At 73.0% G+C, this 164,013-nt stretch carries 157 protein-coding genes, 1 tRNA gene, 1 other RNA gene and 4 pseudogenes; 83 read left to right on the forward strand and 80 right to left on the reverse strand.

The window, feature by feature from the left end:
* The first annotated feature begins 615 nt into the window (after nt 1–615).
* The 4 genes from ACZ60X_RS02355 (at nt 616) to ACZ60X_RS02370 (ending at nt 4,340) form a co-directional block, all read left to right on the forward strand.
* On the forward strand, nt 616–1,503 hold the full coding sequence (locus ACZ60X_RS02355) for an alkaline phosphatase family protein (protein ID WP_469592312.1): 888 nt from the start codon (nt 616–618) through the stop codon (nt 1,501–1,503).
* 1 nt (nt 1,504) lies between these two features.
* Nucleotides 1,505–2,764, forward strand: a complete 1,260-nt coding sequence (locus tag ACZ60X_RS02360) for an MFS transporter (RefSeq protein WP_469592314.1) — start codon at nt 1,505–1,507, stop codon at nt 2,762–2,764.
* Nucleotides 2,761–3,780 carry a TolB family protein gene (locus tag ACZ60X_RS02365; RefSeq protein ID WP_469592316.1) on the forward strand — a complete coding sequence of 340 codons (1,020 nt, stop codon included), beginning with the start codon at nt 2,761–2,763 and terminating at the stop codon, nt 3,778–3,780. Before ACZ60X_RS02360 ends, ACZ60X_RS02365 begins: the two co-directional genes overlap by 4 nt.
* 278 nt (nt 3,781–4,058) lie before the next feature.
* Nucleotides 4,059–4,340, forward strand: coding sequence for a hypothetical protein (locus ACZ60X_RS02370; protein ID WP_469592318.1), 282 nt, complete (start codon nt 4,059–4,061; stop codon nt 4,338–4,340).
* A 113-nt stretch (nt 4,341–4,453) separates the two neighbouring features.
* Here ACZ60X_RS02370 and glnA read toward each other — a convergent pair whose 3' ends face one another.
* Nucleotides 4,454–5,815, reverse strand: coding sequence for a type I glutamate--ammonia ligase (glnA, locus tag ACZ60X_RS02375; protein ID WP_059248994.1), 1,362 nt, complete (start codon nt 5,813–5,815; stop codon nt 4,454–4,456).
* Between the two features lie 285 nt (nt 5,816–6,100).
* On the opposite strand from glnA, the gene ACZ60X_RS02380 reads away from it, so the two are divergent.
* On the forward strand, nt 6,101–7,288 hold the full coding sequence (locus ACZ60X_RS02380) for a globin domain-containing protein (RefSeq protein ID WP_469592320.1): 1,188 nt from the start codon (nt 6,101–6,103) through the stop codon (nt 7,286–7,288).
* A 31-nt stretch (nt 7,289–7,319) separates the two neighbouring features.
* On the opposite strand, the gene ACZ60X_RS02385 is transcribed toward ACZ60X_RS02380, so the two are convergent.
* Nucleotides 7,320–7,778 (reverse strand): RrF2 family transcriptional regulator, encoded by a 459-nt coding sequence (locus tag ACZ60X_RS02385; RefSeq protein WP_469592322.1) that lies wholly within the window; start codon nt 7,776–7,778, stop codon nt 7,320–7,322.
* Nucleotides 7,779–7,968: 190 nt separating this feature from the next.
* On the opposite strand from ACZ60X_RS02385, the gene ACZ60X_RS02390 reads away from it, so the two are divergent.
* The 3 genes from ACZ60X_RS02390 to ACZ60X_RS02400 all read left to right on the forward strand — a co-directional run bounded on the left by ACZ60X_RS02390 (nt 7,969) and on the right by ACZ60X_RS02400 (nt 11,562).
* Nucleotides 7,969–8,706 carry a DUF3105 domain-containing protein gene (locus ACZ60X_RS02390; protein WP_469592324.1) on the forward strand — a complete coding sequence of 246 codons (738 nt, stop codon included), beginning with the start codon at nt 7,969–7,971 and terminating at the stop codon, nt 8,704–8,706.
* Entirely contained in the window at nt 8,706–9,347 is a 642-nt protein-coding gene (locus ACZ60X_RS02395; protein WP_469592328.1) for a DUF305 domain-containing protein, read from the forward strand. The genes ACZ60X_RS02390 and ACZ60X_RS02395 overlap by 1 nt, the downstream gene beginning before the upstream one ends.
* Nucleotides 9,348–9,651: 304 nt before the next feature.
* Complete coding sequence (locus ACZ60X_RS02400) at nt 9,652–11,562, forward strand: S53 family peptidase (protein ID WP_469592330.1); 1,911 nt, start codon at nt 9,652–9,654, stop codon at nt 11,560–11,562.
* A gap of 71 nt (nt 11,563–11,633) precedes the next feature.
* Here ACZ60X_RS02400 and ACZ60X_RS02405 read toward each other — a convergent pair whose 3' ends face one another.
* On the reverse strand, nt 11,634–12,308 hold the full coding sequence (locus ACZ60X_RS02405) for an NADPH-dependent F420 reductase (RefSeq protein ID WP_469592332.1): 675 nt from the start codon (nt 12,306–12,308) through the stop codon (nt 11,634–11,636).
* Between the two features lie 74 nt (nt 12,309–12,382).
* On the opposite strand from ACZ60X_RS02405, the gene ACZ60X_RS02410 reads away from it, so the two are divergent.
* The 3 genes from ACZ60X_RS02410 to ACZ60X_RS02420 all read left to right on the forward strand — a co-directional run bounded on the left by ACZ60X_RS02410 (nt 12,383) and on the right by ACZ60X_RS02420 (nt 14,154).
* Nucleotides 12,383–12,748, forward strand: a complete 366-nt coding sequence (locus ACZ60X_RS02410; protein WP_469592335.1) for a winged helix-turn-helix transcriptional regulator — start codon at nt 12,383–12,385, stop codon at nt 12,746–12,748.
* 100 nt (nt 12,749–12,848) lie between these two features.
* Complete coding sequence (locus ACZ60X_RS02415) at nt 12,849–13,088, forward strand: alkylhydroperoxidase (protein ID WP_469592337.1); 240 nt, start codon at nt 12,849–12,851, stop codon at nt 13,086–13,088.
* Nucleotides 13,089–13,566: 478 nt separating this feature from the next.
* A complete protein-coding gene (locus tag ACZ60X_RS02420) occupies nt 13,567–14,154 on the forward strand; it encodes a hypothetical protein (RefSeq protein ID WP_469592339.1) in 588 nt (195 codons plus the stop codon).
* Nucleotides 14,155–14,808: 654 nt separating this feature from the next.
* On the opposite strand, the gene ACZ60X_RS02425 is transcribed toward ACZ60X_RS02420, so the two are convergent.
* From ACZ60X_RS02425 to ACZ60X_RS02440, 4 genes are all read right to left on the reverse strand, one after another.
* Nucleotides 14,809–16,026 (reverse strand): MFS transporter, encoded by a 1,218-nt coding sequence (locus ACZ60X_RS02425; RefSeq protein WP_469592342.1) that lies wholly within the window; start codon nt 16,024–16,026, stop codon nt 14,809–14,811.
* A 109-nt stretch (nt 16,027–16,135) separates the two neighbouring features.
* Nucleotides 16,136–17,173 (reverse strand): endonuclease/exonuclease/phosphatase family protein, encoded by a 1,038-nt coding sequence (locus ACZ60X_RS02430; RefSeq protein WP_469592344.1) that lies wholly within the window; start codon nt 17,171–17,173, stop codon nt 16,136–16,138.
* 188 nt (nt 17,174–17,361) lie between these two features.
* Nucleotides 17,362–17,985 (reverse strand): TetR/AcrR family transcriptional regulator, encoded by a 624-nt coding sequence (locus ACZ60X_RS02435; RefSeq protein ID WP_469592985.1) that lies wholly within the window; start codon nt 17,983–17,985, stop codon nt 17,362–17,364.
* A gap of 176 nt (nt 17,986–18,161) precedes the next feature.
* Entirely contained in the window at nt 18,162–19,748 is a 1,587-nt protein-coding gene (locus ACZ60X_RS02440; RefSeq protein WP_469592346.1) for an MFS transporter, read from the reverse strand.
* Nucleotides 19,749–19,937: 189 nt separating this feature from the next.
* Between ACZ60X_RS02440 and panB the strand changes: the two genes are divergently transcribed.
* The 3 genes from panB to ACZ60X_RS02455 all read left to right on the forward strand — a co-directional run bounded on the left by panB (nt 19,938) and on the right by ACZ60X_RS02455 (nt 22,828).
* On the forward strand, nt 19,938–20,804 hold the full coding sequence (gene panB, locus ACZ60X_RS02445) for a 3-methyl-2-oxobutanoate hydroxymethyltransferase (protein ID WP_469592348.1): 867 nt from the start codon (nt 19,938–19,940) through the stop codon (nt 20,802–20,804).
* A 135-nt stretch (nt 20,805–20,939) separates the two neighbouring features.
* The gene (locus ACZ60X_RS02450; protein WP_469592351.1) at nt 20,940–21,965 is read left to right on the forward strand and encodes an ATP-binding cassette domain-containing protein; all 1,026 of its coding nucleotides are present in this window, start codon (nt 20,940–20,942) and stop codon (nt 21,963–21,965) included.
* Complete coding sequence (locus ACZ60X_RS02455) at nt 21,962–22,828, forward strand: ABC transporter permease (protein WP_469592353.1); 867 nt, start codon at nt 21,962–21,964, stop codon at nt 22,826–22,828. The genes ACZ60X_RS02450 and ACZ60X_RS02455 overlap by 4 nt, the downstream gene beginning before the upstream one ends.
* Before the next feature lie 22 nt (nt 22,829–22,850).
* Here ACZ60X_RS02455 and ACZ60X_RS02460 read toward each other — a convergent pair whose 3' ends face one another.
* A complete protein-coding gene (locus tag ACZ60X_RS02460) occupies nt 22,851–26,111 on the reverse strand; it encodes a BTAD domain-containing putative transcriptional regulator (RefSeq protein ID WP_469592355.1) in 3,261 nt (1,086 codons plus the stop codon).
* A 23-nt stretch (nt 26,112–26,134) separates the two neighbouring features.
* Nucleotides 26,135–26,632: a DUF6578 domain-containing protein gene (locus ACZ60X_RS02465; RefSeq protein WP_469592357.1), complete on the reverse strand. Its 498-nt coding sequence runs from the start codon at nt 26,630–26,632 to the stop codon at nt 26,135–26,137.
* A 108-nt stretch (nt 26,633–26,740) separates the two neighbouring features.
* On the opposite strand from ACZ60X_RS02465, the gene ACZ60X_RS02470 reads away from it, so the two are divergent.
* Entirely contained in the window at nt 26,741–27,544 is an 804-nt protein-coding gene (locus tag ACZ60X_RS02470; RefSeq protein ID WP_469592359.1) for a site-2 protease family protein, read from the forward strand.
* An 18-nt stretch (nt 27,545–27,562) separates the two neighbouring features.
* Here ACZ60X_RS02470 and ACZ60X_RS02475 read toward each other — a convergent pair whose 3' ends face one another.
* The 3 genes from ACZ60X_RS02475 to ACZ60X_RS02485 form a co-directional block, all read right to left on the reverse strand.
* Nucleotides 27,563–27,757 (reverse strand): hypothetical protein, encoded by a 195-nt coding sequence (locus tag ACZ60X_RS02475; RefSeq protein ID WP_469592361.1) that lies wholly within the window; start codon nt 27,755–27,757, stop codon nt 27,563–27,565.
* A gap of 74 nt (nt 27,758–27,831) precedes the next feature.
* On the reverse strand, nt 27,832–28,548 hold the full coding sequence (npdG, locus tag ACZ60X_RS02480) for an NADPH-dependent F420 reductase (protein WP_469592363.1): 717 nt from the start codon (nt 28,546–28,548) through the stop codon (nt 27,832–27,834).
* Entirely contained in the window at nt 28,545–28,712 is a 168-nt protein-coding gene (locus ACZ60X_RS02485; protein ID WP_469592365.1) for a hypothetical protein, read from the reverse strand. The genes npdG and ACZ60X_RS02485 overlap by 4 nt, the downstream gene beginning before the upstream one ends.
* Nucleotides 28,713–28,868: 156 nt before the next feature.
* Here ACZ60X_RS02485 and ACZ60X_RS02490 point away from each other — a divergent pair, with 156 nt between their 5' ends.
* Both ACZ60X_RS02490 and ACZ60X_RS02495 read left to right on the forward strand, forming a co-directional pair.
* Complete coding sequence (locus ACZ60X_RS02490) at nt 28,869–29,465, forward strand: hypothetical protein (RefSeq protein WP_469592368.1); 597 nt, start codon at nt 28,869–28,871, stop codon at nt 29,463–29,465.
* Nucleotides 29,466–29,521: 56 nt separating this feature from the next.
* Nucleotides 29,522–30,799 carry an MFS transporter gene (locus tag ACZ60X_RS02495; protein WP_469592370.1) on the forward strand — a complete coding sequence of 426 codons (1,278 nt, stop codon included), beginning with the start codon at nt 29,522–29,524 and terminating at the stop codon, nt 30,797–30,799.
* 27 nt (nt 30,800–30,826) lie between these two features.
* Here ACZ60X_RS02495 and ACZ60X_RS02500 read toward each other — a convergent pair whose 3' ends face one another.
* Complete coding sequence (locus ACZ60X_RS02500) at nt 30,827–31,060, reverse strand: hypothetical protein (protein ID WP_469592372.1); 234 nt, start codon at nt 31,058–31,060, stop codon at nt 30,827–30,829.
* A gap of 59 nt (nt 31,061–31,119) precedes the next feature.
* Between ACZ60X_RS02500 and map the strand changes: the two genes are divergently transcribed.
* Together map and ACZ60X_RS02510 are read left to right on the forward strand one after the other, a co-directional pair.
* Nucleotides 31,120–31,977 (forward strand): type I methionyl aminopeptidase, encoded by an 858-nt coding sequence (gene map / locus ACZ60X_RS02505; RefSeq protein ID WP_469592374.1) that lies wholly within the window; start codon nt 31,120–31,122, stop codon nt 31,975–31,977.
* An 87-nt stretch (nt 31,978–32,064) separates the two neighbouring features.
* Complete coding sequence (locus ACZ60X_RS02510) at nt 32,065–32,712, forward strand: biliverdin-producing heme oxygenase (RefSeq protein WP_469592377.1); 648 nt, start codon at nt 32,065–32,067, stop codon at nt 32,710–32,712.
* Nucleotides 32,713–33,079: 367 nt separating this feature from the next.
* Here ACZ60X_RS02510 and ACZ60X_RS02515 read toward each other — a convergent pair whose 3' ends face one another.
* Together ACZ60X_RS02515 and ACZ60X_RS02520 are read right to left on the reverse strand one after the other, a co-directional pair.
* Nucleotides 33,080–33,724: a PhzF family phenazine biosynthesis protein gene (locus ACZ60X_RS02515; protein ID WP_469592379.1), complete on the reverse strand. Its 645-nt coding sequence runs from the start codon at nt 33,722–33,724 to the stop codon at nt 33,080–33,082.
* Nucleotides 33,717–34,589 (reverse strand): hypothetical protein, encoded by an 873-nt coding sequence (locus tag ACZ60X_RS02520; RefSeq protein ID WP_469592381.1) that lies wholly within the window; start codon nt 34,587–34,589, stop codon nt 33,717–33,719. The genes ACZ60X_RS02515 and ACZ60X_RS02520 overlap by 8 nt, the downstream gene beginning before the upstream one ends.
* A gap of 165 nt (nt 34,590–34,754) precedes the next feature.
* Between ACZ60X_RS02520 and ACZ60X_RS02525 the strand changes: the two genes are divergently transcribed.
* Nucleotides 34,755–35,771, forward strand: a complete 1,017-nt coding sequence (locus ACZ60X_RS02525) for an SCO2278 family lipoprotein (RefSeq protein ID WP_469592383.1) — start codon at nt 34,755–34,757, stop codon at nt 35,769–35,771.
* 107 nt (nt 35,772–35,878) lie between these two features.
* Here the strand turns inward: ACZ60X_RS02525 and ACZ60X_RS02530 are convergent, their stop codons facing one another.
* The 5 genes from ACZ60X_RS02530 to ACZ60X_RS02550 form a co-directional block, all read right to left on the reverse strand.
* Nucleotides 35,879–36,607 carry a bifunctional DNA primase/polymerase gene (locus ACZ60X_RS02530; RefSeq protein WP_469592386.1) on the reverse strand — a complete coding sequence of 243 codons (729 nt, stop codon included), beginning with the start codon at nt 36,605–36,607 and terminating at the stop codon, nt 35,879–35,881.
* Nucleotides 36,608–36,746: 139 nt separating this feature from the next.
* Nucleotides 36,747–37,361, reverse strand: coding sequence for a TetR/AcrR family transcriptional regulator (locus tag ACZ60X_RS02535; protein ID WP_469592388.1), 615 nt, complete (start codon nt 37,359–37,361; stop codon nt 36,747–36,749).
* A 26-nt stretch (nt 37,362–37,387) separates the two neighbouring features.
* Entirely contained in the window at nt 37,388–38,383 is a 996-nt protein-coding gene (locus ACZ60X_RS02540; protein ID WP_469592390.1) for a small ribosomal subunit Rsm22 family protein, read from the reverse strand.
* Nucleotides 38,384–39,163: 780 nt separating this feature from the next.
* Entirely contained in the window at nt 39,164–40,345 is a 1,182-nt protein-coding gene (locus ACZ60X_RS02545; protein ID WP_469592393.1) for a serine hydrolase domain-containing protein, read from the reverse strand.
* Nucleotides 40,285–41,589: a multidrug effflux MFS transporter gene (locus tag ACZ60X_RS02550; RefSeq protein ID WP_469592987.1), complete on the reverse strand. Its 1,305-nt coding sequence runs from the start codon at nt 41,587–41,589 to the stop codon at nt 40,285–40,287. Before ACZ60X_RS02550 ends, ACZ60X_RS02545 begins: the two co-directional genes overlap by 61 nt.
* A gap of 225 nt (nt 41,590–41,814) precedes the next feature.
* On the opposite strand from ACZ60X_RS02550, the gene ACZ60X_RS02555 reads away from it, so the two are divergent.
* On the forward strand, nt 41,815–42,573 hold the full coding sequence (locus tag ACZ60X_RS02555; protein WP_469592395.1) for an SDR family oxidoreductase: 759 nt from the start codon (nt 41,815–41,817) through the stop codon (nt 42,571–42,573).
* A gap of 222 nt (nt 42,574–42,795) precedes the next feature.
* On the opposite strand, the gene ACZ60X_RS02560 is transcribed toward ACZ60X_RS02555, so the two are convergent.
* The 3 genes from ACZ60X_RS02560 to ACZ60X_RS02570 all read right to left on the reverse strand — a co-directional run bounded on the left by ACZ60X_RS02560 (nt 42,796) and on the right by ACZ60X_RS02570 (nt 45,594).
* Nucleotides 42,796–44,082, reverse strand: coding sequence for a D-alanyl-D-alanine carboxypeptidase family protein (locus ACZ60X_RS02560; protein WP_469592397.1), 1,287 nt, complete (start codon nt 44,080–44,082; stop codon nt 42,796–42,798).
* Between the two features lie 130 nt (nt 44,083–44,212).
* Nucleotides 44,213–45,193 (reverse strand): aldo/keto reductase, encoded by a 981-nt coding sequence (locus ACZ60X_RS02565; protein WP_469592399.1) that lies wholly within the window; start codon nt 45,191–45,193, stop codon nt 44,213–44,215.
* Nucleotides 45,194–45,267: 74 nt separating this feature from the next.
* Nucleotides 45,268–45,594 carry a nuclear transport factor 2 family protein gene (locus ACZ60X_RS02570; RefSeq protein ID WP_469592401.1) on the reverse strand — a complete coding sequence of 109 codons (327 nt, stop codon included), beginning with the start codon at nt 45,592–45,594 and terminating at the stop codon, nt 45,268–45,270.
* Nucleotides 45,595–45,728: 134 nt separating this feature from the next.
* On the opposite strand from ACZ60X_RS02570, the gene ACZ60X_RS02575 reads away from it, so the two are divergent.
* Together ACZ60X_RS02575 and ACZ60X_RS02580 are read left to right on the forward strand one after the other, a co-directional pair.
* Complete coding sequence (locus ACZ60X_RS02575) at nt 45,729–46,274, forward strand: DoxX family membrane protein (protein ID WP_469592403.1); 546 nt, start codon at nt 45,729–45,731, stop codon at nt 46,272–46,274.
* Between the two features lie 677 nt (nt 46,275–46,951).
* Nucleotides 46,952–47,341, forward strand: a complete 390-nt coding sequence (locus tag ACZ60X_RS02580) for a MazG-like family protein (protein ID WP_469592405.1) — start codon at nt 46,952–46,954, stop codon at nt 47,339–47,341.
* 16 nt (nt 47,342–47,357) lie between these two features.
* Here the strand turns inward: ACZ60X_RS02580 and ACZ60X_RS02585 are convergent.
* The 5 genes and pseudogenes from ACZ60X_RS02585 to ACZ60X_RS02605 all read right to left on the reverse strand — a co-directional run.
* Nucleotides 47,358–47,492: pseudogene (locus tag ACZ60X_RS02585) on the reverse strand (ATP-binding protein); the annotation flags it as partial.
* Nucleotides 47,493–47,535: 43 nt separating this feature from the next.
* An RNA gene (rnpB, locus tag ACZ60X_RS02590) (RNase P RNA component class A) lies at nt 47,536–47,938 on the reverse strand.
* Nucleotides 47,939–48,056: 118 nt separating this feature from the next.
* Nucleotides 48,057–48,836 (reverse strand): annotated as a pseudogene (locus ACZ60X_RS02595) (DMT family transporter); the annotation flags it as partial.
* Between the two features lie 22 nt (nt 48,837–48,858).
* Nucleotides 48,859–49,713, reverse strand: coding sequence for an AraC family transcriptional regulator (locus ACZ60X_RS02600; RefSeq protein WP_469592407.1), 855 nt, complete (start codon nt 49,711–49,713; stop codon nt 48,859–48,861).
* A gap of 79 nt (nt 49,714–49,792) precedes the next feature.
* On the reverse strand, nt 49,793–50,428 hold the full coding sequence (locus tag ACZ60X_RS02605; RefSeq protein WP_469592410.1) for a TetR/AcrR family transcriptional regulator: 636 nt from the start codon (nt 50,426–50,428) through the stop codon (nt 49,793–49,795).
* A 47-nt stretch (nt 50,429–50,475) separates the two neighbouring features.
* Here ACZ60X_RS02605 and ACZ60X_RS02610 point away from each other — a divergent pair, with 47 nt between their 5' ends.
* The 5 genes from ACZ60X_RS02610 to eda all read left to right on the forward strand — a co-directional run bounded on the left by ACZ60X_RS02610 (nt 50,476) and on the right by eda (nt 54,761).
* Nucleotides 50,476–52,017, forward strand: coding sequence for an FAD-dependent monooxygenase (locus ACZ60X_RS02610; protein ID WP_469592412.1), 1,542 nt, complete (start codon nt 50,476–50,478; stop codon nt 52,015–52,017).
* 33 nt (nt 52,018–52,050) lie between these two features.
* Nucleotides 52,051–52,797 carry a MerR family transcriptional regulator gene (locus tag ACZ60X_RS02615; protein WP_469592414.1) on the forward strand — a complete coding sequence of 249 codons (747 nt, stop codon included), beginning with the start codon at nt 52,051–52,053 and terminating at the stop codon, nt 52,795–52,797.
* A 34-nt stretch (nt 52,798–52,831) separates the two neighbouring features.
* A complete protein-coding gene (locus ACZ60X_RS02620; protein ID WP_469592419.1) occupies nt 52,832–53,125 on the forward strand; it encodes a hypothetical protein in 294 nt (97 codons plus the stop codon).
* A gap of 79 nt (nt 53,126–53,204) precedes the next feature.
* A complete protein-coding gene (gene yaaA / locus ACZ60X_RS02625; protein WP_469592421.1) occupies nt 53,205–53,996 on the forward strand; it encodes a peroxide stress protein YaaA in 792 nt (263 codons plus the stop codon).
* Nucleotides 53,997–54,083: 87 nt separating this feature from the next.
* Nucleotides 54,084–54,761: a bifunctional 4-hydroxy-2-oxoglutarate aldolase/2-dehydro-3-deoxy-phosphogluconate aldolase gene (eda, locus tag ACZ60X_RS02630; RefSeq protein WP_469592423.1), complete on the forward strand. Its 678-nt coding sequence runs from the start codon at nt 54,084–54,086 to the stop codon at nt 54,759–54,761.
* Here the strand turns inward: eda and ACZ60X_RS02635 are convergent.
* Entirely contained in the window at nt 54,745–55,773 is a 1,029-nt protein-coding gene (locus ACZ60X_RS02635) for a zinc-dependent alcohol dehydrogenase family protein (protein WP_469592426.1), read from the reverse strand. The two genes, eda and ACZ60X_RS02635, sit on opposite strands and share 17 nt — an antisense overlap.
* 160 nt (nt 55,774–55,933) lie before the next feature.
* On the opposite strand from ACZ60X_RS02635, the gene ACZ60X_RS02640 reads away from it, so the two are divergent.
* Entirely contained in the window at nt 55,934–56,743 is an 810-nt protein-coding gene (locus ACZ60X_RS02640) for a helix-turn-helix domain-containing protein (RefSeq protein ID WP_469592428.1), read from the forward strand.
* On the opposite strand, the gene ACZ60X_RS02645 is transcribed toward ACZ60X_RS02640, so the two are convergent.
* From ACZ60X_RS02645 to ACZ60X_RS02655, 3 genes are read right to left on the reverse strand one after another with little or no spacing between them, the layout of a single operon-like run.
* Nucleotides 56,735–57,937, reverse strand: a complete 1,203-nt coding sequence (locus ACZ60X_RS02645) for a bifunctional RNase H/acid phosphatase (RefSeq protein ID WP_469592431.1) — start codon at nt 57,935–57,937, stop codon at nt 56,735–56,737. The genes ACZ60X_RS02640 and ACZ60X_RS02645 overlap by 9 nt on opposite strands.
* Nucleotides 57,938–57,984: 47 nt before the next feature.
* Nucleotides 57,985–58,728, reverse strand: coding sequence for a zinc ribbon domain-containing protein (locus ACZ60X_RS02650; protein WP_469592989.1), 744 nt, complete (start codon nt 58,726–58,728; stop codon nt 57,985–57,987).
* A gap of 20 nt (nt 58,729–58,748) precedes the next feature.
* Entirely contained in the window at nt 58,749–59,582 is an 834-nt protein-coding gene (locus ACZ60X_RS02655; RefSeq protein ID WP_469592433.1) for a Nif3-like dinuclear metal center hexameric protein, read from the reverse strand.
* A 187-nt stretch (nt 59,583–59,769) separates the two neighbouring features.
* On the opposite strand from ACZ60X_RS02655, the pseudogene ACZ60X_RS02660 reads away from it, so the two are divergent.
* Both ACZ60X_RS02660 and ACZ60X_RS02665 read left to right on the forward strand, forming a co-directional pair.
* Nucleotides 59,770–60,855: pseudogene (locus ACZ60X_RS02660) on the forward strand (hypothetical protein); the annotation flags it as partial.
* Between the two features lie 615 nt (nt 60,856–61,470).
* A complete protein-coding gene (locus ACZ60X_RS02665; protein WP_469592435.1) occupies nt 61,471–61,629 on the forward strand; it encodes a hypothetical protein in 159 nt (52 codons plus the stop codon).
* A gap of 58 nt (nt 61,630–61,687) precedes the next feature.
* Here the strand turns inward: ACZ60X_RS02665 and ACZ60X_RS02670 are convergent, their stop codons facing one another.
* From ACZ60X_RS02670 to ACZ60X_RS02680, 3 genes are read right to left on the reverse strand one after another with little or no spacing between them, the layout of a single operon-like run.
* Nucleotides 61,688–62,629, reverse strand: a complete 942-nt coding sequence (locus tag ACZ60X_RS02670) for a 3-oxoacyl-ACP reductase (RefSeq protein WP_469592437.1) — start codon at nt 62,627–62,629, stop codon at nt 61,688–61,690.
* Nucleotides 62,630–62,639: 10 nt separating this feature from the next.
* The gene (locus ACZ60X_RS02675; RefSeq protein ID WP_469592440.1) at nt 62,640–63,716 is read right to left on the reverse strand and encodes a Zn-dependent alcohol dehydrogenase; all 1,077 of its coding nucleotides are present in this window, start codon (nt 63,714–63,716) and stop codon (nt 62,640–62,642) included.
* Between the two features lie 31 nt (nt 63,717–63,747).
* Entirely contained in the window at nt 63,748–64,608 is an 861-nt protein-coding gene (locus ACZ60X_RS02680; RefSeq protein WP_469592442.1) for a MaoC/PaaZ C-terminal domain-containing protein, read from the reverse strand.
* Between the two features lie 332 nt (nt 64,609–64,940).
* On the opposite strand from ACZ60X_RS02680, the gene ACZ60X_RS02685 reads away from it, so the two are divergent.
* Complete coding sequence (locus ACZ60X_RS02685; protein ID WP_469592444.1) at nt 64,941–66,245, forward strand: sensor histidine kinase; 1,305 nt, start codon at nt 64,941–64,943, stop codon at nt 66,243–66,245.
* Here the strand turns inward: ACZ60X_RS02685 and ACZ60X_RS02690 are convergent.
* Together ACZ60X_RS02690 and ACZ60X_RS02695 are read right to left on the reverse strand one after the other, a co-directional pair.
* Complete coding sequence (locus ACZ60X_RS02690; RefSeq protein ID WP_469592446.1) at nt 66,223–67,809, reverse strand: alpha-L-arabinofuranosidase B; 1,587 nt, start codon at nt 67,807–67,809, stop codon at nt 66,223–66,225. The two genes, ACZ60X_RS02685 and ACZ60X_RS02690, sit on opposite strands and share 23 nt — an antisense overlap.
* A gap of 164 nt (nt 67,810–67,973) precedes the next feature.
* Nucleotides 67,974–68,747: a class I SAM-dependent methyltransferase gene (locus ACZ60X_RS02695; RefSeq protein ID WP_469592448.1), complete on the reverse strand. Its 774-nt coding sequence runs from the start codon at nt 68,745–68,747 to the stop codon at nt 67,974–67,976.
* 834 nt (nt 68,748–69,581) lie between these two features.
* Between ACZ60X_RS02695 and ACZ60X_RS02700 the strand changes: the two genes are divergently transcribed.
* Nucleotides 69,582–70,223: a response regulator gene (locus ACZ60X_RS02700; RefSeq protein ID WP_469592450.1), complete on the forward strand. Its 642-nt coding sequence runs from the start codon at nt 69,582–69,584 to the stop codon at nt 70,221–70,223.
* 52 nt (nt 70,224–70,275) lie between these two features.
* Here ACZ60X_RS02700 and ACZ60X_RS02705 read toward each other — a convergent pair whose 3' ends face one another.
* Complete coding sequence (locus ACZ60X_RS02705; RefSeq protein ID WP_469592452.1) at nt 70,276–71,706, reverse strand: MFS transporter; 1,431 nt, start codon at nt 71,704–71,706, stop codon at nt 70,276–70,278.
* Between the two features lie 271 nt (nt 71,707–71,977).
* On the opposite strand from ACZ60X_RS02705, the gene ACZ60X_RS02710 reads away from it, so the two are divergent.
* From ACZ60X_RS02710 to ACZ60X_RS02740, 7 genes are all read left to right on the forward strand, one after another.
* Complete coding sequence (locus ACZ60X_RS02710; RefSeq protein WP_469592455.1) at nt 71,978–73,726, forward strand: MFS transporter; 1,749 nt, start codon at nt 71,978–71,980, stop codon at nt 73,724–73,726.
* A 155-nt stretch (nt 73,727–73,881) separates the two neighbouring features.
* Nucleotides 73,882–74,535: a class I SAM-dependent methyltransferase gene (locus ACZ60X_RS02715; protein WP_469592457.1), complete on the forward strand. Its 654-nt coding sequence runs from the start codon at nt 73,882–73,884 to the stop codon at nt 74,533–74,535.
* Between the two features lie 95 nt (nt 74,536–74,630).
* Nucleotides 74,631–75,158 carry a hypothetical protein gene (locus tag ACZ60X_RS02720; RefSeq protein WP_469592459.1) on the forward strand — a complete coding sequence of 176 codons (528 nt, stop codon included), beginning with the start codon at nt 74,631–74,633 and terminating at the stop codon, nt 75,156–75,158.
* A 305-nt stretch (nt 75,159–75,463) separates the two neighbouring features.
* The gene (locus ACZ60X_RS02725) at nt 75,464–75,616 is read left to right on the forward strand and encodes a hypothetical protein (RefSeq protein ID WP_469592461.1); all 153 of its coding nucleotides are present in this window, start codon (nt 75,464–75,466) and stop codon (nt 75,614–75,616) included.
* Between the two features lie 105 nt (nt 75,617–75,721).
* Nucleotides 75,722–76,681, forward strand: a complete 960-nt coding sequence (locus ACZ60X_RS02730) for an N-acetylmuramoyl-L-alanine amidase (RefSeq protein WP_469592464.1) — start codon at nt 75,722–75,724, stop codon at nt 76,679–76,681.
* Between the two features lie 120 nt (nt 76,682–76,801).
* Complete coding sequence (locus ACZ60X_RS02735) at nt 76,802–77,575, forward strand: hypothetical protein (RefSeq protein ID WP_469592466.1); 774 nt, start codon at nt 76,802–76,804, stop codon at nt 77,573–77,575.
* A gap of 124 nt (nt 77,576–77,699) precedes the next feature.
* Nucleotides 77,700–78,710, forward strand: a complete 1,011-nt coding sequence (locus ACZ60X_RS02740) for an LLM class F420-dependent oxidoreductase (protein WP_469592468.1) — start codon at nt 77,700–77,702, stop codon at nt 78,708–78,710.
* 15 nt (nt 78,711–78,725) lie between these two features.
* Here ACZ60X_RS02740 and ACZ60X_RS02745 read toward each other — a convergent pair whose 3' ends face one another.
* From ACZ60X_RS02745 to ACZ60X_RS02760, 4 genes are all read right to left on the reverse strand, one after another.
* Nucleotides 78,726–79,307 (reverse strand): hypothetical protein, encoded by a 582-nt coding sequence (locus ACZ60X_RS02745; protein ID WP_469592471.1) that lies wholly within the window; start codon nt 79,305–79,307, stop codon nt 78,726–78,728.
* Nucleotides 79,308–79,437: 130 nt separating this feature from the next.
* Nucleotides 79,438–80,508: a prenyltransferase/squalene oxidase repeat-containing protein gene (locus ACZ60X_RS02750; protein WP_469592473.1), complete on the reverse strand. Its 1,071-nt coding sequence runs from the start codon at nt 80,506–80,508 to the stop codon at nt 79,438–79,440.
* Entirely contained in the window at nt 80,505–81,251 is a 747-nt protein-coding gene (locus ACZ60X_RS02755) for a class I SAM-dependent methyltransferase (RefSeq protein WP_469592475.1), read from the reverse strand. Before ACZ60X_RS02755 ends, ACZ60X_RS02750 begins: the two co-directional genes overlap by 4 nt.
* Complete coding sequence (locus ACZ60X_RS02760; RefSeq protein ID WP_469592477.1) at nt 81,245–82,678, reverse strand: glycosyltransferase family 4 protein; 1,434 nt, start codon at nt 82,676–82,678, stop codon at nt 81,245–81,247. The genes ACZ60X_RS02755 and ACZ60X_RS02760 overlap by 7 nt, the downstream gene beginning before the upstream one ends.
* Before the next feature lie 220 nt (nt 82,679–82,898).
* Between ACZ60X_RS02760 and ACZ60X_RS02765 the strand changes: the two genes are divergently transcribed.
* Entirely contained in the window at nt 82,899–83,540 is a 642-nt protein-coding gene (locus ACZ60X_RS02765; RefSeq protein ID WP_469592480.1) for a TetR family transcriptional regulator, read from the forward strand.
* A gap of 25 nt (nt 83,541–83,565) precedes the next feature.
* Here the strand turns inward: ACZ60X_RS02765 and ACZ60X_RS02770 are convergent, their stop codons facing one another.
* Nucleotides 83,566–83,799, reverse strand: coding sequence for a ferredoxin (locus ACZ60X_RS02770; RefSeq protein WP_469592991.1), 234 nt, complete (start codon nt 83,797–83,799; stop codon nt 83,566–83,568).
* Nucleotides 83,800–83,801: 2 nt separating this feature from the next.
* On the reverse strand, nt 83,802–85,253 hold the full coding sequence (locus ACZ60X_RS02775) for an aldehyde dehydrogenase (RefSeq protein WP_469592482.1): 1,452 nt from the start codon (nt 85,251–85,253) through the stop codon (nt 83,802–83,804).
* A gap of 172 nt (nt 85,254–85,425) precedes the next feature.
* Between ACZ60X_RS02775 and ACZ60X_RS02780 the strand changes: the two genes are divergently transcribed.
* Complete coding sequence (locus tag ACZ60X_RS02780; protein WP_469592484.1) at nt 85,426–86,463, forward strand: MBL fold metallo-hydrolase; 1,038 nt, start codon at nt 85,426–85,428, stop codon at nt 86,461–86,463.
* A gap of 40 nt (nt 86,464–86,503) precedes the next feature.
* The gene (locus ACZ60X_RS02785) at nt 86,504–86,974 is read left to right on the forward strand and encodes a nuclear transport factor 2 family protein (RefSeq protein WP_469592487.1); all 471 of its coding nucleotides are present in this window, start codon (nt 86,504–86,506) and stop codon (nt 86,972–86,974) included.
* Nucleotides 86,975–87,080: 106 nt separating this feature from the next.
* On the opposite strand, the gene ACZ60X_RS02790 is transcribed toward ACZ60X_RS02785, so the two are convergent.
* Nucleotides 87,081–87,671, reverse strand: a complete 591-nt coding sequence (locus ACZ60X_RS02790) for an XRE family transcriptional regulator (RefSeq protein ID WP_469592489.1) — start codon at nt 87,669–87,671, stop codon at nt 87,081–87,083.
* A 266-nt stretch (nt 87,672–87,937) separates the two neighbouring features.
* Between ACZ60X_RS02790 and ACZ60X_RS02795 the strand changes: the two genes are divergently transcribed.
* Entirely contained in the window at nt 87,938–88,810 is an 873-nt protein-coding gene (locus ACZ60X_RS02795; protein ID WP_469592491.1) for an ATP-grasp domain-containing protein, read from the forward strand.
* A gap of 19 nt (nt 88,811–88,829) precedes the next feature.
* Here ACZ60X_RS02795 and ACZ60X_RS02800 read toward each other — a convergent pair whose 3' ends face one another.
* Nucleotides 88,830–89,546 (reverse strand): phosphotransferase, encoded by a 717-nt coding sequence (locus tag ACZ60X_RS02800; protein WP_469592493.1) that lies wholly within the window; start codon nt 89,544–89,546, stop codon nt 88,830–88,832.
* 343 nt (nt 89,547–89,889) lie between these two features.
* Here ACZ60X_RS02800 and ACZ60X_RS02805 point away from each other — a divergent pair, with 343 nt between their 5' ends.
* From ACZ60X_RS02805 to ACZ60X_RS02835, 7 genes are all read left to right on the forward strand, one after another.
* Nucleotides 89,890–91,116 (forward strand): prenyltransferase/squalene oxidase repeat-containing protein, encoded by a 1,227-nt coding sequence (locus ACZ60X_RS02805; protein ID WP_469592993.1) that lies wholly within the window; start codon nt 89,890–89,892, stop codon nt 91,114–91,116.
* The gene (locus tag ACZ60X_RS02810; RefSeq protein ID WP_469592496.1) at nt 91,113–91,763 is read left to right on the forward strand and encodes an SCO2322 family protein; all 651 of its coding nucleotides are present in this window, start codon (nt 91,113–91,115) and stop codon (nt 91,761–91,763) included. The genes ACZ60X_RS02805 and ACZ60X_RS02810 overlap by 4 nt, the downstream gene beginning before the upstream one ends.
* On the forward strand, nt 91,756–92,895 hold the full coding sequence (locus ACZ60X_RS02815; RefSeq protein WP_469592498.1) for an energy-coupling factor transporter transmembrane component T: 1,140 nt from the start codon (nt 91,756–91,758) through the stop codon (nt 92,893–92,895). Before ACZ60X_RS02810 ends, ACZ60X_RS02815 begins: the two co-directional genes overlap by 8 nt.
* On the forward strand, nt 92,892–94,604 hold the full coding sequence (locus ACZ60X_RS02820; RefSeq protein ID WP_469592500.1) for an ABC transporter ATP-binding protein: 1,713 nt from the start codon (nt 92,892–92,894) through the stop codon (nt 94,602–94,604). Before ACZ60X_RS02815 ends, ACZ60X_RS02820 begins: the two co-directional genes overlap by 4 nt.
* Nucleotides 94,601–95,524, forward strand: a complete 924-nt coding sequence (locus ACZ60X_RS02825) for an ECF transporter S component (RefSeq protein ID WP_469592503.1) — start codon at nt 94,601–94,603, stop codon at nt 95,522–95,524. Before ACZ60X_RS02820 ends, ACZ60X_RS02825 begins: the two co-directional genes overlap by 4 nt.
* A gap of 303 nt (nt 95,525–95,827) precedes the next feature.
* Nucleotides 95,828–96,244, forward strand: coding sequence for an aggregation-promoting factor C-terminal-like domain-containing protein (locus ACZ60X_RS02830; protein WP_469592505.1), 417 nt, complete (start codon nt 95,828–95,830; stop codon nt 96,242–96,244).
* A gap of 162 nt (nt 96,245–96,406) precedes the next feature.
* Nucleotides 96,407–97,102, forward strand: a complete 696-nt coding sequence (locus tag ACZ60X_RS02835) for a YoaK family protein (RefSeq protein ID WP_469592507.1) — start codon at nt 96,407–96,409, stop codon at nt 97,100–97,102.
* A gap of 439 nt (nt 97,103–97,541) precedes the next feature.
* Here the strand turns inward: ACZ60X_RS02835 and ACZ60X_RS02840 are convergent, their stop codons facing one another.
* Entirely contained in the window at nt 97,542–98,777 is a 1,236-nt protein-coding gene (locus tag ACZ60X_RS02840; RefSeq protein ID WP_469592995.1) for a cytochrome P450, read from the reverse strand.
* A 216-nt stretch (nt 98,778–98,993) separates the two neighbouring features.
* On the opposite strand from ACZ60X_RS02840, the gene ACZ60X_RS02845 reads away from it, so the two are divergent.
* Nucleotides 98,994–100,163: a steroid 3-ketoacyl-CoA thiolase gene (locus ACZ60X_RS02845; protein WP_469592510.1), complete on the forward strand. Its 1,170-nt coding sequence runs from the start codon at nt 98,994–98,996 to the stop codon at nt 100,161–100,163.
* On the opposite strand, the gene ACZ60X_RS02850 is transcribed toward ACZ60X_RS02845, so the two are convergent.
* Together ACZ60X_RS02850 and ACZ60X_RS02855 are read right to left on the reverse strand one after the other, a co-directional pair.
* Nucleotides 100,147–100,404: a DUF397 domain-containing protein gene (locus ACZ60X_RS02850; RefSeq protein WP_469592512.1), complete on the reverse strand. Its 258-nt coding sequence runs from the start codon at nt 100,402–100,404 to the stop codon at nt 100,147–100,149. The two genes, ACZ60X_RS02845 and ACZ60X_RS02850, sit on opposite strands and share 17 nt — an antisense overlap.
* Nucleotides 100,385–101,222 (reverse strand): annotated as a pseudogene (locus ACZ60X_RS02855) (helix-turn-helix domain-containing protein). The gene ACZ60X_RS02850 and the pseudogene ACZ60X_RS02855 overlap by 20 nt, the downstream one beginning before the upstream one ends.
* Nucleotides 101,223–101,329: 107 nt before the next feature.
* Here ACZ60X_RS02855 and ACZ60X_RS02860 point away from each other — a divergent pair.
* Complete coding sequence (locus ACZ60X_RS02860) at nt 101,330–101,713, forward strand: ATP-binding protein (RefSeq protein WP_469592997.1); 384 nt, start codon at nt 101,330–101,332, stop codon at nt 101,711–101,713.
* Here ACZ60X_RS02860 and ACZ60X_RS02865 read toward each other — a convergent pair.
* Complete coding sequence (locus ACZ60X_RS02865) at nt 101,642–103,729, reverse strand: bifunctional glycosyltransferase 87/phosphatase PAP2 family protein (RefSeq protein WP_469592514.1); 2,088 nt, start codon at nt 103,727–103,729, stop codon at nt 101,642–101,644. The two genes, ACZ60X_RS02860 and ACZ60X_RS02865, sit on opposite strands and share 72 nt — an antisense overlap.
* A 423-nt stretch (nt 103,730–104,152) precedes the next feature.
* Here ACZ60X_RS02865 and proP point away from each other — a divergent pair, with 423 nt between their 5' ends.
* Entirely contained in the window at nt 104,153–105,532 is a 1,380-nt protein-coding gene (gene proP / locus ACZ60X_RS02870; RefSeq protein WP_469592516.1) for a glycine betaine/L-proline transporter ProP, read from the forward strand.
* Nucleotides 105,533–106,008: 476 nt separating this feature from the next.
* Entirely contained in the window at nt 106,009–106,680 is a 672-nt protein-coding gene (locus ACZ60X_RS02875; RefSeq protein WP_469592518.1) for an O-methyltransferase, read from the forward strand.
* A 60-nt stretch (nt 106,681–106,740) separates the two neighbouring features.
* On the opposite strand, the gene ACZ60X_RS02880 is transcribed toward ACZ60X_RS02875, so the two are convergent.
* Nucleotides 106,741–107,133, reverse strand: coding sequence for a hypothetical protein (locus ACZ60X_RS02880; RefSeq protein ID WP_469592520.1), 393 nt, complete (start codon nt 107,131–107,133; stop codon nt 106,741–106,743).
* Between the two features lie 98 nt (nt 107,134–107,231).
* Between ACZ60X_RS02880 and ACZ60X_RS02885 the strand changes: the two genes are divergently transcribed.
* Nucleotides 107,232–107,660, forward strand: a complete 429-nt coding sequence (locus ACZ60X_RS02885) for a DnaJ family domain-containing protein (protein ID WP_469592522.1) — start codon at nt 107,232–107,234, stop codon at nt 107,658–107,660.
* Here ACZ60X_RS02885 and ACZ60X_RS02890 read toward each other — a convergent pair.
* From ACZ60X_RS02890 to ACZ60X_RS02905, 4 genes are all read right to left on the reverse strand, one after another.
* Nucleotides 107,649–108,059 carry a hypothetical protein gene (locus ACZ60X_RS02890; RefSeq protein ID WP_469592524.1) on the reverse strand — a complete coding sequence of 137 codons (411 nt, stop codon included), beginning with the start codon at nt 108,057–108,059 and terminating at the stop codon, nt 107,649–107,651. The genes ACZ60X_RS02885 and ACZ60X_RS02890 overlap by 12 nt on opposite strands.
* Before the next feature lie 851 nt (nt 108,060–108,910).
* Nucleotides 108,911–109,501 carry a hypothetical protein gene (locus ACZ60X_RS02895; RefSeq protein WP_469592526.1) on the reverse strand — a complete coding sequence of 197 codons (591 nt, stop codon included), beginning with the start codon at nt 109,499–109,501 and terminating at the stop codon, nt 108,911–108,913.
* A gap of 76 nt (nt 109,502–109,577) precedes the next feature.
* Nucleotides 109,578–110,036 (reverse strand): nuclear transport factor 2 family protein, encoded by a 459-nt coding sequence (locus ACZ60X_RS02900; RefSeq protein ID WP_469592528.1) that lies wholly within the window; start codon nt 110,034–110,036, stop codon nt 109,578–109,580.
* 68 nt (nt 110,037–110,104) lie between these two features.
* A complete protein-coding gene (locus ACZ60X_RS02905) occupies nt 110,105–110,827 on the reverse strand; it encodes a helix-turn-helix transcriptional regulator (protein WP_469592530.1) in 723 nt (240 codons plus the stop codon).
* 97 nt (nt 110,828–110,924) lie between these two features.
* On the opposite strand from ACZ60X_RS02905, the gene ACZ60X_RS02910 reads away from it, so the two are divergent.
* Complete coding sequence (locus ACZ60X_RS02910) at nt 110,925–111,449, forward strand: GNAT family N-acetyltransferase (RefSeq protein ID WP_469592532.1); 525 nt, start codon at nt 110,925–110,927, stop codon at nt 111,447–111,449.
* On the opposite strand, the gene ACZ60X_RS02915 is transcribed toward ACZ60X_RS02910, so the two are convergent.
* Nucleotides 111,442–113,502, reverse strand: coding sequence for an MDR family MFS transporter (locus tag ACZ60X_RS02915; RefSeq protein WP_469592999.1), 2,061 nt, complete (start codon nt 113,500–113,502; stop codon nt 111,442–111,444). The genes ACZ60X_RS02910 and ACZ60X_RS02915 overlap by 8 nt on opposite strands.
* A gap of 142 nt (nt 113,503–113,644) precedes the next feature.
* On the opposite strand from ACZ60X_RS02915, the gene ACZ60X_RS02920 reads away from it, so the two are divergent.
* Nucleotides 113,645–114,601, forward strand: coding sequence for a peptidoglycan-binding domain-containing protein (locus ACZ60X_RS02920; RefSeq protein ID WP_469592534.1), 957 nt, complete (start codon nt 113,645–113,647; stop codon nt 114,599–114,601).
* Nucleotides 114,602–114,904: 303 nt separating this feature from the next.
* Here ACZ60X_RS02920 and ACZ60X_RS02925 read toward each other — a convergent pair whose 3' ends face one another.
* The 3 genes from ACZ60X_RS02925 to ACZ60X_RS02935 all read right to left on the reverse strand — a co-directional run bounded on the left by ACZ60X_RS02925 (nt 114,905) and on the right by ACZ60X_RS02935 (nt 117,431).
* The gene (locus ACZ60X_RS02925) at nt 114,905–115,573 is read right to left on the reverse strand and encodes an HAD-IA family hydrolase (RefSeq protein ID WP_469592536.1); all 669 of its coding nucleotides are present in this window, start codon (nt 115,571–115,573) and stop codon (nt 114,905–114,907) included.
* A 196-nt stretch (nt 115,574–115,769) separates the two neighbouring features.
* Complete coding sequence (locus tag ACZ60X_RS02930; RefSeq protein ID WP_469592538.1) at nt 115,770–116,351, reverse strand: TMEM165/GDT1 family protein; 582 nt, start codon at nt 116,349–116,351, stop codon at nt 115,770–115,772.
* Nucleotides 116,352–116,816: 465 nt separating this feature from the next.
* Nucleotides 116,817–117,431, reverse strand: a complete 615-nt coding sequence (locus ACZ60X_RS02935) for a DedA family protein (RefSeq protein WP_469593001.1) — start codon at nt 117,429–117,431, stop codon at nt 116,817–116,819.
* Between the two features lie 291 nt (nt 117,432–117,722).
* Here ACZ60X_RS02935 and ACZ60X_RS02940 point away from each other — a divergent pair, with 291 nt between their 5' ends.
* Nucleotides 117,723–118,253, forward strand: a complete 531-nt coding sequence (locus ACZ60X_RS02940) for a superoxide dismutase family protein (protein WP_469592540.1) — start codon at nt 117,723–117,725, stop codon at nt 118,251–118,253.
* 74 nt (nt 118,254–118,327) lie between these two features.
* Here the strand turns inward: ACZ60X_RS02940 and ACZ60X_RS02945 are convergent, their stop codons facing one another.
* Together ACZ60X_RS02945 and ACZ60X_RS02950 are read right to left on the reverse strand one after the other, a co-directional pair.
* Nucleotides 118,328–118,783, reverse strand: coding sequence for a DoxX family protein (locus tag ACZ60X_RS02945; protein ID WP_469592543.1), 456 nt, complete (start codon nt 118,781–118,783; stop codon nt 118,328–118,330).
* Between the two features lie 148 nt (nt 118,784–118,931).
* Entirely contained in the window at nt 118,932–119,165 is a 234-nt protein-coding gene (locus ACZ60X_RS02950) for a DUF2277 domain-containing protein (protein WP_469592545.1), read from the reverse strand.
* Between the two features lie 94 nt (nt 119,166–119,259).
* Between ACZ60X_RS02950 and ACZ60X_RS02955 the strand changes: the two genes are divergently transcribed.
* The gene (locus tag ACZ60X_RS02955) at nt 119,260–120,225 is read left to right on the forward strand and encodes a ketopantoate reductase family protein (RefSeq protein WP_469592547.1); all 966 of its coding nucleotides are present in this window, start codon (nt 119,260–119,262) and stop codon (nt 120,223–120,225) included.
* Between the two features lie 124 nt (nt 120,226–120,349).
* On the forward strand, nt 120,350–120,697 hold the full coding sequence (locus ACZ60X_RS02960) for a hypothetical protein (RefSeq protein WP_469592549.1): 348 nt from the start codon (nt 120,350–120,352) through the stop codon (nt 120,695–120,697).
* A 39-nt stretch (nt 120,698–120,736) separates the two neighbouring features.
* Here the strand turns inward: ACZ60X_RS02960 and ACZ60X_RS02965 are convergent.
* Nucleotides 120,737–120,811: transfer RNA gene (locus ACZ60X_RS02965), tRNA-Val, on the reverse strand.
* Nucleotides 120,812–121,046: 235 nt separating this feature from the next.
* On the opposite strand from ACZ60X_RS02965, the gene ACZ60X_RS02970 reads away from it, so the two are divergent.
* The 4 genes from ACZ60X_RS02970 (at nt 121,047) to ACZ60X_RS02985 (ending at nt 124,538) form a co-directional block, all read left to right on the forward strand.
* Complete coding sequence (locus ACZ60X_RS02970; RefSeq protein ID WP_469592551.1) at nt 121,047–121,817, forward strand: DUF4097 family beta strand repeat-containing protein; 771 nt, start codon at nt 121,047–121,049, stop codon at nt 121,815–121,817.
* A 34-nt stretch (nt 121,818–121,851) separates the two neighbouring features.
* Nucleotides 121,852–122,349, forward strand: coding sequence for a hypothetical protein (locus ACZ60X_RS02975; RefSeq protein WP_469593025.1), 498 nt, complete (start codon nt 121,852–121,854; stop codon nt 122,347–122,349).
* A gap of 166 nt (nt 122,350–122,515) precedes the next feature.
* Nucleotides 122,516–123,829, forward strand: coding sequence for a hypothetical protein (locus tag ACZ60X_RS02980; RefSeq protein WP_469593003.1), 1,314 nt, complete (start codon nt 122,516–122,518; stop codon nt 123,827–123,829).
* Nucleotides 123,830–123,932: 103 nt separating this feature from the next.
* Nucleotides 123,933–124,538, forward strand: coding sequence for a DUF4383 domain-containing protein (locus ACZ60X_RS02985; protein ID WP_469592553.1), 606 nt, complete (start codon nt 123,933–123,935; stop codon nt 124,536–124,538).
* A gap of 12 nt (nt 124,539–124,550) precedes the next feature.
* Here the strand turns inward: ACZ60X_RS02985 and ACZ60X_RS02990 are convergent, their stop codons facing one another.
* The 3 genes from ACZ60X_RS02990 to ACZ60X_RS03000 form a co-directional block, all read right to left on the reverse strand.
* Nucleotides 124,551–125,732, reverse strand: a complete 1,182-nt coding sequence (locus ACZ60X_RS02990) for an amidase domain-containing protein (RefSeq protein ID WP_469592555.1) — start codon at nt 125,730–125,732, stop codon at nt 124,551–124,553.
* Nucleotides 125,733–125,856: 124 nt separating this feature from the next.
* Complete coding sequence (locus ACZ60X_RS02995; protein ID WP_469592557.1) at nt 125,857–127,149, reverse strand: polysaccharide deacetylase family protein; 1,293 nt, start codon at nt 127,147–127,149, stop codon at nt 125,857–125,859.
* Between the two features lie 51 nt (nt 127,150–127,200).
* The gene (locus ACZ60X_RS03000; protein ID WP_469592560.1) at nt 127,201–129,465 is read right to left on the reverse strand and encodes a transglycosylase domain-containing protein; all 2,265 of its coding nucleotides are present in this window, start codon (nt 129,463–129,465) and stop codon (nt 127,201–127,203) included.
* A 359-nt stretch (nt 129,466–129,824) separates the two neighbouring features.
* Here ACZ60X_RS03000 and ACZ60X_RS03005 point away from each other — a divergent pair, with 359 nt between their 5' ends.
* The gene (locus ACZ60X_RS03005; protein WP_469592562.1) at nt 129,825–130,037 is read left to right on the forward strand and encodes an FmdB family zinc ribbon protein; all 213 of its coding nucleotides are present in this window, start codon (nt 129,825–129,827) and stop codon (nt 130,035–130,037) included.
* On the opposite strand, the gene ACZ60X_RS03010 is transcribed toward ACZ60X_RS03005, so the two are convergent.
* From ACZ60X_RS03010 to ACZ60X_RS03020, 3 genes are read right to left on the reverse strand one after another with little or no spacing between them, the layout of a single operon-like run.
* Nucleotides 130,034–130,843: an HAD family hydrolase gene (locus ACZ60X_RS03010; RefSeq protein WP_469592564.1), complete on the reverse strand. Its 810-nt coding sequence runs from the start codon at nt 130,841–130,843 to the stop codon at nt 130,034–130,036. The two genes, ACZ60X_RS03005 and ACZ60X_RS03010, sit on opposite strands and share 4 nt — an antisense overlap.
* Nucleotides 130,843–133,290 carry a phosphoribosyltransferase gene (locus tag ACZ60X_RS03015; RefSeq protein ID WP_469592566.1) on the reverse strand — a complete coding sequence of 816 codons (2,448 nt, stop codon included), beginning with the start codon at nt 133,288–133,290 and terminating at the stop codon, nt 130,843–130,845. Before ACZ60X_RS03015 ends, ACZ60X_RS03010 begins: the two co-directional genes overlap by 1 nt.
* Entirely contained in the window at nt 133,287–134,456 is a 1,170-nt protein-coding gene (locus ACZ60X_RS03020; protein ID WP_469592568.1) for an HpcH/HpaI aldolase/citrate lyase family protein, read from the reverse strand. The genes ACZ60X_RS03015 and ACZ60X_RS03020 overlap by 4 nt, the downstream gene beginning before the upstream one ends.
* Nucleotides 134,457–134,640: 184 nt before the next feature.
* On the opposite strand from ACZ60X_RS03020, the gene ACZ60X_RS03025 reads away from it, so the two are divergent.
* On the forward strand, nt 134,641–135,396 hold the full coding sequence (locus tag ACZ60X_RS03025; RefSeq protein WP_469592570.1) for a TerD family protein: 756 nt from the start codon (nt 134,641–134,643) through the stop codon (nt 135,394–135,396).
* Between the two features lie 12 nt (nt 135,397–135,408).
* Here the strand turns inward: ACZ60X_RS03025 and ACZ60X_RS03030 are convergent, their stop codons facing one another.
* The 6 genes from ACZ60X_RS03030 to ACZ60X_RS03055 form a co-directional block, all read right to left on the reverse strand.
* A complete protein-coding gene (locus tag ACZ60X_RS03030; protein WP_469592572.1) occupies nt 135,409–136,143 on the reverse strand; it encodes a TerD family protein in 735 nt (244 codons plus the stop codon).
* A gap of 112 nt (nt 136,144–136,255) precedes the next feature.
* Nucleotides 136,256–137,395 carry a DUF475 domain-containing protein gene (locus ACZ60X_RS03035; protein WP_469592574.1) on the reverse strand — a complete coding sequence of 380 codons (1,140 nt, stop codon included), beginning with the start codon at nt 137,393–137,395 and terminating at the stop codon, nt 136,256–136,258.
* A gap of 103 nt (nt 137,396–137,498) precedes the next feature.
* Nucleotides 137,499–138,077: a TerD family protein gene (locus ACZ60X_RS03040; protein WP_469592576.1), complete on the reverse strand. Its 579-nt coding sequence runs from the start codon at nt 138,075–138,077 to the stop codon at nt 137,499–137,501.
* A 112-nt stretch (nt 138,078–138,189) separates the two neighbouring features.
* Entirely contained in the window at nt 138,190–138,765 is a 576-nt protein-coding gene (locus ACZ60X_RS03045; RefSeq protein WP_469592578.1) for a calcium homeostasis/redox stress adaptation protein, read from the reverse strand.
* Nucleotides 138,766–138,904: 139 nt separating this feature from the next.
* Complete coding sequence (locus ACZ60X_RS03050; RefSeq protein ID WP_469592580.1) at nt 138,905–139,363, reverse strand: peroxiredoxin; 459 nt, start codon at nt 139,361–139,363, stop codon at nt 138,905–138,907.
* 113 nt (nt 139,364–139,476) lie between these two features.
* On the reverse strand, nt 139,477–139,893 hold the full coding sequence (locus ACZ60X_RS03055; protein ID WP_469592582.1) for a DUF3052 domain-containing protein: 417 nt from the start codon (nt 139,891–139,893) through the stop codon (nt 139,477–139,479).
* Between the two features lie 440 nt (nt 139,894–140,333).
* Here ACZ60X_RS03055 and aceE point away from each other — a divergent pair, with 440 nt between their 5' ends.
* The gene (aceE, locus tag ACZ60X_RS03060) at nt 140,334–143,081 is read left to right on the forward strand and encodes a pyruvate dehydrogenase (acetyl-transferring), homodimeric type (RefSeq protein WP_469592584.1); all 2,748 of its coding nucleotides are present in this window, start codon (nt 140,334–140,336) and stop codon (nt 143,079–143,081) included.
* 37 nt (nt 143,082–143,118) lie between these two features.
* Nucleotides 143,119–143,913 carry a potassium channel family protein gene (locus ACZ60X_RS03065; protein ID WP_469592586.1) on the forward strand — a complete coding sequence of 265 codons (795 nt, stop codon included), beginning with the start codon at nt 143,119–143,121 and terminating at the stop codon, nt 143,911–143,913.
* A gap of 194 nt (nt 143,914–144,107) precedes the next feature.
* Here the strand turns inward: ACZ60X_RS03065 and ACZ60X_RS03070 are convergent, their stop codons facing one another.
* Entirely contained in the window at nt 144,108–145,595 is a 1,488-nt protein-coding gene (locus ACZ60X_RS03070) for a DHA2 family efflux MFS transporter permease subunit (protein WP_469593006.1), read from the reverse strand.
* A 195-nt stretch (nt 145,596–145,790) separates the two neighbouring features.
* Between ACZ60X_RS03070 and ACZ60X_RS03075 the strand changes: the two genes are divergently transcribed.
* From ACZ60X_RS03075 to ACZ60X_RS03085, 3 genes are all read left to right on the forward strand, one after another.
* Nucleotides 145,791–146,417, forward strand: coding sequence for a TetR family transcriptional regulator (locus ACZ60X_RS03075; protein ID WP_469592588.1), 627 nt, complete (start codon nt 145,791–145,793; stop codon nt 146,415–146,417).
* Between the two features lie 92 nt (nt 146,418–146,509).
* Complete coding sequence (locus ACZ60X_RS03080) at nt 146,510–147,727, forward strand: alpha/beta hydrolase (protein ID WP_469592591.1); 1,218 nt, start codon at nt 146,510–146,512, stop codon at nt 147,725–147,727.
* Nucleotides 147,728–147,793: 66 nt separating this feature from the next.
* Nucleotides 147,794–148,645 carry a DUF4429 domain-containing protein gene (locus tag ACZ60X_RS03085; protein WP_469592593.1) on the forward strand — a complete coding sequence of 284 codons (852 nt, stop codon included), beginning with the start codon at nt 147,794–147,796 and terminating at the stop codon, nt 148,643–148,645.
* Nucleotides 148,646–148,654: 9 nt separating this feature from the next.
* Here the strand turns inward: ACZ60X_RS03085 and ACZ60X_RS03090 are convergent, their stop codons facing one another.
* Complete coding sequence (locus ACZ60X_RS03090; protein WP_469592595.1) at nt 148,655–149,110, reverse strand: MerR family transcriptional regulator; 456 nt, start codon at nt 149,108–149,110, stop codon at nt 148,655–148,657.
* Nucleotides 149,111–149,207: 97 nt separating this feature from the next.
* Between ACZ60X_RS03090 and ACZ60X_RS03095 the strand changes: the two genes are divergently transcribed.
* Nucleotides 149,208–149,684, forward strand: a complete 477-nt coding sequence (locus ACZ60X_RS03095) for a GNAT family N-acetyltransferase (RefSeq protein WP_469592597.1) — start codon at nt 149,208–149,210, stop codon at nt 149,682–149,684.
* A gap of 19 nt (nt 149,685–149,703) precedes the next feature.
* A complete protein-coding gene (locus ACZ60X_RS03100) occupies nt 149,704–150,525 on the forward strand; it encodes a serine hydrolase domain-containing protein (RefSeq protein WP_469592599.1) in 822 nt (273 codons plus the stop codon).
* A 1-nt stretch (nt 150,526) separates the two neighbouring features.
* On the opposite strand, the gene ACZ60X_RS03105 is transcribed toward ACZ60X_RS03100, so the two are convergent.
* A complete protein-coding gene (locus tag ACZ60X_RS03105; RefSeq protein ID WP_469593008.1) occupies nt 150,527–151,195 on the reverse strand; it encodes a pirin family protein in 669 nt (222 codons plus the stop codon).
* Nucleotides 151,196–151,389: 194 nt separating this feature from the next.
* Here ACZ60X_RS03105 and ACZ60X_RS03110 point away from each other — a divergent pair, with 194 nt between their 5' ends.
* The 5 genes from ACZ60X_RS03110 to fabF all read left to right on the forward strand — a co-directional run bounded on the left by ACZ60X_RS03110 (nt 151,390) and on the right by fabF (nt 156,359).
* Complete coding sequence (locus ACZ60X_RS03110; RefSeq protein ID WP_469592601.1) at nt 151,390–152,619, forward strand: PucR family transcriptional regulator; 1,230 nt, start codon at nt 151,390–151,392, stop codon at nt 152,617–152,619.
* 89 nt (nt 152,620–152,708) lie between these two features.
* Nucleotides 152,709–153,641: an ACP S-malonyltransferase gene (locus ACZ60X_RS03115; RefSeq protein WP_469592603.1), complete on the forward strand. Its 933-nt coding sequence runs from the start codon at nt 152,709–152,711 to the stop codon at nt 153,639–153,641.
* Between the two features lie 10 nt (nt 153,642–153,651).
* Nucleotides 153,652–154,683, forward strand: coding sequence for a beta-ketoacyl-ACP synthase 3 (locus ACZ60X_RS03120; protein WP_469592605.1), 1,032 nt, complete (start codon nt 153,652–153,654; stop codon nt 154,681–154,683).
* A gap of 79 nt (nt 154,684–154,762) precedes the next feature.
* Nucleotides 154,763–155,011 (forward strand): acyl carrier protein, encoded by a 249-nt coding sequence (locus tag ACZ60X_RS03125; RefSeq protein WP_469592607.1) that lies wholly within the window; start codon nt 154,763–154,765, stop codon nt 155,009–155,011.
* An 85-nt stretch (nt 155,012–155,096) separates the two neighbouring features.
* Nucleotides 155,097–156,359, forward strand: coding sequence for a beta-ketoacyl-ACP synthase II (gene fabF, locus ACZ60X_RS03130; RefSeq protein ID WP_469592609.1), 1,263 nt, complete (start codon nt 155,097–155,099; stop codon nt 156,357–156,359).
* 75 nt (nt 156,360–156,434) lie between these two features.
* Here the strand turns inward: fabF and ACZ60X_RS03135 are convergent, their stop codons facing one another.
* Nucleotides 156,435–156,929, reverse strand: coding sequence for a DUF3145 domain-containing protein (locus ACZ60X_RS03135; protein WP_071370394.1), 495 nt, complete (start codon nt 156,927–156,929; stop codon nt 156,435–156,437).
* A gap of 287 nt (nt 156,930–157,216) precedes the next feature.
* Between ACZ60X_RS03135 and ACZ60X_RS03140 the strand changes: the two genes are divergently transcribed.
* Together ACZ60X_RS03140 and ACZ60X_RS03145 are read left to right on the forward strand one after the other, a co-directional pair.
* On the forward strand, nt 157,217–158,125 hold the full coding sequence (locus ACZ60X_RS03140; protein WP_469592611.1) for an SGNH/GDSL hydrolase family protein: 909 nt from the start codon (nt 157,217–157,219) through the stop codon (nt 158,123–158,125).
* A 21-nt stretch (nt 158,126–158,146) separates the two neighbouring features.
* Entirely contained in the window at nt 158,147–159,136 is a 990-nt protein-coding gene (locus tag ACZ60X_RS03145; RefSeq protein WP_469592613.1) for an aldose epimerase family protein, read from the forward strand.
* Between the two features lie 65 nt (nt 159,137–159,201).
* Here ACZ60X_RS03145 and ACZ60X_RS03150 read toward each other — a convergent pair whose 3' ends face one another.
* Nucleotides 159,202–161,646 (reverse strand): beta-glucosidase H, encoded by a 2,445-nt coding sequence (locus ACZ60X_RS03150; protein ID WP_469592615.1) that lies wholly within the window; start codon nt 161,644–161,646, stop codon nt 159,202–159,204.
* A 105-nt stretch (nt 161,647–161,751) separates the two neighbouring features.
* On the opposite strand from ACZ60X_RS03150, the gene ACZ60X_RS03155 reads away from it, so the two are divergent.
* The gene (locus tag ACZ60X_RS03155) at nt 161,752–162,333 is read left to right on the forward strand and encodes a TetR/AcrR family transcriptional regulator (protein ID WP_469592618.1); all 582 of its coding nucleotides are present in this window, start codon (nt 161,752–161,754) and stop codon (nt 162,331–162,333) included.
* Between the two features lie 12 nt (nt 162,334–162,345).
* On the opposite strand, the gene ACZ60X_RS03160 is transcribed toward ACZ60X_RS03155, so the two are convergent.
* A complete protein-coding gene (locus tag ACZ60X_RS03160) occupies nt 162,346–162,693 on the reverse strand; it encodes a RidA family protein (RefSeq protein WP_469592620.1) in 348 nt (115 codons plus the stop codon).
* Between the two features lie 86 nt (nt 162,694–162,779).
* On the opposite strand from ACZ60X_RS03160, the gene ACZ60X_RS03165 reads away from it, so the two are divergent.
* Nucleotides 162,780–163,754 carry a LysR family transcriptional regulator gene (locus ACZ60X_RS03165; RefSeq protein ID WP_469592622.1) on the forward strand — a complete coding sequence of 325 codons (975 nt, stop codon included), beginning with the start codon at nt 162,780–162,782 and terminating at the stop codon, nt 163,752–163,754.
* The last annotated feature ends 259 nt before the right edge of the window (nt 163,755–164,013 follow it).

Genomic DNA, 164,013 nt, shown 5'->3' on the forward strand with positions numbered 1-164,013 from the left:
GTGGGGTGCGGGTGCGGCGGCCCGGACAGGTGGCCGTGGTCGGGGTGCCTGCGGCGGGTGGTGCTGGTGCGGCGGCCCGGACAGGTGGCCGTGGTCGGGGTGCCTGCGGCTGGTGGTGCTGGTGCGGCGGCCCGGACAGGTGGTGGCAATGCTCGGGGTGTCTGCGGCAGGGGTGCGGGTGCGGCCGCCCGGGCGGGTGCTCCTCGTGGGGGTGCCTGCGGTGGTCCGTGCCGGTGGGCCTCCGGTGCGGGTAACGGCTTGCGCGGTGCGGGCCGAGCCTGCCGTGGGAGTCGGGCCGGTATGGGGTGGTGCAGGTGACGGCCCGCACGGTCCACACCTGCGGCGGACTGCCGCGGGGCGGCTTGGGTTCGGCCGGTGGGTGGTGTGTGGCCTCGGGGCGGCGGACTCTGAGGAGAGAGGCGGGCGGGGTTCGCGGCGGCCGCTGCGGGCGGTCACCACCTCGCCGGGTCCGTTTCCCCCGTGCGTGGCCGACCGGCATCGTTCATCCGCTCTTCACCCGGCCGGTTCGACGGCGTGGGGTTGGGGAATGTTGGCGTGTGCATGCTATGCCCGCACCGCCAACCCCGTTCCTTCCCCCCCCACCCGGAGGTTGATGTGTCCGGCAGTTCCGTGCACCGCCGTACCCGTACCGTCGTGGCGTCCGCGACCGCCTTCGCCGCGGCAGCGGTCGGGCTGTGGACCGGGCTCGGCGAAGGGTCCGCGCACGCCGCGGGCTCCGTGCCCAGTCCCGACCACGTGGTCGTCGTGGTCTTCGAGAACCACGCGTACAGCCAGGTCATCGGTTCCTCCAGCGCGCCGTACATCAACTCGCTGAAGTCGGGAGGTGCCAACCTGACGCAGTCGTACGCCGAGACCCACCCGAGCCAGCCGAACTACTACGCCCTGTTCTCCGGCGACACCCAGGGCGTCACCGACGACAGCTGTGTCACGCCCGGCTTCTCCTCGGCGGACAACCTGGCGTCCGAGGTGATCGCCGCGGGCAAGACCTGGGCCAGCTACAACGAGGATCTGCCCAGCCAGGGCGACACGACGTGCAGCAGCGGCGACTACGCCCAGAAGCACAACCCGTGGTTCGGGTTCAGCAATGTGCCGACGGACAGCGCCATGACGTTCGACCAGTTCCCGACCGACTTCGCCCAGCTGCCCCAGATGTCCTTCGTGACCCCCAACCTGTGCAGCGACATGCACGACTGCTCGGTGTCCACCGGTGACACCTGGCTGAAGAACAACCTGGGCGCGTACGCCACGTGGGCCAAGACCCACAACAGCCTGCTGGTGATCACCTTCGACGAGGACAACCGGCTGAGCGGCAACCGCATCCCGACCGTTCTGTACGGGCAGCCGGTCGCGGCGGGGTCGTCCAGCTCCACGACGTACAACCACTACGACCTGCTGCGCACCCTGGAGGACATGGAGGGGCTGGGCACGCACGCGGGCAACGCCGCCTCCGCGCAGGACATCACCGGCGTCTGGGCGTCCTGACGTGTACGTCGCGGACAGCCGCGCGGGTACGCCGACGTCCGCGGACGGTGCCGTCCGGCCTGTGGCCGGGCGGCGCACCGGGGTCGCGCCCGCTGTGCTGGCTCTGGGGTCCGTGAGCCTGATCACGGATGTCTCGTCCGAGATGGTCACCGCCGTCCTGCCGTTGTACCTGGTCACCGGGCTCGGTCTGTCGCCGCTGGGGTTCGGGCTGCTCGACGGCGTCTACAACGGCTTCTCGGCTCTCGTACGGCTGGCGGGCGGGCATCTGGCGGACCGCGGCGGCGGGCGGCACAAGTGGGTCGCCGGGTTCGGGTACGCCGTATCGGCCGTGTGCAAGCCGTTGTTGCTCGTCGCTCACTCGCTCACCCCGATCGGGCTGGTGCTCGCCGCCGACCGGACGGGGAAGGGGGTGAGGACGGCGCCGAGGGACGCCCTCATCTCGCTGTCGAGCACGCCGGAGGCGCGGGGGCGTGCCTTCGGCGTGCATCGGGCGATGGACACGGCGGGCGCGCTGCTCGGACCACTGGTGGCGTTCCTGATCCTGCGCGCCACGGTGGACGGCTACGACGCCGTGTTCACGGTCAGTTCGTGCGTGGCCGTGGTGGGGGTGCTGGTGCTGGTCCTGTTCGTGCCCGGCGGGCGGCGGGGGGACGGCGGCGAGGCCGCGCGGCCCACGCTGTCGGCCGCCCTGCGGCTGCTGGGGCGCCGGGATCTGCGGCGGATCGCCGTGTGCGCGCTGCTGCTCGGGCTGGCCACGGTGAGCGACTCGTTCGTGTACCTGCTGCTCCAGCGGCGTCTGGGGGTGCCGGACCGCTGGTTCGCGCTGCTGCCGCTCGGTACCGCCGGCGCGTTCCTGCTGCTGGCGATCCCGCTCGGGCGGCTCGCGGACCGGGTGGGGCGGTGGACCGTGTTCCTGGGCGGGCACGGTGCCCTGCTGGTCGCGTACGCGCTTGTGCTGTCGTCGTGGCGCGGGGGCGGGCTGCCGTACGCCGTGCTCGCCCTGCACGGCGCCTTCTACGCGGCCACCGACGGGGTGCTGATGGCGGCGGCCGCGGACGGGGTCCCGGAGGCGCTGCGGTCGTCCGGGCTGGCCCTCGTGCAGACCGGGCAGGCGGCGGCCCGGTTCGCCTGCTCGCTGCTGTTCGGCGCCGCCTGGACGGTGTGGGGCGACCGGGCGGCGCTGAGCGGGGCGGCGGTGGCGCTGGCCGTCTGTGCCGGGTTCTCCCTCACCGTGCGCCCGAAGGAGGGTGTCACCGCATGACCGTACGCAGCCGTGTGCTGATCCTGGTCTCGGCCGTCGCCCTGCTCGCCGCGATCGGGCTGGCGTCCGTCCTGCACGCCTCGGCGCGGGCCGAGCGCCGTGCCCACGCGCAGGCGGGCGGTCCGCGTGTCGTGGCGGGCGCGGTCACGCTGAGCGAGCGCCGGCGGATGGTCTTCCGGAACATGGCGTGGGGGCCGCACCGGGACGAGCTGGCGTCCGTGCCCGCTGGTGATCCGGGCGGGACGCGTACCGCGAGTGGGGTCAAGTGCCTGCGGTTCCACGCCGCTTCGGGGGTGGGGGTGTGTCTGCAGGCCGTGCACGGTCCGGTGTCGGACACGTACCGGGCGGTGATCCTGGACGACCGGCTGCGGATCGTGCGCCGGTACGAGGTCCCCGGCATCCCGTCGCGGGCCCGGGTGTCGCCGACCGGTCACTTCGCCGCGTGGACGGCCTTCGTGGGCGGTGACAGCTACGCCGGTACGGACTTCTCCACGCGCGCGGCCATCGTGGACACGAGGAGCGGTGAGCTGATCCCGTCCCTTGAGGACTTCCGGATCATCAAGGACGGGCGCGCGTACCGGGCGGCGGACGACAACTTCTGGGGCGTCACGTTCGCGGCGGACGACCGCACGTTCTACGCCACCCTCGCGACCGGCGGGCGTACCTACCTGGTGCGGGGCGACCTGCGCGCCCGTACGGTCACGACGCTGCACACCGACGTCGAGTGCCCCTCGCTGTCGCCCGACGGCACGCGCATCGCCTACAAGAAGCGCGTCGGCGGTCTTCCCAAGGACGCCCCTTGGCGCCTCTACGTCCTCGACCTGCGGACGATGCGGGAGACTCCCCTTGCCGAGTCCAGGAGCGTGGACGACCAGGCGGTGTGGCGGGACGGCCGGACGCTCGTGTACGCGCTCGCCGGTGACTACGGCGCGGACCTGTACGAGGTTCCGGCGGACGGCTCGGGAACGCCACGCCGGATCAGCGCGGCGGCGGTGTCGCCCGCGTACCTCGGGTAGGCCCGTCGGCGAGACGGTCGTGGAGTCGCGAGCTGTCGCCCGTGGCGTGTGCGTTCGCGACCGGCTGGGCACCTGGCGCCCCAGGACGAGAGGGCCCTCCGCCTGATCGGCGACCCGCTCGGCCGGCTCGCCTCCCGTTCCGGCGCCGATCTCACCTCCGGGCGCCGCCTGGCAATCGGCGAGGACACCGGCGGCTACCGGATCGGGTGCCCGACGGCGCCAGGGCACCACCCTTGCAGCCCCGTGCCCCGTGCCGATCCGGCGTCGTTGACCCGAGTATGCAGAAGATCACCGTTCTCACCGCGCTCACCGCGGCCGGGCTCGCGCTCGCCGGCCAGGCCCAGGCCCAGGCCCACGACGGCGACCACGGTCGCATCAACATCGCCGGCCGGTCCCTGTCCCCGGCCAGGGTCTGCGAGGAAACCCTGGGGCTCGTCCCGATCCTCGTCCCGCAGTCGGGCAGCTCGGTGTCCGACGCCTGCAACCACCGGCCCCACGTCCGACGGGGAGTGTCCCAGCCGCCCCGCACCGACTCCCTCTCGGGCTCCGACCGGCAGTGAGGCGGCAGTGGTCGTCCGGCGCGCGCGCCGGACGGCCAGGAAGCAGGCGGCGGCCGCCCGGCGGCATCTCGCAGCCGGGCGGGCCGTACCGGTTCAGCCCCCTTTGACCCGCCTCACAGGACCGGCAGGTTCTTCCTCAGCTCGAACGCCGTGACCTCCGAGCGGTACTCCTCCCACTCCTGGCGCTTGTTGCGCAGGAAGAAGTCGAAGACGTGCTCGCCGAGGGTCTCGGCGACCAGGTCGCTGCGTTCCATCAGGGTGAGGGCCTCGCCCAGGTTCTGGGGCAGGGGCTCGATGCCCATGGCGCGGCGCTCGGCGTCGGAGAGGGCCCAGACGTCGTCCTCGGCGCCGGGCGGCAGCTCGTAGCCCTCCTCGATGCCCTTCAGGCCGGCGGCCAGGAGCACGGCGTAGGCCAGGTAGGGGTTCGCTCCCGAGTCCAGGGAGCGGACCTCCACACGCGCGGAGCCGGTCTTGCCGGGCTTGTACATGGGGACGCGGACCAGGGCGCTGCGGTTGTTGTGGCCCCAGCAGATGTACGACGGGGCCTCGCCGCCGGCGCCGGCCGTGCGCTCGGAGCCGCCCCAGATGCGCTTGTAGGAATTCACCCACTGGTTGGTGACCGCCGAGATCTCCGCCGCGTGGCGCAGCAGGCCCGCGATGAAGGAGCGGCCGACCTTGGAGAGCTGGTACTCGGCGCCGGACTCGTAGAAGGCGTTGCGGTCGCCCTCGAAGAGGGACAGGTGGGTGTGCATGCCGGAGCCCGGGTGCTCGGAGAAGGGCTTCGGCATGAAGGTGGCCTGCACTCCCTGCTCCAGGGCGACCTGCTTCATGACCAGGCGGAAGGTCATGATGTTGTCGGCGGTGGAGAGCGCGTCGGCGTAGCGCAGGTCGATCTCCTGCTGGCCCGGGGCACCCTCGTGGTGGGAGAACTCGACCGAGATGCCCATCGACTCCAGCATGGTGATCGCCTGGCGGCGGAAGTCCATGCCGACGTTGGTCGGGGTGTGGTCGAAGTAGCCCGAGTTGTCGGCCGGGGTGGGGCGGGAGCCGTCGAGCGGGCGGTCCTTCAGCAGGAAGAACTCGATCTCCGGGTGGGTGTAGAAGGTGAAGCCCAGGTCGGAGGTGCGGGCCAGGGCGCGCTTGAGGACGTAGCGCGGGTCGGCGAAGGAGGGGGACCCGTCCGGCATGAGGATGTCGCAGAACATGCGGGCGGTGCCGGGGGTCTCCGCGCGCCACGGCAGGACCTGGAAGGTGGAGGGGTCCGGCTTGGCGATCATGTCGGACTCGTAGACCCGGGCGAAGCCCTCGATGGCGGAGCCGTCGAAGCCGATGCCCTCGTCGAAGGCCTGCTCCAGCTCGGCGGGGGCCACGGCGACGGACTTGAGGAAGCCCAGCACGTCCGTGAACCACAGGCGTACGAACCGGATGTCGCGCTCCTCCAACGTCCGGAGCACGAACTCCTGCTGCTTGTCCATCTTCCGCTTCCCCATCCTTGCTGGTCAGGCCGCCTTCGAGCCATCCCACCACAACACCGTTTCAAGCGCGTTGCGGACCTTGATCGCCCAGGCGTCCTCGGCCTGAATGCCTGTCGTACGGCAGGTGTACCGCTCTGCCGCCCATCTTGCCTTCTCGCACCGACATCCGTAATGGCCGGCCCGCTTCTCCCGTGAGCGAGACCACACCGCCTTAATTTGCATCTGAGATGCAAGTTTTCATAGCGTTTTGATCAGCCGAGATGTGAAGAGTTCCGAGGAGATCCGATGCTGTCCGAACGGTCCGCGGCCACTGTCCGCGCCACCCTCCCCGCTGTCGGCGCGGCCATCGGCGAGATCACCGAGCGCTTCTACGCCCGGCTCTTCGCCGCCCACCCCGAGCTGCTGCGCGACCTGTTCAACCGGGGCAACCAGGCCTCCGGCGCCCAGAAGCAGGCCCTCGCCGGATCCATCGCCGCCTTCGCCACGCATCTCGTCCAGAACCCGGACCAGCGGCCCGACGCCATGCTCGGCCGGATCGCCCACAAGCACGCCTCCCTGGGCGTGGCCCCCGAGCACTACCCGATCGTCCACGAGCACCTCTTCGCCGCCATCGCCGAGGTCCTCGGCGAGGCCGTCACCCCCGAGGTGGCCGAGGCCTGGAACGAGGTCTACTGGCTGATGGCCAACGCGCTCATCGCCGTCGAGAAGCGGCTGTACGAGGAGAGCGGCAGCACCGAGCGGCGGCCGTGGGAGGTCGTGGAGCGCGTCGAGGAGACGGCGGACGTCGTCACCTTCCGGCTGCGCCCGGCCGACGGCGGCCCGGTGCGCGGCTTCCGCGCCGGACAGTACGTCTCCGTCCAGGTCGAGCTGCCCGACGGCGCCCGTCAGATACGCCAGTACAGCCTGTCCGGTGCGCCCGGCGAGGACGTCCGCCAGTTCAGCGTCAAGCGGGTCTCCGGTGACGACGCCGCGCCCGACGGCGAGGTCTCGAACCACCTCCACGCGCGCGTGCGGACCGGTGACGTGGTGCTCCTCTCGGAGCCCTACGGCGACCTCGTCCTCGGCGACACCGCCGACCGGCCCCTCCTGCTCGCCTCCGCGGGCATCGGTGTGACCCCGATGGTCGCGATGCTCGCCGCGCTGGCGACCGACGGCCACAAGGCCCCGGTCACCGTCGTGCACGGCGACCGCTCCCCCGCCGACCACGCCCTGCGGGGCGATCACGAGGCCTATGCGGCGAAGCTCCCGGACGCCTCCGTCCGCTTCTTCTACGAGCGCGACGCCGAGCCCGGCACCCGCACCGGCCTCGTCGACCTCGGCGGCATCACCGTGGCGCCCGGCACGCGCGCGTACCTGTGCGGCCCGCTGCCCTTCATGCGCGCGGTCCGCGCCCAGCTGATCGAGAAGGGCGTGTCCCCGGCCGACATCCACTACGAGGTCTTCGGCCCCGACCTGTGGCTGGCGGCGGCCTAGGCAGCCCCTGAGAGGCGCCGCCGGGGACCGGCTACCGCGAAAGCCCCGTATCCGCCCCCGGCCCCCGGGAGATACCGAGCAGCAAAGGCCCTGTCGGTTCCACGACGATCTCCGCGACAGTGATCGGGTCCAGGCTGGCGTAGAACGCCTCCTGGGCCCTTCGCAGTGCGCCGCGCAGCCGGCAGCCGGAGCGCAGCGGGCACGGCGCGGCCCCCTCGCACTCGACCACGTCACCGTCGCCCTCGAAGACGCGCACGACCGCGCCCACCGACGCCGTGCGCCCCTTCTCGGTGAGCGCGAGGCCGCCGCCCCGGCCGCGGCGGGCGTCCACCAGGCCCAGGTGCTGGAGTTCGGCGACGACCTTGGTGGCGTGGGTGTAGGGCACGTCCATGTCCGCCGCCACCTGACGGGTGGTGGGCGTGGCGCCGACGGTCACGGCGAGTCGCATCAGGACCCGCAGGGCCAGGTCGGTGGAGCGCAGAAGCCGCATACGGCGAGCGTAGGTAATTGGAATCGCGGGTTCAAATTTTCTCCTCTTCTCTCTTCGCCTTGCCCTTCGTCCGCCGCTCTCCTGTCCGTCCGCTGTCGCGCTCTACGGCGGAGCACGCCTTCCCCATTACGATCAGGGCGCCGCACCGCCCCCGTCAGCCCCTCTTCCTCCCCAGAAGGACACACGCCTCATGGGTTCCGACAAGAACAGCAGCACCGCGGCGCGCACAGCGCGCGTCGAGGAGATGCGCCGCGCCGAGCGCGCCCGCGAGCGCCGCAACCGGGTCCTCGTCGTCGGCGCCAGTGTGGTGGTCGTCGCCGCTCTCGCGGCCGGCGGCGTGGCCCTCGTCAACTCCCGGTCGGACAAGAAGTCGGACACCGCGAGCAGCGACTCCAAGGGCTCCGCCGCCCCGTCGGCCACCGGGGCCTCCACGGACGCCGGGGCGGCCGGGTCCGCCGGGTCCGCTGGGGACTCCGGGCACTTCGTCAAGGGCAAGGACGGGGTGCTGACCTGGTCCGGCACGCTGTCGCGCACGCACGTGATGCCGAAGGTGTCATATCCGATGCACCCGCCGGTCGGCGGCAACCACAACCCCGTCTGGGCGACCTGCGACGCGACCGTCTACACCAGGCCGCTCCAGGACGAGAACGCCGTGCACTCGCTGGAGCACGGCGCGGTCTGGGTGACGTACACCAGCAAGGCGGGCAAGGCCGACGTCGACGCGCTCGCGGCGAAGGTGGCGAAGACGCCGTACTCGATGATGAGCCCGTACGAGAACCAGGCCGCGCCGCTGATGCTGTCGGCGTGGGGCCACCAGGTGGCGGTGAAGAGCGCGAGCGACCCCGAGGTGGACAAGTTCTTCGCCGCCTACGTCCAGGGTCCGCAGACCCCGGAGCCGGGTGCCGCCTGCACCAGCGGGGCGATGTGATGCGGCGTCAGCGCATCGGCTGGACCGCCGGAGTCGCGGCGGCGGTGCTCGTCGCGGCCGGCGGGATCACGTACGCGGTCGCGGAGGACGCCGGCGGCGGAGCTGCCGCCCGGCTCACCGCGCCGGGGGCCGACTCGGCCGACGCCGGATTCGCGCGGGACATGGCGGTGCACCACCAGCAGGCCGTCGAGATGTCGTACATCGTGCGGGACCGGACGACGGACGCGGACGTGCGGCGGCTCGCCTACGACATCGCGCAGACCCAGGCCAACCAGCGCGGCATGCTGCTGGGCTGGCTGGATCTGTGGGGTCTGCCGAAGGTGTCGGGCGAGCCGCCGATGGCCTGGATGGGCATGGGCGACATGCCGGAGCGCGGGGACGGCTCGCTGATGCCGGGCATGGCGACGAACACCGAGCTGAGAAGGCTCCAGTCGCTGAGCGGCAGGCAGGCGGAGATCTTCTACCTCCAGCTGATGACGGACCATCACAAGGGCGGAATCCACATGGCCGAGGGATGCGTGGCCAAGTGCACGGTCGGCGTGGAGAAGCGGCTCGCGCAGGGCATGGTCGACGCGCAGCAGTCGGAGCTTCAGGTGATGGCCGGGATGCTCAAGGAGCGCGGGGCGAAGCCGCGTTCATGACCGCTTCGCGAAAAGTGAACGAGCGGTTGTGAACAGCGGACAAGCCCTTTCGTAACACAGCCGTAAGGATAAATGCCCCCAAATCGCCTCACCTGACGGCTACTTGAGCTTCTCTTGACCGTTCCGTTCCCCTGGCATGAACGGTTCATCGGAGAGAGTGACCCCCATCGTGTGATCCATACGGTCGGCCGAACCGCCGCGGGCCGGCACGCGGACCGCATGACGTACCGACCACGACATGCATGCGAACCGCATCGCAGGGGGTTCTATGAGATCCAACCGCGCCAAGCTGCGCGCTGTGAGCATGGCAGCGACACTGCCCATGATCGCCGGCGCGCTGGCGCTGGGCATACCCGCGGCACACGCCGCGGACAGCCCCGCTCGTCAGGCACTGCAGGGCACCAAGCCCGCCTGGGCCACGCCCAGGGCGGACAAGGGCGCGACCGCGCACAGCGCCCAGGTGAACGCCCGGGTCTACCTGGCCGGGCGGGACGCGGCCGGACTCGCCGCCTACGCCAAGGCCGTGTCCGACCCCGGCTCGCCGCTCTACGGCAAGTACCTGAGCGCCAAGAAGGCGCAGGCCCGCTTCGGGGCCACCAAGGCCCAGGTGGCCGCCGTCAAGTCCTGGCTGACCTCGGCCGGTCTGAAGGTCACCTCGGTCACCCAGCACTACGTCGCCGTCTCCGGTGACGTGGCCGCCGCCGAGAAGGCGTTCGGCACCGAGCTGCACAACTACGCCAAGGGCGCGGCGACTTACCACGCCCCGGCCCGCACGGCCTCCGTCCCGGCCTCCCTCCAGGGTGCCGTCCTGACCGTCACCGGCCTGGACAACGCCCCGCACAAGGCGAACCACGACGACACGCTGCCGCCGCCGGACGCCGTGTTCAAGAACGCCGGTCCGTTCTCGACGTACTACGGCTCGAAGACCGCGACCACCCTGCCGGACGCGTACGGCCAGAAGATCCCGTACGCGATCAAGGGGTACACCGGCAAGCAGCTGCGCGCCGCCTACGGCGCGGGCAAGTACACCGGCCAGGGCGTCAAGGTGGCCATCACCGACGCCTACGCCTCGCCGACGATCGCCTACGACGCGGGCATGTACGCGAAGCGGAACGGCGACGCGGCCTGGAAGACCAGCCAGCTGCACCAGGTCCTGCCGGCCAACTGGGCCAGGACCACGGAGTGCAAGGCGGCCGGCTGGTACGGCGAGGAGACCCTGGACGTCGAGGCCGTGCACGCGGTCGCGCCGAGTGCCGACGTCACGTACGTGGGCGCCGCCTCCTGCTACGACGACGACCTGCTCGACTCGCTCAGCAAGGTCGTGGACAACCACCTGGCCGACATCGTCTCCAACTCCTGGGGCGACGTGGAGGCCAGCCAGACGCCGGACCTGGCCGCCGCCTACGACCAGGTCTTCCAGCTGGGCGCGGTGCAGGGCATCGGCTTCTACTTCTCCTCCGGCGACAACGGCGACGAGGTCGCCAACACCGGTACGAAGCAGGTCGACACCCCGGCCAACTCCGCCTGGGTGACCGCGGTCGGCGGTACGTCCCTGGCCGTCGGCAAGGGCGACAAGTACGAGTGGGAGACCGGCTGGGGCACCCAGAAGGCGACCCTCGCGGCCGACGGCAAGAGCTGGACGAACTTCCCCGGCGCGTTCACCTCGGGCGCGGGCGGCGGCACCAGCAAGACGGTCGCCCAGCCGTACTACCAGAAGGGCGTCGTCCCGGACGCGCTGGCCAAGGCCAACGGCACGACCGCCAACCGTGTCGTCCCGGACATCGCGGCCATCGCCGACCCGAACACCGGCTTCCTCGTCGGCCAGACGCAGACGTTCCCGGACGGCTCGCAGCAGTACAGCGAGTACCGCATCGGCGGCACGTCGCTGGCCGCGCCGACCATCGCGGCCATCCAGGCCCTGGCCCAGGAGGCCCGCGGCGGCGCGGCGATCGGCTTCGCCAACCCGACGATCTACGCCGACTACGGCAAGAAGGGCGTCTTCCACGACGTCACGGACAACCCGACCGGGTCCGGCCTGGCGGTCGCCCGTGTGGACTTCGCCAACGGTCTGGACGCCACCGGCGGCCTGCTGTACTCGGCCCGCAGCCTCGGCAAGGACAGCTCCCTGTCCGCGACGAAGGGCTACGACGACGTGACGGGCGTCGGCACTCCGGCCGACGGCTACGTCGCCTCGTACGCCGCCAAGAAGCACTGATGTGCTGAGGCTCCGCTGAGGAGCGGGGGCGTGGGGTCCTGACGGGCCCCACGCCCTCTCGCGTGGGAGGCCTACCGGCTCGCGCTGCCGCCGTGGTCGCCCGGTCCGGCCGCGTAGGCCAGCGGAGGCGCGATCGCCTGCGCGTCCGCGCCCTCGCCGACCCACAGGGCGATGAAGAGCGCGGCGGTCGCCTCCAGGAGTCCCGCGCGTTCGAGGCCGCCGCCGGCCACGGGTTCGCAGCCCGTGTCCCGCACCAGCTCGCGTACCCGCGCGAGGGCCGTCTCGTCGTCCCCGCAGACCGGTACGGCCAGTGGCCGGCCGCCGAAGACGGGCGGCCGCATGCGCCACACGTCCTCGTGGCAGAGGTTGAAGGCCTTGACCACGTGGGCTCCCGGTGCCGCCGCGGCAAGTCGCTGCGCGGCCGAGGGGCCTCCTTCCGTCAGCAGCCGGAAGCCCGGCCCGACCGGGTTGGAGCAGTCGAGCAGCACCTTGCCTTCCAGGGCGGTGCGCAGTTCCCGCGCCACCTCCGCTCCCGCCCCGAAGGGCAGCGCGGCCAGCACCACCTCCCGGCCGGCCTCGGCCGCCCCGCGCAGACCGGCAGGCCTCGCGCCGCCTCCGACGCGCCTCGCCAGCCGCTCCGCCCCGAGCGCGTCCCGTCCCCCGATGACCACCTCGTGCCCGGCCCGCACCCAGTGGGTGGCGAGCGCGTCGGCCATGTTGCCCGTTCCCAGTACGCCGATCCTCATCACGCGTTCCCTCTCCGTATCCGCTTCGACCGTTCACCCCGACGCTAGGAGGCGGTTCAGGCACCATTTGGTACGTGACGACCGACGCCTTCCTCGCCGACTGCCGCGCCCGCCTCGCCTTCGACCTGTTCTCGAACACCTGGAACGCCGTGGTGCTCTGGTCCCTGCGCGACGGCCCCCGGCGGCCGGTCGAACTGCGGGAGCGGATCGGAGGCATCAGCTCCAAGGTCCTGACCGAGACGCTGCGCCGGCTGCGGTTCAACGGACTGGTCGACCGGCAGGCACACCCCGGCGCGCCGACCCGGGTGGAGTACCGGCTCACGGCTCTGGGCCGCACCCTGCTGGCGCCCATCGACGCCGTCGGGGCATGGGCCTTCGAGTACGGCGACGAGGTCATGGCCGCCCAGGAGGCGGCATGCGCGTCCCGAGCGATCGGCTGACGGTCATCGGGCAGGCCGGTCCCGCGCACTCCGGCCTGCCCCGGCAGGGACTCACGCCGGGTCCGGCAGGGCTGGTGAGACGGACGAGCGGCTGCACAACGTGGTCGCGTGGCGCGAGAGGCCCTTCTGCACCGAGGAGGAGCGGGCGGCCCTCGCCCTGGCCGAGGCCGCCACCCGGCTCCAGGACGGCGCGCCGGGCGTGGCCGACGAGATCCGGGACGCCGCCGCCGACCACTTCAGCGCGGTACAGGTGAGCGCGATCGTCCTGGAGGTCGCGACGACCAACTTCTTCAACCGGATCAACCGCGCGATCCGGGAGCAGGCCGGCAAGACCTCGTGAGTCCGGTAACCTGACGGATCGTCAACAGGCTGACGTACCATCCCGTACCGGGCCTGGAACGAGGAGCAGGACACGTACGGCCCGCTGCCCACCGAGCGGCGCCGGACCGTCGGCCGCCGGCCCCCGGCAGCACCCGGCCGCGCACCGGACCGCCTCGGACGTGGAACCCCGGGGCGGCCCGGTCGCCGCGGCCGTCTAGCACGGCGCCGGCCGACATGTCCGCACCGACACGCTCCGTCGATGGATGAGGGTGAGTCAGGACATCACCCCAAAGGCCTAATAGTATTTCAATCCCACTTTCTAAAGCCGGACTTGACCCCTGCCACCCCTTCAAAAACGCGGCATTCGGAGCCGGATATACCCTGAACGGCCCCTTTGTCCCCGTCTCCCGAAATTGCCGATGTGTCAGCCCTGAGTAGTTTTGATCTCAGGCCGACTGACACGTCGGCACCATGAGAGACGAGACAGGAGAAGCGACATGAAGGTCGCCCGTTCAACCATGGTCACCGCTGGAGTCGCAGCCGCCGCGGCTCTCGCCGCGACCGGCATCACCTACGCCTCGGCCGCCTCCGCTCCGGTCCCCGAGGCGGCCCCGGTCAGCGCAGTCGCCGCTCCCGCCCCGCGCGGCGGCGACAGCGGGCAGAGCAAGGGCAACAGCAACAGCAACAACAGCAGCAACAACAACGGCAACGAGAACTGGGGCAAGGGCAACGAGGGCAAGGGCAACGAGGGCCGAGAGGGAGGCGAGGAAGGCGAGCGCCGGCACCACGAGGGCCGCATCGAGGTCAACGAGCGGTCCTACTCCGCCCACCCCGGCGACTGCATCACCGTCGTCAGCGGCCTTGGCGCCAAGAGCCTGAACATCCGCAACGAGACCCGCAAGACGGTGGAGGTCTTCCGCGGGGCGGTCTGCGACAACGGCGCTCCCATCGCCACCGTCGGCCCCCACAGCGAGAGCAACGGCGTCCGCCCCTGCCGGACCGAGGGCATCGAGGTCGACGACGGCGTGGTGGCCAGCTTCCGCGTCGTCAAGCACCACCACCACGACGACGAGGACGACGACTAATCCGGACCCGACCGTATGAAGGGAAAGCCCCGGCCCGCCGCAATCGGGCCGGGGTTCCCTTCCCGGTCATTGTCCGACAACGCCGCGCCGTGCACACTCCGCCAGGCCGGACGCCGGCCGCCTCAACCGGCGCCCGCGCCGCCGCCCGCGCCGTCACCGGTCCGCCCGTTCCGGTGATTCCCGCCCGCACACTCCCCGTTGGCGTACGCCCCCGGGGCATGGCCGCCGCTTCCTTCCCGGCGTTCCCCCATGCCCGAACGGGTGAACAGGGGCGCGAGCGGCATCCTGGCGGCGTGCACGGCACGGCGACCACCCAAAGGCCCGACCGGCCGCCGAGCGCCGCCCCACGGCCCCGCCGGCCCACGCGTCCGGGCGGCGCCCTTCGCGCGAGGCCGCCCGCCGGGCCGGGAAGCAGGCGCGAAACCTCCGGCTTCCCGAGGAGGTGAACCCGGGGAATCAGGAGAATCCAGCGCCCGGGCAGGCAACGTTCGCCCCGTCGCGACGCCCGGCACGCTCCCCCGCTGCGCGGGAGGAGCCCCCACTCGCCGCACCGGCCGAAAGCCCACGTACGCCCAGTACGAGGACTTCCGGCCGGCACGCCGACAGCACGCACCGGACGCCGCTCCCTGACGGGAAAACGTCGCCTGCCGGGCCCTAGTGGTGCAGCGCCGCCGCGTCCTTTGGGACGTGCGACGTGACGACCCGCCCCGCCGACGGGGTCACCCGGCGCCGGTCCACCGCGTAGGCGACCGCCGCCACACCCAGGCCCAGCACCGCGAGGGCCGCGCCGGCCAGCGCGGGAGACGTGGCGCCGAAGCCCGCCGCGAGGGCCAGCCCCCCGATCCAGGCACCGCCGGCGTTGGCCAGGTTGAAGGCCGCCTGGTTGGCGGAGGAGGCCAGGGAGGGGGCCGCCGAGGCCTTCTCCATGACCATCAGCTGGAGCGGTGAGCCCGTGACGAACGCCGCCATGCCCAGCAGGGTGACCGCCAGGGCCGCGCTCCATTGCGCGCGCATCAGCAGCGGGAACAGCAGCAGCACCGCGCCGAGGGAGGCCAGGCCGCCGAAGAGCGTGCCGCGCAGGGAGTGGTCCGCCAGGCGGCCGCCCAGCAGGTTGCCCGCCGTCGCGCCGACTCCGAAGAGGGCGAGGAGCAGGGTCACGGACGCCTCCGCGTAGCCCGCCGACCGCGTCAGCATCGGGGTGACGTAGCTGTACGCCGCGAAGAGCGCGCCGAAGCCCGCCACCGTCGTACCGAGCGCCAGCCAGACCGGCAGGGACCTCAGCGCGGCCAGTTCGCCGCGCAGGCCCGTCGAAGCGACCGCGTGCCGTGCGTCCCGCGGGATCAGCAGGGCCAGGGAGGCGATCGCCGCGAGGCCGATCGCGCTCACCCCGAGGAAGGTCGCCCGCCAGCCGAGGTGCTGGCCCATCAGCGTGGCCGCGGGGACGCCCGCGATGTTGGCGACGGTCAGGCCGAGGAACATCAGCGACACGGAGCGGGCCTTGCGCTCCGGGGGGACCATGCCCGTGGCGACGACCGCGCCGACGCCGAAGAAGGCGCCGTGCGGCAGGCCGCTGAGGAAGCGGGCCGCGAGGAGGGAGTCGTTGCCCGGGGCGAACGCCGACAGGGCGTTGCCCGCGACGAACAGGCCCATCAGGGAGATGAGGACCGTACGGCGGGACATGCGGGCCGTCAGGGCGGCGAGGAGCGGGGCGCCGATCACCACGCCCAGGGCGTAGGCCGAGACCAGGTGCCCGGCGGTGGGGATGGAGATGTGCAGGTCGTCCGCGACGTCGGGCAGCAGGCCCATCATCACGAACTCGGTCGTACCTATTCCGAACGCGCCGACGGCCAGAGCGAGCAGGGCCAGGGGCATGAAGGGGCCTGTGCCTTTCAGGGGAGAGGGGTGTTCCGGTCACTTGTCAGTTCAGCCGATGTAAGTTCAGCTACGGAACAAAGTCTCTCAGGCCCGGTATTCCGGCCGGTTACGAGGACGTGTCCAGCTTCACACGGGCGGCCACCGGGAGGTGGTCGCTGCCCGTGCGCGGCAGGGTCCAGGAGCTCTCGGGCTCGATGCCCTTGACCATGATCTGGTCGATCCGCGCCATCGGGAACGACGCCGGCCAGCTGAACCCGAAGCCGCTGCCCGCCGCGCCCTGCGTGGAACGCATCTGGGAGGTGACGGCGTTGAGCGAGCGGTCGTTCATCGTACCGTTCAGATCGCCGAGCAGGACCACGCGCTTCAGCGGCTCGTCGGCGATGGCCTCGCCGAGCGCGTCGGCGCTCTTGTCCCGCTGCCGGGCCGTGAACCCGGCCTCCACCTTCACCCGGACCGAGGGCAGGTGCGCGACGTACACCGCGACCGCGCCCTTCGGCGTCGCGATGGTGGCCCGCATCGCCCGCTTCCAGCCGAGCTTGATGTCGACGGCCTGGACGTCGCTCATCGGGTACTTGCTCCACAGCCCGACCGTGCCGACGACCGCGTGGTACCGGTACGTCGGCGCGAGCGCCTTCTCGTAGACGGGTACGGCGGTGTTCGGGACCTCCTCCAGGGCGAGCAGGTCGGCGCCGGAGGAGGCCACGGCCCGCGCGGTGCCGGTGGGGTCCGGGTTCTCGGCGTTGACGTTGTGCGTGGCCACCATCAGGTCGCCGCCCGAGCCCGTACGGTCGGCGAGCAGGCCGCCGAAGAGGTTGAGCCACACGATCCCTGGCAGGAGGACCGCGATCAGGGCCGTCGCCGACCTGCGGAGCACGGCGCACCCGAGCAGCACCGGGATGAACAGGCCCAGCCAGGGCAGGAACGTCTCGGTGAGGCTGCCGAGGTTGCCCACCTCGTTCGGGATGTGCGCGTGCAGCAGCATCACCAGGGCGAGGACGACGGCCAGCACCGCGATGACGATGCCCCGGCGCCAGACCCGCGGGTCGCCGCGCCAGCCGGAGAACAGGCGTCGCAGCCGGGATCCGGGTCGCTTCGGCCCCGAGCCGCCGCCCACCGTCTGCGAAACGTACGCCTGCTGCGCCATACCGTCTGCCTCACTGCCTGCCGTGCACACCGTCGTCCCCCCGTGCCGCTGTCGACCCTAGGGGATGATCGGCTCCGTTCCCGCCGCCCGGTGGCGGCCGTACGGAAGTCGAGGACGAACGGGGCGGGGCCGCGAGTTCCGTGCACGTCCAAGGCCGTGTGGTCTGTGACGAAACGCGCACATGGATGCTACGAGGCTGTCGAGCTGACGGGTCGTAGGCCCGCGAGGACGGTGTCGACGATCTCCTCCGCGAGGCCCTCGGGCAGATCGCCGTCGGGGCGCAGGGCGGTGCGCACGAGCATGGGGCCCATGAACAGGTCGTTGGCCAGCTCCAGGTCGACGTCCGTGCGCAGTTCGCCGTTGTCCCGCCCACGGCGCAGCACGCTCAGGGCGAGGGCGCGGCGCGGGGCCACGACGCCGGCGTGGTACGCCGACCAGATCCTGGGGCTGGACTTCATCTGGGCGTACACGTTGTGCAGGATCGCCGAGGAGCGGGTGGCGATGCCGCGGGTGCGCACGGACTCCAGCAGGGCGACGAGGTCGTCGCGCATGCTGGTGCCGGGCAGTTCGGGGTCGGGGGGTTCGGCGGCGCGTACGACGTCGACGAACAGCTCCTCCTTGCCGCTCCAGCGGCGGTAGATGGTGGCCTTGCCGACCCCGGCCGTGCGCGCGACGCGCTCGATGGACAGCTCGGCGAGGGAGACGCCGTCCTCCAGGAGCTTCATCACGCCCTCGATGATGGCGCGCTCCACGGCTTCGCTGCGCGGCCTGCCCCGCACGGGACCGACCCGCACGGGACCGCAGGGCCGCAGGCGGGTGTCGGCTCCCGTCGCGGTCGCGGTACCGGTGCCCGTATCGGCGTCGGTGTCGGGGCCGGTGTCGGCAAGGCTCACGTCGTATCCGTCCTCTCACTGAGCTGCGGGGATTCTCCCGCAGCCACCTCCTCCCCCGGTTGTCGCCCCGCTACCCGATCCGGCCGTGGCCCGCGTCAGTCCCCGGCCACGACCAACTCGCGCTCCTGGCTGTCCTCCTGACCGGCCGGGGGCCGGCCCGGCAGGAAGAGCCCGGTCACCACGGCGCCGATCAGCGCGACGCCCGTGCCGCACAGGGCGGTGACGTGCATGGCGTGCAGGAACGCGTCGTTGGCCGGGCCGACGAGGGCCTTGCCCTGCGGGCCGAGCTTGCCGGCGATGCCGAGGGTGGCCTCGATGGACTCGCCGGCCTTCTCGCGCAGGGCGGGCGGCAGCGGGCCGAGCCTGCCCTCGACGCCGTCGCGGTAGGACGTGGCGAGCACCGAGCCGAGGACGGCGATGCCGAGCGCGCCGCCGACCTGGCGGAAGGTGTTGCTCAGCGCCGAGGCCGAGCCGGCCTTCTCGCGCGGCAGGGCCTGCATGATGACGACCGAGGTCGGCGTCATGATGTGGGCCATGCCGGTGCCCATGAGGAAGAAGACGACCTCCAGCAGCCAGATGGGCGTGTCGGCCTCGAAGGTGGCGAACGCGGCCAGCGTCGCGGCGATCAGCACCAGACCGGCGGTCGTGGTCGCCCTGTTGCCGAAGCGCTCGACGACCAGCCGGGCGCGCGGCGCGAAGATCATCTGGGCGGCGGCCAGCGGCAGCATCAGCACGCCGGACTCCAGCGGCGAGTAGCCGCGCACGCTCTGCGTGTAGAAGACGCTGAAGAACGTGACGCCCATCAGCGCGAAGAAGACGAGCGCGATGGCGCTCATCGCCGCCGAGAACACCTTGTTCCTGAAGTAGGTGACGTCCAGGGACGGGTGGTCGCTGCGCTTCTCGAAGACCACGAAGGCGGCGAGGACGACGACACCGGCGCCGGTCGTCGCCAGCACCTTCGGGTCGGTGAAGTCGGCCAGCTCGCCGCCCTTGATGATGCCGTAGACGAGCAGGACGAGGCCGACGACGGACAGGGCCACGCCGATCGGATCGAGGCGGCCGGGCCTCGGGTCGCGGGAGTCGGGCACCAGCCAGGTCATCAGGACCAGCGCGACGATCACGATCGGCACGTTGACGAAGAAGACCGAGCCCCACCAGAAGTGGTCGAGGAGGGCGCCGCCGGTGATGGGCCCGATGGCGATGGCGAGGCCGACGCCGCCGGCCCAGATGCCGATGGCCTTGGGCTGCTCCTCGCGCTCGAAGACGTTCATGAGGACGGCGAGGGTGGCGGGCATGACGAAGGCGGCACCGAGGGCCATCAGCGCGCGGAACGCGATCAGCTGGCCCGGGGAGCCGGACTCGGCGGCCAGCATCGAGCCGATGCCGAACACGGCGATGCCGCCGATCAGCACCTTCTTGCGGCCGAGCCGGTCGCCGACGAGACCGGCGGTGAAGAGCAGGCCGGCGAAGACGAGGGTGTAGGCGTTGATCGCCCACTCGATCTGCCCCTGGCTGGCGCCGAGGCCGACGGGCGCCGGGGTGGCGATGGTCTTGATGGCGACGTTCAGGATCGAGTTGTCGAGCACCACGATGAGCAGGCTCAGCATCAGCACGCCGAGGATCGCCCAGCGGCGCCGGTGCACCGCTTCCGGTATCCGGGGGGCAGGGACGGGACTTGTCATGTGTTCGATATTACGTTCATTTCGATACGGAACGGTCTCGTATCTCACGGCTTTACCAAGTCCTTACGCCGGGATTCCGGCGGCCGGATCACAGGGGTCCCTCTGGCCGTGACTGGCACGAGGTGCCACCATGGAGACGATCCGGGGACGCCGTCAGGGCGCCTCGAGATGACTGAAGGAGCCGTTGCAATGACGCAGCTTTCGGCTGCCCAGACGCAGCCCACCGACGGCAGCAAGGCGCTGTACGGGGGCAAGGGCACACGCCGTATCACTGTGCGCGACATCGCCCTCGCCAAGGAACGCGGCGAGAAGTGGCCCATGCTCACCGCCTACGACGCGATGACCGCCTCCGTCTTCGACGAGGCCGGGATCCCGGTGATCCTGGTCGGCGACTCGGCGGGCAACTGCCACCTCGGGTACGACACGACCGTGCCCGTCACCCTGGACGAGATGACCATGCTGTCGGCCGCCGTGGTGCGCGGCACGCGGCGCGCCCTGATCATCGCCGACCTGCCCTTCGGCTCGTACCAGGAGGGTCCGGTGCAGGCGCTGCGCTCGGCGACCCGGCTGGTGAAGGAGGCGGGGGCCGGTGCGGTCAAGCTGGAGGGCGGCGAGCGCTCGCACGAGCAGATCCGGCTGCTGGTGGAGTCCGGCATCCCGGTGTGCGCCCACATCGGGCTGACCCCGCAGTCGGTGCACGCCATGGGCTACCGGGTGCAGGGGCGCGGCGAGGAGGCGGCCCAGCAGCTGCTGCGCGACGCCAAGGCCGTGCAGGACGCCGGCGCCTTCGCGGTGGTCCTGGAGCTGGTCCCGGCGGAGCTGGCCGCCGAGGTCACGCGCGTGCTGCACATCCCGACGGTCGGCATCGGCGCGGGCCCGGAGACGGACGCGCAGGTGCTGGTCTGGACGGACATGCTGGGGCTGACCTCCGGCCGGGTCCCGAAGTTCGTCAAGAAGTACGCGAACCTGCGTGAGGTCATGGGCGACGCGGCGAAGGCGTTCGCCGAGGACGTCGTCGGCGGAACGTTCCCGCTGGAGGAGCACTCCGTCCACTGAGCCATCGCGGCAACACCCCGGCAGCCCCGCTGATCTTCCCCCGTCAGCGGGGCTGTCGCCTTTCACCGGCGCGCTGTCGGCGGCTGTCGGGCTGCTGTCGGTGGTTTGTCGGTCGCGCCTGGCACTGTCGTCGGCATGACACGAATCGATGACAACCCCGTCGGCGCGAGCCACGCAGTGACGGTGCGGGGTCTGGTCAAGCACTACGGCGAGACCAAGGCGCTGGACGGCGTCGACCTGGATGTCCGCGAGGGCACCGTGATGGGCGTGCTCGGGCCGAACGGCGCCGGCAAGACCACCCTCGTGCGCATCCTGTCCACCCTCGTCACCCCCGACGCCGGACAGGCCACGGTGGCCGGCTACGACGTCGTGCGCCAGCCCCGGCAGCTGCGCCGGGTGATAGGACTCACCGGGCAGTACGCCTCCGTGGACGAGAAGCTGCCCGGCTGGGAGAACCTGTACATGATCGGGCGGCTGCTGGACCTGTCCCGCAAGGACGCCCGCGCCCGCGCGGACGAGCTGCTGGAGCGCTTCTCCCTCACGGAGGCGGCCAAGCGGCCGGCCGGCACGTACTCCGGCGGCATGCGGCGGCGGCTGGACCTCGCCGCGTCCATGATCGGCCGGCCGGCCGTGCTGTACCTGGACGAGCCGACGACCGGCCTCGACCCCCGCACCCGCAACGAGGTGTGGGACGAGGTGCAGGCCATGGTCGGCGACGGCGTCACCGTGCTGCTCACCACCCAGTACATGGAGGAGGCCGAGCAGCTCGCCTCCGAGCTGACCGTGGTGGACCGGGGCAAGGTCATCGCCACCGGAGGGATCGATGAGCTGAAGGCCAGGGTCGGCGGGCGCACCCTCCGCGTCCGGCCGGTCGATCCGCTGCAGCTGCGGCCGCTCGCCGCGATGCTGGACGAGCTGGGCATCACCGGGCTCGCGGCCACCACCGTGGACACCGAGTCCGGCACCCTGCTGGTGCCGGTCCTCAGCGACGAGCAGCTGACCGCCGTGGTCGGCGCCGTCACCGCGCGCGGCATCACCATCTCCTCCATCACCACCGAACTGCCCAGCCTGGACGAGGTGTTCCTGTCCCTCACCGGCCACCGCGCCGGTGCCCCGCAGGACACCGCGCCCGCCGACTCCCGCGAGGAGGTCGCCGTATGAGCTCCCGTCCGTCGCCCACCACCACCCTGAACGAGGCGCTGCGCGCCGCCCCCGCAATCACTCTCGCTCCGTCCGACGCCGACGTACGGATCCCGCTGCGCGCGCACGTGCGGCACACCGGCGCCCTCATCCGGCGCAACCTGCTCTGGATCCGCCAGGACCCGGAGTCGATGTTCGACGCGCTGTTCATGCCGATCGTCTTCACCCTGCTGTTCGTGTACGTCTTCGGCGGCTCGATCGGGCAGGCGCTGGGCGGCGGGCAGGACAGGTACGTGCAGTACGTCATCCCCGGCATGCTGGCGATGATGAGCATGACGCTCTCGCAGGGCGTCGGCACCGGCTTCAGCCAGGACTTCAACAGCGGGGTCATGGACCGGTTCCGCACGCTGCCGATCGGGCGCGGCTCGGTGCTGTTCGCGAAGATCGCCGTGGAGCTGGCCCGGATGCTGTTCGCCACCGTCATCCTGATGGTCGTCGCCGTGCTGGTGGGTTTCCACATCCACCACTGGGGCGGGCTGTTCGCGACCGTGGGGCTGTCCGCGCTGTTCGCCTCCTCGATCATGTGGGTGTTCCTCACCCTCGGCGTGATGCTGAAGAGCGCCCAGTCGGTGCAGGGCGTGGGCTTCCTGGTGCTGTTCCCGCTCCAGTTCGGCTCCTCGATCTTCGCGCCGACGAACTCGATGCCCGGCTGGCTGCGGCACTTCACCGACTACAACCCGCTGTCCACGCTCGCGGACGCGGCCCGGGGCCTGATGGTCGGCGGACCGGTGGCCCACGACCTGTGGGTGACGGTGGGCTGGTCGGTGGCGATCACGGCCGTCATGGCGCCGGTCGCGATCCACAAGTTCCGCACGAAGACCTGACGTCCGGGCCGTTCGGGGCGCGTCAGAACAGGGCGGTGGCCTCCGCGAGGGAGAGGCCACCGCCCTCGGCGTACGCCGCCGCGTACGCGGCCGGGTCCAGCGTCTCGCGCAGCCGGGCCTCGATGAGGTCGCGGTAGCGGCGCTCCAGGCCGGAGGGGACGTGGCCGGCCGGCAGCAGGGCGTCGGAGGCCCCGAGGCAGCGGGCGCCGTCCGCGGCGCGTCCGCCGCCGTCGAGGCCGGCCAGGGCCAGTGCGGCGGTGCCGAGGCAGATGGCGGGCAGATGCGGGGAGATGGCGTCGGACAGCGGGTCCTGAGCGCGCCGCAGGGCCTCGCGGACGCGGACCAGGGCCTCTTGCGACCGGCGGTCGAGGGCGTCCACCCAGGCCTCCTGGGCGAGGATCGTCGCGTCGAAGACGACGAAGTGCGCGATCGCGAACTCATCGCGTAGCAGCCGCAGTTGATCACGCGCCTCGTCGGTGCGGCCGGCCACGCCGAGCCAGCAGGCGAGGAAGATCCGGGCGGCGGGCATGGCCTCGTTGAGGCTGCCGGCCGCTTCGGCGACGACCTCGCGCAGCAGCCGCTCGCCGCGCTCCAGCTCGCCGTCCTCCATGAGCACGTTGCCGAGCCGGGCCCGCAGGACGGCGTTCTGGGCGCGGGCGCCGAGGGCCTCGGTGTGCTTCAGGGCGGCCCGGTAGTCGGCGGCGGCCTCGCGGTGCGCGCCCTTGCGCTCATGGGCCTCGCCGCGCGCGGACAGCGCCTCGGCGATGCCGAACTGGTCGCCGAGCCCGCGGTAGATCGCCAGCGCCTCGTCGGCGTCGCGGGAGGCGTCGCCCGCCCAGGCGGTGCGGTTGGCGAGCAGGTTGGCGCGCAGCTGCAGGGCGCCGGCCAGCTCCCACTCGTAGCCCGGCGTGTTCCGGCAGGTCTCCACGGTGGCGTCGATGATCGTGCGCAGCCGCTCGATGCCGCCGGTCAGCATCACGGCGAAGAACCACAGCAGGCCGGGGACCCGGCAGGTCTGCGGCATGCCGGGCTCGTACGCCTCGGTGACGGCCCGCAGCTTGTCCTGCGCCTGGGGGGTCTGCCAGGCCTCCAACTCGGTCTCCATGCAGGCGAGATGGGCCAGGTGGACGCCACGCCGGGCCTCGGCGAGGATCTCGCCCGCGTAGGGCGGCGGGGCGTCGGTGCAGCGCTGCGGGACCGGGCGGGCCTTGCGCAGCGGTGCGGCGAACGGGTCGGGGCCGAGCGCCATGACCTCCCGGCACCAGGTGCGGGCGTCCACGCGCTGGTCGCGCATCTGCCAGAACCACACCAGGGACAGCACCAGGCACAGCCCCTCCTGCTCGTCCCCGACGGCGACGGCGTGCCTGAAGGCGGTGCGCAGGTTCTCGTACTCCAGCTGGAACCGCTCGATGGCGGCGCGCTGTCCGGGGCCGCGCAGCAACGGGTCGGTGGTGCGGGCGAGTTCGCGGTAGTACGTCAGGTGCGCGCGCTCGGCGCCGGCGCGGTGCCCGCTCTCGTCGAGCCGTTCGGCGGCGTACTCGGCGACGGTCTCCAGCAGCCGGTAGCGCATGCCGCCCTCGGCCGAAGGGGCGGCCACGACAAGGGACTTGTCGACCAGCGAGCCGACCGCGTCCAGCGCCACGGGGCCGCAGACGGCCTCGGCGGCGGCCAGGTCGCAGCCGCCCGCGAAGACCGACAGCCGGGCGAGGACGTCGCGTTCGTCGGCGTCCAGCAGGTCCCAGGACCAGTCCACGACGGCCCGCAGGGTCTGCTGGCGGGGCCGGGCGGTGCGGCTGCCGGAGGTGAGCAGCCGGAAGCGGTCGTCCAGCCGGTCGGCTATCTGCCGGGGCGTGAGCATGCGCAGCCGGGCCGCGGCCAGCTCGATGGCGAGGGGCAGCCCGTCGAGCCGCCGGCAGATCTCGGCGCACGCCTCCGGGTCGTCCTCGGCCCGGAAACCGGGCCGGGCCGCCGCGCCGCGCTCGGCGAGCAGCCGCAGTGCGGCCGGCTCCGGCAGCGGCTCCACCGGACGCAGCAACTCCCCCGGCACGCCGAGGGGTTCGCGGCTCGTGGCGAGCACGACCAGCCCCGGGCAGCGGGCCAGCAGCCGGGCCACGAGGTCGGCCGCGGCCGCGACGACGTGCTCGCAGTTGTCGAGGACGATCAGCATCCGGCGCCGGGCGCAGTGCTCCAGGAGCCGTTCGAGGGGCTCGTCGTGCCGGTCGGTGACGGCCCGCAGGTTCTCCACTCCGGCGCCGTGCAGCACGGTCTCGCGGGCGCCGATGGCGGTGAGCACGGCCTGCGGGACGGCGTCGGGGTCGTCCACGGGGGCCAGCTCGGCCAGCCACACCCCGTCGGGGGCGGTGTGCCGTACCGCCTCGGCGGCCTCCTGGGACAGCCGGGTCTTCCCGGCGCCGCCGGGCCCGAGCAGGGTGACCAGCCGGGCCCGGGCGAGGTCGGCGCCGATGGCGTCGATGTCGGCCTCGCGGCCGACGAAGGAGGTGAGCCGGGCGGGCAGATTGCCCGCGGCGGGCGCGGGCGGCGGGGCGGCCGGGGCGTCCTCGGTCAGCAACCCGGCGTGCAGGGAGCGCAGTTCGGGTCCGGGGTCGGCGCCGAGCCGGTCGGCGAGCAGTCGGCGTACGTCCTCGTAGGCGGCGAGTGCCCGGGCGGGGCGGCCGGTGTCGCGCAGGGCGCGCAGCCGCAGCGCCTGGAGCGGCTCGTCCAGCGGGTGCTCGTCGCACAGGGCGGTCAGCTCGGGCAGCGCCTGCTCGGCGTGGCCGAGGGCGAGGGCGGCGGTGTGCCGGGCGCGCAGCGCGTCCAGCCGACGGGTCTCCCAGCGGGCCGCCTCGGCGACGTGGCCGGGCAGGTCGGCGAGGGCGGGGCCGTGCCACAGGGCGAGCGCGTCGTCGAGGACGGCGGCCGCCTTGGCGGGGTCGCCGTCGGCGAGGGCCGCGAGCCCGTCGCCGGTCAGCCGCTCGAACCGGGTGAGGTCGACGTCGTCGCCGGCGGCGGTGAGCCGGTAGCCGCCGTCGGCGGAGGCGACGGCGTCCGCGCCGAGGATACGGCGCAGCCGCCCGACCAGTGCCTGGAGGGCGCCGGCGGCGTCGGCGGGCGGATCGGCGCCCCACACCTCGTCCACGAGCACGCCCGCGGGCACGGTCCGACCGGCCCTGAGAGCGAGCACGCTCAGCAGGGCACGCAGCCGCGCCCCGCCGACCGGGACGGCCGTGCCGTCGGGGCGCAGTGCCTGGGTGGTGCCGAGAAGCCGATAGCGCACGGGGTCCATTGTCCCCGCCGGTCCGCACGCCATCAGCCGCCGCCCGCCGCGTCCGGTATGTCCGTGTCCGGTACGCGCAGGACGTGGGCGGTGCCCGGGGCGTCCAGGGTGACGAGGGCGCCGTGGCCGCGGCGGACCCGGCCCAGGCCGTCCACCGTGCCGAGGCCGGTCTCCCCGAACCACTTCGGGCAGGTGCCGGCGGGCGTCCGGGCGAGGGTGCCGGGCACCGGTTCGAGCGCGCGGCCCGCGCCGCGCAGGACGACGCCTGCGTCCGGCGCCGCCGGCGCGGGCCCGGCTTCGCGGGCGGGCGGGCGCGAGCGGAACTCCTCGTGCACCAGCTCGACGGCGGGGACCCGGCCGGTGGTCGGCAGCTCGGGCCCGCCGTGGTTCTCCACCCACGCCCCGGCGGCGTGGTGGCCGTCCGGCCGGTCGGAGGCGACCGGTTTCCAGGCCACCTCGTCGCCCACCGCGAACGGTGTGCCGCAGCACTCCATCTGCCGGTCCGCGCAGAACCCCCTCATCCGTGGCATCCCCCCAGGGTCCAGGAACCGGACGGTGGGCGCGAGCCGTTTCCCCCATGACCGCGCGCCCGGTACGGTCGCATTCCCCGACGGTCCGTACGACACAGGAGCCCGCTGATGACCACCGCCACCACCCGCCACGGCGAGCGCCGGGTCAGTCCCGTGTTCGTCGGGATCCTGGCCGTGACGGCGGTGACCGGCTGGGCCACCTGGACCGGGTACGCGACACAGCCGGGCGTCGCGGTGTTCCTGTTCGTGACGGCGGCCTGGGTCGTCTCGCTGTGCCTGCACGAGTACGCGCACGCGCGCACGGCCCTGCACGGCGGGGACGTCACGGTGGGCGCGAAAGGCTACCTCACGCTGAACCCGCTGAAGTACACGCACGCGCTGCTGAGCGTCGTGCTCCCGGTGGTCTTCCTGATCATGGGCGGGATCGGGCTGCCCGGCGGCGCGGTGTTCATCGAGCGCGACCGGATCCGGGAGCGCTGGAAGCACAGCCTGGTCTCGGCGGCGGGCCCCCTGACGAACGTGCTGTTCGCGGCCGTGTGCAGCGCGCCGTTCTGGCTGCACGCGCTGGACGGGGTGCCCGCCGACTTCCGGTTCGCGCTGGGGTTCCTGGTGCTGCTGCAGGTGACGGCGTCGATCCTGAACCTGCTGCCGGTGCCGGGCCTGGACGGCTACGGCGTGATCGAGCCGTGGCTGTCGTACCGGGTCAAGCGCCAGGTGGCGCCGTACGCCCCCTACGGCCTGCTGTTCGTCTTCGCCCTGCTGTGGGTGCCGTCGGTCAACAGCGTGTTCTTCGACGCGATCGACACGATCCTGCGCGGCCTCGGCGTGGACGACTTCTCCCGCTACTGCGGCCAGGAGCTGTACCGCTTCTGGCAGGGCACCCCGGAGCTGTGCACGGCCGCCGGTTCCTGACGGTCGGCCCGTGGCGGGTCAGCTCGTGGCGGACGGGCCCCGGCCCGCCGCCGCGCGCCGGCTGCGCTTGACGTAGTACCACGTCATGTTGGACGACAGGCCCGCGAGCAGCACCCAGACGATCCCCAGCCAGCTGCCCTGGGCGAAGGAGACGACGGCCGCGGCCACGGCGAGGGCGCAGACGACGAGGGTGCAGAGGGCGATGCGGGGCATGACGGGTCGGCTCCTGTCGGGGACACTGCTCGGAACTGCTTCGCCGACCAGTGTCCCCCATCGCCCCTGCCGGCTCACACGTCGGTGACGCGGAGCCCGGCGTGTGCCTTGTAGCGGCGGTTGACGGAGATCAGGTTCGCGACGAGCGACTCGACCTGGTGGGCGTTTCGCAGCCGCCCGGCGAAGACGCCGCGCATGCCGGGGATGCGCCCGGCGAGGGCCTGGACGGTCTCCACGTCGGCCCGCTGCTCGCCCAGCACCATCACGTCGGTGTCGATCTCGTCGATCTCCGGGTCCTGGAGCAGGACGGCGGACAGGTGGTGGAAGGCGGCGGTGACGCGGGAGTCCGGCAGCAGGGCGGCGGCCTGCTCGGCGGCGCTGCCCTCCTCGGGCCTGAGGGCGTAGGCGCCCTTCTTGTCGAAGCCGAGCGGGTTGACGCAGTCCACGACGAGCTTGCCGGACAGCTCCTCGCGCAGGGACTTCAGCGTGTCGCCGTGGCCGTCCCACGGCACGGCGACGATCACGATGTCGCTGCGGCGCGCGGTCTCGGCGTTGTCGGCGCCCTCGACGCCGTGGCCGAGTTCCTCGGCGGCGGCCCGCGCCCGCTCGGCGGCCCGGGAGCCGATGATCACCTTCTGGCCGGCCCGGGCGAGCCGGTAGGCGAGGCCCTTGCCCTGCGGGCCGGTGCCGCCGAGGACGCCGACGACGTATCCGGAGACGTCGGGCAGGTCCCAGGGGTCCTTGGCGGGGGCCTTGTCGGAAGCGGGGCCGGAAGAGGTCGTAGAGGTCATGTGCCCGACTCTACGTCCGTGGCGGGTACGGCACCGGGTCCGGTGAGCCGGTGCGGCGGCACCCGGCGGAAGGTGACCGTCCCGTAGGGGCCGAAGTCGCCGGTCCCGTGGCGGAATCCGGCCGTGCCGGCGTCGATGCCGTGAGCGGCGTGGGCACCGGTCATGGGGACGGCCCGCCGAAGCGGGACCGGGACGGGGGCCGGGATGGGACCGGGAACCGGGGACGGGTGTTCGTGCGGGGCCCCGGTATGTCCCCGGGGTGGGCGAATTGCGGGTGAACTCCGGGCCGCGAGCGGCCGGTTGCGGCAGGATGCGCTCGCATGGACGCCGTACGGGTCGCCTTGCTGCGGGAAGTGCTCGCCGGGACGGAGTGGCTGGGTGCCACCCGGAGGTTCGCGGGGGTGCTGCGCGGCTCGGTGGTGGCGCACGGGGGCGGGCTGCTGCTGGTGGGCACGCCGGAGTACGAGCCGTGGCATCTGGCGGCGCACCTGGTGGACGAGGCCGCGTGGTCGGGGACTCCGGAGCTGGCGCCGACCCTCGTACGGCACCGGGTGCGCCCCTCGGACCCGCCGCATCTGGCCGTCGGGCCGGGCCGGATCGAGGCGGCGCGGCGGGGCGAGACCCTGCTGGTCGTGGCGCCGGACGAGCCCGCGCCGCTGCTGGAGCGGGTGCACGCGGCCCGGCGGGCCGGGGTGACGGTGCTGGCGCTCGGCGCGGGCGGCGGCGAACTGGCCGCGATGGCCCACGAGGCGCTGGCGGTGCCGGAGGGTGCGGAGCTGGACCTGGACACCGTGCAGCACCTGGTCAGCGCGGGGGCCGGGGAGAACGGGGGCCCTCCGCGGGCCCGGCGGGGTGTGCGTGACCGGCTGTCGAGGCTGGCGGAGATCCTGACGGCGCCGCCGCCGGCGCCCTGGTGACCGCGCCGGGAAATACGGTTGCCACCGGGTGCGCGACCGATCGAGCATGACCCCTTGTGCTCCGCAACCTCCTCCCCGACCTCTCGCCCTGGAACGCCTCCGCGGACTTCCGTCGGCTGTGGAAGTCCGGCCTGATCAGCAACTTCGGCAGTTTCCTCACCTTCGTCGCGCTGCCCGTGCAGCTGAAGGACCTGACGGGGTCGGCCGCGGCGGTGGGCGCGGTCGGTGCCGTCGAACTGCTGCCCCTCGTCGTGTGCGGGCTGTACGGCGGCGCCCTCGCCGACGCGCTCGACAAGCGGAAGCTCATCGTGTGGACGGAGGCCGGACAGGGCCTGCTGAGCGCCCTGCTGCTGCTCGACGCCCTGCTCCCGCGGCCCGCGGTCTGGCCGCTGTACGCCATCGCCGCGCTGTCCGCCGCGCTCGGCTCCGTGCAGCGCCCGGCCCTGGACTCCCTGTGGCCCCGCATCGTCGCCCACGACGACATGCCCGCCGCGGCCTCGCTGAACTCGCTGCGCTGGACCGTCGGCGGCGTCGCCGGTCCGGCCGCCGCGGGCGTGGTGGTCGCCTACGCGGGCCTCGGCTGGGCCTACGCGGCGGACACGCTGACGTTCGCCGTCTCGTTGGCGTACATCCTGCGGATCGCCCCCTCCCCCGCCTCCCACGAGGCGTCGAAGCCGTCCCTGGGCGCGATCCTGGAGGGCGCCCGGTACGCCTGGAGCCGCGGGGAACTCCTCGGCACCTACGTCGTCGACCTCGCGGCGATGACCCTCGCCATGCCGCTCGCCGTGCTGCCGTTCCTCGCGGACGGGCTGCACGCCGACTGGTCGCTCGGGCTGATGTACGCGTCCGTCCCGGCCGGGGCGATGCTGGTGAGCCTGACCAGCGGCTGGGCCTCCCGGGTGCACCGGCACGGGCTGATGGTGGTGGTGTCGGCCACGGGCTGGGGCCTGGCCGTCGCGGCGGCCGGGGTGTGCGGGAACGTGTGGCTGGTGCTGCTGTTCCTGACGGTCGGCGGCGGCTTCGACATGGTGTCCGGGATCTTCCGGGCCGCCATGTGGAACCAGACGATCCCGGACGAGCTGCGCGGCCGGCTCGCCGGGATCGAGCTGCTGTCGTACTCGGTCGGCCCGCAGCTCGGCCAGGTGCGCGCGGGCGGCTTCGCGGCCTGGGCGGGCGTGCGGACCTCGGTCGTCTCCGGCGGGCTGGCCTGCGCGGGCGCGATGGGGCTGCTCGCGCTGTGCCTGCCGGGGCTCATGACGTACGACGCCCGGACCAGCGAGCACGCGCTCCGGATGCGCGAGCGGCGCGCCGCCACCGCCGAGGCCGTGGGCTGATCAGCGGTCCGATCCCGTCCGGTCCGGTCAGTCGTCGTCGGTGTTCCCGCGCGCGGACGCGTCGTGCCAGCGCGGGTCGGTCTCCCATTCGAGGTTGCGTTCGCGGGCCGTCTCCATCGCGTGCTCGGCCTCCTGACGGCCGGCGTACGGTCCGAAGCGGTCCTTGGCCGGGCACTCCGGGCCCTCCTCGACCTTCTTGTGCTCCAGGCAGTAGTACCACTCGCCCGGCTTTCCGACGGTGCGCTTCTTGAACAGGGGCATGGGCGGCTCCTCTCGCCACCGACATGATCCCCCGATCCGCGCTGGATAGACTCGCTGGCATGTCTGGCCAGTCGCTGCTCGTACCAGGGGAGCTGTCCCCCACCCGTTCGGTCCCCGGAAACATCCGCCGTCCCGAGTACGTCGGCAAGCCCGCGCCGACGCCGTACACCGGGCCGGAGGTGCAGACGCCCGAGACCATCGAGGCGATGCGCGTCGCCGGCCGTATCGCCGCGCGGGCGATGGAGGAGGCCGCGAAGATCATCGCGCCCGGGGTCACCACGGACCAGTTGGACGAGGTCGCCCACACGTACATGTGCGACCACGGCGCCTACCCCTCCACGCTGGGCTACCGCGGCTTCCCCAAGTCGCTGTGCACGTCGGTCAACGAGGTGATCTGCCACGGCATCCCGGACTCGACGGTGCTCCACGACGGCGACATCGTCAACCTGGACGTGACGGCGTACATCGGCGGTGTGCACGGCGACAACAACGCCACGTACCTGGTCGGCGACGTGGACGAGGAGTCGCGGCTGCTGGTGGAGCGGACCCGGGAGGCCCTGAACCGCGCGATCAAGGCCGTCAGGCCGGGCCGGCAGATCAACATCATCGGCCGGGTCATCGAGTCGTACGCCAAGCGCTTCGGCTACGGCGTCGTACGGGACTTCACCGGCCACGGGATCAACTCGTCCTTCCACTCCGGCCTGATCATCCCGCACTACGACAGCCCGCACGCGACGACGGTCATGCAGCCCGGCATGACGTTCACGATCGAGCCGATGCTGACGCTGGGCACCTACGAGTACGAGGTGTGGGACGACGGCTGGACGGTCGTGACGAAGGACCGCAGGCGCACGGCCCAGTTCGAGCACACGCTGGTGGTGACGGACACGGGCGCGGAGATCCTGACCCTGCCCTGAGCCGGCGCGAGCCCGTCCTTGGCGGAGGGCGGGCTCTGTCTTGTAGACTTTTACCGACAGCCTGTCGGCAACCTGGGCGGTGGCCTCATGGACTCCTTCTCGGCCCTCATCCGCACCGCGTCCCATGAGCAGCACGTGGCAGCCGAGACCTCGACGTTCATGAGCGACCTGCTCGCCGGCCGGCTGGGCGTGGCGGCGTACGCGCGCTACACCGAGCAGCTGTGGTTCGTCTACGAGGCGCTGGAGAGCGGCGCCGGGCGGCTGGCCTCGGACCCGGTGGCCGGCCCGTTCATCCGGCCCGAGCTGCTGCGCCTTGCCGCACTGGAGCGGGACCTGGCGCATCTGCGCGGCCCCGGCTGGCGGGCGGCCCTGTCCGCGCTGCCCGCGACCCGGACGTACGCGGACCGCGTCCGCGCCTGCGCCGAGCGCTGGCCCGGCGGCTACGTCGCCCACCACTACACCCGCTACCTGGGCGATCTGTCCGGCGGCCAGATCATCCGGGACCGGGCGGAGAAGACGTGGGGCTTCCCGAAGAAGGGCGACGGGGTCCGCTTCTACGTCTTCGAGGGCATCGCCAACCCGGCCGCCTTCAAGCGGGGTTACCGCGCCCAACTGGACGCGATGGCCCTGGACGACCTGGAGAAGCAGCGGGTCGTAGCGGAGTGCGGGCGGGCGTTCGCCCTGAACACGGCGGTGTTCAGGGCGCTGGGCGAGCAGTTCCCGCTCAGCGCCTGAGCGCTCCGCTGGAAGTGCCGCGATACGCCGTCGGCCGCTGGTGCCCCGGCAGGCAGCGTGTGCCCGTGGACCCGGCAGGCAGCGTGTGCCCGTGGAGGAGCGGCCTCCGGTGCGGCGGGTGGGGGCACCTTCCGTTCGGCGGGGGAGCGTGCCGGGGCGAACGCCGCCTGCCGGGGAACCAGTGCCCCGGCAGGCGACGTTTTCCCGTCAAGGAGCGGCGTCCGGTGCGTGCTGTCGGCGTGCCGGCCGGAAGCCCTCGTACTGGGCGTACGTGGGCTTCCGGCCGGTGCGGCGAGTGGGGGCGCCTCCCGCGCAGCGGGGGAGCGTGCCGGGCGTCGCGACGGGGCGAACGTCGCCTGCCCGGGCACTAGCGCTCCAGCAGGACGCGTCCGCCGACCTCCACCCAGCCGTTCGGCTGCGGGGCGGTGAGGAGCTGCGAGCCCCTGCCCTGGGTGATGTTGAGGGCGCGGCCCAGCCGGTCCGTCAGGAGGATGGCCGCCGCGCCGGTGGCCTCGTCCTCGTCGATCCCGTCGTCGCGGCCGGGGAAGGCACGGGCGCGGATCCGGCCGGCCGCCTCGTCCTGCCACGCCCACGCGTAGATCCACTCCCCCGGCGGCGGCACGTCGAGCGCGTCGACCTCGGCGGCGGTGGGGTACTGGCGCAGGGTGCGCGGCGGCGCCCACTCCGCCCGCGCCTCGATCCAGCTGAACTCGCCGTCCAGCCGGGCCCCGACGACCCCGGCGGGCGTGACCAGTTCGGGCACGTCGAGCAGCCAGGCGGCGCCGACGCAGGGGTAACCGGCGAACGGCAGCCGCAGGGTGGGGGTGTAGATGTCGATGACACCGCGCTCGGGGTCGTCCACGAACACGGTCTCGCTGAAGCCGAGTTTGGCCGCCAGCTCCTGCCGGTCGCCCCGCTCCGGCAGGACCGAGCCGTCGCGGACGACACCGAGTTCGTTGCCGTAGCCGCCGTCCGGTCCGCAGAAGACGCGGAGTACGTCGTAGTCAGTCACCGGGGAATTGAAACATCGCGGCGGCCGCGTCACGGGACAGGGGCCAGGTGCGGATGCCCGAGGGCTCGTAGGGCAGCCCGGCCACGGCGTCGCCGTGGCCGCGCTCCAGGGCGGCCCGCTGCCGTTCGGCCGCCGGTGCGCCGGGACGGGCGGCGAGGCGCTCCATGCGCCGCCGGTGGCCCTCGGCCATCACCTCGGCGTCCCGCCGCCACAGCTCCTCGTCGCGCAGCCGGGTCAGGACGACGCACGGCGGGGTCCGCCCCTGCGCCAGTGCGGCCACCGCGCGGTCGTGGCCGTCGAGGATCAGCCAGCCGTCGAGGAGCGGCGCCCACCACAGCAGGACGGGGGCGAGGGTGCCGTCGCGCACGTGCTTGCCGTACGCCTTCACGCGGGCGGCACCGGGATCGGAGAGCCGGCGCAGGGGCACGACACCGTGCCATCCGCCACCGCAGTACAGCTCCAGCAGCCCGCCGGGCCAGTCGCGGACGAGGTCGGCCGTCCAGACGCCCGGTTCGAAGGCGGTCCGCAGGGACAGCTCCCAGCGGCCGTCGTACAGCGGGTCCCGGCCGGAGTCCTGCAGCCAACGGGCGTACCGGTGCGCCCAGTCGGCCTCGGAGCGCATCCGCGCCGACCGGATCGGCGGCAGGGGCGAGCGGTAGCCGTCGCGGCGGTGCAGGTGGAGGTCCTGGCAGCAGGGCGCGCCCGTGCCCTCGGGGCGGCCGAGCAGCAGGGGCCGCCACGCCTGCCGCAGCAGCAGCCTGCCGTCGTCCGCCGCTTCGAACCGCAGCGGCGGGGGCCCCGGCCGGCCCTCGATGCCCAGCACCAGCCGGCCGGGCCCCAGCGGCTCCCTGTAGGCGTTCCCCATGCGGGTCACCCTCCCACGACCCGGCCGCGAGGCGCGTGTTCGGCTTCCCGCCGGACCCGGCGGGCGTCCAGGTCACGGTGTGGCCGCTGTACCCGGTCCCGGCGCTCGCGGTGTCGCCCGTCCCGGTAGGGTTCGCCTCCGGGAAGGGGAAGGTGAAGCAACCCGATGAGCAGGGATCGCAGCCCGCGCGGGCTCCGCGGGCGTGACCGGACCGCACGTACGGCGGCGCGCCGCGGCGTACTCATGGCGGCCTCGCTGGCCGCCGTGTCGCTGGCGGCGAGCGGGTGCGTGGTGGTGCACGGCGAGCGCGTGGTGCTGCCCGCCGCCACCCGCGCCGAGGCCGCCCGGGCGGTCACCGCGTTCACGACCGCGTACAACAACGCCGACAAGGCCTACGAGAGCTCTCTGGACGCGCCCTATGTCACCGGCCCGTTCGGCGACATCGACGCGGCGCGGCTGAAGGCCGGGCACACCAACAGCCCGTCGGGCAACGCGAGCCATGTGCCGCTGAAGCTCACGGACGTGAGGATCACCATCCCGAAGAAGGCCGGCTGGCCGCGCTGGTTCGTGGCCGACGCCCGGGGCAACAAGGCGGGCGATGCCCGCTGGCTGATGGTGTTCACCCGCAACGCCCTCGGTGAGCGGTGGCGGGTGGCCTACCTGACGCTGGTCGCGCCGGGCGCCGTACCGAAGTTCACGACCGACAAGGACGGCTGGGCCGAGGCCGTACCGGCCGACACGGCGCAACTCGCCGTGCCGCCCCGGCGGTTGAGCGAGGACTACGTGACGTACCTGCAGAAGGGCGGCAAGACCTTCGCCGCCGGCTCGTACACGAGCGCCGAGCGCGCGGACCGCGCCCAGCGCGCCCGCAAGCCGGGGCTGGTGACGCAGTTCGTCGACAAGCCGCTCACCAGCGGCGACTACCAGCCGCTGGCGCTGCGCACGGCGGACGGCGGCGCGCTGGTGTTCTTCACCACGCACCACTACGAGAAGCGGACCGTCGCCGCGGGCACCACGATGCCGCCCCAGAACAAGGACGTGCAGGCCCTGACCAAGGGCGAGGTGAACCAGTCCCTGACGCTGGAGCTGATGTCCAACGAGGTCGCCCTGGACCCGGCGGGCGGCGGCGCCGTGTCGCTGCTGGGGCGGGTGTCGGGGCTGACGTCGGCGCAGGGCGAGTGACGGAGACGGGCGCGGGGCGTTGACACCAGCGGCCCCGCCGCGGGGCGCGGCCGGCCGCGACGGACCCGCGGTCGGCCGACGGCGTCACGGCACGTCCGGCGAAGCGCTCAGCGCCGCGGCGGCCAGGCGGCGCCCTGGTGCTCCGTGCCCACGTACCGGGCGCAGGCGTCGGTGAGGGCCTCCAGCAGCGTGAGCGGGTCCGGCAGCGGGTGCTCCGGGCCGCGCACCCAGCGCACCCGCTGGTCGTCGCCGGGCAGCCGGGCTGGGGGCACGAGCACGTACGACCCCCGGCAGTGCCAGCGCAGGCCGGGGTGCTCGTCCATGGTCTCCGGGTGGCAGTCCAGCTCGCAGGGCCACCACTCGTCCTCGTCCTCGGGGGTGCCGCGGGTGAGGGTGAAGAACAGCACGCGGCCGTCGTCGCTCTCGGCGACCGGGCCGACCTCGATCCCCGCGCCGAGCAACCGCTCCAGGGCCTCCCGGCCGGCCTCCAGGGGCACGTCGAGGACGTCGTGGGTCATGCCGGTGGCGGTGATGAAGTTGGCCTGCGGCTGGTGGCGGGCCCAGCGCTCGATCTGGGCCCGGTCGGTGGTGGACTGCGTCTGCCAGGCGAACGACACCGGGTGCCGGGCCGGGGTGGGGCAGCCGACGCGGTCGCAGGAACAGCGGTAGCCGGGCGCGGGGTGGGCGGCGGGGGCGAGCGGCAGGCCCGCCCCGGCGGCGGCGAGCAGCAGGGTCTCGCGGCCGCTGTCGTCGGCGGCCTCCTTCGGGCGGCGTCCACGCAGCCACTGGGAGAGTCTGCCCTGCCGGCCGGACCGGCCGCCGAACGTCGCGCTCATCTATCCCCTCGCCTCGCGGATTGCCTCGCTGGTCTGCCTCGCTGGTGTGCGGACAGCATGCCTTATCGTCCCATCCTCCTGCGCTTCGGGGGGCCGCGGGGCGGATCCGGAGGAACCGGACGAGACGCTCCTCACACGGTCAGCGGGGGATCAGGCCGTACAGGGCGTAGTCGACCAGGGCGTCGGTGTAGGCGTACGAGATGGGGGCCGTGTGCTGCAGCCAGCGCTGGGCGAGCGGGGACACGAACAGTTCCAGGGCGATGCGGGGATCGACGTCGGGCCGTACGGCGCCGGTGTCCTGCGCGGCTCTCAGCCGGTCGACGTACAGCTGGAGCTGGGGTTCGAGGAGCTTGGTGACGAACTCGCGCCCGAGCGGCTCGTTGACCACGCCCTCGGCGGCCAGCGCCCGGGAGGGCGCCTCGAAGCGCGGGTCGAGGAGCTGGTCCACCGTGATCCGCAGCACCGCCTTGAGATCGGCGGCGAGGTCGCCGGTGTCCGGGATGGTGTACGGCTCCTGTCCCGCTTCCCGCGCGGCCTGCGCGGACAGGTCGAGGAACGCCTCCAGCAGCACCGCCGCCTTGGAGGGCCACCAGCGGTAGATCGTCTGCTTGCCGACGCCGGCCCGGGCGGCGATCCCCTCGACGGTCGTCTTCGGGTACCCGACCTCGCCGACCAGGGCGAGGGCGGCGGCGTGGATCGCCCGGCGTGACTTCTCACTGCGCCGGCCGGCGTCGGGGGCGGGGTTCTTGGCCATGGGGCGACGTTAACAAGCCAGGACGTTCACTCCTCCGGATCAGCCGGGGGCCAGGGGTCTCCCCAGTCGGCGTCGCGGGCGGCCTTGTACAGGTCGCCGTGCCGCTTGGTGACCGTCGTACGCGCCAGCCGCTCGTCCGCCTCGCACAGGTCGAGCAGCACCTGACCCTTGCGGATCTGGGGGCGGCGGACGATCCGGGAGGGGGCCGGGCCGACGGGCAGGCGGGTGGCGGCGACGTAGGAGAACTTCTCGTCCTCGTACGGCAGGGTGCCGCCCTTGACCTGGCGGTGCAGCGAGGAGCGGCTCACCCGGGCGGAGAAGTGGCACCAGTCCGTGCCGGGCGCGATGGGGCAGGCGGCGCTGTGCGGGCAGGGCGCGACGACGTGGAGCCCGGCGCGGACCAGGCGGTCGCGGGCCTCGATGACGCGGGCGTAGCCGGCCGGGGTGCCGGCCTCCACGATCACCACGGCCTGCGCGGCACCGGCCGCCGCGTCGACGAGGGCGGCGCGGTCGGGCTCGGCGAGTTCGTTGAGGACGTACGACACCGTGACCAGGTCGGTGGCGTCCAGGGCGAGGTCGGCGCCGATCCGGGCGCGCTGCCAGCGGGCGCCGCGCAGGTCGGGGCGGGCGGCGGCGATCTCCCGGCCGAGGGCGAGGGCGGGCTCGGCCCAGTCCAGCACGGTGACGTCCCGCTCGCCCGGCCAGGTCGCGGCGACGGCCCAGGTCGCCGCGCCGGTGCCGCCGCCGACGTCGACATGGCGGGCGGGCGTGAAGCCGGGCGCCGCCTCCGCGAACGCGGCCAGCGCCGAGCGGACCGCCTCGAAGGTGGCGGGCATGCGGTAGGCGGCGTACGCGGCGACGTCGGCGCGGTCGCGCAGGATCGGGGCGTGCGTCGGAGTGGCACCCCGGTAGTTGGCGATCAGCCGGTCCACGGCTCCACCGGCCTGCCGGGGCGGGAGCCCCGCGAGGACGTCGTCCAGAGCGGCACGCAGCGCTTGAGCCGGGGTCACGGGGTCGTTCACCCGGCGATTCTACGGCCCCGGCTCGTGCGCCGGCCGGGGGGCGAGGGCTTCGGCGCCGGTCGGGGGGTGAGGGCCCGGGTGGCGACCGGGTGATGAGGGCTCGGGCGACGGTCGGGGCGTGAGGGCTCGGGTGACGGTCGGACGGTCAGGGCTCGGCCCTGCGCCGGATACGCGGCGACGGCTCGGGCAACGGCCGGGCGGTGGCGCCGGGGCACCGGCCGGAGGGCGACGGCTCGGCCCTGCGGCGGACGCGCGGGACCGGTCGGGCAACGGACGCACTGCGAGGGCTCGGCAGCAGTCGGAGTGGAGGCACCTGGACACCGGCCGGACAGTGAGGGCCCGGGCGACGGTCGGACGGTCAGGGCTCGGCCCTGCGCCGGATACGCGGCGACGGCTCGGGCAACGGCCGGGCGGTGGCGCCGGGGCACCGGCCGGAGGGCGACGGCTCAGGCGCCGGGCCCCCAGTGACGGGCCGGGTCCGGCCCCCGGTGACGCCCCGAACCCCGACACCAGGCGACAGCCCGGACCGGGCCCGGTGTCGGTGCTCCCCTCCTGGCCCACGCTGACAGCCAGGCCCCGACCCGACGGCGACGGCTCAGACACCGGAACACCGGTGACAGCCCAGCCCGCGGCCCGGCGTCGACGCTCCCGTCCTGGCCCACGGCGACGCCCAGCACCGACCCCTCCGTGAGCGGACAGCCGCCCGCGCTGCCACCCGAGCTCCCACCTCAACCCCAACCCCCCAGCCCCCGCCGCCGCTCGAGGTAGAACCGGCGGCGCTCAGACCACCGCTCGCGCCAGCCGGGTCGCCAGGGCCGATCGGGGGGCGTTGTCCGGGGGGCGGCGTCTGGGGTGGACCGTGTTCGCCAGCAGGACCAGGAAGGTGTCCGTGTGCGGGTCGAGGACGAGGGAGGTGCCCGTGAAGCCGGTGTGGCCCGCCGCGCCCCTGCCCGCCAGTTCGCCCATGAACCAGGGCTGGTCGACGGCGAAGCCCAGCCCCGGCGGAGCCAGCAGCAGCTCGACGAAGTCGGGACCGAGGATGCGGGCGGGGCCGTAGGCACCGCCGGCGAGCAGGGCGCGGCAGAAGACCGCCAGGTCGCCCGCGGTCGAGAACAGGCCCGCGTGGCCGGCGACCCCGCCGAGCGCCCAGGCGTTCTCGTCGTGGACCACGCCCCGCAGCATCCCCCGGTCCGCCTTGGCCCACGGCCGGCGCTGGTCCTCGGTGGCCGCCGCCCCGCGACAGGGGCCGAAGCGGGTCGCCGTCATGCCGAGCGGGCGGGTGATGCCGTCCTCGATCAGGACGTCGAGGGCGCGGCCGGTGACGCGCTCCAGCACGCACTGGAGCAGCAGCATGTTCAGGTCGGAGTAGACGTGCGCGCCCGGGGCGTACGCCGGCGCCTCGGCGCGCAGCAGGGACAGCCGGCCGGCGTCGTCGGGGCAGTCGTACAGCGGGAGTTCGGGGCGCAGCCCGGAGGTGTGGGTGAGGAGCTGGCGCACGGTGATGCCGTGGGCGGCCGCCGCGTGGAAGTCCGGCAGGTAGTCCCCGACCCGCGCGTCCATGCCGAGGGTGCCGCGCTCGATCTGCTGCACGGCCGCCACGGACGTGAACAGCTTGGTCAGGGAGGCCAGGTCGAAGGGCGTGTCCACGGTCGCCGGGACCCGTGCCTCGGGCGGCAGTTCGACGCCGGTGTCGGTCTCGGGGTCGTAGGCGGCGTACCGCACCGCCCAGCCCGCGGCCTCGGCGACGGCGATCACGGGCCCGCGGCCGGCCAGGACGACGGCCCCGGCCGCCCAGGGGCGGTCGCCGGAGGTCAGGGTGTGCAGATCGCCGATCAGGTGCGCGATGGCGGCCGGGTCCAGCCCGGCCCGTTCCGGTGTGTCGGCGCGCAGTCGCGGTGCGCTCAGTGCTCGTCTCCCTCCGGCCCCGTACGGGTGTTCCCCCGTGTGCTCCAGGGACGGCACATTCCCACGAAGCAGGCCGCCGCGACCAGTGCTCCCGCCAGTTGGACGAGCGCCATGGGGACGGCGGTGCGTTCGCCGGCGATGCCGACGAGCGGTGAGGCGACCGCGCCGACGAGGAAGGAGGTGGTACCGAGCAGCGCGGAGGCGGAGCCGGCGGCGTGCCGGGTGCGCAGCAGGGCGAGGGACTGGGTGTTGGGGAGCGTGACGCCCATCGCCGACATCAGGACGAACAGGGCCGCGGCGACCGGGGCGAGGCCCACCTGGCCGAAGACCCCCGTCGACATCAGCAGCAGGGCCGTCGCGGCGACGACGATCACCGCGAGGCCCGCGCCCAGCACCTTCTCCAGCGCGACCCGGCCGACCAGCACCTTGCCGTTGAGCTGTCCGGCGGCCACCAGGCCGACCGAGTTGAGGCCGAACAGCAGGCTGAAGGTCTGGGGGGAGGCGCCGTAGATCTCCTGGACGACGAACGGCGAGGCGCTGATGTAGGCGAACAGCGCGGCGAAGGCGAAGCCGCCGGCCAGCGTGTAGCCGGTGAAGGGCAGGTCGGTGAGCAACGCCCGCATGGCGCGCAGGGCTTCCGGCGCTCCGCCGCGGTGCCGCTCCTCGGGCGGGAGCGTCTCGGGCAGCCGCAGCCAGACGAGCCCGGCGAGCAGCGCGCCGACGACCGTGAGCAGCACGAACACGCCCCGCCAGTCGGTCACCCGCAGGATCTGTCCGCCGATCAGCGGGGCCACGACCGGGGCGACCCCGGAGATCAGCATCAGGGTGGAGAAGAAGCGGGCCATGGCGACGCCGTCGTACAGGTCGCGTACGACGGCGCGGGCGATGACGATGCCGGCGGCGCCCGCGAGCCCCTGGGCCAGCCGGAAGGCGACCAGTGTCTCGACGTTCGGCGCGAGCGCGCACAGCGCGGTGGCGACGAGGTAGACGGCGAGGCCGGTCAGCAGCGGGCGGCGTCGGCCCCAGCGGTCGCTCATCGGGCCGACGGCCAGCTGCCCGAGCGCCATGCCGGCCAGGCACGCGGTGAGGGTGAGCTGAACGGTGGCGGCGGGGGCGTGCAGGGACGTGGTGACCTCGGGCAGCGAGGGCAGGTACATGTCCATCGCGAGCGGCGGTGTCGCGGTGAGGCCGCCGAGGACGAAGGTGACGAGCAGACCGGTGCGGCGGCCGGGAGCCGGCGAGGAGACCGCAGCGGCGTCACCCCCCTCCCGCTGTATCGGTGCCGTCGCACGCTCGGGCATGCGTCCCACGCGTCCCTCCTCTGTCCTTCCCGGCCGTACAGAGCCGGCCCCCATACTCTCAGCTCGCACACACTGTCGAGGCACGGATGAGCGAGGTGCGTGCCGTCGGGCTGCTGTCCGGGCGAGGAGCCGGTGACGGTGACCGGGTGGAAGCCGGTCCGGTGACCGTGCGGGGACGGCGACCGTGCAACCGTATGGCGGACTTCCCGCCTACGCTGCGGAGCCATGAATGACAGGCAATCGAAGATCGCGGTGGTGACCGGCGCCGGTTCGGGCATCGGACGGGCGGTCGCCGTGGAACTGCTGCGCGCCGGCTGGTCGGTGGCGCTGGCCGGCCGGCGCACCGGGACGCTGGCGGAGACGGCGGCACTGGTCCCGGCCGGCACCGCGATCGCCGTACGCACCGACGTCTCCCGGCCCGAGGACGTGGACGCGCTGTTCGCGGCGACCGTGGAGCGGTTCGGGCGGGTGGACCTGCTGTTCAACAACGCGGGGACCTTCGGGCCCGGCGGCGTCCCGGTCGAGGAACTCCCCTACGACGCCTGGCGGCATGTGGTGGACACCAACCTCAACGGCGCGTTCCTGTGCGCGCAGGCGGCGTACCGGCACATGAAGGAGCAGGATCCACAGGGCGGCCGGATCATCAACAACGGCTCGATCTCGGCCCACACGCCCCGCCCGCACTCGGTGGCCTACACGGCGACCAAGCACGCGCTGACCGGGCTGACCAAGTCGCTGTCGCTGGACGGGCGGCCGTACCGGATCGCGGTCGGGCAGATCGACATCGGCAACGCGGCGACCGACATGACGGCCCGGATGGAGGCGGGCGCGCTGCAGGCGAACGGCGAGGTGGTCCCGGAACCGGTGATGGACGTCGCCGACGTGGCGCGGACCGTGCGGCACATGGCCGAGCTGCCGTTGGAGGCGAACGCGCAGTTCGCGACGGTGCTGGCGACGGCGATGCCGTACATCGGGCGGGGCTGAGCCCCCGCTCGCAAACGGAGTTCGAACATCCGCGGCATTGCGGCCGGATGAGCGCATATGCTCAACTACTTTCTCCACGAGAGCTTCACAGTTGGAGCACGTGGATTCCGTGAGCCATACCGAGGGGGGAAGGCGGCGGCCGTTCCGCGGACCGGACTTGGGGGTGGACCCCGCGTGCGACGCGGGGTGCGCACCGGTCACCGGAACGGCCGCCGCACATATTCAGCGGCGGTGGCGGCCGCCGCCCGGCTCCGTCGGCGTCTCGGTCCCGGGCTGGGCCGCGGTCTGGGCCCCGGGCTGGGTCCCGGTCTGTGCGCGGCTCTCGGCCTCGGCACTCGCCGCGGCGGCCCGGCGCCGGCGCTTCACCATCCACGTACCCGCCGCCGCCAGCAGCAGCGTCGTGGCGCCGGCACCCTCCACCAGCCGGCCGGTGGACGGGCCGCCGGACGACGAGCCGGAACCGGCCGCCGCCTGGGCCCCCTTGCCGCCCGGCGCCGGGCTCGCCTTCGCGCCGCCTTCGCTGAGCGGCTCGACCAGCGTGCCCACGGCCTGCGCCGAGCGCCCTTGCCCGAAGCCCCAGTCGAGCAGCGCCGCCGTCTGCTCGTACACGGCGTTGCTGCCCTCTGCGGGGTGCATGACCGTCACGAGCAGGGTGCGTCCGCCCCGGGTCGCGGCGCCGGTGAAGGTGTTGCCGGCGTTGCTGGTGTAGCCGTTCTTGACACCGATCAGGCCGTCGTATGTCTTCAGACCCCATGCTCCGGTCAGCAGGCGGTCGGTGTTCTGGATCTGGAAGGTCTTCTTGCCGCCGGCCGGGAAGTCGGCGGTGCGGGTACCGCAGTAGCCGCGGAAGTCGGCGTCCTTCAGGCCGTGGCGGGCGAAGAGCGTGAGGTCGTACGCCGAGGAGATCTGGCCGGGGTGGTCGAAGCCGTCGGGGCTGACCACATGCGTGTCCAGGGCCTGCAGGTCCTCGGCCCTGGCCTGCATCTCGGCCACCGTCTTGTCGATGCCGCCGTTCATGTGGGAGAGCACGTGCACGGCGTCGTTGCCGGAGCGCAGGAACACTCCCTGCCACAGCTGCTCGACGGTGTAGGTGATGCCGGCCTTGATGCCGACCAGGCTGGAGCCGGCCGGGACGTCGTCGATGTCGCTGTCCTTGACCGTGTACCGCTCGGTGCGGTCGAACTTCTTCAGCACCGTGTCCGCGAAGAGCATCTTCAGTGTGGACGCGGGCGCGAGCCGCCGGTGGGCGTTGAACGAGGCGAGGATCTCGCCGCTGTCGCAGTCGGCGATCAGCCAGGAGCGGGCGGTGAGCTTCGCGGGAAGACCGGAGGCACCACGCACCTGCACGCCGGCGCGGGCCAGCTGTTCGCCACCGATGACGGCGGGCTCGGCCGCGGGGGCGGCCTCGGCGTCCGTGGCCAAGGACACTGCCGCGGCCGTGGACAGGGGAAGGGCGGCGGCCGTCAGACCGAGGACGGCACGCCGGCTGATCCGGGAACATTCACGCACTCCGGGACCGTACACCGCGCCCAGCAGGGACTTCCGCGACGAACGGCCTGGACGGCTCGGAATTTGCCGCGTTATGTAAATCCGATGAGTTACGCGCGTTTCCTTGCGTTTTCCGGACCCTCCCCCTCCGCTACCGTCCGAGCAGACGCTCGACCTCGGTCAACTGCCCGGCGGTGAGCGACCCCTTCTCCAGGGCGCCGGCGTTCTCCTCGGCCTGCGCGACCGAGCGGAAGCCGGGGATCGGGACCGTGCGCGGGCTGCGGGCCCACAGCCAGGCGAGGGCGCCCTGGGCGAGGGTACGGCCGTCGCTGGTGAGGATCTCCCGCACGGCATCGATCCGGGCGAGCCACGCCCGGTCGGCGCCGGACCCGTCCGCGTCGTACCCCGGCAGCCACTCGGGCGGCCTGCTCCGGATGTCCCCGGCGGCCAGCCGGCCGCGCCGCTTGCCGGCCAGCAACCCCATGGCCAGCGGGCTCCTGTTGACGCTCGCGAGTCCCCGCTCGTCGCACAGCGCCAGCATGCCGGGCGCGTCCTGCAGCACGTTGAGCGCGTGCTGCACGGCCGCGCAGTGCTCCCCCGCGGCGAAGACGGCGGCGCGGGCGGGGTCGTCCGTGCTCCAGGCGTAGGCGCGTACGGTCCCCTCCCGCACGAACTCCTCGCAGGTCTCCCGGAGTTCCGCCGCCCGCTCGGGGTCGGCGTCGGAGAGGTGGAACTGGTAGAGGTCGATACGGTCCGTGCCGAGCCGGCGCAGGGAGTCGGTCAGTGCGCGGCGGGCGTGCGCCGGGGTGTCGTCCTGGCCGTCGGCGGTGCGGGTGCGCTCGTCGAAGAGGTTGCCCCACTTGGTGGCGACGACGACGTCGTCCCGCCGCTTGCCGAGCGCCCGCCCGAGCAGGCGTTCGCTGTGCCCGGTGCCGTAGCAGTCGGCGGTGTCGAAGAAGGTGACGCCGAGGTCGAGGGCGCGCCGGATCGCCCGTACGGACTCCTCGTCGTCCACCTTCCCCCAGCCGAGCGGCTGCCCGTCGGCGCTCTGCCACTCACCGCCGATGGCCCAGCACCCGAAACCGAGCGCGCTGACGTCGATACCGCTGCGTCCCAGAGTTCGCTGTGTCATGCCCGCCGACGCTAGGAGTTGAAGCGCACGCGAGGACAAGGGGCCGCGGCGTCCGCGGCCCGGCCCGGCCCGGCTCAGGCCTGCCCGGTCTCGAACCGCGAGATCCGCCCGTCGTCCTCGACGGTGAAGCGCCACGCGGTGCGCATCTCGCCCCACGTGTCGTTGCTGTAGTTCGCCAGCAGCAACCGGCCGCCGTCGGACTCGCTCTGGACGTCCAGGTGACCGTGGGAGGAGAAGATCTCGTCCTCGATCCACCGGTCGAGCTCCCGGTCCTCGCCGTCGTCGGCCATGGTCGCGCCGGGCGTGAGGAGCTTCATGAAGCCCTCGCGGTCGTGGGAGTTGACGGCGTTGACGAAGGCCCGGACGGCCGGGTCGCTCAGATTGGCTGGTTTGATCGTCATGGCGCCAGGCTCACACCGCTCCCCGGCCCCCGCCACCCGAACGCCCTCCCCGGCGCGCCCGTGGGGGTGAGACCTGCGACGGTGGAAAGGCTGGAGGAACCCGTCCACCATCCGCCGTCTGCCGGGGAGTCGCCGTGAGCTGTTTCGACCGACGTGATCTGGGCCTGCTGCTGCTCCGGCTGGGCACCGGCGGGGTGCTCGCCGCGCACGGCGCGCAGAAGCTGTTCGGCTGGTTCGGCGGCCACGGCCTGGAGGGCACCGGCCAGTTCATGGAGTCCGTCGGCTACGCACCCGGCAAGGCGAGCGCGACGGCGGCGGGGCTGGCGGAGACGGGCGGCGGCGCCCTCCTCGCCCTGGGCCTCGCGACCCCGGCGGCGGGCGCGGCGGCGGCCGGCGCGATGGCGGGGGCGGCGGCGGTCCACCTCCCCAACGGCTTCTTCGCCCAGGAGGGCGGCTACGAATACGCGGCGACCCTTGGCCTCGCGGCCGCCGGCCTCGCCGTCACCGGCCCCGGCCGCCTCTCCCTCGACCACGTCCTCGACCACGTCCTCGACCGCGGCTGGATGGTCCCAATGGCCCTGGGCCTGACGGCGGCGGCCACGGCGGCGGTGGTGGGCGCACGGAGCTGCCGGGTACGGGCGAAGCGGGAAGGCGAGCAGGAGACGCTGTTCGAGGAGTAGCCGGTCGGCAGCCGGTCGGGGGGCGGCGGGAGCAGGTACCGACGTGGCAGGAACCGGGAGAGGCAGGGCGTAGCCGGACGCGGGGGTACGGCGGGAGCCCGTACCGACAGGGCAGGAACCGGTAGGGGCACGGCGTGAACCGGCCGCAGGGGTACGGCGGGGAGCCCGCACCGACAGGGCAAGAACCGGCAGAGGCAAGGCGTGAACCGACCGCAGGGGTACGGCGGGAAGCCCGCACCGACAGGGCAAGAACCGGCAGAGGCAAGGCGTGAACCGACCGCAGGGGTACGGCGGGAAGCCCGCACCGACAAGGCAAGAACCGGCAGAGGCAAGGCGTGAACCGACCGCAGGGGTACGACGGGGAGCCCCTACCGACAAGGCAAGAACCGGCAGAGGCAAGGCGTGAACCGACCGCAGGGGTACGACGGGGAGCCCCTACCGACAAGGCAGGAACCGGCAGAGGCAAGGCGTGAACCGACCGCAGGGGTACGACGGGGAGCCCCTACCGACAAGGCAGGAACCGGCAGAGGCAAGGCGTGAACCGGCCGCAGGGGTACGGCGGGGAGCCCGCACCGACAGGGCAGGAACCGGTAGGGGCACGGCAGCAGCCCGCCTGGGCGCGGCGGGAACCGTACGGAAATGGCAGGAGCGCGTACGGGCATGGCAGGCTGCCGCACATGACCGCCCACGACAGCGCCGCCCCCGACAGCCCCGATGCCCCGGACACCTCCTACGCGCCCGAAGCCTCCCTCTGGCCGACCATCGACGCCCTCTGGTCCCGCCTTGAGTCGGCCCGCGCCCACCCCGGCCAGGAGGGCCTCCTCCTGCGCATCCTCAAGCTGTCCGAGGAGGTCGGCGAGGTCGCGGAAGCGGTGATCGGCGCCACCGGCCAGAACCCCCGCAAGGGCGTCACCCACGACTGGGACGACGTCCAGGCGGAACTGTGCGACGTGGTCATCACGGCCCTGGTTGCCCTGCGCACCCTGACCCCGCAGGCGCGGGAGGTCTTCGAGCGGCATGTGGAGCGGGTGGGGGCGCGGCCTCTTCGGCCAGATCTCCCGGAGTGATGTCCCGGCCGGCAGCTCACCGCCGAGGCAGCGGCACAAGTGTGTACTCCGCCCAGACCGTCTTGCCCGGACCGTCGGAGCGCGGGTGCCAGTCCCAGCGGGAGGCCAGGCGCGATACGAGCAACAGCCCTCGGCCCGTCTCCTCTTGACCGGTGGCGTCCGGGCGCTTTCCCGGGCAAAGCCGCAGGCAGCGGCAGACGAGTCGGGCTGTACGCCGGGTTCTGTTCCCCGGTGTCCTCGCGGGCGCCGGGGCGACGGCCATCCATCTAGGGCCGGCGTTGCCGTCGGCCTCGTGCGGTCTACCCGCGGACTCGGGCGGGCAGCCCTCGATCGTCCGCGCAGAAACACCGGGGTGTTTCCTTTTGACCTTGCTCCGGGTGGGGTTTACCTAGCTGCCCAGGTCACCCTGGGCACTGGTGGTCTCTTACACCACCGTTTCACCCTTACCAGGGGCCGAAGCCCCGGGCGGTCTGCTTTCTGTGGCACTGTCCCGCGGGTCACCCCGGGTGGCCGTTAGCCACCACCCTGCCCTGTGGAGCCCGGACGTTCCTCGGGAAGCCCCCTAGGGGGACTCCACGCGGCCGTCCGCCCGGCTCGTCTGCCGTGTCGACCATGGTACCGGGCGGCGGGAGCGGCGTGGACCGCCGGCGGCCGTCGCCAGGACCGAGCCGGTCAGGATGAGGGCGAAGGCCGCCAGGATCGTGCGGGTCAGGGACTCGTCCAGGAAGAGTGCGCCGGCCGCCACGGCGACCGCCGGGTTGACGTACGTGATGACCGTCGCCCGGGTCGGACCCGCCTCCTTGATCAGTTCGAGGAAGGCGACGAAGGCCACCGCCGTGCAGACGACGCCGAGGCCGGCCAGCGCGGTCAGGGCCGAGGGGGAGGGCAGGGAGGAGGGGAGGGTGAGCGCGGCCGGCAGGGCGTAGACCACCGCCGCCAGGGTCAGGCAGGCCGCCGTCAGGTGCAGGGAGGGGACGTCCTTCAGGCGGCGGGCCGCTATCACGGGGGCGGTCGCGTAGCCGATGACCGTCACCAGCACCTCGGCCAGGGAGCGCGCGTCGCCGCCGGTCAGGTGGGGCAGGGTCAGGACCGTCACCCCCGTGAGGCCGAGGGCGAGGCCCGCCACGCGCCGGGTGCCCAGGTGTTCCGTGTCGCCGAGCAGGCGGGCGACGGCGACTCCGACGATGGGGACGCCCGCGATCAGCAGACCGGACGTCGAGCTGGACAGGTGCCGTTCGGCGTCCGTCAGGGTGAACCAGGGGACGATGATCTCCAGGACCGCGAAGGCCAGCAGGGGGCGCCAGTGGGCCCGGACCGTCGCGGGCAGGCCGCCCTGGCGCAGGGCGAAGGGCAGCAGGAGGAGCGCGCCGAGGGCGCAGCGGGTGAAGACCACCACCGGTGGGGAGACCTCGCCCACCGCCACCTTGATCATCAGATAGGGGATGCCCCAGACCACTCCCATCAGGGAGAACAGGAACCAGCCGCGTGCAGTCATACGGCGAGTTTCGGCCGCCGGGTCAGGGTGTGTCTTGAACGCTGTTGCGGTAGGCCGCCGGGGTCGCCCCGAGCACCCTGCGGAACCAGCGGGTCAGGTGCGCCTGGTCGGCGAACCCCACCAGCCCGGCCACCTCGGCCGGGCGCAGTCCGGCGGCCAGCAGGGCGCGCGCCCTGCTCACCCGGTACTGGGCGAGCCAGGCGTACGGCGGCATGCCCATGGTCGTACGGAAGGCCCGCAGCAGCTGGTAGCGGGACAGGCCGAGGTCGGCGGCGAGGAGGGCGAGGGCCGGCGGGGCCGTCAGCTCGTCGGCCAGGCGGTCGCGGACGGTCCGGGCGATCGCGGCCGCGCCCGGGACCAGGTCGGGGCAGGGCCGCGCCGTGGAGTGGCGGCGGGCCAGGGCCGTCAGCAGCCAGGGCAGGCGGGACTCCGCCTCCAGGGGGTCGGGGCAGCCGCTGAGGTCGGTGTGGGCGCGGCGGAGCGCCGTGACGAGTTCGGGGTCCTGGACGAGCGGTTCGCGGAAGTGGGGCAGGCCGCCGAGACTTCCGTCGGCCAGGAGCGAGGGGTCGGCGTACAGGGCACGGTAGGCGTAGCCGTCGGTGGCGGTGGCGGGGCCGCCGGTGTGCGTCTCGCCGGGGTCGAGGACGACGATGGTGCCCGGTCCGGTGCGGATGCGGCCGCCCCGGTAGGCGATGGCCTCGTCGCCGCCGACGCAGACGCCGATCGTGTACTCCTCGTGGGCGTGCGGGGCGTAGGTGTGCCGGCGGAAGTTCGCGGTAAGCAGGTCGAGCGGCGGGCCGCCGTGCCCCAGCCGGGCCCGTGTCCACAGCGCCTGTTCCGCCACGGAACACACCCCCTCTTCCCCCGTACGGGACATTTCTACGTACGGAACCGTCAGGGTGCAACGCTTTTCGGCCCCGCTTCCATGCCGCTTCCATGCCGCGTCCAGGTCGGCGTCAGCCGTCGAGTCCCGTGCGCTCCAGGGCCGCGAAGGCGGACTCCAGGCGGGCCCGGTGGTCGCGGGCCACCTCGTCCACCGGGTCGCCGGCGAGCAGGCGGCGCGCGGACGCGACGAAGGCCGTGCGGCAGGCGGCCACTGTCAGGGCCGCGAGGAGTCCGGCATCCGCCGTGCCGGCTTCGGCGAGGGCGGCGGCAAGGGCTCGCTCCACCTCCTCCACGCCCTCGCGGGCGCGTGAGCGCAGGGCCGGGGAGGCGACGACGATCCGGTAGAAGCGGGGGTAGCGCTCCCCCACGCCGCTCAGCGGGTGCCGCTCGTCGAGGAGGCGGAGGGTGAGGCGGCGCAGCGCGGTGAGCGGGGACTCGTCGGGGGCGCGGTCGTGGACGGCCCCCGCGAAGAGTTCGGCGGCCTGCGGGATGCGGTCGAGGAACAGGTCCTCCTTGCGCGGGAAGTAGTTGAAGACCGTCATGGCGGAGACGCCCGCCGCCCGCGCGACCTCGGCGACCGTCACCGCGTCGAAGCCGCGCTCGGCGAACAGGGCCGTGGCGATGTCCGAGATCCGCTGCCGCGTCTGCCGCTTCTTGCGCTCCCGCAGGGGCAGTTCGTCGCCGCTCGCACGCTCCTCGTCGTTCATGACAAAACTATAGCTGCTCAAAACTTTTAGTGACTACAGTGAGGGCTATGAGGACGACGGAGTACGACGTGGTGGTGGTGGGCGCCGGGCCCGTGGGGCTGTTCCTCGCCTGCGAGTTGGGGCTCGGCGGGGCCCGGGTGCTGGCCGTGGAGCGGCTGACCGAGGTGGACGAGACGATCAAGGCGGGCGCGATCAACATTCCGAGCGCGGTCGCCCTCTACCGGCGTGGGCTGCTGCCCGAACTGGCGGCGGTGTGGGAGGCGGCGCGGGAGCGGATACGGGCGTTCCGGGGCGAGGACGCCGAGTCCGCCCTGCCGCCCAAGTTCGCCGGCCACTTCGCCGGGATCCCGATGACCCAGGAGCTGTTCGACGGCTCCGACCCGGTCTGGGCCGATGTCGGTCCGGCCGGCGACACCGGGCTGGGCGTGCCGCAGGCCGCGCTGGAGCGGATCCTGGCCCGGCACGCCGAGCGGCTCGGGGTGGAGGTGCGCCGGGGCGTGGAGCTGACCGGGTTCGACGCGGACGCGGACGGCGTCGCCGTGCACACCGGCGCGGGCACGATCCGCGCCGGCTGGCTGGTCGGCTGCGACGGCGGGCGCAGCACGGTCCGCAAGACCGCCGGGTTCGACTTCCCGGGCACGGACCCGGAGATCACCGGCTACCAGGCGATCGTGGAGCTGACCGGCGGCGAGCGGCTGCGCGAGGGCTGGAACACCACGCAGACCGGGACGTACGTCCACGGGCCGTTCCCGGGGCGGATCCTCAGCGTGGAGTTCGACGGGCCCCCGGCCGACCGGACGGCACCGATCACCGCGGAAGAGGTGCAGGCGAGCCTGCGCCGGGTCTCCGGCGTACCCGAGGTCACCATCACCAAGCTGCTCAGCGCGACCCGGTTCACCGACAACGCGCGCCAGGCCACGCAGTACCGCAGGGGCCGGGTGCTGCTCGCGGGAGACGCGGCGCACGTGCACTCGCCGTTCGGCGGCCAGGGGCTGAACCTCGGCCTCGGGGACGCGATGAACCTGGGCTGGAAGCTGGCCGCCGTCGTGCGCGGGCGCGCCCCGGAGTCCCTGCTGGAGACGTACACCGCCGAACGGCATCCGCTCGGCGCCTGGGTGCTCGACTGGACCCGCGCCCAGATCGCGGTGATGCGCCCCGACCCGCACGCCCGCGCGCTGCGCCGGGTGGTGAGCGACCTGGCGCTGACGGCCACGGGGACGACGTATCTCGTCACGAGGATCTCCGGCGTGTGGCAGCGCTACGACCTGCCCGGCGAGCACCCGCTGACCGGTGCGAGCGCGCCCGACCTGGAGCTGTCCGACGGCAGCCGGCTCGGCGAGCACCTGCACGCCGGCCGCGCCCTGCTGCTCGACCTCGCCGACGACGCGGAGGTGCGGGGCGCGGCCGAGGGCTACGGCGACCGGCTGGACGTGCGCACGCTCACCTGTGCGGACCGGCCCGGCCTGAAGGCGCTGTTCCTGCGCCCGGACGGCTTCGTGGCCTGGGCCGCCGACACGGCGGACGACGACGTCAAGGGGCTGGCCGAGGCACTGAGGCGGTGGCTGGGCGCCCCGGCGCCCACCGCTTGACCCTGCCGTGGCGTCAACGTCTGTACTGGTCCCATGCGGATCGGAGAACTCGCCACCGCCGTCGGCGTCACCACGCGCACCGTGCGGCACTACCACCACCTGGGCCTGCTGCCCGAGCCCGAGCGCCGTGCCAACGGCTACCGGCACTACACCCTCCGGCACGCCGTCGTCCTCGCCCGGATCCGGCGGCTGACCGAGCTGGGGCTCGGGCTCGCCGAGGTGCGGGACGTGCTCGCGGACGACGCCGGGAAGGACCTCGTCGAGGTGCTCACCGAACTCGACGCGGACCTGGCCCGGCAGGAGGCCGGGATCCGGGAGCGGCGCCAGCGGCTGCGGGCGCTGCTCGGCGGTGGGGAGCTGACCGCCGAGGGGCCGGTCTCGGCGCAGTTGGCCGCGCTGTTCGGCTCGCTGCCCGTCGGTGACTCGCCGGCCGCCGCCAAGGACCGGGAGGTGCTCGCGCTCATCGAGACGGGGGCGGCGCCGGAGGTGCGGGAGCGGATGTGGGCCGGACTGCGGGGGGTGCTGGACGACCCGGACGCGCTGGCGCGCGCCCATGAGGCGTACGCGCTGCTCGACGCGCTCGCGAGCGCCGGGCCGGACGACCCGCGCGTGCCGGGGGCCGCGCGGGCGCTGGCCGACTGCATGCCGCGCGAGCTGCTGCCGGACGGGCGGCCCGACGACGATCACGCCCTGCTGCGCGCGCTGTACGCCGACCTCGCCCCCGCCCAGGCCGAGGCGATCCGCCGCGCCCTGAATATCCTTGCCGCTGAAGGGGGTTGACCATGCCTGAGCTGATGGGGAAAGTGCGGCGTGCGTGGTCCGCCCGCACGTGCTCACGGGGGACGCGGTGCGGGTGCGGTACGGCGCGCACGTGGACCTGCGCATCCCGCTGTCCGCGATCGGCGCCGTACGCCGGGAGACGCGGATGACGCACACACCGGCCGAGGGCGCCCTCGATCTCGCCGTCGGCTCCCAGACCTCCGTCACCCTCGAACTCACCGAGCCCGTCACCCACGTGACCGTGCTCGGCAGGCGCAGGGACGTCACCCTCGTACGGCTGCACGCCGACGATCCCGGCGGCCTCGTCCGGGCGCTCACCCACCCCTGAGGGGGAACAGGAGCGCAGGTCGCGGTCGCACCGGCCGCACGCCGTACCCTGTCGCGGAGGTCTAGGTGAGGAGTACGTGGTGCTGGTCCTGCTGCCGCCGTCGGAAGGCAAGGCGAACTCGGGCGCGGGCGCCCCGCTGACGCTGGAGTCGCTGTCCCTGCCGGGGCTGACCGCGGCGCGCGAGGCGGTGCTCGGCGAGCTGGTCGAGCTGTGCGCCGGGGACCCCGGGCAGAACGAGAAGGCGCGCGAGGTGCTGGGGCTGAGCGAGGGGCTGCGCGGCGAGATCGCGAAGAACGCCGTCCTGCGCACGGCCGGCGCACGTCCGGCCGGGGAGATCTACACCGGTGTCCTCTACGACGCCCTCGGCCTGGCCACACTGGACGCGGCGGCGAAGAGGCGCGCGGCGCGCTCGCTGCTCGTCTTCTCGGGTCTGTGGGGCGCCGTGCGCGTGACCGACCGCATCCCCTCCTACCGCTGTTCCATGGGCGTGAAGCTGCCCGGCCTCGGCGCGCTCGGCGCGCACTGGCGGCCGGCGATGGCCGAGGTGCTGCCCGAGGCGGCCGGAAAGGGGCTCGTGCTGGACCTGCGCTCGGCGGCGTACGCGGCGGCCTGGAAGCCGAAGGGCGAGGTCGCCGGGCGGACGGCGACCGTACGGGTGCTGCACGCGCCCACCCGGAAGGTGGTCAGCCACTTCAACAAGGCGACCAAGGGCCGGATCGTACGGAGCCTGCTGACACAGGGCGCCGCGCCGAAGGACCCCGCCGGGCTGGTGGAGGTGCTGCGGGAGCTGGGGTACGTCGTGGAGGCCGAGGCGCCGGCGAAGGCGGGCACCGCGTGGTCGCTGGACGTGCTGGTGGACGAGATCCACTGAGCCGGGCGACGCGGCCCACCACACATCGCTATTGCAGCATGTGCAACGTTCATTGCGCATGATGCAGCCGCTGGGCACGATGAGGGCATGACCTCACCCGTGCCCTCGCCCCCCGCTGCCTCCGTACTGGATCTCGTGGACCGCGCCCCCGTCGTCCCCGTCGTGGCCGTCTCCGACGTCGCCGACGCCGTACCGCTGGCGCGCGCTCTGGTGGCGGGCGGGCTGTCCGCGATCGAGGTGACGCTGCGGACGCCGGCGGCGCTGGACGCGATCCGCGCGATCACCGCCGAGGTGCCGTCGGCGGTGGTCGGCGCGGGCACGGTGATCAGCCCGGAGCTGGTGGGCGCGGCCACGGCGGCGGGGGCGCGGTTCCTGGTCAGCCCCGGCTGGACGGAGGCGCTGCTGGCGGCGATGCGCCGGTCGGGGGTGCCGTTCCTGCCCGGGGTGTCGACCACCTCGGAGGTCGTCGCGCTGCTGGAGCGCGGGGTGCGGGAGATGAAGTTCTTCCCGGCGCAGGCGGCGGGCGGTACGGCCTATCTGCGGTCGCTGGCGGCGCCGTTGCCGCAGGCCCGGTTCTGCCCCACCGGCGGGATCGGTCCGGGAAGCGCGCCCGAGTACCTGGCGCTGCCCAACGTCGGCTGTGTGGGCGGGAGTTGGATGGTCCCGGCGGACGCGGTGACCGCCGGGGACTGGGCGCGGATCGAGGAGCTGGCGCGGGCGGCCGCCCGGCTCACCGACGAGGCCGGGGTCAGGCGAGGCGGATGACGACCTTGCCGAAGGCCGCGCCGGTGGCGTAATAGCGGTAGGCGTCCCGGACGTCCCCGGCGTCCGCGCAGGGGAGGACGCGGTCGATCACCGGGCGGAGGCCGTGCAGGCGGACGGCACGGTTCATCTCCTCGAAGTTGCTGCGGCTGCCGACGAAGAGGCGGCGCATCGTCAGCAGGCTGGAGGCGAGGGCGTCGGTCGTGATGTCGAGGGAGTCCTTGCGCGGGCTGTTGGCGGTGATCAGCACGATCCGGCCGTACAGCGCCGTCGCCCGGACGGACTGGTCAATGCTCTCCGGTCCGCCGGTCTCCACGACGAGGTGCGCGCCGCGCCCGCCGGTCAGCTCCCGTACGGCCTCGCCCCAGCGCGGGTTCTCGGCGTAGTTCAGCACGTGGTCGGCGCCCAGCGACTTCAGGCGCTCGGCCTTCGCGGGGCTCGACGTCGTGGCGATCACCTCGGCGCCGAACAGCTTCGCGAACTGCACGGCGAACAGGGACAGGCCGCCGGTGCCGAGGGTCAGCACCGTCTCGCCGGGCAGCAGGGGTTCCGCGCCGGTCAGGGCGTTCCAGGCGGTGAGGCCGGCGCACGGCAGGCAGGCGGCCTCCTCCCAGCCGAGGTGGCCGGGGACGCGCACGGCGGCCTCCTGGTCGAGGCGGACGTACTCGGCGAGCATGCCGGGCAGGGTCGCGCCGGGCTGGTCGATCACGTCGGGGCTGATCCGGCCGTCGGTCCAGCGCGGGAAGTACGTACTGCAGACACGGTCGCCCACGGCGAACCGGGTGACCTCGTCGCCGACGGCCGCCACCTCGCCGGCGCCGTCGCTGAGCGGAACCACGTCCGGCGCGGCGGTGAGGGGGTAGGCGCCGTTCAGGATCAGCAGGTCGCGGCGGTTGAGGGAGGCCGCCCGGACGCGTACGACGATGTCGCGGGGGCCGGGTGCGGGGCGGGGCTCGCTGTCGCGGGCGACGATGCCGTCGATGCGGCCCGGTGTGTGCAGGTGGTAGGTGCGCATGGGTTCCCCCGTCGGAATCGCGGTGGATGGGGCGGGATGGGGCGGGCGGCTGGTGTCGCCGTGGGTCCATGCTGGTCGGACGGGTGCGGGGCCTCAATTCCCGGCCGGGTATGACGAGCTGCGGGTCCGCGTTGTCAGAGCCGTGCCGTACAACGGGGGCATGACCACCACCGTCGGACCACCCTCGCCGCCGCCGTCGCCGCCGCCGTTCGGGCGGGAGCTGCTGCGCTGGCGCACCGTGCGCCGGGTCAGCCAGCTGGAGCTGGCCTCGCGGGCCGGCACGACCCAGCGGTACGTGAGCTTCATCGAGCGGGGGCGGTCCCTGCCCGGCCGGGCGGTGGTGCTGCGGCTCGCCGAGTCGCTGGAGCTGTCCCTCCGGGAGCGCAACGCCCTGCTGCTGTCCGCCGGTTACGCCCCCGCCTACCCCGAGTCCGCCCTGGACGCGGCCGGACTGGAGCCGGTGCGGGAGGCGTTGGACGCGATCCTGACCGGGCATCTGCCGTACCCGGCGATGGTCGCCGGCCCGCTCGGCGAACTCGTGGCGGCGAACGGCGCGTTCGGGGTGCTGACCGAGGGCGCCGATCCGGAGCTGCTGCGGCCCCCGGTCAACGTCCTGCGGCTGGCGCTGCATCCGCGCGGGATGGGGTCACGCGTGGTGAACCTGGGCGCGTGGGGGCGGCACGTCGTGGAGAACCTGCGGGCGCGGGCCCTGCGCAGCCCCGATCCGCGGCTCGACGCGCTGGCCGCCGAACTCGCCGGGTACATACCGCCGTACGCGCCCGGCGAGGACCACCTCGGGTTCGCGGTGCCGCTGCGGCTGCGGTGCGCCGAGGGCGAGCTGCGGCTGCTGACCACGCTGACCTCGTTCGCCACGGCGGTGGACGTCACGCTCGCCGAGCTGCACCTGGAGGCGTTCCTGCCGGCGGACGCGCGCACGGCCGAGCGCCTGCGCGAGCGGGCCTCAGCGTAGGTGGGACGTGTCGTTGAAGAGCCGGACGCTGGCGTTGCCGTCGGCGTAGTACGCCACCGCCGACAGGGAGGCCGCCGACAGCTCCATGCGGAACAGGGACTCGGGCGGGGCGCCGAGGGCGAGGCGGACGACGGTCTTGATCGGGGTGACGTGGGTGACGAGGAGGACCGTGCGGCCGGCGTGGGCGGCGACCAGCTTGTCCCGGGTGGCGGCGATACGGACGGCCGTCTCGGCGAAGCTCTCGCCGCCGCCGGTGGGGTGGGCCTCGGGGTCGGCGAGCCAGGCGTTCAGGTCGTCCGGGTAGCGCTCGCGGACCTCGCCGAAGGTCAGGCCCTCCCAGGCTCCGAAGTCCGTCTCGCGCAGTCCGTCCTCGATCTTCACCTCCAGGCCGAGGCGGGCGGCGACGATGCCGGCGGTCTCGCGGGTGCGGGCGAGCGGGGAGGCGAGGACGGCCTGGATCGTGCCGCGTCTCGCCAGCGCTTCGGCGACGCGGCGCGCCTGTTCGCGCCCGGCGTCGGAGAGCGCGGGATCGGTGCCGCCGCTGCCCGAGAAGCGCTTCTGGGGCGTCAGGGGGGTCTCGCCGTGGCGCAGGAGGACGAAGGTGGCGGGGGCGCCGAGGTCGGGGGCGGCGCTCCAGCCAGGCGCGGAGGTGCGCTGCCGGTCGGCGGTGACTTCTCCGCCGGCGCCCAAGGGGCCCTGCTCGTCGGGGGCGGGCGGCTGCTCGCCAGGGGTCGCGGCCGCGCCCAACCGTGCCGCCCCAGCGGCACGACTGCCCGCGGCTGCCGACGACGTACCCGCGTCCATGGCCTCGTTCGCCAGGCGGTCGGCGTGCTTGTTCCGCTCGCGGGGGATCCACTCGTACGTGACCCGGTCCGGCGGGAAGACCGAGCGGGCCTGGGTGGCGAGGGGCTTCATGTCGGGATGTTTGATCTTCCAGCGGCCCGACATCTGCTCGATGACGAGCTTGGAGTCCATGCGGACGTGGACCGTGGCCGTCGGGTCGAGGGCGTGGGCGGCGCGCAGGCCGGCCAGCAGGCCCCGGTACTCGGCGACGTTGTTGGTCACGACGCCGAGGTACTCGGCCTCCTCCGCCAGCGTCTGCCCGGTCGCCGCGTCGGTGACCACGGCCCCGTAACCGGCCGGCCCCGGGTTGCCCCGTGACCCGCCGTCCGCCTCGACGATGAACTCCCGCACCCGACACGCCCCTTGTCCAGTGAGAACCACGAAGGTCCGGCAGACGCCTACAGACCCGACTCGGCCGTGCGCACCAGGATGCGGCGGCAGTTCTCGCAGCGTACGACGGTGTCCGGCGCCGCCGCGCGGATCTCGTTCAGCTCGGTGATCGCCAGCTCCTGGCGGCAGCCCTGGCAGGTGCGGGCGTACAGCTTGGCCGCACCGATGCCGCCCTGCTGCTCGCGCAGCTTGTCGTAGAGCTTCAGCAGGTCGGCGGGGACGGAGCCGGCGATGACCTCGCGCTCCTTCGTCACCGTCGCCGCCTCGCCGTCGATCTCCTCGAAGGCCGCGTCCCGGCGTCCCGTCGCGTCGTCGATCCTCCCCTGCACGGAGGCGACGCGCTCCGTCAGCTCACGCACCCGCTCCTGCGCGGACTCGCGGCGCTCCATGACCTCCAGGACCACGTCCTCCAGGTCGCCCTGGCGCTTGGCGAGGGAGGCGATCTCGTGCTGGAGGTTGGCCAGGTCCTTGGGCGAGGTGACCGCGCCGGAGTCCAGGCGCTGCTGGTCGCGGGCGGCGCGCTGGCGCACCTGGTCCACGTCCTGCTCCGCCTTGGTCTGCTCGCGAGCGGTGTCGCTCTCCTCGGTCTGCGCGGCGACCAGCAGGTCGCGCAGCTGCGTGAGGTCCTTGCTCAGCGCGTCGATCTCGGCGTGCTCGGGCAGCGACCTGCGCTTGTGCGCGAGCTGCTGCAGCCGGACGTCGAGGGCCTGGACGTCGAGGAGGCGGATCTGGTCGGCGGGCGCGGCGTTCAGTTGGGGGCTCCTGTTGGCTACTAGCGGGTGGTGGACGCCGCGTGGGCGGTCCAGGGGTCGGTGACCGTCGTGGAGACGTGGACGCGCAGGTCCCAGCCGTGACGGTCGGAGATCTCGTCGAGCTGGCTCGCGGCCAGCTCGCACCAGGGCCACTCGGTGGCCCAGTGCGCCGCGTCGAGCAGCGCGAGGGGGCTCGTCGCCACCGCCTCGGACGCCGGGTGGTGGCGCAGGTCCGCGGTGAGGAAGGCGTCGACGCCCGCCGCGCGGACCTGGTCGAAGAGGCTGTCGCCGGAGCCGCCGCTGACGGCGGCGGTGCGCACGAGGGCGTCGGGGTCGCCGGCCACGCGGATGCCCTGGGCGGTGGCGGGCAGCCGCTCGGCGGCCCGGGCGGCCAGCTCGCGCACGGTCAGGGGGTGGTCCAGCTCGCAGACCCGGCCGAGGCCCCGGCGGCCCGCCGGGTCGCCGGGGTCCGGCACGAGGGGCCCTACGACCCGCAGGTCCAGCGCGCCGGCGAGGGCGTCCGAGACGCCCGGGTCGGCCGTGTCGGCGTTGGTGTGGGCGACGTGCAGGGCGATGTCGTTCTTGATCAGCGTGTGCACGACGCGGCCCTTGAAGTGGGTCGCCGCCACCGTCGTCGTACCGCGCAGGTAGAGCGGGTGGTGGGTGACCAGCAGGTCGGCGCCGAGCTTCACCGCCTCGTCGACGGTCTCCCGCACGGGGTCGACGGCGAACAGGACCCGGGTGACCTCCTGGTCGGGGTCGCCCACGACCGTGCCGACCGCGTCCCAGGACTCGGCCCGCTCGGCGGGCCACAGGTTCTCCAGCGCGGCGATGACTTCAGACAGACGGGGCACGGGGCAAGGCTACCTGTCCGTCCGGCGCGGCCGTACCGCATGCGCCTGGGCTTGTCCCGGTCAGCACAAACGCCCCGATTTCCTCAGGTGAATCGCTTCTGCGCCACCCGTATGTGTGAAGCGGCCATCGGCCGGTCCCACGCCTGCGCGTGCGAAAACTAGCTTCGTCGCCGGAGGTGACCGAACCATGACGGCCTGTGCGATCGAACCCCCCTCGACGGGTGCGGAGGACGGCGGTACGGCCTGCGCGCTGACGGTGGACGGGGCGTACGCCGCCCGGCTCGCGAAGGCCGGCGAGTGCTGGTTCGCCGAGCGCTGGACGCTCGACGGTCCGGAGCCGTACGCGGTGCCGCTGCCCGGCAACCAGCCGGAGGAGCCCGGCACCGAGGTGCAGCCCCTCGCGGACGGCCGGGTGCTGATCCACCGGGTGATCGAGCGGCGGCACGTCTTCTCGCTGCTGTACCCGACCGGTCCCGGCACCGGCGAGCTGCCGCTGGGCGCCGTGGAGTGCGCCGAGCCGGGCACCCGGCTCAGGCTGCTGCCGCCCGCGCCGGGCGGCAGCAGGGCGTACGCCCTCGCCGTCGGCCCGCGCGCCAGCACCGTCTGGCTGGTGGCGGGCGGGTCCTTCGGCCCGGAGTGGCTCGCGGAGGTGCCGGGGCGCTGCTCGGGCGGGGTGTGGCTGGACCGCGCGGGGCGGATGCTGGCACTGGACCGGGCGCTGGGCGGGCCGGTCAAGACGGTGGTCGTGGACCTGGAGCGCGCCGAGGTCTCGCCGCTGCTGCAGATCACGGCCGGCAGCGACGACCGGCTGCTGCTCGCCGACCCCGACAGCGGACTGCTGCTCATCTCCTCCGACGCGCCCTCGCCGGGGCGGGAGCGGCTGGGCTGGGGCGTGCTCGGCAGCATGCTGCCGGTCCGCTTCCCGGAGTCCCTGCGGGTGCCGGACTGCGCGGTGACGCCGTTCGCGATCCAGCCGGGGCAGGTGCTGACCCCGGAGGGCTGCGCGGTGGCGCTGCGCCTCGACGGGCCGCTGGGCAGCTGGGTGGGCGTCTGGCGGCCGGCCGAGCGCCGGGTCAGCCACCTCCCGGCGCCCGAGGGCTGGCTGGCCGGCGCCGGGCTGTGGACGCACGACGGGGTGCTGCGGCTGCCGTACGCCACACCGCAGACCCCGTGCGGCGTGGCGGAGCTGACCGCACCCAGGGCGGCACCGGCCACGGAAGGGAGCACCGCCGCGGCCTGGAGGGACGCCGGCGGGGCGGACGCGACAGCCGGGGAAACGGGAGCCGTAGAGCGGGAGACCGCCCGTGCCCGGGAGGGCTCCGGCGGCGCGGACGCGAAGCCCGAGGAAACGCGGAGCGTAGAGCGGCACACCGCCGCGGCCTCCGGGGCCTCCGGCGCCGCAGGCGCGAGGCCCGAGGAAACGGGCGCCACGGAGCAACGCACCGCCGGGGTCTCCGACGCCGCAGGCGCGAGGCCCGGGGACGCGAGGGCCACGGAGCAAGACACCACCGCAGTCCGGGGGGACTCCGGCGGGGCGGACGCGAAGCCCGAGGAAACGGGGGCCGTGGAGCGGCACACCGCCGCGGCCTCCGGCGCCGCAGGCGCGAGGCCCGGGGAAGCGGGGGGTGCGGGTGCGGAGGGTCCGGTCGGGGACGGAACGGCTGCCGGGGCGCCGACGGAGCCGGGCCCTGCGGCACTCCTGGCGCCCGCGGCGGCGAGGGCTCCGGGCCTGGTGATGGCACGTCCGGTGCCGTTGCAGCAAGCGCCTCTGGGACGTCTTGTAACGAACTAGTGCCGGTTGGCGTGTGCGCCTGGATTCGGCCCGTGGTGTGCCGGTTACACTCGCCGGGCTGTACGAAAGATCATGTTGACGGGGTGAATTCTTCCGATGAGCGACACCAGCACCACCGAGCAGCTGTCTGCCGGCTCTCAGGAGGCGGTCGGCCACGGCCGGCACCGGGGCCCGGTCGCGGCCCAGGACAGTGAGACGGCTCCGCACGGGCGGCACCGCAAGCCGGCCGAGGAGGCCGCCGAGGCGGCTGCCTGACGGTCGTCAGGAGACAGGGGGCGCCCACCCGGGCGCCCCCTCTTCTTTTGCCCCTCCGTCACCCGCGCTTGAGGCCGAGCACCTCCGCCGCCGCGAACGTCTCCCCCGGCGGCCGGTCCGCGTAGTGCGGGGTGAGCAGCGCGTCGAGTTCGTCGTACGTGAACGTCTCCTGCTTGCTGTCGAACGCCGCCCGCACCCGCGGCCGTTCGACGATCGCGACCATGCCGCCGTGGACGACCAGCAGCTGGCCGTTGATCCGGCCGGCGGCCGGGGAGGCCAGGTAGCCGACGAGCGGGGAGACGTGTTCCGGGGCCAGCGGATCCAGCCCCTGCTCCGGCCGCCGGAAGCCCGCGAAGACGTCCTCGGTCATCCGGGTCCGGGCGCGCGGGCAGATGGCGTTGGCCGTGACGCCGTACTTGGCGAGGGCCAGGGCGGTGGAGGTGGTCAGACCGACGATTCCGCCCTTGGCGGCCGCGTAGTTGGGCTGGCCCGCGGAACCGGCGAGGAACGCCTCGGAGGAGGTGTTCACGATCCGCCCGTACACCCTCTCGCCGCCGGCCGCCTTGGACCGCTCCCGCCAGTGCGCGGCGGCGAACCGGGTGGTGTTGAAGTGGCCCTTCAGGTGGACCCGTATCACCGCGTCCCACTCGTCCTCGGTCATGGAGAAGACCATGCGGTCGCGCAGGATGCCGGCGTTGTTGACGAGGATGTCGAGCTTGCCGTACTCACCGATCGCCAGGTCCACGAGCCGGGCGGCTTCGGAGAAGTCGGCGACGTCGCCGGCGTGGGCGAGCGCCGTGCCGCCGGCCGCGCGGATCTCCTCGGCCACCGCTTCGGCGGGCCCGGCGGACGCCTCCCCGGCGCCGTCCCTCCCGGGCTGCCCGTAGTCGTTGACGACGACGGCGGCGCCGAGCCGGGCGAGTTCCAGGGCCTCGGCCCGGCCGAGCCCGCGTCCGGCGCCGGTGACGATCGCGGACATGCCCTCCAGTGGCAGTGTCATGGCGGGCGCCTCAGATCTCGATGCAGGTGCGCAGGGCGGCCCCGGTGCGCATCTGGTCCAGTGCCTCGTTGATCCCGGCCAGCGGCACCCGGTGGGTGATCAGGCCCGCCAGGTCGATCCGGCCGGCCCGCCACAGGGCGATCGCCCGCTCGTAGGAGCGCAGTACGTCCCCGCCGCCGTACAGGGACGGCAGGATGCGCTTCTCGTCGAAGAACAGCTCGAACATGTTGAGCTGGAGGAAGTCGTCCATGGCGCCCGCGCCGACCACGACGAGGGTGCCGCCGCGCCGGGTGTTCTCGTAGGCGGTGCGGGCGGTGGCGGACTTCCCGACGACCTCGAAGACGTAGTCGAAGCCCTCTCCGCCGGTGACCTGCTGCTTGGCGTCGGCCAGTCCGTCGGGGGACACGGCCTTCGTGGCGCCGAACCTGAGGGCGGCCTCGCGGCGCGAGGCGACCGGGTCCACGGCGACGATCTCGGCGGCGCCCTTCAGCCGCGCCCCCTGCACCGCCGAGACGCCGACGCCGCCGCAGCCGATGACGGCGACCGACGAACCGGCCCGTACGTCGGCGGTGTTGAGGGCGGCGCCGAGCCCGGTCGTGACCCCGCAGCCGATCAGGGCGGCGATGTCGAAGGGCACGTCCTCGGGGATGGGCACGGCACAGCCCGCGTCGACCACGACCTCCTCGGCGAAGGTACCGGTGCCCGCGAAGCCGAAGACGTCGCCGCTCGCGCGCCGGAAGTTGGGGGTGCCGGCGTTCATGAACCCGGCCAGGCACAGCTCGGTCTGGCCCCGCTTGCAGGCCGCGCAGGCCCCGCAGGCGGGCAGCCAGCAGATGACGACCCGATCGCCGGGCGTCAAGTCCCGTACACCCTCGCCGACTTCGAGGATCTCGCCGGCTCCCTCGTGGCCGGGCACGAACGGCGCGGGCTGCGGCAGCACCCCGCTCATGGCGGACAGGTCCGAGTGGCACAGCCCGGTGGCGCGCACCCGGACCCTGACCCTGCCGGGGCCGAAGCCGACGGCCTCGACGTCATCGTGGACTTCGAGCTTTTCCTGGCCGATCTCGTGCAGTACGGCTGCGCGCATGGTGCGGCTCTCCCCTCGACTACGGCCTGGATCAGGAGTGCTGGACGATGGTGTCGGTGAGGACCGGCGCGTCGTCGCGCTCGACCGCGCTCACGGCCGCCCGGACGGTGCCGCCCTCCCCCTGCCACATGCGGATGCGCAGGGTCTCGCCGGGGAAGACGACGCCGGCGAACCGGGTGGTGTACGCCCGTACCCGGCCCACGTCCCCGCCGAGCAGCGTGTCCACGACCGCCTTGAGCGTGATGCCGTAGGTGCACAGCCCGTGCAGGATGGGCCGGTCGAAGCCGGCGCTCTTGGCGAAGTCGGGGTCGGCGTGCAGCGGGTTCCAGTCGCCGCTGAGGCGGTAGAGCAGGGCCTGGTCCTCGCGGACGGGCCGCTCGACGGTCCGGTCGGGCTCGCCCGCGGGCGGTTCGAGACGATGGGCGGGGCCGCGCTCGCCGCCCCATCCGCCTTCTCCGCGTACGAAGATCTGGGCGTCGTTGGTCCACAGCGGCCCGCGGGCGTCGGCGACCTCCGTGCGCAGGACCAGGACGGCGGCCTTGCCCTTGTCCCAGACGGCGGCGAGCCGGTGGGTCGCGGTCGCGGTGCCCTCGGCCGGGATCGGCCGGTGGATCACCAGGCTCTGCCCGCCGTGCAGGACCCTCGCGAGGTCGACCTCCACACCGGGCATCGACAACCCGCTGATCACGCCGGGTGCGCCGGCGCCCGCGACGGTGGCGAAGCTCGGCAGGACGTGCAGCCGGGTCTCCAGGGTGTAGCGCAGCTCGTCGGGGTCGGTGGCGGGGACGCCGGCGCCGATGCCGAGGTGGTAGAGCTGGACGTCCTTCGTGGTCCAGGAGATCTCACCGGTCCGGGGCTCGGCCGCGAGGGCTCGGCTTGCGTCGATGGGCATACGGCTCCTGCCAGTGGCGGTTTCGAGACCCCGGCACGGCCGTCCGCACCGTCGGCCGCACCGAGGTCGCTACGGGCCGATCTAGAACGCGTTCCAGTCCGGCGCCCTCTGTATAGCCGAGCGCTCCCCACATGGGAAGGCTCCTGACGCCGTGTCAGGTATCGCCGCCGGTGACATTCGTACTGCCCCGTTCCGTACATACGCATCTGCCCGGACCTGGGCAGCGGTGCCATCATCGTGCTGACGGTAATGGCCGGGACCGTTCGGTTCGTACGCTGTGCCGTCGTAACCCCGCGCGGCGGGGACGATCTGACAACCGGGGGAACGGGAACATGACGGGGTTGCGGGGCATACGGCGCCGGCTCGGGCACTGGCAGGCGGCGCGGCTGGAATGGAAGGCGGAGCAGGAGCGCTGGAAGGCGGAGCGCGAGCGCTTCCAGGCCGCGCAGCGGGCCGCCCGGAAGAGCGGTGAGGTTCCGGCCGTCGACCATCCGGGCCCGCCGCCCACCGGGTTCTCGCTGCTGCCGTGGCTGCTCATGGGGATGGGGTCCTTCTCCAACCTCCTGCAGGGCCGGACCCCGAATCCGTGGATCGGCGGCCTGGGACTGCTGCTGTTCAACTCGCTCTACATCTACGTCACCTTCCGCTCCTTCGACCGCGCACGGCGCGAGGCGGTCTCCACCAGGGTCGCACTGGTGCTCATGGGCCTGCTGACCACGGGCCTGGCCGTGGGCTACGGCGGCAACTGGCTGATGTTCTTCCCGCTGCTCGGCCTCGCGACGGGCGCGGCGCTGCGCGGCCCGTGGCTGGGCCGGACGGGACTGCTGCTGACGGGGTACGCGGCCTGCGTCTCGGCCGTGCGCGGCGGCTGGGGCGACGCGACGAACATCGGCTACGCCACGTTCCTGTCCAGCATGGTCACCGCGGCGATCCTCGGCCTGTCGGAGGCGGTACGGGATCTGCGCACCGCCCGTGAGGAGCTGGCCCGGCGCGCGGTGGAGAAGGAGCGGCTGCGCTTCTCGCGGGATCTGCACGATCTGCTCGGGCACACGCTGTCGGTGATCGTGGTCAAGTCGGAGGCGGCCCGGCGGCTCGCCCCGCGCGACATGGACGCGGCGCTGGGGCAGATCACGGACATCGAGTCGGTGGGCCGGCAGGCGCTCACCGAGATCCGCGAGGCGGTGACCGGCTACCGCGAGGGAAGCCTGGCCACCGAGCTGGTCCGGGCCCGTTCGGCGCTGTCGGCGGCGAGTGTGGAGGCGGTGGTACGGCAGTCGGGGGCGCCGCTCGAACCGCAGACGGAGGCGCTGCTGAGCTGGGTGGTGCGCGAGGCGGTCACCAACGTGGTGCGGCACAGCGACGCGAGCCGCTGCGAGATCACCGTCGACAGCGGCGCCGAGCGGGCCCGGCTCGCCGTCACCGACAACGGCACCGGCAAGCCGGTCAGCCGGCCCCGGCCGGGCATCGGCGGCACGGGCCTGACGGGACTGACCGAGCGCCTCGCGGCGGCGGGCGGCTCCCTCACGGCCGGCCCGTCGCCGCGCGGCGGCTTCACCGTCACCGCCGAACTCCCGGTGGCGGCGGCCGAGTCGGCGGATGCGGCGGATGTCGCGGCTACGGCGCCCAGGGCGCGCTGACCGCCCAGCTGACGTCGTCGCTCCAGGACGTGCCGCTGTCCCAGGCGTTGGACCCGCCGTCGCTCGCCACGTAGAGGTTGTGGTCGTAGTGGCGCAGGTACTTCGTCGGGTAGTTGTACGAGGCGAACGAGGTGCCGGTGCCGCTCTTGCCGGTCGTCGGGCAGAACGTGGCGTCCTGCCGGAACTGGGCGGTGCCGTCCATGGGTTGCCGGTAGACGGTGAAGTTGTAGTGGCGCAGGTAGTCGCCCGGGTAGTTGCGGGACTCGAAGGAGACGCAGGAGCTGTCGGCGAGGCCCCTGCGGACGATCCAGGTGGCGTCGTTCTTGTCCAGGCCGGAGCTGCTGGAGGTGATGGAGGAGATGACGCCGGCGTTGTTCTGGTGGCGGACGTAGTCGCCGGTGCAGCAGGAGGTGGTCGCGCGCAGGGATGCCTCCGAGCCGGGGTTCAGCGTGCCGGTGCTGCCGGTCGCGCCGCCGTAGCCGACGGAGACGATGTCGGCCTGTACGGAGTCGTCGGCGGCGTCGGTCGGGATGCCGGAGGTCATCACGCCCTCGAAGAAGGACCCGATGGAGCCGTTGCTGTTGTCGCCGCCGGTGCCGAGGACGATGGCGCCCTCCTGATGCATCGGCGAGTATCCGCTCGCGGTCGGCTCACCGCCGGAATAGGTGGTGGTCAGCCCACCGGATTGGGCATTTCCCCATTTCAGCGCGAAATGATTCTGCCCGTTGTTCTTGAGCAGCGCGGTCACGAACGGCAGCGGTCCGGTCCCGGTGTTGGAGGAGTTCTTGCTGTATCCGGCGTCGGACTGGAACAGCCCGTTCTCCAGGTCGGCCTGCACCCAGGGGCCGGAGCCGTAGCAGGGCGAGAACCAGCACTCGGTGCCGAAGTTGATGGCGTCCATGTGCCCGTTGCCGGTGTCCTTGTTGTTCGTCTCGGCGTTGCCGTAGTCGAAGCAGCAGGCGCCGTTGACGCGGGTGCCGGAGGTCACCATGTACATCCCCTCGGCGGCGCCGTTGGTGGCCACGCCCGAGGTGGCGTCGTTGCGGTAGCCCATGCCGGCAGAGATCTCCAGGCCGTAGACCTGGTGGCCGCCGACGGTCACCGGCAGTGCGTCCGCGGGCGCCCCGACATCCGCCTTGCCGGCTCCGCCCGCGCCCTCGACCGTGAGGTCGTTGTGGCGCGAGGACTGGTCGTAGACCCTGGTGACGATGCAGGTCGTGCCGGAGCAGAAGGAGTCCTGGGCGGCGGCGTCGGCGTAGCCGCCGGCGGACAGCAGCCCGATGCCCCTGGTGGCTCCGTCCGAGGCGCGCCGCACCTGGTACAGCGCGCCGTCGTACGACGAGTACAGCGCCCGGACCATGCTGTGCGCGGCGACGCAGGGGGTGCCCGCGGCGGCGTAGATGTCGCAGGGCAGCGAACCCGCGGCGGCGGCCTGGGGTGCGCCGGTGCCGAGGAGGAGCGCGGCGAGGGTGGCGCAGACGGCGAGCACGGACAGGGCGGCGCGGCGCAGGCGCCGGGGGCGGGGCGGGGTCCCGGGCGGGACGTGGAGGGATCTCAGGAGCACGGTGCACCTCGGATTCGTCGTGTTCGGCATCTCGAACGTCGTTCGATCGATATCCCGAACCAATTCAACTGCTGAATTAGCGGGGGTTTTGGGAAATGCAGGGGCGATTGTTTGATCGACCTCCGAGGCCGTCAAGACCCGCCGCACGGAAATATGGGGTTTCTTTAAGCGACGGCCGCCCGCGCCATGAGCAACGGCTGGAAGAAACCCGTCTGTTCGGGCATCAGCCAGACGATGTCCGCGAATCCCTCGGCGGCGGCGAATCCGGCGAGCCGGTCCCGTCCGAGCGCCCAGTAGGCGGCCGACCGGACCCGCACCCGCCACTGCCCGCGCTCCGGGAGGAGTTGGAAGTGCTCCAGGTCGTACCGCTCGCCGTCCGCGCGCCAGTGCCACAGCTGGAAGGTGACGGTCCGGCCGGTGCCGTCGGCGGACTCGTGCACCTGCGGGGGCGTCGAATCCGGGCGCTCGCACAGCAGTTCGTCGTAGGCGCGGGTGCTGACGAGCAGCCGCCCGCCCGGACGCAGCACCCGGCGCATCTCGGCCAGCGCGGCCCGCACGTCCGCTTCGGTGAGCAGATGGGGCAGGGCGTTGTCGGCGCACACGACGGCGTCGAACCGACCGGCACGGAACGGCAGTTGCCGCATGTCCGCCACGGCGGTGGCCAGCTCCACCCCCATCGGCCCGGCCTCCCGCCCGGCCCTCGCGACAGCCCGGGCGCTGACATCGGTCCCGGTGACCCGGTGCCCCCGCAGCGCGAGCCCCAGCGCCTGCGTCCCGATGCCGCAGGCGCAGTCCAGCACGGCGGCACGCTCCAGGCCGAGCAGGGCGTCCAGGGCGGCACCCTGACGGCGCAGCGAAGCCTCCCAGTCCGGGTAGACGAGGTGGTAGTCCTCGGCCAGTTCGTCGTAGAAACGGGCCGTGGGCGCGGCGTCGGACATGCCGGAAGCGTAAGCGCTCCGTCGGCAGTGCCGCGATATGCCGTCGGGCGGGTGCCGGTCGCGCCCCGCGGCGGAACCGCTGATGCCACCGCCCCGCGCCCCTTCGGGTCACCGCCGAACCGCACCGGACTTCACCGAACCCACTGAGAGCGGGCGCGCCCCCGTCAACAGCTCCCACCACCCACCGACCGTCCCGGGCACGGCCATCACCGCCGACGCCGCCCCTGGCCACCCTGCCCCCACAGCACCCGGACACCCCCATCGGCCCCCGACGCCCCCCGTGCCCCCCCCGCAGCGCGAACCCCAGCACCCGCGCTCCCGCCACCCACCGACCAGCCCACCCACGACCCCGTGATGTGCGGGCCTGGAACGGGAGTTTGGCCACCGACCTGTTCGTCCGGACCACCCGGCAGGTGACGCCGACCACCGACGGCGAGCGCCCGCTGCCGTACGCGCCGGGCGCCGGCCGCGCAGGACGACCGCCCGCGGGCAGCCCGTTACCGCCGACGCCACCCCCTGGCCACCCTGCCCCCACAGCACCCGGACACCCCCATCGGCCCCCGACGCCCCCCGTGCCCCCCGCAGCGCGAACCCCAGCACCCGCGCTCCCGCCACCCACCGACCAGCCCACCCACGGCCGTTGCGGCCGGCCCTGCCCTCATCCGCCCGGTCCACCCGCCAGTCCGACGTCGGCATCGGGCTCCGACGACCAGGTGCCCCGCGGCCCGATCCCGCAGGCACGGTCCGGTACGGCCGCGCGCTCCGGCCGGGGCGCCGACCGGCTCACGCACCGCCGTTGCGGCCGGCCCCGGCCCACAGCCGTAGGCTGAGGACATGAACGAGATGTCCCCGGACGGCGGCCCCGCCGCGTCCATCCGGGTCCTGCTCGCCGAGGACCAGCGCATGATGCGCGGGGCCCTCGCGCTGCTGCTCGGGATGGAGGACGACATCGAGGTCGTCGCACAGGTCTCGCGGGGTGACGCGATCGTCGGGGAGGCGTTGCTGCACCGGCCGGACGTGGCCCTGCTGGACATCGAACTCCCGGGCGCCAGCGGGCTGGACGCGGCGGCCGGGCTGCGCGAGCGGGTGCCCGGGTGCCGGGTGCTGATCCTGACCACCTTCGGCCGGCCCGGCTATCTGCGCCGGGCCATGGAGGCAGGGGCGGCGGGGTTCCTCGTCAAGGACGGGCCGGTGGAGGACCTGGCCGTGGCGATCCGGCGCGTGCTCGCCGGCGACACCGTGGTCGATCCCGCGCTCGCCGCCGCCGCGCTCAGCGCCGGGCCGAATCCGCTGACGGCCCGCGAGTGCGACGTGCTGACGGCGTCGGCGGACGGGGCGACGGTCGCCGACATCGCCGGCCGGCTGCGTCTGTCGGAGTCCACCGTCCGGAACTACCTGTCCTCGGCGATCGGCAAGACGGGCACCCGCAACCGGGCCGAGGCGGTGCGGGAGGCCCGGCAGCAGGGGTGGCTGTGAGCCAAGGGGCGCCGAGCACTGACGCCCCTGGAGGTGCGGCGGGCGCGCCGCCTCAGCCCCGGGGCGTCGCGGGGACCTTCCGGGGCAGCCACAGCAGCATCACCACCGCCCCGGCCAGCAGCACCGCCGCACTGGTCCGGAAGGCGGCCGCGTAGCCGTGCGTCAGCGCCTCGGGGCCGTGGCCGCCGCCCGTCCCGGCCGCGGCGACCGTCGACATCACGGCGAGCCCGAGCGAACCGCCCATCGTGCGCGAGGTGTTGATCAGCCCTGACACCACACCGGCCTCACCCGGCGCCGCACCCGACGTGGCCAGGGAGGCGAGCGGCGTCGCCGCCAGACCCGCGCCGAGCATCATCAGGATCCCCGGGAACATGATCGCGGTGACGTACGTCTCGTGCGCGCTCATCGTCGACTGCCAGCCGAAGCCGGCCGCCGCCACCAGCGTCCCGAGCGTCGCCACGGTCCGCGCGCCCGCCACCCGCATCAGGCGCGGCGCCGCCTTGGAGCCGGCGACCACGGACAGCGAGCTGGGGACCAGGGCGAGACCTGCCTGGAGCGGCGAGTAGCCGAGGACGTTCTGGGCGTAGAGCGTCATGAAGTACCACATGCAGAACATGGCCGAGCCGGAGAGGAACATCACCGCGTTCGCCGAGGCGACCGAGCGCGTCCGGAGCAGGCCGAGCGGCATCAGCGGAGCCGTCGTACGCGCCTCGACCAGCAGGAACAGGGCGATGAGCGCCAGACCGGCGAGCAGCGGCAGCAGGGTGGCGGCGGCCGTCCAGCCCTTCGCCTCCGTCTGCGAGATGCCGTAGGCGAGGGTCGCGAGGCCCGCGGTGACCAGGAGCGCACCGGGCAGGTCCAGGCGCCGTCCGTCGCCGGCCCGGCTCTCGCTGAGCCAGACCACCGAGCCGGCCAGCACCAGCGCGCCCACCGGCACGTTGATCAGCAGCACCCAGCGCCAGTCCAGCACGTCCACGAGGACGCCGCCGACCAGCCCGCCCGCGGCCCCGCCGCCCGCGCCGACCGCGGTCCAGGTCGCTATCGCCCGCGCCCGCGCCGCCCCCTCCGGCACCGCGGCCGTCAGCAGGGTCAGCGTCGAGGGGGCCAGCACCGCCGCGCCGAGCCCCTGCACGGCCCGTGCCAGCAGCAGCTGCCAGCCGGCCTGGGCGAGGCCGCCGCTCAGCGAGGCCAGGGTGAACAGGCCGAGGCCGACCAGGAACATCCGCTTGCGCCCGTACAGGTCACCGGCCCGGCCGCCCAGCAGCATGAACCCGGCGAAGGCGATGGCGTACGCGTTCACCACCCACTGCAGGCCGGACGGGGTCAGGCCGAGGCCGGTGCGCATGGACGGCAGGGCGACGTTCACCACCGACACGTCGAGGACGACCAGGAACTGTCCGGCGCAGGCGAGCGCCACGACCAGCCACGTGGGAGCGGTCGTACGACGGGATATGAGAGATGGGGTGCCGGCCGTTTCGAGCATGGACGCCATGCTCGCAGCCCGGCCGCGGTCCCGGCATCGGCATTTCGGACCACCGGGCGTGGACCGTCCGTCCTAGACCGCGCGCAGAGCCGTGACCACCCCGCGCCGGGACGCGAACCGCTCCGGCACCGCCACGCCCGCCCGCCGGACCTGACCTTTCGTCAGTAACCCATGAGTCGGTCAAGGATTCATTAGGGGCTCGAAGCAACGGAATAGTTGCCTGTGCATACGAGGTTTACCCGGCACTTATGCTCACGGGAGGCCTCACTCAATGACCCACACGACGACCGACCAGCCGCCCCGGCAGGCGAACGGGGCCGTGGTCCCGGTGCTCGCCTTCGCGGGCATCGTCGTCGCGGTGATGCAGACGCTGCTCGTGCCGGTCATCAAGGACCTGCCGCAGCTGCTGAGCACCGCGCCCAGCAACGCCACCTGGGTCCTGACCTCGACCCTGCTGTCCGGTGCCGTCGCCACCCCGATCATGGGCCGCCTCGGCGACCTGTACGGCAAGCGGAAGATGCTGATCCTCTCCCTCGCCGTCATGGTGGTCGGCGCCCTGATCAGCGCGCTCACCAGCCAGCTGCTCACCATGATCGTCGGCCGTACCCTGCAGGGCTTCGCCATGGGCGCGATCCCGCTCGGCATCGGCCTGATGCGCGACATGCTGCCCCGCGAGAAGCTCGGCTCGGCCATGGCCCTGATGAGTTCCTCGATAGGCGTGGGCGGCGGCCTCGCGCTGCCCGCCGCCGCCCTGGTCGCGCAGCACACGAACTGGCACGCCCTGTTCTACGGCGCCGCCGGCCTCGGCGTGCTCGCCATCGCTCTGACCCTCCTCACGGTGCCCGAGTCCCCGATGCGCGCCGCGGGCACCTTCGACCTGACCGGCGCGCTCGGCCTGTCCGCCGGCCTGGTGCTGCTCCTGCTGCCGATCACCAAGGGCAGCGACTGGGGCTGGTCCTCCGGCACCACGCTCGGCCTGTTCGGCGCCTCCGTCGTCGTGCTCCTCCTGTGGGGTCTGTTCGAACTGCGCAGCCAGGCGCCCCTGGTGGACCTGCGCACCACCGCACGCCCCGCCGTGCTCTTCACGAACCTCGCCTCGATCATGGTCGGCGTCGCGTTCTACGTCGTCTCGCTCGTCCTGCCCCAGCTGCTGCAGCTGCCCGCCGCCACCGGCTACGGCCTCGGCCAGTCCATGGTCGTCGCGGGTCTGTGCGTGGCCCCGCTGGGTCTGACGATGATGTTCACGGCGCCGGTCTACGCCCGGCTGTCCGCGCGCTACGGCCCGAAGACCACCCTCATCCTCGGCCTGCTGATCATCGCGATCGGCTACGGCGGCGGCCTCGGCCTGATGGACGCGGCCTGGCAGACGATCGTCACGTCCGTCATCCTCGGCGCGGGCATCGGCCTGGCCTACTCCTCGCTGCCCGCCCTGATCGTCGGCGCCGTCCCCGCCTCGGAGACCGGCGCGGCCAACGGCCTGAACACGCTGATGCGCTCCATCGGCACGTCGGTGTCGAGCGCCGTCATCGGCATGGTGCTGGCCAACACGGCGAAGAACGTCGGCGGGGTCGCGATCCCCACCATGCACGGCTTCCGGGTCTCCTTCCTCATCGCCACGGCCGCCGTCGCGCTCGGGCTGCTGATGGCCCTGTTCCTGCCGAAGGCCGGCCGCCCGGCTCAGCAGCAGCACACGCAGCTGCGGGCCAGCAGCGAGGAGGACGCGGTGCTGGAGCGGGCCGAGGAGGTGCTGCGGGGGTTCCGTGGGCGTGTGCTCGACGCCGGCGGGGTGCCCGTGGCCCGTGCGAAGGTCACGCTGATCGACCGGCGCGGGCGGCAGGCGGGCACGACGGTGTCCGAGACCGACGGCACGTACGTGCTCGCAGTGCCGGGTTCCGGTGCGTATGTGCTGGCCGCGAGGGCGCCGGGGTACGGTCCGCTCGCCTCTTCCGCCACACACTCGGGTGACGAGCGGGCTGTCGAGCTGGATCTTTCGCTGCCGGGGGAGGTCGTGAGCGCCTGACGGCTCGAGGGGTGCTGTTCGGTTCGCGGCTGACCCGCCGTCGTGGTTTCTCGCGCCGTTCCCCGCGCCTTGGTTTACGCACCCCCGTCCACAGGTGACCGGGGGGTGCGGCAGCATGGGCGGCCGGAAACGTCGTACGAACCGGAAGGCCCCCCATGCCCGCTCCCTCCCCCAAGCCCGAGATCCTGGCCGCGTTCGAGGCGGCCAAGGGGTTCATGCCCGTGGACGAGGGGCTGGCGCTGTACGGCGCGGCCGTGGAGGCCGGCGGGCTGGGGCTGCCGCTGCTGGAGGTCGGGACGTACTGCGGGCGGTCCACCGTGCTGCTCGCCGACGCGGCCCGCGCGGCCGGGGTCAGCGCGCTGACCGTCGACCACCACCGGGGCAGCGAGGAGCAGCAGCCGGGGTGGGACTACCACGACCCGGAGACCGTGGACCCCGAGATCGGGCTGATGGACACGCTGCCCGCCTTCCGCCGCACGCTGTTCAGGGCGGGCCTGGAGGAGCACGTCGTCGCCCTCGTGGGCCGCTCCCCGCAGGTCGCGGCGCTGTGGAACTCCCCGCTCGGCCTCGTCTTCATCGACGGCGGCCACACCGACGAGCACGCGAGCGCCGACTACGAGGGCTGGGCGCCGCACGTCGCCGAGGGCGGCCTCCTCGTCATCCACGACGTCTTCCCCGACCCCGAGGACGAGTTCACGGGACAGGCGCCGTACCGCGTGTATGTGCGGGCCCTGGCGTCCGGGGCGTTCGAGGAGGTCTCCGTCACCGGCTCGCTCCGGGTCCTGCGGCGAACGCGCGCGGGGATCTGAGGCGCCGGCTTCTTCACGTTCCGGCAACGACGGCGCCTTCACCTCCCGCACCTGCCACAGTTTCTCCATCAGTTCGCGCCACTTCTGGGGGAATCGTGCGCCGCACCGTCTCCGCCGCCGTCCTGTTCGCCGGCCTGCCGCTCACCGCCTGCGCCGCGACGGCGGCCTCCCGGGCGACTCCGGCCGTCACGGTGACGCGCACCGTGCCGGCCCCGGAGTCGCCCAGCCCGTCGCCCTCGGCCGCCGGCCACACGACGGCACCGCCCGCACCGGCCACGACGGCCGTCGCGGTGCGCACGGCGTCCCCGCCGGCTGCGCGCCCCCACCTGACCAACGCCTCGGCGGTGGTCGCGCAGTACTACCAGGACATCACCGATCACGACTACGGAGCCGCGTGGGCGCTCGGCGGCTCCCACATCGCGGGCACGACCTACGACCGGTGGGTGGCCGGGTTCGGCACCACCGAGCGCATCACCCTCGGCACCGTCAGCGAGTTCGGGGCGTCCCGCGTCCACGCCGTGCTGTACGCCGCCCAGACCGACGGCACCCTCAGGACGTACGCCGGCGACTACACCGTCGCCGACGGCGTCCTCGTCGGCGCCTCGATCAGCCGGACCGGCTGAACCTGCCGGGATTTCCGGACGATCGGGGGGCAGGGTGCTTCAGACGATCTTCACGGTGGCGGCGATGCCGATGGTCGCCTTCGCCGGGCGGCTCGTGCTCGGGGCGGTATGGACGGTGCGGCTGCATCGGCACGGTGTGCGCACCACCGGAGCCGTGGTCTCCGTCTGGGAGGACACCGACCGCGACGGGCCGCCCCAGCTGCGCGGGCGTCGGGTTCGACCGCCCGGACGGCCGACACGAGTGGTTCCACGTCCCGGCTCGCCGCCGGGACGGCACGCTGCACGGTGCCGGAGACCGCCTCCCGGTGGTCTACGACGTACACGACCGGCTGCAGGCGCGGGTGCTCCCGGACCGGTCGCCCCGCCTGCTGGTGGCGGCCGGAGTCATGGCCGCGCTCGCGCTCGGCGCCGTCGGCTTCGCCTGCCTGCCGGCCGCGGAGGCGTTCGCCGGCGCCTGACCCCACCGGGGCGGACGGACGGGCGCAAGGGGCGGTTGCACGGCGTCACCCATAGGGCCGTCCTGAACCGCATGGACGTCCCGGACGGCCGCTAGGGTGGCAGACGTGTCGTACACAGGCCCGGAATTCGAAACCCCGCAGCCCCGTCGGCCCCGGCGCGGCCCGCTGACCGTGGCGCTCGCCGCGCTGGTGCCCGGTGCGCTGCTCGGCTGGGGGGTGTACGAGGCCGTGGGGAGCGGCGGCTCGGACCGTACCGCTTCCGCCGCGTCGGCCTCCCACGGTTCGCGCCCCTCTGCCGCGCTCTCCTCGCCCTCCGGCTCCTCGGCCTCCCCCGGCTCCGCCGCCCCCTCGGACGACGGCAAGTCAGCCGCCGGCGGGTCCGCCGGGCCGCTCAGCGGGAAGGTGGTCGTCATCGACCCCGGGCACAACCCGGGCAACTTCCAGCACACCACCGAGATCAATCAGCAGGTCGACATCGGGACGAACCGCAAGGAGTGCGACACCACCGGCACGTCCACCGACGACGGGTACACCGAGGCCCGCTTCACCCTCGACGTCGCGCACCGGCTGCGCGCGCTGCTGGAGCAGCAGGGTGCCACCGTCAAGCTGACCCATGACGGGAACAGCCCAGCCTGGGGGCCGTGCGTCGACGACCGGGCCCGGTTCGGGAACGCGGCCCACGCCGCCGCGGCGATCTCCATCCACGCCGACGGCGCCGCCGAGGGCGAGCGCGGCTTCCACGTGATCCTGCCGGGGTCCGTGCACGCCGGTGCCGCCGACACCCGGCCCATCCTCGGCCCCTCCAAGGACCTCGGCACGCGCATCGCGGGCAACTTCCTGCGCGACACCGGCGAGCCGCCGTCCAACTACGTAGGCGACGGTACCGGTCTCGTCACGCGTACGGACCTCGGTGGTCTCAATCTGTCAACAGTTCCCAAGGTGTTCATCGAGTGCGGCAACATGCGCGATAGCAAGGACGCGGCACTGCTGACCAGCGGAGCCTGGCGGCAGAAGGCGGCGCAAGGGATGTCTGACGGAATCGTGAGTTTCCTGCGCGAGTCGTGACCGGCGGGCGGATACGGCCGGACGGCCGGATCTTGCGGGCGGTAGTGTCTACCGACGACGAGAGACGACCTTACGAAGGACCCTGAAGTGAATATCCGCTCCCTCACTAGAGGCGACGGCGTGGTGATCGGAGCAGCGGTGGTGCTGTTCATCGCGTCGTTCCTCGACCTCTACAGCATCTCCGGCTACGGCGGCTCCCTGAGCCGGAACGCGTGGGACAACCTGGGCGACGGCCTGGGTATTTACATGGGTGCGGTCATCGGTGCCGTCCTCATCGTCGTCAACCGCTGCCTGCCGCAGCCGCGCAAGGTGCTCGGGCTCGACCTGGGCCAGGCCGGCACCGGCATCACGGTTCTGGCGGCCTGGTCGCTGCTGTGGACGCTCATCGGCCTGGACAGCGGCCTGAGCGCCGGCGCCGGGCTCGTCCTCGGCCTGATCGCGGCCCTCGTCCTCGCCGGCGGCGCCATCGCCACCCCGCTCGTCCCCGCCCTCCAGGTGGCTCTCGTCCCGGCGCCGAAGCCGGTCGCCCCGCAGCCCTACGGCGCCCAGCCGCCCGGCGGTTACGGCTACCCCGGCGCCCCGGGCGCGGGGGCGCCGTACGGCGCCCAGCCGCAGCCGGGACAGCCGTTCGGGCAGCAGCAGCCGCCCGCCGCCACGCAGGGTGCCGCTCCGGCGGCCGCGCCGGCGGCCCCCGGGGACTTCTCGCCGTTCTGGTTCGCCGTGCCGGTGACGCGTCCGCTGTTCGGTGAGGACGGTTCGCCGAACCCGATCGCCGAACTCGCGCCGGGCACCTGGTACCTGGCCGTCGAGCAGCGCGGTGCCGCGCTGGTGGCGCAGACCCAGGACGGCCGCAGGGGCGTCCTGCAGGACACCTCCGGCATCCAGCGCGGCTGAGCCCCGCGCGCCGCGGACCTCCGGCCCCTCGCCCTTCCGGGCGGGGGGCCGTTGTCGTACCCTCGGCTGCGCGCAAGGGAATTGACGCAGCGTCAGAAACTGGGGCGGGGAAGGCAGGTGGCGTATGCGGCTCGGTCTCGCGCTCGGGTACTGGGGACGCGGTCCGGACGCCGGGCACGTGCCGCTCGCCGTCGAGGCGGAGCGGCTCGGCTACGACTCGGTGTGGACGGCGGAGTCCTGGGGCTCGGACGCCTTCACCCCGCTCACCTGGATCGCGGCCCACACGTCGACGATCAGGCTCGGCACGGGCGTTGCCCAGATGGCCGCACGCTCCCCGGCCGCCACCGCGATGCACGCCCTCACCCTGGACCACCTCTCCGGCGGCCGGATGATGCTCGGTCTCGGGCTGTCCGGGCCGCAGGTGGTCGAGGGCTGGTACGGCCGCCCCTTCCCGGCCTCGCCGCTGACCGCGACCCGGGAGTACGTGGACGTCGTACGGCAAGTGCTGCGCAGGAAGGGGCCGGTGACGGTGGACGGGCGGTTCCACGGCCTGCCGTACCGGGGGCCGGACGGCACCGGGCTCGGCCGGCCGCTGAAGCCGATCACGCATCCGCTGCGGCCCGACCTGCCCGTGCTGCTCGGCGCCGAGGGGCCACGGAACGTGGCGCAGACGATCCGGATCGCCGACGGCTGGCTGCCGCTGTACTGGGCGCCGAACCGGCCCGAGGTGTACGGGGAGGCGGTGCGCGGGCTGCCCGAGGGGTTCATGGTGGCGCCGCTGGCCCAGGTGCGGGTCTGCGACGACGTGGCCGAGGGCCTGCTGCCGGTGAAGGCCATGCTCGGCTTCTACATCGGGGGCATGGGGCACGCGGCCCGCAACTTCCACGCCGACCTGATGGCGCGTATGGGATACGGGGAGCAGGCCCGGCGGATCCAGGAGCTGTTCCTCGCCGGGCGGCGCGAGGAGGCCGTCCTGGCGGTGCCGGACGCCTTCGCCGACGAGATCTCGCTGGTCGGCCCGCGGGAGCGCATCGCCGAACGGCTTCAGGCGTGGCGGGCGGGCCCGGTGACGGACCTGCTGGCCGTGTCACCGGACCCGCGCACCCTCAGGGTGCTGGCGGAGCTGAACTCCTGACCGCCTGGTGGGGCACTAGCTGCCGTGGGCGAGCTGGGAGGCCGAGGGGGTCTGGTCCTTGACCGGGGCTCCGGCGCCGGCGCCCGCGCCCTTGACCTTGTTGATCGTGTCGTTGAACGAGCTGACCGCGCCGGCGTCGCCGTTCTTGAGCTTGGCCGGCAGGTTCTTCAGCGCCTCGATGCCCGAGCTGAGCGGCGCGAGCGCCTTGGCGAGTTTGGGGTCGCCCTGGGCGTTGCGCTCGGCGGCCTTGAGGCGGTTGTAGGTGAAGGTGCCGGCCAGCGCGGCCTTGACCAGGGCCGTCTTGCGGCCGTGGGCGCCCTTCTTGAACTTGCCCGCCTTCCAGGGCTTCACGATCCACTGGTAGGTCGCGCCCGCCGCGAGGCCCGCGTTGGCCACGAACCGGGTCTTGGCGAACTTCTGGCGTTCCGCCGACGTCGTCGGGCTGGGGTTGGCGGCGGCGGGCACTGCCTGGACCGCCGCGGTGTCCTTCGTGTCCTTCGTGCTGGTGTTCTCGCCGGTGCCGCAGGCCGTGGTCGCGGCCAGCAGGGCGGTGCAGAGCGTGAGCGCCACGAAGAGGCGCCGTATCGGTACGGGCACGGGGTCCTCCGGACGGTTGCGCCGAGTTTGTGCTTCCCCTGGCAGAGTGGCCCCGTCCGCCGGGGTGCGCCACTCGGGAGGGCGACGGCGCCGTTCGGCGCCGTCGCCGTCCGCGGGTTCGCCTACCGGCTCAGCCGCAGCAGTCCGCGTCCAGGCCCCTCGGCAGCTGGTCGCCCCCGAAGACCGCGCACGTCGCCTCGTGGCCGCCCAGCGCCGCCACCGCGAGCAGCAGGGAGCCCGCCGTCCAGGTGGTCAGCTCCCGGGGCCAGATGGCGTCGTCCTCGAAGACGTAGCCGGTCCAGTACAGGCCGCTGTCGGGATCGCGCAGGTGCTGGATGGACTGCAGGATCGTCAGGGCGCGGTCCGACTCGCCCACCGCCCACAGGGCGAGGGCCAGCTCGCTGGACTCACCGCCGGTGACCCAGGGGTTGGGGACCACGCAGCGCACGCCGACGTCCGGTACGACGAAGCGGTCCCAGGACCCGGCGATGCGGGCCCTGGCCTCCTCGCCGGTGAGCGCGCCGCCGAGGACGGGGTAGTACCAGTCCATCGAGTAGCGGTCCTTGTCGAGGAAGCGGTCCGGGTGGCGGCGGATCGCGTGGCGCAGCGCGCCGACCGCCAACTCCCACTCCGGCTGCGGCTCTTCACGCTGTTCGGCGATGGCGAGGGCGCAGCGCAGCGCGTGGTGGACCGAGGAGCTGCCGGTGAGCAGGGCGTCGGCGGTGGGCGTGCCGTCGTCGTCGCGCCGCCAGCCGATCTGACCGCCGGGCTGCTGGAGCCGCAGCACCCATTCCACGGCCGCGTGGACGGTGGGCCACATGCGGTCCAGGAACGTGTCGTCGCCGGTGGACAGGTAGTGGTGCCAGACGCCGACGGCTATGTAGGCGACGAAGTTGGACTCGCGGCCGCGGTCGGTGACGTCGTCGTGGGCGCCGTCGGCGTAGGCGGCGTACCAGGAGCCGTCCTCGTTCTGGTGCCGGGCGAGCCAGTCGTACGCCCGCTCGGCCGCGGCGTGCTCGCCGGCCGCGTCCAGGGCCATCGCGGCCTCGGTGTGGTCCCAGGGGTCCAGGTGGTGGCCGCGGAACCACGGTATGGCGCCGTCCTCCCGCTGCCCGGCGAGGATGCCCCGGACGGTCGCGGCGGCCTGCTCGGCGGTGAGGACCCCGGGCAGGACGAGGTGTTCTGTCCGGGGAGTGGTCACCGGGCGGCCGCCTCGTCGGACAGGCGCGGCAGGTGGGGCTTGGTGGCGTACAGGACGAAGCTCTTGCCGATGACCGGGTTCAGCGCCTGCTCGGCGACCCGGGTGGCCAGCGGCTTCTTCATGATGTCCCAGACCAGCAGCTTGTGGTACGCCCGCACCGGCAGCGCCTTGTCGTTGTCGACGCCGAACGCGCACTTCAGCCACCAGTACGGCGAGTGCAGCGCGTGCGCGTGGTGGCTGCCGTACGGCTTGAGGCCGGCCTCGCGGACCTTCGCCGTCAGTTCGTCGGCCTTGTAGATGCGGATGTGGCCGCCCTCGACCTCGTGGTAGGCGTCGGACAGCGCCCAGCAGACCTTCTCCGGGCCGTAGCGGGGCACGGTGATGGCGATCCGGCCGCCGGGCCTGAGCACCCGCACCATCTCCGCCAGCACGCCCTTGTCGTCGGGGATGTGCTCCATCACCTCGGAGATGATGACGACGTCGAAGGACTCGTCGGGGAAGGGCAGGGCCAGGGCGTCGCCCTCCATGGCCGTGGCGGTGGCGCCCCGCGGTGCCTCGCCGGCCTCCTTCATCGCCGCGAACCACTTGGCGACCTCGCGGATCTCGTCGCCGTTCTGGTCGAGGGCCACGACCTGGGCGCCGCGCCGGTAACACTCGAAGGCGTGCCGGCCGGCCCCGCAGCCGAGGTCCAGGACACGGTCGCCGGGGGCGAGCGGGAACCGGGAGAAGTCGACGGTCAGCACGTGGCCCTGCTTTCGGTGTAGACGCCTGTTGCTGCGGCCGCGGGGCGGCCGTCGGGGTGCGGCTGCTCGGCCTGCGGCGAGGTGTGCGGCTCGGTCTGCGGGGTGCGACGGGAGCCGCGCGAGGCCGCGATGGCCTCGCGGTACCGGGCCACCGTGCCCTCGGCGGCGCGGGCCCAGGTGAAGTGCGCGAGCACCCGCTCCCGGCCGGCCCGGCCGAGCCGGGCGCGCAAGGCCGGGTCGCCGAGCAGCCGTACGAGCCCGGCGGCCAGCGCGCCCGCGTCCCCCGTCGGTACGGCCAGGCAGGTCTCGCCGTCGCGGCCCGCGACCTCGGGGATGGCGCCGCCGGTCGTGGCGACCAGCGGGGTGCCGGTGGCCATGGCCTCGGCGGCGGGCAGCGAGAAGCCCTCGTACAGCGAGGGCACGCAGGCGACCTCGGCCGAGCGGATCAGGTCGACCAGCTCGGCGTCGGAGATGCCCTTGACGAACTCGACGGCGCCCGCGAGGCCGTACCGCTCGATCGCGGCCGCGACCGGGCCCTCCTCGGGGCGCTTGCCGACGACGACGAGATGGGCGGCCGGGTGCTCGGTGCGCACCTTGGCGAGCGCCTCCACGAGGAAGACGAGGCCCTTGAGCGGCACGTCGGCGCTGGAGGTGGTGACGATCCGGCCGGGCACCTCGGGCACGGCCGGATTCGGCGAGAACAGATCGGTGTCGGCGCCGATGTGGACCACGTGGACGCGCTCCTCGCGGACGCCGAGGTGGTCCACGATCTCCTGCCGGGAGGTGCCGGAGACGGTGAGGACGGAGGGCAGCCGTCGGGCGACGCGCTTCTGCATCCGGGTGAAGGCGTACCAGCGCCGCACGGAGTACCGCCGCTGCCAGCCCTCGGCCGCGTCCAGCTCCAACTGCCGGTCGACGGTGATGGGATGGTGGATGGTGGTGACCAGGGGTGCGCCGATGTCCCCCAACAGCCCGTACCCCAGGGTCTGGTTGTCGTGGACGACGTCGAACTCGCCGCGCCGGGCCCGCAGATGACGGCGGGCGCGCAGGGAGAACGTCAGCGGCTCGGGGAACCCGCCGGTCCACATGGTCGCGACTTCCACACCGTCGATCCAGTCCCGGTACTCGCCCCGCCCGGGGGTGCGGAAGGGGTCGGGCTGGCGGTACAGGTCCAGGCTCGGCAGTTCGGTGAGGGCGAGCCGGCCGGCGTGGTCCTCGACCTCGTCGAGCACGGGGTACGGCTGCGCGCCGATGACCTCGACCCGGTGTCCGAGGCGGGCCAGCTCCCGCGAGAGGTGCCGTACGTAGACGCCCTGGCCGCCGCAGAACGGGTTCCCTTTATAGGTGAGGAGCGCGATGTCGAGCGGTCGCCCGCCGTCAGCCGCGGGACCCTCCTGGGCACCCGCGGCACGGGCCTCAGCGGTCACTCCGTGCCCCCTTCTGCCTGCGCTGTCCCGCGAGACTACGCCGGGACGCTAATCTAGAACAAGTTTCAGACTTGATCGTTCAAGAGGCTCTGAATCTACCGGCAGGTAGGGGCGCTGGGAGCAGTGGATCAGGTGATTCACGCCACGGCGGACCGCCCTGTCATGCTGTTTGATCACGTGCCCTACAGACGCCCTCACCGACTGTCACGGAACGGGACCCATGCCTGCGGAACCCAAGCTGGAAGCCGGTACGGTCCGGCCCTCGCCTGCGCCCTCGTCCCCGCTCACCGAGCGGCAGGAGGCCCGCCGTCGCAGGATCCTGCACGCGAGCGCCCAGCTGGCGAGCCGGGGCGGTTTCGACGCCGTGCAGATGCGCGAGGTCGCCGAGTCCTCCCAGGTCGCCCTCGGCACCCTGTACCGCTACTTCCCCTCCAAGATCCACCTGCTGGTGGCGACGATGCAGGACCAGCTGGCGCACATGCACGGCACCCTGCGCAAGAAGCCCCCGGCGGGCGACACCGCGGCCGAGCGCGTCGCCGAGACGCTGATGCGCGCCTTCCGCGCCCTGCAGCGCGAGCCGCACCTGGCCGACGCGATGGTCCGGGCCCTGACGTTCGCCGACCGCAGCGTCTCGCCGGAGGTCGACCAGGTCTCCCGCCAGACGACGCTGATCATCCTGGACGCGATGGGCCTGGAGAACCCCACCCCCGAACAGCTCTCGGCGGTCCGGGTCATCGAGCACACCTGGCACTCGGCCCTCATCACCTGGCTCTCCGGCCGCGCCTCCATCGCGCAGGTGAAGATCGACATCGAGACGGTGTGCCGGCTGATCGACCTGACGGAGCCGGGCGCGGACTCCTGACCACCCCGGCACCCACCGTCGCCGCTCACTCCTCCGGCGGGAACACCGCCTCCCCGCTCTCCGCCAGGGTGATCAGGATCGCCTCCACCGGGCACCCCTCCGCCGCCCTGAGGACCGGCTCGCTCGCGTCCGTGTCCGGCTCGGCGGGGTGCGACTGGCGGGCGGCGTCGAGGCGGAAGGCCCGGGGTGCGTGGTGGAGGCACTGGGCGGAGCCGATGCACACCGACCGGTCGACCTCGACGTGCCAGCGGTCGCCCACGCTCACGCCCCCGCCGGCAGGTGGATCATCTTGTGTTCGAGGTAGGCGCCGTAGCCCTCCGGGCCGAACTCCCGTCCCAGACCGGAGTTCTTGTAGCCGCCGAACGGGCCGAGCATGTCCAGGCTGAAGGTGTTGACCGAGTAGGTGCCGGTGCGGATCCGACGGGCGATCTCGACGCCGTGCTCGACGTCGGCCGTCCACACGCTGCCGGACAGGCCGTAGTCCGAGTCGTCGGCGATCTTCACGGCCTCGTCCTCGTCACCGTACGCGAGCAGGCAGATCACCGGGCCGAAGATCTCCTCGCGGGCGATCCGCATGGCGTTGTGGACGTCGCCGAAGAGGGTCGGCTCGACGTACCAGCCGCGCTCCAGGCCCGCCGGACGGCCGCCGCCGGTGAGGACCTTGGCGCCCTCCTCCTGGCCGATCCGGATGTAGTCGAGGTTGCGCTGCTGCTGGCGGCGGGCGGCCAGCGGGCCGACCTGGGTCGCCGGGTCGAGCGGGTCGCCGACCTTCAGGGCGCTCGCCGCCGCCGCGAAGGCGTCGGCGTACTCGTCGTAGCGGGCGCGGGGGACGAGGATGCGGGTCTGGGCGACGCACGCCTGGCCGTTGTTCATCCAGGCCGCCGGGACGATCCCGGCCACCGCCGTCGCCACGTCCGTGTCCGGGAGCACGAGCGCCGCCGACTTCCCGCCCAGCTCCAGGGTGACGCGGGTGAGATGGCGGGCGGCGACCTCCATCACCCGCCTGCCCGCGGCGACCGAGCCGGTGAAGGAGACCTTGTCGACGCCGGGGTGCCCGACCAGGTACTCGCTGACCTCCCGGTCGGCGGGGAGGATCGACAGCACGCCCCCGGGCAGGCCCGCCTCGCGCGCGATCTCGCCGAGCAGGTACGCGTCCAGGGGGGACTCCGGGGACGGCTTGAGGACGACCGTGCAGCCCGCGAGCAGCGCCGGGGCGAGCTTGGCGGCGGCCACGAACTGCGGGACGTTCCAGGGGACGACGGCGGCGACGACGCCGACCGGTTCGCGCCGGACGAGGATCGGGCCGAGGGCGCCGTCCCGGCGCTCCTCGTGGGTGTAGTCCCGGGCGACCCTGATCGCCGCGTCCCACACCATCATCGCGCCGAGCGCCTGGGCGAGGACGCTCCAGGAGTACGGCGAGCCGTTCTCCGAGGAGATCACCCGGGCGATCTCCTCGTGCCGCGCGGCGATGCCGTCCTTGATGCGGGTGACGACCTCGATCCGCTCCTGAAGCGACGCCCGCGGCCAGGGCCCCTCGTCGAAGGCGCGGCGCGCCACGGCCACCGCGCGGTCGACGTCCTCCCGCGAGGCGTGCGGCACCCGGCCGATGACCTCCTCGGAGTGCGGCGAGATCACCTCGATGACGTCCTCGCCCAGGGGGTCGGTCAACTCCCCGCCGATGAACAGCTGTCCGTGTTCCACGAGCTCGGTCATGGCCGCACACCCTTCTGACGCCGTTTCAGAACTGATACCAGTTCTAGTTGGCGGAGGCCAGTCCGCCGCCGCGCCAGGAGCGGGGCCGTCGGCGAGGGTTTCGCATCGCTGGAGCTGACGGTGAGTCAGTTCTCGTTATAGTGAGCGGTGTCCGAAGGGCGGAGGTTCTCCGATGACCACGACGTTCGATCACGGCGGGGGCGTACGGTCCGTGGCGGTCCCCATTCCGAACAACCCCCTCGGCCACACGCTGGTCTACGTCATGGCGACCGACCGCGGGCCGGTACTGGTCGACACCGGCTGGGACGACCCGGCGTCCTGGGACACGCTCACCGCGGGGCTGAGCGCCTGCGGTACGGCGGTGGCGGACGTGTACGGCGTCGTCGTCACACACCACCACCCCGACCACCACGGGCTGTCGGCGAGGGTGCGCGAGGCCTCGGGCGCGTGGGTGGCGATGCACGCGGCCGACACCGCGGTGGTACGGCGCACCCGGGAGGCCCGGCCCGAGCGCTGGTTCCGCTACATGAGCGCCAAACTCGCGGCCGCCGGAGCCCCGGAGGAACACCTGGCGCCGCTGCGCACCCCGAGCACACCCCGCACCGGCCGCACCCTGCCCGGCCTCTCCCCCGCCCTGCCCGACCGGGAGATCGTCCCCGGCGAACTCCTCGACCTGCCCGGCCGCCGGCTGCGCGGGATCTGGACCCCCGGACACACCCCGGGCCATGTCTGCCTGCACCTGGAGGAGGAGCACCCGGCTCAACTCCCCGGAAGCGGAAGGCTGTTCAGCGGCGACCACCTGCTGCCGCGGATCACCCCGCACATCGGGCTGTACGAGGACCCGGACGAGGCGACCGTGACCGATCCCCTCGGCGACTACCTGGACTCCCTGGAGCGGATCGGCCGGCTCGCCCCCGCCGAGGTCCTCCCCGCGCACCAGCACGCCTTCACCGACGCCCCCGGCCGGGTACGGGAGTTGCTGGCGCACCACGAGGAACGGCTCCGCGGGCTGCTGGCCCTCCTCGCGGAGCCGCTCACGCCCTGGCAGCTCGCGGAGCGGATGGAGTGGAACCGCCCCTGGGACCAGATCACCTACGGGTCGCGGAACATCGCCGTCTCGGAGGCGGAGGCCCATCTGCGGCGGCTCGTGAAGCGGGGGCGGGCGGAGCCGGTGGCGGGGAGCGAGCCGGTGGCGTACCGCGCCGTGTAATGCGGTGGCCCGGCGCCCGCGCGGGCTGTTAGACAGTCCTATGGACCCCTGGGAGTGTCTTCTCGCCGAGCGTGCCTGCGAGCGCCTGATCATCGACTTCGTCCACCGGCTCGACCTCGGTGAACCGTCCGGCGTGGCCGAGCTGTTCACCGAGGACGGCGTCTGGGAGTGGCCGCCGCCCGGGGACGGGCGGCGGGCTGAGGGGCGGGAGGCGCTGGGCGCGTACTTCGGTTCCCGGCCCGCCGACCGGCTCTCGCGCCGGTTCCTGTCCAACGTCCTCGTCACCGTGACCGGCCCGGACACCGCCACCGCCGTCTCGTACTTCACGACCTACCGCGTCGACGGCTACGACCCGGGCGCGGCCGCCATGGTCCCGGCCGGGCCGCCCGTCCAGGTCGGGCACTACGAGGACGCCTTCCGCCGGACCGGCGACGGCCGGTGGCTGCTGGAGCACCGGGTGCTGCACCTGCCGTTCGGCGGCCCGACGCCCCGCGTGGGCCAGGCGGGTTGAGGCCCGGCGCCTTCCGCTGCGCCGCGCTCGACGGGCCCGGCCGACCGGCCCTCGCGGCGGGCGGCGCAGGGGCGGTGGGACCGTACCGGCCGGGAAGCGCCGGGTGTCACCGGCCGGTGTCCTCCGCGCGGTCCGGGGAAGTGATCATTTCGGCGAGGTCGGCGAGGGTGGCGAGCTGGCGGGCGTTCATCTGCGGGGCGCGCGCGGCGAGCCGGACCAGGCCGCTCTCGCGCAGCCGCAGCAGCGGATCCGCCTCGGCCTCCAGCGCCTGGAGCACCGGCTGCAGCGCCTCGTGCAGCGCCTCCGGTTCGTCGGCCGTGAAGAAGCCGGCCGGCAGCCCGAAGAACCGGCGCAGCCGGTCGGTGTGCTCCAGGCTCGGCATCCCGCTCCTGCGCCACTCGCTCAGCCACTGCCGGCTGGTACCGGCGATCCTGGCCAGCTCGTCCAGCGAGTACCGCTTGCCGTCGGGCCGGCGCCGGGTCTCGCGGATGAAGTCCAGCCGCTGGCGCACCCGCCCGGCCAGGCAGACCTCGGGTGCCCGCCCGCCGCCGAGCAGTTCCACGACGACACCGGCGGGGATGCCGGTACGACGGGAGAGGCCGACCACGTCGAGGGCCTCCGGCAGCCGGCCCGGCCGACCGGTCAACTCACCTAACCTGGCCAGTACCTCGGCCAGCGAGGTGTAGGCGTCACTCACCGAGGCCCCCCTGCGTGTGTGTCGTCCGTTCGGTGACTGGGCGACCGGACGAGACGCGAGGCTACCCGCTCGTCCGGGGCGCCGACCAGAGGTGACAACACCGCCTGCCCAACAAGGCAGGAATAGTTGACAGTTGATCGTGCGGTGGGTGAGGATCACGACACAGAGAGCGAACTTCCGACCCGTCCCGGGTGCCGGCTACGGGGGAGCGGCACCCGGGGCGTCCTCTCTGTCCCACCCGCCTGACCAGCGAAGGTGATGCGCCGATGCCGCAGCCCGTCCTTCTGCTCGGGGCCGGCCCCGCCGCGTACGGGTTCCCGCTGGAGCGGATCGCCGGGATCCGCCCCGTGATCCTGGTCGACACCGCCGTACCGCGGTGGGCGCGCCCCTTTCTGTCCGGCCATCTCGCGGCCGACCCGGCGCGCGAGGCGGACGCGGCCGGGGCGATCGTGCGGTACGCGGACCGGCAGCCGGTGGCGGGCGTGCTGACCTGGGCCGGGGAGCACCTGCGCACCGCCGCTCGGATCACCGGGCGGCTGGGGCTGCCGGGCCTGCCGTACGAGACGGCCGCGGCCTGCGCGGACCCGGTCGCCCTGCGGAACCGGCTGGTACGGCACCGGGTGGTGACGGACGGCCCCGGGGACCGGCCCGGCGACCTCGACGGCCCGCTGGTCTCCGCCGAGACGGTCGTCCTGGACGACGAGATCCGCATCGCCGCGCTCACCCGTACGACACCGGGATCGCCGGGCCGCCCGCCGCTGCGGCACTCGGTCCACGCGCACGACGGCCTGCTGCACAACCGCTTCCTGCGGCAGACGGTCGAGCGGGCGGTGCGGGCGCTGGGCCTCGCGCACGCCGTCGCGCACGTGGGCCTCCGGCTGACGGCTCGGGGGCCCCGGGTGACCGGTGTCGCGCCGTATCTGCCCGGCGACCTGATCCCCTGGCTGGTGGAGCGGGCGACGGGGGTCGATCTGGCGGAGGTGGCCGTGGCGATGGCCTGCCGAACGGCGGTCGACGCGACGCCGTGGCGGGAGCGGGCCGCGGCGGTTCGCTTCGCGGAATCAGCGGACGGAAGGTCGTACTGGGTGGTGGAGGGCGAGGACGCGGCCGAGTGTGATCGGGCGCTCGGGGCCGCGTAGCGGGTTCGCCGTGGCGGCCTCAGGCACCTCGCCCCACCCGTCGCACCAAGTCCCCGGCGCCTTCCAGGAGTTCCACCTCCCCCGGTGTCATCGTCGGGTTGGCCGCCCGTCGGCGCAGCGCCTGTGTCAGGGCGCCGTCCGTGAGGGGGGACGGATCGGCCAGCAGGCCGAGGAGCGTCGGGCGGGCCGGGGCCGCGAGCGCGGTGTCCGAGACGGCCACCTGGGCCGGGATCACCGCGGACATGGCCCAGTCGAGGGCCGGGAGGCCGTCCTCGGTGTTGGACCAGTCGATGACCTGCGGGCCGGCCGGAGTCAGCTCCCCAGCTCTCAACTGCGTTCGAGCCGGGGGACCCCCATCGTTGTCAGGGTGCAGGTCGAGGTGGAGGACTCGGGCGTGCGGGGCGGCCGGGTCGCGGGGCGGTACGGCGTGCAGGCGGCGCGGGAGGGAGGCGAGCAGGGCGCCCGCGTCCGCCGGGCTCACCCGGCCGTCGGTGAGGGCGGTCAGCAGGGTCGGGCCGGACAGGCGCTCCATGACGAGGTCGGTCGGTGAGCCGGTGGGGCGTACCCGGGGTGCCGGGTAGCCGTGTTCGCGTACGTACGTCATCACGGCGGACTCGGCGGCCGCGTTCCCCCAGCCGTCCCGGTCGCGCCGCAGCACCCAGGCGCCGTCGATCTCGTACACGTCCGCCGAGCGTCCCGAACCGAGCAGTCTGCCGGTGCCCCCCGTTGTCGTCATGGCCGTGACCCTGGTCACCGCGGGCCCGTGCGCGCAGCCGCTCCTCGGCTCGCGCGGGGCTGCCGGTAAAGTGGCGGGGTCGTCATCGCACCCGTACAGGGGAAAGCCGGTGCAATTCCGGCGCTGGCCCTCCCCCGAGCTCTCGGCTTTCGCTCGAGCGGGGGGCGCCCCCATCCGTAATCCGTCGTCCCGGCGGTGAGCCGGACTGCCCCGGACGGGACGTTGACCGGCTCACGTGCGTCGGCGGCCCGCCGCGCACGGCACCGTCGAGGTCTACGGAGCCGAGCCGCCCGGGGGTTCCCGCGCGCTGCCCGGCTCCCCGCAGGAGAGGCAGTCGCCGACCATGAACGTCCGCCGCAGCGCAGCGGCTCTCGCCGCCGTAGGCGTGCTGGCCGCCGCCGCGCCCGCCACGGCCGCCGGCCAGTCCCCGTCTCCGAAGGCCACCCTCCCGTCCGGGCTGTACGGCACGGCGGACCCGACCTACGACGGAGTGTGGCGCCAGGCGCTGACGCTGGTCGCGCAGCGCACGCTCGGCTACCGGCCCGCCGCGCGGGCCGTGGACTGGCTGGCCGGGCAGAGTTGCGCGAACGGCGCGTTCGCCGCGTTCCGCGCCGCCCCGGACCGGCCGTGCGACAGCAAGGTCATGGTGGACACCAACAGCACGGCCGCCGCCGTCCAGGCCCTGAAGGCGACCGGCGGGCACGACGCCGTCGTCGGCAAGGCCGTGGCCTGGCTGAAGTCCGTGCAGAACAAGGACGGCGGCTGGGGCTACTCCCCCGGCGGGGCCAGCGACACCAACTCCACCTCCGTCGTCGTCGGCGCGCTGGCCGCGACCGGCGCGGACCCGGCGAAGGTGACCACGGCGGGCAGGTCCCCGTACGACCTCCTCGCCGCCATGGCCGTCCCCTGCGACCAGGACGGCGGCGGCGCCCTCGCCTTCCAGCCGGACAAGAAGGGCAAGCTGTCCGCCAACGCGGACGCGACGGCCGCGGGGGTGTTGGGCGCGCTCGGCAAGGGGTTCGTGGCCGAGGCCGGCAAGGCGCCCGCGCGGCAGGGGTGCGCCAAGGCCGCGCATCCCACCCCGGCGCAGGTCGCCGACAACGGCGGCGCCTATCTGGCGCAGGCGGTCGGCACGAGCGGGCACCTGCTCTCGGTACTGCCGGGCGCCAAGGACCAGCCGGACTACGGCAACACGGCGGACACGGTCGTCGCGCTGGCCGCGGACGGGCGCACCGAGCAGGCGAACAAGGCGTACGCCTGGCTGGAGAAGAACGCCGGCCCGTGGGCGCGGCAGAGCGGCCCGGCGGCGTACGCCCAGCTGATCCTCGCCGCGCACGCGGTCGGCGCGCAGCCGGGTGACTTCGGCGGCACCAGCCTCGTCCGCGCCCTCGACGCGCAGGGCCCGGCGCCGGGCATGGACAACGCCGGGCACGCGACCGGCACGCCCGAGAAGTCCACGACGTCCGACCGCGGTTCGTCGTTCGGCACCTGGTGGTTCGTCGGCGTCTGCCTCGTCGCGGGCATCGGCGTCGGCTTCCTGCTGAGCGGCCGGAAGAAGCGGCAGCCGTGACCGCGCCCCGCCGTGCCGCGAGCCTGCTGCTGGCCGTGTTCGTCCTGCTGACGGTCGCCGCGACCGAGGCGCATGCCACCGGTTACCGCTACTGGTCCTTCTGGGAGCGCACCGGCGGCCGCTGGACGTACGCCACGCAGGGCCCGTCGGCCGCCCGTCCCGACGACGGCGCGGTGGAGGGGTTCCGCTTCGCGGTCAGCGCGGACTCGGCCGACGCGAGCAGGCCGCGCGGCACGGCGGACTTCAGGGCGATCTGCGCGGCCGCCCCCGCCAGGAGCGGCATGAAGCGGGTCGCGCTGGTCCTCGACTTCGGCGTCCCGGCGGACGCGCCTTCCGGCGAGACCCCGCCGGCGCCCCGTACCGCCTGCGCCCGCGTGTCCGCCGACGCGACGACCGCCGACGCCCTGGCCGCCGTCGCGCCGCCGCTGCGCTACGACACCAACGCGCTGCTGTGCGCCATCGCGGGCTATCCGCGCACGGGGTGCGGGGAGCAGGTGGCCGCCGGCGGCCGGGCCGGCGGTGCCGGGAGCGCCCGCACGAGCGGTTCGGACAGCGGGCCTTCGCTGGGACTGCCGATCGGCGCGGGGGTGGTCGCCGTGCTGGCGGGCGCGGCGGTGTGGCAGGCCCGGCGGCGGCGGAATGCCTGACCGCCGCGGCGGCACCCGGCGAGCGCCGGCAGGCGGCCCCGCCCCCGGACCGCACCGGCGCCGGACCACCGTCCACCCCGGCGCCTGGTGGCTCTGGGCGCTGAGCCTCGGTACCGCCGCCACCCGCACCACCAACCCGCTCCTCCTCGCCCTGATCGTCTCCGCGTCCGCGTACGTCGTCGCGACGCACCGCGCGGCCACGCCCGCGGCCCGCTCGTACCCCGCCTTCGCCCGGCTGGCGCTCGCCGTCCTGCTGATCCGGCTGCTGTTCGCGGTGGCGCTCGGCTCGCCCGTCCCCGGTACGCACACGCTGTTCGCCCTCCCCGAGGTGCCGCTCCCGCACTGGGCGCAGGGCATCCGCCTGGGCGGCGCGGTCACGGCCGAGGCCCTGCTCTTCGCGGCCTACGACGGCCTGAGGCTGGCCGCGCTCCTGGTCTGCGTCGGCGCCGCGAACGCCCTCGCCGCCCCGCACCGCCTGCTCAAGTCCCTGCCCGGCGCGCTGTACGAGACCGGCGTGGCCGTCGTCGTCGCCCTCACCTTCGCGCCGCACCTCGTCGCCGACGTCCAGCGGCTGCGCGCCGCCCGCCGGCTGCGCGGCCGTCCGGACCGGGGTCTGCGCGGCCTGCTCCAGGTCGGACTGCCGGTCCTGGAGGGCGCGTTGGAGCGCTCGGTCGCGCTCGCCGCCGCGATGGAGGCCCGGGGGTACGGCCGCGCCGCCGAGGTACCCGCCCGGGTCCGGCGCACGACGGCCGCGCTCACCCTCGGCGGGTTGCTCGGGGTGTGCGCGGGGACGTACGGGCTGCTCACCGCGGAGGGCGGCACGTACGGGCTGCCGGTGCTGCTCGCGGGGGCCGGTGCCGCGCTGGCGGGCCTGCGGCTCGGCGGCCGGCGCTCGCTGCGCACCCGGTACCGGCCCGACCCGTGGGACGCGCGCGCCTGGCTGGTGTCCGCCTCGGGCGCCGCCGTCGCCGCGCTGCTCACGCTGGCCGCGGTCCGCGATCCGGAGGCGCTGCACCCGGGGGTCGCCCCCCTGGTGACCCCGACGCTGCCGCTGTGGCCCGCCGCGTCGGTCCTCCTCGCCCTCCTCCCCGCCTTCGCCGTACCCCAGGACCCCAAGGAGCCGTCGCCGTGATCCGCTTCGAGGATGTCAGCGTGACGTACGACGGCGCCCGCGAACCCTCCGTCAGGGACGTCGACTTCGAGGTGCCGGAGGGCGAACTGGTGCTGCTCGTCGGGCCGTCCGGGGTCGGCAAGTCCACCGTCCTCGGCGCGGTGAGCGGGCTGGTGCCGCACTTCACCGGCGGCACCCTGCGCGGCCGGGTCACCGTCGCGGGCCGCGACACCCGCGTCCACAAGCCGCGCGCGCTGGCCGACGTGGTCGGCACGGTGGGCCAGGACCCGCTCGCGCACTTCGTCACCGACGTCGTGGAGGACGAACTCGCGTACGGCATGGAGTCGTTGGGCCTGGCTCCCGGGGTGATGCGCCGCCGGGTCGAGGAGACCCTGGACCTGCTGGGCCTGGCCGCGCTGCGCGACCGGCCGATCGCCACGCTCTCCGGCGGCCAGCGCCAGCGCGTCGCGATCGGCTCGGTCCTCACCCCGCACCCCCGCGTCCTGGTCTTGGACGAGCCGACCTCGGCGCTGGACCCGGCGGCGGCCGAGGAGGTCCTGGCGGTGCTCCAGCGCCTGGTGCACGACCTCGGCACGACGATCCTGATGGCCGAACACCGTCTGGAACGCGTCATCCCCTACGCCGACCGGGTCGTCCTGCTGCCCGGCCCGGGCAAGGCTCCGGTCGTCGGCACCCCGGCCGAGGTGATGGCGGTGTCCCCGGTCCGCCCCCCGGTGGTGGACCTGGGCCGCCTGGCCGGCTGGTCCCCGCTGCCCCTGACGGTCCGCGACGCCCGCCGCAGGGCGGGTGACCTGCGGGAGCGCCTGGCGCACGGTCGTCCCCGCATGGCCGGGGGCAGCCCTGCCGGCGAGGCGGCGCCCGTCCGGCAGCGGCCCGGAGCGACCCCGGCCCGCGGCGGCGCCGGGCGCCGCCTCCGCTTCCTCCGCCGTCCCTGCCCCGCCCCGGAGGCCGCGGAGACGCCCGTCGCCGAAGTCGACGCCCTCGCCGTCCGCCGGGACCGCGTCCACGCCCTGCGCCGCATCCACCTCACCGTCGCCCCCGGCGAGACCGTCGCCCTCATGGGCCGCAACGGCGCCGGCAAGTCCACCCTGCTCAGCACCCTCGTCGGCCTGCTGGCCCCCACCGCCGGAACCGTCACCGTCGGCGGGCTCACCCCGCACCGCACCGCACCGCCCGACCTCGTGCGCCGCGTCGGCCTGGTCCCCCAGGAACCCCGCGACCTGCTGTACGCCGACACGGTCGCCGACGAGTGCGCCGCCGCCGACCGGGACGCCCGCGCCGAGCCCGGCACCTGCCGGGCGCTGGTGTCCGAGCTGCTGCCGGGCGTCGGTGACGACACGCACCCGCGCGACCTGTCAGAGGGCCAGTGCCTGGCGCTCGCCCTCGCCGTCGTCCTGACCGCCCGGCCGCCCCTGCTGCTGCTCGACGAGCCGACGCGCGGCCTGGACTACGCGGCCAAGGCCCGCCTGGTGACCGTGCTGCGCGCGCTCGCCGCCGAGGGGCACGCGATCGTGCTGGCCACGCATGACGTGGAGCTGGCGGCCGAGATCGCGCACCGGGTGGTGCTGCTCGCCGAGGGCGAGGTCATCGCCGACGGTCCGACCGCCGAGATCGTCGTCTCCTCGCCGTCCTTCGCCCCCCAGGTGACGAAGATCCTCGCCCCGCAGCGGTGGCTCACCGTGGCCGAGGTCCGCGAGGCCCTCTCATGATTCCCACGCCCCCGAGTGCCCCCGCCACGACCACCACCGCCACCCCTGCCACCCGGCTGCACGCCGTCCGGCTCGGGGCCCGGTCCGTCGTCGCGCTCGGGCTGGTCGGCGCGGTCGGGGTCGTCGCCTTCGGCTGGCCGTTCCTCGCTCCGCCCGCTTCCCAGCTGAGCGCGCACGCGCAGGACGCGCCCTGGCTCTTCGCGGGGTTGCTGGTGCTGCTGGTCGCGGTCGTGGCGGCGACGATCGCCGAGTCGGACCTCGGGCCGAAGGCGGTGGCCATGCTGGGCGTGCTGGCCGCGACGGGGGCGGCGCTGCGGCCGATCGGCGCGGGGACGGCCGGGATCGAGCCGATGTTCTTCCTGATGGTGCTCAGCGGGCGGGTCCTCGGTCCCGGCTTCGGCTTCACCCTGGGCTCGGTGACGATGTTCGCGTCCGCCCTGCTCACCGGCGGGGTCGGGCCGTGGCTGCCGTTCCAGATGCTGTCGATGGGCTGGTTCACGATGGGCGCCGGGCTGCTGCCCTGGCCGGTGCGGCTGCGCGGCAGGGGGGAGCTGCTCCTGCTCGCCGGGTACGGATTCCTCGCCTCCCTCGCCTACGGCACCGTCATGAACCTCGCCGGCTGGCCCTTCCTCGGCGGCGCCGCCTCGAACATCTCCTTCGACGCGCACGCCTCCGTCCCCGCCAACCTGGCCCGGTTCGTCGCGTACTGCCTGGCCACCTCGCTCGGCTGGGACCTGGGCCGGGCGGTGTGCACGGTGGCGCTGACCCTCGCCCTCGGCCCGGCGGTGCTGCGCGCGCTGCGCCGGGCCACCCGGCGGGCCGCCTTCGAGACGGCGGTCACATTCGAGGGCCGGGAGCCGTCACGGGGCGGACACGCCGCCTCACCCAGTGACGCCCCCGCGGTGAAGCACCCCACATGACCCAGATCACCTACGATCCGGGGCCGTAGCCCCGAATGTCCGATACGTCCCTTCGGGCACCCCCGCCGACCTGCGCATTGAGACCCAGGCCACAGACCCGACGATCCCGGCCGGTCCGGCCACAACTAGTAAAAGGGGTCATTGCGGGCACGTCCCGGGCCTGTTTCTCTGGATGACGTCGCCAGGCGCCACGAGCCCCCACGGGCCGCGGCGCCCAGGTATGCGGCCCGGCGCATCGCACGAACGGTGTCCACGGCAACGGCATACGGGCGACCCCCCTGTCCCCGACGCAAGAGGTTCTCCGTGTCCGTCTCCTTCATCCGCCGCATCGCTTCCCCGAAGAAGGCCCTCACCACCGCCGCCGTGGCCGCCGCCACCGCCGGTCTGGCTCTGACCGCGGCGCCCGCCCAGGCCGCCACGCCCGCGTCGGCCTCCTCCGCCCAGGCGATCGCGCACAAGATGATCCCGGACGCCGCGCAGTTCAACGCGTTCAGCAAGATCGTGTCGCGGGAGAGCGGTTGGAACCCGAAGGCCACCAACGCGTCCTCCGGCGCCTACGGCCTGGTCCAGGCCCTGCCGGCCTCGAAGATGGCCTCCGCCGGCGCCGACTGGAAGACCAACCCGGCCACCCAGATCAAGTGGGGTCTGGACTACATGAACTCCCGCTACGGCAGCCCGGTCAAGGCCTGGAGCTTCTGGCAGGCCAACGGCTGGTACTGAGCCGGCCGGCCCCGCCACCCCTCTCTCACGCGCGCACCCTCTCCCCCGCCGGGCGAGGGTGCGCGCGCATTTCGCTCCGCGATTCCACCGCGCCCGTGGTGGAGTTGTGCCGTGGTGGGGTCGCCCCGGGCCCCACCCGTCCGTCCGGCCACCGGAGGAACCATGACGACGGCTCGGACCGCGCAGGCGGCCGCACCCGACCCGGAGGCGCGCGGGCTGCGTCTGGTGCTCGTGCTGCTGATGCTGACCGTGGTCAGCGGGCTGATCGACGCCGTCAGTTACCTGGGGCTGGGCCGGGTGTTCACGGCCAACATGACCGGCAACGTCGTCGTCCTGGGGTTCGCGGCGGCCGGCGCGCCCGGCTTCTCGGTCCCGCACACGGCCACCTCGCTGGGCTGCTTCCTGCTGGGCGCGGTGACCGGCGGCCGGCTGGCGGCGCGGGTCGGCAAGGGCTCGCGCCGCCGCTGGACCCGGCTGACCCTGATGGCGGAGGCGGCCCTGGTAGGGCTGTCGGCGGCGATCGCCTTCGCCTGGCCGCACGCCACCGGCACCGTCTACGCCCTGATCGCCCTGACCGGGTACGCGATGGGCCTGCGCAACGCCACCGTCCGCAAGCTGGGCATCGCCGATCTGACGACCACCGTGCTGACGATGACCCTGACCGGTCTGGCCTCCGAGTCCCGGCTCGGCGACGCCACCGGGCATCGCTCGCCGCGCCGCACGGCCTCGGTGATCGCCATGTTCGCCGGTGCCCTGCTGGGCGCGTGGCTGCTCCTCCACCACGGCCCCGGCATCCCGCTCGCGATCGCGGCGGCCGTCTCGGCCACGCTCGCGGTGGTCGCCTCGGGCCATGAGTAACCACCCCACCGGCATCCCGCCCGCCTCAGCACCCCGGCGAACGCCGCCCCCCGCACCAAACGGGCGCCGAAGCGGGCAGGAGCAGGGCGACCGCCCCGCCCGCGCCGACGGCGATCGCCTCGGACCACGAGCGACCGCCCCGCCCGCACCCCGCGCACCTTGGCACCCCGGCGAACGCCGCCCCCCGCACCCAACGGGCAGGAGCAGGGCGACCATCTCCGCCAACACCGGCCGCGATCGCCCCGACCCCGAGTAACCGCCCACCGGCACCCGCCACCCCATCGGCCGACTAGCGGGCCGTGGGTGCCCGGTTCGCCCGGTGAGCGGCCTTGCTCCGGGCTGTCCGAGTGAGTCGCCCTCTTCGCAGTCGATCCGGTGGGCCGGACGCACCGCTCGCGCCCCGCGGCCCGACGGCTTCCCTCCCGCCCGTGCGGCCCGCTCAGGCGGTGGTGACCCGGAGTTCCTTGACCCCGTTGATCCACGCCGAGCGCAGCCGACGCGGCTCCTCGGCCAGCCGCAGGCCGGGCATGGCGTCGGCGATCGCGTGGAAGATGAGGTCGATCTCCAGGACGGCGAGGGACTTGCCGAGGCAGAAGTGCGGACCGCCGCCACCGAAACCCAGGTGCGGGTTGGGATCCCGGGTGATGTCGAAGGCGTCGGGGGCGGCGAAGACCTCCGGGTCGTGGTTGGCGGAGGCGTAGAAGAGGCCGACGCGGTCGCCCTCCTTGATCAGCACCCCGCCCAGCTCCGTGTCCTCGGTGGCCGTCCGCTGGAAGGCGTTGACCGGGGTCGCCCAGCGCACGATCTCCTCGGCCGTCGTCCCCGGCCGCTCGCGCCGGAACAGCTCCCACTGCTCGGGGTGGGTCAAGAACGCGTGCATCCCGTGCGTGATGGCGTTCCGGGTCGTCTCGTTGCCCGCCACCGCCAGCATCAGCACGAAGAACCCGAACTCGTCGGAGTTCAGGTTGCCCTCGTCCTCCGCCGCCACCAGCGTCGTCACGATGTCCTTGGCCGGGCACCTCTTCCGCTCCGCGGCCATGTTCATCGCGTAGGCGATGATCTCGGCCGCCGACTCGGCGCCGACCTCCTCCGTGATGGCGTACTCCGGATCGTCGTAGGCGATCATCTTGTTGGACCAGTCGAAGATCTTGGACCGGTCCTCCTGCGGTACGCCGATCAGTTCGGCGATGGCCTGCAGCGGCAGCTCGCAGGCGACCTCGGTGACGAAGTCGAAGGGCCCGGAGCGTGCGCGGGCGGCCGAGACGATCGCCTCCGCCCGCGCGCGCAGCCGCTCCTCCAGCGCGCGGATGGAACGTGGCGTGAAGCCTCGCTGCACGATCTGCCGGACGCGCGTATGTTCCGGGGGATCCATGTTGAGCAGGATGAGGCGCTGGGCGTCGATCGCGTCGCGCTGGATGTGCTCGTTGAAGCGGATGATCGCGGTGTTGAGAGTCGAGGAGAAGAGTTCGGGGTGCGTGGAGACGTACTTGACGTCCACGTGCCGGGTCACGGCCCAGTAGCCGGTGTCGGCGAAGCCCGCGACGCCCCGCTGCTGCGGGATCCAGCGGACCGGTTCGGTGCGGCGCAGCTCGGCGAACTCCGGGAGGGGTACGCGGTGGTGGAGGAGATCGGGGTCGGTGAGGTCGAACCCGTCGGGCAGCGCGGGGCAGTGCATCGGCGGCTCCCGTCCGTTCTGACGGTCCATCAGCGGGTTCGGTGAACGTAGTAACGGGTTCTACAAGTCGCAAGGGGTACGGCCACCCCAATCCGGCACCGATCCGCTGCAAGACCCTTGCGGTGATGGACGTCACGTCAGCAAACTGCCCTCAGAACTAGAACGCGTACTAATTCTGGCACGTTCCGGAGGAGAGCCCTCGGAGAGGACCCGTCCATGGCCGCCGAACCCGTGATCGTCGAAGCCGTCCGCACCCCGATCGGCAAGCGCGGCGGCGCGCTCGCCAACCTGCACCCCGCCTACCTCCTGGGCGAGACCTACCGTGAACTCCTCGGCCGCACCGGCATCCCCGCCGACGCGGTCGAGCAGATCGTCGGCGGCACGGTCACCCACGCCGGCGAACAGTCCATGAACCCCGCGCGCACCGCCTGGCTGGCCATGGGCCTGCCCTACGAGACGGCCGCGACGACCGTCGACTGCCAGTGCGGCTCCTCGCAGCAGGCCTCGCACATGGTGGCCAACATGGTCGCGGGCGGCGTGATCGACGTGGGGATCAGCTGCGGTGTGGAGGCCATGTCCCGGGTGCCGCTGGGCTCGGGCTCCAAGCACGGCCCCGGCAAGCCGTTCCCGGACGAGTGGAACGTCGACCTGCCCAACCAGTTCGAGGCGGCCGAACGCATCGCCCGCCACCGGGGGTTGACGCGTGAGGACGTCGACGGACTGGGCCTCCTCTCCCAGGAGCGCGCGGCCCTCGCCTGGGCGGAGGAACGCTTCAAGCGCGAGACGTTCGCCGTGCAGGTGCCGACCACCGAGGAGGAGCAGTACGCCGGGCAGGGCATGTGGTGCCTGGTCGACAAGGACGAGGGCCTGCGCGACACCTCGCCGGAGGCGCTGGCGGGCCTGAAACCGGTCATGCCGACAGCCGTCCACACGGCGGGCAACTCGTCGCAGATCTCCGACGGCGCGGCGGCCGTCATGTGGGCCTCCAAGCGGATGGCCCGCGCCCTGAAGCTGCGGCCGAGGGCCCGGATCGTCGCCCAGGCCCTGGTCGGTGCCGACCCCCACTTCCACCTCGACGGCCCGATCGACGCGACCCGCGCCGTCCTGGGCAAGGCCGGGATGACCCTGACGGACATCGACCTCGTGGAGGTCAACGAGGCCTTCGCGTCCGTCGTCCTGAGCTGGGCCCAGGTCTTCGAGCAGGACCTGGGCAAGGTCAACGTCAACGGCGGCGCGATCGCCCTCGGTCACCCGGTCGGCGCGACCGGCGCCCGCCTGATCACCACCGCCCTGCACGAACTGGAGCGCACGGACAAGGAGTTCGCCCTCATCACGATGTGCGCGGGCGGCGGCCTGGCCACCGGCACGATCATCCAGCGGCTGTAGCGGCCCAGTTCACGAAGGTGGCGAAGGCGGCGGGGCCGAGAGCGAGGACCGGTCCCGCCGGGGTCTTGGAGTCGCGCACGGCCACGGTGGCGCAGGGGGTGTCGGCCACCTCGACGCATTCACCGCCCTGGTCACCGCTGTACGACGACGTGCGCCAGGCGAGCGGGCCGAGCGTCGCACACTCGACGCACGAGCCGCCCTGATCTCCGCTGTAGCTGGACTTACGCCACTTGCTCTGCAAAGCGGTCCTCCATCACGCGCCGGATCAGCACCGCCGAGTCCCTGATGGAGAGCGCGGCGGCTTGCAGATGATCGCAACGGAGCGAGCAGTCCTTGACAGTGTCCGGGTTCGCGGTCGGATGCCCACTGCTGTAGCCCTCGGTGTACACGATGGAAGGGTCGCTCGCGAAGTGGAAGAGGTCGAACGAGCCTTGCGAACCGGCGTGGGCCCCGGCTGAGAAGGGCAGCACCTGGATGTTGATCAGGCGGTGCCCCTCATACGACAACAAGTGCGCCAGTTGCTCCCGCATGACCTCCGGGCCGCCGGTTTCCTGCCAGAGTGCCGCCTCACTGACCACCGCCCAGAAGTGCGGAGGCCGGCCCTTCTCGAAGATGCGCTGCGGGGCCATCCGGGCGGCCGTGCGGTCATCGAGTTTGGCCTGGTCGAGCACGCCGAGCACTGCACGTGCGTACGCCGGAGTCTGCAACAACCCGTGAACCAGGTGCGTGTGGAAGGTGTTCATCTGCGTGGACCGCGCCTCAAGCTCTGCCACTTCCCTGAACCACGCCGGCAACTGACTGCGCAACACCAGATCCACCAGCCGGGACAACGCCCCGCCCGTCCCCAGCGCCGCGTCCACCCGCTCGCTGAACTCGACCGTCGGCACCTTCCTGGCCGTCTCGATCTGGCACACCAGGGACGGTGTAATTGATGATGTCCCCGAGCTGCTTCTGCGTCAGCCCCGCCGCCTCGCGGTACCGGCGCAGTTCGAAGCCGTAGTAGTCGAGCGGCGAGGCGCCGGGGTGTGGGCCACGGTGGGTCGGTCCCCTCTCTGGCAACTCCTTTGACGGCGGAACGCGTTGTATCCGATCCGTTGCCCACAGTAGTGACGCGATGTCAGCCTCGTCCTGTGAACCTGAACATTCCCCACACTCCCCAGTACCGCATGCGGCTCACCGTCAGCGAGCACTCCGTCCGCCACATCCGCCGTATCGTCCGCTCGCTCCTGTGCGAATGGGAGCTGGCGGAGCTGACGTTCGCCGTGGAGCTGGGCGTCAGCGAGCTGGTCGCCAACGTCGTACGGCACGTGCCCGACCGCCGCTGCACGGTGCTGCTCGCGCGGCAGACGGCGGGCGTACGGGCCGAGGTGACCGACGGCTTCGGCCAACTCCCCGTGACCGGACGGGACGTGGGCCACGAGATGGAGTGCGGACGCGGCCTCGTCCTGCTGGACGGCGTGGTCGACAAGTGGGGTGTGTCACCGGCCGGGACCGGCAAGTCGGTCTGGTTCGAGTGCGGGACCGGGACCGACGGCGTTCCCCGCCTCTGACTCGGACATGGCCGTCGGGTCACCCGCGCAGGCGGCGGTCCTCTTCGCCCTCGGTCCCTGGAAGGCGTACGACAGGCCGAAGCCGGCCAGCACCACCGCCGCGCCGCCGATCGCGTCCAGGATCCAGTGGTTGCCGGTGACGATGATGGCCGAGACCGTGAGGAGGGGGTGCAGGAGGCCGAGGGCCTTCATCCACCGCTTCGGGGCGATGACGGCGATGACCAGGCCGCACCACAGGGACCAGCCGAAGTGCAGCGACGGCATCGCCGCGTACTGGTTGGTGAGCGCGGTCAGGGCGCCGTAGTCGGGCTTGGAGAAGTCCTGGACGCCGTGGACGGTGTCGATGATGCCGAGGCCCGGCATCAGGCGGGGCGGGGCCAGCGGGAAGAGCCAGAAGCCGATCAGGGCGAGGAAGGTGGCGAAGCCGAGGGAGGCGCGGGCCCAGCGGTAGTCGACGGGGCGCCGCCAGTAGAGGACGGCCAGGATCGACAGGGGCGCGACGAAGTGGAAGGACTCGTAGTAGAAGCCGAAGAAGTCCCGCAGCCACTCGATCTTCGCGACCGCGTGGTTGGCCCAGTGCTCGATGTCGATGTGCAGGAAGCGCTCGATGCCGAGCACGATGTGCCCGTGGTGCTCGGCGCGCGCCCGGCCGCCGGAGACGGTGCCGCCGGTCGCGGCGAGCCGGACCTGGGAGTAGGCGGCGTAGACGACACGGATGAGGAGCAGTTCCAGCAGCAGGTTCGGGCGGGTCAGCACCCGGCGCAGGAGGGGCAGGAGCGGGACGCGCCGGAAGCGGGCCGGGACCGGCGGGGCGTACTCCGTCGGGATCGGAGCCCGGTAGGAGGGGGACGTCCGGGACAGGAAGGGGACGGCCGTCGCGGCGGCCAGGGCCGCGAGCAGGACGAGGTTGTCCCGCAGCGGGTACATCACCGGCGTGTTCGGCAGCATCATCGCCGTCGGGAGCGTGGTGACGAGGACGACGGCGACCGGCCAGACGTAGCGGTCGGAGGCCCGTCTGCCGACCCGGCCGACCACGGCGAGCAGCACCCACAGCAGCTGGTACTGCCAGGCGGTGGGCGAGACGGCGACGACGGCGCAGCCGGTGACGGCGACGGCGAGCAGCAGCTGGCCGTCGGCGGCGTAGCGCACCGCGCGGCGCACGGCGAGGGCCGCGACGGCGGAGGCCAGCAGCAGGAAGACGGCGATCTCGGGCCGGCCGAACAGACCGAGGCGCAGCAGCGCTCCGTGCAGCGACTGGTTGCCGAGGGCGTCGGCCTTGCCGCCGAGGCCCACTCCGGCCATGTGGTGCACCCAGTACGCGTACGAGTCGTTCGGCAGCGCGGCCCAGGCGAGCGCGGTGAGGACACCGAAGGTGGCGCCCGTGCTCAGCGCGGCCCGGCGGCGGCCGGTGAACCACAGCAGCGGGGCGAACAGCAGCAGGGTCGGCTGGAGCGCGGCGGCCAGGCCTATGCACAGCCCTCCGGTGCGCTCCCCGCGTACCGCGAAGCAGCCGAGCAGCACGAGGAGCACCGGGATGATGCTGGTCTGGCCGAGCCACAGGGCGTTGCGCACCGGCAGCGACAGCATCAGCAGGCTGATCGCGACCGGTGTGGCCAGCAGCGAGGTGCGGCGGCTGACCGGCCGGGGCAGCGCGCGGGCGGCGACCACGCCGAGGACGACGACCAGCAGCAGGCTGCCGAAGGTCCAGCCCCAGCCGAGCGCGGCCTGCGCGGAGCGGGTCAGCGGCTTGAGGACCAGCCCGCCGAAGGGGGTGCCGGTGAAGCGCGTGGAGTCGTAGATGGACCCGTCCACGTGGAGGACGCCGTGCGGGCCGACCCAGGTCTCCAGGTCGGTCAGCCGCTCTCCGCTGGGGGTGCTGAGGACGACGGCCAGCTGCCGTACGGCGAGGAGCACGGCCACGGCCCACAGCGCGAACCGGGTCGCGCGCAGCCCTGCTTCGGTGGGGGCCGGCCCGAAGGCATCCGTCGGTCGCCCGCTGTGCTCCACGTTCGCCACGCCCCGTCGGCCTCCCGCCCCGTTGTCCGGCGCCCTGTACGCCACGTTCCTCTGCGAAACCTCTGAGTCTCCTCATGAGCCTCGCAGACCCCTTACGGGAAGACGCGGGCAACCCCCGCTTCACCTGACGTCCGCCCGGCTTTCGTCCGGCTTTCGTTCACCTTTTGTCCGGATGACGACAGTCCGCGGCCTGCGCGGTTGCGGTTGCGGGGCGCGACAAGGATCACAGTGCGGGAGTGGAGTACGGCGCGTGGAGCGGGCAGACGTACCTGCGTGCGCAGCATTTGGCTGCGCTATGCAGCCATGTGCGTACCGTGCGTAAGGGGCACAAACCCCTCTATGGTCGTTTTTCGGACCGTATCCCGGCAGCGTCGCCGTACGGACCGCGTCCCTGTCCCCGTCGAGAGGTAGGCGAGCTTCGTTTTGGCAGTCGCCACAGCCGTCACCCCGTATCCGAAGACCGCGCGGGCCGCGAAGGCCCGTGCCGAGGTCACCGTCACCGATCCGGCGCTGGTCAAGCGCGCCGTGAAGGCCGCCGCCCTCGGCAACGCCATGGAGTGGTTCGACTTCGGCGTCTACAGCTACATCGCGGTCACCCTGGGCAAGGTCTTCTTCCCGTCCGGCAACCCGACCGCGCAGTTGCTGTCGACGTTCGGCGCCTTCGCCGCGGCGTTCCTCGTGCGGCCACTGGGCGGGATGGTCTTCGGTCCGCTGGGCGACCGGGTGGGCCGCCAGAAGGTGCTCGCCGTCACGATGATCATGATGGCGGCGGGCACGTTCGCCATCGGCCTGATCCCGTCGTACCCGTCGATCGGCGTGGGCGCGCCGCTGCTGCTGCTCGCGGCCCGTCTGGTGCAGGGCTTCTCGACCGGCGGCGAGTACGCGGGCGCGTCCACCTTCATCGCCGAGTACGCGCCCGACAAGAAGCGGGGCTTCTTCGGCAGCTGGCTGGAGTTCGGCACGCTCGCCGGGTACATCGGCGGCGCCGGGCTGGTCACGCTGATGACCGCGCTGCTGTCGTCCGCCGACCTGCTGTCCTGGGGCTGGCGGATCCCGTTCCTGATCGCGGGCCCGATGGGCGTCATCGGCCTGTACCTGCGGATGCGGCTGGAGGAGACCCCGGCGTTCGCCGCGGAGGTCGAGAAGGCGGCGGCGGAGCGGCCGAAGGTGCCGCTGCGCGAGATGGTGGCCGGGCAGTGGAAGGCCCTGCTGCTGTGCATGGGCCTGGTGCTGGTCTTCAACGTCACCGACTACATGCTGCTGTCGTACATGCCGAGCTATCTGACGAGCGAGCTGAAGTACGACGAGACGCACGGGCTGCTGGTCGTGCTGGGCGTGATGGCCCTGATGATGATCGTCCAGCCGTTCGCGGGCGCGCTGAGCGACCGGGTGGGCCGCCGGCCGGTCATCGCGGCGGGCTGCGCGGGCTTCCTGCTGCTGTCCGTGCCCGCGCTGCTGCTGATCCGCCAGGGCAGTCTGCTCGCCGTCGCCCTGGGCATGGGCGCGCTGGGCCTGCTCCTGGTCTGCTTCACGGCGGCCATGCCGGCCGCGCTGCCCGCCCTCTTCCCGACCCGGGTCCGCTACGGCTCCCTGTCCATCGGCTTCAACGTCTCGGTGTCCCTGTTCGGCGGGACGACGCCGCTGGTGGTCACGGTGCTGATCGGCGCGACGGGGAACATGATGATGCCCGCGTACTACATGATGGCCGCGGCTGTCATCGGCGGTTTCGCGGTCTGGCGGATGTCGGAGAGCGCCGGACGCCCCCTGCCGGGTTCCGCCCCGGCGGTGGAGCAGGCGGACTGAGCGCCGTAGGCCCCACTCGCCGCCGTAGGCCCCACTCGCCGTCGCAGGGCGCGGATCGCCGCCGCCAAGTACCACCCCGGCGGCGAAGCAGGCCGGCCGAGCGCCGTAGGCCCTATTCACCGTCGCAGGGCGCGGATCGCCGCCGCCGGGTTCCGCCCCGGCGGCGAAGCAGGCCGGCCGAGCGCCGTAAGCCCTATTCACCGTCGCAGGCCGCGGATCGCCGCCGCCAAGTACCACCCCGGCGGCGAAGCAGGCCGGCCGAGCGCCGTAAGCCCTATTCACCGTCGCAGGCCGCGGATCGCCGCCGTCGGGTTCCGCCCCGGCGGCGAAGCCGTATGTCGGTACGGCCCCGCGCCCCCGGGGCGTCGCCGTGGCCGCCCGCTTCGGACGCGCCGCCGATCTCCCCCTCCGCGCCCCCGGGCTGAGACGATGACGTCGCAGGGGAAGCGCAGGCACTCGGGAAAGGGAGCAGGAGCATGACCGGCTCGCAGCTCTGGGACGACGTCGACGACTACTTCACCAGCCACCTGGCGCCCGACGACGAGGCGCTCCAGGCCGCCCTGCGGGAGAACGACGCCGCCGGACTGCCGCACATCGCCGTCACCGCCGCGCAGGGCAAGTTCCTCCAGCTCCTCGCGCAGGTGCAGGGCGCGCGCAGCGTCCTGGAGATCGGCACGCTCGGCGGGTACAGCACGATCTGGCTGGCCCGGGCGCTGCCCGAGGACGGCCGGCTGGTCTCGCTGGAGTACAGCGCCAAGCACGCCGAGGTCGCGGTCCGCAACATCGCGCGGGCGGGCCTGGACCGGGTCGCGGAGGTGCGGGTCGGCCCGGCCCTGGAGTCGCTGCCGAAGCTCGCCGACGAGAACCCGCCCCCCTTCGACCTCGTCTTCATCGACGCCGACAAGGCCAACAACGCGCACTACGTGGAGTGGGCGCTGCGGCTCACCCGCGCCGGCAGCCTGATCGTGGTCGACAACGTGGTGCGCGGCGGCCGGGTCGCCGACCCGGACAGCACCGAGCCGGACGTGCTCGGCACCCGCGCCGCCATCGAGCTGATCGCCGGTCACCCGAGGCTGAGCGGTACGGCGCTGCAGACGGTCGGCAGCAAGGGCTACGACGGCTTCGCGCTGGCCCGCGTCCTGGCCTGAGCCCTCATCACGGGCTCGACGGGCTCCATGCCCATGGGCTCCACGGCCCCGGGCGGCGGCTCACACCTCGTGGTAGAAGCCGACGTTGACGCTGCGCGGCGCGGTGCGGTCCTGGACGACGATCTCGCCGGACCCGCCGTGCGGCAGCCGTACCGTCGAGCCGTAGCCGAGGGGCTGGTCCAACTCGCCCCCGGTGAGCCGTACTTCGGCGGCCGGCTCGGCCTGCGAACCGCGCAGCCAGGTGACCTGCCAGCCGCCGTCCGGGCCGCACTGGAACTCCAGGTGGACGCGCGAGACGAACAGCCAGTCCTCGGGGGTGACCAGCCGGCACAGGGCCGCGTCCCGGCCGACCCGGAGCGCCGCGCCCGGTTCGCTCGGCGCCTCGGCCATCGTCATACCGGCCGTGGCTCCGGCGTCGGCCTCGGAGACGGTGGCCATGGTGAGTTCCAGCACGCGCGTTTCCCCCTGAGTCATCCGGCCGCGAGACCGGTCGTCTGCCGCCGCCGCATGATAGAACGCCCCGGCGAACCGCGTCCGGCACAATGGGACTCATGACCGAGCGAAAGCCACCGGGTGTGCCGTTCGAGAACTGGGTCGACAAGCAGATTCGTGACGCGCAGGGGCGCGGGGAGTTCGAGCGGCTGGCGGGAGCGGGCGAACCGCTGTCCGCCGAGGTCGACTCCACGTACGACGAACTGTGGTGGATCAAGCGGAAGATGGCGCGCGAGGGCCTGTCCGTCCTGCCGCCCGCGCTCGCGCTGCGCAAGGAGGCCGAGGACGCGCTGGAGGCGGCCTACGCGGCCCCCTCGGAGCGGATCGCCCGGCGGATCATCGAGGACGTCAACGTCAAGATCAAGGACATGATGTTCAAGCCCCAGCCGGGGCCGCCGCTGGGCAAGAAGCCGTACGACGTCGAGGAGGTCGTACGGGAGTGGCGGCAGCGCAGGGCCGCCGCCGCGGGCCAGCGTTCAGATGTGTAGCAGGCGCTCGGCCAGGTCCCGGTAGTCCCGCAGCGCGAGCCGCAGTTGCTCGGTGTCGGCCTCGGTGCCCGGTCCGCGGTCCTCGGAGGCCTCCCAGGACCGCCGCAGGGTACGCCGCCGCCGCTCCACGGCCGCCTCGAACCGCCCGGCGATCTCCTCCAGCGCGTGATCGGCCTCCTCCACGACCTGGCGGGGCTCCTCCACGAACCCGACGGCCAGCTCCCGCATCCGGCGCTCCCAGCGGTCGGTCTCCTCGTGGGACAGCAGAGGGGCGCCGGTACCGGCGTGGGCGGCCCCCGGCGCGGTCGGCCAGGCGTCGGACCCCGGGGACTCACTGCCGCGCGCCTCGCGCGCCGACGTCTCACCGGTCCCCGGGACGCCCAGCCCGTCGTCCGGCATCGGACTCTCGTACGAGGCCTCCCGCCCGCCCGGCCTCATGCCCTCGCCTGCCATCCGACCCTCCGAGCCCTCGTCCCGGCCCACGTCACCCATCTGCCCTCCGCCGACCGCCCGCTCCCCCCGCCTCGCGCCTCCATCGGCCATCCGACCGCCCTCCCCTGCCGCCACGCTCTCCCCGCCGGCCACACGGCCCTCGTCCCGGCCAACACCGACCGCCCGCTCCCCCGGCATGCTCCCTTCACCGGCCATCCGACCGTCCTCTCCTGATGCCTCGCTGCCGCCGTCAGCCGACCGACCCACGTCACCCATCAGGCCTGAGCCGACCGCCCGCTCGCCCGGCATGGCATCTTCACCGGCCATGCGGCCCCCGCCCGGCCTGCCGCTTCCGTGTGCCGGGGGGTGCGTGCCCGGCGGCTGGGCGCCGGTCGCGCGGCCCGGAGCGCCCGTCGGTGCTGCGGGGCCCGTGGCGGAGGCCAGGTCCTCCGTGCCGGGGCGCAGTCCCTCCGTTCCGGTTCGCTCGTCGTCGTCCGCGGGCAGGCGCGGCGGACCGGTGCCCTCCGGGCCGGGACGATGCACAGGGGCGTCCTCGGGGGCGAGGTCGTCGCCCGTCAGTCCCTCCCTGCCGGGTCCGACCGAGCCGGGAAGACGGAACGGCGGCTCCGGCGGCGGAGGCTCGCCGGGGAGGCGTTCCTCGGGCAGGGGGTCCCTCGGTACATTCGCCGCCCGGAGGTCATCCGGTGCGCGCTCACCCGGCGAGACGTCCTCGGGGGTCCACTCCTCGTCCGGCGGCTCGGGGAGGCGGCCGGTGCGGCGCTCGTCGCCGGACCCGCTCGTCCTGTCCGACATGATGCTCAACTCCCTTTCAGGTGGCGGCCCGCCTGCCGGGGAGAGTCGGTCAGGTCGTCGAAGAGGGGGCGGGCTCCGACGAGCGCCGTGCGCATCTCCTCGGTGCCGAAGCCGGCCTCGGTCATCGGGTCGCTCGCCCCGGCGCGCGCGACGCGGTGCACCTGCCGATAGCCGTCGACGTGGTCGGCGTGGTGCACGGACAGCGCGGCGAACCGCTCCTCGTAGCGCCCGCCGTCCGGGTAGCCGCGCGCGACGGCGAGTTCCGTCAGCAGCCGGTCGGCCTCGGCCACCGCCTGCCGCGGCGAGTCGACGAAGTGTTCCTGCACGGCCGTCCAGCGGGCCGCGTAACGCTCCCGCCCCTCCGGGTCCAGCGGCCGCTCCCGCAGGCCACCGTGGCGATCGACCCGCTCGGCCAGTTCACGTTCGGCCGCCTTGGTGTCCCCGCCGTGGTCCTCGACGGTCCGCTCGTACTCGGGCCCGAAGCGCCGCTTCAGGCGCGACCCGCCGTAGCGTCCGCGGGCGCGCAGGACCAGCGAGGCGGCCGCGGCGACGACCACGACCGCCACGATCACGATCACGATCATGCCTATGGACACGGTTCCCCTCCGCTCGACCGGCCCCGCCGGCCGGCTCCCCCTCCGGGTGACCCGCAAGGGGTGCCGCAAACGGTGGTCAGTCCGCGAAACGGCGCAGGCCGCTGACCGACCAGACGGTCGTGATCCGTCCGTCCGTCACCGCCAGGACATCGATCCCGCTCTTCTGCACGCCGTCCGCCCGGGTCACGTACCAGCGGCAGGCGATCTGTCCCAGCCCGGCGTCCACCAGCGGGGTGCCGTCCACCGTGTACACCAGTCCGGGCCTCTGGTCGCGCCAGTCGGAGATCAGGCCCACGATTCCGGCCGGGCCGCGCAGCCCGTCGGTGGCCGCCCGCTCGGGCTCGTTGGCGAAGCGGATGCGGAAGCCGGGCGCGAGGAAGGCCTCCGGGTCGCGGAAGTCGCCGTTCCACAGGCCGGTCCAGCGGTCCACGAGGGCGCTGCCGGTGGCGGGGGTGAGGGTGCCGGAAACGGCGGGAGCGGAGGTCGTGGCGTCGGCGGAGGCGGAGGCGGTCGCGTGCTGCGTCGTTGTCGTCATGGGGACCAGCCTGCGCCCCGTCCGCGACACCCCCCTGTCGGTGTTTGCCGTCACATCCGCCTTCCCGGTCAGCGGGCGGGGGCCGCGTCGAGGGGGACGACGTCCGTACCGAGGGTGTCGAGCGCGGCGAGATCGACGTCCCGGTGCGGGGCCCGCTCGTCCAGGGCCGTCGCGGCGCGCACCCGGTCCAGCCGGAAGCCGCGCGGCGCGTCCCGCAGCCGGCACCAGCCGGCCAGGTACCAGTGCTCCGTGCCGCCGAGGAAGCCGAGCGGTTCGACGTCCCGCTCGGTGATCCGGCCCGCCGCGTCGGCGTAGCGCAGCCGCAGCACCCGGCCCGCCGTCAGCGCTTCCCGCAGCGCGCCCGGCACCACCGGCCCGGCGGGGCGGCCCGGCCCGGACACCGGCACCAACAGCCGTACCCGGTCGGCCAGTTCGTCCGCCGCCCGGCGCTCCCGCTCCGGCATGACCGCCAGCACCTTGTGCAGCGCGCTGCGCGCGTCCGCCGCGAACGGCGTCCCGGCCAGCGCCTGGAGCCCGACGGCCAGGGCGGTCGCCTCGGCCGGGGTGATCGCGAGCGGCGGCAGCGTGCTCCGCCGGTCCAGCACGTACCCGCCGCTGCGGCCCGGTTCGGCGTGGATCGGCACCCCGGACTGCTGCAACGCGGCCAGGTCCCGCTCGATCGTACGGACGCTGACCTCGAAGCGCCGGGCGAGCGCGCGGGCGCTGCGGGGACGGGGCGCGGCGGCGCGCAGCTCCTCGACGAGGGCGTAGAGACGGTCGGTGCGGTTCACGGACGACAGTGTGACGGCAGTGCGAGGACGGCGCGCGGGCAGCGCGCGGAGAAAAGCGGGCGGCGGGCGAACGGCGGGGCGGCCCACAATGACCCGCATGACGTGGACCATCAGCCCCGAGCCGTACGACTCTCCGGTCGCCGCCGCGCTGTGGCGGGCGTACTACACGGAGGTCAGCGACCGCTGGTACCTGCTGCACGAGGGGCACCGCACCGACCCGGTCGAACTGGAGCGGTGCGTCGCCGCCGAGACCGGCGCCGAACTCGCGCCGCCCGACGGGCAGTTGCTGGTCGGCCGGTACGACGGCGAGCCGGGCGGCTCGGCGGGCGTACGGCTGCTCGCCCCGGACACGGCCGAACTCACCCGGGTGTTCGTGCACCGGCACCTGCGCGGCACGGGCGGCGCCCCGCTGCTCGTCGCCGCCGCCGAGGACGCCGCCCGCGCCCTCGGCGCCCGGCGGCTGCTCCTCGACACCCGCGGGGACCTGGTCGAGGCCCGAGCCCTGTACGCCCGCCTCGGCTACACCGAGACCGGGCCGCACAACGACAAGCGGTACGCCGAGCGCTGGTTCCGCAAGGAACTGGCCGTCGGCCGAGCCGGTCGAGTAGACCGAGTCACGTGACCTTCGTGGCGCGCGCCGGGGTCCTCTCGCGCGGCTGCTCGCGGGGCTGTTCGCGCGCGGAGCCGCACAGCTCGCCGGTGAGTTCCTTCACCAGCCGCGTCAGGTCGGTCGAGCGGTCAGGCCGCCACCAGTCGCCGAGCAGTTCGGCCAGGGACTCCTCGCGGGCCGCGGCCAGCCGTTCGGCGGCCCGGCGGCCGGAGTCGGTCAGGTACAGGTCCAGTCCCCGGCGTTCGGCCAGGCGCCGTTCCTCGATCTGGCGGGTGGCGGCGAGGACCACATCCAGCGGGATGGGACCGCGCTCGGCGAGCACGCCCGGCTCGACCGAGCCGTACCTGCGGATGCGCAGCAGCAGCCAGCCGGCGGCGGGCAGCAGGTCGTAGCCGGCCCGTTCGGTGATCTCCCGGTAGATCTCCCGGCGGCCCTCGCGGGTGCCGAGCAGGGACAGGGCCCGGCAGACCTCGTCGTAGGAGGAGCGCTCGACCGGGTTGGGCGGGATGGTCTCGGAGGCGTCCGGCGCGGTCACCGTGCCGCGCAGCCGGTCCTCCTTCAGCAGCCAGGCCAGCAGGAAGCCGAGCAGGGCGGCCGGGGCGGCGTAGAGGAAGACGTCGGTGATGGCGGAGGCGTACGCGTGCAGAGCCGCCGGACGCAGCGCGGGCGGCAGGGCGGCGATGCCCCGCGGATCCGACTTCAGTGTGCCCGCGTCGACCCCCGGCGGCAGGCTCACGCCCCGGAAGGCGGCGGCGAGTTTGTCACCGAGCCTGCTCGCGAAGACCGTGCCGAAGATGGCCACTCCGAAGGAGGCGCCGATGGAGCGGAAGAAGGTCGCGCCTGAGGTGGCCACGCCCAGGTCCTCGTACGACACGGCGTTCTGCACGATGAGCACCAGCACCTGCATGACCAGGCCGAGCCCGAGCCCGAAGACGAAGAAGTAGCCGCTCATCTCGGCGGTCGAGCTGTACTCGGTCAGCCGGTGCAGCAGGAGCAGCCCGACGGCGGTGACGGCGGTGCCCACGATCGGGAACACCTTCCAGCGCCCGGTACGGCTGACGGTCTGCCCGGACACGGTGGAGGACAGCAGCAGGCCGAACACCATCGGCAGCATGTACACCCCGGACATGGTCGGCGAGACCCGGTGCACGACCTGGAGGAAGGTCGGCAGGTAGGTCATGGCGCCGAACATGGCGAAGCCGACGATGAAGCTGATCACGGCGGCGAGCGTGAAGGTGCGGATGCCGAACAGCCCCGTCGGCAGCACCGGTTCGGCGGCCCGGCGCTCGACGGCCACGAAGGCCACGGCCAGCAGCACGCCCAGCACGGCGAGCCCGATGATCTGTGCCGAGCCCCACGCCCAGGTCGTACCGCCGAGGGAGGCGACGAGCACCAGGCAGGTGGCGACGGAGGCGATCAGGACGGTGCCGAGGTAGTCGATGACGTGGTGTTCGGTACGGCGCGGGATGCGCAGGGCGGCGGCGATCACGGCGAGCGCGACGACGCCGACGGGGAGGTTGACGTAGAACACCCAGCGCCAGCTCAGATGCTCGGTGAACAGCCCGCCGAGCAGCGGCCCGAGCACACTCGTCGCCCCGAACACGGCCCCGAACAGCCCCTGGTACCGCCCGCGATCACGCGGCGGCACGATGTCGCCGACGATCGCCATGGACAGCACCATCAGCCCGCCGCCGCCGAGGCCCTGGAGCGCGCGGAAGCCGATCAGCTCACCCATGTTCTGCGCCATGCCGCACAGCGCCGAGCCGATGAGAAAGATCACGATTGCCGTCTGGAACAGCCGTTTCCGGCCGTACTGGTCGCCGAGCTTGCCCCACAGCGGGGTCGCGGCGGTCGAGGCCAGCAGATAGGCGGTGACCACCCAGGACAGGTGCTCCAGCCCGCCGAGATCGCTCACGATCGTCGGCAGCGCTGTCGACACGATGGTCTGGTCGAGTGCGGCGAGCAGCAGTCCGAGGAGCAGGGCGCCGATCGGGACGAACACACTGCCGGGTACGTGTTCGCCACCCTTCGCATCCTTCGCCGCGCCGTGCGTGTCGAGGGCCATGGAGACCTCCGGAGGCTCGGATTGCGTCACTTCCATCGTCGTGGGTGTGACCGGTTATGGCCTGTCGAGTCCCGCGTTTCCGGCGGCGGATGCGGAGAAGCCGCGCATATTCTCTGAAGCTTGTGAGGGGAGGAACGAACGCGTGACTGATTCCGAGGGACCCGCGGGCCCGGCGGGCCACGCCTGCCCGGAGTGCGGCGCACCGCGCGGCCCGGACCGCAGCCCGTCCTGCGACTGCACCGAACGGGCGGCCGAGGCGCTGCGCGACACGCGCACGGCCGAAGCGGCCGCGGCCGAGGACTTCGACCCGCTCCGCATCCGCCCGTACGTCGAGGTCGACGTCCGCGCCGACTCCACCCTGCCCGTGCCCCCGTTACCGGCACCGCGCACGACCGACCTGCGGGTGTTCGGCGAGGACGGGGGCGGGGAGGCTGAGGAGGCTGGAGAGGCACTGGAGGCGGACCGGGTGGGCGGAGAGGGGCGGCCCGATGCCTCCGGGGCGCCGCGCCGGCGGTCCCGGGGGCGGGCCGCGCTGCTGTCGGTCGCGGGCGCGAGCGTGGCGGCCGTGGCGGCGGCCGGGTTCGCGAGCGGGCTGTTCTCGTACGACACCCCGTCGTCCCGGGACCGCTCCGCCGCCCAGGAGGTCAGGGCGAGCGTCCCGGACGTGAGCACGGCGGCTCCGGCGTCCCCCACGGCACCGGACTCCCCCGCCGTGTCCCGCTCCCGGGTGCGCCCACCCTCGGCCCCGCCGATCCCGGCGACACCGTCCGCGTCCCCGACCCCCACGACACCGTCCCCGAAGGCGTCCCGGCCTCCCTCCCCCACGCCTTCCTCCGCGACCGCCTCCGCCCCCGCCCGCCCCACACCCGCCGCCGCCCCGGTACTGCGACTCGGCGACAGGGGCCCGCAGGTCACCGAACTCCAGCGCCGACTACAGCAGTTGAACCTCTACGGCGACCAGATCAACGGCACCTTCACCCGCCCCACCCAGGACGCGGTACGCAATTACCAACTGGCCCGAGGCATCGTTGCCGACCCCTACGGCGAGTACGGCCCGGCGACGAGAAAGAGCCTCGAAGCGGAGACAGCCGACAACTGACCGACTCCTTCGGACCGACGGTTCCGCCGGCCACGTGGAGGCTGCGCCCACCTCTCGGCCGACGGTTTCACAGCGCGGGCGGGGCACTTCTCAGCCGACAGTTTCGGATGGCGGGTGGGCAAAGGCCCGGTGGCCGCGGTGGTCGGGGCTCACGGGGCAGCCCCGGTGGGCGGAGACCCGGGGACGGAACCCCCAGGGCCCGGGGGCGGAGCCTCCGGTGGTCAGCGCGCACGAGGCCGGCCCCGGTGGCCGGGCTCGCAAGGCCGCCCCCCGTCGTCCGCGCACACCGGGCTCCGCCCGGTGTCAGCGCACGTGCAGCCGGATCGTCCCCTCGGCGCCCGCCTCCACCCGCACGTGCGTCAGATCGGGCACCACCACATCGGGCCCGTGCACACCGGCCCGCGGCCCGACCCCCACCACGGTCATCCCCGCCGCGCGCCCCGCCGCGATCCCCGCCCCCGAGTCCTCGAAGACGACACACTCACCCGGCGCCATGCCCAGCTCGGCGGCCCCCTTCAAAAACCCCTCGGGGTCGGGCTTGCTCGCGCCGACCGACTCGGCGGTGATCCGCACCCGCGGCAGCGGCAGCCCGGCGGCACCCATGCGCGCGGTGGACAGCGCGACGTCGGCGGAGGTCACCAGCGCGTGCGGAAGCCCCCGCAGTGCGGCGAGGAAGGCGCTCGCCCCCGGCACCTCCACCACACCGTCCACATCGGCGGTCTCCTCGGCGAGCATGCGCGCGTTGTCGGCGAGGTTCTGCTCGACGGGCCGGTCGGGCAGCAGGACGGCCATGGAGGCGTGCCCCTGCCTGCCGTGGACGACCTTCATCACCTCGTCGCCGTCCAGCCCGTGCCGCTCGGCCCAGCGCCGCCAGACGCGCTCGACCACGGCGTCCGAGTTGACGAGGGTGCCGTCCATGTCGAGCAGGAGGGCGCGGGCGGTGAGCACGGCGGGCGTGGCGGTGGCCGTCATCGGCGACTCCCGGGGACGAGGGCGATCCCACCCAGGAGGGACCGGGAGGGAGGAGAAGGGAGGGACAAGGCGGCCCCGCCCGCCGGTCAGGGAAAACGGGCGGAGGCCACTTTGTTTCTCCACGGTACAAAACCAGATGCGGTTCCCGCCACCACCTCCGGCGAGGGTTCACCCACCGTTCAGCTCGCCGGACGCCTCAGCCCGCCACCGCCTCGTACAGGCTCCACACGCCGAGCCCGAGCATCAGCAGCGCCGCGATCTGCGTGATCAGCCGCAGCGGCACCCTCTTCATCAGGGCCTTTCCACCGACGATGCCGAGCCCGGCGACGGCCCACAGCCCGAGGACGGCACCGAGACCGACGGAGATCGGGTCGTTGTACCGGGCGGCGAGGTTGGCGGTCATGATCTGTGTGAGATCGCCGAACTCGGCGACGAGGATGAGCATGAAGCCCGTCCCCGCGACCCTCCAGAAGGACTGGTCGGCGGGCTTCTTGATCTCCTCCTCGTCCTCACCCTTCTTCAGCAGCAGCATCGCCGCGCCACCGAGGAAGAGGACGCCGGTCAGCGCGTGCACGAGTCGCTGCGGCAGCAGGGTCAGCACGCTGCCCGCCGCGACGGCCAGGACGACGTGCAGCAGGAAGGCGGCGGCGACGCCCGCGAAGACGTAGCTCGCCCGGTAGCGGGTGCCGAGGACGAGGCCGGCGAGCGCGGTCTTGTCCGGCAGTTCGGCGAGGAAGATGACGCCGAAGACGAGCGCCGTCACGGTGATGCTGATCAAGGTTCCTCAATCGGTCGGGCTGCCCGCCGAGAGTGGGGTACGTCACGCGTTGACACCTCGGCATGGCAGCACACTCGGCGCCCCTGCCGGACGGCACGGGCGTGCACTGCTTGCCGAAGGTCTCGCCGGCGGCCTCTTCGAGGTCCGCCTCCGGGCGCCGGCTCAGGCTCACTGAGCAGTATGTCGACGGTCCGGCGAAGGGCTACTCCCCTTCCGCGCCCCCATCGTACGGGAGGGGACAGTCCGGTCGCGAACCAGTCGTGAGCCCCGCCGGAAGGCTTTGCCATGGACGCGTCATTACTACGACGACCTCTCGGTCGACACCGCCGAGAAGAACGCGCTGACGAACTACCTGGCGAGCTGCTGAGGTTCGGACATCGGGACGGTGACGCGCGGCGGGGCCGACCGCGGCCGGTCCCGCCGCGCGTCACGAGGAAGGGCCCGGGCCACCGCGCGTCCGTGCGTTCAGGAAGCCGGGCGGCGGCGCACGAAGTAGCCCGCCGCCGCGCCCGCGCCGAACAGGGCCGTCAGCGACACCCCCGTGGCGAGCCAGGTCGCGCCGAGCCACTGGGCGCCGTAGTAGCCGAGGGCGACGCTGTACGCCGCCCAGGACAGGCCCGCCAGCGCGGACCAGGGGACGAAGTCGCGGGCGCGGCGATGGGCGGCACCGGCGCAGAACGAGACGACCGAGCGGCCGGCGGGGGCGAAGCGGGCCAGCACGACGAGCGCGCCGCCGCCCCGCGCCAGGGCGTCGCCGAGTCGCTCCTGCGCGCTGGTCAGCCGCCGGGAGCGGGCGATGGCCCGGTCGAGCCGCTCGCCACCCCGCCAGGCCAGGCGGTAGGCCACGAGATCGCCGAGGAGCGAGGCGGTCGCCGCGCACAGGACCAGGGCGAGCAGGTCCGGGACGCCGTGGGGGACCTGGCCGGTCGCCGCGCCGGAGCCCGCCGCGGCGGCCGTACCCGCCGCGATGACCAGCACACCGCTGGGCAGCACCGGCACGAACACGTCGAGCAGCACGGACAGGGTCACCACGGCGTAGATCCACGGTCCGTCCGCCAGTGACCCCATGCTCTCGAACACCACGACTCCCGTTGCTCCCCCGTTGACAGCCATACAGCGTACGCCGGGGGTGTGACAGCAGGGGCGAGGGGGGCCGATGGGGCGGTTCCGGGCCTTCCGGGCACCCTTCGTCGCCGCCGTACGCGTTCACCCGTGCGGCACATCCCGGGCGGCGAAGTGGCGGCGCGTCCCGTAGCAACGGAGGAGAGGCCTGTCTCCCGGATCCCCGCATCCCGCCGGATCCACTGCTCCACGGACATCAGGCGCACACCCGAGAGAAACAGCGCATCAGCGCGGAAAAAGGTGCACATCATGGTGGCAGCCATATACGCGGGCGCCCTCGCCGCAGCCCTGTTCGCGACCGGAAGCGGAAGCACCGCCGGCTTCTCGCTGAACACCACCGCCGTGTTCGTCCCGGCGAAAGCGATCGCCGGGTCGAAGGCCGTGACGTACGACCAGAACCTCGTTCCGGAGGGTTCCTTCATCAACGTGCGGCAGCAGACCGCGGCCAACGGCGCCACGCGGGTCGAACTGCGCGTGGCGGGCATGAAGCCCGGCTACCGCTACGGGGTCCACATCCACTCCAAGGCCTGCGGCGCCGACCCCGCGGCCGCCGGCAAGCACTACCAGGACAAGCCCGGCATGGGCGCCGCCCACGTCAACGACAAGAACGAGGTGTGGCTGGACTTCAAGGCCAGCGCGAACGGCGTCGGCTACGCCAAGGCGGACCACAAGTGGACCTTCCGCAAGGGCGAGGCCGCCTCGGTCGTGATCCACAGCGAGCCCGGCACCAAGGGGGCCCGTGCGGCCTGCTTCACGGTGCCGTTCGGCGGCTCCAAGTGACGCCCGCCGTATGACGCGCGACGGCGCCCTTCCCCTCGTGGCGGGGAAGGGCGCCGTCCCGTACCGGGGGCCGGTCAGGCCGCTGCCGTGGCCCGCTCGGTGACGGGCTCGCCGTCGGCGGCGGCGCTCCTGGCGAAGAGCCGGTCGAGGCCGAAGGCGCCGGAGCCGGTGAAGACCAGCAGGAAGAACGCCCAGCAGAACAGGACGGACAGCTCGCCGCCGTTCTGGATGGGCCACAGCGCGGCCTTCTGGTGCACGTCGAAGTAGGCGTACGCCATCGAGCCGGACGCGATCAGTGCGGCGCCGCGCGTGCCGAGGCCGAGGAGCACCAGGGCGCCGGCGACCAGCTGGATCACGGCCGCGTACCAGCCGGGCCAGGTGCCGGAGGGGATCGTGCCGCCGTTGGTGCCCGGCACGCCGCCGAGCACGCCGAACAGGGAGGCGGCGCCGTGCACGGCGAAGAGCAGGCCCACGACGGCGCGGAACAGCGCGATGACGTACGGCTGAGCGGAGTTGAGGCGTGCGGACATGAGGGGATCTCTCCTCTTCGGCGCCGGCCGGGGACGTGGCCGGTCGTGGGGGGCATACCGAACAGGGCACCCAGGTTAGGCAGACCTCACCAGTGCTTGCAAGTTCAACATCTGGCCACGGTCCTCTGCCGTGGCCGACTCCCGCCCCCTACGGGGCCTCGCTCCGCACCGACCGCCCCCTCACCTCCAGCCCCCCGAGCAGTTCCGCCGTCGCCTCCGCCACCGCGGCCACCGCCCGGTCGAAGACCTCGCGGTTGTGGGCGGCGGGGGCGCGGAAGCCCGAGACCTTGCGTACGTACTGAAGGGCGGCGGCGTGGATGTCCTCGTCCGTGGCCACATCGGGCAGGACGGGCGGGCGCAGTGTCTTGATGCTCCGGCACATGCCCTCAGTCTCCCGCGCACCGCCCGCCCCTGCGATGATCCGAGGCGAAGGCGGCCACCGACTCCCGGGGCCGACCGTCGAAAGGAACAGCCTCATGGCCACCGACAACATCAGCAGCGGCGGGACCGGCGACGTCGGGGACACCGGCGGGACCACGGGCGCGCGTGCCAGGGGCACCGTGGCCGTCCTCGGCCCCGGTGGCGTCGGCGGACTCCTCGCGGCCCTGCTCTCCCGCGCCGGCCACCGCGTCGTCTGCCTGGCCCAGGAGCGCACCGCCGACGCCCTGCGCCACGGCGGAATCGCCGTCCGCAGCCCGCAGTTCGGGGAGTTCACCGCGCCCGTCGAGGCGGACACCGAGCTGCGCGAACCGGTGGCCGCCTGCCTCATCACGGTCAAGCACACCGCGCTCGACGCCGCCCTCACCCGCGTCCCGCCGGCCGTGCTCGGCGACGCCCTCGTCGTACCCCTGCTCAACGGCGTCGAGCACCCGGCCGCACTGCGCGCCCGGTACCGGTCCGACCGGGTCTGCCCGGCGGTGATCCGCGTCGAGGCCACCCGGGTCTCCCCCGGCGTGATCGAGCACGGCAGCCCGTTCACGGAGATCGACCTCGCCGGGGACGGTGTGCCCCGCGCCCGCCTGGACGCCCTCGCCGCCGTCCTCACCGACGCCGGTACGACCGCCCGCGTCGCCGAGGACGAGACGGCCGCGCTGTGGGCCAAGATGGCGTTCCTGGCGCCGTTCGCGCTGCTCACCACGCGGTACGGCCTCCCGCTCGGCGAGGTCCGCACCCGGCACCGCGAGGAGCTGCGGGCCCTCGTCGCCGAGACCGCCGCGGTCAGCCGCGCCTGCGGCGCCCCCGCCGACCCGGACCAGGCCCTCGCCCGGTACGACGCCTTCCCGCCCGCCGCCAGGTCGTCCATGCAGCGCGACGCCGAGGCGGGCCGTCCGCTGGAACTGGACGCCATCGGCGGGGCACTGCTGCGCGCGGCCGGCCGGCACGGCGTACCGGTGCCGCTGGCGTCCCGCCTGATGACCGAGTTGCGGGCCGCCGGGCACTGACCCGGCGAGGGGCCGCGGGCCGGGGCGTCGCCCCTCACCGCTCCACCACCCGTTCGGCTGAACCTCCCCTCGGAGCCCACCGGCGAACTCGCCACCCAAAATCGAACAGGCGTAGCATTGCTGCGTGGCTACGCCCTATGAATTCCCCAGTGACCTCCTCGCCGGTCAGGAGGAGCTGCATCAGGTCAGGGCCGAGCTGTCGGCCCTGCTCAAGCGGTTGCCCTGGTCAGTGGTGCCGATGGACGGATTCGGTGACGACACCGGCTGGCGCAAGGTGGAGCGGCCCGCGTCCCCGGGCTGGACCGAGGACGAGCAGGCCGAGGTGGAGAAGCTGCGCCGGCGCGAGCACGAACTGGCGGTGTTCGTCACCACGCACCGCTTCTGGGCCGAGGTCGCGGCCGCGGACCGCATGGAGACACGCAGCCGGCTGAAGCACGCCCACGAGGGGCCGGAGCCGGGGGCGGAGGGATGAAGGGGAGAAGCCCCCGGCCGTCGGCCGGGGGCTTCTCGCTGGTGGGCGCGGACGGTTTCGAACCGCCGACATCCTGCTTGTAAGGCAGGCGCTCTACCCCTGAGCTACGCACCCCGAACACCCGGGTACACGCCCAGGTCGAGTCGACAGCCTACCTTGCCAGGACCGGTGCGTCGCAAACCCGTTCCAGCAGGGGATCACGGTGTCGGTCAGGGTTTTCCGGGGGTTGTCCCCACCCCGGATCCGGGAGGCTCCCCGATTCCCAGCCGATGTTTGATCCTTTACGGTCGTGCCAGACCGACACACTCCGGCCGCCGCACCCGGCGGCCGGTCCGGGGGGAGATATCAGATGGCCCGTTCCGTTGCCGCCCGTACCGCTGCCATGGCCCTGGTCACCGGGGTGCTCGTGGCGGGACTGAGCGCCTGCGGCGGCTCCGCCGGTGACGACAAGCATCCCGCCCACAAGTCCTTCGCACTGAAGGGCCGTACGCTCACCGTGGACTCCGACGACGCGGCGCTGGAGGTCGTCACCGCGCAGGGCGACCAGGCGGGCACGGTCCAGGTCACCCGGTGGTTCAAGGCGAAGGTCCTCGTCGGCAGCGACCCCAGGGTGAGCTGGTCCTTCCAGGACGACCGCCTCACGCTGCGGATGCACTGCGCCGGGTTCGTCGCCGACTGCTCGGCCAAGTACCGGATACAGGTGCCGCGCGGGATCGGTCTGAAGGTGACCGACGGCAACGGAGGCGTGCGGGCGCAGGGGTTCGCGGAGCCGGTCAGCATCCACAGCAGCAACGGCTCCGTGCGCGTCACCGACTCCAGCGGACCGCTCCAACTGGACTCCAGCAACGGCGCGGTGCACGTCCAGGCCGCCTCCCGGCAGGTCGAGGCGAGGACGAACAACGGCTCGGTGGACCTCGACCTGAGCGGCGTGCCCGACAGCGTGAACGCCCACAGCGACAACGGCGCCGTGACGATCACCGTGCCCCGCGCCGACTACCGCGTCCGCGCCGAATCGGGCAACGGCAAGGTCTCGGTGTCCGTGCCGCGGTCCGACAGCAGCCCGCGCACGGTGACGGCGGAGTCCGGCAACGGCAGGATCACGGTCCGTACGGCGAACTGACCGGCCCGTGTGCTCGTCCCCTACGGGTGGGAGAATGACTCCGGCCAGGGCGGACCACAGCACGGGAGAGGGATGTGACGGCGACACCGGGCACGCCAGCGAGGCGGACGCACCCGCCGTCGACCGCAGGAGCCCGGTCCGGCTCCACGACTCCCGACTTCCCGGCTTCGGACTCCCCGGCTGCGGGGTCCCCCACCCCGGGATCCACAGCACCCGGCTCCCCGACTCCCGACTCCCCGGCCCCCGGCCCCACGGCTCCCGAGCCCACGGCGCCCGCATTCCCGGCACCCGAACCCACGGCACCCGGATCCCCGGCACCCGAACCCGCAGCGCCAGGATCGCCAACAACCGGACCCACGACTCACGGGCCCACGACACCCCAGCCCACCTCACCCGCATTCCCGGCACCCGAACCCACGGCACCCGCAATCCCGGCACCCAGATCCACGATCACCCGGCCCGCAGCAACCGGATCCACAGCAACCAGACTCCCGGTTACCGGTTCCGCGGCAATCGGACCCACAACGCCTGACCCCGCAGCCCCCGGACCCACAGCAACCGCCCCCGCCACCCCCGCCGCCCCCAGACACACAACGCCCGACACCACCACCCCCAGGCCCACAGCAACCGAGCCCGCCACCCCCGGCTCCCCGGCTGCCGGCTCCACGGTTGCTTCGACGGCCCTCGCGGCCCGCGCTCTGGGCGACACCCTCGCCCTGATGGCCCTGCCGGTGCTGGCCGTGCTCGTGCTGCCCGCCGCTTTCGCGGGCGGTGGGACCCGGCGTTGGTTCGGGGGGCGGGCGGAGAGTCAGCGGGCCGAGGCGCAGGCCGCCAAGGACGCCGCGGCGGCCGCGTTCTACGAGCTGGACACCGCCCAGCGGGACCTGCGGATCTCCGTGGAGACCATCACGGCCGTGGACGACACCCCCGCCGCCCGGCGCGCCGCGAGCGACTTCGAGGCGCTCGGCCGGCGGATCGACGAGGCCAGCCGGCGCTACATCCAGGCCGTCGACGCCCATGACCTCGACCGCGACGACCTGGAGGCCTCCGCCGCGTCCCGCGCGCGCTCGGAGCTGACCGCCGCCAAGGACGAGCTGCTGCGCGTCAAGCAGGACCTGGACCGGTTCGGCGGCTCGCTCGCGCCGCTGCTGGGCAAGGCCGAGACCCAGCTCGCCCGGGTGGCGCCCGCCGTGGAGCGGGCCCGGCAGGCCCTGCTGGCCGCGAGCAACGCGCTGGACGCAGTACGGGAGAACGGGCTGCGGGCGGACGACCTGGCCGCTCGGCTGGCCGCCCTCGCCCCCGAGCTGACGAAGCTGAACCAGGGCGCCGGGCAGCACGGCGTGCAGCAGACGCTGGAGCGGGCCGAGCGGGTGCAGCGGGAGGCCGGCGCGATCCGGGCCGAGGCCGAGCGGCTGCCGGAGCTGGCGGCCGAGATCGACCACCGGCTGGTCTCCCTGCGGACGCGCGCGCAGGCGCTGACCACGCGGGCCGGACAGGTGGACCCGGTGCTCAGCGAGCTGCGCCGCCGGTTCGCCGCCGGCTGCTGGCAGGACCTGCAGCACGTGCCCGAGCAGGCCGCGCAGAGCGTACGGCAGGCCGAGCTGAAGCTGCGCGAGGCCCAGTCCGCCCGGGAGGCCCAGCGCTGGCCGGACGCCACGTCGCTGCTGTCGACGGTACGGGCGCTGCTGAACACCACCGACGAGGCGGTGTCGGCCGCCGGTGACCGGCTGACCAGGCTGAACGCCGTGCAGAAGGATCCGCAGGCGGAGATCGAACGCACCCGTTTCGCGATCCGGGACGCCCAGCGGCTGGCGATGAGCGGCCGTACCACGCCCGATCCGCGGCATGCCGCTCCGCTGGACGAGGCGGTGGCGCGGCTGGAGCGGTGCGTTGCCGCGCTGGAGGGGAGGCACCCCGATTACTGGCGCTTCCTTACCGAGACGGAGGCCGTGCGGCAGACCGCGGCGGGCGTGGTGTCGCGGATCCGTGAGGAGCGGGGCGGAGGGCGCTGAGCCGGACCTCCCCCGTGCCCGTGCCCTCGGTTGCAGGGCGGCGTACGGCGGACGGATATTGGATGGACGGATGGCCTCCGCTACACGCCTGAGGGAGGCGGACATGGCCACAAACGCAGTGCACACGAGGCCGCGGCGACGGATCCAGTTCGATCAGCATCTGCCCGTGGACCACCGGCTGAACACCGTCTACCGGGTGGGCGCCGGCGTGATCGGGGCGTTTCTCGTCGCCTTCGGCATCCTGGGGCTGATGGACCGCATCGGATTCTTCAACACCGGCGGAGCGACGGTCGCGGGGCTGAACACCAACGGCACACTCAGTGTGCTGTCGATCGTCGTCGGGGCGATCCTGCTCATCGGCATGGTGCTCGGCGGCAACGTGGCGTCCACGCTGAACATGGTGTTCGGGGTGCTGTTCCTGCTGGCCGGCTTCCTGTTCCTGGGGCTGCTGGACGCCCCCGCCTACAACTTCCTGGCGTTCAGGATCCAGAACGTGTTCTTCAGCTTCATCGTGGGCCTGCTGCTGATGACGTTCGGCATGTACGGCAGGGTCGGCTCGACCCTGCCGCACGACAACCCCTACTGGCGGGCCCGCCATCCCGAGGGGGGCGAGCCCGAGGGGCGCGAGCACGAGACCGGCACGCCGCCGTTCACCGTGCCGCTGCCCGGCGCGACGGACACGGGGGACGACCGGACCGGGCAGGGCTGATCAGGCGGCTGATCAGGTGCGGTACGCGTAGAAGTACGCGCCAGGGTAGGACGCGACGAGGCTCGCCACCGACCGGTTGTAGGTGTTGGTCGAGTGGTACGTCACGTACGGCACGCCGTAGCGGTCGCGGTAGGTGACGATCATCGAGTGGTCCTTGGACCCGTCCCGGTTGAAGTCCATCTGGATCACGTCGCCGAGGTCCGCCTGGTAGACGTCGGCGAGCGGCGTGACGCGCTTGGAGGCCAGTGCGAACCAGGAGAACTCGTTGACGCCGACGAACGAGTCGGACTGGATGTCGGCGGTGCCGAACCACTTGTGCCAGTCGTTCGTGTAGCCCGGGACGTGCTTCCAGCCGCCCGCCTTCAGGGACTGGCTGACGAAGTTGGTGCAGTCACCGCCGGCCGTCTCCCCGTTGAAGTCCGGGTAGTCCGGGTTGTAGTGGTTCCAGTACTTCTGCGCGTACGCCACCATGGCCTTGTAGTCGTAGGCGCCGCCCGTGAGGTTCTTGGGGTTGGCCGGCGCGGGCCAGGTGGTGGCCGCGCGGGGCGCGTCCGGCGGGCTGTCGTCGGCCGGGGTGGTCTTCGCCTTGGCGACCGACGGCGTGGCGACCTGGTTCACGGCGAGGTAGCCGTCGTCGGTGTCGCGGATGCCGGTCAGCTGCCAGTCACCCTGGCGGTCGGCCTTGAAGGTCAGCTCGTGGTGGGCCTGGAAGCCGGTGGTCTTCGGCCCCTTGGCCGCCGGCTTGTCGTAGGTCAGTGTCGTGGTCTCGGTGACGGCGACCTTGGCGCGCCGGCCGTGGACCTCGGTCGCGTCGAGCGTGACCTGGGTGCTGCCGGCGCTGTACTTCTCGCCCAGCTTGGCCAGCAGGCCCTTGCGGGCGGTCAGCGTCCGCAGGGCGGCCGACTCCTCGTGGACCTGCCCGCCGGACAGCCGTACGGACCCGGCGAAGCCGGACGTGTGCCGGGTGCCCTTGCTGCCGGCGCCGTCCACGAGGGCCTGGGTGCGGTCGGTGAAGACCGCGTCGGCCAGCTTCTGGAAGGTCGCCTTGGTGGCCGCGTTCACCGTCGGGTCGTTGACGACGGCGGCGCCCGCGGTCCAGTTGGGCAGCACGGCGACGCCCGCGACGAGCGAGGCGGCAGCGGCGCCGACTATGGTGGCGCGGCGCCGGTTACGGCTCAGTTTTCTCGATCTCAATGATGTTCCCCTCTATCCCGGTAGGCCTACCGAGCGGTACGCATCCTCGCATGAAACGTGGGGCGGGAGTGAAGAGAGTTGCACAAGCGGAATCGCCGTTATCCGCTTGTCACTTGGCCGCGCGTCACTTCACGACCGTCGACCAGTCCGGCGACTGGGCCGGGTCGAGGGCCCGCAGCGCCGCGAGCGTCTGCGGCTTCTGGACCTCGAGCCAGTCGGACAGTTCCTTGAAGGACACGCACTTGACGCCCTTCTTGGTGCAGATCTTCGGGATGATCTGGTCGATGGCCTTCATGTAGATGCCGCCGTTCCAGTCCTCGAAGTGGTTGCCGATGAACAGCGGGGCGCGGCTGCCGTAGTAGACGCGGTTGAAGCCGTCCAGGTAGGACTGGACGGTCTGCTGCTCCCACTGCGGGTACTTGGCCGGGTCGCCGTGCACCTCGCCGCCCGACTGGTTGTAGAGGAAGTTGAAGTCCATCGACAGGCCCTGGAAGTCCTTGCCCGCGTACGGCAGCATCTGAAGCGGGAAGTCCCAGACGCCGTCCTTCTTGGTGGGCCATATCTGGAAGTCACCCGGGGAGCTGGCGTCGTAGCGCCAGCCGTAGCCGTACTTCCGCAGGGCCTTCAGCAGGTTCGGCTGGCCCTCCAGACAGGGCGCGCGGCCGCCGGTGACCTCCTGCTTGAAGTCGAAGGGCAGGGCGGGGATGTCCTTGAAGCCGGTGTTGGTCTTCCAGTTCTCCACGAAGGAGTAGAACTGGTCGATCTCGCTCTTCCACTGCTCGACGCTCCAGTCGCCGCCGCCCTTGGCCTCGCAGAAGTGGCCGTTGAAGTGGGTGCCGATCTCGTTGCCCTGCTCGTAGGCGAGGCGGAGCTGTCCGAGGGTGTCGCGGATGTGCTCGTCGGTGGCGTAGTCGATCGCGGCGTCGCCGGGGCTGTGCATCGGGCCGTGGTACAGCGACTTCTTGCTCTTGGGCAGCAGGTAGATGCCGGTGAGGAAGAAGGTCATGTGGGCGTCGTACTGCTTGGCCATGTCCCGGTAGTGCGAGAAGAGGTGGTCGGCGCCCTCCAGGGCGCCGTCCCAGGAGAAGACGACGAACTGGGGCGGCTTCTCACCGGGCTTGAGCGGCACCGGCTTCAACTGGCCCTGCTGCGGCCCGGTGTAGGAGGTGGAGCCGTCGCCGAGGACCTTGGTCCTGCCGTCCCAGGAGGGGCTCGGACTGGGCGAGGCGCCGGCGCGCTGCTTCGGCTGCGGGCCGCTGGCGGCGGCCGGGCTGGTGCGGTCCGTGCGGGTCAGGGCCAGGTACCCGGCCACCAGTGAGGCGACGACGAGAAAGGCGGCCAGCGTCAGGACCTGCGGCCGGCGCATGAGGGCCGGGGCGGGCGCTTGTCGGCGGCGCGGCGACTTCTTGCGGGGCATACGCGGCTCAATCTGCGAGGGGGCGGCGGGTGCGGGTGGCGGGCCCGGGGATCAGCCCAGGCCCATGGCGGCCGACCAGAGTCGGTACGGCACGCTGTCGGCGGACGTTCCGGCCAGCCCCTGCAGGGGCAGCGGGGCCAGGGACGTGGCCAGGTCCATCCGGTAGACGACGACCGCCGTCGAGACGGAGTCGGCGGTGCCGGCGTACCAGGCGGCGGTGTCGTCGCCGGTGGTGTCCTTGCCGGTGGTCTGCTTGCCGGGGGTGACGGCGCCGGTCGTGGCGGCGGTCGCGGTGCCGGCCATGCCCGCCAGGCCCGGCCGGGTGGCGGCCGTGGCCGGGTGGGCGGCGCGGAAGTTGTCGGCGAGCGCCTCGGTGACCTCCTGGGCCACCTGGACGCCGATCGCGCGCTGCGCCTGGGGGGTGTCCAGGGCGACCGGCGCGCCGTTGCGGGTGACGCGGCGCACCGAGTACGGCTCGGTGTGGGTGCCGTCGGCGGCGAACGTGGCGTACGCGCTCGCCATGCGGATCGCGCTCGGTGTCGAGTTGCCCAGCGACAGCCCGGGGACCTGCGGGCCGAGGGTGTCGGACAGCAGCCCGGCGGCCTCGGCGGTCTGCCGGACCTTGTCCAGCCCGGTGTCCATGCCGAGTTGCATGAAGGGGGTGTTCACCGACTGGGCGAGCGCCTGGCGCAGGGTGACCTTCCCGTACGACTTGTCACCCGGGTTGTGCGCGGCGACCTTCTTGCCGCTGCGGTCCCAGTACGGCCCCTCGGGGGTCTGCACGGGAACGTTGTCGTCGCCGTCGTAGACGCTCTCGGGGGTGACGGGGGTGGCGGGGCCGCCGCGCGTCGTGTGGACGCCGTGCTCCAGGCCGGCGGCGTAGACGAACGGCAGGAAGGAGGTGCCGGCCGGGACGGTGGCCGCGTTGGAGTCGTTGTAGCCCTGCGTACGGTGGTCCGGGCCGCCGTAGACGGCGAGGATCCGCCCGTCGGCGGCGATGGAGGCGGCTCCGTAGTGGGCGGCCTTCGCCACGTCCGGGTGGTCCCGCCCGGCCTGCTTGCGGGCCTGGGTGACGGCGTCGGTCAGGGCCTGCTCCCGCTTGCGGTCGAAGGTCGTGTAGATCTGGTAGCCGCCCAGGTCGAACTGCTGGTCCGTCAGGTGGGCGGCCTTCTTGGCGTTGGCCGCGGCCAGCTCGACGAGGTAGTCGCTCTGCGCCCCGGTGTTGTACAGCGGGTTGTTCTTCAGCGGCTCGGGGAACGTCGTGTACCGGGCGCGCTGCTGCGGGGTCAGCTTGTGGATCTTGACCATGCGGTCCAGGATCCACTTCCAGCGCTCCACCGCCCGGTGGTGGTTGGCCTGGCCGAGCGTGGGGTCGTACAGGCCGGCGCCCTTGAGCAGTCCCGCGAGCATGGCCGCCTCCGAGACGTCGAGCTTGCTGACGTCCTTGCCGTAGTAGGCCTGGGCGGCGCGCTGGATGCCGTAGCTGCCGCGGCCGAACCAGCTGGTGTTGAGATACCCCTCCAGGATCTGGTCCTTGCTCATCTTGTTGTCGAGCTTGAGGGCGATCATCGCCTCGGTGAACTTGCGGCTGATCGTCCGGTTCTGGTTGAGGTAGACGTTTTTGACGTACTGCTGGGTGATGGTGGAGCCGCCCGCGGTGTCCCCCTCGCCCACCGTCTGCCACAGGCCGCGGGTGATGCCCCGCACGGATATGCCGGGGTCCGTGTAGAAGGTCTCGTTCTCGGCGGCCAGTACGGCCCACCGCACGTCCGTGGGGATGTCCTTGAGCGGCATCGCCTGCCGCTGCACCCAGCCCGTGCGGGCCATGGGGGTGCCGTCGGACCAGAAGAAGACGTTGTCCTGCTGGGTGGCGTACGAGTTCAGGTTGCTCGGTATGTCCGTCATCGCGTACGCCGTGACGAGGAAGGCGCCGAGCAGCGCTATGGAGCCGAGGACACCGCCGATCCACTGGCGCCAGGAGGGCATCCAGCGGCGCCAGCCGGTCCGGCCGGGGCGGGGGTAGAGGGGCTTCAGGCGGCGCGCGTAGGGCGCGAGCCGGCGTACGTAGGGCGCGAGCCTGCGGGCGTACGGCGCGAGCCTGCGGGCGTACGGCGCCAGCGGCGCGGTCAGCCGGCGGGCCGTCACCCGGGCGCGCTCACGCGCCGGGAGGCGCGCACTGCGCCGGCGCTCGGCCCGGCCGCCGCCGTCCCCGTCCTGCGCGGACGGCTCCGGCGGCGCGGGCACCCGCAACTGCATGGTCTCGTCCGCCGGGGCGGCTCCCACCCGCAGATGCAGCGTCATCTCGGACTCGGGCATGTCTTTGCCCTGGTCGCCCCCTCGGGAACGACCCTGTCCCCGCGACGCGTCAGTCACGACGGCGTCTCCCCTCCGCACTCGCTCTTGCTCGCGCGGTGAGCTGAGCGTTCTCGCAACGGCTGAAACAAGCTATCAGCGTATTTTCCAAACCCTCACACATGTGTCTGTGAAGAAGGCCGTTCGACCCGCCCCAAGACCGGACCAACCGCACCGGGAACCGGGCGCCGGCGGCCAGGGCCTGCCCGGCGGATCCTGTCGCAGACGCGGGGGCCGACACGCCCGCCCCCGCTCACCGGCGCTTGCCGGAAGCCGCCGGCCCCCTGCGACCTGATCCGCCGGACAGGCCCTAGTCTGGGCCCATGCCTCGCTATGAGTACCGCTGCCGGACCTGCGGCGACACGTTCGAACTCAGCCGACCGATGGCGCAGTCGGCCGCCCCCGCCACCTGCCCCGCGGGACATGACGACACGGTGAAGCTGCTGTCCACCGTGGCGGTCGGCGGTTCGAGTGCCCCGGCGCCGGCCGGCGGGGGCGGCGGTGGCGGGTGCTGCGGCGGAGGCTGCTGCGGCTAACCCTGCCGGGCGGACTTCAGGAATTCCCTGAGAATCCGCTCCCCCGCCAGCACCCCCCGCTCCGGCAGCGCGCTGATCCCCGGCGCCGTCCAGCCCGTGTCGGCCAGTTCGCCGTGGCCCGGGCGCCAGCCCCGGTCGGCGGCGAGGAGGAGGTCGGCGTCCAGCAGGGAGTCGCCGGCGGCCAGGGTCAGGTCCGCGCCGGTGCGGCGGGCGACCTCGCGGACGGCGGCGCTCTTGGTGAGCGGCTTCGGGACGGCGTAGAGCTTCCGGCCCTGGAGGGAGACCGTCCAGCCCCGGCTCTCCGCCCAGGCCGCCAGCTCCTTCACCCACTCCTCGGGCAGCAGCTCGCGCTCGACGACGAGGTAGGCGAACAGGTCCTCGGCGACGCGGTGCTTGCGCACCCAGGCCGGGTCGGCGGTGCGCGCCAGACGCTCGCGCACCTCCGCCAGCGGCGCGCACTCGCCGGCGAGCCGGGCGAGCACACCGGCGTGCCAGGCGGCGTCCGTCTTCCCGTCGACCAGGAGGTGGCCGCCGTTGGCGCAGATCGCGTACGCCGGGGGCGGCCCGGGCAGGTTGATGCGCTGGTACTGCTTGCGGGTGCGGGTGGTGGTCGGCACGAAGACGGCCGCGTCCCCGAGGTCCGCCAGCAGCCGGGCCGCCGTCTCCGTCAGATAGGACAGCGGCCTGGCCTCGTGCACCTCCACGCACAGCAGCCGGGGTGCCCGGACGTCCGGCATGGTCAGCGCGAGGGCCGCCGAGGAGTAGATGAGCGTGCGGTCGAGGTCGCTCGCCACCAGCACCGGCATCAGACGTTCACCGCCCTGCCGTCGGCACCCGTGGCACCCCGCGTGTACTTCGGGTGGATCAGCCCGACGCAGGTGTACGGCAGGTCGCCGACCTCCTCGACGGGCACGCCCCGCTGTTCGGCGAGCAGCCGGACATGGTCGAGGTCGGCGCCGGCCCCCGCCCGCGCGAGGATCTTCCAGGGGACCCGGCGCAGCAGCACCCGGGTGGTCTCGCCGACGCCGGGCTTGACGAGGTTCACGTCGTGGATGCCGTACTCCTCGCTGATCCGCTCGACGGCCCGCCAGCCGGCCCAGGTCGGGGTGCGGTCCTCGGCCATCAGCTCCTTGACCGCCGTGCCGACGGCGTCGGCGACCTCGGGGAAGCGGGCGCAGACGGCGTCGAGGAACGCCGCGGAGACGTCGGCGCCGGCGAGTTCCCGGTAGAACTTGGCGCCGTGGAAGTCGCCCGGACCGACCAGGTCGGCGCGCAGGACGGTCCGCGATATCAGCCCGGAGACGGTCGAGTTGAGGCAGGCCGAGGGGATGAGGAAGTCCTCCCGCGTGCCGTAGGTGCGCACGCAGGAACCCGGGTCGGCGAGGACGGCGATCTCCGGGTCGAAGCCGGTGACGCCCTCCCTCGCCTGGAACTCCGCGACGGCCTGGGCGAGTTCGCGGGTGATGGCGCCCTTGCCGGTCCAGCCGTCCACGAACACCACGTCCTGCGGATCGTGGCGGGCGGCGAGCCAGCGCAGCGCGACCGCGTCGATGCCCCGGCCGCGCACGATCGAGACCGCGTAGTGCGGCAGGTCGAGGCCGTGCCGGAACCGCGCCCAGCGGCGCATCAGGACGCCGACCGGCGTACCCGCGCGGGCGAGGGAGACCAGCACCGGGCGCGGCGACCGCTCGGCGAGCACGGTCTCAGTGACGACCCCGACGGCCTGCGCGATCCGCGCGGCGGAGGCGTCGAGGGCTGCGTGGAACAGCTCCTGGTACTGCGCGCTCGGCTGGTACTCCACCGGCAGCGACTCGGCGTAGTGCGCCCCGCCGCTCTGGATGGCCTCCTCCCGCTCCTCGGTCGGCGCTTCCAGGGTCACCTCGGAGAGGTCCTGGAGCAGCCAGCCGACCTCCTCGGGCGCGTAACTGGAGAATGCGGGACCGCGGAGGGGCTCGGGCAGCATGGCCGGCCTTTCGGGAGCGGGCTGGGGCGCGGGGACGTAGGACGGGACGACCGCGAGCAGGACGTGCGGTACGTGGGCCGCGAGCTGGGCCAGCAGCCCGTCGGGCGCGTGCAGGGCGGGGGTGTCGGCGACGGAGTCGACCACGGCGACGACGGCGTCGAAGTCACCGCCGGCCACGTTGTAGGCGTACCGCTCCCCCGGCCCGTCGGCCGGGTCGTCGTGGGCGGGGAAGACCAGCTGGGTGCGGATGGCGTAGCCGGGGTCGTCCAGCGCGAGGACGGGCGAGCGGGTGGTGGTGGAGAACCGCACCTCGGCCGCCGTGGCCCGCTCCAGCTCGCGGGCGAGCCGCAGGGGGGCGTACATCAGCTCCTCGAAGCCGAGGACGAGGACGCGCCGGGCGGAGGCGGGCAGGGCGTCGGCGAGGCGGGCGCCCATCGCGGGGAGGGCGGCCTCCAGGCGGGCGCGATGGGCGGGCGTGAAGCCGTGCCGTCCGCCGTCGGGGAGGCCCGCGGGCCAGCGCAGGCCGACCCGGCGGGGCGGCCGGCCGGCCGCCCCGGGACCCCACCCGGCGGCCTCGTGGCGCGCCACCAGCCGCTGCCCCTGCTCCAGCACGTCCGACGGCAGCCGTACGACCCCGGACGCGGCGGCGACGAGATCCACCCGCGCCCCGATCTCCCCGGCGAACCGTTTCATCCGCCGGGCGTCCTCGGCCGAACGCATGTCGACCAGGGCCACCACCACATACCGCTCCCGTGGATACCGCTCGTGCAGGTCCCGAACGGTGTTCAGCACGGTGTTGCCGGTCGAGAACTCGTCGTCGACGAGGACCAGCGGCCCGTCCCCGGCGAGCAGCGCGGGGTCCTCCGGCAGCAGCAGGTGCGAGGTGGCGTGCGAGTGCGACTCCTCGAAGCCGCCCGCACGGGCGACCCCGGCCACCGGCCGTCGCGTGGAGTGCAGGTACGGCGCCGTCCCCAGACCGTCGGCCACCGCGTGGCCCAGCCCGGTCGCGGTCTCCGCGTACCCGAGGACGACCGCCTTGTCCGCCTGGCTCTCGGAGAGCAGCCCGGCGACCCGTCGGCCCAGGCGGTAGCCGTACTCGTACACCACGGAGGGCGTCTGCGGAACGTGCTTGCCCAGCACGTTCGACACCAGCAGATGGGCGCGCTTGGGGTTGCGCCGCAGGGCGAGTCCCAGCAGGGAGCGGAGCCCGTCGTCCCCCACGAGTTCGACGCCGAGCCGCTGGGCGACCCAACTGCCGGACCAGACACCGTCGTTCACTGCGTTCCTCATGCGTCCCTTATCCCGGCGGCGAGCAGTTCCACGAAGCCGACGTCCTCGTGGGCCACGCCGAAGGCCTCTGCGCGCAGCAGGGTCCGCTCGGCCCAGGCGCGGTGGGGTTTCACTTCGTTCATCTTGTTCGTGTACACGGACCTGAGGACGCCTCCGCCGCCGCGTTCCGGCCGCAGGATGTCCTGGGCGTCGCTGTACTCCTCGTGGCTGACGACGGACAGCGCGTGCACGGGCAGCACGTGGGAGGGGTGGATACAGGTCTTGCCGAGCAGGCCGTTGGCGTGGTCGAGGGAGATCTCCCGCAGCAGTCCGTCCATGGCGTGCTCGATCAGCCGCTCGCGCAGCTCGACGGCCTGGACCTCCAGGAAGGGGCTCTGCCGCAGCTGTGGCTTGAACATGCGCTCCGAGAGCCGGAAGTACTCCCACACGGGTCCGGTCACCGTGAAGCCCGTGCCGTCGGCCCGGCCCAGCATGTTCACGACGTCGGCGATCACCGAGGCGACGATCTGGACGTCGTAGGCGGTCATGTCGGGGGCGCGGCGCAGGCCGTAGGAGGAGCAGAAGTCGGTGACGCCGAGGCGCAGCGCCAGCACCCGGTCGCGGAACTTGTCGACCGCGCGGGAGATGCCCTCCAGGGTGTCCACGCGGGACTCGCGGTAGAGCAGCTCGGGGGATTCCAGGACGGGCATCGCGAACAGCCGGCGCCCGCTCTCCGCCTCGGCGGCCGTCAGGGCCTCCAGGAACGGGATGCCGCGCTCCTCGGTGAACTTGGGCAGCACGAACCCCGACAGCAGCCGCACGGACGCGCCGAGCCGACGTGCGAGGTCGGGGACCTGCCCGGGGGTGCGCACCCGGACGAACAGCAGCGGCGGCTCGAAGCCGGGCCGGGCGGCGAGGTCGGCGAACTGCCGGACCAGGTTGTCCTCACCGGCCACGACGTCCGCGTCGTCGATCGAGTCCTCCAGGCACAGCACCATCGAGACCACGCCGTTCCCGGCCTGTTTGACGATGTCGTCGGCGAGCCGCGGCCGGGTGGCCGGGCTGTACAGGGTGGCGCCGAGGGCGGCGGCGAGCAGCCGGGCCGGAGAGTCGGCGCTGAACGTGGCCGGCTCCCGGTGGAAGAGGCGCTGCCGCACCTCGGGGGCGATGTGCCCGAAATGACGCATAGGACTCCCTCAGGGCGTGCGCCCGAATCTCTGGGTTCGGTAAAAGGTGGCCGGTAATAGTACGTAGGGATCCGTGTCCGGGGTTCCCGGAGGGCATGAATTCCGGGTAACTCGCTTGTGTCGGCGGCTTCGGCGGCCCTCCCCCGCATTGTCGTGATCAGGACCGAGAAGGCAGGATGACCGCATGACGCACGCGATGCTGAAGGGGTCGAACGTCCCGCTGGAAGCCACCACGGTCCGCGCCGTGCTGCGCTGGACGCCCGGGCAGGGGGTTCCGGACGTGGACGCCTCGGCGCTGCTGCTGGGCCCCGGCGGCCGGGTGCGCTCGGACGAGGACTTCGTCTTCTACAACCAGCCCCGGCATCCGTCCGGCGCGGTGTGGCGGCTCGGCAAGAAGCGGGTCTCCGAGGGGCTGACGGACACGATCCAGACAGATCTTCCCGGCGTCGAGCCGGATGTCTCCCGGATCCTGCTCGTCGCCTCCGCGGACGGCGTCACCTTCGACCAGGTGCCGGCGCTGTGCATCGTGCTGTACGACGCGGCCGCCGCCGGGGAACCGCTGGCCCACTTCGACATCAAGCCGGAGACCGGCGCGGAGACCGCGCTGATCTGCGGCGAGCTGTACCGGCGCGGGGAGGGCTGGAAGTTCCGCGCGCTGGGCGAGGGCTACCAGGACGGGCTGAAGGGCCTCGCGACGGACTTCGGCATCTCGGTGGACGAGTCGGAGGCGGAGCCGGAACCGGCGCCCACGGCGTCCCGGCCGCTGCCTCCCGAGCAGCCGACGGCCGCCGTGCCGCAGCAGCCGCCCGCGTACGGCTACCCGCAGCCGGCGTCGGCTCCGCCGGCGTACGGGTATCCGCAGCCGGTGCCGGTGACGGCGGGGCCCGTGGACCCGGACTTCCGGCTGCCGCCGCAGGGGCCGCAGTTCATCGGGCGGTGAGCGGACCCACCGTCACCGGTCCGCCGTCTTGTAGCCCCGTCCCCACTGCAGGCCCCACCCGTACAGCCGGTCCAGTTCGCCCTGGAAGCCGTACACGAACTTGACCTCGCGGCGCACGAGCAGTTCGCCTTTCACGTTCTCGATCATCACCACGGCGCATGAGCGCGCCTGCGGATGGCGTTCGTCGAGACCGATCTCTATGCGGGGGCCGTTGCTGGGGTACAGCGTGACGATGGCGTGGGTACGGTCGAAGGCCGGGGTCTGGTCGTAGATGTAGACGAAGACCAGCAGGCGTTTGATGGCGTCGCGGTGGTCGAGATTGACGTACATCGTCTCGCCGGACGCCGAGCCGAACCGGTCGTCGCCGCTGAGCTTGATGTACGGCGGGGCGTTGACGTCGCCGAGGTAGTTGCCGAGGGGCTGGACGACGCCCTTCGTCCCGTCCGCCAGCTCGTACAGGCAGCCGAGGTCGAGGTCGACGTTGACCATGCTCTGGCCGTGGCCGAGCACCTCCGGCGGCTTCAGGGCCCGGAAGGGGTGCCGGAAGAGGCTGGTGCGCTGGGTGACGTCGAAGTCGGAGGTGCGCATCCGCCAGGTCAGGTTGACGCGCAGATGGCCCGTGGCCGCGCCCTGCTTGGTGAGCGACACCGTGTGGTGCCGCCCGGTGAGCTGGATGGAGCCGGTCGCGGCCTCGCCCGAGTCGAAGTCGGCGGCGCTGACGCCCCGCAGTCCGTCGAAGAAACCCATGCCCGCCCCCGGGTGCCTGTCGTGTACGCCTGTTGGGTGCCGTGGTCACGCCGTCGGGGCGGCCGAGCCTCGCGGCCGCCCCCGTTCAGAGCGTTCCTCACCGGCCGGGGTGTCACACCCCCGAGGAGACCTCGGCCTTCTCGTCGCTGCCCTCGCCGGTGGCCGCGAGCGCGCGGTTGCGGCGGACGGAGGACCAGAAGGACCAGCCGATCAGGACGACGCCGACGAGACCGGTGATGACCTCGTTGATCTGGTACTGGATGGTGACCATGAGGATCACGGCCAGGGCGCCGATGGCGTAGTGGGCGCCGTGCTCCAGGTAGACGTAGTCGTCGAGGGTGCCCTGGCGGACCAGGTAGACCGTGAGCGAGCGGACGTACATCGCGCCGATGCCGAGGCCGAGGGCCATCATCACGATGTCGTTGGTGATGGCGAAGGCGCCGATCACGCCGTCGAAGGAGAAGGAGGCGTCCAGGACCTCCAGGTAGAGGAACATGAAGAACGCGGCCTGGCCGGCCAGGACCACCGCCGACTTCTGCCTGCCGGTGCGGGCGGCCTCTTCCTCCTCCTCGTGCTCGCGCTCCTCCTCTTCCTCCAGCCGGTCCTCGAAGAAGCCGGACAGACCACCGACGATCATGTACGTGATCAGGCCGGCGATGCCGGAGATCAGCACCGTCTGCGCCTTGTCGGCATGGGCGCCGCCGTGCTGGTGGGCGTGGGTGGCGAAGGTGAAGGAGGTGATCAGAAGGACGATCAGGGCGATGCAGACCGACAGCATGTCGACCTTGCCGAGCTTGGCCAGGGGCCGCTCGATCCAGCGCAGCCACTGGATGTCCCGGTCCTCGAAGATGAAGTCGAGGAAGATCATCAGCAGGAACATCCCGCCGAAGGCGGCGATCGCCGGGTGGGCGTCGGTGACCAGCTGCTGGTAGCGGTCCTTGTCGGTGAGGGCCAGGTGGACGGCGTCGTAGGGGTTGAGCTTCGCCGTGACGGCCACGATGACGACGGGGAAGACCAGCCGCATGCCGAACACGGCGATCAGGACGCCGACCGTGAGGAAGATCTTCTGCCAGAAGGCGTTCATCTTCTTCAGGATTCCGGCGTTGACCACGGCGTTGTCGAAGGAGAGGGAGATCTCCAGGACGGCCAGGATCGCCACGACCCCGAAGCCCTGCCACCCTCCGTAGAAGACGGCGGCGACGAGGCCGAGCGCGGTGACCGCGAACGACCATCCGAAGGTTTTCAGAAGCACTGGCTACCCAATCGTGTAGGTGCGGGTTTACCCCGCGCCGTACTCGGCTTTGCTCAACGTTGACCCCGAGTGTAGACGTGCGCCCTGGAGGCGGTACCGGCGGCTACGAAACGTTCACGCCGAAGTCCAGTGCGATGCCGCGCAGGCCGGAGGCGTAGCCCTGGCCGACGGCGCGGAACTTCCACTCGCCCTGGTAGCGGTACAGCTCGCCGAAGATCATGGCCGTCTCGGTGGAGGCGTCCTCGCTGAGGTCGTAGCGCGCCAGCTCCTGGCCGTCGGCCTGGTTGACCACACGGATGAAGGCGTTGGAGACCTGGCCGAACGTCTGGCCCCGCTCGTCCGCCATGTGGATCGAGACGGGGAAGACGATCTTCTCGCAGTGCGACGGCACCTTGGTGAGGTCCACCAGGATCGTCTCGTCGTCGCCCTCGCCCTCACCGGTGAGGTTGTCACCGGTGTGCTCGACGGAGCCGTCGGGGCTCGTGAGCTGGTTGTAGAAGACGAACCACTCGTCGCCGAGGACGCGGTTGCCGGCGCCGCACAGCAGCGCGCTGGCATCCAGGTCGAAGGGGGCGCCGGTCGTGGACCGCGCGTCCCAGCCGAGCCCGATCGTGACGTTCGTGAGATTGGGTGCGGCCTTGGAGAGGGAGACGTTGCCTCCCTTGGCGAGCGTGACGCCCATGGTGATGGTCCTCCCCTGGTGGTGCCTGTGTCGTTCGTTGTCCTTGCGCGTCCGGCGCCGCCCGTGAACGGTGCGGCGCCGGACGGAAGCGAGGGTGACCGGACCTCGACGGTCAGACGTTGACGCCGAAGTCCTGGGCGATGCCGCGCAGCCCGGAGGCGTAGCCCTGGCCGATGGCACGGAACTTCCACTCCGCGCCGTTCCGGTACAGCTCGCCGAAGACCATGGCGGTCTCGGTGGAGGCGTCCTCGCTCAGGTCGTAGCGGGCGATCTCCTGCTGGTTGGCCTGGTTCACGACGCGGATGAAGGCGTTGCGGACCTGGCCGAAGGACTGCTGGCGGTTCTCGGCGTCGTAGATCGACACCGGGAAGACGATCTTCTCGATGTCGGCCGGGACGGTGGCGAGGTTGACCTTGATGGCCTCGTCGTCGCCCTCGCCCTCACCGGTGAGGTTGTCACCGGTGTGCTCGACGGAGCCGTCGGGGCTCTTGAGGTTGTTGAAGAAGACGAAGTGCTGGTCGCTCGCGACCTTGCCGGAGCTGTTCAGCAGCAGTGCGCTGGCGTCGAGGTCGAAGTCGGTGCCGGTCGTGGTGCGCACGTCCCAGCCCAGACCGACGATGACGGCGGTCAGGCCCGGGGCCTCCTTCGTCAGCGATACGTTGCCGCCCTTGCTGAGGCTGACTCCCACGGGTCCTCCATGTGTGTCCAGGGGCGGGGAGCCCCCGTCGTGCTTCGGATACGGGATCAACGTGCCGATCCTAGTAACGGGTTCCCGCCCCCGAGAGACCCTGGACCCGAAGACTCACGGGTGTCGGCCCACGGTCGGCCTACAGGGTGTCGAGCGCCTTCACGTACGCGTTCAGGTCCCGGGCGTCCGGCAGGCCGTTGATCACGGTCCAGCGCACGACGCCGTCCTTGTCGATGATGAAGGTGCCCCGCACGGCGCATCCCTTGTCCTCGTCGAAGACGCCGTACGCGCGCGAGACGTTGCCGTGCGGCCAGAAGTCGCTCAGCAGCGGGTACTCCAGGCCCTCCTGCTCGGCGAAGACGCGCAGGGTGTGGATGGAGTCGTTGGACACGGCGAGCACCTGGGTGTCGCGGTCGGCGAAGGCGGGGAGGTTGTCGCGCAGCTCGCACAGTTCGCCGGTGCACACACCGGTGAAGGCGAAGGGGTAGAAGAGCAGGACGACCTTCTTCTCGCCCCGGAAGTCCGAGAGCTTCACGGCACGGCCGTGGTTGTCCTTGAGGTCGAAGTCGGGGGCCTTGTCGCCGACCTGGATCGCCATCGGGATGTCTCCCTTTCGGTGGGCTGTTCGTCAGGGGAACAGCCTACGGCGACGGGGGCGGCGGTCACTCGGAGGGACCGCCGCCCCCGCGCTCGCTCACCTGGGGGAGACCGTCACCGCTTCGGCGTCTTCAGCTTGGTGTCGTTCCAGTCCTTGCCGACGCTGACGCTCTTGGCCTGCGACAGGCCGGCCGTCTGGGCGGCGTCGTTGATGTCGCTGGGCTCGATGTAGCCGTCCCGGCCGGTCTTCGGCGTGAGGAGGTGGATCGGGCCGCCCTCCTCGATGAGGCCGATGGCGTCGACGAGCGTATCGGTCAGGTCACCGTCATCGTCGCGGAACCACAGCACCACGGCGTCGGCCACGTCGTCGTAGTCCTCATCAACCAGCTCCTGGCCGATGGTCTCCTCGATGGACTCGCGGAGGTCGTGGTCTACGTCGTCGTCGTAGCCGATCTCCTGGACCACCTGTCCGGGCTGGAACCCCAGCCTGACGGCCAGGCTCGTCTCCGCGTGGTCCGCGGTCGCGCTCACGGTCTGCCTCCTGATCATGTCTTTAGGGAACAACTCAGCCACGCGCGTGCGCGTGATGCTTGGCCGTAGTCCACACGTGCGCGACGGATCGCGCAAGTACCCGGCCCTCCGGACCGCCGAAACGGTGACGATCCCGGCCTTGTCACCGCAACTCCCGGCACCTGTTCCCGAACCATCGTGACCCAAACCACACCACTTCGCCCGGTTTGCGGCACCCGCCCGTGCATCGGCGGCCCCTTCCCGGAATCGTCCGGCGGCACGCGCCTCGAACACCTTTGCCAAGTGCGTCACACCCCGGGCGTATCGTTGCGTTTTGACCGGGGCGGCTCCCGATGAGGTGACGTACGCCGTCCCGAGGTACACGATGGGGAACGGTGCAGGCAGGTGCAGAAAAGCGGGAAGCAGCAGAAGAAACGGCCCTCTGACAGGTAAGGAACAGCGTGGCTTCCGGATCCGATCGCAATCCGATCATCATTGGCGGCCTTCCGAGTCAGGTTCCTGACTTCGATCCCGAAGAGACCCAGGAGTGGCTCGACTCCCTCGACGCCGCGGTGGACGAACGAGGCCGGGAGCGGGCCCGCTATCTCATGCTCCGGCTGATCGAGCGGGCCCGCGAGCGGCGCGTGGCCGTGCCAGAGATGCGCAGCACGGACTACGTCAACACGATCCCGACCAAGAGCGAGCCGTTCTTCCCCGGCAACGAGGAGATCGAGCGCAAGATCCTCAACGCCACCCGTTGGAACGCGGCCGTGATGGTCTCGCGCGCCCAGCGGCCCGGCATCGGCGTCGGCGGCCACATCGCCACCTTCGCCTCCTCCGCCTCGCTGTACGACGTCGGCTTCAACCACTTCTTCCGCGGCAAGGACGACGGCCGGGGCGGCGACCAGGTCTTCTTCCAGGGCCACGCCTCCCCCGGCATCTACGCGCGCGCGTACCTGCTCGACCGGCTCTCCGAGGCCCAGCTCGACGGCTTCCGCCAGGAGAAGTCGGCGTACCCGAACGGCCTGTCCAGCTACCCGCACCCGCGCTCGATGCCGGACTTCTGGGAGTTCCCGACGGTCTCCATGGGCCTCGGCCCGCTCGGCGCGATCTTCCAGGCCCGGATGAACCGCTACATGGAGGCGCGCGGCATCGCCGACACCTCCGACTCGCACGTGTGGGCCTTCCTCGGCGACGGCGAGATGGACGAGCCCGAGTCGCTCGGCCAGCTGTCCATCGCCGCGCGCGAGGGCCTGGACAACCTGACCTTCGTCGTCAACTGCAACCTGCAGCGGCTGGACGGCCCGGTGCGCGGCAACGGCAAGATCATCCAGGAGCTGGAGTCGATCTTCCGGGGCGCTGGCTGGAACGTGATCAAGCTGATCTGGGACCGCACCTGGGACCCGCTGCTCGCGCAGGACCGGGACGGCATCCTCGTCAACAAGATGAACACGACCCCGGACGGGCAGTTCCAGACGTACGCCACGGAGTCCGGCGCGTACATCCGCGAGCACTTCTTCGGCGACGACCACCGGCTGCGCGCGATGGTCGAGAACATGACCGACGACCAGATCCTGCACCTGGGCCGCGGCGGTCACGACCACCGCAAGATCTACGCGGCGTTCAAGGCGGCCAAGGAGCACAAGGGCCAGCCGACGGTCATCCTCGCCAAGACGATCAAGGGCTGGACCCTGGGCCCGAACTTCGAGGGCCGCAACGCCACGCACCAGATGAAGAAGCTGACGGTCGACGACCTCAAGCGCTTCCGCGACCGCCTGCACCTGCCGATCTCCGACAAGGAGCTGGAGTCCGGTCCGCCGCCGTACTACCACCCGGGCCGGAACACGGACGAGATCCAGTACATGCACGACATGCGCAAGCAGTGCGGCGGGTACGTCCCGACGCGCGTCGTGCGCTCCAAGCCGCTCCCTCTGCCGGACGACAAGACGTACGCGACGGTGAAGAGGGGCTCGGGCCAGCAGTCCATCGCCACGACGATGGCCTTCGTGCGCCTGTTGAAGGACCTCATGCGGGACAAGGAGATCGGCCGGCGCTTCGTACTCATCGCGCCGGACGAGTACCGCACGTTCGGCATGGACTCCTTCTTCCCGAGCGCGAAGATCTACAACCCGCTGGGCCAGCAGTACGAGTCGGTGGACCGCGAGCTGCTCCTCGCGTACAAGGAGTCGCCGACCGGCCAGATGCTGCACGACGGCATCTCGGAGGCGGGCTGCACGGCGTCCCTGATCGCGGCGGGCTCGGCCTACGCCACGCACGGCGAGCCGCTCATCCCGGTCTACGTCTTCTACTCGATGTTCGGTTTCCAGCGCACCGGCGACCAGTTCTGGCAGATGGCCGACCAGTTGGCGCGCGGCTTCGTGCTGGGCGCGACCGCGGGCCGCACGACCCTGACCGGCGAGGGGCTGCAGCACGCGGACGGCCACTCGCAGCTGCTCGCCTCGACCAACCCGGCCTGCGTGGCCTACGACCCGGCGTACGGGTACGAGATCGCGCACATCGTGCAGGACGGCCTGCGCCGCATGTACGGCGGCGACGCCGAACACCCGCACGGCGAGGACGTCTTCTACTACCTGACCGTCTACAACGAGCCCATCCAGCACCCGGCCGAGCCGGAGGACGTGGACGTCGAGGGCATCCTCAAGGGCGTCCACAAGCTCAGTGCGGGTACGGCGGGCTCGATCCCGGCGCAGATCATGGCGTCCGGCGTGGCGGTGCCGTGGGCGCTTCAGGCGCAGGCCATCCTCGCCGCGGACTGGAACGTGAGGGCGGACGTCTGGTCGGCCACGTCCTGGAACGAGCTGCGCCGTGAGGCGGTGGCGTGCGAGGAGCACAACCTGCTGCATCCGGAGGAGGAGCAGCGGGTGCCGTACGTGACGCGCAAACTCAGCGGTGCCGAGGGGCCGTTCGTGGCCGTGTCCGACTGGATGCGCTCGGTCCCGGACCAGATCGCCCGGTGGGTGCCGGGCGCGTACCAGTCACTGGGCGCCGACGGCTTCGGCTTCGCCGACACCCGCGGCGCGGCGCGGCGCTTCTTCCACATCGACGCCCAGTCGATCGTGGTGGCGGTGCTGACCGAGCTGGCGCGCGAGGGCCGGGTGGACCGCTCGGTGCTCAAGCAGGCGGTGGACCGGTACCAGCTGCTGGACGTCTCGGCGGCGCATCCCGGGGTGGCAGGCGGCGACGCGTAGCCCCGCGCCCCCTTGGGGGAACGTTTACCATTCCGGTATGAACGGACAGTCGGCGAAGGCGCGTTGGGAGCGGCACACCCAACGGCCCTTGCTGGCGCTGGCGGTGGTGTTCGCCGTCGCCTATGCCCTGCCGATCGTGGACAGTCCCCCGAGCCCCTCGCTGACGCTGGTGTGCACCGCCACGGAGTGGGCGGTGTGGGGACTGTTCGCGGTGGACTACCTGATGCGACTGGCGCTCGCCCGGCAGCGCCGGCGGTTCGTCCGGACGCACTGGATAGACCTGTGCGCGGTGGTGCTGCCGCTGCTCCAGCCCCTGCGGCTGCTGCGGATGGTGTCGACTCTGCTGCTCGTGGGGCGGCGGGCGCGCATGGCGTCCCAGATCCGGCTCACGACGTACGTCGGCGGGGCGCTGGTCGGGGTGCTGATGTTCGGCTCGCTGGCCGTCCTGTCCGTCGAGCGGAACGCGCCGCGCGGGAACATCCGGACGCTGGGCGACGCGGTCTGGTGGTCCTTCACGACGATGACGACGGTCGGCTACGGCGACCACGCCCCGACGACCGGCATGGGCCGCCTCATCGCCGTCGGCCTGATGCTGTCCGGAATCACGCTGCTGGGTGTCGTCACCGCGAACATCACCGCGTGGTTCATCGCCCGCTTCGAGAAGGACGAGGCGGAGGAACGCCGACAGACGGAGGCGATCGCCTCTCTGGCGGAGGAGGTACGGCTGTTGCGGGCGGAAGTCGCAAGGCTGGCGGGGGTGCACGCCCCCAGGGCTGCCTCCGGCCACCACGCACCCTCGGTCGGCAGCGAGGCCGCGGCCCCGCCCCGGTAGCCGCCCGGCCGGGCCGCCGGCCGGCACCAGCGCGCACTGCCCCCTCCGCAGCGCGCGCCGTGGCCAGGCCGTCCTCCCATGTCCTGCGGAGGACTTGACCCACTGTGACGCGCGGCAGGTGCCCGGTGCGAGGGCTGCCGAGCGGAGTCACCCTGATAGGGGAACTCCGCCCCGGCCGCCCCCGTACCAGCCGCTCAGATGTGGCCCACGCCCGCGCCGGCCTCGGCGTTCGCGCCGCGCTTGGTGAGCAGCGCGACGAAGACGGCGGCCGCCGCCACGCCCGCCGCGACCAGGGAGGCGAGGCTCATTCCGGAGATGAACGTGTGGTGCGCGACCTCGGTGATCTTCGCGGCGACCGGCGCCGACGCGCCCTTCGGCACCGGGGCGACCCCCTGCTGCACCGCCTGCGAGGCCATCCCCTGCTGGGCCGGGGTGAGCTGCGGCAGGCCCGCGGCCTTCCAGTTGCCCGCCAGCGAGTTGTCGACCTTGGAGGCCATCACGGCGCCCAGCACGGCCGTACCGAGGCTGCCGCCGATCTGCATCGCGGCCTGCTGGAGACCGCCGGCGACACCGGACAGCTCCATGGGCGCGTTGCCGACGATGACCTCCGTGGCGCCCACCATGACCGGTGCGAGGCCGAGGCCCAGCAGGGCGAACCAGACCGACATGAGGCCGCTGCCGGTGCCCGCCTTGAGGGTGGACATGCCGTACATCGCGATCGTCGTGACCGCCATGCCGCCGGCCAGCGGGATCCGGGGGCCGAGCTTGGTGATCGCCGCGCCCGCCAGCGGGGAGCCGACGATCATCATGCCGGTCAGGGGCAGCAGGTGCAGGCCCGCGTTCACCGGGGTCATGCCGTGCACGTTCTGCAGGTAGAAGGTGACGAAGAACAGGCCGCCCATGAAGGCGATGGCCATGAGGACCATCAGGACCACGCCGGCGGACAGCGGGAGCGAGCGGAACAGGGCCAGCGGGATCAGCGGTTCGCGCACCCTCGTCTCCCAGAAGGAGAAGAGGGCGAAGCCCGCCACCGACGCGACGATGAACGACCACGTCCTGCCGTCGCCCCAGCCCCAGGCCGGGGCCTTGATGAGCGCCCAGACCAGGCAGAACATCGCGCCGGACAGCAGGGCTATGCCGAGGATGTCGAAGGAGCGCGGCGCGTTCTCGGCGCGGTGGTCGCGCAGGATCAGCAGGCCGAGGGTCAGGGCGATGAGGCCGACCGGCACGTTGATGAAGAACACCGACTGCCAGTTGACGTGCTGCACGAGCAGGCCGCCCAGGATCGGGCCGCCCGCGGTGGACGCGCCGATCACCATGCCCCAGATGCCGATCGCCATGTTGAGCTTCTCGGCCGGGAAGGTCGCCCGCAGCAGGCCGAGCGCGGCCGGCATCAGCAGCGCGCCGAACAGGCCCTGCAGGACGCGGAAGGTGACCACCGCGGCGATGCTGTTCGACAGCCCGATGGCGCCGGAGGCGGTGGCGAAGCCGGTGACCCCGATCAGGAACGTCTGCCGGTGGCCGAAGCGGTCGCCCAGCTTGCCCGCGGTGATCAGGGAGACCGCGAGGGCGAGGAAGTAGGCGTTGGTGATCCACTGGACGTCGGCGAAGCTCGCGCCCAGGTCCTTGGCGATGGCCGGGTTGGCGATGGCCACGATGGTGCCGTCGAGGGCCACCATCATGACCCCTACGGCGACGGTGATGAGAGTGAGCCACGGGTGGCCGCGCAGCCCCGTGGGCGGGCCCGCCTCCAGCGGGGCCGCCGGTGCCCCGTCCCCCGGCCCCGAGGCGTCGATGGTCTGACTAGTCATGTGTTCGAGGCTAGTGACAGCCACTGACAATTGACAAATGATTTCACATGGCAGTTACTGACACGTGTGGTAACACTGCGCGAACGCAAGAAGCAGCACACCCGGGAGTCCCTGCTCCGAGCCGCCCTCGAACTGTTCACGGACCGGGGGTACGAGCACACGACCGTCGACGAGATCGCCGAGGCCGTCGGCGTCTCGCAGCGCACCTTCTTCCGGTACTTCGCCGGCAAGGAGGACGTCGCCTTCGCGGTGCAGGACATGACCACGCGGCACTTCGTGGCGTGCGTACGGGCCCGGCCCGCGCACGAGTCCCCGATGGAGGCGCTGCGCCAGGCGGTGCTGGAGGGCTGGGACGCGATCCGCGAGACCGTCGAGTCGGCGGTGCCGGTGGAGCTGTACCTGCGCATGTACCGCACGATCGAGTCGACGCCCGCGCTGCTCGCCGCCCATCTGCGCCGCGCGGCCGCGAACGAGGAGACGATCGCGCGGCTGCTGGCCGAGCGCGAGGGCGTCGACCCGGACACCGACCCGCGCCCCCGGCTCGCGGTGGCCGTGTTCGGCGGGGTGATAAGGGTCACGGAGCGGCAGTGGTGCACGGGCGGGGACTTCAGTCTGGATTCGATCCGTCAACTCACCGCGTCCTACCTCGATCAGGTGGGTCCGGCGCTCACCGGGAACTGGCGTGCGGGCTGAGATCGCTGACGGGGCGTTCGATCTTTGACGAAACGTGATAACGGTCACTCGGTTACCCCGAGACCGTCCTGTTCTCCTAGTGTGTCCTCCCAGTGACTTCCTTCGACACCTCTCCGCAACTGAACGTCTGGCGCGCACTGCTGGCGCTGGCCGTCGTGTTCGTGATGCTCGCGACCACCGGCTGGACCGCCTTGCGCAGTCACCGGGTGTCGACGGCGCTTCAGGCCTCGCTCACCCAGTGGGAGCACGGCCACCTCGACGGCCACCGCCTGCCGGACCCCGCGACCGACCCGGCGCGGCTCACCCGTTTCTTCGACTCCCTCTCCGCCGCGGACCGGGGCCGCCTGATCCACCGCTACCCGCTCGCGGTCGGCAACATGAACGGCGCCCCGGTCACCGTGCGCTACAGCGCCAACCGCGTCGCGCTGGAGCAGGCCCGGGAGGTCGAGAAGAAGCGCATGCACGACAGCCGGCTCAGCGCGGCCGGGCACCAGGACGCGGGCCGCCGCATGCACCGCTACGAGTCGCTGCTGACCCCCGGCCGGCAGATCCTGTCCTTCGACCCCGAGGGCTCGGGCCGGATCTCCGAGGTGTTCGGGGACCTGGACACGGCCGAGCGGATCTCCGTCGTCGTCCCCGGCGTCGACACCGACCTGCTGACCTTCCAGAAGACCGGCCGTCCGTACACCGCCCCGGTCGGCATGGCCACGGCGCTGTACGCGGCGGAGCGCACGGCGAGCCCCGGCACGCGGACGGCGGTGATCGCCTGGGCCGACTACACCTCGCCCGACGGGCTCGGTGTCGACGCGGCCACCGGCCTGCGCGCGGCGGAGGGGGCCGTACGGCTCAACGCCCTGCTGGCCGCCCTGCCCGGCACGGCCCCGGTGGCGACGATCTGCCACAGCTACGGCTCGGTGGTCTGCGGTGTCGCCGCGCCCGACATGCCCCGCCGGGTGTCCGACATAGCGGTGGCCGCGAGCCCCGGCATGCGCGTGTCCGGGGCCGCCCACCTGCGCACCGGCGCCCGGGTGTGGGCGATGCGGGACGCCACCGACTGGATCCAGGACGTGCCGTACCTGGAGCTGGGCGGGCTCGGGCACGGCGCGGATCCGGTGTCCCCGGCGTTCGGCGCGCGGGTGCTGTCGGCCCGGGACGCCCAGGGACACGCCGGCTACTTCCAGCCGGGCACGGACAGTCTGCGCAACCTCGCCGACGTCGGCGTCGGCGCATATGACGCGGTGACGTGCGCCCGTGAGAACGACACGTGCCGGGCCGGTGTGTCCGACACCATGACAGCCGGACGCGCGTAGAAACAGCAGGAAGTGCGGTCTGCGCGGGTGGCGACGGAGGAGCACGTGCCGCATACGATGAGCCGCATGGGTGACGTACTGGCGGGTTTTCATGCCGTCTGGGAGTTCGAGTCCGACTCCGTGCTCATCCGTTACGAACGGGGGATTCGAACACCGAAGCTGTTCCAGGCGCTCGGCGAACGGCGCGTCCCGCTGTCCGCGGTGGAGGGCGTGAGCCTGGCTCCGGGCAAGCGCGGCACGGTCGTCCTGCGGCTGCTGCCGCGCGCCGGCGCCGATCCGCTGCTGGAGGCTGCCGACGGGCAGCTCAAGGAGGGCTCCGATCCGTACCGGCTGGTGGTGCCGGCCGAGCGGGAGACGCTCGCCGAGTACTACGCGGACGAGCTGAAGGGCCTGCTCACCGGGTCCGGGCCCACCGACCGCCACCTGGTGGCCGCGCCCGAGGCACCGCTGCACTTCAAGGCCTACGACGCCAAGGCGTCCTTCGACGGGACGTCCGTGCAGTTCCGCTGGTCCTGGACGGGCGCGTCCTCGGCGAAGTGGAAGGCGGGCGACCAGAGCTTCGCGGTCACCGACCTCGGCGGGGTGCAGTGGCGCTCACCGGAGGTCTTCGAGGGGCATCTGCGGCTGATACGGCGCTCGGCGGACCCGGGGGCCGCGGTCCCGCAGCCCGACCAGGATCCGGCGGCCGTGGTCTTCGGGCTGGGATACGGGCCGGTGCACGAGTCGCTGCCGTTCGCCGCCGCGGTCCTGGCCGCCGTACGCGCGCGGGGGCCGGTACCCGTGGTACCGGCCCCGGCCCGGCGGGATCCCGCGGACATCGCCGAGCGGATCCGGCATCTCGGGGAGCTGCACCAGGCCGGCCTCGTCACCGACGAGGAGTTCTCCTCCAAGAAGGCCGAGCTGCTGGCCGAGCTGTAGCCCCTGGCGTCACCGCCCCGAGGCGTAGAAGCTGATCTTCTTGTCCAGGACGGACAGGGTGTCGTGCAGTTCGGCGATGCGGGTCAGGACGTCCCTGCGGGTCGACTCCAGCAGCTCCTTGCGCTCCGCGTACGTGCCCTCGCCCTCGCGCACCAGCTCGGCGTAGCGGACCATGTCCGCCACCGGCATGCCCGTCAGCCGCAGCTTGGTCACGAAGTCCAGCCAGTCCAGGTCGCGGTTGGTGTAGCGGCGCTGGCCGGTGTGGGAGCGGTCGACGTGCGGCATCAGTCCGATCCGCTCGTACCAGCGCAGGGTGTGCGCGGTCAGGCCGGTGAACGCGACGACCTCGCTGATCGTGTAGCGGTCCTGGCCGTCGGGGCGCGGATGGCGTCTGGGCGGGGCGGAACAGATGTCGGCGGGGCTCGTGCGCGCGGTGTCCGCGGGCGTGGTCTGCATCACCGTCATGGCCCCACGCTATGGCCTTGGAGTGGACTCGAAGCAAGCGGAACCCGGTAAGAAATACGCGGGACGCACGCCGGGGCGGGTGGTTACCGTGCGACGCATGAGTCTTGTACGCCGGGCCGTGCCCGAGGACGCCGTGGAAGTGCTGCGACTGCGCCAGGTCATGATCGACGCGCTGCCGATCACGGGGAGCGACCGTTCGACCGACTGGCACGCCGAGTCCCTGCCGACGCTGCGCGCGCGGCTCGCCGACGAGGACGGGGACTTCGCGGCCTTCGTCGTGGACCATCCCGACCGGCCGGGGGCGCTGGCCGCGCTGGTGGTCGGGACGCTGGAGTACCGCATCGGCAAGGCCGGCAATCCGCACGGGCGGGTCGGGCACGTCTTCAGCGTGGCGAGCGACCCGGACGCCCGGCGGCGCGGGTACGCGCGCGCGTGCATGGAGGAGCTGCTGGCCTGGTTCCGCGAACGCGGCGCCGGGCACGTGCTCCTCAACGCCTCCCCGGAGGCCGAACCGCTGTACGCCTCCCTGGGCTTCACGCGTGACCCGGACCCGTCGATGCGGCTGCGGCTGTGAGCCGCATAGGCTCGGCCCCATGTCGTTGAAGACCCTCGCCTCGATCGAGAACTGGCCCGTGCCCACCGCCGCGGCGGGCGTCGTACGCGCCGACGGGACCGTCCTCGGGACGCACGGTCCCGTCGGGCACCGTTTTCCGCTCGCCTCGGTCACCAAGCCGCTGGCGGCCTACGCGGCGCTCGTGGCGTACGAGGAAGGCGCGATCGATCTGGACGAGCCGGCCGGGCCGCCCGGCGCGACCGTCCGCCACCTCCTCGCCCACACCTCCGGGCTGGCCTTCGACGAGCACCGGGTGACGGCCGCGCCCGGGGAGCGGCGGCTGTACTCCAACGCCGGTTTCGAGCAGCTCGGGGACCACATCGCCAAGGCGACGGACATCCCGTTCGCCGAGTACCTGCGGCAGGCGGTGCTGGAGCCGCTGGGCATGACGGCGACGTCGCTGGACGGCTCACCGGCCAAGGACGGTGTGTCGAGCGTCTCGGACCTGCTCCGCTTCGCGGCGGAGGTGCAGGCGCCCCGGCTGCTGGATCCGCGGACGGTGGCGGCGGCGATGACCGTGCAGTACCCGGGCACGAAGGGCGTCCTGCCGGGCTACGGCCACCAGAACCCGAACGACTGGGGCCTCGGCTTCGAGATCCGTGACGCCAAGTCGCCGCACTGGACCGGGAGTTCGTCCTCCCCGCGGACCTTCGGCCACTTCGGTCAGGCCGGTACGTTCCTGTGGCTCGACCCGGACGCGGGGGTGGCGTGCGCCGCGCTGGCCGACCGCGCCTTCGGCCCCTGGGCGATCGAGGCGTGGCCGGCGTTCACGGACGCGGTGCTGGCCGAGCTGCGGGGCTGAATCACCCCTGCCGCTCCTGGCCCGCCATCTCCCACATCAGCAGCTCCGCCGGCGTGGCCGCCACCGCCTCCAGTCCGTCCGCGTCGGTGATCCGCACCGCGTCCCCCGGCCCCAACTCCTCGCCGGCCAGCCGGATGTCACCCCGGACCACATGGGCGTAGACGTACGCCCCGTCCGGGACGGCCGTGCGCTCGCCGGGGGCCAGGCGGCGGACGTGGAGCATCGCGGCGGCGGTCGTCAGGGCGTACGGAGTGGAGTCGGCGATGCCCGGGACGACGGTGTACGACGGCTCGCCGCCGGGGGCCGACGGGGCCAGCCACATCTGCAGGAAGGCCAGCGGGGCGGCGCCGTCGTTGCGTTCCACGTGGCGGACGCCCGCCGCCGCGCTGAGGTGCTGGACGTCGCCCGGGCGGACCGTGGTCTCACGGCCCGTGGAGTCGCGGTGGGTCAGCTCGCCCTCGATCACCCAGGTGACGATCTCGGTGTGGCTGTGCGGGTGTTCGTCGAAGCCGGCGCCGGGCGCCAGGTGCTCCTCGTTGCAGGCGATCACCGCGCCGAAGCGCAGGTTGTCCGGGTCGTAGTGCGGACCGAAGGAGAAGGCGTGCCAGGAGTCGATCCCGGCCTCCGGGTCCCCTCCGCGAAAGCGCTCGGCGGCGCGCCGTACCTCCATCACGGGCCCCACCGTAGCCCTGCCGGGCGGCGAGGGCCTGTCCGGCGGATCCTGCCGCGGACGCGGGGGCCTGTCAGAAGCCGCCGATTTCCTGCGACCTGATCCGCCGGACAGGCCCTCGCCCGCGGGCGAGGTGCCGTCGAGCACAGCCCCGGCGGCGCACGGTGTCGTCCGGATAAGGCAGTCTTGTCCCCGTGCCCCAACCCGAAGCCCGCAAGCGCGACCCCCACGCAGATTCCCGTCCCGGCCCCCGCTCCCGCGACGGCCACCCGCACGCGGCGACCCTGAAGCGGCTGGAGAAGTCCTCCGGGTCCCTCGCCGCGCAGGCCATCGCGCGGATGGACGAGACCCTGCCGTGGTACCGGGCCATGCCCCCGGAGAACCGTTCCTGGATCGGGCTCGTGGCCCAGGCGGGCATCGCCGCCTTCACCGAGTGGTTCCGGCACCCGGACGCCCCGCAGGCCATCTCCACCGACGTCTTCGGCACCGCGCCGCGCGAGCTGACCCGGGCCATCACGCTGCGCCAGACCGTGGAGATGGTGCGCACCACCATCGAGGTCATGGAGTCCGCCATCGACGAGGTGGCGGCTCCGGGGGACGAGAGCGTGCTGCGCGAGGCGCTGCTCGTGTACGCCCGGGAGATCGCCTTCGCGACCGCCCAGGTGTACGCCCAGGCCGCCGAGGCACGCGGTGCCTGGGACGCGCGGCTGGAGTCGCTGGTCGTCAACGCGGTCCTCAGCGGAGAGGCCGACGAGGGCGCCGTCAGCCGGGCCGCCGCGCTCGGCTGGAACTCGCCCGAGCACGTGTGTGTCGTCCTCGGCACCGCACCCGACGGCGACAGCGAACTGACCGTCGAGGCCATCCGGCGAGCCGCCCGGCACGCCAAGCTCCAGGTGCTCACCGGGGTCCTCGGGGACCGGCTCGTCGTCATCGCCGGAGGCAGCGACAACCCGCTCGCCGTCGCCAAGTCGCTGATCGGGCCGTACGCCGCCGGGCCGGTGGTCGCCGGGCCCGTCGTGCCGGATCTGCTGGCCGCCACCCGGTCCGCGCAGGCCGCCGCCGCGGGGCTCAAGGCCTGTTCCGCCTGGCAGGACGCGCCGCGGCCGGTGCTGGCGGACGATCTCCTGCCGGAGCGGGCCATCGCGGGCGATCCGGGCGCCCGCGAGCAGTTGGTGGAGGAGATCTACAGACCGTTGGAGGAAGCGGGCTCGGCGCTCCTGGAAACCTTGAGTGTCTACCTGGAGCAGGCGAGCAGCCTCGAAGGCGCGGCTCGGATGCTCTTCGTTCACCCGAACACCGTGCGCTACCGGCTCCGACGTGTGACTGACGTCACCGGCTGGTCGCCTTCGGATGTACGATCCGCCTTCACGCTGCGGATCGCGCTCATCCTGGGGCGGCTGGCCGACGGCGAACCCCAGACATAGGGTTTTGTCGGGGCCCCACAAAAGCCCTACGTGTTCTTCGTCCCTGTCCCCACGGGCGGCCCCGGCCGTCCCCAAGAGAGAGTGTGAGAGTGCTCGTACTCGTCGCTCCCGGCCAGGGCGCCCAGACGCCCGGCTTCCTGACTCCCTGGCTCGAACTGCCCGGCGCCAAGGACCGCGTCGCCGCCTGGTCGGACGCCATCGGCCTGGACCTGTTGCACTACGGTACCGAGGCCGACGCGGACGCCATCCGTGACACCGCCGTCGCCCAGCCGCTGCTGGTCGCCGCCGGGATCCTGTCCGGCGCGGCACTCGGTGACATCGCCGAGATCGGCCCGGGCGCCGTCGCGGGCCACAGCGTGGGTGAGATCACCGCCGCCGCCTTCGCGGGCGTGCTGGACGACAGCGACGCGCTGGGCCTGGTGCGCCGGCGCGGTCTGGCGATGGCGGAGGCCGCCACGATCACCGAGACGGGCATGTCGGCGCTGCTCGGCGGCGACCCCGAGGTGACCCTCCCGCACCTGGAGAAGCTAGGCCTGACCCCGGCGAACATCAACGGCGCGGGCCAGATCGTCGCGGCCGGCACGCTGGAGCAGCTGGCGGCGCTGGCCGAGGACAAGCCCGAGGGCGTCCGCAAGGTCGTCGCGCTGAAGGTCGCCGGCGCCTTCCACACCCACCACATGGCCCCGGCCGTCGACACGCTGGCCAAGGCCGCCGCGGAGCTTGCGCCCGCCGACCCGGAGGTCACCTACGTCTCCAACAAGGACGGCGCGGCCGTGGCGAGCGGTGCCGAGGTGCTGGAGCGGCTGGTCGGCCAGGTCGCCAACCCCGTGCGCTGGGACCGGTGCATGGAGACGTTCCAGGAGCTGGGCGTCACCGCGCTGATCGAGGTGTGCCCGGGCGGCACGCTGACCGGCCTGGCCAAGCGCGCCCTGCCCGGCGTCAAGACGCTGGCCCTGAAGACCCCCGCCGACCTCGACGCGGCCCGCGCGCTCATCGCAGAGCACGCCGGCGCCGGTGCCTAAGGAGCCGTAGATGGCGAAGATCAAGCCCAGCAAGGGCGCCCCGTATGCGCGCATCCTCGGTGTCGGCGGCTACCGGCCGACCCGGGTGGTGCCCAACGAGGTGATCCTGGAGAAGATCGACTCGTCCGACGAGTGGATCCGCTCGCGCTCCGGCATCGAGACCCGGCACTGGGCCGGCCCCGACGAGACGGTGGCCGCGATGTCCATCGAGGCGTCCGGCAAGGCGATCGCGGACGCCGGCATCGACGCCGAGCAGATCGGTGCCGTGGTCGTCTCGACCGTCTCGCACTTCAGCCAGACCCCGGCCATCGCGACCGAGATCGCCGACAAGCTGGGCACCGCCAAGGCCGCCGCGTTCGACATCTCCGCGGGCTGCGCGGGCTTCGGCTACGGTCTGACGCTCGCCAAGGGCATGGTGGTGGAAGGTTCCGCCGAATACGTGCTCGTCATCGGCGTGGAGCGGCTGAGCGACCTGACCGACCTGGAGGACCGGGCCACGGCCTTCCTGTTCGGCGACGGCGCCGGCGCGGTCGTCGTGGGCCCCTCGCAGGAGCCGGCCATCGGCCCGACCGTGTGGGGCTCCGAGGGCGACAAGGCCGAGACGATCAAGCAGACCGTCCCGTGGGACCGGTTCAGGATCGGCGACCTCTCCGAACTCGCCGTGGACAGCGAGGGCAACGTCAAGTTCCCCGCGATCACGCAGGAGGGCCAGGCGGTGTTCCGCTGGGCCGTGTTCGAGATGGCGAAGGTCGCCCAGCAGGCGCTGGACGCGGCCGGGATCAGCCCGGACGACCTGGACGTCTTCATCCCGCACCAGGCCAATGTGCGGATCATCGACTCGATGGTGAAGACTCTCAAACTGCCGGAGCACGTCACGGTCGCCCGTGACGTCCGCACCACCGGCAACACCTCGGCCGCCTCGATCCCGCTCGCGATGGAGCGGCTCCTGGCGACCGGGGAGGCGAAGAGCGGCGACACCGCGCTCGTCATCGGATTCGGGGCGGGTCTCGTCTACGCCGCCACGGTCGTTACCCTCCCCTAGGCACTCCGTGCCGGATCTCGCGGTCCGGCAGGGGGACAACTGCCACAAACCGTCTGGAACATCAAGAAGGAGCGCCAACATGGCCGCCACTCAGGAAGAGATCGTCAAGGGTCTCGCCGAGATCGTGAACGAGATCGCCGGCATCCCGGTTGAGGACGTCCAGCTGGACAAGTCCTTCACCGACGACCTGGACGTCGACTCGCTGTCCATGGTCGAGGTCGTCGTCGCCGCCGAGGAGCGCTTCGACGTGAAGATCCCGGACGAGGACGTCAAGAACCTCAAGACCGTCGGTGACGCGACCGACTACATCCTCAAGCACCAGAGCTGAGTCACCCCTCAGTCCCGCTGCTAGGCCCCGCCACCCGGCGGTGTTTCGCCGTAGATTCCCGCTTCCGCTTGGAGAAAGAATTCCCGTGAGCCCGACCAATCGCACCGTGGTCGTCACCGGTATCGGCGCAACCACACCGCTGGGTGGCGACGCGGCGTCGTTCTGGGACGCCCTCGTCGCCGGTACGTCCGGCGTCCGTGCCCTGGAGCAGGACTGGGCGGCCGAGCTGCCGGTCCGCATCGCCGCGCAGATCGCCGTCGAGCCCGGCGAGATCATCCCCCGGCCGCAGGCCCGCAAGCTGGACCGTTCGGCGCAGTTCGCGCTGATCGCCGCTCAGGAGGCCTGGAAGGACGCGGGTTTCACGGCCAGGGCCGGCGAGGACGCGTCCGTGAACCCCGACCGTCTGGGTGCGGTCATCGCCTCCGGCATCGGCGGTGTGACCACGCTCCTGGACCAGTACGACATCCTCAAGGAGAAGGGCGTACGCCGCGTCTCCCCGCACACCGTGCCGATGCTGATGCCCAACTCCCCGGCGGCCAACGTCGGTATCGAGCTGGGCGCCCGCGCGGGCGTGCACACCCCGGTCTCGGCCTGCGCCTCGGGCGCGGAGGCCATCGGGTACGCGATCGAGATGATCCGCACCGGGCGTGCGGACGTGGTCGTGGCCGGTGGTACCGAGGCCGCCATCCACCCGCTTCCCATCGCCGCGTTCGGCAACATGATGGCGATGAGCAAGAACAACGACGACCCGCGGGGCGCCTCGCGTCCCTACGACGCCGGCCGCGACGGCTTCGTGCTCGGCGAGGGCGCCGGTGTGATCGTCCTGGAGTCCGAGGAGCACGCGAAGGCCCGCGGCGCCCGGATCTACGTCGAGGCGGTCGGCCAGGGCATCTCCGCCGACGCCCACCACATCACGCAGCCGGAGCCGTCCGGCAACGGCATCGCGCACGCGCTGCAGAACCTGCTGGACAACACCGACCTGAAGCCGGCGGAGGTCGTGCACGTCAACGCGCACGCGACGTCGACGCCGCAGGGCGACGTGGCCGAGATCAAGGCGCTGCGCAAGGTGTTCGGCGACGACGTCGACCACATGGCGATCTCCGCGACGAAGTCGATGACGGGTCACCTGCTCGGCGGTGCCGGCGGTGTCGAGACCGTCGCGTCGATCCTGGCGCTCGTGAACCGTACGGCCCCGCCGACGATCAACCTGGAGAACGTCGACCCCGAGGTCAACGCGGACATCGTCCGCGACGAGGCCCGGCAGCTGCCCGAGGGCCGCGTCGCCGCGCTGAACGACTCGTTCGGCTTCGGCGGTCACAACGTGGTCCTGGCGTTCCGGACCATCTGACCGTTGCGGACCGTCTGACAAGGCGGACGAAGGGCCCCCACCGGCCGGTGGGGGCCCTTGCCTGTGTGCCGGTGCTCACACCACCTGGTGCAGCCAGCGCACCGGCGCGCCCTCGCCCGCGTACCGGAACGGCTCCAGTTCGTCGTCCCACGGCTTGCCCAGCAGCTTGGACAGCTCGGCCTCCAGGTCGGTCTCACCCCGCTGGCTGCGCTGCAGGGCGGCCCGCAGGCGGTCCTCGGGGATGAGGATGTCGCCGTGGATGCCGGTGACGGCGTGGAAGATGCCGAGGTCCGGGGTGCAGCTGTAGCGCTCGCCCTCCGCGGTGGGGCAGGGCTCGGCGGTGACCTCGAAGCGGAGCAGGTGCCAGCCGCGCAGGGCCGAGGCGAGCTTGGACGCCGTACCGGCCTCGCCCTGCCAGGAGAACTCCGAGCGCCAGGTGCCGGGGGCCGCGGGCTGCCGGATCCAGTCGAGGTTGACGCGTGTGCCGAGCACCCCCGCGACGGCCCACTCGACGTGCGGGCACAGCGCGCGCGGCGCGGAGTGCACGTACAGAACTCCACGTGTCGTCACCGGAACCTCCGGACAGAGCGGGACATCTTGCGGTCTGGCTGGCGGCAGTGGGGCGACGGCCGCGTTGATGGCGAGGCTACCTTGCGGCGGCGCAAGGAGTGTGACGTACCGTCGCTCCGGGTGCCAGGAAACCCCCGCCATTCACCCAGGGGGACGCTTGTACGGGGGTGCGCCGTTCCAGGGCGCCGGGCCGGGAACCCTCGCACGTTGTTATGGGAGGACGTACCTACGACGAACGAGGACGACCGGGTGGCTCCGGGCGTCGACGACGAGGGGATCAGCAGGGGATGCGCAAGCCGAGCAGCCGTGGGCGAGCCGCTCTCGCCGCCGTGGCGGTGGCCGCGCTGGCGGTCGCCGGGTGCGACGCCGGCGGCGGCAGCGCGCCCGCGCCGGACGGCACCCGGGCGGGCGCCGCCAAGCCCGTCCCGGTGTGGAACCGCAGCCCGGACTCGGTCGCGGCGGTCGGCGACTCCATCACCCGCGGCTTCGACGCGTGCACGGTGCTCTCGGACTGCCCCGAGGTGTCGTGGGCGACGGGCAGCGACGCCAAGGTGGACAGCCTGGCGGTGCGCCTGCTCGGGGTGACGGGCGCGGCGCAGCACAGCTGGAACTACGCGGTGACCGGCGCCCGGATGGCGGACCTGCCGGAGCAGATGACCCAGGCGGCGGCGCACAGCCCGGCGTTGGTGACGGTGATGGCCGGCGCGAACGACGCCTGCCGTGCCTCGGCGTCGGCGATGACCCCGGTGAGCGAGTTCCGCGCGGACTTCGAGGAGGCGCTGCGCACGCTGCGCAAGGAGTCGCCGAAGACGCAGGTGTACGTGGCGAGCGTGCCGAACCTGAAGCGGCTGTGGGCCGAGGGCCGGACCAGTCCGCTGGGCAAGCAGGTGTGGAAGCTCGGGATCTGCCCGTCGATGCTGTCCGACGCGGACGATCTGACCAGCGCGGCCGCCCGCCGCCGGGACCAGGTGCAGCAGCGGGTGGTGGAGTACAACAAGGTGCTCAGGGACGTCTGCGCCACGGACCGCCGCTGCCGCTTCGACGGAGGCGCGGTCTACGACTTCGAGTTCGGCACCGACGAGCTGAGCCACTGGGACTGGTTCCATCCCAGCACGGACGGCCAGGCGCGGTTGGCGGCGATCGCGTACAAGACGGTCAAGGCGCCGGATCCGGTGCCTAGGGCACCGGTCGCCTAGGGTTTCCCCATGGTTTCCCACATGAGCGAACACACCCCTGAACTTTTTGGCACACTTCCCGACGGCACCGAGGTGCACCGCTGGACGCTGGAGCGCGCCGGGACGCGCGTGGAGATCCTGACGTACGGCGGGATCGTGCGGTCGGTGGAGGTGCCGGACCGGCAGGGGCACCGGGCGGACGTGGTCCTCGGCTTCCCCACCCTGGACGGCTATCTCGCCCACCCGGAGCCGTACTTCGGCGCCCTGGTCGGCCGGTACGCCAACCGGATCGCGGGCGCCCGCTTCCCGCTGGACGGCGCGGTCTACGCCCTGGAGCCGAACGACGGCCCGAACTCCCTGCACGGCGGCGCCCGCGGCTTCGACAAGCGGGTGTGGGACGCCGAGCCGGTCGCGCACGGGGTGCGGCTGAGCCGGACCAGCCCGCACGGCGAGGAGGGCTTCCCGGGCCGCCTGGAGGTCTCGGTGACATACGCGCTGGACGCGTCCGGTGGCCTGCGGATCGCCTACGAGGCGACGACGGACGCGCCGACGGTCGTCAACCTCACCAGCCACGGCTACTTCAACCTGGCCGGCCATGACGCGGGCCACGCGGGCGGGCACGAACTGCGCGTGGCGGCGGGCCGGTTCACGGCGGTGGACGCCGGCCTGATCCCGACGGGCGTCCTCCAGGACGTGGCCGGCACCCGTTTCGACTTCCGCGAGCCCCGCGAGACCGGCTCCGGCTACGACCACAACCTCGTCCTGGACAAGGGTGTCACCGCCGCCCCGCAGGAGGTCGCCGAACTCCACGACCCGGCGTCCGGCCGCACCCTGACGGTCTCGACGACCGAGCCGGGCCTGCAGTTCTACACCGCCGACCACCTGCCGGAACCGTTCACCCCGTGCGCCGGCGTCGCCCTGGAGACCCAGCACTTCCCGGACTCCCCGAACCACCCGGACTTCCCGAGCACCGTGCTGCGGCCGGGCGAGGTGTTCCGCTCGGAGACGGTGTACGGCTTCTCGGTCCGGTAGGACACGAGCCCCGGTCCAGGGGTCAGGTCCCGGACCGGGGCTGCATGAGGGGGACTTGTCCCGGATCAGACGTTAATCGGCGCGGTGAGCCTGCGGTCGTCGATCGAGCGTCCGGCGGTGATCTCGTACGAACCCTTCACAAACGCCCACGCGTTCGCCTCCTCGTCCCAGATCTCGAAGGCGCGGCGCGGGAGCGCGACCGTCACCTCGGTGCTCTCGCCGGGCGCGGCCTCGACGGAGGCGAAGCCGGCGAGCCATCGCGCGGGGCGTGCGGGGTCGGGCTCGGCCGGGGAGAGGTAGATCTGGACGACCTCGCGGCCTGGCCGCTCACCGGTGTTGCGCAGCCGGACGCGGGCCGTGGCGCCGTCGGCGGCGAGGGACTCGTATGTCCAGTCGGTGTAGCCGAGGCCGTGGCCGAAGGGGTACGAGGGGGTGCGGCCGGCCTTCTGCCAGGCGCGGTAGCCGATGAACACGCCCTCGCTGTAGGGAAGTTCGCCGTCGGTCGGGACGACCTGGGTGACCGGGGCGTCGGCGAGGGAGCCCCAGGTGGTGGGGAGCCGGCCGCCGGGCTCGTGGGCGCCGGTGAGGACGTCGGCGAGGGCCGCGCCGCCCTCCTGGCCGGGGAACCAGGTCAGCAGGACGGCGGCTACCTCCTCGCGCCAGGGCAGCTCGACCGGGGAGCCGGCGTTGACGACCACGACCGTGTTCGGGTTGGCGGCGGCCACCGCGCGCACCAGGTCGTCCTGCCGGCCGGGCAGGCGCAGGTCCGTGCGGTCGAAGCCCTCGGACTCGACCCGGTCGGTGGTGGCGACCACGACGACGGCCGTGTCGGCGCCCCGCGCCGCCTCGGCGGCCTCGGCGATCATTTCGCCGGCGTCCCGCTGCGGCCCGGCGTGGCCGAGGGAGAAGGCGACGACCGGCATCGGGATGTCGTCGGGAAGCTGTACGACGTGGGTGAGGCGGACCTCGACCGGCCGTCCCGCGGTGAGTTCGGCCCGGGCGCGGGGCACGGGAGCGGCGAAGAAGGCCTCGAAGGGGTCGTCGTCCTCGCCGGGGCGCTGCACGCCGTCGTAGTGCGTGGTGCCGTCGACGGTGAGCGTGAAGGCGCCCGCGCCCTTGACCCCGAAGGTGTGCGGGCCGGACTCGCGGGGCGTGAAGGTGCCGGTCAGCTCGACGGTGTGCAGGCTCTGGTGCGTGACGCCGTCGGGGAGGTCGGAGCCCATCCACTGGATCAGGCCGCTCGGGGCCGAGCGGCTGCCGAGGACGCGGCCGTCGGCGTCGCGGCAGACCGCCCGCAGGGTGAAACCCTTGCCGGCGACGGCGAGTTCGGTGGCGGGGTCGGCGCCGACCGCGTAGCCGAGAGTGCCGTCGGGGAGGGCCGCGGTGAGGCCGTCGAGCGGGGAGACGGTGCGGGCCGGGAAGACGGTGGCGGAGCCGCCGCCGAGGACGCGGGCGTCCCGTGCGGCGGCGCCGATCAGGGCGACGGTGCCGTTCGGCCTGAGGGGCAGGGCGGCGTTCTCGTTGCGGACGAGGACGAAGGAGCGGCGGGCGATCTCGCGCGCCAGTGCGGCGCCGTCGACGGTTCGCGGCGGCTCGGTGACGACGGGTTCGGCGCCGGCCAGGACGCCGACGCGGGCGGCGAGCCGCAGGACGTTGCGCACGGCGTCGTCCACGGCGGCCTCGGCGACCCTGCCGTCGCGGACGGCCCGGGCGAGGGCGTCGCCGTACACGGTCCGCGGGCCTGGCATCGCGACGTCCAGACCGCCGCGGACGGCCCCCACGGTGTCCCGGGCGGCGGTCCAGTCGGAGACGTTGACGCCGTCGAAGCCCCACTCGCCGCGCAGGACGCCGCCCACGAGTCGGTGGTGTTCGGTCATGGTCGTGCCGTTGACCGCGTTGTAGGCGGTCATGACGCCCCAGGGGCGGGCGTTCGCGACGATCGCCTCGAAGGGGGCCAGGTACAGCTCGCGCAGGGCGCGTTCCGAGACCAGGTTGTCCACGGTGTAGCGGTCGGTCTCGGCGTCGTTGGCGACGAAGTGCTTGACGGTGGTGCCGATCCCGCCGGACTGGACGCCGTTGACGTAGCCGGTGCCGATCTCCCCCGTCAGGTACGGGTCCTCGCTGTAGGCCTCGAAGTGCCGGCCGCCGAGCGGGGAGCGGTGCAGGTTGACGGTGGGGGCGAGCAGGACGTGCACGCCCTTGCGGCGGGCCTCCTGGGCGAGCAGCACGCCCGCTCGCCGGGCGAGTTCGGGGTCCCAGGTGGCGGCGAGCGCGGTCGGCGAGGGCAGGGCGACCGAGGGGTCGTCGGCGCTCCAGCGCACGCCCCGGACGCCGATCGGGCCGTCGGACATCACCAGGGAGTCCAGGCCGATCTCGGGGAGGGCGGGCAGCGTCCACACGTCCTGGCCGGCCAGCAGCCGGGTCTTGGCGTCGAGGTCGAGCCGCCGCAGCGCCCCCTCGACGGCCGCCTCGCGCGCCTGGTCCGTGCTCGTCCGGTCCGTCTCCGCCACGGCGGTGCCTCCTCGTCGAGTCCCGGGGGTTCGTTCCTCATCCTGCACCGGGCACCTGTGAGACGGTAGGTTTCGTTACATTGACGTTATGAACGGCACGCACGGATGTCGTACGGTGACGCCATGAACGCGAGGGTCAGGAGCGAGGCGCGGCGCGCGGAGATCGTCGGGGCGGCGCTGGAGGTGATCGCCGAGCGCGGTTACCGGGGGGCGAGCCTGGCCGCGGTGGCCGAGCGGGTGGGGCTGACCCAGCAGGGCCTGCTGCACCACTTCCCCACCAAGGACGCCCTGCTGGTGGCCGTGCTCCAGGAACGGGACCGGTGGGACGCGGTGCCGGACAGCCGGTGGCGGGTGGATCTGCTGGCCTCGCTGGTCGAGTACAACGCGATGCGCCCGGCGATCATCCAGACCTTCTCGGCGCTGCTCGGCGAGAGCGTGACGGAGGGTCACCCGGCACGGGGGTACTTCACCGAGCGGTACGCGCGCGTGCGGGAGTCCATGACGACGGTGCTGCGCGCGGAGTACGGCGACCGGCTGCCCAACGGCCTGACGCCGGAGCGCACCGCACCGCTGCTGGTCGCCGTGATGGACGGGCTGCAGTACCAGTGGCTCCTGGACCCGGAGTCGGTGGACATGCCCGGTGCGTTCCGGGACTTCCTGCGGCTGCTGGGCGAGCCGGCGGACTGAAGGCGCGACGCCCTACGCGGGGGCGATGGCCGCCACCACCTCGATCTCCACCATGGCCTCCGGCCGGAACAGCCGGGGCACCTCGAACGTCATGCTCGTCGGCGGGGTCCCGGTGAGGAACTCGCGCCGCACGGCACCGTATTCGTCGAGCCGGGAGATGTCGGTCAGGTAGGTGCGGATGTTGATGACGTCCGCGAGGCTCGCGCCCTGGGACGCCAGCAGCGCGCCGATCGTCTCGAAGACGCCCCGCCAGCGTGGCGCCCTCGGCGATCTGTCCCGAGAGGAACAACAGCGCGCCGCCGTCGGCCTGTTCGACCCGGGCCACCTGGGAGTAGTAGCCGTTGGCGGGCTGCGGGGCACCGGCGGGGCTGGTGACGGTGATCTTCATGCGGGTCACGCTAGGGGCGCGCGAGTGATGCGACAAGCGAGTCAATAGCATTGCAGCCATGCCGACTTCGCATACGTTCGCCGCGGCGGCGGGCGGCGCGGGCGAGCCGCCGGACCTGTCGACCGTGTGGCTGCGCGTGTTCCTGGAGGTCGCCCGGCACGGCTCGTTCACCGTGGCCGCGCGGACGCTGGGCTGGACCCAGTCCGCGGTGTCCCGGCAGATCTCCGCGCTGGAGTCGGCGCTCGGCGGGGCGCCGCTCTTCGACCGGCTGCCGCGGGGCGTACGGCTCACCGAGGCCGGCCTCGCCCTCGTCCCGTACGCCGAGGCCGTCACGGCGTCGCTGCGGGGTGCCGCGCGCGAACTGGCCGACCTGCGCGCGGCGGCGGGCGGGCGGCTGCGGTTCGGCGCGTTCGCGACGGCCGACGCGGCGCTCGTCCCGCACGCGCTGAGCGCCTTCCGCGCCCGCCATCCAGGCGTCCGGGTCGCGCGCGAGGAGGGCCTCTCCCCCGGCCTGCTGGACCTGCTCACCGCCGGCCGCCTCGACCTCGCGGTGGTCTCCACGACGGGCCGCGCCCCGCTGGAGTCGTACGCGCTGCACCACCTCCTGGACGAGACCCTGTACGTCGCCGTCCCCGCCGGTCATCCGCTCGCCGCGGCCGGCGGACCGGTGCGGCTGGCCCGGCTCGCCGACGCCGACTGGATCGCCGGCAGCGCGCGGCCCGAGGGCACGCTCCTCGACGCGGCCGTACGCCAGGGTTTCCGGCCGCGCGTCGCCCATGTCGTCGGCGAGTGGACCGCCAAGCAGGGGTACGTCGCCGCGGGCCTGGGTGTGACCCTGGTCCCGGCACTGGCCGCCGCGTCCGTGCGCCCGGACGTCGCCCTGCTTCCGCTGCACCCCGAAGACGCCCCGCCGCGCGCGGTCTACGCGGCAACGGTCCGAAGCCGGTCGCCGGCACCCGCGGCGCAGGCCTTCATCAGGGCGCTGCGGGAGGCCGCGGCACGGATCCCGGGCTCACCGGGAGCCGGAAGGTGACGCCACCCGCACGAGCCTCCCCGCCACCCGGAGTGCCCCGCCAGCTCCCAGGCCGGCAACGCCGCACGCGGTCCACCCGGCAACGGTCCCAAAACCGGTCGCCGACACCGACGACGCAGGCCTCCATCAGGGCCCTGCGGGAGACGGCGGCACGGATCCCGGACTCACCGGGAGCCGGAAGGTGACGCCACCCGCACGAGCCTCCCCGCCACCCGGAGTGCCCCGCCAGCTCCCAGGCCGGCAACGCCGCACGCGGTCC

The sequence above is a fragment of the Streptomyces sp. NPDC104106 genome, from assembly GCF_055584345.1.

Excerpts from the sequence above, each read along its gene's own strand:
- ACZ60X_RS02840 (WP_469592995.1), bottom strand. The coding sequence starts at position 98,777 with ATGCACTGCCCCGCGCTGCCCGACGGGTTCGACCTCACCGACCCCGAT.
- ACZ60X_RS02565 (WP_469592399.1), bottom strand. The coding sequence starts at position 45,193 with ATGACACAGCGAACTCTGGGACGCAGCGGTATCGACGTCAGCGCGCTC.
- ACZ60X_RS02775 (WP_469592482.1), bottom strand. The coding sequence starts at position 85,253 with ATGACCGAGCTCGTGGAACACGGACAGCTGTTCATCGGCGGGGAGTTG.
- ACZ60X_RS02700 (WP_469592450.1), top strand. The coding sequence starts at position 69,582 with ATGAACGAGATGTCCCCGGACGGCGGCCCCGCCGCGTCCATCCGGGTC.
- ACZ60X_RS02365 (WP_469592316.1), top strand. The coding sequence starts at position 2,761 with ATGACCGTACGCAGCCGTGTGCTGATCCTGGTCTCGGCCGTCGCCCTG.
- ACZ60X_RS02705 (WP_469592452.1), bottom strand. The coding sequence starts at position 71,706 with ATGCTCGAAACGGCCGGCACCCCATCTCTCATATCCCGTCGTACGACC.
- ACZ60X_RS02975 (WP_469593025.1), top strand. The coding sequence starts at position 121,852 with ATGACTCCGGCCAGGGCGGACCACAGCACGGGAGAGGGATGTGACGGC.
- ACZ60X_RS02885 (WP_469592522.1), top strand. The coding sequence starts at position 107,232 with ATGACCGAGCGAAAGCCACCGGGTGTGCCGTTCGAGAACTGGGTCGAC.
- ACZ60X_RS02470 (WP_469592359.1), top strand. The coding sequence starts at position 26,741 with ATGACCACCGCCACCACCCGCCACGGCGAGCGCCGGGTCAGTCCCGTG.
- ACZ60X_RS02970 (WP_469592551.1), top strand. The coding sequence starts at position 121,047 with ATGGCCCGTTCCGTTGCCGCCCGTACCGCTGCCATGGCCCTGGTCACC.
- ACZ60X_RS03085 (WP_469592593.1), top strand. The coding sequence starts at position 147,794 with ATGGGTGACGTACTGGCGGGTTTTCATGCCGTCTGGGAGTTCGAGTCC.
- ACZ60X_RS03025 (WP_469592570.1), top strand. The coding sequence starts at position 134,641 with ATGACGCACGCGATGCTGAAGGGGTCGAACGTCCCGCTGGAAGCCACC.
- ACZ60X_RS02945 (WP_469592543.1), bottom strand. The coding sequence starts at position 118,783 with ATGTCCGCACGCCTCAACTCCGCTCAGCCGTACGTCATCGCGCTGTTC.
- ACZ60X_RS02395 (WP_469592328.1), top strand. The coding sequence starts at position 8,706 with ATGCGGCGTCAGCGCATCGGCTGGACCGCCGGAGTCGCGGCGGCGGTG.
- ACZ60X_RS02615 (WP_469592414.1), top strand. The coding sequence starts at position 52,051 with ATGCGGATCGGAGAACTCGCCACCGCCGTCGGCGTCACCACGCGCACC.
- ACZ60X_RS02955 (WP_469592547.1), top strand. The coding sequence starts at position 119,260 with ATGGCCACCGACAACATCAGCAGCGGCGGGACCGGCGACGTCGGGGAC.
- ACZ60X_RS02600 (WP_469592407.1), bottom strand. The coding sequence starts at position 49,713 with ATGTCCCGTACGGGGGAAGAGGGGGTGTGTTCCGTGGCGGAACAGGCG.
- eda (WP_469592423.1), top strand. The coding sequence starts at position 54,084 with ATGACCTCACCCGTGCCCTCGCCCCCCGCTGCCTCCGTACTGGATCTC.
- ACZ60X_RS03005 (WP_469592562.1), top strand. The coding sequence starts at position 129,825 with ATGCCTCGCTATGAGTACCGCTGCCGGACCTGCGGCGACACGTTCGAA.
- ACZ60X_RS02740 (WP_469592468.1), top strand. The coding sequence starts at position 77,700 with ATGCGGCTCGGTCTCGCGCTCGGGTACTGGGGACGCGGTCCGGACGCC.
- ACZ60X_RS02390 (WP_469592324.1), top strand. The coding sequence starts at position 7,969 with ATGGGTTCCGACAAGAACAGCAGCACCGCGGCGCGCACAGCGCGCGTC.
- ACZ60X_RS02500 (WP_469592372.1), bottom strand. The coding sequence starts at position 31,060 with ATGCCCCTGTTCAAGAAGCGCACCGTCGGAAAGCCGGGCGAGTGGTAC.
- ACZ60X_RS02900 (WP_469592528.1), bottom strand. The coding sequence starts at position 110,036 with ATGACGACAACGACGCAGCACGCGACCGCCTCCGCCTCCGCCGACGCC.
- ACZ60X_RS02985 (WP_469592553.1), top strand. The coding sequence starts at position 123,933 with ATGGCCACAAACGCAGTGCACACGAGGCCGCGGCGACGGATCCAGTTC.
- ACZ60X_RS02530 (WP_469592386.1), bottom strand. The coding sequence starts at position 36,607 with ATGAGCGCGACGTTCGGCGGCCGGTCCGGCCGGCAGGGCAGACTCTCC.
- ACZ60X_RS02715 (WP_469592457.1), top strand. The coding sequence starts at position 73,882 with ATGCCCGCTCCCTCCCCCAAGCCCGAGATCCTGGCCGCGTTCGAGGCG.
- map (WP_469592374.1), top strand. The coding sequence starts at position 31,120 with ATGTCTGGCCAGTCGCTGCTCGTACCAGGGGAGCTGTCCCCCACCCGT.
- ACZ60X_RS02605 (WP_469592410.1), bottom strand. The coding sequence starts at position 50,428 with ATGAACGACGAGGAGCGTGCGAGCGGCGACGAACTGCCCCTGCGGGAG.
- ACZ60X_RS02995 (WP_469592557.1), bottom strand. The coding sequence starts at position 127,149 with ATGCCCCGCAAGAAGTCGCCGCGCCGCCGACAAGCGCCCGCCCCGGCC.
- ACZ60X_RS03065 (WP_469592586.1), top strand. The coding sequence starts at position 143,119 with ATGAACGGACAGTCGGCGAAGGCGCGTTGGGAGCGGCACACCCAACGG.
- ACZ60X_RS02765 (WP_469592480.1), top strand. The coding sequence starts at position 82,899 with ATGCCTGCGGAACCCAAGCTGGAAGCCGGTACGGTCCGGCCCTCGCCT.
- ACZ60X_RS02580 (WP_469592405.1), top strand. The coding sequence starts at position 46,952 with ATGACCGCCCACGACAGCGCCGCCCCCGACAGCCCCGATGCCCCGGAC.
- ACZ60X_RS02915 (WP_469592999.1), bottom strand. The coding sequence starts at position 113,502 with ATGGCCCTCGACACGCACGGCGCGGCGAAGGATGCGAAGGGTGGCGAA.
- ACZ60X_RS03105 (WP_469593008.1), bottom strand. The coding sequence starts at position 151,195 with ATGGAGGTACGGCGCGCCGCCGAGCGCTTTCGCGGAGGGGACCCGGAG.
- ACZ60X_RS02430 (WP_469592344.1), bottom strand. The coding sequence starts at position 17,173 with ATGGCGCAGCAGGCGTACGTTTCGCAGACGGTGGGCGGCGGCTCGGGG.
- glnA (WP_059248994.1), bottom strand. The coding sequence starts at position 5,815 with ATGGACAAGCAGCAGGAGTTCGTGCTCCGGACGTTGGAGGAGCGCGAC.
- ACZ60X_RS02640 (WP_469592428.1), top strand. The coding sequence starts at position 55,934 with ATGACCACCACCGTCGGACCACCCTCGCCGCCGCCGTCGCCGCCGCCG.
- ACZ60X_RS03050 (WP_469592580.1), bottom strand. The coding sequence starts at position 139,363 with ATGGCGATCCAGGTCGGCGACAAGGCCCCCGACTTCGACCTCAAGGAC.
- ACZ60X_RS02925 (WP_469592536.1), bottom strand. The coding sequence starts at position 115,573 with ATGACGGCCACCGCCACGCCCGCCGTGCTCACCGCCCGCGCCCTCCTG.
- ACZ60X_RS02785 (WP_469592487.1), top strand. The coding sequence starts at position 86,504 with ATGGACCCCTGGGAGTGTCTTCTCGCCGAGCGTGCCTGCGAGCGCCTG.
- ACZ60X_RS02370 (WP_469592318.1), top strand. The coding sequence starts at position 4,059 with ATGCAGAAGATCACCGTTCTCACCGCGCTCACCGCGGCCGGGCTCGCG.
- ACZ60X_RS03015 (WP_469592566.1), bottom strand. The coding sequence starts at position 133,290 with ATGAGGAACGCAGTGAACGACGGTGTCTGGTCCGGCAGTTGGGTCGCC.
- ACZ60X_RS02665 (WP_469592435.1), top strand. The coding sequence starts at position 61,471 with ATGAGCGACACCAGCACCACCGAGCAGCTGTCTGCCGGCTCTCAGGAG.
- ACZ60X_RS03070 (WP_469593006.1), bottom strand. The coding sequence starts at position 145,595 with ATGATGGTGGCCCTCGACGGCACCATCGTGGCCATCGCCAACCCGGCC.
- ACZ60X_RS03120 (WP_469592605.1), top strand. The coding sequence starts at position 153,652 with ATGGCGAAGATCAAGCCCAGCAAGGGCGCCCCGTATGCGCGCATCCTC.
- ACZ60X_RS02555 (WP_469592395.1), top strand. The coding sequence starts at position 41,815 with ATGAATGACAGGCAATCGAAGATCGCGGTGGTGACCGGCGCCGGTTCG.
- ACZ60X_RS02795 (WP_469592491.1), top strand. The coding sequence starts at position 87,938 with ATGCCGCAGCCCGTCCTTCTGCTCGGGGCCGGCCCCGCCGCGTACGGG.
- ACZ60X_RS02420 (WP_469592339.1), top strand. The coding sequence starts at position 13,567 with ATGAAGGTCGCCCGTTCAACCATGGTCACCGCTGGAGTCGCAGCCGCC.
- ACZ60X_RS02710 (WP_469592455.1), top strand. The coding sequence starts at position 71,978 with ATGACCCACACGACGACCGACCAGCCGCCCCGGCAGGCGAACGGGGCC.
- ACZ60X_RS02685 (WP_469592444.1), top strand. The coding sequence starts at position 64,941 with ATGACGGGGTTGCGGGGCATACGGCGCCGGCTCGGGCACTGGCAGGCG.
- ACZ60X_RS03020 (WP_469592568.1), bottom strand. The coding sequence starts at position 134,456 with ATGCGTCATTTCGGGCACATCGCCCCCGAGGTGCGGCAGCGCCTCTTC.
- ACZ60X_RS02950 (WP_469592545.1), bottom strand. The coding sequence starts at position 119,165 with ATGTGCCGGAGCATCAAGACACTGCGCCCGCCCGTCCTGCCCGATGTG.
- ACZ60X_RS02680 (WP_469592442.1), bottom strand. The coding sequence starts at position 64,608 with ATGCCCATCGACGCAAGCCGAGCCCTCGCGGCCGAGCCCCGGACCGGT.
- ACZ60X_RS02460 (WP_469592355.1), bottom strand. The coding sequence starts at position 26,111 with ATGGACCCCGTGCGCTATCGGCTTCTCGGCACCACCCAGGCACTGCGC.
- ACZ60X_RS03100 (WP_469592599.1), top strand. The coding sequence starts at position 149,704 with ATGTCGTTGAAGACCCTCGCCTCGATCGAGAACTGGCCCGTGCCCACC.
- ACZ60X_RS02425 (WP_469592342.1), bottom strand. The coding sequence starts at position 16,026 with ATGCCCCTGGCCCTGCTCGCTCTGGCCGTCGGCGCGTTCGGAATAGGT.
- ACZ60X_RS02525 (WP_469592383.1), top strand. The coding sequence starts at position 34,755 with ATGAGCAGGGATCGCAGCCCGCGCGGGCTCCGCGGGCGTGACCGGACC.
- ACZ60X_RS02550 (WP_469592987.1), bottom strand. The coding sequence starts at position 41,589 with ATGCCCGAGCGTGCGACGGCACCGATACAGCGGGAGGGGGGTGACGCC.
- ACZ60X_RS03145 (WP_469592613.1), top strand. The coding sequence starts at position 158,147 with ATGAGCGAACACACCCCTGAACTTTTTGGCACACTTCCCGACGGCACC.
- ACZ60X_RS02535 (WP_469592388.1), bottom strand. The coding sequence starts at position 37,361 with ATGGCCAAGAACCCCGCCCCCGACGCCGGCCGGCGCAGTGAGAAGTCA.
- ACZ60X_RS02910 (WP_469592532.1), top strand. The coding sequence starts at position 110,925 with ATGACGTGGACCATCAGCCCCGAGCCGTACGACTCTCCGGTCGCCGCC.
- ACZ60X_RS02835 (WP_469592507.1), top strand. The coding sequence starts at position 96,407 with ATGACGACGGCTCGGACCGCGCAGGCGGCCGCACCCGACCCGGAGGCG.
- ACZ60X_RS03030 (WP_469592572.1), bottom strand. The coding sequence starts at position 136,143 with ATGGGTTTCTTCGACGGACTGCGGGGCGTCAGCGCCGCCGACTTCGAC.
- ACZ60X_RS02440 (WP_469592346.1), bottom strand. The coding sequence starts at position 19,748 with ATGACAAGTCCCGTCCCTGCCCCCCGGATACCGGAAGCGGTGCACCGG.
- ACZ60X_RS02455 (WP_469592353.1), top strand. The coding sequence starts at position 21,962 with ATGAGCTCCCGTCCGTCGCCCACCACCACCCTGAACGAGGCGCTGCGC.
- ACZ60X_RS02805 (WP_469592993.1), top strand. The coding sequence starts at position 89,890 with ATGAACGTCCGCCGCAGCGCAGCGGCTCTCGCCGCCGTAGGCGTGCTG.
- ACZ60X_RS02490 (WP_469592368.1), top strand. The coding sequence starts at position 28,869 with ATGGACGCCGTACGGGTCGCCTTGCTGCGGGAAGTGCTCGCCGGGACG.
- ACZ60X_RS02510 (WP_469592377.1), top strand. The coding sequence starts at position 32,065 with ATGGACTCCTTCTCGGCCCTCATCCGCACCGCGTCCCATGAGCAGCAC.
- panB (WP_469592348.1), top strand. The coding sequence starts at position 19,938 with ATGACGCAGCTTTCGGCTGCCCAGACGCAGCCCACCGACGGCAGCAAG.
- ACZ60X_RS02940 (WP_469592540.1), top strand. The coding sequence starts at position 117,723 with ATGGTGGCAGCCATATACGCGGGCGCCCTCGCCGCAGCCCTGTTCGCG.
- ACZ60X_RS02485 (WP_469592365.1), bottom strand. The coding sequence starts at position 28,712 with ATGACCGGTGCCCACGCCGCTCACGGCATCGACGCCGGCACGGCCGGA.
- ACZ60X_RS02465 (WP_469592357.1), bottom strand. The coding sequence starts at position 26,632 with ATGCCACGGATGAGGGGGTTCTGCGCGGACCGGCAGATGGAGTGCTGC.
- ACZ60X_RS03000 (WP_469592560.1), bottom strand. The coding sequence starts at position 129,465 with ATGCCCGAGTCCGAGATGACGCTGCATCTGCGGGTGGGAGCCGCCCCG.
- ACZ60X_RS02890 (WP_469592524.1), bottom strand. The coding sequence starts at position 108,059 with ATGCCGGACGACGGGCTGGGCGTCCCGGGGACCGGTGAGACGTCGGCG.
- ACZ60X_RS02450 (WP_469592351.1), top strand. The coding sequence starts at position 20,940 with ATGACACGAATCGATGACAACCCCGTCGGCGCGAGCCACGCAGTGACG.
- ACZ60X_RS03140 (WP_469592611.1), top strand. The coding sequence starts at position 157,217 with ATGCGCAAGCCGAGCAGCCGTGGGCGAGCCGCTCTCGCCGCCGTGGCG.
- ACZ60X_RS02695 (WP_469592448.1), bottom strand. The coding sequence starts at position 68,747 with ATGTCCGACGCCGCGCCCACGGCCCGTTTCTACGACGAACTGGCCGAG.
- ACZ60X_RS02875 (WP_469592518.1), top strand. The coding sequence starts at position 106,009 with ATGACCGGCTCGCAGCTCTGGGACGACGTCGACGACTACTTCACCAGC.
- ACZ60X_RS02800 (WP_469592493.1), bottom strand. The coding sequence starts at position 89,546 with ATGACGACAACGGGGGGCACCGGCAGACTGCTCGGTTCGGGACGCTCG.
- ACZ60X_RS03095 (WP_469592597.1), top strand. The coding sequence starts at position 149,208 with ATGAGTCTTGTACGCCGGGCCGTGCCCGAGGACGCCGTGGAAGTGCTG.
- ACZ60X_RS02780 (WP_469592484.1), top strand. The coding sequence starts at position 85,426 with ATGACCACGACGTTCGATCACGGCGGGGGCGTACGGTCCGTGGCGGTC.
- ACZ60X_RS02675 (WP_469592440.1), bottom strand. The coding sequence starts at position 63,716 with ATGCGCGCAGCCGTACTGCACGAGATCGGCCAGGAAAAGCTCGAAGTC.
- ACZ60X_RS02610 (WP_469592412.1), top strand. The coding sequence starts at position 50,476 with ATGAGGACGACGGAGTACGACGTGGTGGTGGTGGGCGCCGGGCCCGTG.
- ACZ60X_RS02825 (WP_469592503.1), top strand. The coding sequence starts at position 94,601 with ATGATTCCCACGCCCCCGAGTGCCCCCGCCACGACCACCACCGCCACC.
- ACZ60X_RS02570 (WP_469592401.1), bottom strand. The coding sequence starts at position 45,594 with ATGACGATCAAACCAGCCAATCTGAGCGACCCGGCCGTCCGGGCCTTC.
- ACZ60X_RS02475 (WP_469592361.1), bottom strand. The coding sequence starts at position 27,757 with ATGCCCCGCATCGCCCTCTGCACCCTCGTCGTCTGCGCCCTCGCCGTG.
- ACZ60X_RS02400 (WP_469592330.1), top strand. The coding sequence starts at position 9,652 with ATGGCAGCGACACTGCCCATGATCGCCGGCGCGCTGGCGCTGGGCATA.
- ACZ60X_RS02520 (WP_469592381.1), bottom strand. The coding sequence starts at position 34,589 with ATGGGGAACGCCTACAGGGAGCCGCTGGGGCCCGGCCGGCTGGTGCTG.
- ACZ60X_RS03010 (WP_469592564.1), bottom strand. The coding sequence starts at position 130,843 with ATGCCGGTGCTGGTGGCGAGCGACCTCGACCGCACGCTCATCTACTCC.
- ACZ60X_RS02845 (WP_469592510.1), top strand. The coding sequence starts at position 98,994 with ATGGCCGCCGAACCCGTGATCGTCGAAGCCGTCCGCACCCCGATCGGC.
- ACZ60X_RS03155 (WP_469592618.1), top strand. The coding sequence starts at position 161,752 with ATGTCGTACGGTGACGCCATGAACGCGAGGGTCAGGAGCGAGGCGCGG.
- ACZ60X_RS02815 (WP_469592498.1), top strand. The coding sequence starts at position 91,756 with ATGCCTGACCGCCGCGGCGGCACCCGGCGAGCGCCGGCAGGCGGCCCC.
- ACZ60X_RS02405 (WP_469592332.1), bottom strand. The coding sequence starts at position 12,308 with ATGAGGATCGGCGTACTGGGAACGGGCAACATGGCCGACGCGCTCGCC.
- ACZ60X_RS02670 (WP_469592437.1), bottom strand. The coding sequence starts at position 62,629 with ATGACACTGCCACTGGAGGGCATGTCCGCGATCGTCACCGGCGCCGGA.
- ACZ60X_RS03090 (WP_469592595.1), bottom strand. The coding sequence starts at position 149,110 with ATGACGGTGATGCAGACCACGCCCGCGGACACCGCGCGCACGAGCCCC.
- ACZ60X_RS02380 (WP_469592320.1), top strand. The coding sequence starts at position 6,101 with ATGCTGTCCGAACGGTCCGCGGCCACTGTCCGCGCCACCCTCCCCGCT.
- ACZ60X_RS02385 (WP_469592322.1), bottom strand. The coding sequence starts at position 7,778 with ATGCGGCTTCTGCGCTCCACCGACCTGGCCCTGCGGGTCCTGATGCGA.
- ACZ60X_RS03040 (WP_469592576.1), bottom strand. The coding sequence starts at position 138,077 with ATGGGCGTCACGCTCGCCAAGGGAGGCAACGTCTCCCTCTCCAAGGCC.
- ACZ60X_RS02860 (WP_469592997.1), top strand. The coding sequence starts at position 101,330 with ATGCGGCTCACCGTCAGCGAGCACTCCGTCCGCCACATCCGCCGTATC.
- ACZ60X_RS02635 (WP_469592426.1), bottom strand. The coding sequence starts at position 55,773 with ATGCGCACCTACCACCTGCACACACCGGGCCGCATCGACGGCATCGTC.
- npdG (WP_469592363.1), bottom strand. The coding sequence starts at position 28,548 with ATGACCTCTACGACCTCTTCCGGCCCCGCTTCCGACAAGGCCCCCGCC.
- ACZ60X_RS03165 (WP_469592622.1), top strand. The coding sequence starts at position 162,780 with ATGCCGACTTCGCATACGTTCGCCGCGGCGGCGGGCGGCGCGGGCGAG.
- ACZ60X_RS03125 (WP_469592607.1), top strand. The coding sequence starts at position 154,763 with ATGGCCGCCACTCAGGAAGAGATCGTCAAGGGTCTCGCCGAGATCGTG.